Source organism: Streptomyces sp. NBC_00457, assembly GCF_036014015.1.
In the GTDB taxonomy this organism is placed as follows: Bacteria; Actinomycetota; Actinomycetes; order Streptomycetales; family Streptomycetaceae; genus Streptomyces.
Genome location: NZ_CP107905.1, coordinates 969,821 through 1,200,506, shown reverse-complemented (window position 1 = coordinate 1,200,506; position 230,686 = coordinate 969,821). Strand labels below are relative to the sequence as shown.

At 70.4% G+C, this 230,686-nt stretch carries 192 protein-coding genes and 10 pseudogenes (1 of these 202 only partly in view); 133 read left to right on the top strand and 69 right to left on the bottom strand.

The features are described 5' to 3' along the window. From OG828_RS05580 to pflA, 4 genes and pseudogenes are all read left to right on the top strand, one after another. Positions 1-507, top strand: the 3' portion of a protein-coding gene (locus OG828_RS05580; RefSeq protein ID WP_328500289.1) for an MMPL family transporter. 1,794 nt of this gene lie to the left of the window's left edge; 507 of the gene's 2,301 nt are visible here — the last part of the coding sequence; its start codon lies beyond the left edge, outside the window; it ends in the stop codon at positions 505-507. A 220-nt stretch (positions 508-727) separates the two neighbouring features. Next, a pseudogene (locus OG828_RS05575) lies at positions 728-1,182 on the top strand (phosphoketolase); the annotation flags it as partial. Between the two features lie 151 nt (positions 1,183-1,333). Then, entirely contained in the window at positions 1,334-1,945 is a 612-nt protein-coding gene (locus tag OG828_RS05570; protein WP_328500288.1) for a hypothetical protein, read from the top strand. Positions 1,946-2,178: 233 nt separating this feature from the next. Then, the gene (gene pflA, locus OG828_RS05565) at positions 2,179-4,422 is read left to right on the top strand and encodes a pyruvate formate-lyase-activating protein (protein ID WP_443062371.1); all 2,244 of its coding nucleotides are present in this window, start codon (positions 2,179-2,181) and stop codon (positions 4,420-4,422) included. A gap of 10 nt (positions 4,423-4,432) precedes the next feature. On the opposite strand, the gene OG828_RS05555 is transcribed toward pflA, so the two are convergent. The 6 genes and pseudogenes from OG828_RS05555 to OG828_RS05530 all read right to left on the bottom strand — a co-directional run bounded on the left by OG828_RS05555 (position 4,433) and on the right by OG828_RS05530 (position 17,386). After that, complete coding sequence (locus OG828_RS05555) at positions 4,433-4,954, bottom strand: hypothetical protein (RefSeq protein WP_328500286.1); 522 nt, start codon at positions 4,952-4,954, stop codon at positions 4,433-4,435. Positions 4,955-4,963: 9 nt separating this feature from the next. After that, on the bottom strand, positions 4,964-8,206 hold the full coding sequence (locus OG828_RS05550; RefSeq protein WP_328500285.1) for a CHAT domain-containing protein: 3,243 nt from the start codon (positions 8,204-8,206) through the stop codon (positions 4,964-4,966). A gap of 249 nt (positions 8,207-8,455) precedes the next feature. Beyond that, a pseudogene (locus tag OG828_RS05545) lies at positions 8,456-8,905 on the bottom strand (bifunctional acetaldehyde-CoA/alcohol dehydrogenase); the annotation flags it as partial. 31 nt (positions 8,906-8,936) lie between these two features. Then, positions 8,937-9,137 carry a hypothetical protein gene (locus OG828_RS05540; protein ID WP_328505065.1) on the bottom strand — a complete coding sequence of 67 codons (201 nt, stop codon included), beginning with the start codon at positions 9,135-9,137 and terminating at the stop codon, positions 8,937-8,939. A gap of 100 nt (positions 9,138-9,237) precedes the next feature. Next, positions 9,238-15,429 carry a DNRLRE domain-containing protein gene (locus OG828_RS05535; protein ID WP_328500284.1) on the bottom strand — a complete coding sequence of 2,064 codons (6,192 nt, stop codon included), beginning with the start codon at positions 15,427-15,429 and terminating at the stop codon, positions 9,238-9,240. Positions 15,430-16,414: 985 nt separating this feature from the next. After that, the gene (locus tag OG828_RS05530) at positions 16,415-17,386 is read right to left on the bottom strand and encodes an SDR family NAD(P)-dependent oxidoreductase (RefSeq protein WP_328436749.1); all 972 of its coding nucleotides are present in this window, start codon (positions 17,384-17,386) and stop codon (positions 16,415-16,417) included. Positions 17,387-17,441: 55 nt separating this feature from the next. Between OG828_RS05530 and OG828_RS05525 the strand changes: the two genes are divergently transcribed. After that, a complete protein-coding gene (locus tag OG828_RS05525) occupies positions 17,442-17,864 on the top strand; it encodes a MerR family transcriptional regulator (protein WP_328436748.1) in 423 nt (140 codons plus the stop codon). A 132-nt stretch (positions 17,865-17,996) separates the two neighbouring features. After that, positions 17,997-18,605: pseudogene (locus OG828_RS05520) on the top strand (transposase); the annotation flags it as partial. Between the two features lie 36 nt (positions 18,606-18,641). On the opposite strand, the gene OG828_RS05515 reads toward OG828_RS05520, so the two are convergent. The 4 genes and pseudogenes from OG828_RS05515 to OG828_RS05505 form a co-directional block, all read right to left on the bottom strand. Next, on the bottom strand, positions 18,642-18,806 hold the full coding sequence (locus OG828_RS05515) for a hypothetical protein (protein WP_328436747.1): 165 nt from the start codon (positions 18,804-18,806) through the stop codon (positions 18,642-18,644). Between the two features lie 219 nt (positions 18,807-19,025). Continuing rightward, positions 19,026-19,100 (bottom strand): annotated as a pseudogene (locus OG828_RS49465) (phosphohydrolase); the annotation flags it as partial. Positions 19,101-19,175: 75 nt separating this feature from the next. Then, positions 19,176-19,626: pseudogene (locus OG828_RS05510) on the bottom strand (substrate-binding domain-containing protein); the annotation flags it as partial. Between the two features lie 104 nt (positions 19,627-19,730). Then, positions 19,731-19,982 carry a helix-turn-helix domain-containing protein gene (locus OG828_RS05505; RefSeq protein ID WP_328500283.1) on the bottom strand — a complete coding sequence of 84 codons (252 nt, stop codon included), beginning with the start codon at positions 19,980-19,982 and terminating at the stop codon, positions 19,731-19,733. Between the two features lie 583 nt (positions 19,983-20,565). Here OG828_RS05505 and panD point away from each other — a divergent pair. Genes panD through OG828_RS05490 form a run of 3 tightly spaced genes read left to right on the top strand, consistent with a single transcriptional unit; the run spans position 20,566 to position 22,044 of the window. Continuing rightward, positions 20,566-20,985, top strand: coding sequence for an aspartate 1-decarboxylase (panD, locus tag OG828_RS05500; protein WP_328500282.1), 420 nt, complete (start codon positions 20,566-20,568; stop codon positions 20,983-20,985). A 37-nt stretch (positions 20,986-21,022) separates the two neighbouring features. Beyond that, positions 21,023-21,370, top strand: coding sequence for a GNAT family N-acetyltransferase (locus tag OG828_RS05495; RefSeq protein ID WP_328500281.1), 348 nt, complete (start codon positions 21,023-21,025; stop codon positions 21,368-21,370). Positions 21,371-21,381: 11 nt separating this feature from the next. Next, on the top strand, positions 21,382-22,044 hold the full coding sequence (locus OG828_RS05490; protein ID WP_328436742.1) for an aspartate/glutamate racemase family protein: 663 nt from the start codon (positions 21,382-21,384) through the stop codon (positions 22,042-22,044). A gap of 436 nt (positions 22,045-22,480) precedes the next feature. Here OG828_RS05490 and gndA read toward each other — a convergent pair whose 3' ends face one another. Continuing rightward, positions 22,481-23,920 (bottom strand): NADP-dependent phosphogluconate dehydrogenase, encoded by a 1,440-nt coding sequence (gene gndA / locus OG828_RS05485; RefSeq protein ID WP_328500280.1) that lies wholly within the window; start codon positions 23,918-23,920, stop codon positions 22,481-22,483. 300 nt (positions 23,921-24,220) lie between these two features. Here gndA and OG828_RS05480 point away from each other — a divergent pair, with 300 nt between their 5' ends. Next, the gene (locus OG828_RS05480) at positions 24,221-25,414 is read left to right on the top strand and encodes a transglycosylase family protein (RefSeq protein WP_328500279.1); all 1,194 of its coding nucleotides are present in this window, start codon (positions 24,221-24,223) and stop codon (positions 25,412-25,414) included. Here OG828_RS05480 and OG828_RS05475 read toward each other — a convergent pair. Beyond that, positions 25,404-26,507, bottom strand: a complete 1,104-nt coding sequence (locus tag OG828_RS05475; protein WP_328500278.1) for a DMT family transporter — start codon at positions 26,505-26,507, stop codon at positions 25,404-25,406. The two genes, OG828_RS05480 and OG828_RS05475, sit on opposite strands and share 11 nt — an antisense overlap. Before the next feature lie 210 nt (positions 26,508-26,717). Between OG828_RS05475 and OG828_RS05470 the strand changes: the two genes are divergently transcribed. The 7 genes from OG828_RS05470 (at position 26,718) to OG828_RS05440 (ending at position 38,707) form a co-directional block, all read left to right on the top strand. Beyond that, entirely contained in the window at positions 26,718-27,437 is a 720-nt protein-coding gene (locus tag OG828_RS05470) for a (2Fe-2S)-binding protein (RefSeq protein ID WP_328500277.1), read from the top strand. A gap of 108 nt (positions 27,438-27,545) precedes the next feature. Then, positions 27,546-28,697 (top strand): glycogen synthase, encoded by a 1,152-nt coding sequence (gene glgA / locus OG828_RS05465; protein WP_328350801.1) that lies wholly within the window; start codon positions 27,546-27,548, stop codon positions 28,695-28,697. Positions 28,698-28,748: 51 nt separating this feature from the next. Beyond that, complete coding sequence (glgC, locus tag OG828_RS05460; RefSeq protein ID WP_210569554.1) at positions 28,749-29,969, top strand: glucose-1-phosphate adenylyltransferase; 1,221 nt, start codon at positions 28,749-28,751, stop codon at positions 29,967-29,969. A gap of 162 nt (positions 29,970-30,131) precedes the next feature. Continuing rightward, the gene (locus tag OG828_RS05455) at positions 30,132-32,729 is read left to right on the top strand and encodes a PA14 domain-containing protein (protein WP_328500276.1); all 2,598 of its coding nucleotides are present in this window, start codon (positions 30,132-30,134) and stop codon (positions 32,727-32,729) included. Between the two features lie 19 nt (positions 32,730-32,748). Continuing rightward, positions 32,749-35,067: a GH92 family glycosyl hydrolase gene (locus tag OG828_RS05450; RefSeq protein ID WP_328500275.1), complete on the top strand. Its 2,319-nt coding sequence runs from the start codon at positions 32,749-32,751 to the stop codon at positions 35,065-35,067. 145 nt (positions 35,068-35,212) lie between these two features. After that, on the top strand, positions 35,213-36,556 hold the full coding sequence (locus OG828_RS05445) for a wax ester/triacylglycerol synthase family O-acyltransferase (protein ID WP_328500274.1): 1,344 nt from the start codon (positions 35,213-35,215) through the stop codon (positions 36,554-36,556). A 657-nt stretch (positions 36,557-37,213) separates the two neighbouring features. Continuing rightward, a complete protein-coding gene (locus OG828_RS05440; protein ID WP_328350784.1) occupies positions 37,214-38,707 on the top strand; it encodes an SDR family NAD(P)-dependent oxidoreductase in 1,494 nt (497 codons plus the stop codon). A gap of 25 nt (positions 38,708-38,732) precedes the next feature. Here the strand turns inward: OG828_RS05440 and OG828_RS05435 are convergent, their stop codons facing one another. Further along, positions 38,733-39,182: a hypothetical protein gene (locus tag OG828_RS05435; RefSeq protein ID WP_328500273.1), complete on the bottom strand. Its 450-nt coding sequence runs from the start codon at positions 39,180-39,182 to the stop codon at positions 38,733-38,735. A gap of 473 nt (positions 39,183-39,655) precedes the next feature. Between OG828_RS05435 and OG828_RS05430 the strand changes: the two genes are divergently transcribed. Then, a complete protein-coding gene (locus OG828_RS05430; protein ID WP_107082809.1) occupies positions 39,656-39,829 on the top strand; it encodes a hypothetical protein in 174 nt (57 codons plus the stop codon). Between the two features lie 81 nt (positions 39,830-39,910). Here the strand turns inward: OG828_RS05430 and OG828_RS05425 are convergent, their stop codons facing one another. Beyond that, positions 39,911-41,254, bottom strand: coding sequence for an amidase (locus tag OG828_RS05425; protein WP_328500272.1), 1,344 nt, complete (start codon positions 41,252-41,254; stop codon positions 39,911-39,913). Between the two features lie 254 nt (positions 41,255-41,508). On the opposite strand from OG828_RS05425, the gene OG828_RS05420 reads away from it, so the two are divergent. Genes OG828_RS05420 through OG828_RS05410 form a run of 3 tightly spaced genes read left to right on the top strand, consistent with a single transcriptional unit; the run spans position 41,509 to position 47,215 of the window. Further along, positions 41,509-43,830 (top strand): alpha-L-fucosidase, encoded by a 2,322-nt coding sequence (locus OG828_RS05420; protein WP_328500271.1) that lies wholly within the window; start codon positions 41,509-41,511, stop codon positions 43,828-43,830. Then, positions 43,823-45,658, top strand: a complete 1,836-nt coding sequence (locus tag OG828_RS05415) for a family 20 glycosylhydrolase (protein WP_328436733.1) — start codon at positions 43,823-43,825, stop codon at positions 45,656-45,658. Before OG828_RS05420 ends, OG828_RS05415 begins: the two co-directional genes overlap by 8 nt. Before the next feature lie 12 nt (positions 45,659-45,670). After that, positions 45,671-47,215 carry an alpha-L-fucosidase gene (locus OG828_RS05410; protein WP_328436732.1) on the top strand — a complete coding sequence of 515 codons (1,545 nt, stop codon included), beginning with the start codon at positions 45,671-45,673 and terminating at the stop codon, positions 47,213-47,215. A 44-nt stretch (positions 47,216-47,259) separates the two neighbouring features. Here OG828_RS05410 and OG828_RS05405 read toward each other — a convergent pair whose 3' ends face one another. Further along, positions 47,260-48,288, bottom strand: a complete 1,029-nt coding sequence (locus OG828_RS05405) for an alpha/beta hydrolase family protein (RefSeq protein WP_328436731.1) — start codon at positions 48,286-48,288, stop codon at positions 47,260-47,262. A 77-nt stretch (positions 48,289-48,365) separates the two neighbouring features. Then, entirely contained in the window at positions 48,366-49,445 is a 1,080-nt protein-coding gene (locus OG828_RS05400) for a LacI family DNA-binding transcriptional regulator (RefSeq protein WP_328436730.1), read from the bottom strand. Between the two features lie 182 nt (positions 49,446-49,627). On the opposite strand from OG828_RS05400, the gene OG828_RS05395 reads away from it, so the two are divergent. Genes OG828_RS05395 through OG828_RS05370 form a run of 6 tightly spaced genes read left to right on the top strand, consistent with a single transcriptional unit; the run spans position 49,628 to position 59,074 of the window. Then, positions 49,628-50,917, top strand: coding sequence for an ABC transporter substrate-binding protein (locus OG828_RS05395; protein ID WP_328500270.1), 1,290 nt, complete (start codon positions 49,628-49,630; stop codon positions 50,915-50,917). Positions 50,918-50,919: 2 nt separating this feature from the next. Continuing rightward, positions 50,920-51,807, top strand: a complete 888-nt coding sequence (locus OG828_RS05390; RefSeq protein ID WP_328500269.1) for a carbohydrate ABC transporter permease — start codon at positions 50,920-50,922, stop codon at positions 51,805-51,807. Then, positions 51,804-52,709, top strand: a complete 906-nt coding sequence (locus tag OG828_RS05385; protein WP_328500268.1) for a carbohydrate ABC transporter permease — start codon at positions 51,804-51,806, stop codon at positions 52,707-52,709. The genes OG828_RS05390 and OG828_RS05385 overlap by 4 nt, the downstream gene beginning before the upstream one ends. A 33-nt stretch (positions 52,710-52,742) precedes the next feature. After that, on the top strand, positions 52,743-53,999 hold the full coding sequence (locus OG828_RS05380; protein ID WP_328500267.1) for a glycoside hydrolase 5 family protein: 1,257 nt from the start codon (positions 52,743-52,745) through the stop codon (positions 53,997-53,999). After that, the gene (locus tag OG828_RS05375; protein WP_328500266.1) at positions 53,996-55,999 is read left to right on the top strand and encodes an endo-beta-N-acetylglucosaminidase; all 2,004 of its coding nucleotides are present in this window, start codon (positions 53,996-53,998) and stop codon (positions 55,997-55,999) included. Before OG828_RS05380 ends, OG828_RS05375 begins: the two co-directional genes overlap by 4 nt. Before the next feature lie 57 nt (positions 56,000-56,056). Beyond that, positions 56,057-59,074, top strand: coding sequence for an alpha-mannosidase (locus OG828_RS05370; RefSeq protein ID WP_328500265.1), 3,018 nt, complete (start codon positions 56,057-56,059; stop codon positions 59,072-59,074). Positions 59,075-59,090: 16 nt separating this feature from the next. Here the strand turns inward: OG828_RS05370 and OG828_RS05365 are convergent, their stop codons facing one another. Beyond that, positions 59,091-59,792 (bottom strand): FadR/GntR family transcriptional regulator, encoded by a 702-nt coding sequence (locus OG828_RS05365; protein ID WP_328350742.1) that lies wholly within the window; start codon positions 59,790-59,792, stop codon positions 59,091-59,093. A 213-nt stretch (positions 59,793-60,005) separates the two neighbouring features. Between OG828_RS05365 and OG828_RS05360 the strand changes: the two genes are divergently transcribed. Genes OG828_RS05360 through OG828_RS05325 form a run of 8 tightly spaced genes read left to right on the top strand, consistent with a single transcriptional unit; the run spans position 60,006 to position 67,829 of the window. Further along, entirely contained in the window at positions 60,006-61,037 is a 1,032-nt protein-coding gene (locus OG828_RS05360; protein ID WP_443060264.1) for a sugar ABC transporter substrate-binding protein, read from the top strand. Further along, a complete protein-coding gene (locus tag OG828_RS05355) occupies positions 61,034-62,533 on the top strand; it encodes a sugar ABC transporter ATP-binding protein (protein WP_328350736.1) in 1,500 nt (499 codons plus the stop codon). Before OG828_RS05360 ends, OG828_RS05355 begins: the two co-directional genes overlap by 4 nt. Continuing rightward, positions 62,526-63,551 (top strand): ABC transporter permease, encoded by a 1,026-nt coding sequence (locus tag OG828_RS05350; protein ID WP_210569597.1) that lies wholly within the window; start codon positions 62,526-62,528, stop codon positions 63,549-63,551. Before OG828_RS05355 ends, OG828_RS05350 begins: the two co-directional genes overlap by 8 nt. A 37-nt stretch (positions 63,552-63,588) precedes the next feature. Continuing rightward, positions 63,589-64,941, top strand: coding sequence for an L-fuconate dehydratase (locus OG828_RS05345; protein ID WP_328436723.1), 1,353 nt, complete (start codon positions 63,589-63,591; stop codon positions 64,939-64,941). After that, a complete protein-coding gene (locus OG828_RS05340) occupies positions 64,938-65,693 on the top strand; it encodes an SDR family NAD(P)-dependent oxidoreductase (protein ID WP_328350729.1) in 756 nt (251 codons plus the stop codon). Before OG828_RS05345 ends, OG828_RS05340 begins: the two co-directional genes overlap by 4 nt. A gap of 29 nt (positions 65,694-65,722) precedes the next feature. Continuing rightward, positions 65,723-66,691: an aldo/keto reductase gene (locus OG828_RS05335; RefSeq protein ID WP_328504806.1), complete on the top strand. Its 969-nt coding sequence runs from the start codon at positions 65,723-65,725 to the stop codon at positions 66,689-66,691. Beyond that, positions 66,688-67,002, top strand: a complete 315-nt coding sequence (locus OG828_RS05330) for an L-rhamnose mutarotase (RefSeq protein WP_210569603.1) — start codon at positions 66,688-66,690, stop codon at positions 67,000-67,002. Before OG828_RS05335 ends, OG828_RS05330 begins: the two co-directional genes overlap by 4 nt. Further along, positions 66,999-67,829, top strand: a complete 831-nt coding sequence (locus OG828_RS05325) for an amidohydrolase family protein (protein WP_328350722.1) — start codon at positions 66,999-67,001, stop codon at positions 67,827-67,829. Before OG828_RS05330 ends, OG828_RS05325 begins: the two co-directional genes overlap by 4 nt. Here OG828_RS05325 and OG828_RS05320 read toward each other — a convergent pair. Next, on the bottom strand, positions 67,817-69,238 hold the full coding sequence (locus OG828_RS05320; protein WP_328504805.1) for a lipase maturation factor family protein: 1,422 nt from the start codon (positions 69,236-69,238) through the stop codon (positions 67,817-67,819). The two genes, OG828_RS05325 and OG828_RS05320, sit on opposite strands and share 13 nt — an antisense overlap. A 147-nt stretch (positions 69,239-69,385) precedes the next feature. On the opposite strand from OG828_RS05320, the gene OG828_RS05315 reads away from it, so the two are divergent. Beyond that, positions 69,386-71,473 (top strand): SpoIIE family protein phosphatase, encoded by a 2,088-nt coding sequence (locus tag OG828_RS05315; protein WP_328500264.1) that lies wholly within the window; start codon positions 69,386-69,388, stop codon positions 71,471-71,473. A gap of 31 nt (positions 71,474-71,504) precedes the next feature. After that, on the top strand, positions 71,505-72,368 hold the full coding sequence (locus tag OG828_RS05310; protein ID WP_328350716.1) for an Fpg/Nei family DNA glycosylase: 864 nt from the start codon (positions 71,505-71,507) through the stop codon (positions 72,366-72,368). A gap of 38 nt (positions 72,369-72,406) precedes the next feature. Here the strand turns inward: OG828_RS05310 and OG828_RS05305 are convergent, their stop codons facing one another. From OG828_RS05305 to OG828_RS05295, 3 genes are all read right to left on the bottom strand, one after another. Further along, positions 72,407-73,066 (bottom strand): zf-HC2 domain-containing protein, encoded by a 660-nt coding sequence (locus OG828_RS05305; RefSeq protein WP_328500263.1) that lies wholly within the window; start codon positions 73,064-73,066, stop codon positions 72,407-72,409. A gap of 152 nt (positions 73,067-73,218) precedes the next feature. Continuing rightward, complete coding sequence (locus OG828_RS05300; protein ID WP_328350711.1) at positions 73,219-73,734, bottom strand: hypothetical protein; 516 nt, start codon at positions 73,732-73,734, stop codon at positions 73,219-73,221. A 135-nt stretch (positions 73,735-73,869) separates the two neighbouring features. Beyond that, a complete protein-coding gene (locus tag OG828_RS05295; RefSeq protein WP_210569617.1) occupies positions 73,870-74,418 on the bottom strand; it encodes a sigma-70 family RNA polymerase sigma factor in 549 nt (182 codons plus the stop codon). A 210-nt stretch (positions 74,419-74,628) separates the two neighbouring features. Between OG828_RS05295 and OG828_RS05290 the strand changes: the two genes are divergently transcribed. Next, positions 74,629-75,783, top strand: coding sequence for a CapA family protein (locus OG828_RS05290; protein ID WP_328500262.1), 1,155 nt, complete (start codon positions 74,629-74,631; stop codon positions 75,781-75,783). A gap of 93 nt (positions 75,784-75,876) precedes the next feature. On the opposite strand, the gene OG828_RS05285 is transcribed toward OG828_RS05290, so the two are convergent. Further along, positions 75,877-76,347, bottom strand: a complete 471-nt coding sequence (locus OG828_RS05285) for a universal stress protein (RefSeq protein ID WP_210569622.1) — start codon at positions 76,345-76,347, stop codon at positions 75,877-75,879. A 181-nt stretch (positions 76,348-76,528) separates the two neighbouring features. Here OG828_RS05285 and OG828_RS05280 point away from each other — a divergent pair, with 181 nt between their 5' ends. Then, a complete protein-coding gene (locus OG828_RS05280) occupies positions 76,529-77,368 on the top strand; it encodes a polysaccharide deacetylase family protein (protein ID WP_328500261.1) in 840 nt (279 codons plus the stop codon). A gap of 28 nt (positions 77,369-77,396) precedes the next feature. Here the strand turns inward: OG828_RS05280 and OG828_RS05275 are convergent, their stop codons facing one another. After that, positions 77,397-78,059: a class F sortase gene (locus tag OG828_RS05275; protein WP_328350699.1), complete on the bottom strand. Its 663-nt coding sequence runs from the start codon at positions 78,057-78,059 to the stop codon at positions 77,397-77,399. Positions 78,060-78,392: 333 nt separating this feature from the next. On the opposite strand from OG828_RS05275, the gene OG828_RS49460 reads away from it, so the two are divergent. After that, the gene (locus OG828_RS49460) at positions 78,393-79,118 is read left to right on the top strand and encodes a hypothetical protein (protein ID WP_443062370.1); all 726 of its coding nucleotides are present in this window, start codon (positions 78,393-78,395) and stop codon (positions 79,116-79,118) included. A gap of 79 nt (positions 79,119-79,197) precedes the next feature. Here the strand turns inward: OG828_RS49460 and OG828_RS05265 are convergent, their stop codons facing one another. From OG828_RS05265 to OG828_RS05255, 3 genes are all read right to left on the bottom strand, one after another. Further along, positions 79,198-79,704 (bottom strand): hypothetical protein, encoded by a 507-nt coding sequence (locus OG828_RS05265; RefSeq protein WP_328350696.1) that lies wholly within the window; start codon positions 79,702-79,704, stop codon positions 79,198-79,200. Between the two features lie 220 nt (positions 79,705-79,924). Next, positions 79,925-80,659: a bestrophin-like domain gene (locus OG828_RS05260; protein WP_328371601.1), complete on the bottom strand. Its 735-nt coding sequence runs from the start codon at positions 80,657-80,659 to the stop codon at positions 79,925-79,927. Between the two features lie 46 nt (positions 80,660-80,705). Then, positions 80,706-81,305: a hypothetical protein gene (locus tag OG828_RS05255; RefSeq protein ID WP_328350693.1), complete on the bottom strand. Its 600-nt coding sequence runs from the start codon at positions 81,303-81,305 to the stop codon at positions 80,706-80,708. Positions 81,306-81,601: 296 nt separating this feature from the next. On the opposite strand from OG828_RS05255, the gene OG828_RS05250 reads away from it, so the two are divergent. From OG828_RS05250 to OG828_RS05240, 3 genes are all read left to right on the top strand, one after another. Further along, the gene (locus OG828_RS05250) at positions 81,602-82,591 is read left to right on the top strand and encodes an SCO0930 family lipoprotein (protein WP_328371598.1); all 990 of its coding nucleotides are present in this window, start codon (positions 81,602-81,604) and stop codon (positions 82,589-82,591) included. 250 nt (positions 82,592-82,841) lie between these two features. Then, positions 82,842-83,654, top strand: a complete 813-nt coding sequence (locus OG828_RS05245) for an SAM-dependent methyltransferase (protein ID WP_328500260.1) — start codon at positions 82,842-82,844, stop codon at positions 83,652-83,654. After that, a complete protein-coding gene (locus OG828_RS05240) occupies positions 83,651-85,795 on the top strand; it encodes a putative bifunctional diguanylate cyclase/phosphodiesterase (RefSeq protein ID WP_328350687.1) in 2,145 nt (714 codons plus the stop codon). Before OG828_RS05245 ends, OG828_RS05240 begins: the two co-directional genes overlap by 4 nt. 4 nt (positions 85,796-85,799) lie before the next feature. On the opposite strand, the gene OG828_RS05235 is transcribed toward OG828_RS05240, so the two are convergent. After that, entirely contained in the window at positions 85,800-86,693 is an 894-nt protein-coding gene (locus OG828_RS05235; protein ID WP_328500259.1) for a LysR family transcriptional regulator, read from the bottom strand. Between the two features lie 124 nt (positions 86,694-86,817). Between OG828_RS05235 and OG828_RS05230 the strand changes: the two genes are divergently transcribed. Both OG828_RS05230 and OG828_RS05225 read left to right on the top strand, forming a co-directional pair. Further along, positions 86,818-87,708, top strand: a complete 891-nt coding sequence (locus tag OG828_RS05230; RefSeq protein WP_328500258.1) for an NAD(P)H-binding protein — start codon at positions 86,818-86,820, stop codon at positions 87,706-87,708. 34 nt (positions 87,709-87,742) lie between these two features. Next, a complete protein-coding gene (locus OG828_RS05225) occupies positions 87,743-88,864 on the top strand; it encodes an IS630 family transposase (RefSeq protein ID WP_328499797.1) in 1,122 nt (373 codons plus the stop codon). Between the two features lie 80 nt (positions 88,865-88,944). On the opposite strand, the gene OG828_RS05220 is transcribed toward OG828_RS05225, so the two are convergent. Beyond that, complete coding sequence (locus OG828_RS05220; RefSeq protein WP_328500257.1) at positions 88,945-89,829, bottom strand: LysR family transcriptional regulator; 885 nt, start codon at positions 89,827-89,829, stop codon at positions 88,945-88,947. A 120-nt stretch (positions 89,830-89,949) separates the two neighbouring features. Between OG828_RS05220 and OG828_RS05215 the strand changes: the two genes are divergently transcribed. From OG828_RS05215 to OG828_RS05195, 5 genes are all read left to right on the top strand, one after another. Beyond that, on the top strand, positions 89,950-90,621 hold the full coding sequence (locus tag OG828_RS05215; protein WP_328504804.1) for a succinate dehydrogenase: 672 nt from the start codon (positions 89,950-89,952) through the stop codon (positions 90,619-90,621). Beyond that, positions 90,618-92,567, top strand: coding sequence for a fumarate reductase/succinate dehydrogenase flavoprotein subunit (locus OG828_RS05210; RefSeq protein ID WP_328442279.1), 1,950 nt, complete (start codon positions 90,618-90,620; stop codon positions 92,565-92,567). Before OG828_RS05215 ends, OG828_RS05210 begins: the two co-directional genes overlap by 4 nt. Beyond that, entirely contained in the window at positions 92,564-93,313 is a 750-nt protein-coding gene (locus OG828_RS05205) for a succinate dehydrogenase/fumarate reductase iron-sulfur subunit (protein WP_328436716.1), read from the top strand. The genes OG828_RS05210 and OG828_RS05205 overlap by 4 nt, the downstream gene beginning before the upstream one ends. 228 nt (positions 93,314-93,541) lie before the next feature. Further along, a complete protein-coding gene (locus OG828_RS05200; protein WP_210569644.1) occupies positions 93,542-94,315 on the top strand; it encodes a GNAT family N-acetyltransferase in 774 nt (257 codons plus the stop codon). Further along, entirely contained in the window at positions 94,315-95,385 is a 1,071-nt protein-coding gene (locus OG828_RS05195) for a lysophospholipid acyltransferase family protein (protein ID WP_328436715.1), read from the top strand. Before OG828_RS05200 ends, OG828_RS05195 begins: the two co-directional genes overlap by 1 nt. Here the strand turns inward: OG828_RS05195 and OG828_RS05190 are convergent. After that, the gene (locus tag OG828_RS05190) at positions 95,334-96,350 is read right to left on the bottom strand and encodes an LLM class flavin-dependent oxidoreductase (RefSeq protein WP_328500256.1); all 1,017 of its coding nucleotides are present in this window, start codon (positions 96,348-96,350) and stop codon (positions 95,334-95,336) included. The genes OG828_RS05195 and OG828_RS05190 overlap by 52 nt on opposite strands. A gap of 59 nt (positions 96,351-96,409) precedes the next feature. Continuing rightward, the gene (gene rpmF / locus OG828_RS05185) at positions 96,410-96,580 is read right to left on the bottom strand and encodes a 50S ribosomal protein L32 (protein WP_210569650.1); all 171 of its coding nucleotides are present in this window, start codon (positions 96,578-96,580) and stop codon (positions 96,410-96,412) included. A 115-nt stretch (positions 96,581-96,695) separates the two neighbouring features. Here rpmF and OG828_RS05180 point away from each other — a divergent pair, with 115 nt between their 5' ends. Continuing rightward, positions 96,696-97,187 (top strand): phosphatase domain-containing protein, encoded by a 492-nt coding sequence (locus tag OG828_RS05180; protein WP_328350660.1) that lies wholly within the window; start codon positions 96,696-96,698, stop codon positions 97,185-97,187. A gap of 17 nt (positions 97,188-97,204) precedes the next feature. Here OG828_RS05180 and OG828_RS05175 read toward each other — a convergent pair whose 3' ends face one another. From OG828_RS05175 to egtA, 7 genes are all read right to left on the bottom strand, one after another. Beyond that, the gene (locus OG828_RS05175; protein WP_210569652.1) at positions 97,205-97,420 is read right to left on the bottom strand and encodes a dodecin; all 216 of its coding nucleotides are present in this window, start codon (positions 97,418-97,420) and stop codon (positions 97,205-97,207) included. A 157-nt stretch (positions 97,421-97,577) separates the two neighbouring features. Beyond that, entirely contained in the window at positions 97,578-98,288 is a 711-nt protein-coding gene (locus tag OG828_RS05170; RefSeq protein WP_328500255.1) for a polysaccharide deacetylase family protein, read from the bottom strand. After that, complete coding sequence (locus tag OG828_RS05165) at positions 98,285-98,935, bottom strand: glycoside hydrolase family 11 protein (protein ID WP_443060263.1); 651 nt, start codon at positions 98,933-98,935, stop codon at positions 98,285-98,287. Before OG828_RS05165 ends, OG828_RS05170 begins: the two co-directional genes overlap by 4 nt. Before the next feature lie 272 nt (positions 98,936-99,207). After that, positions 99,208-100,170: an L-histidine N(alpha)-methyltransferase gene (egtD, locus tag OG828_RS05160; protein ID WP_328500254.1), complete on the bottom strand. Its 963-nt coding sequence runs from the start codon at positions 100,168-100,170 to the stop codon at positions 99,208-99,210. Beyond that, complete coding sequence (egtC, locus tag OG828_RS05155) at positions 100,167-100,952, bottom strand: ergothioneine biosynthesis protein EgtC (protein ID WP_328500253.1); 786 nt, start codon at positions 100,950-100,952, stop codon at positions 100,167-100,169. The genes egtD and egtC overlap by 4 nt, the downstream gene beginning before the upstream one ends. Then, complete coding sequence (gene egtB / locus OG828_RS05150) at positions 100,952-102,262, bottom strand: ergothioneine biosynthesis protein EgtB (RefSeq protein WP_328350644.1); 1,311 nt, start codon at positions 102,260-102,262, stop codon at positions 100,952-100,954. Before egtB ends, egtC begins: the two co-directional genes overlap by 1 nt. After that, positions 102,259-103,572 (bottom strand): ergothioneine biosynthesis glutamate--cysteine ligase EgtA, encoded by a 1,314-nt coding sequence (gene egtA, locus OG828_RS05145; RefSeq protein ID WP_328500252.1) that lies wholly within the window; start codon positions 103,570-103,572, stop codon positions 102,259-102,261. Before egtA ends, egtB begins: the two co-directional genes overlap by 4 nt. Positions 103,573-103,852: 280 nt before the next feature. On the opposite strand from egtA, the gene OG828_RS05140 reads away from it, so the two are divergent. Continuing rightward, positions 103,853-104,656, top strand: coding sequence for a TIGR02452 family protein (locus OG828_RS05140; RefSeq protein WP_328500251.1), 804 nt, complete (start codon positions 103,853-103,855; stop codon positions 104,654-104,656). 61 nt (positions 104,657-104,717) lie between these two features. On the opposite strand, the gene OG828_RS05135 is transcribed toward OG828_RS05140, so the two are convergent. From OG828_RS05135 to OG828_RS05120, 4 genes are all read right to left on the bottom strand, one after another. Further along, on the bottom strand, positions 104,718-105,161 hold the full coding sequence (locus OG828_RS05135) for a type II toxin-antitoxin system PemK/MazF family toxin (protein WP_210569670.1): 444 nt from the start codon (positions 105,159-105,161) through the stop codon (positions 104,718-104,720). A 55-nt stretch (positions 105,162-105,216) separates the two neighbouring features. Next, positions 105,217-106,707, bottom strand: coding sequence for a flotillin family protein (locus tag OG828_RS05130; protein ID WP_328500250.1), 1,491 nt, complete (start codon positions 106,705-106,707; stop codon positions 105,217-105,219). 134 nt (positions 106,708-106,841) lie between these two features. Further along, positions 106,842-107,060 (bottom strand): hypothetical protein, encoded by a 219-nt coding sequence (locus OG828_RS05125; protein WP_328350631.1) that lies wholly within the window; start codon positions 107,058-107,060, stop codon positions 106,842-106,844. Positions 107,061-107,332: 272 nt separating this feature from the next. Beyond that, positions 107,333-108,757 carry an amidase gene (locus OG828_RS05120; RefSeq protein WP_328500249.1) on the bottom strand — a complete coding sequence of 475 codons (1,425 nt, stop codon included), beginning with the start codon at positions 108,755-108,757 and terminating at the stop codon, positions 107,333-107,335. A 316-nt stretch (positions 108,758-109,073) separates the two neighbouring features. Between OG828_RS05120 and OG828_RS05115 the strand changes: the two genes are divergently transcribed. The 20 genes and pseudogenes from OG828_RS05115 (at position 109,074) to hypE (ending at position 128,727) form a co-directional block, all read left to right on the top strand. Then, entirely contained in the window at positions 109,074-110,414 is a 1,341-nt protein-coding gene (locus OG828_RS05115) for a glycoside hydrolase family 43 protein (RefSeq protein ID WP_328504803.1), read from the top strand. A gap of 1,166 nt (positions 110,415-111,580) precedes the next feature. Next, positions 111,581-111,829: pseudogene (locus OG828_RS05110) on the top strand (DUF6400 family protein); the annotation flags it as partial. A 160-nt stretch (positions 111,830-111,989) separates the two neighbouring features. After that, a complete protein-coding gene (locus OG828_RS05105; protein ID WP_328436333.1) occupies positions 111,990-113,228 on the top strand; it encodes an IS256 family transposase in 1,239 nt (412 codons plus the stop codon). A 36-nt stretch (positions 113,229-113,264) separates the two neighbouring features. Then, positions 113,265-113,330: a hypothetical protein gene (locus OG828_RS49455; RefSeq protein ID WP_443062491.1), complete on the top strand. Its 66-nt coding sequence runs from the start codon at positions 113,265-113,267 to the stop codon at positions 113,328-113,330. After that, positions 113,317-113,574, top strand: a complete 258-nt coding sequence (locus OG828_RS05100) for a hypothetical protein (protein ID WP_328350622.1) — start codon at positions 113,317-113,319, stop codon at positions 113,572-113,574. Before OG828_RS49455 ends, OG828_RS05100 begins: the two co-directional genes overlap by 14 nt. 194 nt (positions 113,575-113,768) lie before the next feature. Then, the gene (locus OG828_RS05095) at positions 113,769-115,550 is read left to right on the top strand and encodes an enoyl-CoA hydratase-related protein (protein ID WP_328500248.1); all 1,782 of its coding nucleotides are present in this window, start codon (positions 113,769-113,771) and stop codon (positions 115,548-115,550) included. A 63-nt stretch (positions 115,551-115,613) separates the two neighbouring features. After that, the gene (locus OG828_RS05090; RefSeq protein WP_328350617.1) at positions 115,614-116,702 is read left to right on the top strand and encodes a hydrogenase expression protein HypE; all 1,089 of its coding nucleotides are present in this window, start codon (positions 115,614-115,616) and stop codon (positions 116,700-116,702) included. Positions 116,703-116,788: 86 nt separating this feature from the next. After that, a complete protein-coding gene (locus OG828_RS05085) occupies positions 116,789-118,573 on the top strand; it encodes a nickel-dependent hydrogenase large subunit (protein WP_328350614.1) in 1,785 nt (594 codons plus the stop codon). Then, positions 118,570-119,103 carry a hypothetical protein gene (locus OG828_RS05080; protein ID WP_328500247.1) on the top strand — a complete coding sequence of 178 codons (534 nt, stop codon included), beginning with the start codon at positions 118,570-118,572 and terminating at the stop codon, positions 119,101-119,103. Before OG828_RS05085 ends, OG828_RS05080 begins: the two co-directional genes overlap by 4 nt. Further along, on the top strand, positions 119,100-119,741 hold the full coding sequence (locus OG828_RS05075) for a DUF5947 family protein (protein WP_328350608.1): 642 nt from the start codon (positions 119,100-119,102) through the stop codon (positions 119,739-119,741). Before OG828_RS05080 ends, OG828_RS05075 begins: the two co-directional genes overlap by 4 nt. Beyond that, the gene (locus tag OG828_RS05070) at positions 119,738-120,421 is read left to right on the top strand and encodes a DUF6084 family protein (protein WP_328350606.1); all 684 of its coding nucleotides are present in this window, start codon (positions 119,738-119,740) and stop codon (positions 120,419-120,421) included. The genes OG828_RS05075 and OG828_RS05070 overlap by 4 nt, the downstream gene beginning before the upstream one ends. Further along, on the top strand, positions 120,418-121,848 hold the full coding sequence (locus OG828_RS05065; protein ID WP_328500246.1) for a hypothetical protein: 1,431 nt from the start codon (positions 120,418-120,420) through the stop codon (positions 121,846-121,848). The genes OG828_RS05070 and OG828_RS05065 overlap by 4 nt, the downstream gene beginning before the upstream one ends. Then, positions 121,845-122,390 (top strand): hydrogenase maturation protease, encoded by a 546-nt coding sequence (locus OG828_RS05060; RefSeq protein WP_328350600.1) that lies wholly within the window; start codon positions 121,845-121,847, stop codon positions 122,388-122,390. Before OG828_RS05065 ends, OG828_RS05060 begins: the two co-directional genes overlap by 4 nt. An 11-nt stretch (positions 122,391-122,401) precedes the next feature. After that, positions 122,402-122,506 (top strand): DUF6893 family small protein, encoded by a 105-nt coding sequence (locus OG828_RS49450; protein ID WP_443060092.1) that lies wholly within the window; start codon positions 122,402-122,404, stop codon positions 122,504-122,506. 142 nt (positions 122,507-122,648) lie between these two features. After that, complete coding sequence (locus OG828_RS05055; protein WP_328350598.1) at positions 122,649-123,047, top strand: hydrogenase maturation nickel metallochaperone HypA/HybF; 399 nt, start codon at positions 122,649-122,651, stop codon at positions 123,045-123,047. Between the two features lie 3 nt (positions 123,048-123,050). Then, complete coding sequence (gene hypB / locus OG828_RS05050; RefSeq protein ID WP_328350595.1) at positions 123,051-123,800, top strand: hydrogenase nickel incorporation protein HypB; 750 nt, start codon at positions 123,051-123,053, stop codon at positions 123,798-123,800. Then, positions 123,797-126,193 carry a carbamoyltransferase HypF gene (hypF, locus tag OG828_RS05045; protein WP_328500245.1) on the top strand — a complete coding sequence of 799 codons (2,397 nt, stop codon included), beginning with the start codon at positions 123,797-123,799 and terminating at the stop codon, positions 126,191-126,193. Before hypB ends, hypF begins: the two co-directional genes overlap by 4 nt. 32 nt (positions 126,194-126,225) lie before the next feature. Continuing rightward, positions 126,226-126,531, top strand: a complete 306-nt coding sequence (locus OG828_RS05040) for a HypC/HybG/HupF family hydrogenase formation chaperone (protein WP_328500244.1) — start codon at positions 126,226-126,228, stop codon at positions 126,529-126,531. Continuing rightward, complete coding sequence (gene hypD / locus OG828_RS05035) at positions 126,528-127,655, top strand: hydrogenase formation protein HypD (protein WP_328350585.1); 1,128 nt, start codon at positions 126,528-126,530, stop codon at positions 127,653-127,655. The genes OG828_RS05040 and hypD overlap by 4 nt, the downstream gene beginning before the upstream one ends. Beyond that, positions 127,648-128,727 (top strand): hydrogenase expression/formation protein HypE, encoded by a 1,080-nt coding sequence (gene hypE / locus OG828_RS05030; protein ID WP_328350582.1) that lies wholly within the window; start codon positions 127,648-127,650, stop codon positions 128,725-128,727. Before hypD ends, hypE begins: the two co-directional genes overlap by 8 nt. Before the next feature lie 54 nt (positions 128,728-128,781). Here the strand turns inward: hypE and OG828_RS05025 are convergent, their stop codons facing one another. Further along, complete coding sequence (locus tag OG828_RS05025; RefSeq protein WP_328350579.1) at positions 128,782-129,165, bottom strand: hypothetical protein; 384 nt, start codon at positions 129,163-129,165, stop codon at positions 128,782-128,784. A gap of 454 nt (positions 129,166-129,619) precedes the next feature. On the opposite strand from OG828_RS05025, the pseudogene OG828_RS05020 reads away from it, so the two are divergent. Further along, a pseudogene (locus OG828_RS05020) lies at positions 129,620-129,739 on the top strand (IS5/IS1182 family transposase); the annotation flags it as partial. 115 nt (positions 129,740-129,854) lie between these two features. Here OG828_RS05020 and OG828_RS05015 read toward each other — a convergent pair. Further along, complete coding sequence (locus OG828_RS05015) at positions 129,855-130,646, bottom strand: DUF3050 domain-containing protein (RefSeq protein ID WP_328350576.1); 792 nt, start codon at positions 130,644-130,646, stop codon at positions 129,855-129,857. A 222-nt stretch (positions 130,647-130,868) separates the two neighbouring features. On the opposite strand from OG828_RS05015, the gene OG828_RS05010 reads away from it, so the two are divergent. The 6 genes from OG828_RS05010 to OG828_RS04985 are packed head-to-tail and all read left to right on the top strand — an operon-like array spanning position 130,869 to position 138,899. Then, entirely contained in the window at positions 130,869-131,501 is a 633-nt protein-coding gene (locus OG828_RS05010) for an antibiotic biosynthesis monooxygenase (protein WP_328350573.1), read from the top strand. Between the two features lie 26 nt (positions 131,502-131,527). Beyond that, positions 131,528-133,681 carry an aminodeoxychorismate synthase component I gene (gene pabB, locus OG828_RS05005; protein WP_328500243.1) on the top strand — a complete coding sequence of 718 codons (2,154 nt, stop codon included), beginning with the start codon at positions 131,528-131,530 and terminating at the stop codon, positions 133,679-133,681. Positions 133,682-133,713: 32 nt separating this feature from the next. Then, the gene (locus OG828_RS05000; RefSeq protein ID WP_328504802.1) at positions 133,714-135,246 is read left to right on the top strand and encodes an AMP-binding protein; all 1,533 of its coding nucleotides are present in this window, start codon (positions 133,714-133,716) and stop codon (positions 135,244-135,246) included. Positions 135,247-135,287: 41 nt separating this feature from the next. Beyond that, positions 135,288-136,880, top strand: a complete 1,593-nt coding sequence (locus tag OG828_RS04995; RefSeq protein WP_328500242.1) for a class I adenylate-forming enzyme family protein — start codon at positions 135,288-135,290, stop codon at positions 136,878-136,880. Between the two features lies 1 nt (position 136,881). Next, on the top strand, positions 136,882-138,060 hold the full coding sequence (locus OG828_RS04990) for an FAD-dependent monooxygenase (protein WP_328500241.1): 1,179 nt from the start codon (positions 136,882-136,884) through the stop codon (positions 138,058-138,060). A 44-nt stretch (positions 138,061-138,104) separates the two neighbouring features. Continuing rightward, on the top strand, positions 138,105-138,899 hold the full coding sequence (locus OG828_RS04985) for an aminotransferase class IV (RefSeq protein ID WP_328500240.1): 795 nt from the start codon (positions 138,105-138,107) through the stop codon (positions 138,897-138,899). A gap of 93 nt (positions 138,900-138,992) precedes the next feature. On the opposite strand, the gene OG828_RS04980 is transcribed toward OG828_RS04985, so the two are convergent. Then, positions 138,993-139,484, bottom strand: coding sequence for a carboxymuconolactone decarboxylase family protein (locus OG828_RS04980; protein ID WP_328350558.1), 492 nt, complete (start codon positions 139,482-139,484; stop codon positions 138,993-138,995). A gap of 92 nt (positions 139,485-139,576) precedes the next feature. Here OG828_RS04980 and OG828_RS04975 point away from each other — a divergent pair. Further along, positions 139,577-139,780 (top strand): annotated as a pseudogene (locus tag OG828_RS04975) (helix-turn-helix domain-containing protein); the annotation flags it as partial. 329 nt (positions 139,781-140,109) lie between these two features. On the opposite strand, the gene OG828_RS04970 reads toward OG828_RS04975, so the two are convergent. After that, entirely contained in the window at positions 140,110-140,517 is a 408-nt protein-coding gene (locus OG828_RS04970; protein ID WP_328500239.1) for a RidA family protein, read from the bottom strand. 142 nt (positions 140,518-140,659) lie between these two features. Here OG828_RS04970 and OG828_RS04965 point away from each other — a divergent pair, with 142 nt between their 5' ends. Further along, positions 140,660-141,040, top strand: a complete 381-nt coding sequence (locus OG828_RS04965) for a winged helix-turn-helix transcriptional regulator (protein WP_328350552.1) — start codon at positions 140,660-140,662, stop codon at positions 141,038-141,040. A gap of 114 nt (positions 141,041-141,154) precedes the next feature. Here the strand turns inward: OG828_RS04965 and OG828_RS04960 are convergent, their stop codons facing one another. Then, a complete protein-coding gene (locus tag OG828_RS04960) occupies positions 141,155-142,027 on the bottom strand; it encodes a helix-turn-helix transcriptional regulator (protein WP_328500238.1) in 873 nt (290 codons plus the stop codon). 137 nt (positions 142,028-142,164) lie between these two features. Here OG828_RS04960 and OG828_RS04955 point away from each other — a divergent pair, with 137 nt between their 5' ends. Then, a complete protein-coding gene (locus tag OG828_RS04955) occupies positions 142,165-142,944 on the top strand; it encodes an NAD(P)H-dependent oxidoreductase (protein ID WP_328500237.1) in 780 nt (259 codons plus the stop codon). A gap of 229 nt (positions 142,945-143,173) precedes the next feature. Next, the gene (locus tag OG828_RS04950) at positions 143,174-144,538 is read left to right on the top strand and encodes a diacylglycerol/lipid kinase family protein (protein WP_328500236.1); all 1,365 of its coding nucleotides are present in this window, start codon (positions 143,174-143,176) and stop codon (positions 144,536-144,538) included. Between the two features lie 78 nt (positions 144,539-144,616). On the opposite strand, the gene OG828_RS04945 is transcribed toward OG828_RS04950, so the two are convergent. Next, complete coding sequence (locus OG828_RS04945; protein WP_328500235.1) at positions 144,617-147,310, bottom strand: cellulosome protein; 2,694 nt, start codon at positions 147,308-147,310, stop codon at positions 144,617-144,619. 310 nt (positions 147,311-147,620) lie between these two features. Here OG828_RS04945 and OG828_RS04940 point away from each other — a divergent pair, with 310 nt between their 5' ends. The 6 genes from OG828_RS04940 (at position 147,621) to OG828_RS04915 (ending at position 154,357) form a co-directional block, all read left to right on the top strand. Continuing rightward, complete coding sequence (locus OG828_RS04940; RefSeq protein WP_328350537.1) at positions 147,621-148,631, top strand: LacI family DNA-binding transcriptional regulator; 1,011 nt, start codon at positions 147,621-147,623, stop codon at positions 148,629-148,631. 155 nt (positions 148,632-148,786) lie between these two features. Then, entirely contained in the window at positions 148,787-150,028 is a 1,242-nt protein-coding gene (locus tag OG828_RS04935; protein WP_328500234.1) for a sugar ABC transporter substrate-binding protein, read from the top strand. 10 nt (positions 150,029-150,038) lie between these two features. After that, complete coding sequence (locus OG828_RS04930; protein ID WP_328500233.1) at positions 150,039-151,004, top strand: carbohydrate ABC transporter permease; 966 nt, start codon at positions 150,039-150,041, stop codon at positions 151,002-151,004. Continuing rightward, complete coding sequence (locus OG828_RS04925) at positions 151,001-151,822, top strand: carbohydrate ABC transporter permease (RefSeq protein ID WP_328350531.1); 822 nt, start codon at positions 151,001-151,003, stop codon at positions 151,820-151,822. Before OG828_RS04930 ends, OG828_RS04925 begins: the two co-directional genes overlap by 4 nt. Before the next feature lie 66 nt (positions 151,823-151,888). After that, complete coding sequence (locus OG828_RS04920; protein ID WP_328500232.1) at positions 151,889-153,670, top strand: amylo-alpha-1,6-glucosidase; 1,782 nt, start codon at positions 151,889-151,891, stop codon at positions 153,668-153,670. A gap of 42 nt (positions 153,671-153,712) precedes the next feature. Continuing rightward, positions 153,713-154,357 carry a dihydrofolate reductase family protein gene (locus OG828_RS04915; protein ID WP_328500231.1) on the top strand — a complete coding sequence of 215 codons (645 nt, stop codon included), beginning with the start codon at positions 153,713-153,715 and terminating at the stop codon, positions 154,355-154,357. A gap of 28 nt (positions 154,358-154,385) precedes the next feature. Here the strand turns inward: OG828_RS04915 and OG828_RS04910 are convergent, their stop codons facing one another. Next, a complete protein-coding gene (locus OG828_RS04910) occupies positions 154,386-155,573 on the bottom strand; it encodes a sensor histidine kinase (protein ID WP_328500230.1) in 1,188 nt (395 codons plus the stop codon). Positions 155,574-155,970: 397 nt separating this feature from the next. Between OG828_RS04910 and OG828_RS04905 the strand changes: the two genes are divergently transcribed. From OG828_RS04905 to OG828_RS04885, 5 genes are read left to right on the top strand one after another with little or no spacing between them, the layout of a single operon-like run. Further along, positions 155,971-156,159 carry a hypothetical protein gene (locus tag OG828_RS04905; protein ID WP_210569730.1) on the top strand — a complete coding sequence of 63 codons (189 nt, stop codon included), beginning with the start codon at positions 155,971-155,973 and terminating at the stop codon, positions 156,157-156,159. Positions 156,160-156,183: 24 nt separating this feature from the next. Then, a complete protein-coding gene (locus OG828_RS04900; RefSeq protein WP_328500229.1) occupies positions 156,184-156,894 on the top strand; it encodes a hypothetical protein in 711 nt (236 codons plus the stop codon). Further along, a complete protein-coding gene (locus OG828_RS04895) occupies positions 156,891-157,856 on the top strand; it encodes a DUF6895 family protein (protein WP_328500228.1) in 966 nt (321 codons plus the stop codon). The genes OG828_RS04900 and OG828_RS04895 overlap by 4 nt, the downstream gene beginning before the upstream one ends. Beyond that, on the top strand, positions 157,853-158,773 hold the full coding sequence (locus OG828_RS04890; RefSeq protein ID WP_328500227.1) for a DUF6895 family protein: 921 nt from the start codon (positions 157,853-157,855) through the stop codon (positions 158,771-158,773). The genes OG828_RS04895 and OG828_RS04890 overlap by 4 nt, the downstream gene beginning before the upstream one ends. Beyond that, positions 158,770-159,849, top strand: coding sequence for a serine hydrolase domain-containing protein (locus tag OG828_RS04885; protein ID WP_328500226.1), 1,080 nt, complete (start codon positions 158,770-158,772; stop codon positions 159,847-159,849). The genes OG828_RS04890 and OG828_RS04885 overlap by 4 nt, the downstream gene beginning before the upstream one ends. A gap of 57 nt (positions 159,850-159,906) precedes the next feature. Here OG828_RS04885 and OG828_RS04880 read toward each other — a convergent pair whose 3' ends face one another. After that, complete coding sequence (locus tag OG828_RS04880) at positions 159,907-161,280, bottom strand: alpha-lytic protease prodomain-containing protein (RefSeq protein WP_328500225.1); 1,374 nt, start codon at positions 161,278-161,280, stop codon at positions 159,907-159,909. Positions 161,281-161,460: 180 nt separating this feature from the next. After that, positions 161,461-162,339, bottom strand: a complete 879-nt coding sequence (locus OG828_RS04875; protein ID WP_328500224.1) for an AraC family transcriptional regulator — start codon at positions 162,337-162,339, stop codon at positions 161,461-161,463. 181 nt (positions 162,340-162,520) lie between these two features. Between OG828_RS04875 and OG828_RS04870 the strand changes: the two genes are divergently transcribed. From OG828_RS04870 to OG828_RS04835, 8 genes are all read left to right on the top strand, one after another. Continuing rightward, complete coding sequence (locus OG828_RS04870; RefSeq protein WP_328500223.1) at positions 162,521-164,458, top strand: maleylacetate reductase and hydroxyquinol 1,2-dioxygenase domain-containing protein; 1,938 nt, start codon at positions 162,521-162,523, stop codon at positions 164,456-164,458. 46 nt (positions 164,459-164,504) lie between these two features. Further along, on the top strand, positions 164,505-166,268 hold the full coding sequence (locus OG828_RS04865; protein WP_328500222.1) for an FAD-dependent oxidoreductase: 1,764 nt from the start codon (positions 164,505-164,507) through the stop codon (positions 166,266-166,268). Between the two features lie 83 nt (positions 166,269-166,351). Continuing rightward, positions 166,352-167,446: a LacI family DNA-binding transcriptional regulator gene (locus OG828_RS04860; RefSeq protein WP_328500221.1), complete on the top strand. Its 1,095-nt coding sequence runs from the start codon at positions 166,352-166,354 to the stop codon at positions 167,444-167,446. 111 nt (positions 167,447-167,557) lie between these two features. Continuing rightward, positions 167,558-168,874, top strand: a complete 1,317-nt coding sequence (locus OG828_RS04855) for an ABC transporter substrate-binding protein (RefSeq protein WP_328500220.1) — start codon at positions 167,558-167,560, stop codon at positions 168,872-168,874. Between the two features lie 18 nt (positions 168,875-168,892). Next, positions 168,893-169,852, top strand: a complete 960-nt coding sequence (locus tag OG828_RS04850) for a carbohydrate ABC transporter permease (protein ID WP_328504801.1) — start codon at positions 168,893-168,895, stop codon at positions 169,850-169,852. After that, complete coding sequence (locus OG828_RS04845) at positions 169,849-170,691, top strand: carbohydrate ABC transporter permease (RefSeq protein ID WP_328500219.1); 843 nt, start codon at positions 169,849-169,851, stop codon at positions 170,689-170,691. The genes OG828_RS04850 and OG828_RS04845 overlap by 4 nt, the downstream gene beginning before the upstream one ends. Further along, a complete protein-coding gene (locus OG828_RS04840) occupies positions 170,688-171,716 on the top strand; it encodes a hydroxyacid dehydrogenase (RefSeq protein WP_328500218.1) in 1,029 nt (342 codons plus the stop codon). Before OG828_RS04845 ends, OG828_RS04840 begins: the two co-directional genes overlap by 4 nt. Positions 171,717-171,752: 36 nt before the next feature. Beyond that, positions 171,753-173,696 carry a DUF2264 domain-containing protein gene (locus tag OG828_RS04835; RefSeq protein WP_328500217.1) on the top strand — a complete coding sequence of 648 codons (1,944 nt, stop codon included), beginning with the start codon at positions 171,753-171,755 and terminating at the stop codon, positions 173,694-173,696. 50 nt (positions 173,697-173,746) lie between these two features. On the opposite strand, the gene OG828_RS04830 is transcribed toward OG828_RS04835, so the two are convergent. Beyond that, positions 173,747-175,651: a glycoside hydrolase family 97 protein gene (locus tag OG828_RS04830; protein WP_328500216.1), complete on the bottom strand. Its 1,905-nt coding sequence runs from the start codon at positions 175,649-175,651 to the stop codon at positions 173,747-173,749. A gap of 125 nt (positions 175,652-175,776) precedes the next feature. On the opposite strand from OG828_RS04830, the gene OG828_RS04825 reads away from it, so the two are divergent. Continuing rightward, positions 175,777-178,638 carry a glycosyl hydrolase family 95 catalytic domain-containing protein gene (locus OG828_RS04825; RefSeq protein WP_328504800.1) on the top strand — a complete coding sequence of 954 codons (2,862 nt, stop codon included), beginning with the start codon at positions 175,777-175,779 and terminating at the stop codon, positions 178,636-178,638. 67 nt (positions 178,639-178,705) lie between these two features. On the opposite strand, the gene OG828_RS04820 is transcribed toward OG828_RS04825, so the two are convergent. Then, positions 178,706-178,897, bottom strand: coding sequence for a CsbD family protein (locus OG828_RS04820; RefSeq protein ID WP_328500215.1), 192 nt, complete (start codon positions 178,895-178,897; stop codon positions 178,706-178,708). Between the two features lie 129 nt (positions 178,898-179,026). Next, positions 179,027-179,260, bottom strand: coding sequence for a hypothetical protein (locus OG828_RS04815; protein WP_328350496.1), 234 nt, complete (start codon positions 179,258-179,260; stop codon positions 179,027-179,029). Between the two features lie 119 nt (positions 179,261-179,379). On the opposite strand from OG828_RS04815, the gene OG828_RS04810 reads away from it, so the two are divergent. From OG828_RS04810 to OG828_RS04800, 3 genes are all read left to right on the top strand, one after another. Then, positions 179,380-180,225, top strand: a complete 846-nt coding sequence (locus tag OG828_RS04810; RefSeq protein WP_328500214.1) for an EamA family transporter — start codon at positions 179,380-179,382, stop codon at positions 180,223-180,225. A gap of 87 nt (positions 180,226-180,312) precedes the next feature. Beyond that, the gene (locus OG828_RS04805) at positions 180,313-180,957 is read left to right on the top strand and encodes an endonuclease (protein WP_328500213.1); all 645 of its coding nucleotides are present in this window, start codon (positions 180,313-180,315) and stop codon (positions 180,955-180,957) included. A gap of 136 nt (positions 180,958-181,093) precedes the next feature. Continuing rightward, positions 181,094-181,954 (top strand): fructosamine kinase family protein, encoded by an 861-nt coding sequence (locus OG828_RS04800; protein WP_328500212.1) that lies wholly within the window; start codon positions 181,094-181,096, stop codon positions 181,952-181,954. Between the two features lie 125 nt (positions 181,955-182,079). Here the strand turns inward: OG828_RS04800 and OG828_RS04795 are convergent, their stop codons facing one another. Then, positions 182,080-184,251: a hypothetical protein gene (locus OG828_RS04795; protein ID WP_328504799.1), complete on the bottom strand. Its 2,172-nt coding sequence runs from the start codon at positions 184,249-184,251 to the stop codon at positions 182,080-182,082. Positions 184,252-184,425: 174 nt separating this feature from the next. Here OG828_RS04795 and OG828_RS04790 point away from each other — a divergent pair, with 174 nt between their 5' ends. From OG828_RS04790 to OG828_RS04770, 5 genes are all read left to right on the top strand, one after another. Next, a complete protein-coding gene (locus tag OG828_RS04790) occupies positions 184,426-185,457 on the top strand; it encodes a LacI family DNA-binding transcriptional regulator (protein WP_328500211.1) in 1,032 nt (343 codons plus the stop codon). A 120-nt stretch (positions 185,458-185,577) separates the two neighbouring features. After that, the gene (locus OG828_RS04785) at positions 185,578-186,909 is read left to right on the top strand and encodes an ABC transporter substrate-binding protein (RefSeq protein WP_328500210.1); all 1,332 of its coding nucleotides are present in this window, start codon (positions 185,578-185,580) and stop codon (positions 186,907-186,909) included. Between the two features lie 14 nt (positions 186,910-186,923). After that, positions 186,924-187,862, top strand: a complete 939-nt coding sequence (locus OG828_RS04780; RefSeq protein ID WP_328500209.1) for a carbohydrate ABC transporter permease — start codon at positions 186,924-186,926, stop codon at positions 187,860-187,862. Beyond that, positions 187,859-188,689: a carbohydrate ABC transporter permease gene (locus tag OG828_RS04775; protein ID WP_328500208.1), complete on the top strand. Its 831-nt coding sequence runs from the start codon at positions 187,859-187,861 to the stop codon at positions 188,687-188,689. The genes OG828_RS04780 and OG828_RS04775 overlap by 4 nt, the downstream gene beginning before the upstream one ends. A gap of 29 nt (positions 188,690-188,718) precedes the next feature. Continuing rightward, entirely contained in the window at positions 188,719-190,779 is a 2,061-nt protein-coding gene (locus OG828_RS04770; protein WP_328500207.1) for a beta-galactosidase, read from the top strand. Here the strand turns inward: OG828_RS04770 and OG828_RS04765 are convergent. Continuing rightward, positions 190,761-191,822, bottom strand: a complete 1,062-nt coding sequence (locus OG828_RS04765) for a LacI family DNA-binding transcriptional regulator (RefSeq protein WP_328500206.1) — start codon at positions 191,820-191,822, stop codon at positions 190,761-190,763. The genes OG828_RS04770 and OG828_RS04765 overlap by 19 nt on opposite strands. A gap of 320 nt (positions 191,823-192,142) precedes the next feature. Further along, positions 192,143-193,330, bottom strand: a complete 1,188-nt coding sequence (locus OG828_RS04760; RefSeq protein ID WP_328500205.1) for an MFS transporter — start codon at positions 193,328-193,330, stop codon at positions 192,143-192,145. A gap of 99 nt (positions 193,331-193,429) precedes the next feature. Between OG828_RS04760 and OG828_RS04755 the strand changes: the two genes are divergently transcribed. After that, a complete protein-coding gene (locus tag OG828_RS04755; protein WP_328500204.1) occupies positions 193,430-194,008 on the top strand; it encodes a PadR family transcriptional regulator in 579 nt (192 codons plus the stop codon). 13 nt (positions 194,009-194,021) lie between these two features. Here the strand turns inward: OG828_RS04755 and OG828_RS04750 are convergent, their stop codons facing one another. Both OG828_RS04750 and OG828_RS04745 read right to left on the bottom strand, forming a co-directional pair. Further along, positions 194,022-195,017: a helix-turn-helix domain-containing protein gene (locus OG828_RS04750; protein ID WP_328500203.1), complete on the bottom strand. Its 996-nt coding sequence runs from the start codon at positions 195,015-195,017 to the stop codon at positions 194,022-194,024. A gap of 821 nt (positions 195,018-195,838) precedes the next feature. Next, positions 195,839-196,813, bottom strand: a complete 975-nt coding sequence (locus OG828_RS04745; protein ID WP_328350468.1) for an alpha/beta hydrolase — start codon at positions 196,811-196,813, stop codon at positions 195,839-195,841. 244 nt (positions 196,814-197,057) lie between these two features. Between OG828_RS04745 and OG828_RS04740 the strand changes: the two genes are divergently transcribed. Next, complete coding sequence (locus OG828_RS04740; protein WP_328500202.1) at positions 197,058-198,029, top strand: TerC family protein; 972 nt, start codon at positions 197,058-197,060, stop codon at positions 198,027-198,029. On the opposite strand, the gene OG828_RS04735 is transcribed toward OG828_RS04740, so the two are convergent. Next, positions 198,026-198,241 carry a hypothetical protein gene (locus tag OG828_RS04735; RefSeq protein WP_328350464.1) on the bottom strand — a complete coding sequence of 72 codons (216 nt, stop codon included), beginning with the start codon at positions 198,239-198,241 and terminating at the stop codon, positions 198,026-198,028. The genes OG828_RS04740 and OG828_RS04735 overlap by 4 nt on opposite strands. A gap of 122 nt (positions 198,242-198,363) precedes the next feature. On the opposite strand from OG828_RS04735, the gene OG828_RS04730 reads away from it, so the two are divergent. Beyond that, positions 198,364-199,269, top strand: a complete 906-nt coding sequence (locus OG828_RS04730; protein WP_328500201.1) for a LysR family transcriptional regulator — start codon at positions 198,364-198,366, stop codon at positions 199,267-199,269. 56 nt (positions 199,270-199,325) lie between these two features. On the opposite strand, the gene OG828_RS04725 is transcribed toward OG828_RS04730, so the two are convergent. Further along, positions 199,326-199,889 carry an NAD(P)H-dependent oxidoreductase gene (locus OG828_RS04725; RefSeq protein ID WP_328500200.1) on the bottom strand — a complete coding sequence of 188 codons (564 nt, stop codon included), beginning with the start codon at positions 199,887-199,889 and terminating at the stop codon, positions 199,326-199,328. Between the two features lie 99 nt (positions 199,890-199,988). On the opposite strand from OG828_RS04725, the gene OG828_RS04720 reads away from it, so the two are divergent. The 3 genes from OG828_RS04720 (at position 199,989) to OG828_RS04710 (ending at position 202,979) form a co-directional block, all read left to right on the top strand. Further along, positions 199,989-200,669, top strand: coding sequence for a TetR/AcrR family transcriptional regulator (locus OG828_RS04720; protein WP_328500199.1), 681 nt, complete (start codon positions 199,989-199,991; stop codon positions 200,667-200,669). Positions 200,670-200,746: 77 nt separating this feature from the next. After that, positions 200,747-201,781 carry a LacI family DNA-binding transcriptional regulator gene (locus OG828_RS04715; protein WP_328500198.1) on the top strand — a complete coding sequence of 345 codons (1,035 nt, stop codon included), beginning with the start codon at positions 200,747-200,749 and terminating at the stop codon, positions 201,779-201,781. Between the two features lie 19 nt (positions 201,782-201,800). Further along, the gene (locus OG828_RS04710) at positions 201,801-202,979 is read left to right on the top strand and encodes a 4-hydroxybenzoate 3-monooxygenase (RefSeq protein ID WP_328500197.1); all 1,179 of its coding nucleotides are present in this window, start codon (positions 201,801-201,803) and stop codon (positions 202,977-202,979) included. 61 nt (positions 202,980-203,040) lie between these two features. Here the strand turns inward: OG828_RS04710 and trxA are convergent, their stop codons facing one another. Next, complete coding sequence (gene trxA / locus OG828_RS04705; RefSeq protein ID WP_328350454.1) at positions 203,041-203,427, bottom strand: thioredoxin; 387 nt, start codon at positions 203,425-203,427, stop codon at positions 203,041-203,043. 121 nt (positions 203,428-203,548) lie between these two features. On the opposite strand from trxA, the gene OG828_RS04700 reads away from it, so the two are divergent. Continuing rightward, complete coding sequence (locus OG828_RS04700) at positions 203,549-204,982, top strand: dihydrolipoyl dehydrogenase family protein (protein ID WP_328500196.1); 1,434 nt, start codon at positions 203,549-203,551, stop codon at positions 204,980-204,982. Position 204,983: 1 nt separating this feature from the next. Here OG828_RS04700 and OG828_RS04695 read toward each other — a convergent pair whose 3' ends face one another. Then, entirely contained in the window at positions 204,984-205,634 is a 651-nt protein-coding gene (locus tag OG828_RS04695; RefSeq protein ID WP_328500195.1) for a peptide deformylase, read from the bottom strand. A gap of 144 nt (positions 205,635-205,778) precedes the next feature. Here OG828_RS04695 and OG828_RS04690 point away from each other — a divergent pair, with 144 nt between their 5' ends. Next, positions 205,779-207,182, top strand: a complete 1,404-nt coding sequence (locus OG828_RS04690; protein ID WP_328500194.1) for a PepSY-associated TM helix domain-containing protein — start codon at positions 205,779-205,781, stop codon at positions 207,180-207,182. A 49-nt stretch (positions 207,183-207,231) separates the two neighbouring features. On the opposite strand, the gene OG828_RS04685 is transcribed toward OG828_RS04690, so the two are convergent. From OG828_RS04685 to OG828_RS04675, 3 genes are read right to left on the bottom strand one after another with little or no spacing between them, the layout of a single operon-like run. After that, positions 207,232-207,579: a tetratricopeptide repeat protein gene (locus OG828_RS04685; protein ID WP_328500193.1), complete on the bottom strand. Its 348-nt coding sequence runs from the start codon at positions 207,577-207,579 to the stop codon at positions 207,232-207,234. Positions 207,580-207,638: 59 nt separating this feature from the next. Next, positions 207,639-208,085 carry a MarR family transcriptional regulator gene (locus OG828_RS04680; RefSeq protein WP_328500192.1) on the bottom strand — a complete coding sequence of 149 codons (447 nt, stop codon included), beginning with the start codon at positions 208,083-208,085 and terminating at the stop codon, positions 207,639-207,641. After that, positions 208,082-208,573, bottom strand: coding sequence for a MarR family winged helix-turn-helix transcriptional regulator (locus OG828_RS04675; protein WP_328500191.1), 492 nt, complete (start codon positions 208,571-208,573; stop codon positions 208,082-208,084). The genes OG828_RS04680 and OG828_RS04675 overlap by 4 nt, the downstream gene beginning before the upstream one ends. A 103-nt stretch (positions 208,574-208,676) precedes the next feature. On the opposite strand from OG828_RS04675, the gene OG828_RS04670 reads away from it, so the two are divergent. Then, the gene (locus OG828_RS04670; protein WP_328500190.1) at positions 208,677-209,642 is read left to right on the top strand and encodes a pirin family protein; all 966 of its coding nucleotides are present in this window, start codon (positions 208,677-208,679) and stop codon (positions 209,640-209,642) included. A gap of 337 nt (positions 209,643-209,979) precedes the next feature. Beyond that, a pseudogene (locus tag OG828_RS04665) lies at positions 209,980-210,193 on the top strand (IS5/IS1182 family transposase); the annotation flags it as partial. A 370-nt stretch (positions 210,194-210,563) separates the two neighbouring features. Here the strand turns inward: OG828_RS04665 and OG828_RS04660 are convergent. Together OG828_RS04660 and OG828_RS04655 are read right to left on the bottom strand one after the other, a co-directional pair. Next, on the bottom strand, positions 210,564-211,259 hold the full coding sequence (locus OG828_RS04660; protein ID WP_328500189.1) for a DUF899 domain-containing protein: 696 nt from the start codon (positions 211,257-211,259) through the stop codon (positions 210,564-210,566). A gap of 1,048 nt (positions 211,260-212,307) precedes the next feature. Further along, positions 212,308-212,745, bottom strand: a complete 438-nt coding sequence (locus tag OG828_RS04655; RefSeq protein WP_328505064.1) for a hypothetical protein — start codon at positions 212,743-212,745, stop codon at positions 212,308-212,310. Positions 212,746-212,916: 171 nt separating this feature from the next. Between OG828_RS04655 and OG828_RS04650 the strand changes: the two are divergent. Further along, a pseudogene (locus tag OG828_RS04650) lies at positions 212,917-213,066 on the top strand (pirin family protein); the annotation flags it as partial. 72 nt (positions 213,067-213,138) lie between these two features. On the opposite strand, the gene OG828_RS04645 reads toward OG828_RS04650, so the two are convergent. Together OG828_RS04645 and OG828_RS04640 are read right to left on the bottom strand one after the other, a co-directional pair. Beyond that, positions 213,139-214,230: an ArsR/SmtB family transcription factor gene (locus OG828_RS04645; protein WP_328500188.1), complete on the bottom strand. Its 1,092-nt coding sequence runs from the start codon at positions 214,228-214,230 to the stop codon at positions 213,139-213,141. 21 nt (positions 214,231-214,251) lie between these two features. Beyond that, on the bottom strand, positions 214,252-215,826 hold the full coding sequence (locus OG828_RS04640) for an AbgT family transporter (RefSeq protein WP_328500187.1): 1,575 nt from the start codon (positions 215,824-215,826) through the stop codon (positions 214,252-214,254). Positions 215,827-216,088: 262 nt separating this feature from the next. Between OG828_RS04640 and OG828_RS04635 the strand changes: the two genes are divergently transcribed. The 11 genes from OG828_RS04635 to OG828_RS04585 all read left to right on the top strand — a co-directional run bounded on the left by OG828_RS04635 (position 216,089) and on the right by OG828_RS04585 (position 230,593). Then, a complete protein-coding gene (locus OG828_RS04635) occupies positions 216,089-217,987 on the top strand; it encodes a CocE/NonD family hydrolase (RefSeq protein ID WP_328500186.1) in 1,899 nt (632 codons plus the stop codon). A 332-nt stretch (positions 217,988-218,319) separates the two neighbouring features. Then, positions 218,320-219,399: an MBL fold metallo-hydrolase gene (locus OG828_RS04630; RefSeq protein ID WP_328500185.1), complete on the top strand. Its 1,080-nt coding sequence runs from the start codon at positions 218,320-218,322 to the stop codon at positions 219,397-219,399. 94 nt (positions 219,400-219,493) lie between these two features. Then, a complete protein-coding gene (locus OG828_RS04625; protein ID WP_328436697.1) occupies positions 219,494-220,303 on the top strand; it encodes an alpha/beta hydrolase in 810 nt (269 codons plus the stop codon). After that, on the top strand, positions 220,300-221,130 hold the full coding sequence (locus OG828_RS04620) for an SDR family NAD(P)-dependent oxidoreductase (RefSeq protein WP_328500184.1): 831 nt from the start codon (positions 220,300-220,302) through the stop codon (positions 221,128-221,130). The genes OG828_RS04625 and OG828_RS04620 overlap by 4 nt, the downstream gene beginning before the upstream one ends. 71 nt (positions 221,131-221,201) lie before the next feature. Next, the gene (locus OG828_RS04615; RefSeq protein WP_328500183.1) at positions 221,202-222,191 is read left to right on the top strand and encodes an alpha/beta fold hydrolase; all 990 of its coding nucleotides are present in this window, start codon (positions 221,202-221,204) and stop codon (positions 222,189-222,191) included. A gap of 14 nt (positions 222,192-222,205) precedes the next feature. After that, on the top strand, positions 222,206-222,685 hold the full coding sequence (locus tag OG828_RS04610; protein WP_328436694.1) for a cupin domain-containing protein: 480 nt from the start codon (positions 222,206-222,208) through the stop codon (positions 222,683-222,685). A gap of 43 nt (positions 222,686-222,728) precedes the next feature. Continuing rightward, the gene (locus tag OG828_RS04605; protein WP_328436693.1) at positions 222,729-223,601 is read left to right on the top strand and encodes an alpha/beta fold hydrolase; all 873 of its coding nucleotides are present in this window, start codon (positions 222,729-222,731) and stop codon (positions 223,599-223,601) included. 43 nt (positions 223,602-223,644) lie between these two features. After that, positions 223,645-224,478, top strand: a complete 834-nt coding sequence (locus OG828_RS04600) for an alpha/beta fold hydrolase (RefSeq protein ID WP_328436692.1) — start codon at positions 223,645-223,647, stop codon at positions 224,476-224,478. 346 nt (positions 224,479-224,824) lie between these two features. Further along, positions 224,825-225,022: a hypothetical protein gene (locus OG828_RS04595; RefSeq protein ID WP_328500182.1), complete on the top strand. Its 198-nt coding sequence runs from the start codon at positions 224,825-224,827 to the stop codon at positions 225,020-225,022. Then, entirely contained in the window at positions 225,019-227,742 is a 2,724-nt protein-coding gene (locus tag OG828_RS04590; RefSeq protein WP_328436690.1) for an ATP-binding protein, read from the top strand. The genes OG828_RS04595 and OG828_RS04590 overlap by 4 nt, the downstream gene beginning before the upstream one ends. Before the next feature lie 85 nt (positions 227,743-227,827). Further along, complete coding sequence (locus OG828_RS04585) at positions 227,828-230,593, top strand: LuxR family transcriptional regulator (RefSeq protein WP_328500181.1); 2,766 nt, start codon at positions 227,828-227,830, stop codon at positions 230,591-230,593. Positions 230,594-230,686 lie beyond the last annotated feature (93 nt).

Sequence of the window (230,686 nt, the reverse complement as noted above, 5' to 3'; positions counted from 1 at the left end):
GTCTTCCAGTGGGGCTGGGGCGGCCCGGCACTGGGCGTCTCCGGTGACGTTCCGATCGAGAGCTACGTGCCGATGATGATGTTCGCCATCGTCTTCGGGCTCAGCATGGACTACGAGATCTTCCTGCTCTCCCGCGTCCACGAGGCATGGCTGCGCACCGGGGAACCGAAGGCGAGCGTCGCGCACGCCCTGGAGATCACAGCGCGCGTCATCACGTGTGCGGCGCTCATCATGGTCAGCGTCTTCGCGGCATTCATCGTCAGCGACAACATCGTGGTCAAGATGCTCGGCCTGGGACTGGCCGCCAGCGTGCTCATCGACGCCACCATCGTCCGGCTGCTGCTCGTGCCCGCGGCCATGACCCTGCTCGGCCGATCCGCATGGTGGACACCCCGCTGGCTGGACAGGCTCCTGCCCCACGTGGACACCGAAGGAGAGCGCGAGACCCCCGCCACCGTGAACACTCAGGCACGCCTGGGCCAGGCCGAAGCGAGGCGGAGTGAATAGCGCCGATACGTCGCGGACTTGGCTCTGCAGCGGCAAGGCGCATAGCCATGATCAAGTGGGCGACGGCGAACAAAGCCCATCCGTGGCGCGTTTGACGATGCGTTTGCACCGGGTGCCGAGGCAGCGCTGGTCACTGGCTCGCGGTGTCGGTGGCGAGCGTCGCCGATGCCGGCGTCGGCTATCGGCCCGTGTGCCTTCTGCTGTGGGAGGTCACCGGCCGGCGCAACTGCTGCGCGCCCATCTGCCGGAACTGGCCGTACGGGTCGCGAACGTCGTCGACATCGCCCGGCTGCTGCCCGCAGAGGAACACCCGCACGGCATGAGTGACTTCGAGTACGACGGACTGTTCACCCCCGACAAGCCGGTGATCTTCGCCTACCACGGATATCCGTGGCTGATCCACCGCTGGCCTACCGCCGCACCGGCCACAAAAACCTGCATGTGCGCGGCTACAAGGAGATCGGGACCACGACCACGCCGTTCGACATGGTCGTCCGCAACGACCTCGACCGCTACCGCCTGGTCATGGACGTCATCGACCGCGTCCCCGGCCTCGCCGTGCGCGCCGCGGGCGTACGGCAGCGGATGGAGGACGCCCGGCTGCGCCATGACGAATGGATCCGCATCCACGGCACCGATCTGCCGGAGGTGGCCGACTGGGCTTGGGACGGCTGACGGAGGCCAACATGGCCCGCGCAGGGGGACGTTCGGCCCGCTGTCCGGGCCCTGCAGCCCCTCCGGCGGGCGTCGATGACGCGGGACATTGAAGGCGCAACGAGAGTCGACCACATCCTGCGCGTCGCACCCCTCGAAAGGGATGAGCATCATGGCAGTGCACGACCACCCCCACCGGCACCTGGGATTCCGCCCCCCGTCCCTGCGCAGGACCGGGACGGCTGAGGCGAGCGTCACGACGGCGACGGCGACCACCGCCTACGTCTTCGCCGGGCTCCGCATCCTGACGGGATTCGTCTTCCTGTGGGCGTTCCTCGACAAGACCTTCGGCTTCCGCTACGCCACCCAGTCCGGCAACGGCTGGATCGACGGCGGTTCACCGGCCAAGGGCTTCCTCGGCGGCGTTGCCGTGGGGCCGATGGAGTCCACCTTCCACGACTGGGCCGGGGCCGCGTGGGCGGACTGGCTGTTCATGCTCGGTCTGCTCGGCATCGGCCTCGCCCTGATCGCGGGCATCGGCCTCCGGCTCGCCGCGGTCGCCGGCACCGCGATGATGGCGCTGATGTGGATAGCGGAGTGGCCGCCGGCCAAGCACCTGTCCGACGGCTCGGCGAGCATGTCGACCAACCCCTTCGCCGACTACCACCTTGTCTACGCCGTCGTCCTCATCGCGCTTGCGGCCGCGGGCGCCGGCGCCACCTGGGGCCTGGGCAGGGCCTGGGCGCGGCTGCCCTTCGTCAGTCGGAACCGCTGGCTGCTCTGAGGGTTGCGCGCTCGTCAGACCGGGGCACCTCCGCTCGTCGGCGGGGGTGCCCCGGTGGTTCGTACGCCGGCGGCCAGGCGGTGCCGGACCGGGCCTGACAGGGCCCAACGGCCCGGCAAGCGAGTGACCGATGGCGCGCCCCGGGTACTCCGACAGGCCCTCCCCGCAGACATCGCGGGCGACGAGCATCGAAAGCACAGAAGTTCATGTGCAGAGCGAGGGAGAGACCGGCCATGACGGCAACGGTGACAGCTGGACCCAGGCCGACGACCGAGGCATGGCGTGGCTTCGCCGGCACGCGCTGGCGGGACCGGGTCGACGTGCGCGACTTCATCCAGGCCAACTACACGCCGTATGAAGGCGATTCCGTGTTCTTGACCGGGCCGACCGAGCGCACGCTTGCCGTCTGGCGCAAGGTCGCCGCGCTGTTCCCCGAGGAGCGGCGCAAGGGAATCCTGGATGTCGACCCGGGCAACCCGTCGACGATCACCTCGCACCGGCCTGGCTTCATCGACCGCGACCGTGAACTGATTGTCGGCCTGCAGACCGATGCCCCGCTGCGGCGGGCGATCATGCCCAATGGTGGCCTGCGGATGGTCGAGAACGGGCTGAAGGCGTACGGCTACACGGCAGACCCCTTCGTGACGCGCGTCTTCGGCGCCTACCGCAAGACCCACAACGACGGCGTCTTCGACGCGTACACCCCCGAAATGCGCGCCGCCCGCAAGGCCGGCATCATCACCGGCCTGCCGGACTCCTACGGCCGCGGCCGGATCATCGGCGACTACCGACGCGTCGCGCTGTACGGCACCGACCGGCTCATCGAGGCCAAGCAGGCCGAGCGCGCACTGCTGGACGCGCGGCCCTCGAGTCCGGATGTCATCCGTGACCGTGAGGAACTGGCCGAGCAGATACGGGCGTTGGGTGAACTGACGGAGATGGCGGCCTCCTACGGCTGCGACGTCTCCCGCCCCGCCGCCACTGCCCACGAGGCGGTGCAGTGGCTCTACCTCGGCTTCCTGGCGGCGGTGAAGGAGCAGAACGGCGCCGCGATGTCACTGGGCCGCACCTCCACCTTCCTGGACATCTATGTGCAGCGGGATCTGGACGAGGGCACGATTGACGAGACCCGCGCCCAGGAGCTGATCGACGACTTCGTGATCAAGCTGCGGATCGTACGGTTCCTGCGCACCCCCGAGTACGACGCGCTGTTCTCCGGCGACCCGACCTGGGTGACCGAGTCCATCGGCGGTATCGGCGGCGACGGACGCACCCTGGTCACCCGCACCTCCTTCCGCTTCCTGCAGACGCTCTACAACCTCGGCCCGGCCCCGGAGCCCAACCTGACCGTGCTGTGGTCACCTCAACTGCCGGACGGCTTCAAGGAGTTCTGCGCCCGAGTGTCCATCGACACCAGCGCCGTGCAGTACGAGTCCGACGACCTGCTGCGCCCGCGCACCGGCGACGACACCGCGATCGCCTGCTGCGTCTCCGCGATGACGGTGGGCCGGCAGATGCAGTTCTTCAGCGCCCGCGTCAACCTCGCTGGCCTCCGGCGGCTTCCACATGAACGTCAACGTCCTGGACCGGGCGACCCTGGAGGACGCCATGGAACACCCGGAGAAACACCCGGAGTTGACGATCCGGGTCTCGGGATACGCCGTCAACTTCGTCCGCCTGACCCGCGAGCAGCAGCTCGACGTGATCAGCCGCACCTTCCACGGATCGCTGTGAGAACCACCCTCGAGCCGGTGACGGGCCGGATCCACTCCTGGGACCTGTCCACGGGAGTGGACGGTCCCGGGACCCGGTTCGTGCTGTTCCTCAGCGGCTCCCCACTGCGCTGCCTGTACTGCGCCAACCCCGACACCTGGCACATGCGCGACGGTAAACGGGCCACCGTCGACGAGGTGATGGCCGAGATCGACAAGTACCGGGCCTTCATCACCGCCGCCCGTGGGGGCGTGACCCTCACCGGCGGCGAGGCCCTGCTGCAACCCGCGTTCACGGCCGAGATCTTCCGCCGGTGCAAGGCACTCGGCCTGCACACGGCCCTCGACACCTCGGGCTTCCTCGGCGCCCGCGCGAGTGACGATCTCCTCGCCGACACCGACCTGGTCCTGCTGGACATCAAGTCCTTCGACGTCCGTACCTACCGGAAACTGACCGGCGGCGAACTCGCACCCACCCTCACCTTCGCCACCCGCCTCGACCGCCTCGGCGTCCCGGTATGGATCCGCTACGTCCTGGTGCCCGGCTGGACCGACGACCCGGCGGCCGTGGACGGGCTCGGCGCCTTCCTCTCCGGCCTTGGCAACGTCGACCGGGTGGACGTCCTGCCGTTTCACAAGCTTGGCGCCCACAAGTACGACGCGCTCGGCATCCCCTTCCCACTGCGCGACACCCCCACGCCGGATCCGGACCTGACGGAGCGGGTGCGTGAGCAGATCCGGGAGCACGGGCTGCGGGCGCTTTGAACGACATGGTCTATGCGGGAGGTTCTGCCAGACCCAATGCTGTGAGCAGGCGCGCGAGAGGACCATCGGATGCGTATCGCACCTCGGACTCCTCCACGAACTTCCGCCCGTCCGGCCCTTTGATCTCTTTCCTGCGCTTCTCGCTGACGCGTCCCTTGCGGTGAAACTCGCGGATCAGAAACGCGGCGGCCAAGGTGACTGCACCCAGCTCGGCGATGAACATGCTCTGACCTGCTTGCCCGACCGCGTTCACGAACAAGGGAGCCGTCTCGGGACGATCTTCGAGTGTCCTGAGCATCCCGAGCCGCAGCAGTTCGTCACGTTCGGAATCCCCGGCCAGCTTCTCGATCTCCTCCTTGAGGTGCCTCCCTTCGTCGGGGTCCTCGAAACTTGCCTGCCAGAGGTCCGTGACCTCCTTGGGGAGGTCGACGTCGAGTGCGCTGAAGAGATAGGTCCGCGCCGCCTCCTCGAGCGCGTTGCCCTCGAGATGTGCGAGGGTTGCGCGGGCCTGGGTCACGTCGGCAGCGTTCACTGTTGCTCCTTAAGCCGTTGGGTTCACAGGACCTGGGTAGCCGTGCAACACGAAGGCGTCGGCTACACGTGGTGGGACAGCTTCCCTCAGCGCGCCGCGGGTTCGCGTCAGTTGGGTCGCGAGCGGCAGACCGGGTTCGGCCAGGCACCGGGCGAGAAGTTCGTTGGCAAACAGCTGGGCGGGGCCGACCACGACCGGCCACAGCGGTGCTACGAAGGCAAGGACTCCGGACCTGAGGAAGGCGCGCGCGAGCCCGATCTGCTCCCCTCCGAGGGTGACGCCGGTACTGCCGCTCATGCAGGCTGTCGATACGACGGCGCGGCAGCGACTGTGGGTATCTGCCACGTCGTTCCAGTCGTACAGATAACGGGTGCCGTATTCGGCACGATTGAGTACGTCGGACATCTTCGGGGGTGCGTGTTCCCCGTCGGAGAGCAGGAGCCCGAAGCGGCCGCGGTCGCGGTTGACGACGCCGTGGCAGCTCAGTTTGAGCCAGGTCGAGGTGTCGACGAGTTCGGCGACGCCGGCGCGGGTCGCAGCAGTGTCCGAGACCACCTCATAGGGTGCCCCGTGCTGTGCGCACAGGGCACGTAACCCCTCGCCGCCGGCGATCAGGGCCGGCACGAACGGCTCGAGTTCATCGTGGCCCCAGCATCGGACCTCGCCCACTGTGTCGGCCTGCCGGACACACGCGGTGGCGCGATGGGCAAGGGAGAGAGCAACGGCGAGGCTGGGGCTCAGCGCCACGTCGTAACCCGGCAGTGCCGCATGCATCGGTATGCCGGCCATGGGTGCGGACGGGACGACGGTCAGCGGTACGGCGGGGTCGATCGGCAGCTGTGCGAGGGCTTCGGCCGCGGCATCGCGGAAGGCGCGGAACGTCGCGACGCCCTCGAGGACATCACTGGATTCCAAAGGCAGTGACCGGTCAAGGCGGTTCGCGATACGCTCGCCGAGCCCGTCCACGAGGCTGGTGGGCAACGGCTTTCCGCGATGCACGGTCGGGGCTCCGCCATCGGAGGCGACAAGCAACGGCAGCTGCGTTTGTCCGCCCTCGAGCCACTGGAGAATCTGTACCGAGGCGTCCTGAGGGGCACGCATCTCGCTACTGACAGGCAGATGCTCGCGAGCGATCTGCAGGGACAACTGGAGCGATGAACCAAGATCGGCGACCATGCTGAGTAACCGATCAAGGCGCTCACCCTCGGGTGCGGTGATGAGCCGAGCGCTCAGGGCGCGGACGTTCGACAGCGTATCGGCGAGGGTCACGGTCGTTGAGCCCGCCGTCGCCGCACTTGCGTAATCCGTCAGGAACGCGCCGACCTGCTCGACGTGGCGGCCCGCGTCGTGCCACCGCCCATCGTCGATGGCCATCTCCGCTGCCACGCCGGCAGCCTGCATGCCGACCACCGGCTGGCGCAGGGAGACGAGCGCGGTTTCCAAGACCTCCCGGGCGAGCACTCTGTCGCCGGCCAGACGCACCGCGTCCGCCCATGTGATCGCAAATTCCGGGTCACTTGTGGCACGCGCCGGCAGGTCGAACTTGCGCGCGAGCTCCAGTGTCATGGCGGTCAGCTGCGGCCCGGGGTCCCCCGACCGGAGTGCGGCGACCGAGCTGATACCAAGTGTCAGCAACTGCTGTCGGGCGGAGGTGAACGGGCTGTTGCGCACTTTGTCCAGCAACAGTGGTACCGCTTCCTCCCGTCCAAGCGCCCGGGCGTTGGTCGCCAGCGTCTGCACGAAGCGCGCCAGTTGATCGTCGAGTGGCTCGGCGCGTACCAGCTCGGCCGCTTCGTCGAGAACGGCTTGCGCCTCCTGCCATTGACCGTTGCGCTGAAGCGCCAGCGCGAGGCCGAACAGCACATCGAACCGCTCGCGCCCGCCGAGACCGTCGAGCAGCTCGCGGAACTCCGAGATCGCTCGCGGCAGGTATCCCTCATCACGCAGCGCTCGGGCACGGTTGAGACGGACCACACGGGTATCGTCGTCGTGCCCGGAGCCCTGGAGCATCTCGAGTGCCCGCTCGTACGCAGTGAAAGCGCCCCGCGTGTCAAGCATCGCGCGCAGGGCGTTCCCACGCTCGTTGAGCAGGTTCGCACGTCGCGTCGCGGCCTGATGCCGGTCGAACGAGTCCCACTCGAGCACCTCGTCCACGTGATCGAGCAGGGCAAGCGCCTGGTGTGGGTCCCCGCTGTTCGTCAGTCGTTCGGCAAGAGTCCGCACGGTCGGCACGACCAGGATCAGGCGTTCACGCTCGAGTCGGTCAAGCAGCAACGGCACCAGTGCGATCGCGTCGTCGAACTGCATGGCGGTGGCCAGGTGGGCGAGCGTCGCAGCCGTCACCTGGGGATCACTCTCGCGCTCGGCGGCCACCTCGAGGGTGGAGTCGACGAGTCCGCCGAGGTCCTTCACCGGTTCCTGGATGCGCATCCGGCCGTGGTGGCGCCGCAGCACCTCCACACCGTGGCCCAGTGCGGAGGCGATGGCCGTCATCTGCGCCACCTCCTTCTCGGCGTCGATCGGTGGCTGTCCGGCGACGATTGCCCGCAGCACATCCTCGGTGTCCACGAGCCTGCGCCACGTGTCCGGGTCGTCGTGCAGCTCATCGCCTCGACGGAGCGCCGCCACGAGTTCCTCGGCCAGTTCCCGACGACGCGGGGAAGGCCGTTCGCCTGCCGCGGCTCCGAGCGCGGCGTCGATCACGGCAGGGTCTGCGCGTTCTTTGCCCGTCCCCGCCACCATCGCGATGGTGTGCAGCACCCGATCGTCCTCGAAGCAGGCTGGAACGAAGTGGTCCTCGACAGCGGCGTACGGATCGAATCCCGCGAGCGGCGTCTCGGCGAAAACTTCGAAGAAGCTGATCGTGAGCTGAAACCGGCGCGCCTCATCCAGCCGGGACCGTGCCTCCCGCTCGGTCATTCCTTCCGACAGCGCTGTGAAGACCACCACACCCGGACGCCCGATCAGCGCGAGCGCGGCATGGTAGTGGCGATCGCGAGCTCCCACAGGTGACAGCGGCGGCGGTCCGTCATCGGACGCGACGCCGACGATCTCCGCCAATGAGTCGAAGCGGATTCTGGACAATGCCGCAACCCCGACGGCCTCGCGGAACTCCGCCACATCGCGGATGACCTCCGCGCGCCAGTTCTCCGGGATGTGGGGGACTACGGCGTCGAGCAGGTCGTCCACATCCGGGCCGTCGGCATCGGTCGGAGGTCGCAGCAGGAGCCGCTCAGCCGGGGCGATTGCCACCAGGTAGATCCGTTCGACGCGCTCATTGGCTCGGAGGCATTGCGGGCACACCGCAAAGCGCGTGGCCCCGGTGACAATGCGTTCAACGTCATCGAAGTCATCCGGAAAGCCGGCCTAGATGACCTCAACTCCCCTCGCATGGACGGAGAATCCACAATGCGGGCACGGTACGGTGCCTTCATCCCCCATAGGCGGACCGTACTGCCGACTCGCATGCGTGGGGAGTACCTCGCCCTCATCAACAACCCTTCATGCCGGGCTGTGATAGGCGGCTCGCATGATGTCCTGCATGTCATCGAGCATGGGCATCCGCGGGTTGGCCGGCGCGCACTGGTCTTCGTAGGCGTTGAGGGCCTGCTGGGGCAAGGCTTCGAGGAACTTCCGCTCGTCGACGCCGAGCAGGCGGAATGACGGCTCGATGCCCACGGCATCGCGCAGCCGCTCCACCGCGCGGGCAAGCGACTCCACGCCCTCCTGAGGCGTGGCGGCGGGCAGGCCGAGGGTGCGGGCGATGTCCTGGAAGCGTTCAGGGGCGCGGTAGTTCTCGTACTTTGGCCAGCCGGTGAGCTTGGTCGGCACGGTGCCGTTGTAGCGGATGACGTGGGGGAGCAGCACCGCGTTGGTGCGGCCGTGCGCGATGTGGAAGGTGGCGCCGAGGGTGTGGGACATGGCGTGGACGATGCCGAGGAAGGCGTTTCCTGGTCGACGAGGGGCGGTGACCGCCGTGGTGCTAGGGACGCTGCTTTCCGGCGTTTCGTGTGTGGAGCAGTCCGACGAGCCAGGCGCCTGCCAGGAGGGCGCAGGCGGACTCGATGAATCCCCTCGGGCCGTGACCACCCGTCGCGAGGTCGCTGACGTAAAGGACCGCGAGGAAGGATCCGAAGAGGAAGAGGACGATGGAGGCGATGCCGAAAGCCGGCCTTCTTTTCATGCTGGCTCCTTGGACGTTGCAAGGGGTGCGGGGGTGGGAAGGCCCGCCGGTGGCCGAGGGCGGCCACCGGCGGGCTGCTGCATATTTCTGGTTCAGCCGGTCAGCAGCGGACGTAGCTGTAGTTGATGTAGTTGGCCGGGTATGAGCCCACCCACTTGGCCGTTGTGAATAGCTTCAGGCACTTGCCGCGTTCCTTGGCCCGGTAGGCCCAGTACACGATCAGAGCCGCGTAGAGGCCGTAGATGGCGACGATGGCTCCCGCGTACACGTTGATGCACGCGATGACACCTGCGACAAAGCCCCAGATGGTGAGGATGTAAGGGCCCTCGTTGGCCATCTTGTTCGTCGCCCACTTGTTGAAGTAGACGCGGGTGGATGATCCGACGTGCCAGCCGGCGTCCCAGCCCCAGTAGTCCCAGTAGGACCACGAGTGGCCGACGACCTTGCCCCAGAAGTAGTACTTGGTGCGCCACCTGTGCCACTTGCCGTCGAGGTCGACCTGGTTGTTGGGGTCGGCGCCGGCGTACTCGTAGGCGTTGTCGCTGCCCCCGGGGACCGGGTCCATCGACAGGAAGCGTCCCTGGGAGGGGTCGTAGAGGCGGACGCCCATCAGGATCGCACCGGTCGGGGTTTCGCTGGAGCGTAGTTCGCCGCCGAGCCAGCCGTACCGGGCGGTGGCGCTGCCGGCGATGGGGTTGCCGTACTCGTCCTGCCGCAGCACCGTCGGTGCCTGGGTGGTGTCGAGCGGGAGCGTCACGCCGATGTCGCCGTGGATGCCGGTCAGCTGGAGGACGGTGCCCCCGCTGGCTGCCGTGATGGCTTCGAGCTTGCCGGTCAGCCCCCGGACGTTGCGGGTGATGATGCCGGTGGTGTCTTCCGCCACCCAGTCCGGGCTGCCGTTGGACGATCCGTAGTGGTTCGTCTTCTGAGCCGTCTGGGTCCAGGTGCCGCCGGTGTTCTGCTTCTCCGTGGTCCATCCGGCCAGACGGCCGGATGCGTCAAGACTCCACGTCTGACGCACGGTGCCGGCGGTCTGCCGGCGGACCAGGTCGTTCGCGTAGTACTCGATGGTGGTGCCGCTGGCCTGGGAGGTGGTCCGGCCGAAGGCGTCGTAGGCCACGCCTGTGCCGACGAGCCGGTCGGCGCTGTCGTAGCTGCTGGTCACCGTGGTCGCACCGGTGTCGGTGCATCCGCCCGCGGCGGCGCCCACGGTGGTGCTGAGGCCGGTGCGGTTGCTGTTGGCGTCCAGCGCGTAGGCGCGCCGCGTGCAGGTCTCGTCCGCGGCGGTGTCGTCCGTGCGGGTGAGCCTTCCGGCCTTGTCGTAGAGGTAGTTCTGCTCGGTGGTGTCTCCTGCGGTGCCGTTGTGGTGGACGATCTGTCCGTGCGTGGAGTAGTCCACGGTGTCGGCCAGCACGATCATGCCGTCCGTGTCACGGGTGTAGACCCGGGAGGTGTCCTCGCCGATCTCGTTGTAGCCGAGGTTCAGCGTGTAGCCGCCGGGCAGGGTTTCGGTCGTGAGTTCTCCGTCCGGGCCGAAGGCGGCGGTGAACGTTCCCGCCACCGAGTCGGTCATGGACGTGGGAAGCCCACGGGGTTCCTTTGTCGTGTCGTAGGAGTAGGTCGTGGTGGACGGGGCCGAGTCGCTGACCTTCACCGGACGGCCCAGCAGGTCGTATTCCGCGGTCCGGGTGTTGCCGGCGCCGTCGTTGTTCGAGATGCCTCGGCCGAGCTTGTCGTAGGTCGTTGTGACGGTGTTGCCGTTGCTGGTCACCGTGACGGTCCGACCTGTCGCCGGGTCGAACGTGTTGGTGGTGTCCGGCATCGCGGTTCCGACGCCGCCGGTGAGCGAGGCCTTGGTGATGCGGCCGGCGCCATCGGTGGTGAGGGTGGTGGTGCGCGTCACGCCGTTGGCCGTTTCGGTCACCTTCGCCGGGTTGCCCCACCAGTCGTATTCGACGGTCCGGGTCGGCAGCGCGCTCGGGTTGGAGCCGCCTCCGGTGATGGCACCGGCGGGAGCCGTGGAGCAGGGCAGGTCCGCCCACTCGGGCCGGCCCTGGCAGGCCCCGGTTCCGGTCGCCGACCAGTAGGTCGTCACCGTCGCCCCGGCGTCCGAGCCGTTCGACTTCGGCAGAGTCGTCTTGGTGGCCCGGCCCTGAGCGTCGTACGACGTGCTCTTGGTGAGGTTCAGACCGCCCGCGTCCTCGATCGTGGAGGTCTGCAGACCCTTGACCCAGTCGTAGGTGGTCTTGTTGACCCGCACGTCGGCGTCGGCGGGGTAGCCGTCCACGTGCGCGCCCGCGCTGACCTGGGTCGGCATGTCGATGACCGTGGCCGTCCCGTCGGTGGGACGCCCGCCGTCGTAGGCGGTGACCGTGTGCGGCCGCGCGGCGACCTCGGTCCCTGCCGGGATGTCGGTGCCACCGGTTCCGGCCGCGAGGGCCGTTGTCAGCGTGGTCAGGTGCAGCGGACCGAACTCCTCCAGCAGCAGACGGCCGTCACTGCTGTACACGGAGGAGGTGGACAGTTGCTGCGCGCGCTCGGCCGGGGAGGAGTCGCCGATGCCCAGCAGGATGAGCTGGTCCAGGTCGTCTCCGGAAGTCGCCAGAGCGAGACGGCGGTTGCCGGCGGTGAGCTGACGGACCTCGTTGCCCAGCGCGTTGTACTCGGTGGCACTGATGTGGCCACCGGGATCCGCGGCGTTGACGCCTCGTCCGGAGGCGTCGATGTAGGTGATGGTGGCCCGCTTGTAGGCGCCGGAGGACAGGGTCCGTCCGTCGTTGGAGGCGGCCGTGGTGTCGGCGGGGAAGATGGCCGTGGCGTCCGTGGGAACGTCCGTCTGCCCCCATGCCTTCACGTCGGTGGCCCCCATGGCGTAGGGGGCTGTTGTTCCGGTGAGCGGAACGTTGTAGACAACCTTGGTTTCGGCGGTGCCCTCGGTCACGTCGGCACTGCCCTGGCGAAGGGTCGCACGCGACGTCTTGAGCAGCATGCCTTCACCGGCCGTGGCTGCGTTGCCGGCCTTTCCGTAGGAGAAGGACCACGGCAGTTCACCGGGCGGCGTCAGCTTGGTGACCCGGCCGGCGGAGTCGTATTCGTACTCGGTCTTGAGGGAGGGAGTGATCTGCGGGTTCCACGCCTGGCGCAGACGGCCTGCGGTGTCGTAGGCGAAGGTCTGCACCGTCTTGGCTGTCGAGGAAGACGCCCCGGGGTCGGTGGAGCGCTGCCGGATCTCCTTCACCTGCCCCGCATAGTCGCCGAAGGCCGAGGACGTGGCGGTCGTGGTCGATGCGTAGACGTACTCCAGCATCCGGCAGCCCTTGGTGGCAGGCGTGGCGGCGCAGGTGCTGGCGGAGACCGCCGGGGTGGGCGCGATCACATACTTCGGCCGGGCCAGGGTCTGCGAACCGGAGACGACCTTCTCCGAGACGACCGTGGTCGTGGAGCTGGAGGTCGACCGGTAGGAGGTGGTCGCCGGCCAGGTCGCGGCGGCGGAGTCGACCTTGGCGAACGAGGTGGTCGTGCCTGCGGTGTCCTTCACCGTGAAGGAGCCGGTCAATGAACCGGTCAGGGTCAGGAACTCCGCGCCCGGTTCGGGCTTCCAGCCGCCGGCACTGGTGGCCGTGAAGCCGATACCCCGGCCCTGCGCGTCGACCAGTTCCACGGACGTCGTGGACGTCTTGCGGGTGCTGGTCCAGTCGGAGCCGCTGGTTTCTGCCGTGATGCCGGAGATCCAGTCGGGGCCGAAGATGGCGGCCTGGCCCTCGATGCCGTCGTCGCTCGTCGCCCGACGGGAAGAGGTGTTGCGGGTCGCGGTAAGACCGAAGGCGGCGGCGTCGCTCTCCGCCAGGGAGAAGTCGCCGGTCAGCAGGTTCACCTCACCGGGGCCCACATCTTGGGTGGGAGCGTCTCCGGCCTCACGGTCCACGGTGACCGTGACGGGCTGGCTGTAGCCGGTGGTCGTGCCGTCGGTGAACGCGGCGCGGATGTCGATCGGACCGTCCTGCGCGATGGACGTGGTGATGTTCCACGTCAGGGCAGCCGGCGCTCCGCTGGGTGCGGCCAGTGGCCAGGAAGTGACGGCGGATCCGTCGGAGTTGCGGGTCACATCAGCGAGAGAAACGTTTTGCCAGGAGTCCGTCTCGCCCCGTCGGAATTGGTATGTCACGCCGGTGTAGCTCGTGCGGCCCGTCGCTGTGAGGGCGACCCGGCGCGCCGGGCGGTCACCGTCGCGCGGCGAGACCATCGCCGCACCGTCCGCGCCGACACCGAACCGGTACTCGGTCGTCGTCGTGGACAGGTTGCCACCGGAGTCGATCGTCTTGGCGTAGAGGCTGTGCCACCCGTCGTTCGGCTTCACGGTCACCGTCAGCGGGTCGCCGCCGGTGCCGTCCGTGGTGTCGTCGACTCGGCTGGGGGTGTTGGGATCGTCCAGGCCCCAGTAGTAGCCCTGGCCGTCCGTGGAGGAGGTGTCCAGGGTGCACTGCGCACCAGCGGCGGACTTCGCTGTCCAGGTGTCCTTGGCGTAGGGCGTGCACACGACTGCCGGAGCAACCGGCTTGGCCGTGTTCAGGACGAAGACGCTGTAACCGGTCCACGAGCCGTAGTCCGTGCTGTCGTAGCCGCGGACGCGGTAGCGCAGGTGGGAACCGCTCGGGAAGGCGTTGGCGGAGGGGATGGTGAGCTTCGCCGTGCCGCCCGAGGCCACGGCCGTGGTGGTGGCCGTGTAGGTGTAGGTGGTGTCGTTGTACGCCGGGTCCGGCGTCACCTCGAACTGGGCTTTGACAGTGCTGCCGTCGGCGTCACTCACCTTCGCCGAGAGGATCGGCGTCAGGGACGTGACGTACCGCTTGCCGTTGTAGGCGTTGACCACGCTCGGGGATATGGCCGCGCTGGTCGGCACCGCCGGGTACGAGTTGTAGGTCACCGTCAGGTGCGGCTCGGCGGAGTTGTCGCCGCTGATGTAGTTGGCCGACCGGAACCTGCGCCAAGTGAGCGGGTCCGTCTCGCTGGCACCTGCGATTCGCAGGCCGTAATTGGCCGAACCGCTCGCCCAGGCCTGCACGATGGCGTCGATGTCGAAGTTCATCGTGCCGCCCGGGCAGGTGGAGTCGTAGCCCAGGGCCGCCTTGTTGACCACGGCGCCCGTGGTCGTGGTCGAGGGCTGGGCGCTCCAGGTGACGGCGGAGGAGGCCCAGTCGCTGGTGATGCGCCGTACCTCGGTGCCCGCTCCCGAGGTGGAGCAGCTTGAGGCGTAGTACGAGTACAGCGAGAGGTTGGTGTCCTGGATGTGCTTGCCCTGGAAGGCCGACACATCGAACTTCAGGTACGACCGGGCTTTGTTCGTGCCGGTGTCGTAGGTGCCTGACTTGAGTTCGGCCGAGGAGACCTGGGAATCGGGGTAGTCGGGCGTCTGCACCCAGGTGTCGGTGGTGACCGCCAGAGTGGAGGTCGGGTCGACGGTCACCGGGTACTGGAGGTCCGCACGGGCGAGGTAGTCCGCGTCCGGGGTCAGCACCAGCGTCTGTGACCCGTCGGCCGCCGTCTCGACCTTCGTGTCGACCGGGGCCACATTTTGCGACTCACCCGAGCGGGAATCCTTGGAGGAGTCCCACATCCTGGGCGCCGGAGCCTCGGCGACCAGCTTGCCGTCGGAGTCCTTGAGCAGTAGGTGACCCGATGTCGCCTGGGACAGCTTCAGCCCGTCAAGGCGCAGGGGAATGCGGTACGACACCGCTTCGTCAGGCGCCTGAGCGAGGATGACGCTCTCGGAGAACCCGTGCTCCAGCGCGGTGACCTCAAGTTTCTGACCCTCGCCCAGTGCGTAGGAGGCCGTGGATCCCTCGATCTTCGGTGCCGGGAGCGTGTCCTGCCACCCCAGGCCGAATGACGTCGAGCCCTTGGCCACGGAGGCCAGCTTGTCGTCGCCGCCATCGGACAGCGTCACGTCCGCCACGGCGACCTTGGGTTCCAGTGAGGAGCCAGTGTCGTGCAGCGAGGTGTCGATGTCCTGCCAGGCACCGTCCTTGCGGGTGCCTATCGGTCCCGCGTAGACGGCCGTCTGCAGCGATCCCGTGGGCAGAGCCCAGGTGGTGGACTGGGCCGAGCGGGCCGACAGAACCTCGATCTTGCGGTCCTGCAGTCGCGCCATGAGCAGCGCCGACGCCTCGTCGGTGGCCAGAGCGGCTCCGAGCACGGGAGCGTTCGCAGCGATCGGCGTCTGAGCTGCCGCGGCGCTGACATCCAGCACGGTCGCGGCCAGTGTGAGCGTCAGCCCGCCTGCCACGTAGCGCATGCGTCTGGCGCGCCAGAGCCGCCGTCTCGCCCAGGGCGAGGGCGACTGATAGCGATTCATTTCCGACTCTCCAGCCTTTCGTTGAACGGAGAGAGCTTTCGAGCGGAAAACTAGCTATGTCGATATAACGTAAAGATCATCTAGAGACGGAGCCATCGGACATCTCGGCCAGTCACGGAATGATCACAATCCCGACACAAGGTAAAGGTCTAGTCAACGCTCAACGACGTTTCTGCGTCGGGTCGGGTCAGGGGTGAAGTCGATGGCGCACAAGGGCATCGACGGCTGCTGACAGCGTGCAAAGTCCTGCTCCTACCACAAGTGCCATGCCCGAGAGGGCTGTTGATCGTTGTGCCCAACGCTCGATGCAGACGAAGCACGGTGGGAGACATGCTTCCTGAACCACCACCTGCATGACGATCTGGGCAAGCGCGCGCCGGGCCGCGCAGGCGGCACCGGCGCCCCTGCCTGCAGCCGGGTATGACCCGGCCAGCATCGACGTCTTGTTCGGCAGGCCATGATGACCATTTCGACGCACCACCGGGCCGGCGACGGGGTGGACACCGGTCTCGCGGTCGGGCAGCGCGCAGCGGGCGTGGGCGACGAAGTTCCCGCCGCGGCCGGTGCCGTTGGAGTGGCCGGCGACGCTGAAGAGCGTCGACGAGGTGATCTCGCACCTGGAGCCGATGGTGGCGGCCGAGAAGTATCGGACGCGGGACCAACGCCTATGCGGAGTCAGGAAGTTGATGTCGTGGCTCGGGCAATCTCCCGGATCGTCGTGGCAGATGCGCTGGCAGGCGTCCGGCTCGGACGGCCTTCGATAGTCAGAGGTGCATTGCGGTGCGGCATCCCTGGACCCCACTGCCTGCGGCGACAGCGGAGCGCCGGGTGAGCTGGTCGGGGTTTGCCGCCGCGCGGTCGAAGGGCGCTCGTATCGCGTCGAGTGCCGCGGTGGCGCACAGTTCGGCGCATGCAGGGTACGGGGTCATCGGGTGATGGGGGTGGCGCCGGTCGCTGCGATGGACAGGTCCCAGAGCCGTGCGGCCGCACCGGCGTCGATGGCGTATTCGCGGACGCCGCCGTCGTCCATGGGCTGGTCGGGGGCGGAGACGCGCGCGACGTCGCAGTCTTCAAGGTAGAGGCCACCGCGACCGTCGAGGAGCGGGGACGTGGCGGCCCACAGGCCGGTGGCGGCGCCCTGGGAGGGGGTCTTGAAACCGGTGTCGATCACATTGCCGTGCTCGTCCACCCAGCCACGTTCGATCTGCTCCCGAAGCGTCATCTCCCGCTGGAGACCAGTGATGATCTTGCCCGGATGGAGAGCGAACGCCCGGACGCCGTCGTTGCGTCCCAGGGCGTCGAGTTGCACGGCGAACAGGGTGTTTGCGGTCTTGGCCTGGCCGTAGGCCAGCCACTTGTCGTAGCCGGTGCGGAAGTGCGGGTCGTGCCAGCGGATGTCGGTCAGGGTGTGTCCGGCAGAGCTGTTCACGACGACGCGCGCACCGTCGGCGGCGGCCAGGAGCGGGTAGAGCTCGCAGGCGAGTGCGAAGTGCCCGAAGTGGTTGGCGGCGAGCTGGCTTTCCCAGCCGGGTCCGACGCGCCGCTCCGGGGTGGCCATGACCCCGGCGATGGCCATCAGGAGGTCGAGCTTGTTGGCGGAGTCGCTGATCTGTGCGGCGGCGGCGCGCACGCTGCCGGGATCGGCCAGGTCCATGGGGATGACGTCGCAGTCCGCCACATCCGCGAGTGCGGCGCGGGCGATGCTGGGTCGACGTGCCGGAATGATGACCTGGGCGCCGGCGGCCGCCAGGCCCCGGGTGGTATCCAGACCGAGTCCGGAGTAGCCCCCGGTGACGACGGCGGTCACGCCGGACAGGTCGAGGTCGGCCACGACGTCCTCGACGGTGCTGGTGGCGCAGAAGGACGAGCCAAGCGGCTGCTGATCAGTGGTCGTCATGCCGACGACGCTACGATCTAGAGCGCGGTCTAGATCAAGTCGTAGGCTGGGCGGCATGGCGACTACCAAGACCCATGCGGAGCCACTGAGCATCGGCGAGGTGGCCGAGCGGACCGGACTCAGCGTGCATGCACTGCGCTTCTACGAGCGCGAGGGCCTCCTGGTCGGACCGGTCCAGCGCACCACGGGCGGCCGACGGCGGTACACCGCTTTCGACGTGGACTGGTTGCTGATCTGCGTCAAGCTGCGTGAATCCGGTATGCCGCTCGCCGATCTCAAGCGGTTCACCGAGCTGGTACGGCACGGCCCGGGCAACGAGGCGGAACGCCTGCAGCTCCTCGACACGCATCGACAGCGCGTCGATGCGCAGATCAAGGCGCTGGAGGAGTGCCGTTCCGTCATTGCCTGGAAGGTCGGCGTCTACGCCGAGCACCTCGCCCGCGGCGAAGCCGGCGGACTCTGGGACCCGACCGTCTGAGGCAAGCACGGACGGCCGCGTCTTGTGGGACGTGTCGTCGTCGGCGCGACGAACCATGGACCCGCTGGTTCGAAAGTCTGCTTGCCAGCACCGTCAACAACCTCCTGGCCCGCAACACCTAGGCCTGCTCACCCCGGCGACGAGATCGCCACTGACCTTCGCACTCTGACGGCCCGACGCCTGGATCTCGTCTTCGACCGCACTCGGCAGATCAACCGTCTGCGGGCCCAATTACTGGAGATCTTCGCTGCGTTGGAGAGGCCACTGGACCTGACCAACAAGGGTCCGGTCATGCTCCTGACGGGATACCAGACTCCGGCAGCGATCCGTCGCAGCGGCACGAAACGACTTGAAAGCTGGTTGAAGAACCGCAAGGTCAAAGGCGCCGCCGCCCTGGCTCGCACCGCCGTGGAGGCTGCCCAAGCGCAGCACACCTCGCTGCCCGGCGAGCATCTTGCGGCCGCCATGGTGGTCTGCGTTGCGAAGGGAGTGATGGCCCTCGAGCACGAGATCGTGGAGCTTGATGCCCTCATCGAGGCGAAGTTTCGGAAGTATCCCCCTGCCGAGGTGATCCGCAGTCTGCCTGGAATGGGTGCACGTCTCGGTGCGGAGTTCATCGCCGCGACGGGCGGGGACCTGGACGCCTTCGGCAATGCGGACCGGCTGGTCGGCTTCGCCGGTCTGGCTCCACAGCCACGCGACTCCGGGCCTGTCAGTGGCAACCTGCGTAGACCCCGCCGCTAGCTACCACCGTGGTCTGCCTAGCCTGAGGGGCGGTCAGCCCCGGAAGTACAGTGCCCGCTTCAGCAGGTCGAGGCGGGCCGGCACCTCACGGCCGAGGCCGCTGTCGTAGGCGAGACCACAGCAGAGGAACCGCCCGAACATGACCCGGCCGACCGCCAGTCCGTACGAATGGGACCGGGCGACCTGCTGTGGAGCCACGCCCTGACCCCGCACTGGGTAACAACCGAGTCCCCCCTCGCGATGAGCGTCACCCTCGCCCACGGCGGCCTGTGCCACCAGGGCCGCTTCGCAGACCGTGAATTGACACTCCGCGCCTACTGGGACCAGCACCCCGACGAGGCATGAAAGCTCGATCTGCGCAACGTGCGCTACTGACCGGGCCGGGGCCGCTGCACCCTTCAGGGGTGCAGCGGCCCCGGCCTCCAGTACAGCGCACGAGTGATTGGCGACCAGCCGTACTAGACGTTCGTCCGCAGCCGAGTCGTCGCGGAGGCGACTGCCTGAGCTGGCACGATCGCTGCATTACTGAGGGTGGGGAATCTGTAACCGAAGCAGCGCCTGTGTCGCTCACAAAGGCCCCTCAGAAGAGCTGGCGGCGCATACCGGTGAGTGCGGTCGGCAGGCCGTCGCAGCCGGCGTCACGCTTTGGGCCTGGGCTCCTTGGGTCGACCGCAGGTGGCTCCGTCCGGACAGCGAGTGGTCACTCTCTTCTGACAAAGACTTGCCTGGCGTGCGGTTGAACAGCAACTGTGTCATCAGGCGTGCCATGCCCTTGATGTCCTGATGCACGGTGGTCAGGTGCGGAGACGTTCCTTCGGCGATGGGCGCCAGGTCATCGAAGCCGACGACGGCCACATCCTTCGGCACACTGCAGCCCCGCTCCCGCAGTACCCGCAGGGCACCGGCTTGCCATGAGGGACGAGGCGACGAAGACGGCGTCCAGACCCGGGCACCGATCGAGAAGCAGGACGTTGGCGTCGGCTCCGCCCTGCAGCGTGAAGTCACCCTCGACGATCAGCCTCCTGGGTGGAATTCGTTGAATTCGTCGGGCGGGAATCCATCTGACCCTCATGCAAGATCGAAGCCAATGGGTATCGGCCGGGCTGCGGGCGTGGCATGGAGCTAATGGATTCTCTGCTGCTCCAGCCACCGGAGGACGTCGGTCTTCTTGTAGAGAACCTTGGCGTTTCTGCCGCGGCCCAGCTTGTATCCCTTCAGCCCAAGCTTCGAAGCCTCTCTGTAGACCCAGCTCGTGGACATGCTCAGCATCCTTGCTACCTCGGCCGTGTCGAGGAGGATGGGATCCGCCGGGCGTCGATCAGAACGCGGGGCGACTTGGGTGGAGACTTCGTCGGCAGTGTTCTGCGGTTTCAAGGTCAGCTTGCTCCTGGATGCTCGGCCGGAGATTGATCGGTTTCCCGGCTCGATATTGGTTACTGGGGGGCTCTGGCTCCCGTCACGTGCCGCCGCCAAGCGTCACCGCGCGGGCAGGATAATGATCAAAGGAATCGCCGGTTTGGCTAACCGGCGATCACCGGCTATGTTCCGCGCCGCTTGATCAAGCAAGTGACCTGACTTCCCCAGATTCCTATCGGCTGGGCCGGGCCATGAGCTGGGAGTGTCCTGGTTCGTACTTGATCATCCGGCCCGCATCACGCTGCTTGGCTCTTGCCGAGACAGGTGGACGCCTCGCTGTGGCGATGGTCACGAACGTCTTCGAAGCCCCTTGCGTAGGCTGACGTCGGCCGTTTGCCGTGGGGTAGCGCAGGGGTCGGTGACAACTCCGAGCACCCCAACGCCGTGGCCTGATGCACCGTCAGGAAAGTCAGCAATCGGTCAGCATGAGTCCTGGAAAACCTAGGGAAAGCTGCCCGAACATGCGACTCACTGTAAGGTGTGAAATCAGCCCTTGACCTGCAAGAACGCAGGCAGGGAGCCTACTTGCAGGAGTGCCCAGATGTTGCGTACTATATTCAAGTCCAAGATCCACCGCGCCACCGTCACCCAGGCCGACCTGCACTACGTGGGATCGGTGACCATCGACGCCGATCTGCTCGATGCCGCCGACCTGTTGCCCGGCGAGCTCGTCCACATCGTCGACATCACCAACGGCGCCCGGCTGGAGACGTACGTCATCGAGGGGGAGCGCGGCTCCGGAGTCGTCGGCATCAACGGGGCCGCCGCTCATCTCGTACACCCCGGCGACCTGGTGATCATCATCAGTTACGCTCAGGTCTCCGACGCCGAGGCACGGGCGCTGCGGCCGCGGGTCGTACATGTGGACCGCGACAACAGGATCGTGGCCCTGGGCGCCGATCCGTCCGCACCGGTGCCGGGCTCCGACCAGGAGCGCAGCCCGCAGGCCGTACGGGCCTGACCGCGTCGGCCGCACATTTCGGACCAGGAGCGTGCCCATGAGCGAGACCGAGATCCGCGACGACCGGGCGGCGGGCCGCCTGGACGCCCTCGGCGGCGACGGCGAAGTCGTCGGCCACATCGAGTACTTCGTGCTCGAAGCGCCGGGGCGCGCTCTGGTCCCCGTGCACACCATCGTGGAACCGGCCCACGAGGGACAGGGCATCGCGGGCTCCCTGGCGCGCGAGCCGTACGCCATGGCCGAGCGCGAGGGCATCGCCGTAGCCCCGCTCTGCCCGTACGTCGTGAAGTGGGCGGAACGCCACCCCGAGGAGGCCCCGGCGGCCGACCCGGACTTGCAGCGGGCGGCGATGGACTGGCTGGCGGCACACCCCGACCGATTCTGAGGTCAGGCACCTTGCTCGCACTCCTTCACACCTCACCCGTCCACATCCCCGTCTTCGACGCCCTGCGCGACGAAGACCACCCAGGCCTGGAACTACGGCACTTCGTCGACGCATCGCTCCTCGACCGCGCCCGCGCCGAAGGCCCCGAGGCGGTCGCGGACGACGTGCGTGCCGTCCTGCGGCGGGCCGCCGCCGACGGAGCCCGGGCCGTGCTGTGCACCTGCTCGACCCTCGGCGGCGTCGCCGAGTCGGCCGGAGCGGGGATCGGGGTACCGGTACTGCGCGGCGACCGTCCGATGGCGGCCGCCGCGGTGGCCACGGGGTCCCGAGTGGTCGTCCTCGGCACGGTGGAGAGCACATTCGGGCCCACCGTGTCGCTGATCGAGGAGGAGGCCGACCGCGCAGGGCGCCCCGTGGACGTACGGACCCGGCTGGTGGCGGACGCCTGGCGGCGCTTCGAAACGGGCGACCTGGACGGATACGCCCGACTGATCGCCACCACGGCCGACGAGGTCACCGACGCCGACGCGATCGTCCTCGCCCAGCCGTCCATGGCCCCGGCCCGGCAGCTGACGACGACCTCGGTCCCGGTCCTGTCCAGCCCCCGCCCGGCCCTCGCGGCCGGCGCGGAGGCGACGGGCCACCTGGACCCCTCGGTTGACTCCGGCGAGTGACTGGCCGCACCGCGCCCGGGTACGCGGGGGAGTAGTCCAGAGCCGACGTTTCACCACTGGCCGGAGGACACCATGACCAACCCGAACCCCGACCCCGTCCCCCCGGGCCCGACGCCTGGCCCCACACCCGGCCCGGACCCCGCACACCCCGAGCCCCCACCGTCCCCGGTCCCGACCCCGGAGCCCCCACCGGTACCCGGCCCCCCACCGGGCCCCAGCCCGGTCCCCGGCCCGGACCCGTCCCCGGTCCCACCGGGCCCAGAACCGGTACCAAACCCGGAACCGGGCCCACCACTGACGTGAGCCGAGAACGAAAAGGGAAATGGGCGGCGCCAGAAAACGCCGCCCATCACAAGCGCCCCGTCAGGGGCGCGGGGAACTGCGCGACCAGCCCCCACGCACCCGCACCCGCCAGCGAACAGAACCCCCCGACCGACTAGGCGGAAACCTCAGACCGATCCCCACCCCACAGCGTGTGGAACGACCCCTCCCGATCAACCCGCCGATACGTGTGCGCACCGAAGAAGTCCCGCTGCCCCTGCGTAAGCGCCGCAGGCAACCGCGCCGCACGCAGCGCGTCGTAGTACGCGAGAGCCGCGGAGAAGCCGGGCGTCGGCACCCCCTGCCGCGTCGCGGCGACAATCACCTCACGCCAGTCGTCCTGCGCCGCCCCGATCTCCTGCGCGAACGTGTCGTCGGACAGCAGGCTCGGCAGATCCGCTCGAACGTCGTACGCCGCACGAATACGATCCAGGAACGCCGCGCGAATAATGCAGCCACCGCGCCAGATGGAGGCCACGGCACCGAGGTCGATGTCCCAGCCGTACTCGTCGCGGGCCGCGTCGATCTGATGGAAGCCCTGCGTGTACGACACGATCTTCGAGGCGTACAAGGCCTGCTCCACCCGGTCGGCAAAGGCCCCGGCCTCCGCCTCGCTCAGCGGCGACGCCTTCGGCCCGGCCAGCCCGCGTGATGCCTCGCGGAGCGCCTCGTGCCCGGACAGCGACCGCGCGAAGACGGCCTCGGCGATACCCGACACCGGGACACCCAGGTCGAGCGCGATCTGCACGGTCCACCGCCCCGTGCCCTTCTGCTCCGCCTGGTCCACCACCACGTCCACGAACGGCTCGCCCGTCGCCGCGTCCACGTGCGACAGCACCTCGGCCGTGATCTCGATCAGGTACGAATCCAGCCGCCCGGTGTTCCAGGTGCGGAAGATCTCCGCGATCTGCGCGGGTGAGTACCCGGCGACATCGCGCAGCAGCTGGTACGCCTCGCCGATCAGCTGCATGTCGGCGTACTCGATGCCGTTGTGCACCATCTTCACGAAGTGCCCGGCGCCGTCCGGACCCACGTGCGCGACACAGGGAGCCCCGTCGGCCGCCTTCGCGGAGATCTTCTCGAGCATCGGGCCCAGTGAGTCGTACGACTCCTTCGGCCCGCCCGGCATGATGCTCGGTCCGTGCAGCGCGCCCTCCTCGCCGCCGGAGACGCCCATGCCGACGAAGTGGATGCCCTGCTCGCGCAGGTCGCGCTCGCGGCGGCGGGTGTCGGCGAAGTGCGCGTTGCCGCCGTCGATGATCATGTCGCCGGGTTCCAGGAGCGGGGCGAACTCCTGGATCACCGCGTCCGTCGGCTCACCGGCCTTCACCATGATGACCAGACGCCGCGGCCGCTCCAGCGCCGCCACGAACTCCTTCGCGGTCTCGGCCGCGACGAAGTCGCCCTCACTCCCGAACTCCTCGACCAGGGCGTGCGTCCGCGCCGACGTCCTGTTGTGCAGCGCGACCGTGTAGCCGTTGCGCGCGAAGTTGCGGGCGAGGTTGCGGCCCATGACCGCGAGACCTGTGACGCCGATCTGGGCTGAATTGCTCATTGCGTTGGCTCCTAGTGACCTCGATAGCAGCGGTGCCGGTCCTGCATGCCCGCCAGTATTGCCCCATCGTCCACCCTGACGTGCCGGTACGCCGACCGCACACCCGGATGCCGCGACGTGGCGATGTCGCGCAGGCACATACGCACAGAACGGGGCGCCGCACTCAGCCGTCGCGGACGATGGATGAACAGGCGCCGATTCCTCGCCACTTGGTGTGACCAACCGGCTGATTGCTGTCTTGTCATGGCCTGTTCGCGGCGCTTACTTTTGGCCCTCCTGACGCATGTCGAGGGGGCTTTCATGGCCGTACGCGGCCGGCACCGCCGGTATCAGCCGAACAGGATCAACCGCGCCTCACTGACCGTCACGGCGGGCAGCGCCGGAATGGCGATACCGCTCATCGGCACCGGTACCGCGCACGCCGCGGACGTCGACACCTGGAACAAGGTCGCCGCCTGCGAGTCGACCAGCAACTGGAGCATCAACACCGGCAACGGCTACTACGGCGGCCTGCAGTTCGCGCAGTCGACGTGGGAGGCCTTCGGCGGCACCCGGTACGCTCCGCGCGCGGATCTGGCCACCAAGGACCAACAGATAGCCATAGCCGAGAAGGTGCTCGACGGACAGGGGCCCGGCGCCTGGCCGACGTGCTCGGTCAAGGCCGGGCTGACCCGGGGCGGCGACACCCCCGACATCAGCCCGGGCGGCACCGCCCCGCGCACCACCAAGAGCTCCCTGGCCGACGTCCAGCCGCAGAGCACACCCCAGTCCCGGGCGGGCACCGCCGAGATGTACACCGTCCTCAGGGGCGACACCCTTTCCGGGATCGCCGACAAGGAGGACGTACGCGGCGGTTGGCGCGGGCTCTACGCCGCCAACCGGCAGACCATCGGCGGGGATCCCGACCTGATCCTGCCCGGCCAGCGGCTCAGCCTGCGCGGCAAGGCGGCCACGACGACGAGGACGCCGGTCGAGCCGGCACCCAAGGCTCCCGCCTCGGACAACAAGGCCTCGGACAACAAGGCCTCGGACAGCAAGGCTCCGGTCAGGAAAGCCCCGGAGAGCAAGCCTCAGGCCGATACATCCAAGCGCGGCCTCGTCGCGCCGGTGAGCGCCGCGACCGGAACGCCGTACCACAAAGCGGGCTCCGCCTGGTCCATGGGCTATCACACGGGCGTCGACTTCGCCGTCCCCACCGGGACCTCCGTGAAGGCCGTCGCGGACGGGCGGGTCGTCAGCGCCGGCTGGGAAGGCTCCTTCGGCTACCAGGTGGTGATCCGGCACGCCGACGGCCGCTACTCCCAGTACGCGCACCTCTCGGCGATCTCCGTGAAGAGCGGGCAGGGCGTGGGCGCCGGACAGCGCATCGGCCGCTCCGGGTCCACGGGCAACAGCACGGGCCCGCATCTGCACTTCGAGGTGCGGACGGGGCCCGGCTTCGGCACGGACATCGACCCGGTGGCGTACCTCCGGGCCGGTGGCGTCAGGATTTGATACGGGTGCGGTGCCGGTCCAGGACCGGCCTCGGTATGTACGGGCCGATGTAGAGGGGGCCGTACAGCAGCGGGGGCACGTCGGTGTGCGGCTGCTCCTCCTTCTCGAGGTCCGGCGCCGACGCCTGCGTTGCGACCAGGGGCTGGTCCGGGAGTTCGGCCGCGGGCTGCTCGAGAAGCTCCTTGACGGCTTCGGGGGAGTCGCCGGAGTGCTGGGCGAGCAGCTCCTCGACGGGTGCCGGTTCGGCCGCGGGTGCGGCTTCCTGCTGCGTCCGCCCGATCCGCTCCGTCGTCAGCAGGATCAGCCCGCCCGCCGCCACGACGCCGCAGCTCAGGGCGAGCGCGGTGCCCGTCGTGCCGTAGCGGAAGGTTTCGCCGAACATCGTGATGCCGACCGCCGCCGCCAGCACGGGGTTCACGACCGTCAGGGTGGCCAGCGGGGCCGCGAGTCCGGCGCCGCGGTAGGAGGCCTGGGAGAGCATCAGTCCGGCCGTGGCGAAGACACCGATCGTGGCCAGGGACGGCAGGTCCGACGCCGAGACGCCGCCGCTCCAGTCGACCGCGACGGTCTTGGTGAACACCGAGGACATGCCGAAGGCTATGCCGGATCCCGTGGCCAGCAGCACGCTGCGCACTGCCGGATGCCGGTGCGCCGCCCGGCCCGCGATCATCAGCGCCACGACCGCACCCGCGGTGACCAGGGCCACGCCCGCCCGCTGGGCGGAATCCAGCGACTGCGTGTCGGCGGTGCCGACCAGAGAGAGGAGACCCGCGAGTCCGACCGTCGCCATGATCGCGCCCCGCCAGGCGGTCGCCCCGGCCTTGCGGCCCACGAACATCGCCGCCATCGGCAGCGCGAACACGATGGTCAGGGCGCCCAGCGGCTGGACCACGCTCAGCGGTCCGTATGCCAGGGCGACCACGTGCAGCAGACCGCCGAGGCCGTTCAGCGCCACCGCCGCCCACCAGCTAGGCCGACGCAGCGGCGCGTAGTCGGGGGAGGACTCCGCCACGCGCTCCTGTACGATCGCGCCGCCCGCGTACGCCACAGCGGAGATCAGCGACAGCACCACGGACAACGCGAGGGCACTCATGAGCTGCTCCTCTGCGTGAGGCGGGGGCCCGGGGCCCGTCGCGGCGATCGGTCGTCTTCCATAACCAACACGATCCCGCGAAAAACCCTTCCCGTCGTCGTACCTGAGCACTCATTGAGTCCTACTGCCGATGGAGTACGACCGGGCCTCCGTCCTCCCTCAGGTGGGTGACACCCCTCACGGACCCCCAGGTCGCGCCCCCTACGGGCCTTGGTACTACTGGTCTTCGTGGAACTCGACCCCGATCTCGCCGCGCTCCGCCCGCTCGGCGGGTTCTTCGTACTACGCACCACAGGAGTCCCGCATCGGCCACTGCCGACACTCGCGGAGACGTACGCCGAAGCAGCATCGGATGTTTACCCGAGTCCCCTGACTTTCCGCATCCACAAGGTCGCCGGCGCCCTGCACGCCCCGGAGCCGCGGATCGCCGCCTCCGTGGCCCAGCAGGGGCTCGCGGCCCGGCTGTGGTCGGCGGCGCTCGGCTGCGCGACCCTGTACGGCCTCGTCCCCGACCTCGATCCACGGCTGCTGCGCTGGGACCCCGACGGCAGCGCCCCTGACGACCTCTGGCTGACGGCGGTGCGCCCGCTGCCCGCGGACGCGGCGACCCTCGCCGACACCGTGCTCCACGCCCACCTGGAACCCCTGACCGCGGCCCTGCACACCCGCCACCGCGTCGCCACCGGTCTGCTGTGGGGCAACGCCGCCTCCGCGCTGGCGGGAGCGGCCCGGCAACTGGGCCTCTGGGCGCGCACCAACGACCGCCCCGAAGCCGCCGCCCGGGCCCGCACCCTGACCACGGCGCTTCTCGGCCACCCCCGGCTCGCGGGCACCGGAACCCTCACCGGCACCGCCTTCCGGCGCCGCAGCTGCTGCCTCTACTACCGCGTGCCCGGCGGAGGCGTCTGCGGCGACTGTTGCTTCACCTGATAACCCTCCCTTCAGGGAGGGGAGGATTCAAACGACCCCCGCGCTCTTCCCCGGGCGCCACATCTGGGTGACCATGAAGGGGCCGGGCGCTGAGACAGGGGGTTGCGGGTGCGAGTGGGACTGCTGACCCGGGAGTACCCCCCGGATGTGTACGGCGGCGCGGGCGTCCATGTCGAGTTCCTCGCACGGGAGTTGCGCGACCTCGTCGACCTGGACGTGCACTGCTGGGGCGAGGGCCGCGCGGAGGGCGTGCTGCGGCACCGCCCCTGGTCCGGCCTCGACACCGCCAACGACGCGCTGCGCACGTTCTCCGTCGACCTCGCCATGACCGCGGCCCTCGAAGGCCGCGAACTCGTCCACTCCCACACCTGGTACGCCAACCTCGCCGGCCACCTCGGCAAGCTCCTGCACGGCATCCCGCATGTGATGACCGCCCACTCCCTGGAGCCGCTGCGCCCCTGGAAGGCCGAGCAACTCGGCGGCGGATACGCCCTGTCGAGCTGGGCCGAGCGCACCGCGATCGAGGCCGCCGACGGGGTGATCGCCGTATCCGGAGCCATGCGCGAGGACATCCTCGGCTGCTATCCCACGCTGGACCCGGCCAAGGTCCACGTCGTCCACAACGGCATCGACACCACCCTCTACCGCCCCGACCACGGCACCGAGGCCCTCACCCGGATCGGCGTCGACCCCGACCGCCCGTACGTCCTGTTCGTCGGCCGTATCACCCGCCAGAAGGGCGTGCCCCATCTCCTGCGCGCGGCCCGGCACATCGACCCGGCCGCGCAGGTCGTGCTGTGCGCGGGCGCCCCCGACACTCCGGAGATCGACCGGGAGTTCCGCGACCTGTTCCAGGAGCTCAGCAGCGTCCGCGCGGGCGTCCACTGGATCCCGCAGATGCTGCCGCGCGCCGACGTGATCCAACTCCTCACCCACGCGGCCGTGTTCGTCTGCCCTTCGGTGTACGAACCCCTCGGCATCGTCAACCTCGAGGCGATGGCCTGCGGAACTCCCGTCGTGGCCTCCCGGGTCGGCGGTATCCCGGAGGTCGTGGAGGACGGCAAGACCGGCGTGCTGGTCTCCGTGGACGACGACTTCGAGACGGGTCTTGCGCAGGCGCTGGACTCGGTCCTCGGCGACCCGGAGGCGGCGGGGCGGATGGGCGAGGCCGGACGGGAGCGGGCGGTGGGGGAGTTCGGTTGGGACGCCGTCGCCCGCCGGACGGTTCAGCTCTACCGGGAGATCCTCAAACAGGCTTAGTGTCCACTGATCAAGGGCACATCATGGTCAACCACGGTGAGGGGAGCGGCCATGCGGCGTGGCGGACCTTCGGTGCTCGGCATCGTACTGGCGGGTGGAGAAGGCAAGCGTCTGATGCCCCTGACCGCGGACCGCGCGAAACCCGCGGTCACCTTCGGCGGCACATACCGTCTCGTCGACTTCGTCCTGTCCAATCTCGTCAACGGTGACATCCTGCGCATCTGCGTCCTGACGCAGTACAAGTCGCACTCGCTGGACCGGCACATCACCACCACCTGGCGGATGTCCAGCCTGCTCGGCAACTACGTCACCCCGGTCCCGGCCCAGCAGCGGCTCGGTCCGCGCTGGTTCCTGGGCAGCGCGGACGCGATCCTCCAGTCGCTGAACCTCATCTACGACGAACGTCCCGAGTACGTGGCGGTGTTCGGCGCCGACCATGTGTACCGCATGGACCCGCGCCAGATGCTGGCCCAGCACATAGAGAACGGCGCGGGCGTGACGGTGGCCGGGATACGCGTCCCGCGCAGCGAGTCGTCGTCCTTCGGCGTGATCAGCTCCGCATCCGACGGCCGTACCGTGGAGCAGTTCCTGGAGAAGCCCGCCGACCCGCCGGGCCTGCCCGACGACCCCGAGTCCGTCTTCGCCTCGATGGGCAACTACATCTTCACCACCAAGTCCCTCATCGAGGCGCTCCAGCGGGACTCCGAGGACCGCAACTCCGTGCACGACATGGGCGGTTCGATCCTGCCGCAGCTCACCGAGCGCGGCGAGGCCCAGCTGTACGACTTCAGCGAGAACCACGTCCCCGGCGAGACCACCCGGGACCAGGGCTACTGGCGCGACGTCGGCACGCTCGACGCCTACTACGACGCCCACATGGACCTCATCGCCGAGCGCCCCGCCTTCAACCTCTACAACCGCCAGTGGCCCGTCTACACCCACTCCGGCCAGCTCTCCCCGGCCCGCTTCAACGCGGGCGGCATCGCGGGGGAGTCCATCATCAGCGCCGGTTGCCTGATCCGCGGGCAGGTCACGCGGTCGGTCCTCTCCCCGGGTGTCGTGGTCGACCCCGGAGCGGTCGTCCAGGGCTCGGTGCTGCACGACAACGTCCACATCGGCCGGGGCGCGGTCGTCCGGGGCGCGGTGCTGGACAAGAACGTCGAGGTGCCGCCGGGCGCGACGATCGGCGTCAACCCGGACCGGGACGCGGAGCTGTACACGGTGTCCAAGGGCGGAGTGATCGCTTTGGGGAAGGGACAGTTGGTGCCGTAGACCGCGGATTCGGTGGAACGGTCCCTGGCGAGCATGTGTTCGCCCGGGACCGTTGTCATGTCCCTGGACACGGAAGCGGAAGCCGTGTTGTCATGCCAACTGCCGTTGATTGCAACGATGTAAATCGCAAGAGCCGCCACACGTCCTCAACAAGGAGGATCCGTGCGACACCGCAGATCCCGCTTCGTGTTAGTGCTCGCCGCAGCCCTCGCCTTCGCCGGCCTCACCGCCCCGTCGTCCGCCACCGCGGCGGCCGACGACCCGGTCGAGATCCACGGTCTGAAGGGCGAGTACTACACCCACTCCGCCCCGGGCGCCTTCGACTTCCACGAGCTGAAGGCCACCGGCTTCGACCAGAACCTCGACTTCGACAACCTGGAGCCGCGCCTGCGCTTCGCCACCGGTCAAGACAACGATGTCAGCGTCCGCTGGACCGGAAAGATCGTGCCGGAGAAGACCGGCCCCACCACCTTCTCGATCATCGGTGACAACGGCTTCCGGCTCTGGATCGACGGAAAGCCGGTCATCGACCACTGGGTGGACGACTGGGACCGCGAGCAGACCGCCGCGCCCATCGAGCTGACGGCAGGGCAGGCCTACGACGTCAAGCTGGAGTACTTCGAGCACTACGGCGGTTCCAACCTCCACCTCCGCTGGACCCCGCCCGGCGGCAGCAAGGTCGCCGTCCCCCAGTCGGCCTTCCGGCTCCCCGACGGCTACGACTACGACGGCGCCATCGCCACCACCGTCCTCAGGGACGGCCGGACGCTCAAACTCGACTTCGCACACGAGCTGTCCGCACCCCCGGCCTCCGTCACCGACCACGTCGAGGCGGTGATCGGCGGCGCCAAGTGGCCCCTGACCACGGCCCGGTTGGACCCGTCCGACCCCAAGTCCCTGCTCGTGGGCCTCAAGGAACCGGTCGTCGGCAACAAGACCGGTACCGCACGCGGCACCGCGGAGGTCCGCTACGACGGCCAGGGCGGACTCACCGCCGACGGCAAGGAGATCGGCTCGTTCTGGAGCAGCGGCGCCAACCGCTCGACGTACGAACTGCGCACCCCCTGGGCCAAGGAAGTCGGCCCGGACAACGCCCTCCCCGAGTACCCGCGCCCGCAGCTGACCCGCGACGCATGGCGCAACCTCAACGGGCGCTGGCAGTTCGCGGCGGCCGAGGCCGGGCAGCAGCCGCCCGTCGGCAAGAACCTCGCCGAGCGCATCCTCGTCCCGTACCCCGTGGAGTCCCAGCTCTCCGGCATCCAGCGGCACGAGGACCGCATGTGGTACCGCCGCACCTTCACGGTCCCGGCGGACTGGCGCATCGGGTCCGGCCAGCGGCTGCGGCTCAACTTCGGCGCGGTCGACTGGCAGTCCGAGGTGTACGTCAACGGCAAGAAGGTCGCCGCGCACAAGGGCGGCTACGACAAGTTCAGCGCCGACATCACCGACGCGCTCAAGCCCGGCCGCACCCAGGAGCTGATCGTCGGCGTGTACGACCCGACCGACGCGGCCGACGGCGAGAACCCGCCCGTGGGCAAGCAGCGCCTGGACCCCAGCGGCATCTGGTACACGTCGAGTTCGGGCATCTGGCAGACGGTGTGGATGGAGCCGGTCGCCCGCGACCACGTCGACTCGCTCAAGGTCACGCCGGACGTGCCGAACGGCCGCGTCACCGTCGAGGCGAAGGGCGTCCGTGACGGCGTACCGATCACGGCGACGGCGTACGACGGCAAGCAGAGGGTCGCCACGGCGCGCGGCCGGACCGGGCAGCCGCTGACGCTGACCATCGACGACCCGCACCTGTGGTCGCCGGACGACCCGTTCCTCTACGACCTGAAGGTGAGCGTCGGCTCGGATCGCGTCGGCAGCTACTTCGGGATGCGTTCCATCGCCGTGGAGAAGGTCAACGGCGTTCCCCGCACGATCCTCAACGGTGAGCCGATCTTCCTGATGGCCACCCTGGACCAGGGCTTCTGGCCCGACGGCCTGCACACCGCACCGACGGACGAAGCACTCGCCTACGACCTGAAGGTGCACAAGCAGCTCGGCTTCAACTCGGTGCGCAAGCACATCAAGGTCGAGCCGGACCGCTGGTTCTACTGGGCCGACAAGCTGGGCCTCATGGTCTGGCAGGACATGCCCGCCATGACCGCCGGGGTGACCCCGAACGCCGCCTCGCGCGCCCAGTACGAGCGCGAGATGAAGGAGATGATCGACGAGCACATCAGCAGCCCGTCGATCGTCATGTGGGTGACCTTCAACGAGGGCTGGGGCCAGTACGACATCGGCCGCATCGCCGAGCAGGCCAAGGCCTGGGACCCGACCCGGGTGGTCAACGGCCAGTCCGGGCTGAACCTCGGGGCCGACGGCGGCACCGGCGACATCATGGACGAGCACGGCTATCCAAGCCCCGCCCTGCCGCCCCAGCCGGACGGTGAACGGGCCCTGGTCAGCGGCGAGTACGGCGGCCTCGGCCTCGCGGTCCCCGGACACGCCTGGTCCGTGCAGCAGTCGTACGTCGACGTCGACCCGGCGACCTACACCGACGACTACCTCACCAAGCTCGACGAGGTGCGCGCCCTGGCCTGCCGGGGCGGCAACGGCGCCGTCTACACCCAGATCGCCGACGTCGAGGGCGAGCTCAACGGCCTGCTGACTTACGACCGCAAGGTCCTCAAGCCGGACGTGGCGCGCGTGAAGGCCGCGCACGAGGCGCTGATCCGGGACATCTCCCGGCCGGTGCCGGCCGATTGCCCGTAACCCCTGGAGGAACCGCAGGATGAGATGGACCCGGCACCTGCGCCTGTGGCTGGCCGGGGCGGTGGCAGCGTCCGCGCTGTGCACCGTCCCGGCCGCCCGGGCCGCCGAGCCGCACGACGGGCGCCTCACCGATCTGGTCAACCCGTTCATCGGCACGGAGAACGAAGGCAACACCTACCCGGGCGCCGCCGTGCCGTTCGGCATGGTGCAGCTCTCGCCCGACACCGGCCACAACACCGGCTACGACTACTCCCACGACCGTATCCGTGGCTTCTCCCTCGTCCACCTGTCGGGTGTCGGCTGCGGTCTCGGCGGCGACCTGCCCTTGCTGCCGACGACGGGTGACGTCACACAGACGGACTACGCCGCCTACGCCGCCGGGTTCAGCCACGACGACGAGAAGGCGAGCCCCGGCTACTACAAGGTCGGCCTGGACTCCGGCATCGACGCCGAACTCACCGCCACCGAGCGCACCGGCGTGCAGCGCTACACCTTCCCGGCCACCGGCAAGGCCAACGTCCTGCTCAACGCGGGCCAGTCGCTGCACAAGACGGTCTCCACGAAGGTCGAGATCCTCGACAGCCGTACCGTGCGCACCGCCATCACCGGCAGCGGCTTCTGCCAGGACACCGAGCCGTACACCGTCTACACGATCACCCGCTTCGACCGGCCCTTCACGACGTACGGCACCTGGGACGGCAGCGCGGTGACCGCGGGCTCGAAGACCGGACGGGACGGCGCGTACGTCCGCTTCGACACGACGCGGGACCGCACGGTCGAGGCGACCACCGCGCTGTCGTACGTCGACGCGCGCGGCGCGGCGGTCAACCTCCGGGCCGAGGGCGGGCGTTCGTTCGACTCCGTCCGTGACCGAGCACAGCGGGCATGGGAGGACCGCCTGGACGACGTACGCGTCCAAGGCGGCGGCGACACCCTGCGCCGCACCTTCTACTCCTCGCTGTACCGGTCGTTCCTGGCACCCAACATCGGCAGCGACGCCGACGGCCGCTACACCGGCTGGGATCAGAAGATCCACCGTGCGAAGGGCTTCACGTACTACCAGAACTGGTCCCTGTGGGACACCTACCGCACCCAGTCCCAGCTGCTCTCCCTGCTCGCGCCGCGTGAGGCCCGGGACATGGCGATCTCGGTGATCAAGATCGACGAGGAGAGCGGCTGGCTGCCCAAATGGGGCTACGGCACGGTCGAGACGAACATCATGACCGGCGACCCGGTGACGCCGTTCCTGACCAACGCGTATCAGCAGGGGCTGCTCAAGGGGTACGAGGAGCGGGCCTACCGGGCGCTGAAGAAGAACGCGGACGGGGTGCCGCCGGCGGACTCACCGGCCGTGGGGCGGGAGGCGAACAAGGAGTACCTCGCCGAGGGCTTCGCGCCGTACGTCAAGGGCCGTCCGCATGTGAAGCCCGGTGACTCGGACTACGACCACGGGGCCTCGGCCACGCTGGAGTACGCCCTGTCGGACGCGATGCTCGCGCAGATGGCGAGGGATCTGGGCCACTCGGCGGACGCCGCGCGCTATGCCGCCCGCGCCCAGAGCTACCGGAACATCTTCGATCCCTCGACCGGCTTCTTCCGGGCCCGTGACGCCTCCGGCGCCTTCACCGGCCCCGCCGACCCGGCGCAGAGCGAGGGCTTCCACGAGGGCACGTCCTGGCAGTACCAGTGGCTCGTACCGCAGGACCTGCCGGGCATGGTCGACCTGATCGGCGGAACGCGGGCCGCCAATGACCGGCTCGACTCCTTCTTCGCCTACGAGCAGCTCCTGGCGGACCCGGCGAAGACCGCGCGCGAGGTGTGGGTGAACGGGCCGTACGACTACTACAACGCCGACAAGTACAACCCGCAGAACGAACCCGACCTCATCGCCCCGTACACCTACCTGTCCACCGGTCAGCCCTGGAAGACCACCGACGTGGTGCATGCCGCGCTGACTCTGTTCACCGACACGCCGACCGGCATGACCGGGAACGACGACCTCGGGACGATGTCCGCCTGGAACGTGCTGTCGTCGATCGGGATCTTCCCGGTCCAGCCCGGCTACGACACCTGGGGCCTGTCCACGCCCGTCTTCGACCGCGTCGACCTCGCGCTGGACCGCCGCTACTACCCGAGAGGCGGGCTCACCATCACGGCGCCCGGCACCTCGGACAGCGACCGCTACATACAGTCGGCCCGGACGGACGGGTCGGCCTACGAGCGGACGTATCTGACCACCGCCACTCTGCGGTCCCTGCGGTCGCTCGATTTCACGGTCGGCTCGCGCCCGTCTGAGTGGGGAACGTCGGCTGAGGCGGCGCCACCTGCGCTGAAGTAACCCCAGACGCCTCATGAGTCCCGCCCCTTTCACCAGGGGCGGGACTTAATCTCTTGTTAACTGTGCGTAGCTTGATCGTACTTGACCGTAATCGGTCGCGGGGGGTTGACTGCTGGCTCACCCTTCGTCGACGCGAGGCAAGCCATTGACTTCTGACCTGCTCGCACCTCTCGACCTGGCGTTCTGGAACATCGAGTCCGACCGGAACCCCATGCACCTGGGCGCGCTCGGCGTCTTCGCCGCGAACTCGCCCACCGCCGGTGCCCACGCGGCCGATCTGCTCGCCGCGCGGGCCGCCGGCGTGCCCGGACTGCGGATGCGGATCCGGGACCTCTGGCAGCCGCTGGCCTTTCCGCCGACGTTCGCGTCCGCCTTCGGTGGCGCCGCGCGTGAGCCCGCCGCCGACTTCGACCCGCTGGACCACATCCGGCTGCATGCCCCGACCGGCGACTTCCACGAGGTGGCGGGGAGGCTCATGGAGCGCCCGCTGGACCGCGCCCGCCCGCCGTGGGAGGCGCATGTGCTGCCCGGGGAGGACGGTGTCTCGTTCGCCGTGCTGTTCAAGTTCCACCACGCGCTGGCCGACGGGCTGCGGGCACTGACGCTCGCCGCCGCGGTTCTGGACCCGGTCGACCTGCCCGAGCGCCGGCCTCGCCCCGAACCGCCGGGGCGCGGCCTGCTCCCGGATGTGCGCAAGCTGCCTGGGCTGGTGCGGGGTGCCCTGTCCGACGTGGGCCGGGCGCTCGACATCGGCGCCTCCGTCGCCCTGTCCAACGTGGGTGTGAGTTCTTCGCCCGCGCTCACCGCCGAGCCCAGCGGTACCCGCAGCACCGCCGGTGTCGTCATCGACATCGACGATGTGCACATCGTCCGCAAGGCCGTCGGCGGAACCGTCAACGACGTGCTGATCGCCGTCGTCGCGGGCGCGCTGCGCCGCTGGCTGGACGAGCGCGGCGACGGCAGCGAGGGCGTCGCGCCGCGTGCGCTGATCCCCGTCTCCAAACGCCGCCCGCGCACCGCCCACCCTCAGGGCAACCGGCTCTCCGGGTACCTGATGAGGCTGCCCGTCGGCGATCCCGACCCGCTCGGCCGGCTCGGTACGGTCCGCGCGGCCATGGACCGCAAGAAGGACGCGGGGCCGGGGCGGGGCGCCGGTGCCGTCGCACTGCTCGCCGACCACGTCCCGGCGCTCGCCCACCGGCTCGGCGGGCCGCTGGTCAGCCAGGGGGCGCGCCTCTGGTTCGACATCCTCGTCACCAGCGTTCCCCTGCCCGGTCTCGGCCTGAAGCTCGGCGGACACACCCTCACGGAGGTCTACCCCTTCGCCCCCCTCGCCCGCGGCCAGTCCCTCGCCGTCGCGATCTCGACGTACCGCGGCCACGTCCACTACGGCCTGGTCGCCGACGCGGAGGCCGTCCCGGACCTGGACCGCCTCGCCGCGGCCCTCTCCGAGGAGGTGGAGGCATTGATCGCCGCTTGCGCGCCGTGAGCGGTGGCGATGCCTCCCGGCGGGGGGTGCGGGTGGGTGGGGGTGCGCGTAGCGCCTTCGGTCCGTGGTGGGGTCGGGGCCGCGGTGGGGGTGTCCGTCCTCGGAACGTCGCGGCTCGGTCTGCTGGTGAGGTGCCCGTGTTGACGCGACAACCGCTGCGGGCGGACACCCCCACCGCGTCCCCTTCCCGCTGTGGGCGACTGCGGGTACGCGGTCGCTTCGCCACAGGAGGCCGGGCCGTCCGGGCGCGTGGGCGACTGCGGGTGCGCGGAACGCTGGGGCGGTCGGCCGTGCCCGCCCCAGCTGCGGGCTCCGTCCCGCCAAGCTGCGGGCATGCGTGCCGCCTGGGGCGGCACGGGTGGGCGCAGGCGGTGCCCCGTCAGCGCCGGGGTGCGCGAACGCCCCCCGCTCAGCCACCGCGCCGGGTGGGATCAGGCGGGCGGGCTGCGGTCCTCGCGGAGGTGAGGGGGTCCGTTGTTCCCTCGCCGCCGCGGAGGCGATCACCGTTCGCCGTCCGTTGGCAGCGTCGGTTCGATCACCAGTCGTAGGCCATGATCAGCGCAGGTTTGGCGTGTGGGCCGGTGCTCCGTAAAATTCCTCGTTCGAAAGCGGACTCGATCGGAGCGCCGCGCGGTGGATCAGGAAGCGGCAGCGGCGATGACGGTGACAGAGGACGGCTCGGCGACCACGGACGAGGTCGTGTACGGGCCCGGCATCGACCCTGAGCGGCTGGCCGTCTGCCTCAGCGTGCTCGAGGAACTCGACAAGCTGGAGGTCGACCACCCCGACGCGATCGCCGTGCGCCGGGCCACCGCGGGCGTCTACCGCACGGTCAAGCAGCGCCGTCGTCAGGAGCGCCGGGCCGCGAAGACCGCGCACGACAAGGCGGTCACGGAGGCCACGGCGACCGGCTCAGCCGAGCGCATCGACGACGAGACCGAGGGACTGCTGCCCTCCTCACGCACCGAGGAGGGCAGGATCGCGGGGATTCTCCAGCGCCCGCGCTCCTGCTACACCTGCAAGACCCGGTACGTCGAGGTCGACTACTTCTACCACCAGCTCTGTCAGCAGTGTGCCGCCTTGAACCGGGCCCACCGCGATTCCCGCGCCGACCTCACCGGCCGGCGCGCTCTGCTCACCGGCGGCCGGGCCAAGATCGGCATGTACATCGCGCTGCGGCTGCTGCGGGACGGCGCGCACACCACGATCACCACGCGGTTCCCGAAGGACGCCATCCGCCGCTTCAAGGCGATGGACGACTCGGCGGACTGGATCCACCGCCTGGAGGTCGTCGGCATCGACCTGCGCGACCCCGCCCAGGCCGTGGCCCTGGCCGACCAGGTCGCCGAGCAGGGTCCGCTGGACGTCCTGATCAACAACGCGACCCAGACGGTACGCCGTCTGCCCTCCGCGTACGCCGCGCTGGTCGAGGGCGAGAGCGCCCCGCTGCCGGCCGGTGAACTGCCCGCCCACCACGTCATCGGCGCCTTCAACTCCGGCGCGGTCGACGGACTGGCCGCGCTGCCCGCCGGTATCAGCGGCCTCGACGCGCAGCAGGTCGCCGACCTCGCACTGGTCGCGGGCAACGCCAGCGTCGCCCGGCACCTCGACGGCACCGCCATCGATGCGGGCGGTCTGGTCCCCGACGTCGTCGACTCCAACACCTGGGTGCAGAGCATCGAGCAGATCTCCCCGGTGGAACTGCTCGAGACGCAGCTGTGCAACTACACCGCGCCGTTCATCCTGATCAGCAAGTTGCGGTCGGTGATGGCCGAGGCCGCGCGCAAGGCGCCCAGCAAGCGCGCGTACGTCGTCAACGTCTCGGCGATGGAGGGCGTGTTCGGCCGCGGCTACAAGGGCGCGGGCCACCCGAACACGAACGCCGCCAAGGCGGCCATGAACATGGTGACGCGGACCAGCGCCCAGGAGATGTTCCAGACCGACGGCATCCTGATGACCTCCGTCGACACCGGCTGGATCACCGACGAGCGCCCGCACTACGACAAGCTGCGCCTCGCCGACGCAGGCTTCCACGCACCCCTCGACCTGATCGACGGCGCGGCCCGCGTCTACCACCCGATCGTCAGCGGCGAGCAGGGCGAGGACCTGTACGGCGTCTTCCTGAAGGACTACGCGCCGGGCAAGTGGTGAGGCCCGGCGAACGACGAGGGGGCCGTCAGTCGACGGCCCCCAGCCGCGAGTTGCGGGCGGCCACCAGCTCCAGCACCGTGCGCCAGTCCTCCAGCACCCCGGCGTCGAACCCCGCGCTGCGGCCCTCCTCCTCGGCCTGACGCAGGCTGACCAGGTCGTCGTCCACGGGAGTGCCGAGCCGGGAGTGGCGGCGTATCAGACGGGCGACCCGTTCACCGAGCAGACCCCGCACCGCGTCGGCCGTGCGGTCGTCGTGCCCGGCCGTGTCACCGGGCCACAGCAGCCGGCCGATGGGCCGCACCAGGCCCGCGACTTGGAGCTCCTTGTCGGCGGGACGGCTGCGGCGCAGCAACGCGGCGGTCCGCAGGGCGTGCTCGTGCAGATCGACGCGGTCGCCGGCGCGCTGCCGGGCGTCCCATGTGCCCCTGCATGCGTGCAGTAGATCCATCAGCTCCTCGACGCTGCGCAGCTCCATGCGTCAGTCCTCCCGCGAGACAGCCGTTGCCTGACGGCAGCAGATCATGGCGAGCTTTCGGCACAGCCAACGGGACTTGAACTGCGCGACGACCGATACGGCTGTCTCGAATACGTCGTCGCCGGTGTAGGCCGAACGAGTGACGTTCGTGCAAGACATTTCATGAGAAAAGTGCGCATATCATGACCCAGCGAACACGGGTGACTTGTGATGGTTACCCCAAGTTTTCAGCCCCATCGAGCGGACCCCCGCTCATTTGGGTACTCTGAGGGGGACGGACAGCAGCACGGGGTCCTACCCAACACCCAGAGTCCGTCCCGGGGACGAGCCGGATATCACAGCCAGCTCTCACCTGAGTTACCGGCGCCACCGCGTCCGAGCAGTTCTCGACCCAGACCCGAGCGGGCGTCAGGCGCACAGCAGCAGAGTGGCCGGTATGCCCCGAGGGTGACCCGACACATAAGGAGTGCGCGGTGACACCGGAGAAGACGAATCGCGAACAGCGCCCCAAGGAACGCACGGAGCGCGCGGGCCGGCGGCCCGGAGAGATCGGCAGCCTCGACGTGTGGGCCCGTTCGGCCCCCATCCGCCTGGCCGGTTACGAGGACGACCTCGCCGAGCCCCACATCCTGCCCAGCGTCGACTGACGCCCTCAGTCAGGCCCCTTCGCGATCGCAGCCGCGGCCGGTGACCGGCCGCGGCTTCGGCATGCGCAGGACCTGGGCGGGCTAGTCGAGCGGTGCCGTCCGCTGCCACGGACGCAGCTTCTCCACCTGCTCCGCCAGTTCCAGCAGCACCGCCTCCGACCCCGGCCGTCCCGCGAGTTGTACGGCGCAGGGGGCGCCCGAGGGCAGGGAGCCGAACGGGACGGACAGGGCGGGCCAGCCGGTCAGGTTCCACGGGGGAGTGAGCGGCGAGTAGTTGGTGTCGGCGAGCACATTGCGCAGCCAGCCCCGCTCGTGCCAGGCCACGGCCTTGGGGGAGCGGCGGGCCAGCGCCGGAGTGAGGACCACGTCGTGCTCGGCGAAGAACGGCTCCAGCTTCCTGCGCAACTGCTCCCTGCTGTCGCCGGAGGTGACACGGCCCACGAAGCGCCGCCCCACGGCGGCATGGACCCGGGTGCGCCGGGTCAGCAGACGCGGGTCGTAGTCCCTGGCGTCCACCGCCGTGCCCGCCGTCCAGTGCGCGAGCGAGGTGAAGCTCAGCGACAGCGGATACGGCGGATCGGCACGCCGGATCTGATGACCCGCCTTGGCCAGCACCCCGGCCGCCTCCCGGGTCGCCTCCGCATACGGTTTGCTGATGGTGACGCCGGCGAGCGGGCTGCGCAGGGACACGGCGACCTTGCGCGAGGCCGGCTCGTGCGGTCGTACGGCATCGGTGTCGGCGAGGACCGACAGCATCAGGCGGGCGTCCTCGACGGTCGTCGCCAGCGGGCCGTTCTCGGACATGCCGAACCAGTCGCCCTCGCCGATCCCCGCGGGCACGACGCCGTGGCCCGGCTTGATGGTGACCAGGCCGCAGTTGGCCGCGGGGATGCGCAGTGAGCCCATGCCGTCGTTGCCGAGGGCGATCGGCACCAGCCCCGCGGCGACCGCCGCCGCGCTGCCGCCGGAGGAGCCGCCCGCCGAGCGGGAGGTGTCCCACGGGTTGCGGGCCGTGCCGTGGACGCCCTCGCTGGTGCCGAAGACGCACAGCTCCGGCACGTTCGTCAGACCCACCACCACCGCGCCCGCCGCGCGCAGCCGGGCCACGGTGACATGGTCGTGGTCGGCGGGGGTGTCGGGGGTCGCGGCCGAGCCGATGCGGTTCGACTCGCCCCGTACGGCGAGGTTGTCCTTCACGGCCACCGGCACACCGGCGAGCGGCAGTTCGGCCAGATCCCCGCGCGCCGCCACCTCGTCGGCCTCGGCGAGCGCCGCCTGAGCGCGGACCACACGGAACGCCCCGACGCGGCCGTCGAGCCGCTCGATCCGGGCCAGGTGCTCGGCCACCACCTCCCGGGGTGTGGCCCGCTTCTCCCGTACGGCGGCGGCGATCTCGACGGCGGTCCGGCCGGTCCAGTTGGTCACGTGCGCTCCTTCACAGTGCGTCTACCGGCGAGTATGTAGGGAGAACTGTGCCCGGGACCGGGCGGCACGTCGAGAGGGAGCGGGGCTTGGACATTCGGGCGGCGGTTCTTGGACTTTTCGCGCGGGTGTGCCCAAGAGCCGCCCGCTGAACAGCAGGTCCTCCGATCAATCGCTCAACTCTCCTGCCGTTCCGCCCCATTGACAGGCTCAGAGGCCCGCTCAATCATCGGACATCCGATGAATTGGAGCCGCTCATGAGTACGTATCCAAGACGTCTGGTCCTGGGTGTCGCGGCGGGCGTCGCCGCCTCCGCAGCCCTTCCGCTCACCGTGACCGCCGAGGCGCACGCCGCCGGTCAGTGGGTTCCCGTCCCCGACCCGGTCCCCGTCCCGCTGGACGGGCTGTACGACAACGACGGCATCGACACCTCCTCCGCCCGCGGCGGTGACTTCGACGGCTCGGGCTACACCTTCCCGGGCGAGGAATTCCCCTCCGGCCGGGTCGAGGTCGACGGCATTCCCTTCCTCTTCCCGTCCGCGGACGCCGCGAACAACGTTGTCGCGCTCGGCCAGCGCGTCGAACTGCCCAAGGGTCGTTACCTTTCGGCCTTCTTCCTCACCGCCGGCAGCTACGGCAACGCCTCCGGCAAGGCCACCGTCCACTACGCCGACGGCACGACCACGACGGCAGGGCTCGGCGGCGCCGACTGGTACGCGGCGGGCGGCTCACTGTCGGCGCCATACCGCTATGGCCCGGACGGGACGAAGGACGAGCACAGCGTCGGGATCGGCACGTCGGAGGTGTGGCTCGACCCGCAGCGGGAGGCGGTCGCCGTCACCCTGCCCGTGACCAACCCGGCGGAGGCGAACAAGGCGTCCCTGCATGTCTTCGCGCTCTCCCTCCAACCCGTCGCCCAGGGCCGGGCGTTGGCCCTCCTGGCCGCCCGTTCCACGAACTCACTCCTGGAGTCCACCGGCGCACAGAGCGTCGAGGCCACGATCGTCAACGCGGGCACCGTCGCCCTACTCGCTGCAGACGCCGTGTCGGTACGCGTCGACGTACCCGGCGCCCGCACCGTAGAGCCCGCCCGGATCCGCCGTCTCGACCCCGGCGAGCAGGCCCGGGTCCGCATCGGCATCCGCAACCGCGCGGGCACGGCACCCGGCACCGTCCGGGACGGCTCGGTGACCGTGAGCGGGCGAGGAACGCAAGTCACAGCCAAACCAAGCAAGTTGAACCTCGGCGTGGCCGACTACCAGCCCACCGAAGCCTCCCTCTCCGGACATCAGGCGCCGTACTGGTTCCACTCCGCCAAGTTCGGCATCTTCATCCACTGGGGCGTCTACTCGGTGCCCGCCTGGTCGCCCGTCGGCAAGCAGTACGCCGAGTGGTACTGGAACCACCTGCAGGACCCGGCGAACGCCGTGCACGCCTACCACCGCGAGACCTACGGCGAGGACTTCGCGTACGACGACTTCATCCCGATGTTCACGGCGGAGAGGTTCGACCCGCGCGCCTGGGTGGAGCTGTTCCGGGACGCGGGCGCCCAGTACCACGTCCTCACCTCGAAGCACCATGAGGGCTTCGCGCTGTGGGACACCAAGGTCTCCGACCGCAGCTCGGTGAAGATGGGCCCCCGAAGGGACCTGATCAAGGAGCTGTTCGAGGCGTCCCGCCGCTACACGCCCGAACTCCACCGGGGCCTGTACTTCTCGATGCCGGAGTGGTTCAACCCGGACAACCCCTGGATGGGCCACGCCCCGCGTAATCCGTACACCCTCGAACCGGTGCCGTACACCGGCCACACGGCCGGCAAGGACTACGTGAAGGACTACCAGGCGCCGCAGATGCTGGAGCTGATCCACGGCTACGACCCGTCGGTGCTGTGGTGCGACATCGGCGGCGTCAACGACAGCGTCCATGTGCTCGCCGAGTACTTCAACCACGCCAAGAACCGTGCGCGTCCGGTCGAGGTCACCGTCAACAACCGCTCGGGCATCGGCTTCCACGACTTCACGACCCCCGAGTACACGACGTACGAGAACACGGTCGTCGCCAAGTGGGAGGCCAGCCGCGGACTCGACCCGTTCAGCTACGGCTACAACAAGGCGACCCCCGACGACGCCTATATGACGGCCGAGGAGGTCGTGCACAGCCTCGTCGACATCGTCTCGAAGAACGGCAACTTCCTCCTCGACATCGGCCCGCGCGCCGACGGCACCATCCCGGAGATCATGCAGACGCGGCTGCGCGAGACGGGCCGTTGGCTGCGCACGAACGGGGAGGCGATCTACGACACCACGTACTGGTCGCGGATGGCGCAGCTCGGCGAGGACCTCAGGTTCACGGTCCGCCCGAACGAGGCCTTCTACATCCACTCCCTGGCCCGGCCGGCCGCCCAGCTCACCGTCGAGGCGCCGGTCCCGGTCCGGGCCGGCGACAAGGTGACGATGCTCGGCCACGACCGGCCTCTGACCTGGACCGTACGGAACGGAGCACTGGTGATCGACGTACCGGAGGCGGCCCGGAAAGCGGGTCGTCACGCGTGGGTGTTCAAGGTGGAGTGGCATGGCTGAGCGCGGGAAGAGACGGTTCGCACTGATCGGGCTTGTCGCGTTGCTGATGCTCTTCGGGGTACCGGCGCAGGCGGCACCGAAGGAGCAAGCGCCGCCGGTCACCGTGCCCGCGCTCGCCAACTGGACGGCCGAGGCGGGCAGTTATGCCTACGGGAACGGGACTCGTCTGGTCGCCGGCTCCGGGGCCGAGCGCCGGGTCGCCCAGACCCTCGCCGACGATCTGCGGGCCGCGGGACACGGCACCGTTCCTGTCGTACGGGGCGGGGCGCGCGCCGGTGACGTCGTGATCGACGTACAGCCCGGGAGGACCTCGCTCGGCAAGGAGGGCTACGAACTCCACGCCGGCAAGCGGCTGTCGGTGACCGGCGCGACCGAGACCGGCGCCTTCTACGGCACCCGGACCGTCCTGCAACTTCTCGCGCAGGGCGACAGGATCCCCGCCGGACGCACGGTCGACGTGCCGCGCTACCGGGAGCGGGGGGTCGGCGTGTGCGCCTGCTACATCCACATCTCGATGCCCTGGCTGGAGAACCTCGTCCGCGAGATGGCGTACCACAAGCTCAACCAGCTGCTCCTCGAACTGAAGGTGAAGAGCGACGCCCACCCCGAGGCCAACACCTGGGGCTACTACACCAAGGACGAGATACGCCGCCTCGTCGCCCTCGGCGCCAAGTACCACGTCGAGATCATCCCCGAGATCAACTCCCCGGGCCACATGGACCCGTGGATAGAGAACCGCCCCGACCTGCAGCTCACCGACACCGACGGCAACAAGCAGCCCTCGCGCCTCGACATCACCCGGCCGGAGGCCTTCGCCTACTACACGAGCCTGATGGACGAGTACGCGCAGGTCTTCCCGTCCACGTCCTGGCACATGGGCGCCGACGAGTACATGCTCGGCTCCGACTTCGCCAAGTACCCGCACGTCCTTCAGTACGCGCGGGAGAAGTACGGCCCCGATGCCACACCCCAGGACGCGTTCGTCGACTTCGTCAACCGTGTCCACGCCCACGCGGCGGCCAAGGGCAAGAAGCTGCGCATCTGGAACGACGGGCTCACCGGCGCCAACACCGTGCCCGTGGCGGCGGGCACCACGGTCGAGCACTGGCTGAACGTGGCCGTGAAGCCGAGCCAACTGATCGACCAGGGCTACCCGTTGATGAATGCCGCCTATGCCCTGTACCTCGTCCGCGGTGGCTTCCACTCCGACACCCGGGGCTTGTACGAGCAGAGCTGGGATCCGCGCAGCTTCGAGGGCGAGAAGCTCGCCTCGGCCGACGGCATCACCGGCGCGAAGATCAGTCTCTGGCCCGACAACGGCCGCGGGGAGACGGAGAACGAGGTCGCCGAGCGGCTGTGGCCCGCGCTGAGCCATGTCGCCCAGGCCACCTGGGGCGATCCGCACCCCGACGCCACCTACGCCGAGTTCACCGCGCGCGGATCGGCCGTGGGGCACGCGCCCGGGTGGCGGGACCTGACCCGGACGCCGGTGGCAGACGGGACGTACACCTTCCGGACGGACGGGCTGTCGTTCACTGCTCAGGCGAAGCGCACGGCCGACGGCTATCTGACCCTGCGGACCGCGGACGGCTGCCTGGAGGTGCGCGGCGGCAAGCTGACGCTCAACGTGCCGCTCCAGCCGGGCGCCGAAGCGACCGCGCAGGTCTGCGACGCCGCGAACACCTTGCAGCGCTGGCAGTTGGAGCCCGCCGTCGGCGGATACCGGCTCGTCAACGCCATCACGCGGATGACCCTGAGCCCGGACGACGGCCGGCTCGCGCAGTACCCGCCCGACCGACTTCCCTCCGCCGTCTGGCACTTGAGCTGAGGAGTCTCACCGATGACTGTCTCCAGACGCCTCTTCGTCACCGGAGCGACCGCCGTCACCGCGCTCGCCGCGACCGGAATCCCCGCGGCGGCCGCACCCGCCGAGGCCGAAGATCCCCGCTACCGCATCCCCGTCTCCCCGGACGACACCGAGGCCGACCTCGTCCGCAAGGCGTCCCAAGTCCGGCCCACCGCACGGCAGATCGCCTGGCAGCGGCTGGAACGGACCGCGTTCCTGCACTTCGGCGTGAACACTTTCACCGGTCTGGAATGGGGCACCGGCGACGAGGACCCCGACGTCTTCCAGCCGGCCGGCCTCGACACCGACCAATGGGCCAGAGCCCTGCGCGACGGCGGCTTCCAGCTCGCCATCCTCACCGTCAAGCACCACGACGGCTTTGTGCTCCACCCCTCCCGCTACACCGACCACACCGTGGCCTCCAGCAGCTGGCAGAACGGACACGGCGACGTACTGCGCTCCTTCGCCGACGCCATGCGCCGCCACGGCCTCAAGGTCGGCGTCTACATCTCGCCCGCCGACGAGAACCAGTACCTCCACGGCGTCTACGCCAACGGCAGCGCCCGCACCACGCACACCATCCCCACGCTCGTCGCGGGCGACGACCGCACACCACGGGAGTCGTACAGCCTCCCGGCCACCGACTACGGCGCCCACATGCTCAACCACCTCTACGAAGTGCTCACCGAGTACGGCCCGATCGACGAGGTCTGGTTCGACGGAGCCCAAGGGCGCATCCCGCCGGACAAGGTCGAGAAGTACGACTGGGACAGCTGGTACACCCTGGTGCGGTCACTCGCCCCGGACGCGGTGATCGCGGTCTCCGGCCCGGACGTGCGGTGGGTCGGCAACGAAGGCGGGCTGGCCCGCGAGGACGAGTGGAGCGTCGTACCGGTCCAGGAGAAGGACTACGGCCGGACCGACTACGCCCTCGCCTACGACGCCCCGGACATGGGCAGCCGTGACGCCCTCGTGGCGGCGCAGCCGGTGGCGGACTACCTCCAGTGGTGGCCGGCCGAGTGCGATGTGTCCATCCGGGACGGCTGGTTCTACCATGCCGACCAACAACCCAAGAGCGTGGCGCAGTTGACGGACATCTACTTCCGGTCCGTCGGGCGCAACTCGGTTCTGCTGCTCAACATCCCGCCGGACACCGACGGGTTGCTGCCCGCCGCCGACGTGGTCCGGCTGCGGGAGTTCCGCGAGCGCGTCGACCGGGAGCTGCCCGAGGACCTGGCGCGGGGAGCCCGTGTCACGGCCTCACCCGGGCGGGTCACACTCGACCTCGGAAAGGAGCGGGAGGTGGACCGTGTCCGGCTGGCCGAGGACATCCGGCACGGTCAGCAGGTGGAGAGCTTCGTCGTCGAGGCCCACGTGGACGGCGCCTGGACGGAGGTGACCGGGGCGGGGACGGTCGGCGCGAGCCGGATCCTCCTGCTGGCGGCTCCGGTGCGGGCCCGCCGGTGGCGGCTGCGGGTGACCGGCGCCCGGAGTGCCGTACGGATCACGGAGTTCGGGCTGTACCGGTCCCGGGTCTGAGGAGCAGGTGGCCACCAGGGCGTCGGCGACCTGGTGGCCACCGTTCAGCGCAGATGCTCCTCGAAGAAGTTCATCGTGGTCTCCATCGAGCGCGGCCACTGCCCGTAGAAGGTGTGGCCCTCGCCGCGATAGGTCCGCAACTCGACATCCTTGCCCGCCTTCTCGAACGCGGCCACGGTGTGCCGGGTCCAGGCGATGGGGCAGGTGTCGTCGACGGTGCCGTGATGGATCAGAAGCGGCTCGGTGACCCGGTCGAGGTAAGTGAGCGGGGACACCTCGCGCCAGAACTTCGGGTTCTCCTTGGGCGTACCGTGCTCGGCCTCGATCTGGCCGACGAGCGGGTCCCCTTCGGGGCGCTGGAACTGGTCGATGTTCTCCTCCGGGTGCCCACTGACCGGAGCGAAGGCAACGGCGGCGTCGAACAACCCGGGAGCCACCACCAGGGTGTTGTAAACGACACCCCCACCCATCGACCGCCCCAGCAGTCCGATCCGGTCACCGTCGATCTCCGGCCGCCCGGCCGCCCGCAGCGCCTTCGCCGCCCCGATGACGTCCTCGGTGTACCCGAGCCGGAGATTCACGTCATTGTCGGCATCCTTGTCCGACCTGGCGTGATTCCGGTAGTCGGTGTGCAGGACGACATAGCCGTTACGGGCGAGAAGATCCTGCTCACGGTTCAGCCCGCGGCCGGTGGTGTAGATGTCCGGATCGATATAGCCGTGCGCGAGGACGAGCGCCGGGAACGGCCCCTTGCCCGTGGGGATGTTCATGAGCCCCGAGATCGTCAGCCCGTTCGCCTCGTACGTCACCTCGTAGCTGGTGTAGGCGTCGGTACGGGCCAGCACGGTGCCGAGCTTCAACCCGGAACCGGTGTGCTCGCGCTCGATCAGGCCGGGGATGGACACGGGGTTGACCGGGGTGGGGGAGGGCGTGGGGCTCTGCGTGGTGGTGCGGGGCGACGCCGATGGACTGGGGCGCGCCTGCTCGTCATCGCCGCCGTCACTGGACGTACAGCCCACGGCGGCAGACAGCACCAGAGCGAGCACGATACGGACCGTTCCCCTAAACCGCATACGGCCATTGTCCCTGACGAACTAAGCCACGGTCCGGCATCGCCGCTAAGGGGCGCGGGGAACTGCGCGACCAGCCCCTACGGCGCCGCAGACGACACACGACCGCCCCCCGCCCAACCCGCGGAGCGCCCCGTACTGGCCCGCACAATCAACCGCGGCACCGGCACCCGAACCGTCCGCGCCGGCCCCCCGTCCACCAGCGCAGTCAGCTCCCTCGCCGCCGTACGCCCGAACTCCACGCTGTCCCGGGACAGCGCGGAGAGCCACGGCTTGACCATGCGGCACAGAGCAGAGTCCTCCCACGCCACCACCGACACGTCCGCCGGCACCGAGAAGCCCAGCTCGGTGGCGGCGGCGACCCCGGCGAGGGCCATCACGTCGTTGTCGTAGATGAGCGCGGTCGGGGGAGCGGGGGCAGCGAGCACGCGACGGGTCACGGCCGCGCCCTCCGCGTCGGAGTAGTCGGTGGTCACCGAGTCCACGCCGGTCAGCCCGCGCCGTCCGGCCTCGGCGCGCAGCGTGCGGACCCGGCGCTCGGTGTGCGCGAGCCCCGGCAGTCCCGCGATGTGCACGATCCGCCGGTGCCCGAGCGCGTACAGCTCGTCGACGACCGCGGCCATCGCGCCCGCGTCGTCCGCCCACACCGTGGACAGGCCGGGGTGCCGTTCGTCCGGGGCGCCGCCGATCACCACGGCCGGCAGGCCCAGCTCGTCGAGCAGGTCCGGCCGGGGATCGTCGGTGCGCGGGTCGACCACGAGGACACCGTCCACGCGGTGCTCGGCCCACCAGCGCCGGTACACCGCGCACTCGTCCTCGATGTCCTCCACGACCTGGAAGAGCAGCCCGAGATGACGCTCGGCCAGCACCTCCTGGATGCCCGAGACGAGTTGCAGGAAGAACGAGTCCACACCCAGCGTCTCGGCCGGCCTGGCGAGGACGAAGCCGACCGTGGCCGCGCCCTCCCCGGACAGCGCGCGGGCCGCCGTGCTGGGCCGCCAGCCCAGTTCCTCGGCGACCTGCCGCACCCGGTCGCGGGTGTCCTCGGAGACCCCGGGCCGGCCGTTCAGCGCGAAGGAGACGGCGCTCTGCGAGACGCCGGCGTGCCGCGCGATGTCCTTCATCGTCGGTCTGCGGGCCGGTGAGCGCTTGCCTGACATGGTGATTCCTCATTCCCCGACGCATTCCCGGGCCAGTATGCACTAATGCGGTTCAGCTCAGTGAGCCTAATACGCATTAGTCACTAAAGAAATTAGCTCAGCGAAAGCCATTGACGGGCCGGTGAGGCGGCGTGCAAGGTCTCCGTCGTTGGCCAACTCCGCCACAAAGGAGGCCGTTCACGGTGCCCATTTCCCGCAGAGCCCTAGCCGCCGCTTTCGCCGTCTGTGTCCTGCTGCCGCTGAGTGCCTGCGGCTCCGGCGACGACGGCGGCTCGACCGACGCCTCGGGCAAGGTCGAGGGCGACATCACCTTCCAGACCTGGAATCTCCGCGCCAACTTCAAGGACTACTTCGAGGGCTTGATCGCCGACTTCGAGAAGAAGTACCCCGGCACGAACGTCAAGTGGGTCGACCAGCCCGCCGAGGGCTACGCCGACAAGATCAGCGCGGACGCCGCCGGCGGCACCCTCCCCGACGTCGTCAACGTCTCGCCCGACCTGGTCGCCCCGCTCGCCAAGGCGGGCCTCGCGCTGGACCTCGACAAGGCCGCCGCCCAGTACAAGAAGGAGTACCTGGACGGCGCCTGGGCCAGCCATCAGATACCGGGCATGACCGGGACGTACGCCTTCCCCTGGTACCTCAACACCGGCCCGCTGTTCTACAACAAGTCCCTGTTCGAGGAGGCCGGACTCGACGCCGACCAGCCGCCGACGACGTACGACGAACTCTTCGCCGACGCCCTGCAGATCGCGCAGAAGACCGACGGCAAGGTCGCCACGCTCGCCAACGTCCCCACCATCGAGGACTTCGGCCGCTACGGCGTCCCGCTCATGAACAAGGAGGGCACCGCCTTCACCTTCAACGACGCGAAGGGCATCGAACTGCTCACCAGGTACAAGGAGTTGTACGACGCCAAGGCCCTCGACCCGCAGGCGCTGACCGCCACCCCGGAGTCGTCCGGCAAGAAGTTCCTCACCGAGGCCGTCGCCATGAACCCCGGCAGCGCGCTGGACCTCGGCAACTTCAAGAAGCAGGCGCCCAACCTGTACAAGAACATCGGCATCACCGACCAGATCACCAGCACCGGCCACGTCAACATGTACGTGATGGGCGTGATGGTGAACGCGCAGACCAAGCGGACGCCCGCCGCGGTCGCCTTCGCGCACTACGTCACCGACGCCGCGCACCAGATGTCCTTCGCCAAGAAGGTCGCGATCTTCCCGAGCACCGCCGGCTCGCTGGACGACCCGTACTTCACCAAGGAGGACGGGACGGACGAGACGCGGGTGCGGGTGGCCGCCGCCAAGTCGCTGAAGACCGCCGTCAATTACACGCCCGTGCTGTTCAGTGAGCAGATGAAGACGGAGCTGCGCAACGAGGTCGCCAAGGCGTTGCAGGGCAAGGAGAGCCCCAAGGAAGCCCTCGACAACGCTGTCGAGGCCTGCGACCGGCTCCTTCAGCAGCAGGGGTAGCGATGTCCACCGTGTCCCGGGTGCGGCGCCAACTACCGGCGAGTCCCTGGCTGTTCGCCGCTCCCGGCCTGCTGGTCATCGGCGCGTTCATCCTCTACCCGTTCATCTCCACGCTGATCAACGCCTTCACCGACCGCCGCACGCTGATCCCCGGCGAGTTCGTGGGCCTCGCCAACTTCCGCGAGCTGCTCCACGACGACATGTTCTGGATCGGCCTGCGCAACAGCACGCTCTACGTCGTCGGAGTCGTCCCCGCGCTGGTGATCCTGCCTCTGCTGCTTGCGCTGCTGGTGCAGAAGAACATCCCCGGCATCACCTTCTTCCGCTCCGCCTTCTACACCCCGGTCGTCGCGTCGATCGTGGTGGTCGGACTGATCTGGGTGTGGCTGCTCGACGAACGCGGCCTGGTGAACTCGCTGTTGGAGACGGTCGGCGTCGGCCGCATCGGCTTCCTCAGTGACCAGTGGCTGCTGCTGCTCAGCGCGATGGCGGTCACGGTCTGGAAGGGCCTCGGCTACTACATGATCATTTACCTGGCCGCGCTCGCCCATGTGCCGCGCGAGCTGCACGAGGCCGCCGCTGTGGACGGCGCGGGTGCGGTGCGGCGCTTCCTCACGGTCACCGTGCCCGCTGTCCGGTCGACCATGGTGCTGGTCGGGGCGCTGTCGTCGGTGGCTGCCTTCAAGGTGTTCTCGGAGGTCTACCTGATGGCAGGGCCGAGTGGTGGTCCTGCCGGTGAGGACACGACGCTCGTGATGCTCGTCCAACGCACTGGTACGGGTCTGACAGGCCGTGTCGGTTACGCCTCCGCCATCTCGGTCGTCGTCTTCGTCGTTACCGTCGTGCTGATGCTGCTGGTGCTGCGGGCCGATCGGAGGGAGGACGGGTGAGCGTGATCGAGAAGGCACGACCGGTCGAGCGGCCGGCCGCCGCACGGGAGCCCCGCGTCACCGACGAACACGGCCGCCGTGTCCGCGGCTGGGAACTCGCCCTGCGGTACGTCCTGTTGCTGGCCGTCCTCGCCCTCACGGTCGGCCCGTTCCTCTGGCAGCTCTCCACATCGCTGAAGGGCCCGACCGAGGACATCTACACCTCCCCGCCGAAGTTCCTGCCGGGCGACCCGACGCTCCACAACTACGAGCGCGTCTCCGAGACCATCCCGGTCTGGGACTACGCCCTCAACTCGCTCAAGGTCGCCACGGCCAACGTCGTCACCAACTGCGTCGGCTCGGCACTCGCGGGCTACGCCCTCGCCCGGCTCCGCTACCGGGGCCGCCGGGCCGCCACGCTCGCCTTCATCCTGGCGATGCTCGTGCCGGTGGAGGGCATCATCATCGCCCAGTTCACGACCATGCGGGAGCTGGGCCTCAACAACACCCTGGTCGGCGTGGTCCTGCCGGGCTGTATCGGCGCGATGAACGTGCTGCTGATGCGCAACGCCTTCCTCAACCTGCCGTACGAGATCGAGGAGGCGGCCTTCGTCGACGGCGCCAACGTGTGGCAGCGGTTCGCGCGGATCGCCCTGCCGTCCGTGAAGGGCACCCTCGCCGTCGTCGCCATCTTCGCCTTCATGGGCGCCTGGGACGACTTCCTGTGGCCGCTCATCGTGCTGAGCGACCCGTCCAAGTTCACGCTGACCATCGGCCTCAACTATCTGCACGGCACCTTCGCCAACGACGAACGGCTCGTCGCCGCGGGCACGGTCATCGCCGTGGCACCGCTGATCGTCCTCTTCGCCTGTCTCCAGCGGTACTTCTTCCGCGGGGTCGGCGAGGGAGCGGTGAAGGGCTGACACCCGCCTCTCGTGTTTCGACAAGGACACCGCATGCCTGCTGCCGTGCGCTTCGGCGTCAACTACACCCCCAGCGTGGGGTGGTTCCACCACTGGCTCGACTTCGACCTGGACTCCGTACGCGCCGATCTCGACTCGATCGCCGCGCTGGACCTGGACCACATCCGGGTCTTCCCGCTGTGGCCCTACTTCCAGCCCAACCGCACCCTCATCCGCCCGCGAGCCGTCGAGCAGCTGCTCCAACTCGTCGACGCCGCCGCCGAACGCGGGCTCGACGTCAACGTGGACGGTCTGCAAGGGCACTTGAGCAGCTTCGACTTCCTGCCGTCCTGGACGCGGACCTGGCACCGGCGCAACCTGTTCACCGACCCGGACGTCATCGAGGGCCAGGCGACCTTCCTGCGCACCCTCGCCGACGCGCTCGCCGACCGGCCCAACTTCCTCGGCATGACCCTGGGCAACGAGGTCAACCAGTTCTCGGCCGGTCCGCATCCCGACCCCGACCGGGCCACCGGCGCGCAGATCGACGCCTGGCTGGAGCGGATGCTCGCCGCCTGCGAGGAGGGCGCCCCCGGCAAGCTCCATCTGCACGCCGAGTACGACGCGACCTGGTACCAGGACGACCAGCCGTTCACCCCGGCCCAGGCCGCCCGGCGCGGCGCGCTGACGGCCGTGCACTCCTGGGTCTTCAACGGCACCGCCCAGCGACACGGCCGTACGTCCGTGCCCACCGAGCACCACGCCGCCTATCTCATCGAGCTGAGCAAGGCGTGGGCCGACGATCCACGCCGGCCCGTCTGGCTCCAGGAGGTCGGCGCCCCCGCGCCGCTGATCCCGGCCGAGCATGCCGCCGCGTTCACCGAGGCGACCGTCACGCACGCGCTGGACTGCACGGACCTGTGGGGCATCACCTGGTGGTGCTCCCACGACGTGTCCCGGGACCTGGCCGACTTTCCCGAACTCGAGTACGGGCTCGGGCTGTTGACCAATGACCGGCGCCCCAAGGAGGCGGGGCTCGTGCTGGCGCGCGCGGCCCGGGAGCACACCTACGCCCCCAAGCCCCGGACCATCGCACTCGTCGTACCCGCCGACCCCGCAGTCCGCTCGGTGTGTGCCCCGGGCGGACCCGTCTTCGAGGCGTTCTTCCGGCTCACCGCCGACGGCGCCCGCCCCACCACCGTCCTCGACGTGCGCGCCGACGACAAGGACCACCTCGCCGCGCGCGGCATCACCGAGGTCGTACGTCCCGACCAGGTACTCCCCACCCCACAAGGAGGCACCCGCTCGTGAACCCCACCAGACGCACCGTCCTGCTCGCCGGAGCCGGCGCGGCCACCGTGCTGCTGCCCTCGTGGCAGGCGGTGGCCGCTCCGAAGGCCGCCGCCTCCGCGCCGTACGCCTCGTACTGGTACCCGGACTCGCTGCCCTCCGGCTCCCCGGGCACCGGCATCACCTGGCGCAGCCTCAAGGCGTGGCGCGCGGCCGACGACACCGACCTCGCCTTCAACGCGGCGTCCGTTCCGCTCGCCGCGCGCTTCACGCCGACCCCGGCGAACCCGACCGCCCGTGCCGGGCAGGCCCGCATCCAGTCGCTGGTGTCCTTCGGGCCGACGGCGAGCAACCCCTCGCAGGGGTCGGCGACGGCGGACTACTACGCGCTCACGCACTGGGCGTACATCGACGAGCTGGTGTTCTGGGGCGGGTCGTCGGGCGAGGGGCTGATCCTGGCGCCCAACGCGCCGATCGTGGACGCCGCGCACCGCCACGGCGTGACCGTCCTCGGCAACATCTTCCTGCCGCCGGTCGCCTACGGCGGGCAGTTGCAGTGGACGCGGGACCTGGTGCAGAAGGACTCCGCCGGGCGGTATCCGCTCGCCGCGCAGCTTGTCGCGGTGGCGGAGGCGTACGGGTTCGACGGGTGGTTCGTGAACGCCGAGACCGGGGGCGGGAACGCCGCCCTCGGTGCGGACATGCTGGGGTTCCTTCGGGAGCTGAAGTCGCTCGCCAGGGCCAAGGGGCAGCGGGTGACCTGGTACGACTCGATGACCGTGAAAGGGTCGGTGAGCTGGCAGGGGGCGCTCAACTCGCAGAACCAGCCGTTCTTCGAGGCCGCCGACGACATGTTCGTGGACTTCCGCTGGACGGCGAGCAGCCTGGCGTCCTCGGGGCAGCGGGCGGATCAACTGGGCCGTAGCCGCTATGAGTTGTGGGCGGGGGTGGACGTCGAGGCGAACGGCTGGAACAAGTCCGTGAACTGGGACGCCATGGTGCCGACGGGTAGCGCGCATGTCGTGTCCGTCGGTTTCTACCGGCCCGAGTGGACACGCAACCATCTGCCCGAGGGCCGTACGCCCGGCGACTTCCACGCCGCCGACGACCGCTTCTGGACGGGACGGTCACTGGATCCCTCGAAGCCGGACGGTACGGACAGCTGGCGGGCGCCCGCGGTGTCCGTCGCGGACCGGTCCACGGTGACGTCCGTGCCGTTCGCGAGTGCGTTCAACACCGGGCACGGGCTGCGGTGGTACGAGGACGGAAAGCTCACGTCTCAGACGCCCTGGAACCATCTGGGGCTTCAGGACCGGTTGCCGTCCCGGCGGTGGGTGGTCCGTACGGAGGGTGAACGGCCGTCGGTCACCTTCGACTTCGCGGACGCCTGGCGGGGCGGCAGCAGTGTGCTGGTCGACGGCGCACTGGACGAGCCCGCGACCGTGGACCTGTATGCGACGCGGCTGCCGGTCACCGGCGACACGGTGGTCGAGCTGACCCATCGGGTCGACGCCGGGGTCGTGAGCGTCGAGCTGGCCGTCGCGACCGCCGAGCCGGGCACGCCGGGCGGGACACCGCCGTACACCTACCTCCCGGTGAACTCGGCGGGCGGCTGGCAGACCGTGACCGTCCCGCTCACCGGCCTGACCGGGACCGTCCGCTCCCTCGGCGTCCGGCTCACGGCCACCGAAGGACCCGTCCGCTGGCGGCTCGGCGCTCTCGCCGTACGCGGCGGTCGGCCCCCGGCCCCGGCCGCCCCCGCCGGCCTCCGCATCACCGGCGCGTCCGGCGGCGACCTGCGCTTCGCCTGGAACGCCACACCCGGCGACGTACGCCACTACACCCTCCACCGCCTCCTGCCCGACGGCACCCGGCGCTTCCTCGGCGGCACCTGCCAGCGGGCCTACTTCGTCGGCGGCCTGCGGCCCGAGCAGGGCGAGCAGGCGGCACGGTTCGAAGTGCGTGCCGTGGGGGAGCTGTACACCTCGTCGGCACCTGTGACCGTCAGCCACACCTGGTAAGCACCCGCACCCGGACGAACTGAGCACTCGGCCCGGACGACCTACGGAGCACCCCGCATGCATGACGACCGCAGCCTGGTCGAAGCCCGCCTCAAGCGCGTCCTCGACGAACGTGTCCGCCCCGCCGTGTACCCCGAGTCCGTACCGCTGGACGTGGCGGTGTGGCACGCGCCCGGCGAGCCCGTGCCGGTCGAGGAAGGGCTCGCGGCCGCACCCGGGCCGATCGAGGTGGGCGCCCGCTGGGGTGCTCCGTGGGGCACCAGCTGGTTCCGGGTCACCGGGACCGTCCCCGAGGCCTGGGCCGGGCGGACCGTCGAGGCGCTCCTCGACCTCGGCTTCGACGAGAACATGCCCGGCTTCCAGTGCGAGGGCCTGGTCTACCGGCCCGACGGCACCCCGGTGAAGGGACTCAACCCACGCAACCAATGGGTGCGGATCGGCGCGCCCGTCGAGGGCGGCGAGGAGGTCCGACTGCACATCGAGGCCGCGTCCAACCCCGTCATCCTCGACTACCACCCCTTCCTGCCCACCCAGCTGGGCGACAAGGAGACCGCGGGCAGCGACCCGCAGTACACGCTCACCCGCATGGACCTCGCCGTCTTCGACGAGACCGTGTGGCAGCTCGTCCTGGACCTGGAGGTGCTCGGCGAGCTGATGGCCGAGTTCCCGGTCGACTCGGCCCGGCGCTGGGACATTCTGCGGGCTGTGGAGAAGGCCCTCGACGCCATCGACCTTCAGGATGTCAACGGCACGGCGGCGCGGGCGCGTTCACAGCTCACCGACGTCCTCGCCACCCCCGCCGCCCCGTCCGCGCACCGCGTCAGTGCCGTCGGGCACGCGCACATCGACTCGGCGTGGCTGTGGCCGCTGCGCGAGACCGTGCGCAAGGTGGCCCGTACGACCTCGAACATGACCGCGCTGATCGAGGACGAGCCCGAGTTCGTCTTCGCCATGTCGCAGGCCCAGCAGTGGGCGTGGGTGAAGGAGCACCGGCCCGAGGTGTGGGCGCGGGTGAAGAAGGCCGTGGCGGACGGGCGGTTCGTGCCGGCCGGGGGCATGTGGGTGGAGTCGGACACCAACATGCCGGGCTCGGAGGCGATGGCCCGGCAGTTCGTGCACGGAAAGCGGTTCTTCCTCGACGAGTTCGGCATCGAGAACGACGAGGCCTGGCTGCCCGACACCTTCGGCTTCGCCGCGGGACTGCCGCAGATCATCAAGGCGGCCGGCTCCAAGTGGCTGCTCACGCAGAAGATCTCCTGGTCCCGGACCAACACGTTCCCGCACCACACCTTCACCTGGGAGGGCATCGACGGCACGCGCATCTTCACGCACTTCCCGCCCGTCGACACCTACAACTGCTCCATGAAGGGCAGTGAACTCGCCCACGCCGCCCGCAACTTCAAGGACAAAGGGCGGGCCCGGCACTCCCTCGCGCCCACGGGCTGGGGCGACGGGGGCGGCGGCACCACGCGCGAGATGGTCGCCAAGGCGGCCCGCCTGCGCGACCTCGAAGGATCGGCGACCGTGGTGTGGGAGACCCCGGCCGCGTTCTTCGAGAAGGCCGAGGCCGAATACCCGAACCCGCCCGTCTGGGTCGGCGAGCTCTACCTCGAACTCCACCGCGCCACCCTCACCAGCCAGGCGAAGACCAAGCAGGGCAACCGCCGCAGCGAACACCTCCTGCGCGAGGCCGAACTCTGGGCGGCCACCGCGGCCGTACGCACCGGATTCCCTTACCCGTACGAGGAGTTGGACCGCATTTGGAAGACGGTCCTGCTGCACCAGTTCCACGACATCCTGCCCGGCTCCTCCATCGCCTGGGTCCACCGCGAGGCACGCGCGACGTATGAGCGACTCGCCGGCGAGCTGAACGGGATCATCGACGCGGCCCAGCGCGCGCTGGCGGGGGAAGGCTCGACTCCGCTCGTCTTCAACGCGGCCCCGCACGCGCGCGGCGGCGTCCCGGCCGGCGGCGCGCAGGCGCCCGTCGCCGAAGGCCGCACCACGCTCGCCCCGCGCACCGACGGCAGCCACGTCCTCGACAACGGTCTGCTGCGCATCGAGGTCGACAACCGGGGTCTCGTGGTTTCCGCCTACGACATCGACGCCGACCGCGAGTCGATCGCCCCCGGACGGGCCGCGAACCTCCTCCAGCTCCATCCCGACTTCCCGAACATGTGGGACGCCTGGGACGTCGACGAGTTCTACCGCAACACCGTCACCGACCTCACCGACGCCGACGAGGTGACCGCAGGTGACGACGGCGTGTCGGTCCGGATCGTACGGTCCTTCGGCGCGTCGCGTCTCACGCAGGTGCTGTCGCTCGCGCCGGGGGAGCGGCGGCTGGTGCTGGACACCGAGGTCGACTGGCACGAGACCGAGAAGTTCCTCAAGCTGGCCTTCCCGCTCGACGTGCACGCCGAACGGTATGCGTCCGAGACCCAGTTCGGGCACTTCCACCGGCCCACGCACACCAACACCAGCTGGGAGGCGGCCAAGTTCGAGGCGTGCAACCACCGGTTCGTGCATCTGGAGGAGCCGGGCTGGGGTGTGGCGATCGTCAACGACTCGACGTACGGCCATGACGTGACCCGTGCCGTCCGCACGGACGCCGATGGTGGTACGACCACGACAGTGCGCGTGTCTTTGTTGCGCGCCCCGCGCTTCCCCGATCCGGAGACCGACCAGGGCGTCCACCGGTTCCGGCACGCCCTGGTGCCAGGTGCGCACATCGGTGATGCCGTCCGCGAGGGCTGGCGGATCAACCAGCCGGAGCGGCGGATCACGGGCGCGTCCGACGTTGCCCCGCTGGTGAGCGTCGATCAGGACGCGGTCGTCGTCACGGCCGTCAAGCTGGCCGACGACGGCAGCGGCGATGTGGTGGTCCGGTTCCACGAGGCCCACGGTGGGCGCGCCCGCGCGACGCTCACCGCGGGGTTCGAGGTCGCGGGCGTGGAGGTGACGGACCTGCTGGAACGCCCGCTGCCGGAAGCCTTGCCTCAGCGCGACGGCAACAGGATCACCGTACGGCTGCGGCCGTTCCAGCTCATGACCCTGAGGCTGAAGCGGGCCTGACCCGATGGGTGCGGGCTCAGTCGGGCAGCTGCGTCCGCAGCCACTCCTCCACCTCGCCCACATGCGCGGCCGCCGCCGCCCGTGCCGCCTCCGGGTCGCGGGCGGCGAGGGCGCGGTGGATCGCGGCGTGTTCGCGGCGGGTGCGGGCGAAGGCGCCCTCTTCCTGGTAGCCGCGCCAGACACGGGCGCGGAAGGTGCGGGAGGAGAGGCCCTCCAGGATGGCGGCCATGGTGTCGTTGCCGGCGGCGACGGCGATCTCGCGGTGGAAGGCGAGGTCGTGGGCGAGGATCTCGTCGGGGTCGTCGGTGGCGTTCATCGCCGTGAGGTGCTTCTCCACCTCGGCGAGCTGGTCCGGGGTGATGCGCGCGGCGGCCAGCGCGGTCGCCGTGGACTCCAGGATGCGGCGGACCTCCAGCAACTCCACCAGGCGCGGGCCGCGGGAGAGGTCGGCGACCACCCCGAACGTCTCCAGCAGGTCACCGGCCTGGAGCTGGGTGACGTAGATACCGGAGCCGTGCCGCGCCTCCAGGACGCCGAGCACCGTGAGCGCGCGGATCGCCTCGCGCATCGAGCTGCGGGAGATGCCCAGCCGGACCGCGAGATCGCGCTCGGTCGGCAGCCGCTGGCCCGGCTCAAGGCGGCCCTCGCCGATCATCGCCTTGATCTGCTCGATGGCGCGCTGCGTCACCGTGCCCTTCTGCGGGGCGGTCTCGTCCACGCCACTCCTCCTGTCGACGGTGCGCCCGCAGTCTAATCTCCGATGTGGTCGGACCACTATGGCCGGAAACCGGCAATATTTGCTGCGCGAGGGTGTTGTCAGGCCGAAGTGGTCTGATAAATATGCGGGCAACTGCTCGATCACGCTCGATGAGGAGCTGGCAGAATGGCCGACGGATCTGTGCGGAACGAACGGTGGCGGGTCTCCCCGCGGATGGTGCGCGCGGCGGCGGTTGCCGTCTGCGGCGCCCTCGCGCTCACGGCATGCGGCAGCACCAAGGACACCGGGTCCGCGAGTGCGGGAGCCGGCGGCACCGGCAAGGTCGGGGTGATCCTGCCCCTGCTGACCTCGCCGTTCTGGCAGTCGTACAACGACTACGTACCGAAGATGGCCAAGTCCGAAGGGGTGGAGGCGCTGAAGACGGTCAACTCCAACAGCGATCCCTCCCAGCAGATCACCGACATCAACAACCAGCTCAACCAGGGCGTGAAGGGCGTGGTCGTGGCCCCGCTGGACAGCGCCGCCATCGAGGCCGGGCTCGACCAGGCCGAGCGCAAGGGCGTGCCCGTGGTCGCCGTCGACGTGGCGCCCGAGAAGGGCAAGGTCGCCATGGTCGTCCGTGCCAACAACGTCGCGTACGGCGAGAAGGCCTGCGAGTACCTCGGCAAGCAGATCCCGTCCGGCAAGGTCGTACAGATCATGGGCGACCTCGCCTCGGTCAACGGCCGTGACCGCTCGGAGGCGTTCCGCGACTGCGTCAAGACGAAGTACCCGAAGCTGAAGGTCCTGGAGATACCGGCCAAGTGGGAGTCGGACACGGCGGCCTCCAAGCTCGACACGCTGCTGAACGCCAACCCCGACATCAAGGGCATCTACATGCAGGCGGGCGGCGTCTACCTCGCGCCCACGCTCCAGACCCTGAAGTCCAAGGGCATGCTGAAGAAGACGGGCCAGGCGGGCCACATCACGATCGTCTCCAACGACGGCATCCCGCAGGAGTACGACGCCATCCGCAAGGGCGAGATCGACGCCACCGTCTCCCAGCCCGCCGACCTGTACGCCAAGTACGGCATGTACTACATCAAAGCGGCGATGGAGGGGAAGACCTTCAAGCCGGGCCCGACGGACCACGGTTCCGAGATCGTCAAGCTGCCCAGCGGCATCCTCGAGGACCAGCTGCCCGCGCCGCTGGTCACCAAGGAGAACGTCGACGACCCCGAGCTGTGGGGCAACACGGTCGGATGAGCACCCCACTTGTCGAGGCGCGTGGCATCACCAAGCGATACGGCCCCACCACCGCCCTGTACGAAGGCCAACTCACTGTGTTCCCCGGCGAGTCCCACGGCCTCGTCGGCCGCAACGGCGCCGGAAAGTCCACCCTGGTGAACATCCTCACCGGCCTCCAGCCCGCCGACGAGGGCACGGTCCGCTTCGACGGCGAACCCGCACCCCCGCTCGCCGACCGGGACGCCTGGCGCCGCAAGGTGGCCTGCGTCTACCAGAAGCCCACGGTCGTCCCCGAGCTGACCGTCGCCGAGAACCTGTTCATCAACCGGCAGCCCTTGCAGCGCGGTTTCATCAGCTGGCGCACGCTCAGGTCCGAGGCCGCCGCGCTCCTCGACACCTGGGACGTGCGCGTCGACCCCGAGGCCCGCACCGCCGACCTCAAGGTCGAGGACCGCCAAATGGTGGAGATCGCCCGCGCGTTGAGCTTCGGCGCCCGGTTCATCGTGCTCGACGAACCCACCGCCCAGCTCGACAACCGTGAGATCGAGCGGCTCTTCACCCGCATGCGCGCACTCCAGGACTCCGGCGTCACCTTCCTGTTCATCTCGCACCACCTCCAGGAGGTCTACGAGGTCTGCCAGACCGTCACCGTGCTGCGTGACGCCCGCTGGATCACCACGGCCCCGGTCGCCGAACTCCCGCGGCAGGCCCTGGTGGAGGCCATGGCGGGGGAGTCCATCGAGACCATCGCCGAACAGGCCGTGGACCCCAGGGACGTCGACCACGACGCCCCCGTTCTCCTCGAAGCCCGCGGGCTCACCTCCCCGGCGTACCGGAACATCGACCTCACCGTCCGCCGCGGCGAGGTCGTCGGACTGGCCGGCATCAGCGGCAGCGGCAAGGTCGAACTCGCCGAGTCCTTCGCGGGACTGCACACCCCGACGGGCGGGAGTGCCCGACTGGACGGGGAGCGGCTCCCGTTCGGCGATGTGCAGGCTGCCCTGAAGGCGGGCGTCGGCTGTGTGCCGCGGGACCGGCATGAGCAGGGCCTGGTCGCCGGCATGACCGTCGGCGACAACGCCACCATGAGCGTCCTGAACCGGCTCGGCCGGTACGGCTTCGTCGGCACCGACCGCAAGCGCGGTTTCGCGACCGCTCTCATCGACCGCCTCGACATCCACACCGAGGGCCCCGACCAGCCCGTCTCCGACCTGTCCGGCGGCAACGCGCAGAAGGTCGTCATGGCCCGCGCCCTCGCCTCCGACCCCAGACTCCTGGTCCTCATCAACCCCACCGCGGGCGTCGACGTGAAGTCCAAGGAGTCCCTGCTGGCCCGGATGGACAGCGCCCGCGAGGACGGCACCGCCGTGCTGGTCGTCTCCGACGAACTCGACGACCTGCGGCGCTGCGACCGCGTCCTCGTCCTCTTCCACGGCCGTGTCGTCGCCGAGCACCCGGCGGGCTGGCGCGACCACGAGCTGATCGCCTCCATCGAAGGAGTGGACCATGGCTGACACCAAGGCTCCGCCGGTGAAGCTGCCGCGGGTGCCCGAGGCCGGGGCGGCCCGCACGGTGCTGCTGCGTCGCGCCCGCGAACTGGCCCTCGTACCGGCCCTGTTGCTGCTCATGGTGCTCGGCGCGGTGGTCAACGACTCGTTCCTCACCGAGCGCAACCTGATCTCGATCCTCGGCGCCTCGGCCGCGCTCGCGATGGTGGTGCTGGCCGAGTCGCTGGTGCTGATCACCGGCAAGTTCGACCTGTCGCTGGAGTCCGTCGTCGGTATCGCGCCCGCCGTCGGAGCGCTGCTCGTGCTGCCCGTCGCGCAGTCCGGCTGGGGCACCGAATTCCCGGCCGCGCTGTCCCTGCTGGCGGTCCTGGTGGTCGGTGCGGCGATCGGCGGGTTCAACGGGATCCTGGTCGTGAAGTTCCGGCTGAACGCGTTCATCGTGACGCTGGCGATGCTGATCGTGCTGCGTGGTCTGCTGGTCGGCGCGACCAAGGGCAAGACGCTGTTCGGGATGCCCGACAGCTTCTACTCCCTCGCGACGACGACCTTCCTCAACGTCCCGATGTCGGTGTGGCTGGCCGCCGTCGCCTTCGCGGTCGCCGGGCTGGTGCTGAAGTACCACCGCATCGGGCGCGCGCTGTACGCCATCGGCGGCAACGCGGACGCGGCCCGGGCGGCCGGTATCCGGGTCGAGCGCGTGATGCTCGGCGTGTTCGTCGTCGCGGGTGTGCTGGCGGCGGTCGGCGGGATCATGCAGACCGGCTACGTCGGCGCGATCAGCGCCAACCAGGGCAACAACATGATCTTCACCGTGTTCGCGGCGGCGGTGATCGGCGGCATCAGCCTGGACGGCGGCAAGGGCACCATGTTCGGCGCCCTGACCGGCGTACTGCTCCTGGGCGTCGTACAGAACCTGCTCACCCTCGCCCAGGTGCCGTCCTTCTGGATCCAGGCCATCTACGGCGGAATCATCCTCGTCGCCCTCATGATCGCCCGCGTCACGACGGGCCGCGCCCAGGACTGACCAGCGTTGTTCCCCGCCAGCCACCGAAAGGCCCTCTGTGTCCCAGACGCCCGACCCCTCTTCACGTATCTCCGCGCTCGACACCTATGACATCCGTTTCCCCACCTCGCGGGAGCTCGACGGCTCCGACGCGATGAACCCGGACCCCGACTACTCGGCCGCGTACGTCGTGCTGCGCACAGACGCCGAGGATGGTTCTGAGGGGCACGGTTTCACCTTCACCATCGGGCGGGGCAACGAGGTCCAGGTCGCCGCGATCCACGCACTGCGCCATCATGTGGTCGGACGGTCCGTGGACGAGGTGTGCGCCGACCCCGGAGTGCTGTTCCGGGATCTGATCGGCGACAGCCAACTGCGCTGGCTCGGGCCCGAGAAGGGCGTGATGCACATGGCGATCGGCGCGGTGACCAACGCCGTGTGGGACCTCGCCGCCAAGCGGGCGGGCAAGCCGCTGTGGCAGTTCCTCGCCGACGCCGACCCCGAGTGGCTGGTCGGCCAGATCGACTTCCGCTACCTCACCGACGCGCTCACCCCCGAGGAGGCGCTGACCCTTCTCCGACGCGGCCGGGACGGCGCCGAGGACCGCAGAGCCCGGCTCCTGGAGCACGGCTACCCCGCCTACACCACCTCCGCCGGCTGGCTCGGCTACGACGACGACAAGCTCACCCGGCTCGCCGCCGAGGCGGTCGCCGACGGCTTCCGGCAGATCAAGCTGAAGGTCGGCGCCGATCTGGAGGACGACATCCGGCGCTGCCGGGTCGCCCGGTCCGTGATCGGCCCGGACATCCGCATGGCGATCGACGCCAACCAGCGCTGGGACGTCGACGAGGCGATCCGCTGGACCAAGGCCCTCGCCGAGTTCGACCCGTACTGGATCGAGGAGCCCACCAGCCCCGACGACATCCTCGGGCACGCCGCGATCCGCAAGGCCGTGACCCCGGTGAAGGTCGCCACCGGGGAGCACGTCCAGAACCGGGTCGTCTTCAAGCAGCTGCTCCAGGCCGGCGCGATCGACGTCGTCCAGATCGACGCGGCCCGCGTCGCCGGCGTCAACGAGAACCTCGCGATCCTGCTGCTCGCCGCCAAGTTCGGCGTGCCGGTCTGCCCGCACGCGGGCGGCGTCGGCCTGTGCGAACTCGTCCAGCACCTCTCGATGTTCGACTACGTCGCCGTCACCGGCACCACCGACGACCGCGTCATCGAGTACGTCGACCATCTGCACGACCACTTCCTCGCCCCGGTGGTGATCCGCGACGGTCACTACACGGCACCCAGCGCACCGGGCTTCTCCGCGGACATGCGGCCCGAGTCCATCGCCCGGTACACGTTCCCCGGCGGCGCCTTCTGGGCCGCCGACCTCCAGACGCAGCAGAAGGGGCAGGCGGCATGAGCGACTTCGAGGGACTGAGGGCCCTGGTGACGGGTGGTGCCTCCGGCATCGGCCGGGCCACCGCGGAACTCCTGGCCGCGCGCGGCGCCCAGGTCGCCGTCCTGGACCTGGACCCGTCCTCCGTGGAGAAGCCGCTGCTCGCCCACCGCGCCGACGTCACCGACGACGCCTCCGTCCGCGAGGCCGTCGCCGCCGCCGTCGCCGAACTCGGCGGCCTCGACATCCTGATCAACAACGCGGGCATCGGCGCCCAGGGCACCGTCGAGGACAACGACGACGCCGAATGGCACCGCGTGATGGACGTCAACGTCGTCGGCATGGTCCGCGCCGCCCGCGCCGCCCTCCCGCACCTGCGCGAGTCCTCCCACGCCGCGATCGTCAACACCTGCTCCATCGCCGCCACCGCGGGACTCCCGCAACGCGCCCTGTACAGCGCGACCAAGGGAGCCGTGTACTCCCTCACCCTCGCCATGGCCGCCGACCACGTCCGCGAGGGCATCCGCGTCAACTGCGTCAACCCCGGCACCGTGGACACCCCGTGGGTCGGCCGCCTCCTCGGCGCCGCCGCCGACCCGGCCGCCGAACGCGCCGCCCTGGAGGCCCGCCAGCCCACCGGCCGCCTGGTCAGCGCGGCCGAAGTCGCGGGCGCCATCGCCTACTTGGCGAGCCCCCTCTCCGGCGCCACCACCGGCACGGCCCTGGCCGTCGACGGCGGCATGCAGGGCCTGCGCCTGCGCCCGGCGGGCCAGTGAGCACCCCGGTTGCGCCCGGCGGGCGGCCGGTGAACACCCTCGGCGGGAGCGGCGTCGAGGTCAGCCCGCTCGCCCTCGGCGCCGCCGCGATCGGCAACCTGTTCACCGAGGTCACGGACGAGCAGGCGCACGAAACCGTCGCCGCCGCCTGGCAGCAGGGCATCCGCTACTTCGACACCGCCCCGCACTACGGCCTCGGCCTGTCCGAACGCCGCCTGGGCGCCGCCCTGCGCGAGCACCCACGGGACGCGTACACGATCTCGACGAAGGTCGGCCGCCGCCTGGAACCGGTCGACACCCCGAGAGACGACCTCGCCCACGGCTTCGCCGTACCCGCCTCCCACCGCCGCGTCTGGGACTTCAGCGCCGACGGCATACGACGCACCCTCGACGCCAGCCTGGAACGGCTCGGCCTCGACCGCGTCGACGTCGTCTACCTCCACGACCCCGACGACCACGCCGAACAGGCCTTTCACGAGGGCTACCCGGCGCTGGAGAAGCTGCGCTCCGAAGGCGTCGTCGGCGCCATCGGAGCCGGCATGAACCAGGCCGGCATGCTGACCCGCTTCGTCCGCGACACGGACGTCGACGTGGTGCTGTGCGCCGGCCGCTACACGCTGCTCGACCAGAGCGCGCTCACCGAACTGCTGCCCGCCGCCGTGGACCGCGGCACGTCCGTCGTCATCGGCGGCGCCTTCAACTCCGGCCTGCTGGCGGATCCGAGGCCGGAATCGACGTACAACTACGACCGGCCACCACAGGAGATGCTGGACCGCGCCCTGCGCATGCGGTCCGTCGCCGACCGCCACGGCATCACCCTGCGGGCCGCCGCCCTCGCCTACTGCGCCGCGCACCCGGCCGTCGCGAGCGTCCTCGTCGGCGCGCGGTCGGCGGCCGAAGTCCGGGACTGCGCCGAGCAGTTCGCGTCTCAGGTGCCGGAGGCGTTCTGGCGGGAGCTGAGAGAGACCGGCCTGCTGTCCGACGAGGAGCCGCAATGAGAGTCGCCCTGCACACCAAGGTCCGCGCGGACCGGGTCGCGGAATACGAGGCCGCGCACCGCGAGGTCCCCAAAGAGCTGACGGACGCCATCCGCGCCGCCGGCGCCACCTCCTGGACGATCTGGCGCAGTGGCACCGACCTCTTCCACGTCCTGGAGTGCGCGGACTACGCCCGGCTCCTCGCCGAGCTGGAGCAGCTGCCGGTCAACGTCGCCTGGCAGGCGCGGATGGCGGAACTCCTCGACGTGGTGCACGACTACAGCGGCGAGGGAGCCGACGCGGGCCTGCCCGTCGTATGGGAGCTGCCGTGACCGTCGACGCCCACCACCATGTCTGGGACCTCTCCGTACGCGACCAGGACTGGATCACCGGAGACGAACTGCGGCCGATTCGGCGGAACTTCGGCGTCGCCGACCTGGAACCCGAGGCGCGGGCCACAGGAGTGGACCGTACCGTCCTCGTCCAGACGGTCACCGTGCCCGACGAGACCCCGGAGTTCCTCGCCCTCGCCGCCGCGCACGACCTGATCGGCGCGGTCGTCGGCTGGACCGACCTCACCCGCCCGGACGTCGCCGACGAGCTGGCACGGCTGCGTGAACTCCCCGGCGGCGACCACCTGAAGGGCATCCGCCACCAGGTCCAGGGCGAACCCGACCCCGAGTGGCTGCTGCGTCCCGACGTCCGCCGTGGACTCGCCGCCGTCGCCGACGCGGGCCTCGTCTACGACCTCGTCGTCCTGCCCCACCAACTGCCCGCCTGCGCCAAGGCCGCCGCGGACCACCCGGACCTCACCTTCGTCCTGGACCACCTCGGCAAACCCCCCATCGCCTCCGGCCGACAGGAACCCTGGGCGAGCGCCGTCCGCACCCTCGCCGCACGGCCCAACACGGTCTGCAAGCTCTCCGGCATGGTCACCGAGGCCGACCCGAGGTCCTGGACGGTCGACGACCTGCGCCCGTACGCCGACACCGTCCTCGACGCCTTCGGCCCGGACCGCCTGATGTTCGGCTCGGACTGGCCGGTGTGCACACTGGCGGCGACCTACGGTGAAGTGCTGTCGGCGGCAAAGGAGTTGACGGACCCGAGCGACCGCTCCCGTATCTTCGAGGCCACCGCCACCCGCGTCTACGACCTCTGAGCCACCCCCGCCAGCCGCGTCGGCGGCAGATACTCCCGCACATACGTCCGCTCCCAGCACGCGCCCGTCTCCCGCAGCTCACGCCAGGTCGTGTAGCGGTAACGGAAGAGACGGGCGCGGACGAACCGCGGGGGCTCGTCGGGCGGGAAGGGTGAGCGGCGCAGCAGTTTCAGGGTGGCGCGGTCGTTCTCCAGCAGCCGCTCCACCAGGGCGCCGAACCAGGAGCCGGCATACGCGGGCGACAGCGCGGCGAACCACATCATCCAGTCGAGCCGCAGATGGTACGGCGCGAACTGGCGCGGCCAGCGCCGGGGATCACCCGGCTTGCCCTTGAACTCGTACTCCCGCCAGTCCGAGTCCTCGCGCGGCACCGGCTCGGTCGTGCCCTCGACGACCACCTCGTAGCGGATCCGGCTGACGCTGCCGAACGCCCCGTAGGTGTTGACCAGGTGCAGCGGGTCGAAGGAGCGGTTCATCACCTGGCGGCGGGAGATCATGTTGCGGACCGGCTGGTAGCTCAGGCCCACGAGCAGCGCGGCGACGGAGAGGACGACGATCTCGTACCAGAGCGGGGCGTCGGCGACGGACGGCGGTGTGGTGGGGAACTCGATCGCCGGCAGGGCCAGCACGATCGTGATCCAGTTCAGCCAGGAGAAGTTGCCCGACAGGACCAGCCACAGCTGGGTGACAATCATCAAGGACGCCGCGGCCGTCGCGATCGGCTGCGGCGTGAACAGCAGGAAGGGCACGACGAGCTGGGTGAAGTGGTTCGCGGCCACCTCCGCGCGGTGCAGAGGCCGGGGGAGATGGTGGAAGAACCAGCTCAGCGGGCCCGGCATCGGCTGGGTCTCGTGGTGGTGGTACAGACACGTCAGGTTCCGCCAGCAGGCGTCACCGCGCATCTTGATCAGCCCCGCGCCGAACTCCACCCGGAACAGGATCCAGCGCAGCAGGAAGAGGACGACGATCGGCGGGGCCACCTCGTCGTTGCCGAGGAAGACCGCGAGGAAGCCGACCTCCAGAAGCAGCGACTCCCAGCCGAAGCCGTACCAGGTCTGGCCGACGTTGACGATCGACAGATACAGCACCCACGGCACCAGCCACAGCAGCATGCCGCCCCACAGCGGCAGCAGCGAGTCCAGCCCCGCCAGCAGCGCCGCCGACACCGCGCAGCCCGCCCACGCGCAGGCCGCGAAGTACCGGTCCGAGTAGTGCAGTTGGAACAGACTCGGGGCCCGCTTGAAGGGCACCCGCGCGACGAACCGGGGGATCGGCAGCATGCCGCGCTCGCCCAGCAGCGGACGGAACTGCAGCGCCGCCGTGAGGAACGCGACCAGATACACGGCGGCCAGAGCCCGCTGGAAGACCAGCCGGCTCAGCCAGTAGTCGGGTGCGGTGAACCACTCCACGGCCATGCTCTCCTGACCCCATTGTCGCGCCGGAACCTCGGGTCACTCTCTGTACCCATACCCTCGCTTTCCTGACGGCCGCCAAATTGTTTGCGGGAACTCCGCTCACCGGTCGAAGAATCAGTCGAATCCTGGCAAGGTAGGCCCATGGTTGATCGGGGAGCGAGCGCCCTGTCACTCCCGGACGACTGGCCCGCCCACCCGGATCCGATCCTGGCGCTCAATCGCATGGGCAGCTTCGACTGGGACCTGGACACCGGCCTCTTCCACATGGACGCCCAGGCCCACGAGGTCTTCGACCTGCGCCCCGACGAATACGACGGCAACCCCGAGACCCTCGCCCTCCGGGTCCCGCGCCCGGAGGCCTACCGGATCGACGGCCTGGTCTCCCAGGCCATGAAGGACGGCAGCGAGAACTACGGCACCTACTTCCGTATCCGCCGCCGCGACGGCAATATGCGCTGGACCCACACCCAGGGCTACATCCGCCGCGACGAGAACGGCCGGCCGCGCCGGATCATCGGCATAGTCCGGGACGCCACCCAGGAATTCGAAGAGATCGAGGCCCGCCGGGACCAGGCGGCCCAGGACGAGGCCCGCCGCCGGCAGACCAACGTCGTCCAGCTCACCACCGCCGCCCTCGCGCACGCCCGTACCGTCCAGGACGTCATCGACGTCCTCAAGGACACCCACGGCCTCACCCATCTCGGCGCCACCAGCCTGGTCATGGGCCTGGTCGAGGCCGGCCGGATCCGGCTGATCGCCGAGGGCCCGGCGGGCAGCTTCGTGCCCGGCACCCTCGTCACCCGCATCGACGAGCCCTACCCCATGGGCGAGGTCGTCCGCACCCTCGCCCCGCGGTTCATCGAGTCGCCGGAGGAGTTCGCCGAGAGCTATCCGATCCTGTGGCCGCACATCACCGACCTGAACATCACGTCGGCCGCCTATCTGCCGCTGATCGCCCAGGCGAAACCCATCGGCGCGATGGGCCTGCTCTACAGCGACCGGCGCGGCTTCAGCGCCGACGAACGCAACGTCCTCGTCGCCCTCGGCTCCAGCATCGCGCAGAGCCTGCAGCGGGCCATGTTCTACGAGCAGGAGAAGGACCTCGCGACCGGCCTCCAGCAGGCGATGCTGCCGCGCACCATCCCCAGCGTGCCCGGCGCCGACATCGCCGTCCGCTACCGCGCCGGTTCCGCCGCGGGCTCCCTGGGCCGGGACATCGGCGGCGACTGGTACGACCTGATCCCGCTGCCGGGCGGCCGGGTCGGCGCCGTCATCGGCGACGTCCAGGGCCACGACACCCACGCCGCCGCCGTCATGGGACAGCTGCGCATCGTCCTGCGCGCTTACGCCGCCGAGGGCCACACCCCCGCCACCGTGATGGCCCGTGCCTCCGTCTTCCTGCACGAACTCGACACCGACCGCTTCGCGACCTGCCTGTACGCGGAGGCCGACCTGTCCACCGGAGTCGTCCAGGTGGTCCGGGCAGGCCATATCGACCCGCTGATCCGGCAGACCGACGGGACCTGCCGCCGGATAGCCGTGGACGGCGGGCTGCCGCTCGGTCTGTCCGCCGAGTTCGGCCGCCTTGAATACCCGGTCGGCACCATCGAGCTCGACCCCGGCCACACCCTGCTGCTGTGCACCGACGGCCTGATCGAACAGCCCGGCGCCGACCTCGACGACGGCATGCAGACCCTCGTGGCCATGATCAAGACCGGCCCGGACGACGTACGCGACCTCGCCGAACGGCTCATCGACGTGGCCGAGGAACGCGGCGCCGACGACGACGTGGCCCTGCTCCTGCTGCGCCGCCGCAGCCTGGACACCCCCCAGTCCGGCGGCCGGCTCCAGCAGCACGTGGCACCCGGCGACCCCGAGGCCCTCACCCAGGCCCGGCACATGATCCGCGCCGCCGTCCTCGCCTGGGGCGCCCGCGAGCGCGCCGACGAGATCGAACTCGTCGCCGACGAGCTGATCACCAACGCCCTGATGCACACCGAGGGCTCCGCCGTCGTCACCCTGCGGGTACTGACCGCCACCGACCGGCGGCTGCGCGTCGACGTCGAGGACTCCTCCAGCGCCCTGCCCCGCCGCCGCGACGCCGGCGAGGCCGGCGTCTCCGGGCGCGGACTGCTCCTCGTCGACCTGCTCACGGACGTGTGGGGCGTGGAGGCGCGGGGCGGCGGAAAATGCGTCTGGTGCGAGTTCGTGGTGGGGGAACGGAGCTGAGTCCGCCGGTCCCGGATGGCACTCTGGACGTATGCCGGAACTGCCCGAGGTGGAAGCGCTCAAGGACTTCCTGACCGAGAACCTGGTCGGCCACGAGATCGTCCGGGTGCTGCCCGTCGCGATCAGCGTGCTGAAGACGTACGACCCTCCGCTCACGGCCGTCGAGGGCCACGCGGTCACCGCCGTGCACCGGCACGGCAAGTTCCTCGACCTCGAGACCGACGGCGGCCCGCACTTCGTCACCCACCTCGCCCGCGCCGGCTGGCTGCACTGGAAGGACAAGCTCCCGGACGGCCCGCCCAAGCCCGGCAAGGGCCCCCTCGCGCTGCGTGTCGCCCTGGAGACCGGCGAGGGCTTCGACCTGACGGAGGCCGGAACCCAGAAGCGGCTCGCGGTGTATGTCGTCCACGACCCCCAGGAGGTCCCCGGCGTCGCCCGCCTCGGCCCCGACCCGCTCGCCGACGACTTCGACGAACCCCGGTTCGCGGCCCTGCTGGGGGACGAGAGACGGCAGCTCAAGGGCGCCCTGCGCGACCAGAGCCTGATCGCCGGCGTGGGCAACGCCTACAGCGACGAGATCCTGCACGCCGCGAAGATGTCCCCCTTCAAACTGGCCGCGTCCCTGACGCCCGAGGAGACCACCCGCCTGTACGAGGCGCTGCGCGGCACCCTCACCGAGGCCGTCGAGCGCTCCCGCGGCGTCGCCGCCGGACGCCTCAAGGCCGAGAAGAAGAGCGGCCTGCGCGTGCACGGCAAGACGGGCGAGCCCTGCCCGGTGTGCGGCGACACGATCCGCGAGGTCTCCTTCAGCGACTCCTCACTGCAGTACTGCCCGACCTGCCAGACCGGCGGCAAGCCCCTGGCCGACCGGAGGATGTCCCGGCTGCTGAAGTGAGACGTCGGTCAGCTCACCGGTCTCCGTCGTCGCCTGGTCTACTGCGCGTCGAGGGTCACCAGATGCTCGCCGTCCGTCGTGCGGACCTCGTAGCGGGCGATCTGGTCGATGTGCATCGACGAACTGCCGTGCATGGTGTTCGGGCGGGCGTCGTGGCGGGGCGTCATCCAGTGGGTGACCGTCTCCTCCGAGCCGTCCTGGCCCCGGACGATCAGGCGGCAGGGGCGCGGCCCGGCCCCGTCCTTCACGCTCAGCTCGATCTGACTGCCCGAGGCCGCGTTCTCCGCCGTGACCTGCGCCCATACGCCCGACCGCTCGTCGGTCGCGGTGATGCGCACGGAGCCGGAGCCGGCGTCGCCGCCGCCCGCCGTGATCGCCACCGCGGGCGCCGCCACGGCGATCGCCACCGAGGCCGCCACGGCGTACAGCACCCGCCTGCGCCCGACCCGGCGCCGTGCCGTCACCTCGCCGATCAGCCGGTCAAGCAGCCGGTTCCCGGGCTGGGTGAGGGGGTTCACAAAGCGCGGCGTGGCCCGCCGGTACAACATCAACTGCCGGGTCACCGGCCCGAATTCGGTCACGTGTGCCGTGCAGCTGGGGCACTCCATGAGGTGGTCCTCGAAGCGGAAGGCGTCCGCCTCGTCCAGCACGCCGAGCGCGTACGCGGCGACGTCGCGATGCCTTTCCAGGGACCTCATGCCGAATCCTCGTGCCGTTGGGTGCGGGTGGGGTTACTCCTTGCTCCCATCGGTACGCACCAAGCCGAAGAATCACTCAAGCCCCTTACCGAATCGCAACCTAGGGATTCGGAGCCGGTGGGGCCGAGGATTGGTCGGATCGCCGCGAAATCTCAAAAAAGATGGATGGCGAGATGTCCCAGCGGCAGCCCCAGCTGCCAGGCCGGCGTCCACACCTTCGGCCCGTCGTCCTCGCCGGCCATCGCGGCGCCCCCAGGCACCGCGTTCAGGTCGGGCGCGAGCAGCTCGGTCTCCTCGAGCCAGCGCCAGGCCGCCTCCGCCAGCTCCAGGTCGGGTGCGGGGTCCCCCGACTCGATCGCCTCGGCGGCCAGCTTCGCCAGGCGCTCGCGCACCCAGTCCTGCCACGGCTGGTCGTACGCCGTCAGCGAAAGCCAGGTCTCCAGCTGGGTGACGACCCGGATGCCGGACAACTCGCCGTCGGTGTCGGACAGGAAGATGGTCAGCGCCAGCGCATCCCGTCCGGCGCGGAACTCGAAGGACGTCGGCGGCATCAGATCGCCTGTCCGCAGCAGCTCGTCGGCGATGTACTCGGCGTACAACCACGCCATGGGGACGGTCAGTTCACCGCCGCCGGTGCCGTCCGTGCTCTCTTGACCTCTGTGCAGCATCCCTTCCTGCCTTCCTCCGGTGCGTGCGCGTCGCCCGACCCCGGGCCCCAGTCCGGAACACGGATGAAGACAGCTGATTGCTCAACGGGGGTCTTCAGCAAGGCGCTTTACGGAGGTTTGACTCATCCATTGGTTTCACCGCAGGTCGGCCGCGTATCCCGGAAGCACCCTGCGCAGGGCGCGCAGCGCGTAGTACGCGCGGGACTTCACCGTACCGGGCGGAATTCCGAGCGCCGCCGCGGCCTCCGCCACACTCGCCCCGTGGAAATACACGAGCACCAGGACTTCACGGTGCTCCGGAGTGAGTGTCTTCACAGCCTCGCGTACATCGAGTGCCGCCGCCGCCCGCTCGGCATGGTCGGCTATCACACGCGCGTTCTCCAGGACCGCGTCCCCGACCTCGGCGGGCCGCGCCTGCCGGGCCCGCCGCGCGTCGATGGCGAGCCGCCGTCCCACGGTCAGCAGCCACGGCCGTACGGAGTCGAAGTCATCGGCGCGCAGCGCCTCGGGATGCTGCCAGGCGCGTACGAGCGTCTCCTGCACGAGGTCCTCGGCGCGCTGCCGGTCACCGTCGCAGAGCCGGAGCAGCAGCGCGAAAAGAGGCCGGCCGTGCTCCCGCTGCAGTGCGGCGAGCTCGTGCTCGGCGGTCGTCGTCCCGTTCGAGAGGGTGATTCCGGCCGTCATGGCCGTATGGCATCGCAGGGTGTGCCGTTCGGACAGAGAGCTCACACGGATCTGCGGCGGACGGTCGATCGCGTCGACGAACGGTACGACGAACGGTTCATTCCGCTGCCGGTGAGCGCCGGACGGGCTAATGAAGCCAGTCAGGTTGTTTGCGGAAGCGTGCAGATTCATACCTATTTGTCTGGAAATATGATCGCGACGGGGTGAGCGATGATTGCACGCAGACAGCAGGTTGCCCTGGCCCTCACGGCCGTCCTCGCCGCAGGCGCCGCCTGCCAGGCCGAGGCCCGCGACGACACCGACCCGGCGGGGCGTCCGGCCCCCTCCGCGGCCGGCGGATTCACGCTCGTCGCCTCCGGCGACGTCCTCCCGCACAGCGCGATCATCGACCGGGCGCGCTTCGACGCGGGCGGCACCGGCTACGACTTCCGCCCGATGTTCTCCGGGATCGCACCCGTCGTCTCCCGCGCCGACCTGGCGCTGTGCCACATGGAGACGGTGTACGGAGAGAACGGCGAGTACACCGGCTACCCCACCTTCAAGTCCCCGCCCGAGGTCGCGACCGGCCTCGCCGCCACCGGCTACGACGGCTGCTCCACCGCCTCCAACCACAGCCTGGACGACGGCGCGGACGGCGTCCGCCGCACACTGGACGCCCTCGACCGAGCGGGCGTACGGCACGCCGGATCGGCACGCGACGAAGCCGAGGCGCGCACCGCCACGGTCCTGCCCGCGGGGAGGGCGAAGGTCGCCCACCTCGCCTACACCTACGGCACGAACGGCTTCCCGCTGCCGCCGGGACAGCCCTGGGCCGTCAACCTGATCGACGAGCGCAAGATCATCGCGGACGCCCGCGCCGCCCGGCAGGCCGGCGCCGACGTGGTCGTGGTGTCCATGCACTGGGGCACGGAATGGCAGGACGCCCCCGACCGGGGCCAGCAGTCCCTGGCCCGGACCCTCACCGCCGCCCGCACCGGGGACCGCCCGGACATCGACCTGATCCTCGGCACCCACGCCCATGTCCCGCAGGCGTACGAGAAGGTCAACGGCACCTGGGTCGTCTACGGAATGGGCGACCAGATCGCCGGCGCCATGTTCAACCACCAGGGCGCACAGGACCCGCGAGGCAACCAGTCCACCCTCGCCCGCTTCACCTTCGCCCCGCCCACCAAGCCCGGCGCCCGCTGGCAGGTGACGAAGGCCGAGTTCATCCCACAACTGTTCGACATCGACGCCGGCCGCGTGGTGAACCTCAACGAGGCCCTGAAGAAGGGCGCCGAGCTACAGGGCGTACGCGACCGAATCAGAGACGTGGTGTTCAGTAGGGGAGCAGCAAAAGACGGCCTGGCGATGGGCGCCCCGTAGGGGCGCGGGCAACTGCGCGACAAGCCACGACGGCGCGGCAGACAAGAGACGGCATAAAGCGGCACTTCTTATCCCGGCACCCCCAGCGGAGCGTTACGGCACCACCGTCACCGGCCACCGCCCCGCCTTCACCAACCGAATCGCAACGGACCCGATGATCCGGTGCCCCGCCTGCTCCGACGCACCCACCACCACGGCGTCGGCCTTGAGCTCGTCGGCCGCCTTGACGAGGCCGTTGTAGGGGTCGCCGCGGAACGTGTGGAACTCCCAGCGGACGTCGAATATCCCCTTCACACGCTCCGTCGCGTCCCTGATCTCCGCGACGATGTTCTCGGCGATCGCGTCCGTCGTCTCCGCGACCGGCGCCCCGAGCGCCGCGCCGGCGCCCATCACGGGCTGCACGTACACGATCGCGAGGAGTGCGCGCTGCCGCCGGGCCAGTCCACCGGCGTAGGCCGCGGCCCGCAATGAGGAGTCGGAGCCGTCCACGCCGACGACGATGACCTTCGGCCCGTCCGTGCCCCGTTCGAACCCTTGCGAGGGCGAGTGCTGCTGATCCGTCACGCCTGTGAGGCTATCGGAACCCCCAGGTCCCGCAGCCGTTGCCGGGCTTCTCATCGATTCGCCCACTCGGGAGACACCCGCCGTTTCCCTGACGAACCGTCATACGCCGCCCGGGTGGAATCATGCCGCCGCTGAGGTGCCGCCGTGGTGCGTCGGGGCCCCGAGGGGCGACTGATGAGTCATGAAGAAGGATCAGTTGCTCACCCGGCGCCGGGCGTTGGCCTTCGGCGCCGCCACGGTCGGGGCGGCCGGCACCGCCGGACTGCTCACGGTGCGCGCGGGCGACCAGCCGGTCCGGCCGCCCGTCGCCGGGGCCGCGGGCCCGCAGGCGCGCCGCGCCCTCAAGCCCTCCGCCTACCGGCTGCAGCCCCTCACCGGTCACGGACCGCCACGGGCCGCGGCACGGCGGCTCCTCGTGCGGCGCGAACCCTTTCTACGAATCTCCGGCCGCGGCCGGACCATGGTGCTGACCTTCGACGACGGCCCGGACCCCCGCTACACCCCGGACATCCTGGACACGCTGCAGGCCTACGACGTCCGCGCGATGTTCTTCGTCTGCGGCGAAATGGCCGCCGAGAACCCGGACCTGGTGGAGCGCATGGCCGACGAAGGCCATGTCGTCGGCAACCACACCTGGTCCCACCCGCTGCTCACCCGCCTCACCCGGAAGCAGATCCGCTCCGAGATGAAACGTACCTGCGAGGTCATCGAGGACGCGTCCGGCGAGTGGCCCCGCTGGTTCCGCGCCCCCTACGGCGCCTGGAACCGCGCGGCCTTCCAACTCGGCGCCGAACTGGGTATGGAGCCGCTGGCGTGGACGGTCGACACCCTCGACTGGACCGAGCCCGGCGCCCGCACCATCGTCGACCGGGTCGAGAACGGCGCCGCCCCCGGCGTCGTGGTGCTCGCGCACGACGCCGGGGGCGACCGCTCGGAGAGCGTCCGCGCCCTGCGCGACTATCTGCCCCAACTGCTGGACGACGGCTACCACATCACCGTCCCGCGCCGGCGGCACGTCTGACGGGCCGAGCCCGCCCGGCCGGCAACGCTCAGCGCACCTCGACCAGACGGGCGAAGACGACGACGTTCCCGTCGTAGCCGTTCTGCTTGGAGAAACCGCCGCCGCAGGTGATGACCCGCAATTCGGGGCTGCCCTTGGAGGCGTAGACACGGTCGCCGGGGAAGTTGTTCTTCTCGAAGACCTCGATGCCGTAGATCTCGAACACGGCCGTCTTCGCGTCCTTGCGGGCGACCTCGACGCGATATCCCTTCTTGAGGGCGCCCAGTCCGTAGAACACGGCCGGGCCCTGAGTGTTGTCGACATGGCCGACGATCACGGCGGTGCCCTTTTCACCGGGGGTGACGGCGCCGGTGAACCAACCGGCGAGATTCGGGTCCTCCGGCGGCGGCGCGTCGACCCAGCCGGCCGCGTCCAGGCCGACCGGCATCATGGGCGCGTCGACCTGGATCGCCGGGATCCTGACCCGCTCCGGCGCGGCGTACGGCAGCGCGCTGGGCGCCCGCAGGAAGGCGCCCTGCGGTGTCCGGGCCTCCGCGGCGGCTGCCGAGGCGGGCTGCGGGGGCCCCTCGTCGAACTCTCCCGAACCATTCCGAATGAGCGCGAGGCCGGTCAGCAGAACAAGCGCTATCACGCCCCAAGGAGCGCGCTTCTTCCGCTGCTCCTCCTCTTCGGCCACCTCGTACCCAGACATTCGACTTCCCCTCTCGACGCGGCCGTCACCACGTCAATGGCGCATAGGAGAACGCTAAGTCCCGCGGGCACCGCCAGCGACGGGGCGGAAGCGAACGGGTGGCCCGAACGCCACCGTGGTGCGCCATCCGAGTCGCCGCGAACAGGAATTTTCTGACGGTGCGTGACCTGCGGCAATATCCGATTGTGTGGTTTTCCTTCGGCGTGTCTTCTCACCAGGACGGACCATTCCCGAAATGCGGGCGCGAGCAGGGCATCTGAGGGTCTTTCTTGGAGGCGCTTTCTCGCCGATCGACCGGGGACGGGTCCCGGGGCGTCTTCCGCGGAGGATCACATGCGTACTACTCGTTCCCTGGCGGTCTCGGCCGCCGCGGTCGCCGTCCTCGGGCTCGCCGCTCCCGCGGCCGTCGCCTGGGACGGCATGAACGACCCCGACGGCAGCGGCGGCTACGGCGGTGGGTTCGGTGGCAACGGCGACCACCACGGTGGCTTCGGCGGAAATGGCGGCTTCGGCGGCGACGGCTTCGGTCGCGACGGCTTTGGTGGCGACGGCTTCGGTGGCAACGGTGGTGGGTTCGGTGGCAACGGCGGCGATCACGGTGGCGGCTTCGGCGGAAATGGCGGCCACGGTGGGCACCACGGCGGCAACGGCCGGTTCTTCCCGAGGAATATCGCCGTGATGCCCAGGGTCATCGCCCGAGGCGGTCAGGTGACCATCACGGTCGACGGCTGCCCCAACGGCGGCACCGCGACCTCCCGTGCCTTCCCACGGGCCAGGCTGTTCCCGTCCAGAGGCGGCAACGACACAGCCAGAGGCATCGCGACCGTCCACACCAACGCCCGACCCGGCCCGTACGACGTCACCGTCCACTGCTCCGGCTCCACCCTGACCCGGCCGAACGCCTTCGCTGTCATCGGCGGTGTCCGCGGCGGCATCGGCGGCAGCAGCTCCACCGGGGCGACCCCGACCGACATGGTCATCGGCGGCGGTCTCGTGGCCGCGGCCGTCGTCGGCGGCGGAGTGTTCTGGATGCGGCGCCGGTCCGAGAAGCGGATCTGACCGCCGCCGATCCCGGGAGCCGATTCGCCCCGGACCCTTCGTAGGGTCCGGGGCGAAGGTCTGGGGTGGGAGGGGTGGGTCAGGCGCCGTCCTCGTCCGTGCGGCGCCGTGAGAAGTGGTACGCCGCTCCGATCGAGCCGGTGATGAGCGCGAGGCCGAGCCCGATCTCCTGGAGGTCGAAACCGCCGGCGCTGCCACCCTCACCGGCGTGCACGCCCCGTGGCGGGACCCGGTGGTGGCCCGGGCGGCCCTCGGCGATGGTGAGGTCCACCTCCTGCCAGAAGGTGCCGCAGCTGAACTTCACCGAGTACACGGCGCCCTCGCGCGCGTCCCGGTCGACCACCGCCGTGGCCGAGCCCTGGCCCCTGCGGATCGTCACCGTGTCGAAGACCCCCGAGGAGACGTACACATCCTGGTCGCAGCCGGTGACGCGCAGGGACACCTGCCCGCCGGGCTCGGTGGTCGTCGGCAGCACACTGGCCCGGAAGCCGGTGTGCTCGTCACCGCGTGCGTGAGCGGCGGGAGAGGCCAGTGCCAGGGCGGTGACGCCCAGCAGTGCGGCCGAGGCGACGCGTATCGCGCGCATGGTGGATCCTCCGGTCCCCGAGGAGCAGCTGCGGACTTTTTCCGCTTGCGCCAGAAATGCACCTCGATGACCGGAACGCTAGAAAGGTGCGTGCGGGGGCGCGATCGCAGTAGCGCGAACGGGTCAACCGTGTGGGCCGTACAGGGGACGGTGCCGCCTCGATCGGGGGACCGCCGCGGTGTGGCGGCCGTCCCCCGAGGATGTCCCGGCGCGGGGCCCGTCAGCCGCCGATGTGGGGGAAGAGGTCCAGGAACGGATCGGCCGAGGCGGTGACACCCCGGCTGTAGGGCGCGTCGAAGTCCCAGATGAGGAAGAGCAGGAAGGCGATCAGCGCCGAGAACAGCCCGGCGAGGATCAGCTCCCGTGCCGTACGCCGGATCTGCAGGACGAAGATCATCCCGATCGTGACCACCCCTCCGGTGATCAGCCCGAACCACACCACTCCCGGCATCGTCTCCCCGGTCGCGCCGGCGCGGGCGCTGCGTGCCTGGTCCGCCGCGGTGACCTGGTCGACGAGCGGCTGGTAGGCCTGGGCCTCGAAGTCGGTCCTCGGCTGGTAGTCGGTGACGTCCTCGCGGATGCGGTCGAGGAGCTCGGTGCCGCGCTCGGTGATCTTGCCGTCGTCGGACATCGCCTTCCACTCGGTGTTCACGACGTGTCCGACATAGGTGTTGACATCGTCACGAATACGGTCGCGGACGTCGGTGGGATAGACCCGGACCCGTTCCGAGATCTCGTGCAGGGCGACCGCCTCGGCCTGGACGTGGTCCTGGGCGGCGCTGCGGCCCTCCCAGACACCGGCGATGGCCAGGCCCAGGACGATGGCGTACACCACTCCGATCCACATCGTCATGTACTCGATGACGTCGGGAGTGTCGTCGGGATCCTCGTCGTCCGCCGCCGTCCGATGGCGGACGACGGTGATGATGACCACCACGACGCAGACAGCCAGCATCGCGAGGATGAGAACAAGCCATTCCGGCAAGAGGTGCCTCCAGAAATCAGCGGGGACGCAGCGCGGCGATCGCGGCCACCGCGGGCACGGTGATGAGCAGGACGAAGGTGAGCGGCGACGTGGCACTGCGTGTCGTCCGCTTGCGCGGTGCGGGGTGGTACGCCGGATAGCTCACCGGGGTCACGGACACACGCGGGGTCGGCTTGGCCGGCGGTGTCGGTGTGGGGCTGGGTGGGGGTGTGGGCGCCGGCCGTGGGGCCGCGGGCTGCGGAGCCGGTGGGGCCGGTGCGGGCGGCGGCTCGGGGGGCGGCGTGGGCCGTGGCTTCGGCGGCGGTTTCGGCGTGGGCGTCGGGTCCGGGGTGGGGGTGGGCTTCGGCGGTTCAGGAGTTGGCGTCGGCGTCGGGGTGGGAGTCGGTGTCGGCGTGGGCGCCGGGCACGCGGGGTGGGTGGGCCAGGTCGCGGGAGTGGGCCAGGTGGCGCTTCCGACGACCGCCACCGCCTCCGTGCCGCCGGGGCCGGTCGACGCGTACGCGCAGACATCGGCGACCGCCGTGCCCGCCGGGGCGCCGACGACCATCCATGCCAGCGTGACGAGGGACAACACCCGTATGGCGATGGTGCCGTGGGTCGGTTCGGGTCCATGCACGACGAAGATCATGGGCCTTGGCGCACCGGCGTACGCTCGAGCGCCGGGGGATTGCCCCGAAGGAGGGACAGCAGGGTGTCGCCGGTTTGATCCGCACGCGTTCGCCTGTCCGGAGATACGCACGCTCATACGAGAGTCACTGCGGCAGGGGCGCAGGTCGCGGGCGCGGTGTGGCACAGGTTTCGGAAAGAAATCCGCGGGGCGTTTGAACACAACGGCGGTCACTGCTCGTACTTAGGACCGTGCGCGGCGCAGCAAGGCGCTGCAACATCGTTGCGATGATCGGGGAGTTGAAGATGAAGACCTCCTGGCGGAGCGCCTCACTCGTGGCGAGCGCTGCGGCTGTTCTGGCGCTGACGACGGCGTGCGGTCAGGAAAGCAGCCCGTCGCCGAGCCAGAACGTGGGTGCCACGGCCGCGGCCGGTGACTACGGACAGGCAGGCGCCGGGGCCGGAGCCGGCACCGGCGCCCAGAACGAACAGAGCAACGCCAACCAGGCTTCTCTCGCCGGCCAGTTGGCCGTCTCCGCCAACGCGGAAGTCGGCAACATGGTGACCGACAGTGCGGGCATGACCCTGTACCGGTTCGACCAGGACACCGCCGAGCCGCCGAAGACGAACTGTGACGGCGACTGCGCCACGACCTGGCCGCCGGTACCGGCGGACGACGCCACGGCCGGCGCCGGCATCGACAAGGCGCTGCTCGGCGAGGTCACCCGTGCCGACGGCACCAAGCAGCTGACCGTCGGCGGCTGGCCGGCGTACCGCTACGCGAAGGACACCACCCCCGGCGACGTCAAGGGCCAGGGTGTGGGCGGCAAGTGGTACGCGCTGGCGCCCGACGGCAAGAAGGCCCAGCAGGGCGGCGGCGCTGATGAGGGCGAGGGCGGTGGGGTCGAGCAGGCCGGCCTGCCTGGGCTGTCCACCCGCAACGACCCCGAGCTCGGCGAGATCGTCGTCGACAAGAACGGCCACACGGTCTACCGATTCCTGAAGGACTCGCCCTGGCCGATGAAGACGGCGTGCCTCGACGACTGTCTGGAGAAGTGGCCGGTCATCGAGCCGGTCGACGCCAAGGACACCAAGGGCATCGACCTGAAGGGGTCCGGTCCCAGGGGTCAGGGTTACGTGGTCTTCGACCGGCCCGACGGACTGAAGCAGCAGACCATCGACTGTGTCCCGATCTACACCTTCGCCGGTGACAAGAAGCCCGGGGACACCAACGGCCAGGGTGTGGCCGGTGCTTGGTACGCCGTCGCACCCGACGGAAAGGCAGTGAAGGGCTGACCGCAGCCTTCCGCCAGAAACCCCGGTTCGCCCCCTCCGCGCCGCACGGAGGGGGCGGCCGGTTTTGCCGTTGGGAACTCTCCGGAACGCCTCGGCCACTTTTAGTAGAGGCGAAACAGGGCATCAATTCGGCACGTGCCGCAGGCAGTGACCGGGAACGGATGGTCAATTTCCGTTTCCGCTCGCTCCTTTGGCGGGCGATCAGTAGCCTCAGCTCGAACACCGGATCGCCTACGCCTTGGAGAGATTGATGGAGCGTCCCGCCTGGGCCCCCCGGAGCATCGACATCTCGGTGCCGAGCGTGTCCCGGATCTACGACTTCTACCTGGGCGGTTCGCACAACTTCGAGGTCGACCGGGAGGCGGCCCGCAAGGCCATGGAGTTCATGCCGGGACTCCCCAAGATCATGCAGGCGAACCGGGCGTTCATGCGCCGCGCGGTGCGCTTCGCCGTCGACGAGGGCATCACCCAGTTCCTGGACATCGGCTCCGGCATCCCGACCTTCGGCAACGTCCACGAGGTGGCCCGGGCGGCGAGCCCCGGCGCGCATGTCGTCTACGTCGACCACGACCCGGTGGCCGTGGCGCACAGCCAGGCGGTCCTCGAGGGCAGCACCGACACCGATGTGGTCGCGGCCGACCTGCGCAAGCCCCAGGAGATCCTCGCCGCCCCTCAAGTGCGGCAACTGATCGATCTGAACCGCCCTGTGGCGCTGCTTCTCGTTGCCATACTGCACTTCGTGGAAGACGCGGACGACCCGTACTCAGCGGTGGCCGAACTGCGCGACGCGCTCGCGCCCGGCAGCCTGCTGATCCTCACCCATGCCTCGTACGAGGGAATCCCTCTTCCGGCGGAGCGGGCCGAGGGCACGGTGGGCGTATACAAGGACATTCGCAACCCGCTGATCATGCGCTCGCGCGACAAGATCGCGCAGTTCTTCGAGGGGTACGACATGGTGGAACCCGGACTGGTGGCCATGCCGCGCTGGCGGCCGGACACCGCGCCGGAGGACGAGGATCCGTATGCCTTCTCCGGTTTCGCCGGCGTGGGGCGCAAGGCGTGAGCGCGGAGCCGGACGGGCCGGAGGACAGACTGCGCCGGTTCGCGACGATCTGGAGCCGGGCAGTGTTCCCGGTGACCTCGACGTCGCTGACCCGGCCCGAGCTGGAGGAGCAACTGCTGCCGCTCGCCCGGCGGTTGAGCGAGGCGCTGCGGGCCAGGACCTTCCAGGCGGACGAGGCGCGGGCGGTGGGCGCGGCGCTGGTCGCCGTGCACTGCACCGACCCGGAGGCGCTCAGCCGCACCCTGGACTGCGTCGACGCCTACCTGGTGCTGTACTGCGGCGGGGACGGCACGCAGGACCAACTGCGCGCCCGGTCCTCGCGGTTGCAGCACTCCATGGCCGCCGGGTTCGCCACGGCGCTGCGTGAGCGGACCCTCGCCGAGCAGGAGGCGATCTCCTCGGCCGCGCTGAAGGCGCAGGGCGTGGTGGCGCAGGCCCTGCACGCGACCGAGGCCCGCTTCCGCGCGGTCTTCGAGGGCGCCGCCATAGGGATCGGCATCGCCGACCTGGAGGGCAACATACTGCAGGTCAACGGGGCGTTGGTGCGCATGTTCGGCGGCGCCGAGCAGACGGTGCGCACCCGCAACGTGATGGAGTGGACCCACCCCGAGGACGCGCCCCAGATCTGGCGGCTGTACGAGGAACTCGTGCGCGGCGAGCGCGAGCACTACCACGTGGAGAAGCCGTTCTACCGCCCCGACGGAACGGTCCTGTGGACCAATCTGACGGTCTCGCTGCTCCGCGACCCGGACGGCAACCCCGAGTACCAGCTCGCCCTGATGGAGGACACCACCGAGCGGCGGCTGCTCAACCTCCGGCTGCGCTACGAGGCGACGCACGACGCGCTCACCGGACTGCCCAACCGCACCCTGTTCTTCGAGCGCCTGGAGAAGGCCCTCACCGCGGGCGAGGGCCAGCGCTTCGGCCTGTGCTATCTCGACCTCGACGGCTTCAAGACCATCAACGACAGCCTCGGCCACGCGGCCGGCGACCGGCTGCTCGTCGAGGTCGCCGACCGGCTGCAGTCCTGTGCCACCGCGCCCGGCGAGATGGTCGCCCGGCTCGGCGGGGACGAGTTCGTGGCGCTGACCACCGGCACCGACACCGAGGCCGAGGTCGACGAACTGGCCGCGCGCATCATGAACGCGCTGGTCGCCCCGGTCAGCGTCGACGGCCGGGAGCTGACCGTGCGCGGCAGCATCGGCATCGTCGAGGGTCCGGCGGGGGAGCGGAGCGCGGCCGAGGTGCTGCGCAGCGCCGACATCACCATGTACCGCGCCAAGTCGGCGGGCGGCAACCGCTTCGAACTGGCCGACGCCGAGGCCGACGCCCGCGCCATCACCCGGCACGGGCTGACCACCTCGCTGCCGACGGCCCTGGACCGCGGCGAGTTCTTCATCGAGTACCAGCCGCTGGTCCACCTCGGCGACGGCAGCGTCCGCGGCGCCGAGGCCCTGGTGCGCTGGCTGCATCCGCAGCACGGCGTCCTCAGCCCGGACCGGTTCATTCCGCTCGCCGAGCACACGGGACTGATCGTTCCGCTGGGCCGCTGGGTGCTGGAGCAGTCGGTGCGCCAGGCCCGCGAATGGCGGGAGCGGTACGGCGCCACCGGGGCCGGTGGCCCGCTGCGCATCAACGTCAACCTCTCGCCCTGCCAGCTCACGCACCCCGGACTGGTCCAGGACACCGTCGACATCCTGGAGCGCGCGGGCGTCGCACCCGACGCGCTGTGCCTGGAGGTGACCGAGTCGGCGCTGATCGGCGCCGACGACGACCTGCTCAAGCCGCTGCGCCGGCTGGCCGAGATGGGCGTCGACATCGCCCTGGACGACTTCGGCACCGGTTATTCGAACCTCGCCAATCTGCGCCGGCTTCCGGTGAGCATCCTCAAGCTGGACCGGTCCTTCACCCAGAGCATGCAGCGCTTCCCGGCGGACTCCGTCGACCTCAAGATCGTCGAAGGGATCGTTTCTCTCGCCCACAGCCTGAACCTCGCGGTGACGGTGGAAGGCGTGGAGACGGGCGCCCAGGCCGAGCAACTCCGGATATTGGGCTGCGACACGGCCCAGGGCTGGTACTACGCCCGCCCGGGCCCACCGGAGCGGCTGCACGAGCTGGCGTTGGTGGACGCGACGGGGTGAGCCGTCAAGGCCGTACGGCCTCGGAGAGCTGTGGCTCAGGCCGTACGGTCTCGGCGGGCTGTGGCTCGGGTCGTACGGCCTCGGCCACCGTCGTGGCGGCGCGGACCAGCGCCGCCGTGGCCGTCGACCGGGACTGCTGCGGCCAGGCGATGACGAGGACCGCGGGCGGCGCGTCCAGCACCGGCCGGTAGACGACGCCCGGGCGCGGATAGCGTGCGGCGACGGAGGCCGGCAGGAGCGGGACGGCCTCGCCCAGTCCGACGAGCGTGAGCAGTTGGGCGAGGTCGCGGCCCCTGCTGCGGATCGCGCGGAGATACGGGCCCACGCTGCCGGGGTCCAGGTCGAGGTCGGCGAGGGTCAGTTGCTCGCGGGCGGCAAGCGGATGCCCGGCGGCGAGCGCCGCGACTCGCGGCTCGGTGGCCAGCGTCTCGGTGTCCAGGCCGGCGCCGTCGAACGGCTCGAAGATCAGCGCCGCGTCGGCTTCGCCCTGGCGCAGGAGTTCCGGCTGTTCGAGCCAGCCGCTCAGCTGGACCGAGACCGGGACGGCCGCCTCCTCCGAGGCGTAGCGCGCCAGGATCGGTTCCAGCAGCCCCGCGTCCCCGTCCGCCTTGACGGTCAGGATCAGTTTCGGCTCCGGGGCGGCCGCGCGCTGTGCCCGCCGTCCGGCGGCCTCCAGGGCGTCCAGGGCGACCCGTGCCTCGTCGAGGAGCACCATGCCGGCCGGAGTGAGGGCCACACGGTGGGTGGTCCGCTCGAAGAGGGTCACGCCGAGGTCGGACTCCAACTGACGGATCGCGCGGGACAGCGGCGGCGGGGAGATGCCCAACCGCTCGGCGGCGCGGGCGAAGTTGAGTTCCTCGGCGACGGCGACGAAGTAGCGCAGCGGGCGGGATTCCATGGTCTCTCCCTGGCCTCGGTATTGCCCTGAGGGTAACAAGCGGGAGCGGATCGATCCTTCAGTTCGGGGGCGCCGGGCAGCAGGCTCGACGACATCCACTGAAGCATCCCTCTTGGAGCACTTCATGATCGTCGTCACCACCCCGACCGGCCAGATCGGCCGACTGGTCCTCGACCGTCTCCTCGACTCCCCGGACGCCACTCCCGGCATCCGGGTGGTCGCCCGTGACCCCGACCGTCTCCCCGCGCGCGTGCGAGAGCACGTCGAGGTCGTCCGGGGATCGCACGCCGACCCCGCCGTGCTGAAGGAGGCGTGCGCGGGCGCCGACCGCGTGTTCTGGCTGGTACCCCCGATGCCGTCGACCGACAGCGTCGAGGACCACTTCCATACCTTCACCGGAGCCCTCTGCGAGGCCATCGCGGGCCAGGGCGTCGAACGGGTCGTCGCCGTCTCCACACTCGGCCGCGGCATCGCCGAGAACGCGGGGAACATATCGGCGTCGCTCGCGATGGACGACACCATCGCGGCGACGGGCGTGCACTACCGGGCGCTGTGCGCGCCGTTCCTGATGGAGAACTTCCTCCGCCACGCCGAGTCGCTCGCGACCGGGGGCGCACTGCCCATGGCACTCGCCCCGGACCGCGTCCTGCGCACCTGCGCCGTCAGCGACATCGCCACCACAGCGGCCCGCCTCCTGCTCGACACCTCCTGGACCGGCCGAGCCGACGTCCCGCTCGTCGGCCCCGACGACCTGACACTCGAGGGCATGGCCCAGGTCATGGCCGACGTACTGAACCGCCCCGTACACATGAAGCCGATCACCAGCACGGAGCAGAAGCAGCTGCTGCTGAACCGCGGCATGACCGAGTCCTGGGCCCAGGCATACGCCGACATGGTCGACGCCCAGAACAACCAGGGCCTGTACGGCGCCGTAGCCCCGAGCACACCCAAGGAGGCGCCCACGTCATTCCGCCAGTGGTGCGAGGAGGTACTCAAGCCGGCTGTATTGGCCTAGTGTCCTGCGCCAGTAGTTGATCGTTAGTTGGTGTGTGACTTCTACTGCTGGTGCGTCAGTTCCTCGTCGGGGCCCGAAGCTGCAGCCGTTGCTGCTGTCTGATGACGAGCGGGCGGTGTTGGAGCGGTGGACGCGTCGGGCAACATCGGCCCAGGCCCTGGCCCTGCGAGCGCGGATCGTGCTGGCGTGCGCGGGGCCGGAAGTACCGCCGATTGTCGCGGTCGCCCGCGAGTTGCGGGTGGCCGCGGACACGGTCCGCAAGTGGCGGCGGCGCTTCCTCACCCAGCGGCTGGACGGACTGGTCGACGAGCCCCGACCGGGCCGGCCGCCCACCATCAGCGTCGATCAGGTGGAAGCCGTCGTGGTCACCACGCTGGAACAACTGCCCAAGAACGCCACCCACTGGTCGCGGAAATCGATGGCGCAACACAGCGGCCTGTCGAAGTCCACGGTCGGCCGGATCTGGCGGCAGTTCCAGCTCAAGCCGCATCTGGCGGACACCTTCAAGTTGTCGACCGACCCGTTGTTCGTGGAGAAGGTCTACGACGTCGTGGGCCTGTACTTCAACCCGCCCGAGGGGGCGGTGGTGCTCTCGGTGGACGAGAAGTCGCAGATCCAGGCCCTGGACCGGTCCCAGCCGGTGCTGCCGATAATGCCGGGCATGCCCGAGCGGCGCACCCATGACTACGTGCGCAACGGGCTGACCACCCTCTTCGCTGCCTTCGACGTCGCCACCGGTGAAGTCATCACCGCCCTGCACCGTCGGCACCGGGCTGCGGAGTTCAAGAAGTTCCTGATCCGGATCGACAAGGAGGTGCCCGCACAGCTGCAGGTCCACCTGATCGTGGACAACTACGGCACCCACAAGACTCCAGCGATCAAGGCCTGGCTGGCGAGACACCCGCGCTTCGAGCTGCACTTCACCCCGACCGGCTCCTCCTGGATCAACCAGGTCGAGCGGTGGTTCGGCTACCTCGCGCACCAGATGATCCGCCGCGGCGCACACAAGAACATCCAAGCCCTCGAGGCCGACATCCGCGCCTGGGTCAAGGACTGGAACGAAGACCCTAAACCGTTCATCTGGACCAAGACCGCCGAAGAGATCCTCGACTCCCTCGCCCGCCTCTGCCGACGGATCTCTGGCGCAGGACACTAGCTCAGGAGCGCCCCGATAGGGGCGCGGGGAACTGCGCGACTAGCCACAACGGGCCCGCAGACGAATGACGACCACCGCTGTCAACGTTCCAACAGCATCCGCTGCAACTCCCGAGCCGCCCGCGGCGGAGCCACATCACTGCGATGCGCCAGCGCGATCGTCCGATGCAGCCCGGGCCGGGCCAGCGGCGTTACCCGCAACCCGCGCCCGGCCCGCGTCGCCACCATGCGCGGCACGACGGCCATCCCCAACCCGGCCCGCACGAAGCCCAGGACCGCGTCCATCTCCCCGCCCTCCACCGCGAAATCCGGCTCGAACCCAGCGGAGCGACACGCAGCCACCGTCAGTTCGCGCAGGTCGTAGCCGTGCCGGAACATCACAAGCCGTTCGCCCTCCAGGTCGGCGATGCGTACGGTACGCCGGCCGTGGCCGGGCTTGGGGGAGTCCGGTGAGGAGACGACAACCAGGTCCTCGCGCAGCAGCTCCACCGAGGTGAGCGCCGGGGAGGGCGTCGGCAACGGCAGGACGATCAGCGCGAGGTCGAGGGCGCCGCGCGCGAGTTCCCGTACGAGATCGTGCGAGCCGCCTTCCTCGATCATCAGCCGGATGCCGGGATAGCGGTCGTGGAAGGCGCGCAGCACATCCGGCAGCAGACCGGTGCACAGGCTCGGGGTCGCGCCCAGCCGGACCCGTCCGCTGCGCAGCTGCACCAGCTCCTGCACCTCGTGCCGGGCCGTGTCCGCGTCGGCCAGGATCCGGCGGGCCAGCGGCAGCAGCGCCTCGCCCGCGTCGGTGAGCGTGATGTTGCCGCGCGCCCGCAGGAACAGATCCGCCCCCAACTCCCGCTCCAGCGCCTTGATCTGCTGCGACAAGGACGGCTGCGCTACGTGGACCAGATCGGCGGCCCGGGTGAAGTGCCGGGTCTCGGCGACCGCCACGAAGTACTGGAGCTGCTGGAACTGCATACAGCCACGATAGCCGTCACCTATGGAATCGAGCCGGACCATGTCTTGGACCGATCGGCTCCCCGGGCCCTAGCGTCTTGAACCATGGCTCTGGTAACGCGGACGGACCGACGGCCGTCCATGGCACGCACGGTGTGGGACAGCTCCGTCGGCAAGAAGACCGTGATGGCGGTCAGCGGTCTGATCATGCTGCTGTACCTGGTCGTCCACATGATCGGAAACCTGAAGATCTTCTTCGGGCCCGGCGAGTTCAACCACTACGCGCACTGGCTGCGCACCATCGGCGAGCCGTTCATGCACTACGAGTGGACGCTCTGGCTCATCCGTGTCGTCCTCGTCGTCGCGGTCGTCGCCCATGCCGCCTCCGCCTACCAGCTCAGCCGCCGCGACATCAAGGCACGCCCCACCAAGTACGTGCACAAGAAGCCGCGGGCTTCCTACGCCACGCGCACCATGCGCTGGGGCGGGATCATCCTCGGCCTGTTCATCGTCTGGCACATCCTCGACCTGACGACCGGCACCGTGCACTCCGGCGGCTTCCAGGAGGGCCACCCGTACCAGAACGTCGTGGACACCTTCTCCACCTGGTACGGCAACGTCATCTACCTCGTCGCGATGCTCGCCCTCGGCCTGCACATCCGGCACGGCTTCTGGAGCGCCGCCCAGACCCTCGGCGCCGGCAGCCGCACCCGCGACCGCGCCATGAAGACCACTGCCAACGCCCTCGCGCTGCTCCTCACGGTCGGCTTCATCGCCGTACCCGTGGGTGTCATGACTGGAGTCGTGAGCTGATGACCTACACCGACTACGAGACCGGCGAACCGGTCGTCGACACCAAGGCCCCCTCCGGGCCGGTCAACGAGCGCTGGGACAAGCGCCGTTTCGAGGCCAAGCTGGTCAACCCCGCCAACCGGCGCAAGCACACCGTCATCGTCGTCGGCACCGGCCTCGCGGGCGGCTCCGCGGGCGCCACGCTGGCCGAACAGGGCTACCACGTCGTCCAGTTCTGCTACCAGGACTCCCCGCGCCGCGCCCACTCGATCGCCGCGCAGGGCGGCATCAACGCGGCGAAGAACTACCGCAACGACGGCGACTCCATCCACCGGCTGTTCTACGACACCGTCAAGGGCGGCGACTTCAGGGCGCGCGAGTCCAATGTGCACCGGCTGGCGCAGATCTCCGTGGAGATCATCGACCAGTGCGTGGCGCAGGGCGTGCCGTTCGCGCGGGAGTACGGCGGTCTGCTCGACACCCGCTCCTTCGGCGGCGTCCAGGTGTCCCGTACGTTCTACGCCCGCGGCCAGACGGGCCAGCAGCTGCTGCTCGGCGCCTACCAGGCCCTGTCCCGGCAGATCGCCGCGGGCAACGTCGAGATGCACCCGCGCACCGAGATGCTCGACCTGATCGTCATCGACGGACGGGCGCGCGGGATCGTGGCCCGCGACCTGATCACAGGTCGCATCGACACGTACTTCGCGGACGCCGTCGTACTCGCGAGTGGTGGCTACGGAAACGTCTTCTACCTGTCGACCAACGCCATGAACTCCAACGCCACCGCGATCTGGCGGGCGCACCGGCGCGGCGCGTACTTCGCCAACCCCTGCTTCACCCAGATCCATCCGACCTGCATCCCGCGCACCGGCGACCACCAGTCCAAGCTCACGCTGATGAGCGAGTCGCTGCGCAACGACGGCCGGATCTGGGTGCCGAAGGCCCACGGCGACACCCGGCCCGCGAGCCGGATCCCCGAGGACGAGCGCGACTACTACCTGGAGCGCATCTACCCGTCCTTCGGCAATCTGGTCCCGCGCGACATCGCCTCCCGCGCCGCGAAGAACGTCTGTGACGAGGGCAGGGGAGTGGGCCCCGGCGGACAGGGCGTCTATCTCGACTTCGCGGACGCCATCAAGCGGATGGGCCGAAAGGCCGTCGAGGCGAAGTACGGCAATCTCTTCGACATGTACCAGCGGATCACCGACGAGGATCCGTACGAGGTGCCGATGCGGATCTACCCCGCCGTGCACTACACGATGGGCGGACTGTGGGTCGACTACGACCTGCAGACCACGATCCCCGGTCTGTTCGCGATCGGCGAGGCCAACTTCTCCGACCACGGGGCCAACCGGCTCGGCGCTTCCGCGCTGATGCAGGGCCTGGCCGACGGCTACTTCGTGCTCCCGGCGACGATCAACGACTACCTCGCGCGCAACCCGCACCAGGAGTCCGTCACCGCCGAACACCCCGTCGTACAGGAGGTGTTGGCCGAGACGGAGGACCGCCTCAACCTTCTCCTGTCCGTCGACGGCGACCGCACTCCCGACTCCTTCCACCGCGAGGTCGGTGAACTCATGTGGGAGTTCTGCGGCATGGCCCGCACCGACTCCGGACTGCGCAAGGCGCTGGAGCGGATCCCGCAGATCCGCGAGGAGTTCTGGCGGCGGATCAAGGTGCCCGGGACCGGCGAGGAGTTCAACCAGTCGCTGGAGAAGGCCAACCGGATCGTCGACTACCTGGAGCTCGCCGAGCTGATGTGCCTCGACGCGCTGCACCGGTCCGAGTCCTGCGGCGGCCACTTCCGCGAGGAGTCCCAGACTCCCGACGGCGAAGCCGCCCGCAGGGACGACGAGTTCACCTACGCGGCTGCCTGGGAGTTCACGGGCACGGGCGAGGCCCCGGCCCTGCACAAGGAAGACCTGGTCTTCGAGTACGTCCACCCCACCCAGCGGAGCTACGCATGAAGCTCACCCTGCGCGTCTGGCGGCAGCCGAACGCCGACGCCGACGGCGCCATGTCCACGTACGAGGTCGATGGCATCTCTTCGGACATGTCCTTTTTGGAGATGCTCGACATGCTCAACGAGGAACTCATCCTCAAGGGCGAGGACCCCGTCGCCTTCGACCACGACTGCCGTGAAGGCATCTGCGGCGCCTGCTCGCTCGTGATCAACGGCGACGCCCACGGACCCGAGCGCACCACCACCTGCCAGCTGCACATGCGGTCCTTCAAGGACGGCGACACGATCGACATCGAGCCGTGGCGGGCCTCCGCCTTCCCGGTGATCAAGGACCTGGTGGTGGACCGGACCGCGTTCGACCGGATCATCCAGGCCGGCGGCTACATCACCGCCCCGACCGGTGCCGCGCCGGAGGCCCACGCCACGCCCGTGCCGAAGCCGGACGCCGACTTCGCCTTCGAGCACGCCGAGTGCATCGGCTGCGGCGCCTGTGTGGCCGCCTGCCCGAACGGCGCGGCGATGCTCTTCACCTCCGCCAAGGTCAACCACCTGAACGTCCTACCGCAGGGCGCGCCGGAGCGCGAAGCCCGGGTGCTCGACATGGTGGCGCAGATGGACGAGGAGGGCTTCGGTGGCTGCACGCTCACCGGAGAGTGTGCCACCGCGTGTCCGAAGGGCATCCCGCTGGTGTCCATCACGAGCATGAACAAGGAATGGCTGCGCGCGACCCGGAAGGTGGCCGGGCGCTAGACGCCGCAGCTCAAGAAACGTTCGCCGACAGGGTGCGGACGGGCGGGACCGGGGTGGTGCTCAGACCCGGTCCCGCCAGGCACCCCTGGCATTCAACAAGCCCACACCCGCTCTCCCTTCGCGGGTCACGCGCACGACGCCCGGCATAGGAAGAACTGTTGCGGCCGGACGAAGTGAACCGGCCAGCCAGCCGCTCTGCCGTCCCCGGCCCGTGTTCAGGAGAGTGCCATGACCGGCGTTTCCACGCTCGACCGCCCCCCGCAGCCGTCGGCGCCCACCCGCTACACCGTCACCGTCGCGCGAACGGAGGACGACGTCCGGGCCGCGCAGCGGCTGCGGCACGACGTCTTCGCCGGCGAGATGGGCGCGCTCCTGTCCACCCCGCAGCCGGGTCACGACATCGACGCCTTCGACGCGTACTGCGACCACCTGCTGGTCCGCGACACGATCACCGACCAGGTCGTCGGCACCTACCGGCTGCTGCCGCCGGACCGCGCCGCGGTCGCCGGACGCCTGTACTCGGAGGGCGAGTTCGACCTCTCCGCGCTCGACCCGATCCGCCCGGGCCTGGTCGAGGTCGGCCGCTCCTGCGTCCACCCCGACCACCGGGACGGCGCGGTCATCGGCCTCATCTGGGCCGGGATAGCGCGCTACATGGTCGAGGGCGGCCACGAGTGGCTCGCCGGCTGCTGCTCCATCCCGCTCGCCGACGGCGGCGCCCTCGCGGCCGGCACCTGGGACCGGGTGCAGGACAAGTACCTGGCCCCTGAGGAGTACCGGGTACGTCCGCTGCTGCCCTGGAGCGCGGAGGGTGTGGCGCGTCCCGCCACCCGGACCGAGCTGCCGCCCCTGCTGCGCGGCTACCTCCGCCTCGGCGCCTGGGTCTGCGCGGAGCCCGCTCACGACCCGGACTTCGGTGTCGCCGACCTGTACGTGCTGCTGTCGATGCGCCGGGTCAACCCGCGCTATCTGAAGCACTTCCTCTCCCTCGTCCCGGCCTGATGAGCGTCCTGCGCACGGGACTGCCGCAGCGCCTCGGCCCGGCCGCGGCCGTCGGACGGACCTGGACCCAGCGGCGCGGGGCGGGGGCGACGGCCGTGCACCGCCCCGTCGTACCGAGCAGCGCCTGGCTGCCCACCGCACCCTGCTCGCCGCAGATCTGTGTCACGTCCGTGCGGTCTCTGTCGGACGTGCCGCGCGCCGTGCTGCGGATCGCGGCGATGCTGGCGGTGCTTCTGTTCGGCATCATGCTGATGCCGGTGTTCGGGAGCGTCCCCGCGGCCCGGCGCGACGCGCTGGTCCGCTGGTGGAGCCGGACCATCGTGCAGGCGGCCGGCGTCCGGGTCCGCATCACCGGCACGGCCGCGCCCACCGGGGGCATGCTGCTCGTCGCCAACCACATCTCGTGGCTGGACATCCCGCTGCTCGCCGCCGTACGCCCGGCCCGCATGCTCGCCAAGGCGGAGATCCGGCGGTGGCCGGTGGCGGGCGGGCTCACCGCCGCCAGCGGCGCCCTGTTCATCGAGCGGGACCGGCTGCGGGCGCTGCCCGAGACGGTCACCCGGATCGCCGAGGCGATGCGGGCAGGGGCCGCGGTCGTGGCCTTCCCGGAGGGCAGCACCTGGTGCGGCCGGGCTCAGGGACCGTTCCGCCGGGCGGTGTTCCAGGCCGCGCTCGACGCGGGCGTGCCCGTCCAGCCGGTCCGCCTCCACTACCGGTTCGACAACGGGCCGTCCAGCACGGCTCCCGCCTTCGTCGGCGAGGACTCCCTGCTCTCCTCGATGTGGCGGGTGGTCACGGCCCGCGGCCTCGTCGCCGAGGTCGAGATACGGGACGAGATCCCCGCCGGCAGCCACCCCGACCGCCGCGCACTCGCCCATGCCGCCCAGCCCGGCATGATGGGCGCCGAACTGGGATGGGCCCACGCCGCCCTGATCTCCGAGGAGTCACGGGCACGCGCGCTGGCCGTCGGCGCGGGAACGGAGGGCCTTCCCGCCGCGGACTACGGGGACTACGCGGGCTACGCGGAGGGAAGACTCGCCCGACCCGCGATCCGGGCGAGCCGCCGGTAGGAGTCCAGCAGGGCCTCCCGGTCGTACGTGCTCGTGGTGACCAGGACCTCCTGCGCGCCCGTCTCCTTGAGCACCGTCTCCAGTTCGTCGGCGACCTGCTCCTCGGTTCCGGCGAGGTGTCCGGTGAGGCCGGACTCGTAGAAGCCGCGCTCCTTGGTGGTCATGGCGAGGGTCTCGACGCGTTCGGCCGGTGGCAGGGGCGGGAAGGTGCCGTGGGTGCGTGAGTGGGCCATCGACCAGGCCTCGGGGACGAGGAGGCGCCGGGCTTCTTCGGGGGTGGCGGCGACGGCGATCGTGCCGGAGATGACGACGTACGGTTCGCTCGCCCAGGGCGACGGGCGGAAGTGGGCGCGGTAGTGGTCGATGCCGCGCCGCATCTTGTCGCGGTTGCGGAGGTCGCCGATCACCATCGGCAGGCCGGCGTGGGCGGCGATCGCGGCGCCCTCGCCCATGGCCAGTACGAACGGCGGGACGGCCAGGCCCTCCGCGGGACGCGCGTGCACACCCGTCGGGGACGTACCGGTGAACCAGCCCAGCAGCTCGTCGAGTTGGGCCGCGAAGTCCTCGGCGTCGTCCTTGTCGCGCCCCAAGGCCCGGCGGACGCCGTCAGTGAAGCCGACGGACCGGCCGAGACCCATGTCGATCCGGCCCGGGAAGAGCGACTCCAGCACCCCGAACTGCTCGGCCACGACCAGGGGCCGGTGATTGGGCAGCATCACACCGCCCGTCCCGACCCGGATCGTCCGGGTCGCCCCCGCCACGGCGGCGGCCAGCACGGTGGGCGCGGAACCGGCGACACCGGGGACGCCATGGTGCTCCGAGACCCAGAAGCGGTGATAGCCGAGCTCCTCCAGCTGCCGCGCGAACCGTACGGTGTCGCGCAGCGCCTCGGCGTCGGTGCCGCCCTCGCGGGTGCGGGAGCGGTCGAGCACGGAGAAGCGGGTCGCGGCGATCAGGGAGCTCATACGGAGTTCAACGCCCGGGTGACGGTGGCATTCCCGCCGTCACCCGGCGTGGCGCCCGGTCAGGATTCGGGGCGCAGCAGGCCGCGCTCGTAGGCCTTGACCAGGTGCTGCGGTACGAGGTGACGGACGCCGTCGACCGTGACCGGAACCAGCTGCGCGGGCGTGGCCTTCCACTGGGCGCGGCGGTGCCGGGTGTTGCTGCGGGACATCTTCCGCTTGGGGACGGCCATAGGACTCCTTCTTCGCGAGCGGTGCGGGGTGCACCGGCGTGGGCACCTCCGCGACGCTATATGAAAATGGATCCCATTAACAAACGTGGCCTGGCCCATTGGCTAGGGTGAGGGCGTGACCGACAGCAACAAGCGCCCGCTGGCCGTGTTCGATCTGGACAACACCCTCGCCGATACGGCCCACCGGCAGCGGTTCCTGGAGCGCAAGCCGCGCGACTGGGACGCCTTCTTCGCCGCCGCGCCGCAGGACCCGCCGATCGCGGAGGGCGTCGCGCTGCTGCTGGAGAGCGCCGAGGAGTGCGAGGTCGTCTATCTGACGGGTCGGCCAGAGCGCTGCCGGCGGGACACGCTCGACTGGCTGGCCGCTCAAGGGCTGCCCAAGGGGCGGGTCTTCATGCGGCGCAACGCCGACTTCCGGCCCGCCCGGCACACCAAGCTGGAGATCCTGCGTCGCCTCGCCCGGGACCGGGAGATCCGGGTTCTCGTGGACGACGACGAGCTCGTGTGCGAGGACGCTGAACGGGCCGGGTTCACCGTCGTACGCGCGCGCTGGACCGCCCCTTCCGCCGCGCTGAAGGTGGCGCAGGAGCGGGAGGGGCGGACCTGAGCGCCGGTGTCCGAACCTCAGCCCGGTTCGTCCAGCCGGAACCCCACCTTCAGGCCGACCTGCCAGTGCGCGACCTGCCCGTCCTCGATCTGGCCCCTCACCTGGGTCACCTCGAACCAGTCCAGGTTGTGCAGGGTCTGCGAGGCGCGGGTGATGCCGTTGCGGATGGCCTGGTCGACACCGTCGGGCGAGGTGCCGACGATCTCGGTGACCCGGTAGATGTGGTTCGTCATGCGGGTGCTCCTCTCCGCCGTGACACCTGCGTCACTCATCACTCCACCGTGCCCCAAGGCGCGGCGGAGCGCGACACCTCCGGACCGCATCGGTTCGTGGCGCGGCGGCCATGGTCATGGGCCGCCGCGCCACGGAGTGTGCGTCGGGTGCGGGGAATCAGCTGAGCGCCGCTGTTGCCGCCGTGGGGGACACGGCGCGGCCGGTCTGCGGGGAGATCATGCCGGCGCACAGATTGCGTGCGGCCAGCCCCTGTGCGATGCGCGGGATCGCGGCGACCGTGTTGGCGGGCCCGTCGTGCATGAGGATGACCTGGCCGTCGGTGAGCCGGCCGGCGGCTGCCGCGATCGCGTCGGGGCCGGCGCCGTTCCAGTCCTGCGAGTCCACGTCCCAGAGGATCTCGGTGAGCCCGTACTTGGCCGCGACCGCCTTCACCGTCGCGTTTGTCTCGCCGTAGGGCGGGCGGAACAGCTTCGGCGTACCACCGCCCGCGCCGGCGATGGCCTGCTGGGTACGGGCGATCTCCGAGTCGATCTGGGCCTGGCCGAGCCGGGTCAGGTGCGGGTGGGTGTAGGTGTGGTTGCCGACCCACATCCCCGCGTCGACCTGGGCCTTCACCTGCGCCGGGTAAGCGGCCGCGTCCTGGCCCTCGTTGAACATCGTGGCCCGCAGCCCGTTCTGCCTCAGCGCGTTGAGCAGGGCGGGTGTGGTGCCGGACGGGCCGTCGTCGAAGGTGAGTCCGACGTATCCGTTGCAGGCGGCGGCCTGCGCCGGAGTGGCATGGACGGTGACGGTGCCCGTGGCGGCCAGCGCGACGGCGGCCAGGGCCGTCGTCAGGGGACGTAAGTGGACACCCGGTGCGGTCTTCATCCCGACACCGTGATGTTGGAGTTGCCGCTGCTCTGGTACCCCTCGGTCGCCATGATCATGTAGTACCGGAAGCTGCCGAGGGGCATCCCGGCGCGTCCCCAGGCATCGAAGTGATTGCCGGTGGTGATCGAGCCGCCCGTCCGCCTCTGCTGCCGCACGCTCCAGTACTGGTTGAAGGTCCTGGTGCCTTCGACGGAGGGAGCGTTGTACCGCGTCGTCTGGTAGATGTCGTACGTGCCGCCGTCGCTGTTGACGGTGCCCTTGTACGTTCCCGTGGGCCGGTAGGTGCCCCAGTTGTCGACGATGTAGTACTCGACGAGCGGACTCGACGTCCATCCGTACAGCGTCAGGTAGGCGTTGCCGGACGGGTTGAAGCTCCCCGAGTAGGACACGGTCCTGCGTGAGCCGTTGCTCCAGCCCTTGCCGGCGACGAAGTTCCCGGTGTTGCGCCAGCTGGTGCTGTAGTTGCCGCCGTTGTTCAGGGTCATCGAGACGGTGCCCTGCGCGTCGGTCCAGAACGAGTAGTAGAAGCCGTTGTTGGTGCCCTCCTGGTTCGTGGTGATGACGGTGGCGGCGCGGGCGGTGCCGGGCAGGGCCAGCGCCGCCGTGGTGCCCAGCAGCAGCCCGCAGGCGGCCCTGCGGTTCATCGGGTGTGCGGATGCGATGTTCATGTGCGGGTTTCCTCCTCGTTGGCCGGGGCCGGGTTTTGGTCCATCAGTGTTGGCCTGTCTCTGACAAGCGTCAATAGTTTCGGCATTGATCGCGAAACATTCGTCGTGTTGTACAGCGGATATGAGTTGATGTGCGCAATGAGGCGACAATGGCCGAGAGGTGACGTTCGAATGTTTCGAAGAAATTCCGGACAACAAAAGGGGGCAGGTGCCTTAGATGGCACCTGCCCCAGCTGCGTGGGTGAACGTCAGCGCACGACGCTCAGCGACAGTGCGAACCGGCCCTCGCCGTCCGTCCACCAGTGGGCCAGATCGAGCCCCGCCGCGGACAACTCGGCGCGCACGCCCTCCTTCCGGAACTTCGCCGACACCTCCGTGCGCAGTTCCTCGCCCGCCGTGAAGTCGATGGCGAGATCGAGCGCGGGCACCTTCACGGTCTGCGCGGTACGGGAGCGCAGCCGCATCTCGATCCATTCGTTCGCGGTGTCCCAGAGCGCCACGTGCTCGAACGCCTCGGGATCGAAGTCGGCGCCCAACTCACGGTTGACGACGGTCAGTACGTTCTTGTTGAACGCGGCCGTCACCCCGGCCGCGTCGTCGTACGCCCGCACCAGGACCTGCTCGTCCTTGACCAGGTCCGTGCCGAGCAGCAGCGCGTCGCCGGGGGAGAGCAGGGCACGGATCGAGGCGAGGAAGGCCGCACGCTCCGCGGGCAGCAGATTGCCGATCGTGCCGCCGAGGAAGGCCAGTAGCCGGGGTCCCGGCGTGTCCGGCAGCTCCACCCGGGCGGTGAAGTCGGCGATCAGCGCGTGCACGCTCAGCCCCGGCCGCTCCTCGATGAGGGCCTGCCCGGCCTGGGTGAGGGCGCTGTCGCTGACGTCGACCGGGACGTACGTGTGCAGGTCGGTGAGCGCGTCGATGAGGTAGCGGGTCTTCTCGGAGGAGCCGGAGCCGAGTTCGACCAGGGTGCGGGCGTGGGTCGCGGCGGCGATCTCGTCGGCCCGGGTGATCAGGATCTCCCGTTCGGCGCGCGTCGGGTAGTACTCGGGCAACTCGGTGATCTGCTCGAAGAGTTCGCTGCCGTGGGCGTCGTAGAACCACTTCGGCGGCAGTGTCTTGGGTGTGCGGGTCAGGCCGTGCAGGACGTCGGCGCGCAGGGCGGCCTCGGTGGCGTCCTCGGGCAGGGTGCGGGTGAGGTGGAACGGGCTCACGTACGGGGCTCCTTCGGTGGTGCCGTTGCCATGTCGCCGGTGGGGTCCTTGAGCGGGGTGAGCAGCACGTCGGTGCGGCTCGCCGTGAGGAGGGTGCGGTCGGGGACCTCCTGCCAGCGCGGGTCGTCGTCGTAGGGCTCGGAGGCCACGACCGTGCCGGGGCCCGGGAGGTACCAGAGGGTGTCGCCCCAGGCCGTCGCGGCGATCGTCGCGCCGTCCGTGATGAGCAGGTTGAGCCGGGAGCCCGGGGCCGCCGCGGCGACCTCCGTGACGGTGTCGGCTAGCGCCTGGCCCGCGTCGTCGCCGGTGCGCAGCCGGTTCAGTACCACGGCCCAGACGAGTGCCGAGTCGCAGCGGGCCTCCAGCGACAGCAGGTCGGCCGCGGGCAGTTGCCGGGCGAGCGGGGCGAGCGAGCCGGGCCAGCCCTTGACGGCGCCGTTGTGGCTGAACAGCCACCGGTCCGCGGCGAACGGTGCCGCCGCGGCCTCCCCGTCCGCGCCCGCCTCGGTCGCGTCCCGCACGGCGGCGAGCAGCGCCGTCGTACGGACGACCCGGGCGAGGTCCGCGAAGGACAGGTCCGCCCAGATGGGCCCGGCACGGCGGTAACGCGCCGGCACCGGGTCCCCCTCCGCGTACCAACCGACGCCGAAACCATCGGCGTTGACGGTGCCGTACCGCTGCCGCCGGGGCGCCCACGACTGCTGGTACAGGCCGTGCGGCGGCTCCACCAGCAGTCGGCGCACCGGCAACAGCGGGCCGACGTACGCCAGGTGACGGCACATCAGACGTCCCCCGAGCGGGCCGTGCGGAAGCCGGAGAAGATCTGCCGCCGGATCGGATAGTCCCAGTTGCGGAAGGTGCCCCGGCACGCGACCGCGTCCACGGCGAACGCGCCGCCGCGCAGCACCTTGTACTCGGGGCCGAAGAACACCTCCGAGTACTCCTTGTACGGGAACGCCTGGAACCCCGGGTACGGCAGGAAGTCGCTCGCCGTCCACTCCCACACGTCACCGATCAACTGCCGTACGCCCAACGGCGATTCGCCCTCCGGATAGCTGCCCGCCGGGGCCGGGCGAAGGTGCCGCTGGCCGAGGTTGGCGTGTTCCGGCGCCGGATCGGCGTCGCCCCACGGGTAGCGCATCGAGCGGTCGCCGGCCGGGTCGTGCCGGGCGGCCTTCTCCCACTCCGCCTCGGTGGGCAGCCGGCGCCCGGCCCAGCGGGCGTAGGCGTCGGCCTCGTACCAGCACACGTGCAGCACCGGCTCGTCGGGCGGTACGACCTCGGTCACGCCGAAGCGGCGGCGCAGCCACTGCTTGCCGTCGCGGTTCCAGTACAGCGGCGCGGTGACGGAGTTCTTGCGGATGTGCGCCCAGCCCTCGGACGTCCACCAGCGCGGGTCGTCGTAGCCGCCGTCCTCGATGAACGCCTGGTAGGCGCCGTTCGTCACCGGCGTCGTGTCGATGTAGAAGGGCGCCACCTCGCGCCGGTGCGCGGGACGTTCGTTGTCCAGGGCCCAGGGCTCGGTGGAGGTGCCCATGGTGAACGGGCCGCCGGGGACCAGGACTTCGGCCGGACCGGTGAACAGCGGAACGGGCTCAGGGTCCGGAGCGGTGAGCGCCTGCGGGCCCTTGCGGAGCTGATGGGTGATCAGCATCGTCTCGTCGTGCTGCTGTTCATGCTGGGCGATCATCCCGAAGGCGAACCCGGCCTCCGTGAGCCGCGTCCCGTGGAACGCGGTGCTCTCCAGCACGTCCATGACCCGCCCGCGCACCTCCGACGCGTACCGCCGGGCCTCGTCGGGCGGCAGCAGCGGCAGCGAGGGGCGCTCGGCGCGCGGGTGCTCGAAGGCGTCGTACAGGCCGTCGATCTCGGGCCGCATCGCCTCCCGCCCGGCGACGGTCCGCAGCAGCCACTGTTCCTCCTGGTTGCCGATGTGGGCGAGGTCCCACACCAGCGGGGACATCAGCGGTGAGTGCTGCGCGGTGAGGTCGGGGTCCTCGACACAGGAGGTGAGGAGCGTGGTGCGGTCGCGGGCCGTGGTGAGAGTGGCCAGCGCCTGCTCCCGGAGCTTGTCTTCTTCGGGGGCGGTCATGTGCGGATGTCCTTCCCGTGTGAGGGCCCGTGCGAGGGGCCGCTCGTGTCGTTCAACCCGTCCAAGAAGTCGTCGGCCGGACAGCGGCCCTTGATGACATAGCGGTCCCGGTACGCCCGGACGGCGTCCGTGACCTGGGTGGTGGCGCCGAGCCGGGGCAGGGCGTCCAGCGCGGCCGTGAAGCAGGCGAGAGCCGCCTCGTGCAGCTCGGGGTCGGACAGCCCGTGCCGGGCGGCGTCGAGCCAGAGCGGATTGTGCGGCGCGGGCACCGCCAGGGCGCGCTCGGCCAGCGGTTTCACGGTCCGGTAGGCGGTCTCGGCGGCCTCCGCGTCGTCGAAGAGGGCCGCCGTCACGGCGAGCGGCACGATCCACCCGTCCTCGCCGGGCTGCGCGTCGATCATGCGCAGCTCCAGATGACCACGCGGTCTGACCGGCGGGAACAGGGTCGTGAGGTGGTAGTCGAGATCCTCCTGCGTCGGCCGCCGGCGCACGGCCGACCTGGTCCACTCCCGGAAGGTCAGCCCGTCCGGGACGTCCCACGGGCCGCCGTCCTGCCGTACGCACATCACCGGCGCGTCCAGCACATGCCGGGCCCAGGTGGCACGCGGGTCCCCGTCCAGCGGGGGCGCGCCCGCGCGACCCGCGCCGATCTCGACCCACTGCAGCTGCCGGCTGGAGCGCCAGCCGGTGGGCTGCCGTGCGGCGAGCGGGGAGTTGGCGAACGCGGCGAGGAGCACCGCGCCCAGCTGATGCGCCAGCCACCAGCGCCGCCCGTGCCCGAGGGGGCCGGGCTCCTCGTATCCCGCGTCCAGGCAGACCTGCACCGATGCCGAGGTGCACATCATGGCGCGGCCGGCCGGGCCGGTGCGGTCGAAATAGGTCTCCATGGCCTCGTAGCGCGGTTCTTGGAGGAACCGGCGGGGCGAGTGCCAGGGATCCTGGCCGACACCGACGAGGCCGAGATCGCTCCCGGCGAGCACCGTGCGGACGGCGTCGAGGTCGGCGGAGACGGTACCGATGCACTCCATCAGGGAGGTGGCAGGCAGCGAGCTGAGCTCCAGCTGGCCGCCGGGCTCGACGGTGAGCGCCGACCTCAGGGGCACGGTACGCAGTGCGGCGTAGGCCGCCGCGAGTCGTTCGGGTGTCACGGGGAGCTGCGGTGTCCGCAGCTCGTGGACGAGCCATTCCACTTCGACCCCGAGGGTGCGAGGCGGGCCGGTCTTGAAGCAGATGCCGCGGACGAGCGCTTCGACCTCGGCTTCGGAGATGGATGTACGAGGCTTCGTACAACCACTTGCCGAATCGGACATGTCGGGATCCTCCTGAGATTCCACCATGCCGCCGGCCCGGCTTCCGGGTAGGCCGGAGGCGGCACACCGATCCACCCAAGACCCTCGCGTCGCTTCGCACAAGAGTGCGTACCGGCACGTTCGGGGCCCGTAACCTTCGCGCCCCGAGTGCTTGTCCGCGTGTTTTCCGGGGGCGCAAAACTCTGTTGCACCCCATGACCAGCATCGCTCACGATGCCTGCATGAGCACGACGGGGGAGCGCGCGGGACGCGCGGTCATGACGCCTACGGGGGTGGCGCCATGAGCGCGCGCCTCCGTGACATCGCACGGGAGACAGAGCAGATCGTGGCGGCCGGCGCGTACCGCGCCTCCGACGGCAGCGAGGTGTCCCTCGCGGCGGCGATCGAGGCCGCCCGGTCCGGCACGCGGATGTACGGCCCGGACCCGGTGCCGGTGACTGCGACGCCTTCGTCGGACACGTTCTTCGAGGTCACCGGCGAGAGCAGCCTGGCGGCGGCCCGCCGGCTCGGCCCCGGTACGGCCGTCCTGAACTTCGCCTCGGCCCGCAATCCCGGCGGCGGCTTCCTCAACGGCGCGCAGGCCCAGGAGGAGGCCCTGTGCCGGGCCTCCGCGCTGTACACGTGCCTGGTCGGGGTGCGGGAGTTCTACGACCACCACCGCGCCCACCGCGACGTCTTCTACACGGACCGTGTCATCCACTCACCGGCCGTACCCGTCTTCCGCGACGACCACGGCCACCTGCTGGACGAGCCGTACACCGCCGGATTCCTGACGGCGGCGGCACCGAATGCGGGGGTGGTGCTGCGTACGGTGCCGGAGCGCGCCGCCGAGTTGCCGGGCGCTGTCGCGGTACGCGCCGAGCGGGTGCTGGAGGTCGCGGCGGCCCAGGGCTACCGGCGGCTGGTGCTGGGGGCCTGGGGCTGCGGGGTGTTCCGCAACGACCCGGCGCAGGTGGCGGGGGCGTTTCGAGGGCTGCTGGTCGAAGGGCGGTTCGAGGGCCAGTTCGACCACGTCACCTTCGCGGTCCTGGACCGCGAGACGCAGGCGACAACCCGCGGCGCATTTGAGCTGGCCTTTGCTTGAGCGCCCTCAAGGGGCGCGGGGAACTGCGCGACCAGCCCCCACCGGCCCGCAGTGTGAAGCGTCACGCCCATCCGTACCGCAACCGCAGCCGGTGCACCACGAGATTGAACCGCATCCGGTCCAACGCGCACGCCTCCCGCCGCATACCCTCCTCGTGCAGCCGCAGCACCCGGTCGACGTCGACCCACGAGTCGCGCCCCGACTTGTCCCACGGCCCGTTCCCGATCGGCACCCACTCACGGTCGCCGTCATGCCGCTTGCTGGACAACTGCACGGCGAGAAACGTCCCGGCGGCCTCGCGGGCGACCACGAGAACGGGCCGGTCCTTGCCCCGCCCGTCGTTCTCTTCGTACGGCACCCATGTCCAGACGATCTCCCCGGGATCGGGGTCGCCGTCGTGCGCGGGCGAGTACTCGGTGCGCACCCGGCCGACCTCGCGGGGGTCGGCCTCGATGGTGGCGGTGGGACCGTAGCGGCCGGGGATGTCATCGGTGGGTGCGCTCACCAGGCTCACAGTAGAGGGTGAGTGCGGGCCCCCGGCAACGAGGGCCCGCGGTCGGTCAGTTCCCGGCCTTCTCCACCGGCACCTGCTGAACGGGCCGTTTCACCGGCCCGTCCAGCGTCACCGGCCCGTCCAGCGTCACCGGCCCGTCCGGCGTCGACGTCCCGTTCGGGTTCTGCCCGTTCTGGTTCATGGACGCCAGCAGCTGCCGGGCCAGCCCCAGCCCCGTGCCGCCCATCGTGAGTGCCTTGGCCAGCATGTCGGCCATACCGTCGGCGCCGTTGAGCACCACCATGTTGTCGACACTGCCGAAGGCGCTCGCTCCCGCCTTCACGATCTCCGGCCAGTTCTCGGCGAGTTGCTGGGCGACCACGGCCTCCTGGTTCTCCGCGAGCGCGGCGGCCCGCGCCTTGATGGTCTCCGCCTCGGCGAGGCCCTTCGCCCGCGTCGCCTCGGCGACCGCGAGGCCCTTGGCCTGGGCCGCGGCGGCCTCCGCGTCACCGGTGGCCTTCGTCACCGTGGCGGCAGCGGCGCCCCGGGCCTTCGTCGCCTCGGCCTCGGCGGCAGCCGCCAGCTCCGTCTCCTTCGCCTTGGCCTGCGCGGCCGAGATCCGCGCGTCGCGTTCCGCCTCCGCCATCGTGCGCTTCTCGTACGCCTGAGCGTCCGCCGGCTTACGGACGTCCGCCTGGAGCTGCTGCTCGCGGCGTTGCGCCTCCAGCTCGGCGACCCGCGTCTCCTGGACGACGACTTCCTGGCGGGACGCGGCATCGGCGAGCGGCCCCGCTTGACGCGCCTCGGCCGCCGCCTTGTCCCGCTCCGCCTGGTAGCCGGCCTGGAGGATCTCGCTGTCCCGGGTGGCCTCCGACATCCGGGCCGCGGCCTGCTGCTCGGCCTCGGTGGCACGCCGGTTCGCCTCGGCCTGCGCGATGCGCGCGTCCCGCTGCACGGCGGCGGCGTGCGGCATGGCGAGATTCTTGATGTACCCGGTCGGATCCTCGATCTCGTGGATCTGCAACGAGTCGACGATCAGACCCAGCTTCTCCATCTCCGTGCCGCACGCGGCCCGGGTCTGCCCGGTCAGTTTCTCCCGGTCCCGGATCATGTCCTCGACCGTCAACCCGCCCACGATGGACCGCAGATGACCGGCGAACACGTTGTGCACCCGCTCCGCCATCAGCTTCTGCTGGTCCAGGAAGCGGCGGGCCGCGTTGGCGATCGAAACGAAGTCGTCGCCCACCTTGAAGATGACCACGCCGCGCAACTGGAGCGGAATGCCCTGGTGGGTCACGCAGTCAACGGACAGTTCGGTCTCGTTCAGGTCGAGCGAGAGCTTGCGCACCGCCTGCACCCCGGGCAGCACCAGCGTGCCGTGCCCGGTGACGATGCGGAATCCCATGCCCTCCCCGAGGCCCTCGGTGCTGTGCTTGGAACCGGAGATGATCAGTGCCTCGTTCGGTTCCGCGACGCGCCACATCATCTTGAACAGACCAATCAGAACGAGGACGGCGACAACCGCCACCCCCGCAACGACGCCGACAACCATCGGCATTCGCCCCCTTTGCATGGTGCCCCTTAGGCACCGATTGAAGAGGAGTGTGCGCCTGTCCAGGGTCAGGGTGAAGCCACTGACGGATCCTTGTCACAGCCTTGATGCATACGGTTCCCACCTGCGCCGGTGTGGGCTCAACTGTCGTACGCCGCCTGGACGTAGACGGTCCTCGGCGGCAGGTACTCCACGACCATCACCACCGCGCCCCGCTCGATGCGGTCCGTCCCGGAGGCCGGGTAGGCAAGGAAGTGCTCGGCGCCCCCGCGCACCCGGACGATCACCTCGCCGACCAGCCCGGGCCCGATCGTCCCGGTGACCCGCCCCATGAGCCCGACCATCGACGCATCGTCCATCGTCACAGCGTACGGGCTCCATGGTCACGGCGTTATGGGGCGAACGCCCTTAGGGCCTGTCCGGCGGATCATGCCGGCGTCGCGGGTCCTGGCACGCACATCTGCGGCGTTGTCGTCGGTCGCCGACTCCCCCACGCTCGAACAACCTCGCGCGGGGGGACCCCCATCGCGTCGACTCCCTCCTCCGCCTTGCAGCTGCACGCGCCAGGACCCGCTCACCTGCACTGATGAGGCGCCGTTCCTTGCAGCCGGCCTGATCCGCCGGACAGGCCCTACGCCGCCGGGGAATCAGCGGTGGCCTGCTGCGGCGGCCACCGCTCGTGCCAGCGCAGGTCCGCCTCCAACTGGGCGGCCAGGGAGACCAGTAGAGGCTCGCTGTTGGCCGGTCCGAGGAGTTGTGCGCCGACCGGCAGTCCGCCGGAGGTGAAGCCCGCGGGGATGTTGACGCCGGGCCAGCCCAGCACGTTCCACGGCCAGGCATACGGGCAGGCGGCGATCATCGCGCGGTCCGTGGCCAGGCCGCCGAGGTTCAGCATCGAGCCGATGCGCGGCGGGGGAGCGGCCGTCGTGGGCGCGAGGATCACGTCGTACGACGTGAAGAACGCGCCGATACGGCGGTGCAGGACCGCCTCCGCCCGCCGCGCGGCACGCAGCGGGGGCCCGCCCAGCAGCCTGCCGAGGCGTGCGGCGTCCCGGGTGCGCCGGTCGAGGAGGCCAGGGAAGGGCACGTCGCGGACGCGCTCGGCGATTCCGGCGGTCGCGCGGGGGACGAAGGTCAGGCCGATCTGCCCGTACGGCGGGTCGGCCTCCTCGACGGTGTGCCCCAACCGGCCCAGTTTCTCGGCGAGTTCGACGACCCGGTCCCGCACCTCAGGAAGGAGCCGCGCGGGCAGAGCGGTGAAGGGCGGCTTCAGGGAGAGCGCGATCCGCAGCCGTCCGGGGTCGCGGCCCACCGCCTCGGAGATGTTCAGGGAGGGCGGCCGGTGCGGGTCGTGTGCGTGGTTGCCGCTCGCCGCGTCGAGGAGCAGGGCGGCGTCGGCGACCGTGCGGGCGAGGGTGCCGTTGACGGTGATGCCCTGGAACGACTCGCCGCGCGGCCAGGTGGAGATGCGCCCGCGCTGCGGCTTGATGCCGATCAGATGGGTCCAGGACGCCGGGATCCGCACCGAACCGGCGCCGTCCGAACCGAGCGCGGCCGGCACCAGACCCGCGGCGACCGCGGCCGCCGAACCGCCGGACGAGCCGCCCGGGGTGTGCTCCGGGTGCCATGGATTACGGGTCGCGCCGAAGGACGGTCCCTCGGTGAACGGCCACTGACCCAGCTCGCAGGTGTTGGTCTTGCCGACGATCACGGCTCCGGCCGCGCGCAGCCGCCGTACCGCCTCACCGTCCTCCACCACGGGCGGGAACTCGCCCGGACACCCGAACGCGGTCGGTTCCCCCGCCACGTCCATGTCGTCCTTCACCGCCACCGGCACCCCGAGCAGCGGCAGGCGCACCCCGGACGCCAGTTCCTTGTCCGCGGCGTCCGCCTCGGCGAGCGCGGCCTCGGCCCGTACGATCCGGAAGGCGTTCAGCGATCCCTGGCTCGCCTCGATCCGCGCCAGGGCCTCGGTCACCATGGCCCGCGACGTCATCTCCCCCTCGGCCAGCGCACGGGCGGACTCCGTGAGGCTTGCGGCACGGTCGAGCGTCATACGGGCACCTCCGTCATTCGGACACCTCCGGAAGGACGTTGTCTACCGAACGGTAACGTCCGCGGGGCGGTGACGGAACGTCCCTGGCCGGACAGGCACTTCCCGGATGTAACGCCGACGTCACCAGGTCATGTCCAAAGCATTGACGGCCCTCCACCTCACCCTTACCTTCTGATCGGCTTGCCGAACCATGTTCGGTATGTCGTGCACCCGTGTTTGCGGCCCAGTGCCTTTTGCGGGCCCAGTGTCTGAGGGAGAGCCGCCCGTGACCACCACACGTCCCCCCACGCCGTCCCGCCGCACCCTGCTGCGCGCGATGGCCGCCCTGCCCGCCACGGCACTCGTGCTGGGCGAAGTGCCGGGCCTGCTCGGCACGGCCGTGGCCGCCGCACCGCCGAGCGGATCGGCCACCCGGTACACGATCGTGCCGTTCCTCAACAGCGACGACGGCACGGTGAACGTCTACACGTCGGACGACGCGACCGACTTCCGCCTGGCCCGGTCCTCCGCGTACACCCCGCCCAGCAACCGCATCCGTGACGCGAGCATCTTCAGACACACGAACGGCTACTACTACATCACCTACACCACGCACACCTGGCAGGACACCAGCACCACCATCGGCTTCGCCCGCAGCTCCGACCGCGTCAACTGGACCTTCCTGTACGACTACACGGTCCCGATCGCCAGCCTGTCCCGCGCCTGGGCGCCGGAGTGGTTCGTCGACAGCGACGGCAGCGTGAACGTGATCGTGTCCTGCTCGACGACCAACGACGAGTGGATCTTCACGCCGTATCTGCTGAAGGCAACTAACTCGGCGCTCACGGCGTGGAGTTCACCGGTGGCGCTGACGGGCATCGGCGCCAACCACATCGACACGTTCCTCGTGAAGACCGGCTCGACCTACCACGCGTTCACGAAGAACGAGACGACGAAGTACATCGAATACGCCACCGCGACGAGCCTCACCGGCCCCTACACCATCCGCCGGACCGGCAACTGGGCGGGCTGGGGCAGCTACCGCGAGGGCCCGGCGCTGGTGCAGCTCGACAACGGCGGCTGGCGCATCTTCTTCGACGGCTACGGTGACGGCACGTACTACTACAGCGACAGCTACGACACCTTCGCCACCTGGTCCGCCCCGGCCGGACTCCCCGCCGTGTCCGGAACGGCCCGCCACTTCACGGTGATCAAGGAGACGGTCTCCGGCGGTCCGACGCTCGCCAAGGGCATCACCCGCTCCTTCCAGTCCGCCAACTACCCCACCCGCTACTGGCAGACCCAGTCCGCCCTGCTCAACCTCCCCGTGGTCAGCGGCTCCAGCACGGCGGCGGAGAAGCAGGCCGCCACCTTCTCGGTGGTCGCCGGCCTGGCCGACGCGAACGCCTACTCCTTCCGCGACGCCTCCGGCGCCTACCTGCGCCACTACGACTTCCGCGCCCGCTTCGACGCCCACGACGGCACGACCACCTTCGCCAGAGACGCCACCTTCATCGCCCGCACCGGCACGAGCGGCGGCGCGCTGCGCTTCGAGTCGTACAACTACCCCGGCCACTACCTGCGCCACTACGGCTACCAACTCCGCGTGGAGCGCTCGAACGGCACGGACCTCTTCGGCCAGGACAGCTCGTTCGTACCGGTGGCTGCCTGGGGCTGAGCTGGGCCCTTGCTGACCTGGGGAGTTGCTGTAGCGACTGCGGAATACTTCCCTCCAGTTCCCTGGATTGCCCGGGAGTTCCCGGCCAACTGTGCGATAGATGTGCAACGGGCCGAGCGGGGGCGAGTGCGCGGTGACGCGGCCTGGGGAGGGCATTGAAGCCCGTCCGGCCGGTCGGAGTGCGCTTGATCCGGATGTGTGGGTGCGACCGCTGGGCGGTCTGGTCGTCGCAGGGGTCGCGGCCTATGCGTCGTATGTGCATCAGCGTCATTTCGCCCTGCAAGGCGGAGCGGGCCCGGTGACGGGCGCGTTACGTCGTCTGCACGGCCTTTCTGTCCGGGATCGCGGTCTCTTTGGCCGCCAATATTGCGGCCGCCGCCACGCTGACGTGGAAACCGGTCCTTGTGGCGGGCTGGCCGCCGGTCGCGCTCTTGCTGTCGGTTGAATTGTTGGTGCATCGGCCGTCGGAGCATGCGGGTGGTGGCCTCGCGGACGCTGTGGACGATGTGGCTGCGCCGAAGGGCGGCGATCTCCCAGCCCCATGAGCATGCCAACGAACCGGGACCAAGACGGTCACAAGATCCGCTGGACAGGCCCTAAGCCGGTCGATGCGACCCGGTCTCTGGGTGGGTGAGCGCGGTGCCGAGACTGGGTTCGGTGCGAGGTCGTCTCAGCAGGTTCTTCGTCTCATGGTGGTACACGCGCCGCATCTGGGCTGACCAGCAGGAATGATGCCTGGCGCGGTCGGCGGGACGACCGCGCCCGCGAACGGTCCGGATCTTGATCCTCGAACCCGATGCAGGGGGCCTCAGCGCATGGGCGACCGTCTCCTGGCGTGCGAAGACGCGGCCAGGGCTCTGCGGTGACGAACAGGCATAGGTGGAGACTGTTGCCACGGAGTCGCTCGGTCGGCCAGGGCCCGTCCTGTGGCGGGGTTCATGTTCAGCGGAGCGACCGCGCTTGAACGTGCTGACGTGTTCCGGCGGGATCGGACCGAGGTCCGCAGCGGGTGCTCTTCCCGGGGTGTATCCGTGCTGTGCGGGGAATGCGCCCAGCACCACGTACGTACGGGTCGCCTCCGGACGTCCCCTGGGGGGCGCAGGCCTGCTGTGACTTCTCCCACCTGCTCTTGCCGCGGCGAGAAGCGCTTGCCTACGTTCGGTGCCATGTCCTCCTATGGCCGCGTCCTTCCAGGCGAACCGGACGAACCCGCCGCGGAAAGCAGGCCCGCGACGGACCGACCCGAGCCGTTCCCAAGGGTCGACCTGGACGTCGACCTGAGCTCACATGAGTTGCTCCGGCGCGCTCATGTCCTGGATGCTCTCGGCCCCGACTGGGACCCCGTCGCCGCGCTGCGCGGCGAGGAAGCGGCGTATGAGCTGCTGTATTCCGGCCTCAGCGTGGAGCAGCAGCGCGGATCGTGCCCCTTGTCGTGGTGTAGCCGATCAAGGTGTGGGAGTGCGCGGGCGTCTGCCCGGGGCGCACACCTGATGGGGGTGGCCACTCCCTGACCAAAGGCGGGCCATCGTGCAACTCTCCCTGCTAAAACGCCAGTTCAAGCGGTAGGAGTGCACGATGGCCCTGTCTCAGTCTGACCTGATACGGCTGCTGGAGTCACTACGCTCGTCGGACGGAATCGAACTCGTCCGCAGCGTGGCCGAGCGGATGCTGCAAGAGCTGATCGAGGCCGAAGCCACCGCGCACATCGGCGCGGAGTGGAACGAGCACACCGCCTCGCGGACGGCCCTGCGCAACGGGCACCGCGACAAGGTGCTGACCACGCTGGCCGGCGACCTGGACCTGGAGATCCCCAAGGTCCGCACCGGCAGCTTCTTCCCGAGCCTGCTGGAACGGCGGCGCCGCATCGACCAGGCCCTCTACGCCGTCATCATGGAGGCATACGTGCACGGGGTCTCCACCCGCAGCGTGGACGACCTGGTCAAAGCGCTGGGCGGCGACACCGGCATCTCCAAGTCCGAGGTCTCGCGGATCTGCGCGGCCCTGGACGAGCCTCTGACCGTCTTCCGCACCCGGCCCCTGGACCACACCCGCTTCCCCTACGTCTACCTGGACGCGACCTACTGCAAGGTGCGGGTCGACCACCGGATCGTCTCCCAGGCCGTCGTGATCGCCACCGGTATCACCGAGGACGGCGGACGCGAGGTCCTCGGGCTGATGGTCGGCGACAGTGAGACCGAGGTGTTCTGGAAGGAGTTCCTGCGCTCCCTGCGTGAACGCGGGCTCAGTGGCGTCCGCCTCGTCATCACCGACAACCACTCCGGCCTGGTCGCCGCAGTCCGCAAGGTGATGCTCGGAGCCGCCTGGCAGAGGTGCAGGGTTCATTTCCTGCGCAATGTCTTCGGCGTGATCGACAAGGAGTCCGGCGAGATGGTCGCCGCGACGATCCGCACGATCTTCACCCAGCCCACCGCGGACCTCGTGCGCACCCAGCTCGACACCGTCGCCGACATGCTCGGGAGCCAGTTTCCCAAGGTCAGGACCATGCTCCTGGACGCGAAGGAGGACCTGACCGCGTTCGCTGACTTCCCGCCCCGGCACTGGAAGAAGATCCAGTCCACCAACCCGCTGGAACGGATCAACCGGGAGATCAAGCGTCGAACCGACGTCGTCCAGGTCTTCCCCAACCCGCCCGCCCTGGAACGGCTGACGACCGCCGTGCTCTGCGAGATGCACGACGAATGGATCGCCTTTCCCCGCCGCTATCTCCCCGAAGGCAGCATGGACAAGCTCTACCCAGAGCTCCCCGAAAGCGCCCCCGCACTCCCCAACACCACGAACAAGCCCACCAGTTGATCGGCTACACCACGACAAGGGGCACGATCGCAGCGCGTGTACGACGAGCTGGTCTCGGCCGGTGTCCTGCCGCGGAGGGGCGGCACCGATGCTGCCGCTTGACCCGCAGGCGGACATCGGGCGTCGCGCCTGGGTGGCCTGCCCGAACTGCGACGACCGTCGCGGGTGCGCCACCTGCGAGCAGGGGCGCACCTGTTCCGAGCACTGGCGGTACCTGCTTTCCCACGTCGGCAGCCTGCTCCACCTGCAGTGCCGGTCGTGCACCCACATCTGGGCACACGAGACCCACTTCGGTGCCACCCGCTCCCGGTGGGAGCGCATGACCAGAGGCCTGCGAGAAATGTGATCATTTACCGCGGCCGACTCGGTGAGCCGGGCCGTCAGTGGCGCCGTCGGCCGTGGCCAGTGAGGCCGGACGGCGGATCGGCGCCCGCTTTCGGATGATCTCACCGCCTGTTGTCGGGGACGGCAGGTCGCCTTGCCCGAGGATCGCGTTCGGCGGCCATCCCTGCCTGCCGTTCGTCCGTCCGGGAGGCAGCCGTGCACATCCTGCTCCTAGCCAGTGCGTTCAACAGCCTCACCCAGCGTGTCCACGCCGAGCTGCGTGACCGTGGCCACGCCGTGGCGGTAGAACTCGCTCTGCCCGGCAGCCCGTTGCTCGAAACGGTGCGGCGGCATGCACCGCAGCTTGTCGTGGCGCCGATGCTGACGACGGCGATTCCCGAGAAGGTATGGACAGCGCACACCTGCCTCATCGTCCATCCGGGGCCTGTGGGCGACCGCGGACCCTCCTCCCTGGACTGGGCGATTCACGAGGGCGTCGACCAGTGGGGCGTCACCGTCCTGCAGGCCGACGGGGAGATGGACGCCGGTGACGTGTGGGCCTGCGTACCGTGCCGGGTCCCTCCGGTTCCCAAGAGCGAGCTGTACCGGGGCGAGATCGCCGACGCCGCGCTGGAGGCCGTCCTGCTCGCGGTGGAGCGCTTCGCCGGGGGCACCCACGTACCGCGCAGGCAGGGTGCGGCAGGCACCGCCGACTCGCGCCCGCGCCCCCGTCCGTACCTCGACCAGAGCGTCCGGCGGATCGACTGGGCCGAGGACTCCACACAGGCCGTCCTGCGCAAGCTGAGAGCAGCGGACTCGCAGCCCGGCGTGCTGGACGTGCTGCTCGGGGGTGAGTGGTATCTGCACGGTGGCCATCCCGAGAGCGTGCTGCGCGGCCGGCCGGGCGAGCTGCTGGCCACCCGGGCCGGGGCGGTCTGCCGCGCCACCAAGGACGGCGCCGTGTGGATCCCCGAGCTACGGCCCCGGCGCGTGCCCGGGCAGCCGCCCACGTACAAACTGCCTGCCGTGCGGGCACTGGGTGACCGGCTGCCGCCCCTGCCCGATCATGCCCTGCCCCTGCTGCCCGAGGTGCGGCACCGTACCTGGACGGACATCCGCTACCGGGAGGACGGGAACGTCGGGTTCCTTTCGTTCTCCTTCCCCGGCGGTGCCATGAGCACGGAGCAGTGCCGACGTCTGCTGGACGCCTACCGGGAAGCGGGCGAGCGGCCCACGTCCGTACTGGTGCTGGGCGGCGAACGGGACTTCTTCTCCAACGGGATCCACCTGGGCGTCATCGAGGCCGCGGACGACCCTGCTGCCGAGTCCTGGGCGAACATCAACGCCATCGACGATCTGGTCGAGGCTGTTCTGACGACGACGGACCGACTGGTGATCGCGGCGGTCGCGGGCAACGCCGCGGCGGGCGGGGTGATGCTCGCCCTGGCGGCCGACGAGGTGTGGTGCCGCTCGGGCGCCGTTCTGAACCCCCACTACCGTCTGATGGGCCTGTACGGCTCGGAGTACTGGACGCATACCCTGCCCCGCAAGGTGGGTCTCGCGACGGCCGAACGGCTCATGCGGGAGGCCCTGCCGGTGAGCTCGGCGAGCGCATTGCGCCTCGGGCTCGTCGACCGGGTGGTCGACTGCTCTCCTGATGAGTTCCCGCGGGAGGTCGGAGGCCTGGCGGCCCGTCTGGCGTCACTGCCGGTGGCGGCGTCACGGATCACGGCAAAGAAGACGGAGCTGGACCGGCTGGAGAGCGTGACCCCACTGGCCGGCTTCCGTGAGCAGGAGCTGGCCCGGATGCGCCGGACCTTTGACGACCCGGATGCCCCGTACCACTCGCTGCGTCGTTCCTTCGTCCACAAGGAGCGACCGGCGTGCACCCCGCCGCACCTCGGTCCCGCCCAGGTTGCGCAAACCGGTCCGACCCCCTGCGTCGCAGATGTCACCGGAACGGCCCCCAATGGCGTCTCATCACGGCCGAACGGCTGATACGAAGAAAGGCGAAGGTCGAAATCTGGGCCTTCATCCCTTACCTCCCCAGGAGGCGGTCCCATGACTGAGGCGACGCCGGACACGGTCGGCGCTGCGGACGCGAGCGGCGCGCCCGCCGACGAGACACCCACGATCCACATTCTCTGGATCAACGCGGGCCTGAGCTGCGACGGTGACTCGGTCGCGTTGACGGCGGCCATGCAGCCCAGCATCGAGGAGATCGTGCTCGGTGTGCTGCCGGGCCTTCCGAAGATCGCCGTCCACTGGCCGCTCATCGACTTCGAGTGCGGTCCGGTCGGCGGCTCGGACACGTTCATCGAGTGGTTCTTCAAGGGGGAGCGGGGTGAGATCGACCCGTTCGTCCTGGTCGTCGAAGGCTCCGTCCCCAACGAGGCGATCAAGCCCGAGGGCTACTGGTGCGGCTTCGGCGACAACCCGGAGACCGGCCAGCCGATCACCACCAGCGAGTGGATCGACCGGCTCGCCCCGAAGGCACTGGCAGTCGTCGCCATCGGCACCTGCGCGACCTACGGCGGCATCCACGCCATGGCGGGCAACCCGACCGGCGCGATGGGCGTGCCGGACTACCTCGGCTGGGACTGGAAGTCCCACGCAGGCATCCCCATCGTGTGCGTCCCGGGCTGTCCGATCCAGCCCGACAACTTCTCCGAGACGCTCACCTACCTGCTGTACCAGGCGGCAGGCGCCGCCCCGATGATCCCGCTGGACGACAAGCTGCGCCCGACCTGGCTGTTCGGGGCCACCGTGCACGAGGGCTGCGACCGTGCGGGCTACTACGAGCAGGGCCAGTTCGCCCTGTCGTACGACTCGCCGACGTGCCTGGTCAAGCTCGGCTGCTGGGGCCCGGTCGTCAAGTGCAACGTGCCCAAGCGCGGCTGGATGAACGGGATCGGCGGCTGCCCCAACGTCGGCGGCATCTGCATCGCCTGCACCATGCCCGGATTCCCAGACAAGTTCATGCCGTTCATGGACGAGCCCCCCGGCGCCAAGGTGTCCAGCGGCACCAGCGGGGCGTACGGCGCCGTGGTGCGCAGGCTGCGGTCGATCACGGCCAAGACGGTGGACAAGGAGCCCAAGTGGCGCCGCGCCGGAGACAGGATCACCACCGGATACCGACCCCCGTGGTGAGCATTCGCCGCAGTTGATCGGCTCCCCGTTTTCGTGCATGCACCCCCCACACGAACCTCCCGCGCAACGAAGGGCACGGCACACAGATGGCACCGACGACGAAGGCGGCCGGCGACGGCAGCGGCCTGGTGGAGATGGCCTGGGACCCGATCACCCGGATCGTGGGCAGCCTGGGCATCCACACGAAGATCGACTTCAAGCAGAAGCGGGTCGCGGAGTGCTACAGCACCTCGTCGGTCTTCCGTGGCTACAGCGTCTTCATGCGCGGCAAGGATCCCCGCGACGCCCACTTCATCACCAGCCGCATCTGCGGCATCTGCGGCGACAACCACGCCACCTGCTCGGTGTACGCGCAGAACATGGCGTACGGCGTGAAGCCCCCGCACCTCGGCGAGTGGATCATCAACCTCGGCGAGTCCGCGGAGTACATGTTCGACCACAACATCTTCCAGGAGAACCTGGTAGGGGTCGACTACTGCGAGAAGATGGTCAAGGAGACCAACCCCGGCGTCCTCGAACTCGCCGAGCGCACCGAGGCCCCGCACGCCGCGGAGCACGGCTACCGCACGATCGCCGACATCATGCGCTCGCTCAACCCCCTGGAGGGCGAGTTCTACCGCGAGGCCCTCCAGGTCAGCCGCTACACGCGCGAGATGTTCTGCCTGATGGAGGGCCGCCATGTGCACCCCTCCACGCTCTACCCGGGCGGCGTCGGAACCATCGCCTCCGTGCAGCTCTTCACCGACTACCTCAGCCGGCTGATGCGGTACGTGGAGTTCATGAAGCGGGTCGTGCCGCTCCACGACGACCTGTTCGACTTCTTCTACGAGGCGCTGCCCGGGTATGAGGAAGTGGGCCGCCGACGTGTCCTGCTCGGCTGCTGGGGCGCGCTCAACGACCCCGAGTACTGCGACTTCACCTACGCCAACATGACGGACTGGGGCCGGCGCATGTTCGTCACGCCGGGCATCGTCGTCGACGGCAAGCTCGTCACCAACGACCTCACCGAGATCAACCTCGGCATCCGCATCCTGCTCGGCAGCTCCTACTACGAGGACTGGCAGGGCCAGGAGCAGTTCGTCACCCATGACCCGCTCGGCAACCCGGTGGACCCGCGCCACCCGTGGAACCAGCACACCATCCCCGCCCCGCAGAAGCGGAACTTCGACGACAAGTACAGCTGGGTCATGTCGCCCCGATGGTTCGACGGCAAGGACCACCTTGCCCTGGACACCGGCGGCGGCCCCATCGCCCGCCTGTGGTCCACCGCCCTGTCCGGCCTCGTCGACATCGGTTACGTCAAGGCCACCGGCCACAGCGTGGTCATCAACCTGCCCCGCACGATGACCAAGCCGGAAACCACCTTCGAGTGGAAGATCCCGAAGTGGTCCAACGCGCTGGAGCGCAACCGCGCCCGCACCTACTTCCAGGCGTACGCCGCCGCGGTCGCCCTGCACTGCGCGGAGAAGGGACTCGCGGAGGTCCGCGCCGGACGCACCCAGACCTGGGAGAAGTTCGAGGTCCCGGACGAGAGCATCGGCGTCGGCTTCACCGAGGCGGTCCGCGGCGTCCTCTCCCATCACATGGTGATCCGCGACGGCAAGATCGCCAACTACCACCCCTACCCACCCACCCCCTGGAACGCCAGCACCAGGGACAGCTTCGGCACGCCCGGCCCGTACGAGGACGCCGTGCAGAACACCCCCATCTTCGAGGAGAACACCCCGGAGAACTTCAAGGGCATCGACATCATGCGTGCCGTCCGCAGCTTCGACCCCTGTCTGCCCTGCGGCGTCCACATGTACGTCGGCGGCGGCAAGACCGTGAAGTCGATGCACGTGCCCACCGGCCTGAGCGGACTGGGCGGATGAGCGCGGTGACGGCGGCGGCGCCGGTGAACGCGGAGCAGGCCGGACGCCGTGTCGAGGAGGTGCTGGAGCGACTGACCGCGAGCGGCGACCCGGCCGCCGCCGCGGCGGCGGAGGAACTCGTCCGGTCCCTCATGGACTTCTACGGTGCCGGCCTGGCCCGCATCCTCCACCTGCTGTCCTCTGCTCCCGGCGAACTTCCGGCGGGGCTGCTCGGTGACGGACTGGTCGCGAGCCTGCTCGTCCTGCACGACCTGCACCCCGAGGACCGCGACACGCGTATCGCCCGCGCCCTCGACGGTGTGCGGGAACACACCCTGGAGGTGGTGGGCTTCGACGACGAGAGCGGCACCCTGACGCTGCGGGCCCGGGAGGCCGGCGGCTGCGGTTGCGGCTCCGGCACGGGTGCCCGGGAGGCCGCGGAGGCAGCGCTCGCCTGCTTCGCACCGGAGGTCAGGGCGGTCGACGTACAGACCGCCCCCGCGGGGCCGACGCTCCTCCAGATCGGCACGTCACCGACGGGGGCCCGATGACGGCGTCCCCGGCGACGCGCACGTACGGCCTGCGGAGGTTCCTCACCGAGAAGCTTCCGCAGCCCGAACGGTGTGAGCTGTGCGCGGTGGCAGTGGAGGCGGGCCACCGTCATCTTGTCGACACCGAGAAACGCGCCCTCGTCTGCGCCTGTACCCCCTGCGCGCTGCTGATGGAACAGCCGGGCGCCGCGGCCGGCCGCTTCCGCACGGTCCCCGCCCGCTACCTCACCGACCCCGGGCACCGCCTCGACGAGAGCGCGTGGGACGCGTTGCAGATCCCGGTCGGCGTCGCCTTCCTCTTCCGTAACGCGGCACTCGACCGGCTCGTCGCCCTCTACCCGAGCCCGGCCGGAGCAACCGAGAGCGAACTCGAACCGGCCACATGGACCGACGTCCTCGGCGGCAGCCGCCTCGCCGAACTGCTCGAACCCGACGTGGAGGCGCTGCTGTTGCACCGCGCCGACGGCCGCTTCGAGTGCCATCTCGTACCGATCGACATCTGCTACGAACTCGTCGGCCGCATGCGCCTGTTGTGGCAGGGCTTCGACGGCGGGGCCGAGGCCCGCGCCGCGCTGGACGCGTTCTTCGCGGACGTCGCGCGACGCGTTCGGCCCGTGGACGAGGCGGTACGGCCGTGACGGAGTTCTCCTTCGCCTGCACCGGCGTCCGCGCTGACCGGTACGCCGCCGGACCGACCCTCGTCTTCCGGCTGCGCGTCACAGCCGCCGGCAACGCCCGCGTGCACGCCCTCGCGCTGCGCTGCCAGATCCGCATCGAACCCGCCCGCCGAGCCTACGAATCCGCCGAGGCCGACGGACTGGCGGACCTCTTCGGCGAGCGCTCCCGCTGGGGCAGCACGCTCCAGCCGGTGCAGTTCGCCCAGGTCTCGCTCATGGTCCCTAGCTTCACGGGGGAGACCGAAGCCGACCTCGTCGTGCCCTGCACCTACGACATGGACGTCGCCGCGACCCGCTACCTCACCGCCCTCACCGACGGGGAGGTCCCCCTGCTGATGCTCTTCTCCGGTACGGCGTTCACCGGCGTCGGCGGTTTCCAGGTCGAGCCGGTCCCGTGGGACCGGGAGGCGGCCTTCCGGATGCCCGTCACCGCCTGGCGGGAGATGGTCGAGCAGCACTTCCCCGGATGCGGCTGGATCCGGTTGCCCCGCGACACCATGGACGCCCTCCTCGCCTACCGCTCCCGGCACGCCCTGCCCTCCTGGGAGGCGACCGTCGCGGCCCTGCTGGAGTGTGCCGACCCGCCCGCGCACGACCCGCTGCGCGCCCTCACCGGCACCACCGGAAGGACCGAGCCGTGACCGTGACCGCGTTCGCCCCCGGGACGGAGGAGCGGTTCGCCGTCGCCCGGCAGGTGGCCGACGCCGTCCTCTTCGAGGGCTACGTGCTCTACCCGTACCGCGCCTCGGCCGCCAAGAACCGGCTGCGCTGGCAGTTCGGGGTGCTCGTACCGCCCGGCTGGGGCGCCGAGTGCGAGGAGCACGACTTCCAGCACACCGAGTGCCTGATGGAACCGAAGGCGGGCGCGACCCTCTCGGTCGAGGTGCGCTTCCTGCACGCCCGACGGCGCACGGTGCAGCGGGCCCGCCCGGACGGAGGCTACGACACCGTCTCCGAACTCCGCATCGAGGACCGGGTGCTGGTGCCCTGGGACGAGGGCGGCGAGGAGCGTGTCGAGGTGGTCGCGTCGGTGGACGAACTCCTCGGCGACGGCGTGACCCATCCCTTCCGGCGCCCCGCCCGCGAGGACACCGAACGGGTCCTGGACGCGGCCGGCCGAACCGTCGGCCGACTGGTCCGGCGGTCCGAGGAGATCAGTGGGACGGTCCGGCTGTCCGCCCGCGAACTCGACGGCCCCTACCGGGCCCTGCTGCTGACCGCCGTCGTCGAGAACACCAGCGACTGGACACCCCCCGAGGAACGAGGCGCGGACCGGGACGCGGCGCTGCCGCACTCCCTGGTGGCCACCCACCTCCTCATGGCCCTCAGCGCCGGATCGTTCCTGTCGATGACCGATCCGCCCGAGTGGGCGAAGGGCGCGGTCGCCGCCTGCCGCAACCTGCACACCTGGCCCGTACTCGCCGGCGAACCCGGCCGCGCCGACCTGGTGCTGTCCTCGCCGATCATCCTGGAGGACCATCCGGCCATCGCACCGGAGAGCCCCGGTGCGCTCTACGACGCCACCGAGATCGACGAGATCCTGGCCCTGCGCACCGCGGCCCTCACCGACGAGGAGAAACGCGAGGCCCGGGGTACGGACGAGCGGGCGGCCGCCGTGATCGAGCTGGCGGACTCGATGCCGCCCGAGGTTCTGGAACGTCTGCACGGGGCGGTACGGAGTCTGCGCGAGGTCACCGGTCCGGGCCCCGCAGACGCGGACGGCGGCTTCCCCGACGAGTACGGGGTGCGGCGTCCGGACACCCCCTGGTGGGACCCCGCGAGCGAGGCGGGCTTCGACCCGGAGCGGGACCTTGTCGTCGTGGACGGCCGGTCGGTGGGCAAGGGCAGCCGCGTCGAGCTGCACCCGGGCCTGCGGCGCACCGACGCGCAGGACATCTTCCTGCGGGGCCGCACCGCGAAGGTCGAGGCGGTGCTGCACGACGTGGACGGCGGGGTGCACCTGGCGGTCACGGTCGAGGGCGACCCGGGCGCCGACATCCGCCGGGAGCAGGGACGGTTCCTGTACTTCCAGCCCGACGAGGTCACACTGCTGGAGGACGACGTATGAACCCCTCCCCGCAGGCACGCCCCAGGACCCTCGTCGCCGGTATCGGCAACATCTTCCTCGGGGACGACGGCTTCGGCGTGGAGACCGTGCGCCGGCTGGCCGAGCGCGACCTGCCCGGACACATCGAGGTCGTGGACATCGGAGTGCGCGGGGTGCACCTCGCGTACCAGCTCCTGGACGGCTACGACACCCTCGTCCTCGTGGACGCCACGGCACGCGGCGGGGACCCCGGCACCCTGTACGTGATCGAACACGAGGTCGGCGGCCCGAGCCTGCCGCCCGGCGCCCCCGCACTGGACGGCCACCGGATGACCCCAGACACCGTCCTGGCACTGCTGGGCACCCTCTGCGCCGGGACCAGCGGCGAGGCACCACGGCGCGTCCTGGTCGTGGGATGTGAACCGGCCTCGGTGGACGAGGGCATCGGGCTCAGCGAGCCGGTGTCCGACGCCGTACCGAGGGCTGTCCGGCTGATCGAAGAGCTGCTGCGGAACGGCGCGTCGTCCGCAGCGCGGGCCCCGACCGCTGAGGCTTCGACATGAGGAGAGACAGGATGAAGAAGATCGTCATCGGCGGAGCGGCCGTGGCCGCCATGGTCGCCGTTCTCGCCGAGGTGCTCCCCGACCTCAGGCGCTACCTGAGGATCCGACGGATGTGAATCGTGGTCGTCACCGGTATGCCGTGCGGTTGCGTCGAACGGCGTACCTGCCGACCGGTGACGGCGTGCCAGGCCGTGCGACCGGGTGTTCGCGCCTCTAATGAAGGCTGGCGGGAGCCGGACTGCGGAAGGACGGAGACCCATGCACGAGATGTCCGTCGCGCTGGCCGTCGTCGACCAGGTCGCCGAGGCCGCCGAGCGGGCCGGCCACGTCACGGCCGTGCGAACGGTACGGCTCCAGGTGGGCGAACTGGCCGGCGTCGTACCCGATGCGCTCGCCTTCTCCTTCGAACTGGCCTGCGCCGGAACTCTGCTGGAAGGCGCCGAACTGATCACAGAAGCGGTGCCGGGACGGGCCCGCTGCACCCCCTGCGCACACGAATGGGCCGTCGGCACGCCGCCGCGGCTGACCTGCCCCGAGTGCGGCGGGACGCATACCGACCTGCTCGCGGGCCGGGAACTGCAGATCGTCGACGTGCACTGGGAGGACGGCGGCCCCGCGCACGCGCCCACCCGCGAACCGATCTCCGAGGAGTGCTGAACCATGTGCCGTGTCGTCGACCTGCGGCAGGCCGTACTCGCGAAGAACGACGCGAGCGCCCACGAACTGCGCGCCGCCCTCGCGGCGCGAGGCACCGCGGTCGTCAACCTGCTGTCCAGTCCGGGCAGCGGCAAGACCGCGCTGCTGGAGCAGGAACTGCTGCGGGCACGGGAACGGTCCCTTCCCGTAGCGGCCCTGAGCGCCGATCTCGCCACCGAGAACGACGCGGTCCGCCTGGCGCGTTCGGGCGTTCCGGTCAAGCAGGTACTCACCGACGGACTGTGCCATCTGGAGGCGGGGATGCTCGCCGGGCACCTGGACGGGTGGCTGCCCGACGACACCCGGCTGGTGTTCGTGGAGAACGTCGGCAACCTGGTCTGCCCGGCCTCCTACGACCTGGGGGAGACACTGAGGGTCACCCTCGCCTCCGTGACGGAGGGCGAGGACAAGCCGCTCAAGTACCCCACCGCCTTCGGCCTCGCCCACCTTGTGGTGGTCACCAAGACCGACATCGCCAAGGCCGTCGGGTTCGACGAGGCGGCGTTCCGCGCGAATGTGGAGCAGGTCAATCCCGGAGTCGAGGTGATCCTGACTTCGGCACGCCGGGGGCAGGGAGTCGGCGCGCTGCTCGACCGGGCGCTGGCCGCTGTGGACGGCACACCTGTGCACTCGCCGGTCATGGCCAGGCAGCCTCATCACCACAGTCACACGCACCCGGAGGCCACCGGCACCATGGCCCACATCCACTCGTGAGCGGTCCGCAGGCTCCGACCGCCGTCGCCGAGAACACCCCACGCCGCCGCCGGGTCACCGTCCGGGGAGTGGTACAGGGCGTGGGCTTCAGGCCCTACCTCTACGGCCTTGCCACCGAACTCGCCCTCGCCGGACACGTGACCAACACCCCGGAGGGCGTCGTCGCGGAGGTCGAGGGCAGCGCCGCGGCCGTGGCCCGGTTCTGCGACCTGATCGCCGCCCAGGCGCCGCCGCTGGCCCGCGTGGAGTCCGTCCACCACCGGGAGATGCCTCCCGTCGGCGGCACCGCGTTCACCATCCTCACCTCGCGCACCGGCGGACCGGCCCGCACCCTGGTCTCCCCCGACTCCGCCACCTGTGCCGACTGCCTCGCCGAGTTGGCCACCCCGGCGGATCGGCGCTACCGGCACCCGTTCGTCAACTGCACTCACTGCGGCCCGCGCTTCACGATCGTCACCGGCGTGCCGTACGACCGGGCGAACACCACCATGGCCGGCTTCGCGATGTGCCCCGACTGCGCCCGGGAGTACGCGGACCCGGCCGACCGCCGGTTCCACGCGCAGCCGGTCGCCTGCCCGGCCTGCGGCCCCCGTCTGCGGCTGGTCCTCGCCCGGGAGGCACGGCTCAGGAATGTCGAGGGGGCGGACCCGGTCACGGAGGCCCGCGCGCTGCTGAAGCGGGGCGCGATCCTCGCCGTGAAGGGCCTGGGCGGTTACCATCTGGCCTGCGATGCCTCGAACCAGGGGGCGGTCGCCCTCCTGCGCCGGCGAAAGGCGCGCGGGGACAAGCCGTTCGCTGTCATGGCCAGGACCGCGGACGACCTCCGTCACCTCGTCCGGCTGAGCCCCGCGGAGCGGAACCTGCTCGAAGGCCGTGCCAGACCGGTCGTCCTGGTGAGGCGGCGTCCGCACCCGTCGTACGCCCCCGGGGACCTCCGGCCCGCCCAGGCCGTGGCACCCGGCAGCCCCGACCTCGGCGTGATGCTGCCCTACACGCCCGTGCACCATCTGCTGCTCGGTCTGCCAGGCGACCCGGACGGCCCCAGGCTGCTCGTCATGACCAGCGGCAACCTGTCAGGTGAGCCGATCGTCACCGACGACAAAGAGGCGCTGGAACGACTCGCGCACCTGGCCGACGCCTGGCTCACGCACGACCGGCCGATCCACGTCCCGTGCGACGACTCCGTGGTCCGCGTCTGCGACGGAGAGCCACTGGTGATCCGCCGCTCGCGTGGCTATGTCCCGCTGCCGGTCTCCCTCCCGCTGCCCGTGCGGCCGGCCCTCGCCGTCGGCGGAGACCTGAAGAACGCCTTCTGTCTCGGGACGGGCCGTCAAGCCTGGCTGTCGGCGCACATCGGCGACATGGACGACGTCGGCACCCAGCGGGCCTTCGAGCGCGCGGTGGCGCAGTTGGAATCCATCACGGGAGTGCGGCCCGAGGCCCTGGTCCGCGACCGGCATCCTGGATACCGCTCCGCCGGATGGGCCGACCGGAACGCCGCGCACCGGCCCGTCGTACGCGTCCAGCACCATCACGCGCACATCGCCGCCGCCATGGCCGAGCACGGACTGGACGGCACCCGGCCGGTGATCGGCGTCGCCTTCGACGGCACCGGCCACGGCGACGACGGCGCCGTGTGGGGCGGGGAGTTCCTGTGCGCGGACTACGACCGCTTCATCCGGCTCGGACATCTCGCGTATGTTCCACTGCCCGGTGGTGACGCCGCGGTGCGCCGGCCGTACCGCATGGCGCTGGCCCATCTGAGGGCGGCCGGGATCGACTGGTCCGACGACCTCGCCTGTACGACCGCCTGCCCGCCCGACGAACTCCACGTTCTGGAAAGGCAGTTGGAGCGCGGCCTGAACTGTGTCCCCACGTCCAGCATGGGCCGGCTCTTCGACGCCGTGTCCTCTCTCGCCGGGGTGTGCCACCGAGCCGGATACGAGGCACAGGCCGCCGTCGAACTGGAGGGGGCGGCTCTGCACGCACCGGCCGACGACACCACCGAGTACGCCTTCGCCCTGCACGCGTCGGAGGAGAACCGGGACGGCGCCGTACGGGCCGATCCGGCACCCGTACTCGCGGCGATCGTCGGCGACCTGCGCGCGGGCGTCGAGCCGGCCCTGGTCGCCGCGCGCTTCCACCGGGCCGTGACCGGCCTGGTGCACCGGATGTGCGCGCGGGCGCGAGAGCGGCACGGGCTGGACACGGTCGCCCTGACGGGAGGCGTGTTCGCCAACACGCTGCTCTCCTCGGCCTGTGCCGCCACCCTGCGCGAGGACGGCTTCACGGTCCTGCGGCACCACCTGGTGCCGCCCAACGACGGTGGCCTGGCGCTGGGCCAACTGATGGTGGCCGCCCGCGCCACTCCCACACTCACTCCCACCGACTGAGCAAACGCGCGACCCACAGCGAGGAGAGGCTCATGTGCCTGGCGGTACCCGGCAGAGTGCTGGACATCGAGGAACGGGACGGCACCCGGATGGCCACCGTCGACTTCGGCGGCGTGGTCAAGGAGGTGTGCCTGGAGTACCTGCCCGACCTCCAGGTCGGCGAGTACGCCATCGTCCACGTCGGGTTCGCCCTCCAACGGCTGGACGAGGAGTCGGCGCGACGGACGCTCGAACTCTTCGCCGAACTCGGCCTGCTGCAGGAGGAGTTCGGCGACCCCTGGGAAACGGCGGCGGAGGCGGCGGGCTCGGAACCGGTGGAAGAGGTGCGCAACCAGTGAAGTACATCGATGAGTTCCAGGACCCGGAGCTGGCTCGACGGCTCCTCGACGACATCCACGCCACGGTGACCAGGCCGTGGGCGCTGATGGAGGTGTGCGGCGGGCAGACGCACAGCATCATCCGGCACGGCATCGACCAACTCCTGCCGGACAACATCGAGTTGATCCACGGCCCCGGCTGTCCGGTGTGCGTGACTCCGCTGGAGGTCATCGACAAGGCTCTGGAGATCGCCTCCCGACCGGAGGTGATCTTCTGTTCCTTCGGTGACATGCTGCGTGTGCCGGGCACCGGACGGGACCTGTTCCAGGTCCGCGGAGAGGGCGGTGACGTGCGCGTCGTCTACTCACCGCTCGACGCTCTGCGGATCGCCCAGCAGCACCCGGACCGCGAGGTGGTGTTCTTCGGCATCGGCTTCGAGACGACCGCACCCCCCAACGCCATGACGGTCCATCAGGCCCGGAAGCTGGGCATCCCGAACTTCAGCATGCTGGTGTCCCACGTCCGCGTACCACCCGCCATCGAGGCCATCATGTCGTCGCCGAGCTGCCGGGTGCAGGGCTTCCTCGCGGCCGGCCATGTCTGCAGCGTGATGGGCATGGGGGAGTACCCGGAACTGGCGGAGCGCTTCCGGGTGCCGATCGTGGTGACGGGCTTCGAGCCACTGGACATCCTCGAAGGCGTGCGCCGTACCGTCCGGCAGCTGGAACGCGGTGAGCACACCGTCGACAACGCCTACGCCCGTGCCGTTCGCGCGGAGGGCAACCTGGCCGCCCGGGCCATGCTGGAGGACGTCTTCGAGGTCACTGACCGCGCCTGGCGCGGCATCGGGGTGATCCCGCAGAGCGGCTGGCGGCTGGCGTCGAAGTACCGCGCCTACGACGCCGAGCACCGCTTCTCCGTCGAGGGCATCCGCACGCAGGAGCCAGCCGAGTGCCGCAGCGGAGAGGTCCTGCAGGGGCTGCTCAAGCCGCACGAGTGCGAGGCCTTCGGTACTCTGTGCACGCCTCGTACGCCGCTGGGGGCCACCATGGTCTCCAGCGAGGGAGCCTGCGCCGCGTACTACCTCTACCGGCGGCTGGACATGCCCGCCACCAAGGCCCAGGAGGCGACCCCCGTTGTCTGACACCACCGATCTCCCTGTCCCCGCCCTGGACGTCGAGGCGTGGACGTGTCCGGCGCCCCTGCGGGACCGGCCGCGTGTCGTCATGGGCCACGGCGGCGGCGGAGTGCTCTCCGCCGAACTGGTCCAGCAGATCTTCGCGCCTGCCTTCGGGGGCGAGGTGCTCGCCCAGATGGGTGACGCCGCCGTCCTCTCCCTGGGCGGTGCCCGGCTGGCGTTCTCAACCGACTCCTACGTGGTGCGGCCACTGTTCTTCCCCGGCGGCAGCATCGGCGACCTGGCGGTCAACGGCACCGTCAACGACCTCGCCATGAGCGGCGCCCGCGCCGCCTACCTCTCCTGCGGATTTATCCTGGAGGAGGGCGTCGAGCTCGACGTGGTCACGCGAGTGTCCGAGGCGCTGGGCGCGGCCGCGCGTACGGCCTGTGTGGAGGTGGCCACCGGCGACACCAAGGTGGTGGAGGCCGGCCACGGCGACGGGATCTACATCAACACCGCGGGCATCGGTCTCGTCCCGGCGGGCGTCGATCTGCGCCCTCAGCGGGTCGTCCCCGGTGACGTCGTGATCGTCAGCGGCGCCATTGGCGTCCACGGGGTGGCGGTCATGAGCGTACGCGAGGGACTGGAATTCGGAGTGGAGATCAAGAGCGACTGCGCGGCGCTCGGCGGCCTGGTCGACGCCATGCTCGCCGTCACCCCGGACCTGCACGTCCTGCGCGACCCCACCCGAGGCGGCCTGGCCGCCGCGCTCAATGAGATTGCGCAGGCCTCCGGCACCGGGGTAGTGATCCAGGAACGCGACGTCCCGGTCCCGCCGGCCGTGGCCAACGCCTGCGCCATTCTCGGACTGGACCCCATGTACATCGCCAACGAGGGCAAGCTGGTGGCCTTCGTCCCGCGCGAGCACGCCGACGCCGTCCTCGGGGCGATGCGCGCCCATCCTCTGGGCGCGGATTCCGTGATCATCGGTGAGGCTGTGGAGGGGCATCCCGGCATGGTCGTTGCACGGACCGGCCTGGGAGGGACGCGGGTGGTCGATCTGCCGATCGGGGAGCAACTGCCGCGGATCTGCTGACAGGGGCGTCGCTCGTCCAGGCGCGGGCCAGGCCGTCCAGGCGCGATGGGACCGTCAACCTGGTCGGCGCCCGGACGGAGGGTCCTGTGGATCCACGCCGGTCGTGGCGGAAGCGTCCTTGGTGCCGCTGGGCCGCTGGGAGCGGCCCTTGCGTCCGGTGTCGCGTCTGCCCTTCTCGTCCGCGTCGCCGTACTTCTCGCCGCTCGCACCGCGACTCTTGGCCGTGTCGCCCGCAACGGGCTTCGTCTCCTCCGGGGATATCGAACGGCCCCGACCTCTTTCGCCGGCCTGCTCGGGCCGGAAGGAGCGGTGGGCGCTCGGGTTGTCCTGCTGGCGCGTCTCGTCCACATCGGGCGACCAGCCGTGCTGTCCGGTGCCCTGATGACGGCTGGGACCCTTTCCGTGCGGTGGCTCGGACGAACGTGGTTTCTTCGGCATGGTCGGATCCGCCTTTTCACGGTCGGTGGGGGACGCCTGTGACGCGTCCCCTAGTCAGGTAAATTATCCCACCTTGCAATATTTTGGGCACTTCATGAGTGTCCCTGAAATGAGTGAGGGCCTTCTGGCTCGGTGTGGATTGCGACATCCGCACCGGCATCCGGAGAGGCCCTCATGTGAGTGGTCGAGGACGGCTGCCCAACCGCGACAGACGCCCTTCACGGCGTTCTAAAAGAAGCCCAGTTTCTTGGGCGAGTAACTGACCAAAAGGTTCTTCGTCTGCTGGTGGTACAGCCCTTGCGGTCGTCTGACCCGCGCGAATGTGCCGCTTGCGGGGAAGTTGACGGACACTGCCCGCGTACGGTTGGGATCTTGCTCGTGAGTTGGCGCCGGCCGAAGGTGGGGCAGAGTGCGCTTCGAAACAGACCGGGCTCACGCTCCGCCGACGCCTGGGCGTGACTCGGAGACCCTTCCCGCCAGCTCCGAAGCCGTGATCCACATCGCCTCAATCGTCGACAACCCTGCCAAGCACATAGCGGACGAGACCACACCCACTTGGCGAGGCGCCCGATAGGACATGCCGGGTGACATGCGCCGCGCGGCCTGTCCACGGGGCGAAAGGCTGGCGCACACCGCTGCTTCCGGCGTGCGCCGTCGCCGCGAGCGGGCGGCACCTTGCCGACTCGGATTCATCCGTCGAGCGGGTCCATCGCCTCCACGATCGCGTCCCAGAGCCGGGACCTGGCCTCCAGCGCGAGAGCCGCGGTCTCCGTGGCCTCGTGCCAGCGTGTGTCGTCGTCGCGGCAGAGATCGGCCACCATGGCCATGGCCATGGGGGTGTGTTCCTCGCCGTCGACCTCGATGTGGCGGGCGAGGTAGTCGCAGAAGATCGGGAACCGGTCGGCGCCCTCCTTCTTGATGACCTGGTCGAACATGTCCGGGATGAGGTCTTCCCGGGAGAAGGCGAAAGCCGCCGCCCGGCAGTGGAGCGGCTTGTCGTTGACGATTCCGAACGTGGTGGTGACGAACTCGGCCGCAGGGGCGGGCACTTGGGCGACGCGCAGCGCCGCCGGCACGTCGTGGCCCTCCGTGAGCAGCGCGAGGAACGTGTCCAGCCGTGAAGTGTCCGCCCCTGCCTCTGCCATGCCGGTGTGGTAGAGCTCGAAGTGGCTGGTGAAGCCGCCGTCCAGCTCGTCGCTCTCCTCCACCAGCACGATGTCGTTGATCAGCCGCCGGCTCACCTGCGAGCCGCGGGGCACCCAGGGAACGTCCACACACGTCAGCTCCCGCTGGAGGGACTTCAGCAACGACATGAAGTCCCACACCGCGAAGACATGGTGCTCCATGAAGATCGCCATGTGTTCCCGGGTGCTTATCCGCTGGTAAATCGGGTGGGCGGTCACTTCTTTTCGGGCCGGTTCGATCTCGGCACGCGCACGGTCGATTCCCTCGTGGGTCATGCTCCAGTCATACCTGGACATGGATCTCCTTCTTGCTCTTGCAGATCCGGCTTATCGGAATCTTCATGTCGCCGGAGAACGGTGCCACGGAGGTCGATGGTGCCGCTTTGCTCGAGAGACCGGCAAGTGGTTCCAGGAATTCGAGAATGTTACCCGAAGTAGGGTGTGGCAAAAGATGCCAAGGCGGGCAGAATGGTGGCAAACGGACGCTTTCCCGGCTGCACGCAAAAACTCTGTTGAGAGTTGAACAGCAAGCCTTCTCTTTTCGTATTCAAGGCCGTGACCAGGAATCCCGTTACCGTCACCGTCGCGTATCGAGTGGTACCGGGCCGCGAGGCCGAGTTCCACTCCTGGGGGTGGGGTGTGCTGCGGGCCGGCGCGCAGCAGCCGGGCTTTCTCGGCGGTGGCGTGCTCGTCGACGGAGAGGCGGAGTGGCATGTGGTTTACCGCTTCATCAGCGAGGGTTCCGCCCTGGCCTGGGAAGGCTCGGCCGAGTGGGCGCAGTGGCGGGCCGGTGGGGAGAAGCTCGCCCGGGAGACCGGTCGGCGGACCGTTCAGGGCTCCAGGGTCTGGTTCGATTCCCAGGCCGAAACCGCTTCCGCGACCGCTGCGGCCCCGCGTCCGCCGCCGAAGTGGAAGTTATGGTTTGTGAATATGAGCGCGGTCTTCCCTCCGGTGCTCGTATTCAATTTGGCGATACTTCCTTTTCTCGGCAGCCTCAACCCTCTCATCCGCACTCTGCTGCTGTGTCTGGCCGTCACGGCCATTGTCACGTGGATCCTCATGCCGCGACTTCAGCGTTTCTTCAAGAAATGGCTGTACCCGCCCCTCCAGGCGATGCGTGGACGGCACAAACGGCGGGCCGCACAAGGCTGAGAACGACAATAAAGGGGGGTGGGCGGGTGAAGACCCTGCTCATCGACAACTACGACTCGTACACGTACAACTTGTTCCAGCTGATTTCCGAGGTCAATGGCGAGGAGCCAGTGGTGATCCTCAACGACGCCTCGGCCGACGGACTTCCGGATCTCCGGGAGTTCGACAACGTGGTGGTGTCACCCGGGCCCGGACACCCCGGTCGGGCGCGCGACTTCGGGATCAGCGCCAGCGTGCTCGCCGAGTCCGAGATACCCGTCCTGGGTGTCTGCCTCGGCCACCAGGGCATCGCGGCCGGCGAGCACGCCCGGGTGACGGCCGCGCCGCAGCCCCGGCACGGACATCTCTCCAGAATCCGGCACGACGGCGAGGACCTGTTCCGCGGACTGCCGCAGGACTTCACCGCGGTCCGCTATCACTCGCTGGCCGTCCGGGAGCCGCTGCCCGCGAGTCTCCAGGGCACCGCCTGGTCCGAGGACGGCGTACTGATGGGGCTGCGGCACCGCACCCGTGCGCTGTGGGGCGTGCAGTTCCACCCTGAGTCCGTCCTCACCGAGTACGGCCACCGGCTGTTCCTGAACTTCCGGAGCCTCACCGCGGCCCGGCCCCGCAGGATCCGTATGACCAGGGCCCGTACGCAGAAGCCCCGTACGCAAAACAACGCCACTGTGTCCGCGGCGTTCGTGCCCCGCCCCCGGGGGGCGGCGCGCGTCGGCTACCGACTGCACAGCCGCCGGATCACGACCGCCGTGGACGCCGAGACGGCCTTCACCCGGATGTGCGCGGACGCGCCGAGAGCGTTCTGGTTGGACAGCTCCCGGGTCGAGGAGGGGCAGTCCCGCTTCTCGTTCTTCGGCGACGGCACGGGCCCGCTGGCCGAGTTCGTACGCTACGACGTCGAGAGCGGCAGCTGCGAGATCGAGCGGCCCGGGCGGCCGCCACGCAAGGTCAGGGCAAGCGTTTTCGACTACCTGAAGCGGCAGTTGGCGACCCGTCACGTGGACGCGGCCGAGTTGCCCTTCGACTTCACCGGCGGCTACGTCGGCTACTTCGGCTACGAGATGAAGGCCGACTGCGGCTCGCCGAACCGTCACCGGGCCGAAACCCCGGACGCCTGCTGGCTCTTCGCCGACCGGCTGATCGCGGTGGACCACCGCGAGGGATCCACCTATGCCGTCTGCCTGGCCGAGAACACCCCACAGGGCATGCGGGACGCCGTCGACTGGCTCGACAGTGCGATGGAGCAGCTGAGTTTCGTGTCGTCGGCAGGGCCTGCCACGACTCCGCCGTCCGCTTCCGACCCCGGCCTGCGTGCCGTCGAACCGTGGCTAATCCGCGACCGGGCGACCTACCTCGCCGACATCGAAGCGTGCCGACGCGAGCTGAAGGCCGGCACCAGCTACGAGATCTGTCTGACCAACGCCGCCAAGTTACCCGCGCCGCCCGACCCGCTGGCCTTCTACCATGCGCTGCGGCGCATCAACCCGGCGCCCTATGCGGCCTTTCTGAAGTTCGGCGACGTGGACGTGGCCGCCTCGTCCCCCGAACGGTTCCTGCGGATCACCCGGGACGGCATCGCCGAGGCCAAGCCCATCAAGGGCACCGCACCCCGCAGCGACCGGCCGGAGGAGGACGCCCGGCTGAAGGACTCACTCGCCGCGGACGCCAAGACCCGCGCCGAGAACCTGATGATCGTCGATCTGCTCCGCAACGACCTGGGCCGGGTATGCGAGACCGGAACGGTACGGGTCTCCCGTCTGATGGCCACCGAGACGTACGCCACCGTGCACCAGCTCGTCTCCACCGTCGAGGGCCGGCTTCGTGCGGACACGGACGTGGTGGACTGCGTACGAGCCTGCTTCCCCGGCGGTTCGATGACCGGCGCGCCGAAGCTGCGCACGATGGAGATCATCGACTCGCTGGAGACCGAAGCGCGCGGGGTGTACTCCGGCGCCCTCGGCTATCTCGGCTGCGGCGGAGGCGCCGATCTCAGCATCGTCATCCGCACCGCCGTCTTCACGGACGGCCGGATGCACCTCGGCGCGGGCGGCGCCATCGTCCTCGGCTCCAACCCGGAAGCGGAGTACGACGAGATGTTGCTGAAGACCGCCGCGCAACTGCGCGCCTACGGCGAGTCCACAGCCGCCATGCCCGTCTCCTTGCAGGAGCAGGTCCGGTGACGCCGACGACCTCCGCCCCGAGCCCCACCGGCATGGCCGGCCCAACGGATACCGAGGCCGGGAACCTGGCGTCCTCACTCGCCGCACTGGCCGAGCGGCGGGGCTGGAGCGACCGGCCCGCGTTCCACCAGGGCCACCGGGCCTGGACCCATGCAGAGGTGCACGACCTCGCGGCCCGCGCCGCGAGTGTCCTGGCCGAGCATGGCGTCCGCCCCGGCGACCGGGTCCTGCTGGCGCTGCCCGATTCCCTCGCCTGGGTGACGGCCTTCCTCGCCACCGCCCGGCTCGGGGCAGTCGCGGTACTGGTCAATCCCGAACTGCCGGCGGCTGACCACGAGTTCATGGCCAAGGACGTCGGAGCCGCGCTGTGCGTGACCGGGCCTGGCCTGGAGGACCGGTTCGCCGGGCGGACGCGGCTCGGCGCGGACCAACTCGTCGCGCTCACCCGCGCCGCGCCGCCGACCACCGGCGCTCACCCGGCCGGCCCGCGCACCCCGCTCTACATCCAGTACACCTCGGGCACGACCGGCATCCCCAAGGGAGTCGTGCACTGCCACGGCGACCCCGGGACGTACCACGAGCTCATCGGCGAGCGGTTGCTGCGGATCACCCAGGACGACGTCACCCTCTCGGTGTCGAAGCTGTATTTCGCCTACGGTTTCGGCAACGCCTTCGCATTCCCCCTCTTCTCCGGGTCCTCCGCCGTCCTGGTGGACCGCCGCCCCTCGCCCGCCGCGGTGGACGAACTCGTGGCCCGCCACCGGGTGACACTTCTCTACTCCGTACCGTCGGCGTACGCCGCCCTGGTGGCCGACCGGGCCGACGGGCACGCGGCCTGCTTCGCCTCCGTCCGCGCCGCCGTGTCAGCCGGCGAGGGCATGCCCGCCGGGCTCGGCGAGCGCGTCACCGAACTGCTCGGCGCGCCGGTACTGGAACAGATCGGTTCCACCGAGGCCGGGCACGCCTTCTGCGCGAACAGCCTCGACGACAACACCCCGGGCACCGTCGGCCGCCCCGTTCCCGGCTTCGAACTGGAACTGCGGGACGGCGCGGGACACCCGGTGCAGGACGGCACGGAGGGCGAACTCTGGGTACGAGGCCCGACGTTGACGCCCGGCTACCTGAACCTTCCCGAGGAGACGCAGCGCGTCCTGGTGGACGGCTGGCTGGCCACCCGGGATCGCGCGCGGCGCGAACCCGACGGCACCTACCGCCACTTGGGCCGCGCCGACGACATGGAACTCGTCGGCGGCATCACCGTCTCCCCGCTGGAGGTGGAGGCCGTGCTGCGCAAGCATCCGGCGGTACGCGAGGTGGCCGTCGCCGCTGTCACCGACGAGCGCGGCGCCACCGCCCTGCGGGCCTACGTCGTCATCGGCGTCGCGGCCACGACCGCCCCGGCGTTCGCGGCGACCAAGGCCGACCTGCAGGCCGAACTCATCGCGCTGGCCCGCGAGCACCTCGCCGCCTTCAAGGCCCCGCGGACCATCCACGTCGTGCCGTCACTGCCCCGCACCTCGACCGGCAAACTCCGCCGCCACCTCGTCCGTCGAGGTGCGTGGTGACCGTGGCCGTGACCGCGAACACCGCAGAAAGGAAAGGGCCCATGGGACAACCACAGCCCCTGTTCTCCGATCGTGGGTTCTATCTGGGCCCGATGTTCCGGCAGGCCGCCGACCGGCACGGAGCCGTCCCGGTCACCCTGGACCGGCCGCTGGACGTCAACCCCGTCCTCGGGCTCGAGCTCAGCTATCCGGTCCTGGCCGCCCTGGTCGACGACTTGTCGGGGCGGCTGTGGGAGGCCGGTGTCCGGCCCTCCGAGCAGGTCGCCGTCCACAAGACGGACAACGTCGACATCGTCCTGCTGACCTGCGCCGTCTCCCGCATCGGCGCCGTGCCCGTCCTGCTCTCACCGGGCCTGCAGGGACCGGTCGTCGGCCGGCTTCTGGAGCGGCTGCACGAGCCCTGGCTGCTCACGGACCGGGCGAAACTCACCGGGCCACTCCGGGACATCGGCGTCGCCGATCTCGTACGGCAGACACTCAGCGTGGACGACGCACCCGGAGCCGTCCCGCTGGACAAGTACGCCGGCGCCCCACCCCACCCACCTGTCCGGCTGCATCCCCGTGAACCCGCGCTGATCACCCACAGTTCGGGCACGACGGGCGTCCCCAAGCTCGCCGTGCACTGCGCGAACACCATGTGGAACCGGCTCGTACCGCAAAAGGCCATGGGCTGGCCGACGCGTGGCGAGACGGCGGCGCTGCACATGTCCTTCGTGCACTCGCGCTTCTACCATCTGCTCGGCGTCCTGCTGCACTTCGGCAGCCCGCTGCTGTTCATCACCGACCCGGAGCCCGCCGCCGCAGGTCCGCTGCTTGCCCGGCACCGGCCCGGCATCGTCGAGACTCACCCCAACACCTTCGTCCTGTGGGAGGAGTTGGCCGACGCGCCCGGCGCTCCGCTGGCCCGGGTCCGTTCCTACGGCAGTACCTTCGACGCGATCCACCCGCGCACCGTGCAACGGCTGCTGGGCGCGTCGAACCGGCGCTCGCCGTGGCTGATGCAGCTGTACGGGCAGAGCGAGACGGGTCCGGTCGCCTTCCAGTGGTACACGCGGCGCGGCGCGGCCCGGGCGGACGGCCGCCGGGTCGGCATCGGCATTCCCGGCTTCACCCGGGTCCGGATCGCCGACAGCGCGGGACGGCGTGCCCAGCCCGGGACGCCAGGCCGCATCGAGGCCCGCACCAGGGGCCGGATCCTCACCTACCTCGGCGCCCAGCAGCAATACGACAGTCAACTGGGAGGCGGCTGGTGGCAGATGGGCGACATGGGCTACCGGAACCGGTGGGGCGCGCTGTATCTGATCGACCGTGAGATCGACCAGATCGACTCCGTGCACAGCAACCTTGAGATCGAGGACACACTGATGTCCCGCCTCGACGAACTGCGCGAGGTCGTCATCGTGCCCGGCGCCGACCGCGAGCCGGTACCAGTGGTCTGCGTCCGGGGCGAACAGCCCCTCGACCCGCGGCGCTGGCAGGCGGCCACCGCCGACCTGCCGGCGATGGCCGACCCACGGCAGTGGCGGTTCGACGAACTGCCGATGACCTCCACCTGGAAGGTCAAGCGGGTGGAAATCACCCGTATGCTCACCGAGAGCACGGCCGTCACCGCCGAGCAACCCGGCGGCGCCTGACGTGAACCCGGTCATCGTCGTGGGCGCGGGACCCGTGGGCATGTCGGCCGCACTCGGCCTGCGCGCCCACGGACTGCCGGTCACCCTCCTGGAAGCGGACCCACAAGGGCGCGAACGCCCCGGCAGCCGCGCCCTGTTCGTACACAGAGAGACGCTGCAACTGCTCGACGGGATGCGCCCGGGGCTCGCCGCCCGGATCACGTCGTACGGACGGCCCTGGCAGACCAAACGCACCCTGTACCGCGGCCGCGAGGTGTACGCCCGGACGTTCCCGCCACCCTCGTTCCCGCCACCCTTCACCAGCCTGCGTCAGGTGGACACCGAGCGGTTCCTGCTCGCCGCCTGCGAGGCGGCCGGGGTGGAGTTCGCCTGGCACGCGCGCGTGACGGGCATCAAGGTCACCGCCGATGGAGTCGCACTGAGCAGCGAGGACGGACGCGGCTGGACCGGCACCCACGTCATCGCCGCCGACGGAGCCCGCTCGGCGGTCCGGCGGGAGCTGGGCATCCCCATGGAGGGCACCAGCTCGGAGGGATTCCATGTCGTGGTGGACGTGGCCGACATCCCGGGCGCCGAACTGCCCCTGGAGCGGGTCTTCCACTACGAGCATCCCGGAGTCAGCGGCCGCAGCGTCATGCGTGTGCCCTTCACCGGGGGCTTCCAAATCGACCTGCAGTGCCGCGACGACGATCCGCAGGAGTCCTACGGGACCGAGGAGGCGGTACGGGAGTGGCTGCCCGCGGTCGTGGGGGAGGGGTACGCCGAGCGGATCCTGTGGGTGTCGACCTACCGCTTCCTCCGCAAGGTCGCGGCGACCTTCACCGACCCCGAGCACCGCGTGCTGCTCGTCGGCGAGGCGGCCCACCTCTTCCCGCCCTTCGGCGCCCGCGGCATGAACAGCGGCATCGCGGACGCGGCAGCGGCCGCGACCGCCGTGGCCACCGGCACCACGGAGGCGGTTGCGGAGTTCGCCGCGGCGCGACGAGCGGCTGCCCTGTTCAACAGCGCGGCGGCGGGCGAAGCCCTGGCCCATCTGCGACCGCGCCGCCGGATCGTACGAGCGAAACAGCGTGCGGCGGCGGCACTCGCACCCGTACTGCCGTGGTGCGGGGCCTGGTTGGAGCATGCCCCGTACGGCCCCCGGCACGGCTCACCGGCGAGCGCCGGCCGCACATACTGACCGGACGCACCGACCGGTCGCACTGAGAGGTGAATGATTCGTTGATGACACAACCGGCAACCGCTGAAGGGCTGTTGGCATGGGTACCCGGCCGTGGTTTGATCGCCGGCCTGGCTGCCGACACGCAGCTCCTGGTCGCCGACTCCTGGCTGGTCCGTGACGGGCGGGTGCGCGGTCTCGACCGGCACCGGGAGCGCTTCCTGCGGGCCTGCGGCGAGTGCGGAGGGCCGTCTCTCGAGCAACTCACCCAGTTCTGGCAGGACATGACGGCCGCGCTGCCTCGTACGGGGTCCTGGTTCCCGCGTGTCGAGCTCGTGGCGGGATCCCTCCAGCTGCGGCTGCTCCTGCGGCACGCACCTCCGCTCGCCCCGGAGGTACGGGTGTGGGCGTCGGGTCAGCCCGACCCGCGCACGGTTCCCCGCCGCAAGGGCCCGGACCTGGACGCGCTGGCCCGGGTCCGACAGCGGGCGTGCGGACAGGGCGCCGAGGAGGCGGTACTGATCGCCCCCTCCGGCCTCGTGCTGGAGGCGGCGACCTCCAGCGTGCTGTGGTGGGAGGACGAGACTCTGTGCGTTCCCCCGCAACAGCTGCCGGTCCTGGCCGGCGTCACCGCGGGGCTCATCCAGCAGCGGGCGCTGCAGAACGGGATCCGGCTGGCCCACCGGGAACGAACCGTGGCGGAGCTGACCGGCCGGGAGGTGTGGCTGGTGAACGCCCTGCACGGAATTCGGCCGGTCTCCGCCTGGGAGGGCCGGTCGATGATTGCGGGGCCGGTCGTGCGGGCCGACGAATGGCGGAAATGGCTGGACGACATCATGGAGCCACTGCCGACCGCGTGAACTGGTAAAGCCCGGCAAAGGATCGCGCCGGACCGATTCATTTCGGCCCGGCGCGATAAGCCATTCCTGGATTCAGCTGTTCTCCTGGATCGCTCAGCCCTTCTTCTGGACCGGCTGATAAGAGCCTGGAACCATACGTGTCGCGATCGCGATCCGGTTGTACGCGTTGATGACGGTGGCGGCCCAGATCAATGCAGCGAGCTGCGCGTCGTCAAAGACCTCCGCGGCCTCCGCGTAGACCGCGTCCGGGACGTGTCCGTCGTGCACCAGGGTCACTGCCTCGGTCAACGCCAGTGCGGCGCGCTCTCGTTCGGTGAAGAACGGCGTTTCCCGCCACGCGTTCAGCGAGTAGACCCGCTGTTCGCTCTCGCCCTGGGCGCGGGCGTCCTTCGTGTGCATATCGAGGCAGAACGCACAACCGTTGATCTGTGAAGCGCGAATCCGGATCAACTCGAGAAGTTCCGGCTCGACCTTGGCATCCTGCGCTGCGGAAACAGCGGCACCGTGCAAGGTGCCCATCGCTCCGGAGACGTCGGGGGTTATTTTCTTGAGGGCCACGCGGACCGTGGATTCACTCTTGGGCATGAGGCGACTCTATCTGTACAATGTGGGTCGCGAAATGGAAACGGTGCGAATGGTCGTGTGACGATTCCCGAGAAGGTCCGATATCGCGCGCCGGCTCCTGCGCGCGGCGCACCCCAGGTCGGCGCCGCGAGGAACTGGCCACGCTCGCCAGTATCAGCATCAACTACGTCCGCCTGGAGCGCGGCAAGGAGACCCGCCCCAGTCCCTCCGTGCTGGACGCGATCGCCTGTGCCCTTTTCCCCGACTGGGCTTACAGATCCGCGGCTGCGTCGCCCGGCTCCGCGCCCGGTCCGGCATAGCCCTGGACGCCCTCGAGACGTGCCTGTAGGGCGTCGGCGCCGGGAGACAGTACTGCGCGCGCCAGCTGTGGCCGCTCGTAATGCAGCCGCGGAGATGCGTGGCGCGGGCCCAGGAAGAGAGGGCCACACGCCGCGGACCACTACCGCCGGCCCCCTGCACGCAGAGCCACAACGAGCAAACCCCCTGGAGGTGTGGCTGCGGCGGCCCGTCCGCGTCTTCACCGAACTCCGCACGCTGGAGGTTTAGGCGCAGTTGGCTCGAACTCGCCGCCGCAGCCGTCCGTCCCCTCGCTGGGACCCTTGCCCGGCAACCAGACCACATCTGTTCAGTCGAGGACCGCGGTGGCTTCGATCTCGACCAGATGGTCGGGGACGTCCAGTGCCGCGACGCCTATCAGGGTGGCCGGCGGGGCCGAGGTGACCCCCAGCTTCGCGGCTGCCCGGGAGATGCCTTCCAGGAGCGGGGGCATCTTGTCGGGGGTCCAGTCGACGACGTAGAAGGTCAGCTTGGCCACGTCGTCGAAGGAGCCGCCGACCTCGGCCAGGGCGGTGGCGACGTTGAGGTAGCTCTGCTCGACCTGGGCGGCGAGGTCGCCTTCGCCGATCGTGGTTCCCTCGGCGTCCCAGGCGACCTGCCCGGCGATAAAGACGAGCCTCGACCCGGATGCGATCGACACCTGCCGGTAGACGTCGATCTTGGGCAGTCCGTCGGGGTTTACAAGGGTGATGGCCATGCTGTCTGTCTCCTCGTCCTGAGCGCCTGTGGGCTCGCGTGCGCGCGACCAAGACGCTGTCGGTCTCTTGTGGTTACTCGGGAACTGTAAGAGAGTGAGCGCTGACGTGGAAGAACGCACTTTTCAGTGACTGGAGAACCTTATGGTGACCAAGCAGTTCACGGGCTCGCCCGAGGATGCAGACCTGGCGCGGGCGGACTCCTTGGCGCGGGAGATCTTCTCCGATGTCGCCAACAAGTGGGCGTTCCTGATCGTCGAGGGTCTCGGTGATCGCACCCTGCGCTTCACCGAGTTGCGGAACGAGATCGAGGGCATCAGCCACAAGATGCTCACCCAGAACCTGCGCATGCTGGAGCGCAACGGCCTGGTCGAGCGCACCGTGCATCCCACCGTCCCACCGCGGGTCGAATACACCCTCACCGAGCCGGGCCAGGCCCTGCGCGCGACGGTCGACGGAATGTGCGGCTGGACCCACCAGTACTTCGGTCACATCGAAGCCGCCCGCCGCCGCTTCGACGCCTGAGGGCCGGCTGCAATGCTCGGAGCGGCCAACCAGCGGGCTGTGACCGCGCTTCCGTGAGCCCTCCGTAGGGTCTCGCCGCTCGTGATATGTCGATCTTGCGTGACCTGGGCACCATTACCGTGCCTGAGCGTTCACCGTGGGATGCGCGTCACCGCTGTCCGCGCCCAGGCCCGCGAGCAGGCGCAGTCCGTCCTCGGCGGGGCTGCCGGGGACCGGGGACAGCACCAGCAGCTCCATGCCTGATTCGTCCGGTAGCGCGAAGTTCTCCTGGTGCAGTTCCAGGAGTCCGACCAGCGGGTGCCGGTACGCCTTGCGTCCATGTGTGCGGGCGCGCACGTCCGCGCGGGCCCAGAGGCGGCGGAAGCGCTCGCTGCCCATCGCCAGCTCGCCGATGAGCGAGGCCAGTCGCGGGTCCTCGGGGTATTTGCCGGCGGCCAGCCGCAGGTGCCCGACCACGTCGAGGGTGCATTTCTCCCAATCCGCGTACAGGCCGCGCTCGGCCTCCTCGAGGAAGATGTGCCGCGCGGTGTTGAGACCCGGCATCGGCCGGCCGTAGAGCAGCCCGGCGAGGCGGTTCCCGGCGAGCACGTCCAGGCGGTGGTCCACGATCAGCGCGGGGGCGTCGGTGACCAGGTCGAGGACGCGCAGCAGCTCCGGCCGGACCCTCCCCCAGCCTCCGGCCGGGGGGACCCCCATGCCCGGCGCCTTCGCGCGGCGACGGCGCTGTCGGGCGAGCCGGTAGAGGTGCCCGCGTTCGGTCTCGTCGAGGCCGAGGACGCGGGCGAGCGCGTCGAGGACCTGCTCGGAGGGCTGGGTCGCGCGGCCCTGCTCCAGGCGTACGTAGTAGTCGACGCTGACTCCGGACAGGTGCGCGACCTCTTCGCGGCGCAGCCCTTCGACCCGGCGGCGGCTGTCGGTGGGGATGCCGACGGCCGCCGGGTCGACCCGGGAACGCCGGGTCCGCAGGAAGCCCGCAAGATCGTCCATGATCCCAGTATCGCGTCGGTGGCGCCCTTGAAGGTGGTCCTGCCAGTACCAGGAAGTCCCGTCCGATGGAAGAGGAGCCCCTGAACGCCGGACGCCGCTGCGCCCAGGATCGACGGCATCCGATCCGAAGGAGTTCCATGAAGACGCTGATCGTCTACGCCCACCCGGAGCCGCAGTCGCTCAACAACTCGCTGAAGGACCTCGCGGTGTCCACATTGGAGACCGCCGGGCACGAAGTACGGGTGAGCGATCTGTACGCCATGAACTGGAAGGCGGTCGTGGACGCCGCGGACTACGGCCCCAACGCCTCAAGTCCGCTGAGGGTCGCCCTGGACTCGGGCCGGGCCTTCGACGCCGGGACGCTCACCCCGGACGTCCTCGCCGAGCAGGAGAAGCTGCTGTGGGCCGACACGATCATCTTCCAGTTCCCGCTGTGGTGGTACACGATGCCCGCGATCCTCAAAGGCTGGGTGGACCGGGTGTTCACCTACCACTTCGCGTACGGCGTCGGCGAGCACAGCGACACCCGGTACGGCGAGCGCTTCGGCGAAGGCACCCTCGCAGGCAGGAAGGCACTGCTGTCGGTGACCGCCGGCGGCCCGGAGTCGCATTACGCTGCTCGCGGGATCAACGGCCCCATCGACGATCTGCTGTTCCCGATCCACCACGGCATCCTCTACTACCCGGGCATCGAGGCGCTGCCGCCGTTCGTCCTGTACGGCACCGACCGGATGCGCGACGAGGACTACCCGGACGTCGCCAAGGCCTGGGAGCAGCGCCTGCTCACCCTGGAGTCGACCGAGCCGATCGCGTTCCGGCGGCAGAACTTCGGTGACTACGAGATCCCCTCGCTGCACCTGAAGGAGGGACTGGAGCCGGCGGGCCGCACGGGTTTCGGGCTGCACGTGCGCGGCTGACCGCCGACCCGTGGACGGTCCGGCCCCGCCCCTCCTGGGCTGCCTGCGACCGCCAGACCGGGTTGCTGCGCAGGCCAGGGGAGGGGGGCGTGAGCTGGGCTCCTGCTGACCTGGGCCGGAGTGCCGGCGGTTATCGGATCCTGCCCGACCTCGACATCACGCGGTGCGGGTCGCGCCGGAACAGGATGACGGGCGTAGTCCTACGATGACGTCGGCGAAGGGAGGCAGGATGGCGAAGGACTTGAGCAGGCGGGCCTACCGCACGCAGCGATGGGCGGCGAGGGCGGCGCTGGCCGCGGCCGCGCTCGCGGTCGTCGTCCCCCTCGCCTACGACGGCATCGGCGGCGTACTGCTGCTGGTGGCCGCGGCGGTGGGCCTGGCCGTCACCGCGGCCGCGGTGTGGTGGACGCTCACCCTGCGCGGTCCGGCGCGCGCGGCCGCGGCCGTCTTGGCCGTGGCGGTGCCCGCTGTCGTCGTCGTCCTGTTCGCAGCCACCTTCTTCTGGGCCCTGCCGCTGTCACTGGCGCTGTGGGCGGTGGCCGTCTGGAGTGGCCGGTACGCCCTGCGCGGCACCGGTGATCACCGGATCCGTGTGATGAGGGAGCGCCGCACGCCGCCGCCCCGGCGCCCGTTCCTGATCATGAACCCGAGTTCCGGCGGCGGCAAGGTGACCCGGTTCGGCCTCACAGACAAAGCTGAACGGCTGGGCGCGCGCGTCGTCCTGCTGGACCCGGAGTCCCCCCAGGACGTCGCCGCCCTGGCCCGTGCCGCCGTCGCGGACGGCGCGGACCTACTGGGGGTCGCCGGGGGCGACGGCACCCAGGCGCTGGTCGCGGCCGTCGCCGCCGAGCACGACATCCCCTTCCTGGTGATCAGCGCGGGGACCCGCAACCACTTCGCCATGGACCTCGGCCTCGACCGCGCCGACCCCGCCACCTGTCTCGACGCGCTCACCGACGGTGTGGAGGTCCGCATCGACCTCGGCTTCGCCGGGCGGCATCCCTTCGTCAACAACGCCTCGTTCGGTGCCTATGCGGCCGTCGTCCAGAGTCCCGCGTACCGCGAAGACAAAATCGGCACGAGTCTCGACCTGCTCCCCGATCTCCTCACCCGGCAGCAGGGCCCGCGGCTCACCGCCCGCGCCGGGGACAGCACCCTCGCCGACCCGCAGGCCGTGCTGGTCAGCAACAATCCCTACCGCACGGACGACCCCTTCGGATTCGGCCGACGCGAACGCCTCGACAGCGCCGCGCTCGGCGTCCTCGGCGTCCGGGTGGACAGCGCGGCCGAGGCCGCCGCGCTGCTCCTGGACCCCGAACCGGACGGCCTGACCATCCTCACCGCTCCCGAGGTCGTCATCGAGGCCGACCGTGCGGAGATCGAGGTCGGCCTCGACGGCGAAGCCCTCGTCCTGCGCACCCCGGTGCACTGCCGTATCCACCCCGGCGCCCTGCGCGTCCGCCTTCCCCGCAAGCGACCCGGCGTCCCCAAGCGTCAACCACGCCTGGACTGGCGCCGCCTGCGCAAACTGGCGGTCACGGTCGGCCGCACGGCGGCACCTCGCCGCGAACACGGTCACTCGAGCACGCGCTGACCCGCCTCGAGTGTCCGATCCAGCTGTGCAACCTGACGGCCCGGGCCGGTGAGGGTCCGGGCCGTCCGTCGCGCTACTTCACTTCCCTGCGAGCGGTGTCACGGCGATGCGGTCGATGACCGGTGCGTACGGGGACCGCTGGTCGTACTGGTTGTAGGTGTCGCCGTTGAAGTCGGGCAGCTCCTGCGCGGTGAAGGTGAGCCGGTTCGTGCCCTTCTTCAGGGTGACCGGGACGGTCAGTTCCCAGAAGTTGTTGAAGTGGAAGGTCGTCGGGAACAGCACGCGGCGGGCCGGTCCGCCGTTGACCGAGAGGTCGGCGTGGCGGGCGATCGGGTCGGGGTTGTAGTGGGTGGCGGGTGCCTGTTCGGCGTTGGAGTAGCGGATGGTCACGGCGTGCCGGCCGGAGCGTTCGGCGACGACGTCGAGGGAGAGCGCGTTGGCCCTGCCGTCGCCGATGTCGGTGACCGACTTACCACCCGTGGCGAAGGTGTAGGCCTCGGTCACCTTGGCCGCACCCGTCAGAGCCCCGTCCTCCGCCTGGTACACCTTCGACGGCAGGGTGCCGCCGGAGGGCGTGACCTGGAGCCGGTCGAGGACGAGTTCACGGGAATCGCCGGTGACGGTGATCTTGTTGATGCCGCCGGACAGGAACATCCGGACGGTGTCCGTGCCCTTCTTGGCGCCGCCGATCCCGGGTACGTCGAGCTTCTCGCCGTTGAGCGACAGGCTCGCCCGGCCGCCGCCGAGGTGGCCGACGGACACGGTCGCCTCGCCGTCGGCGGGCGCGTGGACCCAGAAGGTGGCGGAGTCGCCCTTGCCGAGCGGCACCGCGCCGGGGCCCGAGGCACCGCGGTAGCTGTAGTCGGGCCGGGAGCCGGACAGCGTGGCGTACTCGGCCTCGTAGACCGCCGGTGCGGTCACGCGCTCGTCGCGCAGCGCCAGGTCGACCTTGTCGATGATGGCGTCGCCCTTGGTGACGCCCAGATCCGCGTCCTTCGCGGCGAGGGTGATGCGGTGTTTGCCGGCGGTCAGCTTCACGGTGGTGTCGGTGTGGCCCCAGACCACCCACTTGTAGCCGAGGGGCAGTCGTAGCTCCTGCGGGTCCTTGTCGTCGACGCGCAGAAAGACGTTGGTGGGCCCCTGCTCCTTCACCAGGTCGTACAGGTTGTAGGAGTTGGCGAACACGCTCAGGTCGTAGGTGCCGTCTTTCGGTACCTCCACGTCGAACGCGAGTACCCCGTCGGAGCCGGTGCGCAGCCCGCCGACGTTGTAGGCGCCGGAGGTCGCGAACTTGCCGACGTCCTGCGGGGAACCCTCGGGCCCGTTCTTCGAGTAGCCGCCGCCGGTGTAGGTGGCGTTCTCCGCCTCGTACGTCTTCCGCCAGCTGACGGAGGGTTCGGTCGGCGCGCCGCCGTCGCCGCCGGGGGAGAGGATGACCTGGTACGCCGACATCTCGTTCATGCCGGTCATGGGGAGGGTGACGGTGCCGTCGGCGCCGACCGTGAGCTCCTGGTCGGCGAGCCGAAGGGGCTGGGTCGAGTCGCCGACCTGTCCGGTCCACGGGATTTCCTGGACGGTGGCGTGCACGGTCGTACCGAACAACCTGGGGTCGACGTTCTTGAAGACGACGTCCGCGTCACCGCTCTTGCCGCCGAAGATCGCCCGGGACTGCCTCTTGTCCTCGTCCAGCGTGGCGACGCCCTGGAGGGTGTACTGCTCGTTGGGGTGCGGGGCGGTCACCTCGACGGTGTGGCCGGACATCTGGCCGTAGGCGTTGAACAGCCACCACTGGCCGTTGCCCTTGTTGGCCTCGACGGCCGAGTCGTTGAGGTTGCCGTCGATGTTCCAGTACGCCAGGTCGGCGTCGATCTTGGACTCCTCGATGGCGGAGACCCACTGGACGACCTGACCGGGGACGGAGAGGTGGTAGTTGTGGCCGTACTCGTTGACGTTGATCGGCAGCGGGCCGACGCCGACGTCCTTCTCCATCTGCCGGTACTTGGCCACGTTAGTGCGCACCGCGGCGGGCGACGACAGCTCGTGCCAGGTCATCACGTCCGGCACCACGTCGTTGGCCTTGGTGTACTGGAGGAAGTCCTTGACCTGGCTGTAGAGGACGCTGGTGTTGGGGCCGGCGATCCGGGCGTCCGGGTCGAGGCCCTTGATGAGGTGGTAGACCTCCTTCCAGGCCGCGAAGTACTGCTTCGGGTCGTCAAGCCAGGAGACCTTGTCGTAGCTCCATTCGCCGGTGCCGAACATGTTCCCTTCGGGTTCGTTGAAGGGGACGTAGACGACGTTGTCCTTGTAGTCGCCCATGGTCAGGACCTGTTGGACCTGCTTCTTGATCTTCGCCTTGAAGTCGGCGAGCCGCGCCGGACCGTCCGCGCCCGGCCACTGGTAGGGGAACCCGCGGTAGATGTCGGTCATGTAGATGTAGACGTCCTTGCCGCCGGAGTCCACGAACGACGGCAGGACCTCCAGGGCGTCCGCTCCCGGGTGCTGGGGACCGTCCTGCGCCTTCGTCGAGACGGTGCGGACGTGCATGCCCTCGAGGACGTTGCGGCTGGGCACGCCGTCGCCGTAGATCCCGTACAGCGAGCCGGAGGCGCCGCCGTGGAAGGCGCCGGTGTCGGTGCCCAGGTCGATGGTGAGCCGCTCCGGTTCCGCCGCGCTCGCGGTGCCGGCGGCGGGTACGGCCAGTAGGGCGGCGAGGGCTGCTACGGCGGTGGCACCGGCGGCTGCTGTTCTTGTGCTGCTGCGTATGCGTCGCACTGAGGTCTCCGTGGGGTGATCCGTCCCGTCCATGACGTGAACCGGTTCGAGCGGTGGTGAGCTGGACGGGCCTGGAACGGCATGGCCCAGCTCGGGCGGACGCGGCGGCTGTGAGCGGCTCGGTCGAACCGGTTCGCCGGAAGCTAGCACCGCCGGAAACGGGGCAGCAATACCTCCGACGCGGATTGGGCGGCGGTTTCCCGGAGTTGTGCGCAAGGCATTGACAGCGTCTCCGGGCGCTCCTAGCTTCCGTCAAGCGAACCGGTTCGACAGCCGGCTCGCTGGCGAACCGGATCGACGAAGGAGTGCCGTGAACATCGGGGAGATCGCCGAACGGGCCGGTGTCTCGCGGAGCACCGTGTCCTACGCGCTGAGTGGCAAGCGCCCCGTGTCGGAGGAGACGCGTCGCAAGATCCAGCGGGTCATCGACGAACTGGGCTACCGGCCCAACGCGAGCGCCCGTGCCCTGGCCAACGGCCGGACCAGCACCCTCGGTCTGGTCTTCCCGCCGGCCGGCAACCACTACACCGGCATGCAACTCGACTTCATCGGCAGCGTGGTGGAGGCCGCGGCGGCCTACGACTACGACGTGCTGCTCTCCCCGAGCGGCGCGGACAGCGACCGCTCGTTCCAGCGGCTGCTGGCCGAGCGGCGGGTCGACGGCGCGATCCTGATGGAGATCAGGCTCCAGGACGACCGCGTCGATCACCTGGCCGACCTGGACTTCCCCTCCGTGGCCATCGGCCGCACCGCGCATCCGGAGCGCGGCTGGTGGGTCGGCCTGGACCACACCGCGCTGGCGGCCGCTTGTGTCCACCACCTCGCGGACCTCGGCCACCGCAGGATCGCCTTCGTCAACCGGCCCGAGCACCTGCTCCGCGCGGGGTACGAGTCGGCGCACCGCGGTCTGGACGGCTTCACCAAGGCCGCGGCGGAGCGCGGGCTCACCGTGCGGACGTACTGCTGCGGGGACGATGCCGCGTCGGGCCAGACGTGCGTGGAACGGATCCTGCACGACGACCCGGCCACCACAGCGCTGGTCACCCTGAACGAGGCCGCGCTGGGCGGTCTCTACCGGGGCCTGGCCGTGGCGGGCCGCCATGTGCCGCGCGACTTCTCCGTCACCGGGGTCGTGGCCGGCCGGTGGGCGGAGACGGTGACCCCGCAACTCACCGCGGCGGACGTGCCGGCGGCACAGATGGGAAGCCTGGCCGTCGACCTGCTGGTCGAGCAACTCGGCGCTCCCGACTCGGCACCGCGCCACCACCTGCTCACGCCGCCCATCTCGCTGCGGGCCAGCACCGGACCCGCCCACGTCTGACCGGACCCCGGTTCCGGCTCGAACGCCCGATTCCAGCCCCTCGTACACCTGCCTCGGCCCGCTTGCCCGGCCGCCTCCTCGGCATGCCCCTTCCTCGGCATGCCCTTGCCGAAAACACGTCGGCATGCCCTGCCGAAAACACAAAGGAACGCGCCATGAACGGATCCACCGGACGGCGGCTCACCGCCGCGGCCCTGACCGTCGTCGCCGTCGTCAGCGGCACCACCGCGTGCTCGTCGGACGGCAGTTCGTCCGCGAAGGGGGACGACAGCGGCACGTACACCATCTGGGACCCCTACCCGCAGTTCGCCAAGGGCTCGGCGTGGGCGAAACTGCTCGACGGCTGCGGCAGCAAGGCCGGCGTGAAGATCAAGCGGACCGCGTTCGACACCAGCGACCTGACCAACAAGGTGCTCCTGGCGGCGCAGCAGGACAACTCCCCGGATGTGCTCATCGTCGACAATCCCGTGGTGTCGACCCTGGCCGAGGCGGGCGTACTCACCACCACCGACGACACCAAGCTGGACACCTCGAAGGCCGACCCCAACCTGCTCGCGGCCGGCCAGTCGGGCGGCAAGACGTACGGAACGCCGATCGGCGCCAACACCCTTGCCCTCTACTACAACAAGGACGTCCTCAAGGCGGCCGGGGTCGACATCGCGTCGGTCAAGGACTGGGCATCGCTGACGGCGGCGCTGGAGAAGGTGAAGAAGGCCGGGAAGAAGGGCATCACGTTCTCCGCGATCGGCACCGAGGAGGGCAGCTTCCAGTTCCTGCCCTGGTTCTGGGGCTCGGGCGCGCAGCTCACCGAACTCGACTCTGCCCAGGGCGTGTCGGCGCTGTCCCTGTGGACCGACTGGCTCGAGAAGGAGTACGCCCCCAACTCGGTGCTGAACAACACCCAGACCACCAGCTGGCAGGAGTTCGCCGGCGGCGACTACGCGTTCGCCGAGAACGGCACCTGGCAGCTCGCCAACGCGGAGAAGGCCGGCTTCGACTACGGCGTCCTGCCCATTCCGGCGTCCGGCGGGGGCAACGCGGCGGCCCCGACCGGCGGCGAGTTCGTCACCGTCCCCGTCCAGGGCGACACCGGCCGCTACACCACCGCACAGAAGCTGGCGACCTGCCTGACCAGCACCGACAACCTCTACGAGACCGACACCACCCTGTCCTACGTCGCCCCGACCACCGAGGTGCAGGACAAGCAGGTCGCGGCCAATGCCGAGTTGAAGCCCTGGGTCGAGGCGGTCAAGGCGGCCAAGGGCCGCACCAGCGACGACCTCGGCACCAAGTACCCCAAGATCTCCGAGCAGTTGTGGAAGGCGGTCCAGTCCGCCCTGAGTGGGTCCAAGTCACCCAAGGACGCCCTCACTTCGGCGCAGGCCGCGGTCAAGTGACGTGGGCCCGATGAAGCAGCTCACCCATCCGCCGGACCGTCCCCCGGCGCTCGACCACCAAGGAGCACCCGCTCCCCACCCCCCACGCCGGCGCCCTGCCTCCCAGCAGTGGGCCGCCTGGGCCTTCCTCGCCCCCGTCACCGTCTACCTCGCCCTGTTCTACGCCTATCCCCTCTACCGCAACCTCGATCTGAGCCTGCGTAACTACACCGTCCGCTCCTTCGTCCAGGGCGACGCCCCCTTCACCGGCCTCGCCAACTACCGCACCGTCTTCGACGATCCGACCTTCACCCCCGCCCTGCTGCACACCGTGGTGTTCACCACCGTGTGCCTGGCCTTCCAGTACGCCATCGGCCTGGCCCTGGCGGTCTTCTTCAACCAGCACTTCCGGCTGTCGGCGACCCTGCGCGCCCTGTTCCTGGTGCCCTGGCTGCTGCCGCTCATCGTGTCGGCCTCTACCTGGTCGTGGATGCTCAACAGTGAATCGGGCGTCGTCAACACCGCCCTGAACGCCTTCGGCATCGGCCCGGTGAACTGGCTGACGTCACCGGAGTGGTCACTGACCTCGGTGATCATCGCGAACATCTGGATCGGCGTGCCGTTCAACCTGGTCGTGCTCTACAGCGGCCTGCAGTCGATCCCCGGTTCGCTGTACGAGGCGGCCGCCCTCGACGGCGCGAACGCCTGGCGCCGGTTCTGGAGCATCACCTTCCCGCTGCTGCGCCCGGTGTCCGCGATCACCTTGCTGCTGGGCCTGGTCTACACGCTCAAGGTCTTCGACATCATCTGGATCATGACCAAGGGCGGCCCGGCCGACTCCTCCACCACCTTCGCCACCTGGTCCTACCAGCTCGGCTTCGGCAACCTGCTGCCCGCCTTCGGTCCCGGCGCGGCCGTCGGCAACCTGCTCGTCGTCGCCGCCCTCGTCTTCGGCCTGGTGTATCTCAGGGTCCAGCGAAAGCAGTACGCCTCATGATCACCGCACGGAACACCTGGTGGAAGACGGTCACCGGCCTGCTCCTGACCGCGCTCATGCTCTTCCCGGTCTACTGGATGCTGAATGTGTCCTTCACCCGCGACGAGGACATGCGCAAGAGCCCGCCCGACCTGTTCCCCGTCAACGGCACCCTGGCCGGCTACCGGACCGTCCTGAACGACCAGTTGCCCTACCTCGCCACCAGTCTCGTCATCGGCCTCGGCACCGTCGTCCTGACCGTCGCTCTCGCCGCACCCGCCGGCTACGCCCTGGCCAAGCTGCGCCCGCGCGGCGGCGGTGTCCTCAGCTTCCTCTTCCTGGTCGCCCAGATGATCCCCGGCATCATCATGGCGATGGGCTTCTACGCCATCTACCTCAGCCTCGGGCTCCTGCAGTCGGTGCCAGGCCTGATCGTCGCGGACTCGACACTCGCTGTCCCCTTCGCGGTGCTGATCTTCACCGCGTTCATGTCGGGCATCCCGGAGGAACTGCTCCAGGCCGCGAAGACGGACGGGGCCGGACCCCTGCGCACCTTCTGGTCGATCGTGCTGCCCATGAGCCGCAACGCCGTCGTCACCGTGTCGCTGTTCGCGTTCCTGTGGTCCTGGTCCGACTTCGTCTTCGCCAGCACGCTCGCCAACGGCGGCACGCACGAACCGATCACCCTCGGCATCTACCACTACATCGGCAACAACAACCAGGAATGGAACGCCATCATGGCCACCGCCGTAGTGGCGTCACTGCCCGCCACGGTGATCCTCGTCCTCGCCCAGCGCTACATCGCCGCCGGCGTCACCGCCGGAGCCGTGAAGGACTGACCCCTCCGCGCTCTGTCGACCAACTCCGCTGCCGACCAACCCTGCTGAAGAATCGAGTACCTCCGCATGACCGCCGCCCGATCCGGCCCGGCCTTCTCCCTCCATGACATCCCGTTCAGCACGCATGGCTCCTGGTTCGGTATCTCCCCCGTGCTGGCGGAGAAGACGTACGCCGACGACCTCCACCTCGTCTCCCACCAGAACGGCATGCATCCGGTCCTGCGCTTCGTCCCCCTCGACGCCACGACGGGGGAGCGGGCCGAGACCAGTGTCACGGCGACGCCGAGTCTCCTCAGCTGGGCCCACGGGGGAGGGCGGATCGACCTCGCCTACGAGTCGCCGGACACCGTACGCCTGCGCGGGGAAGGGACGAGCCTGCGCATCACGGCGGCCGCGTCGACACTGACGCCGTTCACGGGGACGTACTTCTACCGGGATCCGGTGGACGGGGCGCACGTCTTCACGTCGTACGAGACCGGCCGCCGCTACCGGGTCACCGTGCTGTCGGGCGTCGTGCGGGGTGCCACTGGCAGTCAGGCCCTGGGCAACGCCGACCGCGGCCTCACCATCAGCGCGGAGGCCGGGGGCATTTGGGAGGCCGCCGTCGAGGAACTCGACACCGCACGCGGCCCCGTCACAGCCCGGACGACGTTCAGCGAGGTCGTCACCACGGCGGAGCAGGACTTCGCGGCCTTCGCCGACGCGGTGGCTCCCTGGCGCTCGCCCGGCACCGCGGCAGCCGAACTCGCCGTGTACGTGCTGTGGTCGGCGACCGTGGAGCCGACAGGCCTGGTCACGCGACCTGCGGTGCTGATGTCCAAACACTGGATGGACAAGGTCTGGAGCTGGGACCACTGCTTCAACGCCCTCGCTCTGGCCCCCGGAGCGCCCGCCCTCGCCCGGGACCAGTTCGCGCTGCCCTTCGACCACCAGGACGAGAGCGGCGCCCTGCCCGACTCGGTCACCCACTCGGAAGTCCTCCGCAACTTCGTGAAACCACCCATCCACGGCTGGACCTTCAGCCACCTGCGCAGACGCCTCACCGAACCCCTCGACCGAACCGAACTCGCCGAGACCTACGACAGACTGGAGCGCTGGACGGACTTCTGGCTCACCGCACGCCGCGCACCGGGGGCCGCCCTGCCCCACTACCAGCACGGCAACGACAGCGGCTGGGACAACGCCACCACCTTCGACGCCGAGCAGGTGATCGTCAGTGCCGACCTCGCCGCGTTTCTCGTCCTGCAACTGCGCGAACTCGCCGCCCTGGCGAAGGAACTCGGTTTCACCGGCGACGTGCGGCAGTGGACACGTAGCGCGGAGGACGTCCAGGCGGCCCTGTTCGACGAACTCTGGACGGGGGAGCGGTTCGTCGCCCGCGGCGTGGACAGCGGCGACACCAGGAGCAGCTCCAGCCTGCTCGACCTGATGCCGATCGTCCTGGGCGAGCACCTGCCCGTGCACATCGCCAAGAGCCTGGCCGCGCGCATCGAGGCCCACCTGACCCCCTATGGACTGGCCACCGAACTCCCCACCTCCCCGCACTACCGCCCTGACGGCTACTGGCGCGGCCCGATCTGGGCACCCGCCACCGTCCTCATCGAGGACGGCCTGCGCCGCAGCGGCCACCAGCGCCTGGCCGACGAGATAAGCGCCCGCTTCCGAGGCCTGTGCGAAACCAACGGGTTCGCGGAGAACTTCGACGCCTTGACCGGTACGGGCCTGCGCGACCGCGCCTACACCTGGACCGCCGCCGGCTACCTCCTCCTCGCCGAAGCCCACGAACACCGGCTCAAGAAACTCCGCGAAACTGTCGATCCGGCCGTCTCCCGTTCGACGCAGGGGTGAGAGGCGGGGAAGGACCCGCCCGGCGACAGCACAGGAGAATCCATGGATCAGCTGCTGAGAGTCCAGAACTTCAACGTCTCGAGCGATGGAGTGGGCGCCGGCGTGGACCAGAGCTTCGAGAGCCCGTTCGGCCTCCCCGATGCCGCGAGGCTGTTCTCCTGGGCCGGTGCCACGGCGAGCTGGCCCAACCGCACCGACCCTGGGGGCAGCCGGGGCCTCGACGACTACTTCACTCGGGACTTCGCGTCCAACATCGGCGCCGAGATCATGGGCCGCAACAAGTTCGGCCCCCAGCGCGGGCCCTGGCACGACCATGAGTGGCTCGGCTGGTGGGGTGACGAACCCCCGTTCCGCACGCCGGTGTTCGTCGTGACCCACCACAAGCGTCCGTCGTTCACCCTCTCCGACACGACGTTCCACTTCGTCGACGGCGACCCGGCCACGGTCCTGGAGCAGGCCCGGGAGGCGGCGCAGGGCAAGGACGTCCGGCTCGGCGGCGGGGTCACCACCATCCGGCAGTTCCTCGACGCGGACCTCGTCGACACGATGCATGTGGCGGTCTCGCCGGTGAAGCTCGGGTCGGGAATTCGGCTCTGGGAGTCCCCCGATGAACTGCTCGACCGGTTCCACCTGGACGTCGTGCCCAGCCCGAGCGGCGTGACGCACCACCTGTTCTGGCGCAAGTGACACTCCTGGGCACTCCCGGACACTCCCCTCAGGATCTCCCCGCCGAGAACACCGCCCGTACCTCCCACCCCACGCCGCCCCGCGGTCCGGCCTCCAGTTCGCCGCCCAGCGCGGTGACTCGCTCCTTCAGGCCGACGAGACCGAAGCCGCCACCGTGGGCGGCGGCCGGGAGCTGAGTGCCGCCGCGGCCGTCGTCCGCCACCGACACCACCAGCCGATCGGTGTCGGTGTCGTAGTGCAGGCGGACCTCGATGTGCGTGGCGTCGGCCGCGTGCCGGCGGATGTTGGTGAGGGCCTCCTGGACGACCCGGAAGGCCGCGGCCTGCACCTCGTGGGGGAGGGCGTCGGGGGACAGGGCGGGGTCGCGGTTCAGGGCGACCTGCTGGACCGGCGTCGCGAAGCCCTCGACCAGTTCCGTGATGCCCGCGAGGTCGCCGACCGGGCGGCGGTCGGCCTCGGCACCGGTGTCACGCAGCACGCCGACGGTGCGGCGCATCGAGGCGAGGGCCTCGGTCGCGGCGCGTTCGATGCCGGCCAGGACGGGGTCCAGGTCCTGTGGCCGGCTGGTCGCCATCATGCGGGCCACCTGGGTCTGCACGAGGATGCCCGTCACATGGTGGGCCACGAAGTCGTGCAGGTCGGCGGCGATGGCCAGGCGTTCGCTGCGGCGGGTGTCGCTGACGGCGACGGTGCGGCGGTAGTCCAGCGAGCGCAGATAGCCCGCGAACCCCGCGACGAGGCCGACCAGCAGCACCCCGATGACCTGCAGGCCCTGCACGTCGCTGCTCAGCGTCGCGTCGCCGCGTACCGGCAGGATCAGCAGCGCGCCCGCGTCGAGGGTGCCGCACACCATGGCCCAGCGCGGCGGGCAGTGCCGTACGGCGATGAAGAGCAGGCACAGCAGGGTCAAGATCTCGCCCGGGCCGAGCATGACCTCGCCCCGGACCGGCAGTGAAGCGGCTGTGAGGAGGGCCGAGGCGAGAGCGGGCACGGCGGTGCGCACCTGCGGCGTGAGCCACTCGGGCCGCCGCCCGGCCGGCCACAGCACGGCGGCCAGCCCGACGAGCACCATGGCCAGGGTCGGCCAGACGGGACCCGCCGTCGGCAGGACGCTCGTCCCGTCGGAGCCCGCGAAGAGCACGTCGACGACACATGCGGCGACCAGGACACCGACGGCGAGGCCGCGGGCGCAGCCCTGGGCGGAAACGGAGTTCATGCCGATCACGGTAGGCCGAACCCCCCGCAGCGGGATCGGCCGAATGACCGAGGGACCTGCCGATGACACCGACCTTATGGCCGAGGCGCGCGGCGGGGCGTGCGGGCGAGGGCGGGGCCGCATCCTCACCACCGCATCTCCAAGTCCCCACGGCCCACCGCCTGTTCGCGCACCTCATGAACGGACGCGGGCACAACAACCCTCAACATCACCGCCGACGCGCCGCCCGACCGGCTCAGGGCCGTGCTCCACCGTGTCTGGGACGCCCACACCGAGGAGGACTAGGCGCTAAAACGTTGAAGAAGTGACGTATAGCCACGTCTGGGAAAAGATGCGTGCTCTGTGACTCTGTGGTGATCTGGGTTGTGGCGGGGGTGAACCCAGAGGAGATGGTGATATGCCTTCCACTGACAAGGCGTTCAAGGAAATCACGGGCGTCCCGAGCATCGACATCGAGGCGGCGCTCGACCCCGCGGAGCCCGACGGTGTCTTCCGCGACAGCCGGGAGTGCGCCGCTCTGGCGCTGCTTTCCGCCGACACCAAGCTGCTGCTGTCCCCGCCGACCCCTCGCCCCAAGAAGGGCTGAGCGGACCGACGGGAGCAGCTGAGAATGGAGCAGTCAGGCGCTACGACCCTCTTGCAGGGCGCGGTGCAGGACGTTGCGTCGGACGTGGTCTCCGCCCTGCGTGGCGGGGACCACGTGCGAGTGTCCGGCACCGAGGCCGTCGACGGCCATGGCGGAAGCCTCGCGTTCGCCGCCGTACGCGTGTTGGGAGCGGATCTGCTGCTGCCGCACGTCCTCTTCCGCACCCCGCCCGCCCCCGAGACCCTCACCTTGTTCCGGGAGACCGTGGAGGCCTTTCCGCCCCGCGCGGACGCGGCTCCCACCGTCCTGTGGAGCCACTGGGCCATGCGTCGCACGCTACGGCGGCTCGACCCGCCCCCGACCGGCCCGCCCGGCACGGACGCGACCGCGCAACCCGACGCCCGCTGGCTCGACGAGGCGACCTGGCAGGTGCTGACCCACCAACTCGCCGTCCTGGCCCCGCTCGCGGTGCCCGGCGAGGACTGCGCGGTGGCGCGCGCGGCCCGGCGCCGCACGGTCGACGTGGCCCGGGGCTTCGTACGGGCGGTGCGCCGCAGGGACTGGCAACAGGCGGCCGGTGCCGGACGCTGGCTCACCCTGCTCGAAGACGTACCGGACGCACTCGGCCTCGAAGCGGGGCTGGACTTCGTGGAACTGATGGGCGGCACCGACCCCCGTGTGGCCCTCCAGGCACAGGCGGCACGCGTCATACGGGCCGCCGGAGCGCTCGTATGACGGCCATGGACGTCGACGGGATCCGGGACGTGGCAGCCGGCGCCTTCGCCTGGCTGTCCGCGCACCGTGGCGACTTCACGCTGGGGGAGGACGCGCTCACCGCGGACGGCCACGTGGACGCCACCTGGAAACCACTCGGGGAACTGGCCCAGACCTGTGCGAGCGTACGCGCGCACAGCCCGCCGTCGGACCCGCTCCACGCGTGCGCGTCCGACCTGTTGCGGTTCGCGTGGCAGCAGACCGGCCGAGGCGAGCTGTTCCTGCGGCTCCAGGCGCTGGAGCCCTTCGCGACGTACCCCTTGGAGGTCTACTCCGTCTTCGCCTCGGCCGGACTGCGGCACTCCGGCTACGAGACCGCCGCCGCGACGACGGCCCGCACGCGGGGCTGGCGGCTGACCGAGCAGGAACCGACCCGCCGGCTCGGCGTCCTGAAGGCCGAACACCGCAGCGGCATCCACCGGCCGGAACAGGACCCGCGGTTACTGCGCCGCACCTGGCTGGGCGGACTGCCGGAACCCTGGACGTTCGAGCGCTCCTCCGGGTACGCGCTCACCCACGTCGTCTTCCACCTCACCGACTGGGGCCGCACCCCCGACGGCGTCCCCGCGGACCTGGCCGCCTACCTCGCCGACTGGCTGCCCGCCTGGCTCGACACCTGCCTGGACGCCGGGATGTGGGACCTCAGTTGCGAGCTGCTGATCGTCGCCGCGAGCCTCCCGTCCCCGCCCGACCCCGGGACCCTCCAGCACGCCTGGCCGCGGATCGCGCGGGCGCAGCACGCCTCGGGCGCGCTCCCGGAGCAGGGCCCGCGGGGCGACGGCGAAGCAGTTCCGGAGCCGGACTTCCGCCGCTGCTACCACTCCACGCTGATGGCCGCGTTCGCGGCGGCACAGACCCTCAAGTGCCTTACGGGCGAGGGCGGTATGCACCACGGGTACGAGGAACAAGGAGCGCCTGGATGACCGACACCCGTCTGATACACACCGTCGGCGTCCGCGCCCTGGAGTGGCTGTGGGCCCATCGCGACGGATTCCGCCTGGAGCCCGACGTCGATCCGGAAGTGGGCTTCCTCGAGCGTTTCAAACCGGTCGGCGAACTGGCCCTGATCTGCCGGGTGTTGTTCCGCGAAGGCGTGGCCGGATCACAGCAGGCCGAGCTGGCGCGCAAGCTCGTGGACCACACCTGGCGGCACACGCTGGACGGCGGCCGCATGCTGGTGCGCGGGCAGCGCATCGAGCCGCTCTCGCCCATCCCGTTCGAGGTGTACCTCCCGTACAAGGAACTCGGGTACAGCGAACCCGAGGTGGAGCGCGCCACCGTCCTCTACCACCGGCTCGACAGCTGGGCGGCCCTCGAACTCGACCCGACCCGACGTCTCGGACTGGCCGCGTTCCAGCGCCGCTTCGGCCTCACGCCCAGCCCGCCCGAGGCGGACCTCGTCGGCGCCACGTGGCTGGCCCGCAGGCCCGAGCCATGGACGGTCAGCGGGCACATCGCCTACGACGTCACTCACGCGGTGTTCCACCTCACCGACTGGGGAGAGCACGCCGACGGCCTGCCCCCGGACATCGCCGACTACCTCGCCATGTGGCTGCCGGCCTGGATCGACGACTGGCTGGATCTGAAGCGCTGGGACCTGCTCGGCGAACTCCTCGTCGTCGACGCCTGTCTGCCCCGCCCCACCCTGGACACACGGGCATGGGAGGGCTTCGCCGCCGCACAGCAGCCCGACGGTGCCATGCCCGCCTTCGGGGCGATGCCCGACGGCGATCCGGACGAGGTGTTCGACCTCGTCTACCACCCGACGCTGGTCGCCGCCTTCGCATCCGTACTGGCCACCTCCCGCGCCCTCACCGAGCTGGCGCACGCCACCCCATGACCGGCCGCTCCACGCCCTGGCCGGGCGGCGCCGACGACAGCGACCAGGACGGCAGGGGTGGCACCCTCGGCAGCGACGACACGGTGCGGGAGCTGCTGGAGAGCGCCGTCCACGCCGTCGACGCGCCCGACGCCGTCTTCGCCGTCTCCCGGGCCGGTCGCCGCACCCTGCACTGCGGCGGCACGGCCCCGCCCCCGCCGGTCCCTCGCGAAGACCTGCGGTACGAGATCGGGTCGGCGTCCAAGACGTTCACGGGACTGCTGCTGGCCCAGCTCATCCAGCGCGGCCTGCTGACCGGGGGCGAGCCGGCCGCCGCCTGCCTGGACCCGGCCCGGCGGACCGGGCCGGCCCCGGTGACGCTCGCCCACCTCGTCACGCACACCGCCGGACTGCCCACCCTGCCGGCCGACTTCTACGTACGGGCGCTTCCCGCCTGGCGCACCAACCCCTACGGCCGCTATCCCGCCGAGTGCGTGACCCGGGCGTTCCTGCGACACCGCTCCCGGCACCGGCCCGGCACCCGGTGGGAGTACTCCAACTTCGGCGTCGCCGTGCTCGGCCACGCCCTCGCCGCGGTCACGGGCACGGCCTGGGACGAATTGCTCGGCGCGCACATACTGCGTCCGCTCGGCCTGAGCGGCACCGCCCTGCGGCCGGAGGATCCGAAGACCGACGCCGTCGGACACGGCAAGGACGGCCGCACCAGCACCGCCGCCTTCGACGCGGGCGGCTTCCAAGCGGCCGGCGCCGTCCGCGCCACCCCGCACGATCTGCTGACCTTCCTCGAAGCCCACCTCGACCCGGCCGGCTCCCCGCTGGCCGGCGCACTGCGGGCGGTGCGCACGCCCTTGCTGCGACGCGGTCTGGGACACCGGCACACGCACACGATGGCGTGGTTCCGGCATCCCACGAACGGCGGACCGATGTACTTCCACAGCGGGGCGACCCTCGGCCAGCAGGCGTTCCTGGGCTTCAGGCCCGACACGGGCACGGCCCTGGTCGCGCTGTGCACCCGCCGGTTCCGCGCCCGCGACTCCTTCGTTGCCACCGCGTACGCGCTTCTCGCGGAGGAGTAGCAGGCAATAGGGGAACGGCGGTGCGGGAGCATCGCTCCCGCACCCGACGTCGTACGACTACAGCTTCTGCCACAGGGCCGGAGTGGCACTCGGCGACCACACGCCCTGCGCCTGGTGGGTCTGCAGGCAGAGGTAGCGCGCACCGGAGTGGGTCACCGTGGTGCCGGCCTCGTAGACGCGGCCGGCGGCCCATGCGCCCTCCACCGCGTTGTCCTGCTGACCGGGCGGCAGGGCCTCGGCGGACGCGGTCTTCAGGACGAGGCCGAAGTCCTTGAGGATCGGATTGACCGGCTGGTAGTAGGTGGTCCCGCCGCTGGTGCAGTCGCCCGAGCCGCCGGAGGTCACGCCCTGCGCCTGGCTGCCGGAGACGAACGGGCCGCCGGAGTCGCCCGGCTCGGCGCACACGCTGGTCTTGGTGACGCCGTCGACCTTGCCCTGGGAGTAGTCGACACTCGTGTCGTGCTGCTGGATGGTGCCGCAGTGCCATCCGGTGGTGGAGCCGGAGCGGCAGACGGACGCCCCGACGAGGGCCTGGACCGATCCGGTGATCTCCGTCTTCTCGCCGCCCTCGCCCTTGACGTCGGGTGTGGCGGTCCATTCGGTGTTGACGGCGACCCAGGACATGTCCTTGCCGGGGAACGTGGAGGCCTTGAACGTGCCCTGGTCGGCCTTGTTGTAGCCGGTGGTCTTGTCATCCGGGTCGCCGCAGTGGCCGGCCGAGGCGAAGCCCTGCTGCGTGCCCTTGGTGATGGAGAAGCCGATGGAGCAGCGGGCCGTGGTCCCGATGTAGTAGGCGTCGCCGCCGACGATGTCCGCCAGCAGCCGTGGCCGCGCCGAGGACACGCGGACGCCGACGTCCTGGCCCTGGACGCCGGCCGCCTTGATGAAGGCGGTGGCGGCCGACTGCCTGACCGCCTCGACGACGACCCGGTTCGCCGGTACGTCGACGTACCAGACCGGCGTGTCCCGTGTCGTGACGCGGGTGGCGGCCGTGTCCAGCTTCTCCTTGACGGCCTGCAGTTCGCGCAACGTCCGCTTGACGACCGCGGCCTTCGCGCCCTGGGCCCGGATGAGGGACACGTCGGCGGCCCGCGTGGTCGCGACGGTGAGCTCGGCGGCGGTCGCCCCCCGCACCCAGGCCCCCGCGAAGCGCTCGCCCAGCGCGTTGCGGAGACGGCCCGCACGGACGCCCGCCTCCGCCTCGTTGACCAGACGCTCGGCCGCCTGACCCGGCGTCAGCCCGAGGTCACGCTGCAGCGCACGCAGCACCGCCGCCGACGGCCGGTCGGCACCGACCGTCTGCGCGGCGGTGGACCCGGGCGCCGGCTTGGGGGGCTCGGCCGCCGCGGTCGAGGTGATCCCGGTGAGGGTGAGGATCCCGAGAGCGGTCAGGGCGGTGCGGCGACCGACCGCGGCATGTCTGCCGATCATGCGATGTACCTCCATCGAATACGGGTGAGAATGCGACGGAGTCAAGGCGTTCACGGAAAGACATGAGTTCATGTCAAAGGCACTGATTTTTCGCGCTTTGGGGGACGTCGAGCGTGCCATGTGCGCTATGCGGGCCGCACGCGAACCGGGGGGAGAGGAAGGCGTCGCCTTGGCAGCCGTTCAGCCCGCGCGGCGCAGTGCCGCCGGTGTCGTGCCGAGGTGGGAGCGGAGCACCCTGGTCAGGTGCTCCTGGTGGGAGAAGCCGCACGCGGCCGCCACTTGCGCGATCGGCAGGGTGCCCGCACGCAGCAGCCGGGCCGCCTGCTCCACCCGCAGCCGCACGAGATACCGGTGCGGTGGGCACCCGGTGCGGGCCTTGAACCGCCGGGCGAACTGGCTGACGCTCAGGCCGGTGGCCGATGCCAGGTCCGCCAGTGAGAGCGGCTCGGAGAGCCGGGCGTCGAGAAGTTCCCGGACGGCCGCGAACTGCCGGTCGTCGAGCCCCACTTGCCGCTCCTGCGCGTCAGTGTCGCGCTGCCGCACGCTGTGCCTCTGGGCCAGCTGCGCCGCGGTCATGAGGGCGAGTTGGTCCGCGTAGACGGCGCCGCTGGGCTCCCAGCGCCGTACGACTCCGTCGAGTGCGAGCACGAGCTGTTCCAGCAACGGGTCCGTGGTGCCGAACTCCTCCTTCAGCCGCACGGTCCGCTCGTCGTCCGCCGTCGCCTGGAGCGCGGCGTCCGAGAGGTAGACGTGGACCGTGCTCAGGTGGCCGCCGAGTTCCACGTCCAGCTCGGTGGCCGCCGGATGCAGGAACAGTCCGCCGGGGGGCACCTGCCGGGCGGCGGTCAGTCCCCGGCGTCCGCGCCGGACGGTCACGGGTCCGTCCAGGTGCAGGATCAGCAGATGGCTGTCGGCTCCGGGGAAGGCGTCCCGGTACGGCACTTCCCGCTGCGTCGACACGAACAGCCGCTCCCAGCCGAGCCCCGCGCTGCTGCGGACGGGACGCACGCCCGGCCGCGCCAGGATGCCGTGGGTGTCACCGAGTCCCATCTCGCCCATACGGCCCTCCTTCGCGCCCCGGTCAGTCTCCCGGTCCGGCGCTCACGTGGGCAAGCGGCGATGGAGGTCGCCGTTTTCGTGCAGCGGGATGCGGCGATTGTGCAGGCGCGACGTGCCATTGGGTACGGATACTGCCGCAGACGCCCCGACCCCCACAGAGCACAGCATGGAGAGCGGCCTCATGAGGAGTTTCGTCCATACGGCCGGACCGAGCCGGGTGATCTTCGGTGCGGGCACCCTGGACCGGGTGCGTGAGGAGGCCGAGCGGCTCGGCGGGTCCCGGGTCATGCTCCTGTCGGGCGGGTCACGGGCCCTGCGCAAGGACACCGAGCGGCTCCGTGGAGTCCTGGGCGAGCTGGTGACGGCCGAGTTCGCGGGCGCGGCCATGCACACGCCCGTCGAGGTGACCGAGCAGGCCCTGCGGCTGCTGCGGGACCGGAGCGTGGACTGCCTGGTGGCGATCGGCGGCGGCTCGACGACCGGCCTCGCGAAGGCGCTGGCGGTCCGCACGGATCTGCCTCAGGTGATCGTGCCGACCACGTACGCCGGGTCCGAGGTCACCCCCGTGCTCGGCGAGACCGTCGACGGCCGCAAGACCACCCGCTCCTCGCCCGCGATCCTGCCCGAAACGGTCGTGTACGACGTCGAGCTCACCCTCGGCCTGCCCGTCCCGGCGACCGTGACCAGCGGCATCAACGCCCTGGCCCACGCCGTGGAGGCCCTCTACGCGCCGGACGCCACGCCGGTCACCGACGCCATGGCCGTGGAAGCGGTCACCGCCATCGGCAGGGCGCTCCCGGCCCTCCACGACGACCCGACCGACGCAGAGGCGCGGGCCGAGCTGCTGCAGGCCGCCTGGCTGGCGGGCATGTGCCTGGGGGCCGTGGGCATGGGGCTGCACCACAAGCTCTGCCACACGCTGGGCGGCGCCTTCGGTCTTCCGCACGCCGAGACCCACACGGTGGTCCTCCCGCACGCGATGGCATACAACGCGCCCGCCGCACCGGAGGCGATGGAGCGCATCGCACACGCCCTGGACGTGCCCGACGCCCCCGCAGGCGTCTTCGACCTGATCCACCGGGTCGGCGGCCCCACCTCGCTGCGCGAACTCGGCCTCGACGAGTCCGACCTGGACCGCGCGGCGGAACTGGCCACCGCACAGCCGTACCCCAACCCGCGCGAACTGACCCGCACCGGACTCGCCGGCCTGCTGCGCGGCGCCTGGCAGGGCCGCCGCCCCGAGGGACCTCCCGACCTGCGTCCGCTCACCGAAGAGGTCGTGGCGAGCTTCGCCGGCTGCGAGAACCCGCGCCTCAGGCAGCTCCTGACCGATCTCGCCCGCACCCTGCACGCCTACACGATCCGCAACGACCTCACCCCGCGGGAGTGGCAGTCCGCGATCGACTTCCTCACCGAGGCCGGTCACATCACCACCGACACCAGGCAGGAGTTCATCCTGCTCTCCGACACCCTCGGCGTGTCCAGCGTGGTCGACGCGCTCACCAACTCCCGTACGCCCGACACCACTTCGTCGGCGATCCTCGGCCCCTTCTACGTGGCCGGACCGCCCGCCGCCGAACACGGCAGCGACATCGCGGGGGACCTCACCGGCACACCGCTGTGGGCGGACATCCGGGTCACCGACCGCGAGGGCGCACCGGTCCCCGGGGCCGTCGTGGACGTGTGGCAGTCCAACGAGGAGGGCTTCTACGACGTCCAACTCCCGGATCTGGACGGGCCGGTGCTGCGCGCCCGGTTCACCACCGACGAGGACGGGCGGTTCACGTTCTGGTCGATCCTCCCGTCCGAGTACCCGATCCCGGACGACGGGCCGGTGGGCAGGATGCTCTCCGCCGTGGGCCGCCACCCCTACCGCGCACCGCACGTGCACTTCCTGATCGACGCCCCCGGACACCAGCCCCTGATCACCCAGCTGTTCGTCCGCGGCGGCGCCTACCTCGACGGTGCCCCCGGGCAGCGCGACGCGGTCTTCGGCGTCAAGGACGACCTGATCACGGACTTCGTCCCGCGCACCGGCCCCACACCCGACGGCCGGCCGGTCGAGGGCGAGTGGCGGCTGCTCGAGTTCACGTTCCACATCGCGCGCATCGGCGAGTGAACACCCTTTCCCCTCATGGTTTTTGACGCGGCTTCACGGAGACAGCATGAGCACGCCTGAGCAGCACTACGACACCGACGTCCTCGTCATCGGCAGCGGCCCCGCCGGCGGTACCGCGGCCCTGCTGCTGGCGACCTACGGGATACGCACCCACCTGGTCACCAAGTACGGGTGGCTCGCGGACACCCCACGCGCCCACATCACCAACCAGCGCGCGATGGAGGTCTTCCGCGACCTGGGAATCGAGCAGGAGGCCCTGGAGAAGGGCACACCGAGCCAACTGATGGGCGACACCGTCTTCGCCACGTCGCTCCTCGGCGACGAGATCGGCCGCATCCGTACCTGGGGCACCGCGGACGAGAGCCTGACCGAGTACGCGGCCCAGAGCCCGTGCGGGATGATCGACCTCCCGCAGACCTACCTGGAGCCGATCCTCCTGGCCAACGCGGCCAAGCGGGGCGCCGTGGTCAGGCTCAACACCGAGCTGGTCGACTTCGAACAGGACGCGGACGGTGTGACCGCCACCCTGCGCGACCGGGCCAGCGGCACCGAACACACCGTACGCGCCCGGTACATGATCGGCGCCGACGGCGGCCGCAGCCTCGTCGCGGAGAAGCTCGCGCTGCCCATGGAGGGGCAGATGGGCAAGGCGGGCAGCATGAACATCGTCTTCCAGGCCGACCTCGCGCGCTATGTCGAGCACCGCCCCAGCGTCCTGTACTGGATCATGCGCCCGGGCGCCGACGTCGGCGGGATCGGCATGGGCCTGCTGCGCATGGTGCGGCCGTGGAACGAGTGGCTCATCGTCTGGGGCTACGACATCGACAACCTCCCGCCGGAGGTCACCGACGAGGCGGCGGCGGCGATCGTCCGCGACCTCGTCGGCGACGACCAGCTCGACGTCCGCATCGACAACGCCTCCCTCTGGACGGTCAACCACGCCTACGCGACGCGGCTGCACGCCGGACGCGTCTTCTGCGCCGGGGACGCCGTCCACCGGCACCCGCCGTCCAACGGCCTCGGCTCCAACACCTCCGTCCAGGACTCCTACAACCTCGCCTGGAAGCTGGCGGCCGTCCTCAACGGGCACGCCGGGCCTGAGCTGCTGGACACCTACTCCGACGAACGCGCCCCGGTCGCCCGGCAGATCGTCGAGCGCGCGAACCTCTCCCGGGACCAGTTCCTGCCCCTGTTCGAAGCCCTCGGTGTCGTCGGCGGGGACGAGGAGGGCATCACCAAGGCCCTGCACGCGGCGCGGCAGCCGGACGCCGAGGGGGCGAAGAAACGGCGGGCCATCCGCGAGGCGATCGAGCTGAAGCACTACGAGTTCAACGCCCACGGCGTCGAGCACAACCAGCGCTACGAGTCGGCCGCCGTCCTCCCCGACGGCACCGTCGAGACGATCACCCGCGACGACGAACTCTTCGGCCGACCGACGTCCCGCCCCGGCGCCAAGCTGCCCCACGCATGGCTCGTCGACCACAAGGGCGGCCGTGTCTCGACGCTCGACCTGGTCGGCAGGGGCAGCTTCTCGGTCGTCACCGGTCTCGCCGGAACGCGTTGGGCCGAGGCCGCCGACACCCTGGCCCAGGAACTCGGCCTCGACCTGCGCGCCGTCGTCATCGACCGCGACGCCCATGACGCGTACGGCGAGTGGAGCCGCCGCGCGGAGATCGACGAGGAGGGCGTGCTGCTGGTCCGGCCCGACGGGTACGTGGCCTGGCGCCGGGGGAGTGGCGCCGCCGACGTCGACGAGGCCGTACACCTGCTGCGGGAGGCGCTGACGGCGGTTCTCTGCCGGCCTGCGTAACGGTCGGTCCCGCGCCTGCTCGTCTGATCGATTGATCGGTAGAGTGGAGGTATCTCGGGAAATCGATCAGAGACGGTGAGGGCATGCGGGAGTCGGCGGAGCAGCGGCAGGCCCGGATCGCGGAGCTGGTGCGGGTGCGGGGTGTCGCGCGCCTCACCGATCTCGCCGACGAACTCGGCGTCTCGGTCGTCACGATGCGCCGGGACGTCGAGGACCTGGCCCGGCGCGGAGAGGTGCGCCGGGGGCACGGGGTGGCGCGGTCGCTGCGGCCGGTCGCCGAAGAGAGCCTGGTCGGGGGCGACGCCGTCGCCATGATCGTGCCCGAGCGGAACACGTATCTCACCGAGGCCGTCCAAGGCGCCCGGGAGGCCGCGGAGAAGGCCGGGCTGCGGCTCGAACTGCACATCGCGGCCGACGACGGCGGGGCGGAGCGCGAGGCGGTGCGGCAGGCGCTCGACGGCGGCGCGCGCGGGCTGCTGCTGTCGCCGCACTGGCGCACGCGCGCCGAGGAGATGGACGCCGACCACGCGTGGCTGGCCGCCCTGGATGTGCCCGTCGTGCTGGTGGAGCGGCGCCCCGCCCGCACCAGCGCCATCTACCCGCTGGACTCCGTGCGCTCGGACCACGCGTACGGCGTGCACCTGGCGCTGGAGCACCTGGCCGGCCTCGGCCACCGGCGGATCGTCCTGGCCGCACGCGACGACAGCCCCACCGCGCGGGTGATCCGCGATGAGTTCGCCGGGCAGACCGCCGCCAGGGGTCTCGCCGCGGGCTGCCGGACCATCCTCAGCTCCCGTACCGCGGGCCCCGACCCGTCCGCCGCCGACCCGCGCTCCGCGGACCTGGTGGAGGCGGTGCGGAAGACCGGCGCGACGGCGGTGCTGATCCACAGCGACATGGACGCGCTGGTGCTGGTGCAGCGGCTCCAGGCGGCCGGGATCGACGTGCCGGGGCGCTGCTCGGTGGTGGCCTACAACGACGTGGTCGCCGACATGGGCCCGGTCCCGCTGACGGCCGTCGCACCGCCCAAGGCCGAGCTCGGCCGGATCGGTTTCGGCCTGCTGCTGCGCCGCCTCGGTGCGGCCCGCGAGGGACTGCGCCCCGAGGCGACGCGGCACGTGGATCTGCTGCCGAGCCTGGTGATCCGCGAGTCCACGGAGACGCGCACCGTCCGCTGACACCCATGAGGTGTTCGTTTGACCGCTTCGGTTTCTTCTGTTCGATGTATTGACGCCTTTTTCGTCTCCCGCTCAGGATTTGGGTAACCCAGCAAGGACGCGGGAGGCCCCATGACGGCTCGACGACGCGTACGCCTGGCCACAGCCGCACTGTTCACCGCCATGACCTTGTTGCTAGCGGGCTGCTCCTCGGGCGGCAGCGACAGCGCCGGGACCGGGCCGGTGCGTCTCACCTTCTGGTCGGCGCTGCGCGGCACCCAGGAGGTCGTGGACGAGTACAACCGCAGCCAGGACAAGATCCGGGTCGACTACCAGCAGGTCCCGTCCGGCCCCCAGGGCGGCTGGGCCAAACTCAGCAACGCCGCCCGCGCGGGCAACGCCCCCGACGTCGCCACCATCGAGTACCCCCAGCTGCCCGGCTACGCCATCGACGGAGTGCCCCGCGACCTCACCGACCTGCTCCCCGACGACGTACGCCGAAAGTTCCTCCCGCAGGCCCTCGACCTCACCACCCTCGACGGCCGTATCTACTCCGTGCCGGTGGACATCGAGCCGATGATGTTCTTCTACCGCAAGGACGTGCTCACCCGGCACGGCATCCAAGTCCCCAAGACCTGGGCCGAGTTCGAGACCGCGGCCCGCGCGCTGAAGAAGGCCGACCCCGGCTCCCGGCTCGCCAGCTTCTTCACCAACGGCTCCCAGCACATGGCCGGGTTCGCCTGGCAGGCCGGCGCCCAGTGGTTCCGGACCGGGGACGACACCTGGCGGATCACCCTGGACGACGCCCCGACCCGCAAGGTCGCCGCCTACTGGCAGCGCCTCGTCGACCAGGACCTGGTGCGCGTCGAGCCCGTGGACAGCCAGCAGTGGCGGGCGCATCTGCAGAACGGCGAGACCGTCGGCTACATGGCGGGCGCCTGGGCGGCCGGCTCCCTGATGAACTCCACCCCGGGCGGCAAGGGCAAGTGGGCGATCGCGCCGCTCCCGCAGTGGGACCCGGCGAAACCGTCCCTCGGCACCCAGGGCGGCTCCACCTTCGCCGTCACCAAGGACAGCCAACACCCCGAGGAGGCACTGGAGTTCATCCTCTGGATGGTCACCAGCCCGGACGCGCTGCGCGCCAAGCTCTCCAGCGGCATCAGCAGCGCCTACCCGGCCGTACCCGCGCTCGTCCCCGTGGCCCGCAAGGAGATGGACACCGCCTACTACTCCGGCCAGGACATCTTCGGCCTCTTCCAGGAGTCCGCCCGGCTGGTCAGCCCGCGCTGGCAGTGGGGCCCGCGTATGACCTCCACGATCACCTCCGTCGAGGACGGGTTCGCCAAGGCCGGAGCCGGCAGCGGCAGCATCATCGGCGCCCTGCGCGAAGGCGAGCGCAGAACGCTGCCCGACCTCAGCAGCCTCGGCCTGTCGGTCACCACCAACTGAGGAGCAGCCGTGAGCACAGTGCTCTCCGAAGAAGAACGCACGGGAACGAAACCCCCCGCCACGCGTCCCGCCCGCCCCCGCCGCGCCGGACGCCGCCAGCAACTCCTCGCCTGCGTCACGCTCCTCGCCCCGTTCACGGCCCTGCTCATCGCCGTGTTCCTGGTCCCCGTCGGCTACTCGGTCTACCTCAGCCTCTTCTCCCAGGACCACGAGGGCCTCGGCTTCGGCGGCGGCACCACCGTCTTCACCGGGCTGCGCAGCTATCTCGCGGTCCTGGACGACCCGAGCTTCCGCTCCGGCTTCGGCGTGATCGCCCTGTACTGCGTGATCTTCGTCCCGGTGGTCGTCGTCGGCGCGCTCGCCCTCGCCCTGCTCCTCGACTCCGGCCTGGTCCGGCTGCGCCGCACCGCGCAGATGATGCTGTACCTCCCGCACGCGGTGCCCGGCATCATCGCCGCGGTGATCTGGCTGTACCTGTACACCCCCGGCCTCAGCCCCGTCATCAAGGTGTTCGCCGAGGCGGACATCCACATCGACTTCCTCGGCCTGCACACCGTGCTGCCGGCCATCGTCAACATCGCGCTGTGGAGCGGCCTCGGCTACAACATGGTGATCTTCTACGCCGCCCTCCAGGCCCTGCCGCGGGAGGTGATCGAGGCCGCCCGCATCGACGGCGCAGGCCGCCTGCGCACCGCGCTGTCCGTCAAGGTGCCGATCATCCGCGGCTCCGTCGTCATGGTCTGCATGTTCGCCCTGATCGGCGCGCTCCAGCTGTTCACCGAACCCACCCTGATGAACCAGGCCACCCCGATGGTCAACTCCCGCTACACGCCCAACATGTACATCTACGACGCCGCCTTCCGCCGCAACAACTACGGCCTGGCCTCCGCCGCTTCCGTGATCCTCCTCGTCGTCACGTGCGCCCTGTCCTTCGCGGTGACGCGCTGGGCCGGCCGCCGCGAACGGAGCCCGCGATGACCACGAGCAGACTCACCAGCCGCGCCGTCGCCAACGTCGTCGTCCTCGTCGCGGCCCTCTACACCCTGCTGCCCGGCCTGTGGCTGCTGCTGGCCTCCACCAAGAACTCCGACGCGCTCTTCAGCAGCGACATCCTCACCCTCGGCGACTTCTCGCTCGGGCGGAACCTCACCGACCTGTTCGCCATGGAGGGCGGCGTCTACGGCCGCTGGTACCTCAACAGCCTGCTGTACGCGGTCGTCGGCGCCCTCGTCGGTTCGCTGATCAGCGTCGCCGCCGGGTACGCCTTCGACAAGTACGACTTCCCGCACAAGGAGAAGCTGTTCGGGCTTGTCCTCACCGGCGTCATGGTCCCGCCGACCGTGCTCGCCCTGCCGCTCTACCTGGTGGCGTCCAACATCGGTCTGGTGAACACCTTCTGGGCCGTGTTCATCCCGGTGCTGTTCAACCCCTTCGGCGTCTATCTGGCCCGTCTGCTCAGCGGCGGCTATGTACCGACCGAGGTGCTGGAGGCGTCCCGGGTGGACGGCGCGGGGGAGTTGCAGACGTACTTCCGCGTCAGCCTGCGCATGCTCGGCCCCGGCTTCGTCACCGTCTTCCTCTTCCAGCTCACCGCGATCTGGAACAACTTCTTCCTGCCCATGGTGATGCTCTCCGACCAGAACCTGTATCCGCTCAGCCTCGGCCTCTACACCTGGAACAGCTCCGCCACCGTCTCGCCCGAGTACTACCCGCTCGTCGTCATCGGCTCGCTGCTCGCCGTCGTCCCGCTGATCGTCGCGTTCGTGACCCTGCAGCGGTACTGGAAGTCGGGCCTGACCGCCGGAAGCGTGAAATGACCGAACCCCACCCTCACCGGCGCCGCCCGCGCGCCGTCCTGGCCATGGCGCAGCGGACCGCCCGCCAGGTCCTCGACGCCGACGCGCGGACCCGCCTCGCCGACCTCACCGACATCGACCCGCACCTCGTCCTGGACGACCTGACCACACCCGACGCCCACCGGGCCCTCGCCGACGCCGAGTTGCTCGTCACCGGCTGGGGCTGCCCGCCCCTCGACGCGGCGGTGCTGCACGCCGCGCCCCGGCTGCGTGCGGTCATCCACACCGCGGGCACGGTACGCCACCACATCACCCCCGCCTGCTGGGAGCGCGGCCTCGCGGTCTCCTCCGCCGCCGCGGCAAACGCCGTACCGGTCGCCGAGTACACCCTCGCCATGATCCTGCTCGCCAACAAGCGTGTCCTGGAGACCGCCCGCGTCTACCGCGCCGAGCGCCGCCGCGTCGACTGGAACGAACGCCACCCCGACGCGGGCAACTACCGCCGCACGGTGGGCATCCTGAGCGCCTCCATCATCGGCCGCCGCGTCATCGACCTGCTCCGCCCGCACGACCTGACGGTCCTCCTCCACGACCCCTACGTATCCGACGCCGAGGCCCGCGCCCTCGGCGCGCAGCCGGTGTCGCTGCCCGAGCTGTTCGCGCGCTGCGACACCGTCAGCGTCCATACGCCGCTGCTGCCCGAGACCCGCGGTCTCGTCAGCCGCGACCTCCTCGCCAGGCTCCGCACCGGCGGCACCCTGATCAACACCGCACGCGGTGCCGTCGTCGACCAGGACGCCCTCACCGACGAGGTGGTGTCAGGACGACTCCACGCCGTCCTGGACGTCACCGAGCCGGAGGTCCTGCCCGCCGACTCCCCGCTCTACGACTGCCCGAACGTCGTACTCACCCCGCACATCGCCGGCTCCAAGGGCGGTGAGCTGCGCCGCCTCGCCGAACTGGCCCTGGCCGAGGTCGAGTCGTACGTCCTCGGCCGCCCCTTCGCCCACCCCGTCCGGCCCGAACGCCTGGCGCGTCTCGCCTGAGGCGAGCCCGTAACGAACAGGAGGCGTGGCCCGGCCATGCCCGAACTCCCGCTCCCGCCCGAAGACCGCACCCTCAGCCCGTACACCGGCTACACCCGCGCCCACTGGGAAGCCGTGGCCGACCACCTGCTCACCGCCGCGCTCCGCTACGCCACCCCCGGCCAGGCCCTCATCGACCTGCCCGGCCCGCCCTCGAAGTCCGGCGTCCGCTCCGACGGCCTGGAAGGCTTCGCCCGTACGTTCCTGCTCGCGGCCCTCCGCACCGCCGGGGCCTCGGGCAAGGACCCGCACGGCTTCCTGGACCGCTACACCGCAGGCCTCATCCGCGGCACCCAAACCCCCGGCCGCGACGACACCGAGTCCTGGCCGGAGATCGGCCACCACGGCATCCAGGGCCAGCCCATGGTGGAGTCCGCGTCGGTGGCCCTCGCCCTCCGCCTCACCGCACCCTGGACCTGGGACACCCTCACCGCCGCCGACCAGGACCGCGTCGAACGCTGGCTGCGCGGCGCGCTCACGCACACGCCCGCACCCAACAACTGGTACCTCTTCCCGCTGACGGTCGCCGGTTTCCTGGAGTCCGCGGGCCGGGGCGACACCGAGACGCGCCGCGCGATCCAGCGGGGCCTCGACCTGCTGGACGGCTGGTACCAGGGCCAGGGCTGGTACTCTGACGGCGACGGCCGCGCCTTCGACCACTACAACGGCTGGGCCCTCCACCTTTACCCCCTTCTCCACGCCCACCTGGCAGGAGACGGCCCCCTCCTGGACCGGCTCGGCCCCCGCCTCCGCGAGTTCCTCGACGGCTTCGCCCTCCTCTTCGACGCGAACGGTGCCCCGATCCACCACGGCCGCTCCCTGACGTACCGCTTCGCCGCGACCGCGGCCGTCGCCCTGGGCGCCCTCACCGACCACACCCCTCTCACCCCCGGCACCACCCGCCGCGTCCTCAGCGGAGCCCTGCGCCACTTCCTCGACCGCGGCGCCCTCACCGAGGACGGCATCCTCACCCTCGGCTGGTACGGCCCGCACGCGGCGACGCTCCAGCGCTACTCGGGGCCGGGCTCGCCGTACTGGGCGTCGAAGGGCTTCCTCGCCCTGCTGCTCCCGCCCGAGGATCCGGTGTGGACGGCGACGGAGGAGCGAGCCCCCGCCGAGGGCCCCGACCGGGCACTCGCCCTGCGAGCCCCCGGACTGCTCGTCCAGACCACCACCCGGGACGGCCTGGTCCGCCTGCACAACCACGGCAGCTACAAGCTCGACTCCCGCGAGCCGGAGCAGGCCCCCGGCAACCCGCTCTACGCCCGCCTCGCCTACTCCACCCGCACCGGCCCCACCAGCGCCGCCAACACACCCGACAACCACATCGCCCTTGAGGCCCGCGGCACCCGCAGCGCCCGCATCCGCATCAACCCCCTTGCCGACGGCCCGAACTGGCTCGCCTCCTGGCACCGCCCGGTCTTCCCCGAAGGCGGCCCCGTCCTGCCGTCGGCCCGCATCGAAAGCCTGACCCTCGCCCACGGCAACCTCGAACTACGCGTGCACCGCACGGTAGGCGTACCACCGGGAACCCCCGTCCACCACACCGGCTGGGCAGTCGCCCTGCCACCAGAGGCGGCCCCCGAAGCCGGACAAGCCGACGAGATCCGCATCACCGGCGAGGAGGTGACCAGCCAACTCCTCGGCCTGCACGGCTGGCACCACCAGAGCATCGCCCGCGCCCCCCAGGGCACGGCCTACGGCCCCTGGGCCCTGGTACCCGAACTCACCGGAACGGTCGGCGACACCCAGTCGGGCACGGTCTTCGCGGCCCTAGCCTCCCTCACTGCCGAACCGGACCCACCCTCACTCACAGACCAAGTCACCGTAGAGGTGGACGACTTGACCGTCACCGCCCACTGGATGGACGGCACCGGCACGATCGTCCACCTCGGCGAGGCCGGCCCCATGGTCACTACGTTCACTGCAGCGCCCCGATAGGGGCGCGGGGAACTGCGCGACCAGCCCCCCACGACCCGCACCGTGAACCACTACCCGCAGCTCTCACGCCCTTCTTCCGCCGGACAAACCCGCGCAGCAAACCCACCGTTCGCAGGCACATCCACCACAAGCCGCGAATCAGCAGTCACCTCACGCGTCTCGACGGCAAGACCACCACCCGGAGCATCCCGATAGAGATCGAGGAGCCAGTGCCCGGACCCAAGGAACCCGAGCGACGCGTCCAGCGTCCGCGCACCCCCAGAAGTCACGGCCCCCAAGAACCACTCACCCCCCGACCGCCGAGCGAACACCGCCCGATCCCCAGGCGCCCCATCGACCAACTCGGTCTCGTCCCAAACCGTCGGCACCCCCGCCAGGAACCGCTCCGCAAGCGGCCGCGCCGCATACGACTCGACACTGTCGGCGAAGTGCTGCACCCCGGACTCGTACACCACCGACAACGCCAACTCGGCCGCGTCACTGGTGGGCCGCACACCGGTGAAGGTGACGGGCGTGAAGTCCATGGACCCGGTGAGATTACGGGTGAACGGCAGCGTCGTGTAATGCCCCGCAGGGAACGGCTCACGCCCCGGCCGCGGACGCGTACCCTCCGCGCCCCGCACCGCCTCGACGGTCATCAACTGCGGCCACGTCCGCTGCTGCCCACGGGGAATCGTGCCGCCGTGGAAGTTCAGCATCAGCTCGTACTTCGCGCTCCCGGCGAAGATCGCGTCGTACCAGCGCATCCGGTCCTGCCCGTCCGACTCCATGAAGTCGATCTTCAGCCCGACCGCACCCCAGCCCTTCCACCGCGGCAGCAACGTGTTGATCTCGCTCGCCGCGTCGATGGTCTGCCACCGCACCCACAACCAGATTCCGACGCCCTTCTCCCGGGCGTACGCGGTGAGTTCGGGCATCCAGTCGTTGCTCCAGCCCGAGTCGACGAGCACATACTCCCAGCCCTGTTCCGCGGCGAAGTCGACGAACTTCTTCTGCGCGGCGAGGCTGGTCGGGCTCTGCCCGTCGGACCACCAGGACCAGGCGGCCTTGCCGGGCTTGATCCACGAGGTGTCGGCGACCTTGGACGGTGCCGCGAGATCGGTGATCAGGTCGCTCTCGGTGACGGTGGCGAGATCGCCGATCACCATCGTGCGCCAGGGAGTCGCGAAGGGCGCCGTGGCCACCTCGGCGGGGTCGGGGAGCTTCAGGCTGAAGCGGCCCGCGTCCGCGTCGACACGGTCGAGGGTGAGGCGGGAGCCCGCGTAGGAGCTGTCGAGGCCGGACTCGCCGAGGAGCATCCAGCTGTCGTCGTCGACGCGGAACAGGGACGGATAGCCGTAGTCGGTACCGGTCTTGGCCTGCGCGAGCGTCGTGTGCTGGTGGATGGACTCGTAGTCCTGGCGGCCGTTGTCGTACGGCAGCAGGTAGGAGTCCGCCTGTGCGGGCACGGCGTACTGCGAGGTCTCGCCCAGCACCGTCACGGTGCCGGAGTCGCCGTCGCCTCGGGGGAGTTCATAGCGGTAGGCGACGCCGTCGGCGGCGACCCGCAGGGCGATCCGCAGCATGCGGCCCTGCTTACGGAAGGTGAAGACGGACTCGGTGGCGTCGAGGGTGTGCCGGGTCCGGGCGCCGCTGGTCGTCGTGTACGTCTCATGGACCGGCCGGTCCCGGCGGCTGACGAAGCTCAGCCCGGCGGAGAAGTCGGTGACGGCGGTACGGATGCCGAGGGCGGACGGCCGCAGCACCGTCGTACGGCCGTCGCGGGCGGTCAGGGTCAGGCCGCCGGAGTCGGTGAGGGACAGCTGGGCGGAGACGGGGCCGCCGCCCGGGGCCGCGGTGCGCCAGCTCCGCTCCGGGCCGGCGTCCTGGCCCTCGGCGGCGGTCGGAGCGCACAGCGCCGCCAGGCAGGCGGCGACCGTCAGGGCTCTGGTGACTGTGGATCGTACGACACGCATGTGTGCCTCCCACGCACGAGTCATCGGGTGAATCGGTGGTGTGGTTCGGTGTATTGACGCATCATTAGCCGCTTCTTACGCTCCCGTCTAGCCAAGTCATCGGACCAATCTGAGGGAGATCGATGATGAGAGTCAGCAGACGAGGCTTTCTCGGAGGTGTCGCCGCCGGTGCCGCGACGTCGGTCGCCGCACCGGCGGCAGCCGCTCAACAGGGCAGCGGCGCCGGGGGTCTGGTCGGGATGCGGACCGACCGCGAGTGGCAGGAGTTCCTCGACGCGCAGGACCCGGTGTGGAAGCGGCTGCCGCGTACCTGGTACGAGGGGCCCTTTCTCGGCAACGGGCTGCTCGGCTCGATCGTCTACCAGGAGCCCGGCCGCAACGCCCTGCGCTTCACCGTGCACCACAGCGAAGTCCAGGACCACCGGCCGGAGTTCGGCAGCGACTGGGGCGTGGCCCGGCTGCCGGTCGGCAATCTGCTGTTACACCCCGTCGGCGCCATCACCGGCGCCGATCTGCGTCTCGACCTGTGGAACGCGGAGATCACCGGCACCCTCAGCACCGACAAGGGCGCCATCCGGCTGCGCGCGCTGGTCCACAACGACCGCACGCTGCTGGTCGTCACCGCCCGCGCGGACGCGGGCGAGCGGAACTTCCGCTGGGAGTACGTCCCTTCACCCGCCGTCAGCCCGCGTATCGTCCGCGAGGATCCGCCCGACGACCTGGAACCCAACCCCGCACCGGTGACCACGAAAGAGCCGGACGGCACGACTCTGGTGGTGCAGTCACTTGTCGCGGGCGGGCAGACGGCCAGTGCCCACCGCGAACGCGCCCACGGCGACGACCGGACGTTCTGCCTGGCCGTCACCCACTCCCACCCCGGCACCGACGCGGAGGGCCGCGCCCGCACGGCGGTCCGCAAGGCGTCCGCGCTGCCCGTCTCCAGCCTGCTGCGCACCCACCGCGACTGGTGGCACGCCTTCTACCGCAAGAGCTTCGTCTCACTCCCGGACGGCATGCTCCAGAGCTTCTACTGGCTCCAGCTCTACAAGCTCGCCTCCGCCGCCCGCGAGCACGCCCCCGTCATGGCCACCACCGGCCCCTGGCTGGAACCCACCCCCTGGCCCGCCGTCTGGTGGAACCTCAACGTGCAGCTGGAGTACTGGCCGGTGCACGGCTCCAACCACCTGGAGCTGGACGCGATCCCCCGCACCCTCGCCGAGAACACCGACATCCTCATCGGCGCCCTGAAGCCGCAGTACCGGGCCGACTCGGCAGGCCTGCGCCGCTCCACCGACGCCCAGTGCGAGGACAACGGCAGCGTCGCCGTCCCCGGCGGCTCCGGTGACCCCGAGGTCGGCAACCTGCCCTGGGCGCTGCACAACGTCTGGCTCACCTACCGCCACACCATGGACCGGGGCCTGCTGGAGGACATCCTCTACCCGCTCCTGCGCCGCTCCACCAGCTACTACCTGCACTTCCTGTACGAGGGCGACGACGGCCGGCTCCACCTTCCGAAGACTTTCTCACCGGAGTACGGCAGCGCCCCCGACTGCAACTACGACCTGGCGCTGCTGCGCTGGAGCTGCGCCACCCTGCTCGACACCGTCGAACTGCTCGACGTAGAGGATGAGTTGGCGCCGAAGTGGCAGGAAGTGATGGACCGGCTCACCGACTACCCGGTGGACGCGAACGGCTTCATGATCGGCGCCGGGGCTCCTTTCGCGAAGTCGCATCGCCACTACTCCCACATGCTCGCCGTGTACCCCCTCTACCTCGTCAACTGGGAGCAGCCCGAGCAACGCGACCTCATCGAGCGGTCGTTGAAGCACTGGATCGGTTTCGAGGGCGCCCTGCGCGGCTACAGCTTCTCCGGTGCCGCGTCCCTCTCCGCGATGATGGGCCGGGGCGACGACTCGCTGACGTATCTGCGGGAGCTGGTGGCCCGGTTCGTCCAGCCCAACACCATGTACTACGAGGCCGGACCGGTCATCGAGACTCCGCTGTCGGCGGCGCAGAGCCTGCACGACATGCTCTGCACGAGCTGGGGCGACACCATCCGGATCTTCCCTGCCGTGCCGGGGGAGTGGCGGGACGTCACGCTGCACGACTTCCGCACCCAGGGCGCGTTCCTCGTCAGCGCCGTCCGCCGGGGCGGCCGTACTCGCTGGGTACGCGTCCGCAGCCTCGCCGGGGAGCCCTGCCGGGTGCGCCATTCACTGGGCGGGCGCGTCACGGTCGCCGGGATCGGCGGCCCGGCTCCCGACTGGCGCGACCTCGGCGACAGCGTCGTCGAACTCGACCTGCCCCAGGGCGCGGAGGCCGTGATCCACCCGGCGGGCCGGCGCCCCGAGCTGCGGATCGCCCCCGTGCCGGTCTCCGCTCCCGCCGACCGCTGGGGCCTGCCGGAGCTGCCGCAGTCCGGAACCGTCACCCAGGTCGACCTGACGGGCCACTTCGACAACGACGGCATCACCACCGAGATGTACTACGGCGACGGGGATTTCGACGGCACCGGCCGCACCTACCCCATGGCCCAGCTCCCGCAGACCGGCCAGACCTCCGACAATGGGATCGGCTTCGCCTTCACCAACGGCAGCGAGGGAACGAACAACAACGTCGTCGCGGGCGGCCAGGACATCTCCGTACCGCAGGGCGCCTACGGCAAGGTGCACGTGCTCGGCGCGGGCGACACGGGGAACGTCACCGTCCCGGCGACGCTCCGGTACGCCGACGGGACCACCGCCTCCACACCGCTCCGGCTCACCGGCTGGCTGGCGTCGGGACCCGCGTACGACGAGACCGCGGCGGTGACGACCGGTCAGATCCACACGCGCAACGGGCCGTTGGGCACCAAGGCGGCCATCTTCCACCAGGTCGTCGAGGTCGACGCGACCCGTCAGCTCACCGGGATCACCCTGGCCGCACCGACGGGCGGCACCGCCCGGGCCCACGTCTTCGCGCTCTCGCTGGAGGCTGTCGGCGGGTAGGTGTGGGACTTCATGAGTCGAGGCCGCGGCACGGGTCCACCGTGTCCGCGGCCTCGGTCCCGCCAGCTCAGACGTCGTCCCGCTTCGCGGAACGCCCGGGCTGCTTGATCCGCTCCTGGGCCTTGCCCTTGAGCTTCTTGGCTTCTCCGCGCGCCTGCTCGAGCTTGCCCTCGGTCTGCATCTCGCGGTCGCCGGTGACCTTTCCGGTCATCTCCTTGGCTTTGCCCTTCATCTTGTCCGCGCGGCCCTTGTCGGCCATGGCTCCTCCTTGGGTGAGACAGGGCTTGCCCGCCCAAAGTAAGCGGGCGGGGCAGGCCCCGCGCGTCGGACGATGACGCTGCGTGAGCACCGCGCCGCCGGACGGCCGGGGCGGGCCTTCCGGACGCGGTCAGCCGTTCAGCCGCTTACGCAGCAACTTCTTGCCCAGTTCGGCGCCCTTGCGGCTGTCGGCCTGCGCCTTGCGGAACAGGTCCACGACCTCCGTGTCCTTCTCGCGCTCCGCGTCCTGGATGTACGTCTCCAGCCGCAGCGCGTTGTTCAGGCAGGCCTCGACGTACCAGATCAGGTTGTAGTCCTTGTCCGGCGTGCCCGTGACGCCACCGGTTTCCGTGTTGCTGGTCATGGTGAACCTCCTCCGGTCCCGAACGGAACGGTCGAGTACCCCGGGCGGCGAGGCGTACACGGCCTCCCGAGGGCCGGCCACCGGCGGATGACGACGGCTGTGGCGGGCACCTGGAGCGGATGGGTGCTGTGCTCGCCCTGGCCTCCGCGGTCTGCTACGGCATCGTCGACTTCGCCGGCGGACTGCTGTCCCGCCGCGTCCACTTCGCCGTCGTCACCTTCCTCGGACAGGTCGGAGGCTTGATCCTGGCCGTCGCCGCCGCGCTGCTGATGCCCGCGACAGCGGTCCGGCCCACGGATGTCGCCTGGGGCGGGGCGTCCGGCGTCGGAAGCGCCGTGGCCATGCACTTCCTCAACCGCGGTCTGAGCCGTGGCGCCATGAGCATCGTGATCCCCGTGAGCGCGGTCACCGGGGTGGCGCTGTCCGTGCTGTGCGGGGTGTTCCTGCTGGGCGACCGGCCCACTCCGCTCGCCTGGCTCGGCATCTGCGCCACCGTTCCCGCTCTGTGGCTCGTCTCCGCCGGCGGCGACGGCCACGGTAGCCGAGCCCCGTCCGGGCGGCGGCTGCCCGTGGACGGCCTGATCGCCAGCGGGGGAGTGGCGGTCCAGTACATCGGCCTCGCCCAGGCGGACCCGGCGAGCGGCCTGTGGCCCGTGGCGGCCGGCCGGGTCGCCGCGGTTCTCCTGCTGCTCCCGGGCATCCGGCGGCACGCCGCCGAGTTCCACCGGCCCGTCCGGTCGCTGGGCTGTGCGGTCCTGATCGGGGCGGGAGCGGCGCTCGGGCTCATCCTGTATCTCCTCGCCGCCCACCAGCAGATGCTCGCCGTCGCCGTCGTCCTGGCCTCCCTGTACCCGGCGGTCCCGACGGCCCTGGGACTCGCCGTCCTGCACGAGAAGGTCACCCGGACCCAGACGGCGGGTCTGCTGATCGCGGGCGTCGCGATCGTGCTCCTCAGTCTCGGATGAGCAGCCGGCTGCCGTACGGCCGCATCGACCGGACCCGGGGCGGGTACCCGGAGCACCTCGGAATTCTGTTGGATCGGTGGCCTGACGATGAGTGCGAAGACCGACAACGCGGTGGTCCGGGCCCTGCTCGACCGGCAGGAGCGCACCTACGCGGCGCAGGCCGGGATCAGGCTGCGCAATACCCCCGGCCCCCTCTACCAGACGCTCGTACTGGCGATCCTGCTCAGCGCCCGGATCAAGGCCGATATCGCGGTGGCCGCGGCAAAGGCGCTGTTCGACGCCGGAATGCGCGACGTCCGCTCGATGGCCGAGGCGTCCTGGCAGGAACGCGTCGACGCGCTCGGCGAGGGCGGCTACCGCCGCTACGACGAGCGGACCGCGACCATGCTCGGCAAGGGAGCCGAACTGCTGCTGGAACGCTACAAAGGCGATCTTCGGCGCCTGCGCGAGGAATCCGACCCCAAGAAGGCCCTGCAGGACATACCCGGGATCGGTCCCACGGGAGCCGATATCTTCCTGCGCGATGTGCAGGGCGTATGGCCGGAGTTCGCACCGTACTTCGACCGCAAGGCCCAGGACGGTGCCCGCCGGCTCGGACTGCCGACGTCGCCCGACAAGCTGGCCGGATTCGTGGGCAAGCGTGACGTGCCCCGGCTCGCGGACGGCCTGGTCCACGCGGCCCTCGACAAGCCCCTGGCCGACGAGGTGCTCGACGCCGCGAAGGCGGCGTGACAAGGCGTTCCGGAGTACGCCGCCATGGGACGGCCGGGGTGCCGCGTTACGCTGGCGCCGTGCCGGACCTGATCGAAGCCGCGCGGCCGCACCGCCCTGACACACCCAGCCGCCCTGCGCACGGGCACCCCCGCTCATGACCGCCGGAACCCCGCGCGCCGCGGCGGAGCGACTCACCGGACGCCGGGTGACCCACGAGCGTCGACTCAACGCCGCACTCTCCGAAGTCACCCTCGATGACGGCCACATGGTGATGGTCAAGCGCGGTGACGGCCCCGCCGCCGCGCAGGCCGAGGCGGCCGGGCTGCGCTGGCTCGCCGCCGCCGGCGCGGTCCGCCTACCGCAGGTGCACGGCCACGACCGTCACTGGCTGGTGTCGGACCGCGTCCCGCCCGGCGCACCGACCCCTGCCGCGGCGGCCCGCTTCGGCGGTGAGTTGGCCGCCCTGCACGCGTCCGGTGCGCCCGCGTTCGGCGCCCCGCCGCCCGATGGCCCGGTGGACGCGTACATCGGGCTGGCCCCGATGCGCAACTCGCCGGGCACCGACTGGCCGCAGTGGTACGCGGAACACCGAGTGCTGCCGTACCTGCGCCGCGCGGTCGACGACGGCACGATCCGCGCCGCCGAGGCGGCCGTGATCGAGCGGGTCTGCGAGCGGCTGCCGGAGCTGGCCGGCCCCGCCGAGCCGCCCGCCCGGCTGCACGGCGACCTGTGGAACGGAAACGTGCTGTGGGGCGCCGACGGTCACGCCTGGCTGATCGACCCGGCCGCGCACGGCGGACACCGTGAGACCGACCTGGCGATGCTCCGCCTCTTCGGCTGTCCCCACCTGGACCTCGTACTGGACGGCTACCAGCAGACGGCGCCCCTGGCCGAAGGCTGGACGGACCGCGTCGGACTGCACCAGCTCTTCCCGCTGCTGGTGCACGCGGTGCTCTTCGGCCGTGGCTACGCGGAACAGGCCCTGGACGTGGCTCGGGCGGCACAGGCGCGGTGATCGGCCTGTGCCGCCCGGCACGAAGTCGAGGGCGAGGAGAGCGAAGGGACTGAATCAGCGAAGCCGCTTTCGCGGCGGATGAGAAGGAAGCCCCTTCATGGCCTCGCCACGGGCAACGGTAACAGTCAGTCGGGGATCAAGTCGCGCAGATTTTCGGGGGTGATGATCCGGGAGTCCGGGTGCAGACCCTCAGGGCGCTCCAGTCCGATGTAGGTCACGGGCATCTCCGGGACCGTGTCGCAGTCCCACGGCAGCACCGTCGCGCCCATGTCGGCCATTAGGCCCGTCAAGTGACGGATCGTCAGCTGCTCACGCTCCATGATCGCACGCAGCACCGTCGCGACCGTCACCCGGTTGCCCTCGACCCGGTTGTGCGAGGGCATGCCCTTCAGATAGAGGTGCAGCCACCGGGCATGCCAACGGCCGTCCCGCCCGCGCCGGAACGCCAGCGGCAGCGCGACCCGGCCCGGACCACGCATCTCCGACTTCATCCGCACCGTGCGAGGCTCGAAGGGCCGGCCCTGCTGCTCGGCCTCGCGCAGCATGAACCCGAAGAAGGACTCCTCGGCCTCCTCGAAGCCCTCCCCGGAGTAGATGTTGACCTGCGGCACGATGAACGTGCTCCGCACGGCCCCCAGGCGCAGGTTGATGAACTCCGAGGCGCCATCGGGTGCGTCGGTGATGTCGCCGGAGTGCTCGCCCTCAAAATTCCGCAGGTTGGTGTACGACAGCCAGGACACGGTCGCGTACGTGGCGTCCAGCAACTGCGCCGACAGGTCGTAGTCGGTGACGTGCTCCCTCTGCTTCCAGTACACGAAGAACCGCAGCAGCTCGCCATCGACCGGCGAGACGGAGCCGCGCGGCAGCACGCCGAGGCCGGACGCGGTCGCCTTGCCGCTGAGCGGAAGTGCCACGTCGAGGACGTCGGGATCCACCAACAGCCGCTCCACGGCGGGCAGTCGGCGACGCGTCTCGGCGTCGAGGGCGGCGATCAGCCGTTTGCGTTCCGCCGGCAGGACCGGCGCACGCGTGTCGTCGGTGACATGGGCGCGGCCGACGCGATTGACGAACACCCGCCGCCCGCGGGTCCCTTCGGTCCGGTTGTGGAGATGCTCGCGCACCGACAGCACGACCCGGCCGGAGACCAGCGGGGCGACCTCCTCCGCGGCGGCCACGACGGCATCGCGCTCCTCCTGGCCGACGGCCGAGCGCAGCAGCCGGTCCAGCGAGCGGAACAGCTTGCCGGGCGCGGACTTCAGCAGCTGGACCGCACCCGTGACGTCGTCCATGCCGAGGAGTTCCTCGACCCGAGCGTCGAAGGACGGCGCCCGCTTCTCGCCGCGGGCGACCGCGAACACCTCGGCGGCGTACGGCAGTCGCGGGTACTCGTGCGGATGCAGCCGCTCACCGAGCCGCTTGAACGCCTCGCCATGCGCGTGTACGTCGGCCAGCTTGGCCTCGGACGCGGCCACCACGGAGTCGAGTCCCGTCATCAGCGCACGGCGGACCCGGCGGGACAGCCCCCGGAAACACGTCGGCTCCTGAAGGGTCACGTCACCGTCCGACAGCGCGCAGGCCAGCCGCAGCACATCGGTCACCGTGTCGAGGAGCAGATCCGAACCGGCCTCCAGACGGGCCCGGTTGACGACGGCCCGGTTCTCCCGCACCGGGATCGCCTCCGGCTGCGGACCGTGCACGCACAGCCCGGCGAGGACGCCGAGGTCCCGCAGGTCGTCCGCGTTGAGCGGCGTGGCGCTGCCGGCCAGGGCGAGATAGAGCGAGGTCACCTCGTCGTCCAGGGCGCCACCCAGGTGCAGGACCGTCATCCGGTCGCCCGCGGCGGCGATCAGCTCCTCGTGCGCGGCGAGCATCTCGGCGTACGTGTGGCGGTAGTTGCCGTATGTCGGCAGGGTTAGCAGGTTCACCACGCCGCTGCTCAGCTGCTCCAGCGTGCGATCACGCGTCGCGTCGTCGGCGAGCGCTTCGGCGATGCAGCGCATCCAGAAGTCGAACGTGTCCGGCACGTTGGCCGGGAAGTCGATGAAGTACACGTTGTGCCGGACGTGGTCGCCGACCATCTCACGGACGGCCGCCAGCGTACGGACGGCCGTGTCGACCACCGTGCCTTCGGACAGCCCCGACAGCCGTTCCAACAGCCCGGCGGAGAGCTTGAAGCCCACGGACATCAACGCGGCGTCGAACTGCCGCGCCGCGACGGCGCCTTCGCCCGCGGGACCTGTCGGGGAGGGGAGGCGGCGCGTGTGACGTACGACCAGTGCTTCGGGGCTGTGGACCATTCCGGGATGCTCCCAGAGCCCCAGGGGCACGCGCATGCGAGTTTTTGGTCGGTGGCGTACGGACCATTGACTCGCTCCTGAGCGGCCCTGACACTGACATGACTACGTAGTCACAGGGCTTGAAGCTGTACTTGCGCACGCCCATGACTACGTAGTCGCGAACGAGGAGGATGCATGGCAACCACCGCTGCCGAGGGCGGACGACGTCGGCGTGGCCCCGGTATGACGGAGGTCGCCCGGGTCGCCGGTGTCTCGCAGAAGACGGTGTCGCGGGTCGTCAATGGCGAACCGCATGTCAGCCCGGAGGTACGCGACCGCGTCCTGCGGGTCATCCGGGAGCTGGACTACCGCCCGAACAACGCGGCGCGTGCCCTGCTCCTCGGCCGGTACCGGCGGATCGGCGTCGTCACGCTGGGCACCGCGCTGTACGGACCGTCCACCCTGCTCAGCGCGCTGGAACGGGCGATGCAGCGGGCGGGCTACTCCTTCGCCCTGGCCGGAACCCTGGAGGGGCAGCGCGTCTCGGTCGCCGTCGAGTCCCTACTCGAACAGGGCGTGGACGGGATCGTCCTGTCCGAACCGATCGACGAGGGCACCCCGCTCCGGTTCAGCGCGGACGTGCCGGTGGTCAGCCTCGGCGAGGGCATGGAGCTCACCGAAGGGGTGGGCGCCGTGGTCGGCGCCGACGGGGTGGCGGCCGCCCGCATGGCGACCGAGCATCTGCTCGGGCTCGGTCACCGCACGGTCTGGCACCTTCCCGGACCCCAGGACTGGTACGCCGCCCGCGACCGGCTGCGGGGCTGGCGCGAAGCACTCGAAGCCGTCGGCGCCCCCGAGCCGCCGCTGCCCACCGAGGGCGACTGGAGCCCGGCCTCCGGGTACGCGGCCGGCCGCCAGCTGGCCCAACTGTCCGATGTGACCGCCGTGTTCGCCGCCAACGACGACATGGCGATCGGCGCCCTGCGCGCCTTCGCCGAGGCGGGACTGGCCGTCCCCGACGACGTGAGCATCGTCGGCTACGACGACATCCCCGCCGCCCCTTACCTCTCCCCACCCCTGACCACCGTCCGGCAGGACTTCACCGCCGTCGCCGACCACGCCGTCGACACCCTCATCGCCATGATCGAAGGAAAGGCCCGTCCGGACCGGCACACCGCACTCGCGGTCGAGTTGGCCGTACGGGCCTCCACCGCACCCAGCCGCTGATCCGTCGGCGGAACGGTCTGCGGCACCCCGCCGCCGACCCGATCCGCCCTGCCCGCGTGCGCCGCCCGGGACGGCCGCGCACGCGACACTTTCGCAGCCGCACCACGTGAGGAGTCACGTGTGGACACCCCATCACGCCGAACCGTGCTCCGCAGCGCCCTGGGACTGGGGGCGGGCGCCGCCCTCGCCGCCTGTGGCACCGGGAGCACCACAGCCCGTACGTCCGGAGACGTGACGCTCGCCCTGTGGACCCACGATCCCGGATACGAGGCCTTCTTCACCAAGGGCATCACGGACGCCGACCGCCTCACCGACTTCCGCTACCGGCTCGAGGTCACCCGCGCCGGGGCCGCCGACCTCGTCACCAAGCTGCTCGCCCAGGCAGTCGCCGGCCGCGGTACGCCCGACCTCGCGGGATTCGAGATCGGCAGCTTCCCGCGGATGCTGCGCGGCGACATCGCACCGCGCCTCCTGCACGACCTCACCGCCGACATCGCCGCCGTCCCCGGCCTCCAGAAGGACCTGCTCCCGGCCCGCACCGCGCCGTACAGCATGGACGGCAGCGTCTACGCCCTCGACTCGGACACCCCGATGGTCGTCTACTACTACCGCGACGACCTCTTCACCGAGTACGGCATCCCGGACTCCGTCCCGACCTGGGAGGAGTTCGCCGAACTGGGCGCCCGTGTGCACCAGGACCACGGCGCTTCCCTGTGCGTCGTCTCCACCGCGGGCAGTGACGTCGGCCAGCTCGTGCAGTCCTTCCAGATGCTGCTCTACCAGCGCGGCGGAGCCTTCTTCGACGCCGACCAGCAACTGGCCCTCGACTCGGCGGAGGCGGAGGAGGTGCTGCGTTTCCTGTGCGAGGGACTGCGCAGCGGCTTCGTCGTCGACATCTCGGACTACTACGGGGCGGCCATGCAGACGGCTCTGAAGCAGGGCAAGGTGATCGGCCTGCCCATGGCCATCTGGTACAAGAACTACGGCCTGCTGCCCAACGTGCCCGAGCAGAAAGGCAAGTGGCGGGTGCGGGCCCTGCCCCGGTTCGCGAAGGGCGGCGGCATCACGGCCGCGGCGGGCGGCACCGGATTCGGCGTCCTCAAGGACAAGGCCAACACCCGGGCCGCCACGGAGTTCCTCCTCAACACCTGGCTGACACACGACGGCCAGGTCCGCCGCTTCCAGGAGACCGGCTATCTCCCCACCCGCCGCTCCGTCTTCGAGGATCCCCGACTCAACGCACTCACCGACGAGTTCTGCGGCGGACAGCGCCTCTTCCGCCTCTACCGCTCGCTGCTCCCTGACGTACCCGCCTTCCACCAGAGCCCGGACCAGTCGATCCTCTACGACGTCCTCGCGGGCAACCTACTGCGCGCCTACCACGGCGACCTCAGCCCACGCCAGGCGCTCAAACAGACGGCGGAAGACTTCCGCGACCAGGCCGGACGCTAGGAAGGAGGACCGATATGACCACCACCGTCGCCGGCCGGGCGCACACCGCACGTGAGCGCGTCGACACGGCCCGCTCGTCTCCCCGGAAGCGTTCCTGGGCGCCCTACCTCTTCATCTCGCCCTTCTACCTGCTCTACGTCCTTTTCATGCTGATCCCCGTCGCCGTCTCCCTGTGGCTCAGCCTCACCGAATGGGTCGGCCTGGGCACCCCGCACTGGGTGGGCCTGCGCAACTACAGGAACCTCGCCACCGACATCAGCTTCCACCGGGCCCTCGGCAACACGGGCGTCTTCGTGCTGATCTCGGTCTGCGTGGTCGTACCGCTTGCGCTGCTGATCGCCCAGGCCCTCAACACGCGGGGGCTGCGCGTCCGCGATCTGTGGCGGACGGCGTACTTCGTGCCGGTCGTCGTCTCGCCGATCATCGTCGCGCTCGTCTTCGGGCTGATCTTCGACCGGCAGTTCGGACTGCTGAACTCCGTGCTCCGTGCCCTGTTCGGCACCGGCGGCGTCGACTGGCTCGGCGACCCGGGCATGGCCAAGATCAGTATCGGCCTGGTCATGCTGTGGCGCTGGACCGGCTACCTCACCGTCTTCTTCCTCGCCGGACTCCAAGCAGTACCGAAGGAGTTGTACGAGGCCGCCGCGATCGACGGCGCCGGACGGCTGCGCACCTTCGCGACGGTCACCCTCCCGGCGCTGAAGCCGGTGACCGCGTTCGTCGTGGTCACCTCCTTCATCGGCGCCGCGCAGATCTTCGAGGAGCCGTATCTCCTCACCGGCGGCGGACCGGCCGAGTCCACCCTCTCGGTGACGATGTTCATCTACCGGGCCGCCTTCCAGCGACAGCAGTTCGGGTACGCGGCCGCCGCGGCTGTGGTGCTGTTCGTCGTGGTCTTCGGCCTGAGCACGCTCTTCAACCGTCTCCTCGGCATCGGGAGGGCGACCTCATGAACACCCCCACACGGACCGGCCGAATCCTGCTGTACCCGACGCTCGTCCTGCTGCTCCTGGCCTTCCTGGCACCGCTGTTGTGGGCGCTGAGCGGCTCGTTCAAACCACGCGGCGACATCTTCGCCCACCCGCCCGAGCTGATCCCCGACCCGTTCACGCTCCACAACTACCGTGCCCTGATCGACGATCAGCCCTTCGTACGCTGGTTCGTGATCAGCACCGTGGTCGCGGTCATCGCGACGGCTGTGTCGGTGTTCGTGTGCGCCCTGGCCGGCTATGGCTTCGCCAAGTTCCGCTTCGCGGGCAGACGGCCGCTGTTCGCCGTCATGTTCAGCTCGCTGTCCATCCCGTTCGCGGTGATCCTGGTGCCGCTGTTCGTGATCCTGGTCAAGACCGGCCTGGGCAGCCCGTGGTTCGCGCTGATCGTGCCCTGGGTGGCGCCCGCGTTCGGGATCTTCATGATGCAGCAGTACATCGTGCAGTCCGTCCCGGACTCGGTGCTCGAAGCGGCCCGTATCGACGGCGCGAGCGAGTTCGGCATCTTCCGCCGCGTCGTGCTGCCCCTGCTGCGGCCCGCGCTCGGTGCGCTGGCGGTGTGGACGTTCCTGCAGAGCTACAACAGCTTCCTGTGGCCACTGGTCCTGGTGTCCGACAGTTCCCAGTACACCCTGCCGCTGGGCCTGCAGACCCTGTTCGTCTCCGAGCAGCGCCAGTACGACCTGGTCCTCGCCGGAGCCGTGCTCGCCGTCCTGCCCGCCGTCGCCCTCTTCGTCCTGCTCCGCAAACAGCTCCTCGAAGGCCTGTCCACCGGCGCCGTCAAGGGCTGACGCTGCCTCAACCGACGTATAGGAGAAGCATGTTCGACCTGCCGCGACGGGTTCTGTTCGGTGCCGCCTACTACCACGAGTACCAGCCCTACGAACGCCTCAAGGACGACCTCGACCTGATGGCCGAGGCCCGCTTCACGGTGATCCGGGTCGGCGAGTCGGTGTGGTCGACCTGGGAGCCGGAGAACGGCCGCTTCGACCTCGACTGGCTGCAGCCGGTGCTGGACGGGGCACAGGAGCGGGGGATCTCCGTCGTTCTCGGAACGCCCACCTACGCGGTGCCGCCGTGGCTCGCCCGGCAGTACCCGGAGATCGCGGGCGAGCGCCGCACCGGTGAGCGCATCGGCTGGGGCGCCCGGCAGGAGGTCGACTTCACCCACCCGGCGTTCCGCTTCCACGCCGAGCGGATCATCCGCAAGGTCGTCGGCCGCTACGCCGGCCACCCGGCCGTGATCGGCTTCCAGGTAGACAACGAACCCGGCCTCGAACTCTTCCACAACCACGGCGTGTTCCAGCGCTTCACCGACGAACTACGGGCGCAATACGGAGACGTGGAGACCCTCAACCGCGCCTGGGGCCTGGTCTACTGGTCCCACCGGCTGTCCACGTGGGCCGACCTGTGGACCCCCGACAACAACGCACAGCCCCAGTACGACCTCGCCTGGCGCCGCTTCCAGGCCCGCCTCACCACCGAGTTCATCGCCTGGCAGGCGGACATCGTGCGCGAGTACGCCCGCCCCGGCCAGTTTGTCACCACCTGCATCTCCTACGACCGCAAGGGCGTCGAGGACGACAAACTCACCGAGCGCCTCGACGTCACGGCGGGCAACCCCTACTACACGATGCAGGACGCCCTCGCCCTGCCCGACCTGGGCCGCGACGACCAGGGCTGGACGACCAACGGCACCTGGGCCCTGTACCGCAGCGCCGACCGCATGTACTCCTCCCGCCAGGAGCCCTACCTGGTCACGGAGACCAACGCCCAGGCGATCGGCACCCCGTGGAACAACCGCCCGGCCTACGACGGCCAGTGGCGCCAGGCGGCCTGGGCGCTGGTCTCACGCGGCGCCTCGATGATCGAGTACTGGCACTGGCACACCCTGCACTTCGGCACCGAGACCTACTGGGGCGGCATCCTCCCGCACAACGGCCGCCCCGGCCGCGTCTACCGTGAACTGGCCACTCTGGGAGAGGAGTTGGAGACAGCAGGTGACCTGGTGTCAGCCCTGACTCCCGACGCCGACGTGGCCTTCCTCTACTCCTCGCCGAGCAAGTGGGCCCTCCAGGCTCAGGCGCCGCTCGCCCTGCCTGACGGAGGCCCCGACGAAAGCTCGTACCAGACCATCTTCGACGCCTTCTACCGTGGCGCCTTCGACGCGGGCCTCCAGTCCCGCATCCTCCACCCCGGCCAGCTGCCCGACCACGACCTGCCCCCCGTCCTGGTCGCCCCCGCCTTCTACGCCGCCGACGACGAGACCCTCGACCGGCTCAAGGAGTACGCGGCCAACGGCGGCCACCTGATCCTGGGCCCTCGCACCGCCTACGCCGACACCGAGGCCAGGGCTCGCACCGAGGCACAGCCTGGACTGCTCGCCGAGGCGGCCGGAGTGACGTACGACGAATTCAGCAACCTCGGAGCGCCGCTCACCGTGACCGGCCGCTCCGGCCTCCAACTCCCGCCCGGCGCCCACGCGTTGCACTGGGTGGATGGTCTGCGGCCGCAGGGCGCCGAGGAGCTGGCGGCGTACGAGCACCCGCACTTCGGGCGCTGGCCCGCGGCCACCACGCACCGGCATGGAGCCGGCCGGATCACCTATGTCGGCACGGTCCCCGACCCCGAGTTCGCCCGGGCCCTGTTCCAGTGGGCCGTCCCGGCGGACGAGTGGCGCCCGGCCCCGCCGAGCGTCACCGCGACCTCCGCCACCGCCCGGGACGGCCGGCGGGTCCGCTTCCTGCACAACTGGTCGTGGGAGGAGGTGTCTGTTCCGGTGCCCGCGGCCGTACGGGATGTGCTGTCGGGCGTGGTGCATCCGGAGGCGGTGCCGCTGGGGCCCTGGGACGTGAAGGTGCTTCAGGAGGAGCGGCCGTAGGGACCGCTGCTGCGGCGGACGACCAGTTCGACCGGGACGAGCGGCTCGACGCGGGGTGGCTCGGCGGGGTCGTCGATGCGGTTGAGCAGCAGCCGCAGTGACCGGGTGCCGATCTCGGCGAAGTCCGTGCGGACGGTGGTCAGCGGGGGGAGGAAGTGGGCGGCCTCGGGGATGTCGTCGTAGCCGACGACACTGACGTCCCCGGGGACTGCCCGCCCGGCCTCGTGCAGGGCGTGCAGGACGCCGAGCGCCATCTGGTCGTTGGACGCGAAGACCGCGGTGACGTCGGAGCGGCGGGCCAGCTGTTGCCCCAGGTCGTATCCGGACTCGGCGCTCCAGTCGCCGGTCAGCGGGGCGTGCACCTCGGCCCCGGCCGCCTCCAGAGTCGCCTGCCAGCCGGCGACGCGCAGATCGGCGGAGGTCCATCCGGTCGGGCCCGCGATGTGGAAGACGGTCGGATGGCCGAGGCGCAGCAGGTGCTCGGTGGCGTCACGGGCGCCGATGCGGGAATTCGCGGTGACCAGGGGCGTGCCGCCGCCCCCGAGGTCGTTCTCCAGGACCACCAGCGGACTGTCGAGACGGGCGTCCACCAGCGCCCGGCCCACCCACGCCTGCGGGGCGATGGCGATCACGCCCTCCGCGCCCTCGGCCGACAGCCGGTCCACGGCCTCGACCACCGTGTCCGGGTCGGCCGTGTCGAGGGCGATGGAGCTCACCAGGTAACCGGCCTCCTGCGCCGCCGTGTTGATCGCGGTGAGGATGGAGGCGGGTCCGTAGCGCGCCGCGTCGAAGGAGATCACGCCGAGCATGCGGGTCCTGCCGCTGGCCAGGGACCGGGCGCTGCGGCTCGGGCGGTAGCCGAGCGTACGCATCGCGGCCCGCACCGCCTCCCGGGTCTCGGGGCGCACCGCCGGGTTGTCGTTGAGCACCCGCGACACGGTCTGCTTCGAGACACCGGCCAGCCGCGCCACGTCATCCATGACAGGACGCGCCCCGGCGAAGTTCCGACGACTGCGCCCCTTCGGAACGGCGCTACTGGTCATGGCGGGTGTGTCCTCGGGATCGCGGCGGCAGGTCCTCAGCATAGGCGGCGCGCACGGCGGGCCCTGTCCCGGCGGGACCGCCCACGACCGCCCCGCGTGCCCACTCATCCCGCTCGCCGGGATCTGTACCCCAGCCGTCGCGGGCCTCACCGGGCACATGCACCCGGGCTTCGGCGTTCGGTGGCAGCACCCGCACCCGCAACCCCTCGGCACGCAGCGCATCGGACGGAAGCCGGGCCGCGCCCCGCAAGGGGCGCGGGGAACTGCGCGATCAGCCCCCACCGGCCCGCGGCGAACAAACCGCCTACCCAGCGGAGCTCTCAGCGGCGTCGGGTCGCGCGGATGAGCCAGAGCGTCGCGGCCAGGCATACCGCCGAGACGGCGCAGAGCAGCAGCGGGACCGCGCGGATCCCGGACCACTCGATGGCCTTGCCGAGCGCCGGACCGGCCGCGACACCGCCGACCATCGACGCGGCGATCACGACCGCACCGGCCCGCCGGGCGCCCGGGGCCGCCCGGTGCAGCCACGGCAGCCCGGTGGGAAAGATCGGCGCGATGAACAGACCGACCCCGGCGTACGCGTACGGGGCGAGGCCCGGCACGGCCGCCAGCAGCAGGCAGACCGTCATACCCGCGCAGGAGACGGTGATGATGGCCTGCGCCGAGAAGCGCAGCGCGAGCGGCGCCACCAGGAAGCGGCCGACGGTCATCATCAGCCAGTATACGGACGTGGCGGTGGCCGCGGCCCCGGCGCCATAACCCACGGTCTCCAGATGGGTGGGCTCCCAGCCGCCCACCCCGGCCTCGATGCCCACGTGCAGGACATACAGCGCGACGAACACGGCGAGCACCGAGCCGAGGCTGCGGCGGAGGACCCCGGCACCGGACTCCGGCACCTCACTGGCAGGCGGCGGCACCCGGTCCCGTACGCCCCTCAAGCACAGCAGCAACGGCAGGTTGGCCAGCGCGAAACCGAGGAACACCGCGGGATAGTGCTCCGCGCCCACCGCACCGATCAGCGCCGGGCCGAGGATCGCGCCCACGCCGAAGTGCGCGTTGAGGACATTCAGCATCGCGGTGGAACGGCGGCCGAACCCGACCGCGAACAGCTGGTTCAGGCCGTAGTCGATCCCGCCGAACCCGAGCCCGGCGAGCAGCGCGGCGGCCAGGGCCACGGGCCAGCTCTGCGCCAGCGCGAACCCGGCCGCACCGACCGCCATCAGCAGATAGGAGACGCCGAGCAGCCGCCGGTTGCCGATCCGGCCGTACAGCCGGTCGAAGAGCAGCACACCCGCCACCCCGCCCACGAAGTGCGCGCTCAGCGCCAGCCCGGCGGCCGAGGGCGACAGACCGAACTTTTCGCGGAGGGCCGGGATCGAGGGGCCGTAGAGGGCCTGGAGCGCGCCGATGAGCACGAAGCCCACGCAGGACGCGACCACCGCGGACGGGCTGAAGACGGAAGGAGCCAGGGGAGGGGTAAGGGGCCGAGCGGTCTGTGGTTCGGTCACGAGGAGGGATGTTACCGGTAACATCCGACCGCGGGTCAAGACCCTGGGCGAGGCGACGGTCGCCCCGTTGAGTAATCAACGGACTGATAATTTGAGGCCATGGCGTTGCGTAATGCGGTGATGGCCGCGCTGCTGGAGGGCGAGGCGTCCGGGTACGACCTCGCGAAGGGGTTCGAGGCCTCGGTGGCGAACTTCTGGATGGCCACGCCCCAGCAGCTCTACCGGGAGCTGGAGCGCATGGAGAACGAGGGGCTCGTCTCCGCCCGGGTCGTACAGCAGGAACGCCGGCCCAACAAGCGGCTCTTCTCGCTCACCGAAGCCGGTCGTGACGTCCTGCGCGCCTATGTCGCCGAAGGGCCCTCGAAACCGACGGCCATCCGGGACGAACTGATGGTCCGGGTCCAGTGCGTCGACATAGGCGACACCGGCGACATCGACGCCGTACGGGCCGCGGTCGTCGAGCGAATGGAGCGGTCCACTGCCAAGCTGGCCCGGTACGAGCGGATGCGGGAGCGGCTGCTGGCGGGACGCAGCGAGGACGAGTACTTCGCCGACGCCGAGCGCATCGGGCCCTTCCTCACGCTGATGGGCGGGGTGGCCTTCGAGCGGGCGAACCTGGAGTGGGGCCGGACGGCGCTGCGGCGACTTGAGCAGCGCGCGTCGCCGGGGGTGGCGTAACGCGCGTCTCGGGTTATGAGCGCGCCAAGTGCCGCATCGCCAGGGCCAGTTGCAGCCTGAGCCGGCCCTGCGGAGTGCGCACCGGCCAGCCCAGCAGATGCTCGGCGTGGGCCAGCCGGTCCTGGAGCGTCGAGTGGTGCACGTTGATCCCGGTGGCCGCCGCGCGCAGGCTCGCCGTCGAGGCGACCGCGGTCAGCGTGGCCAGCAGCCAGGGCGTCGACGCTGCCGCCGCCTCTACGGCGCGGACGTCGGGCGGGGGTTCGGCACCGGGGACGACCAGGTCGGCGAGGAGCGCGATACCGCCCAGGTCGTCGGCGTGGACGACGCGGGTGCCGGGGTCTTGAGCGGTGCCGTCCGCCGTGAAGCGCAGGGCGGTGCGGGCCGCCGCCCAGGAGCGCGGCAGGTCGAGCACGGGGACGGCGGGGCCGACGCCCATGCGCTGTCCGGTGAGCGGTGGCTCGGTCTCCGGGTGCGCCGGTGCGATGCGGGGGCGGCCGTCGTACGGCGCCAGGGCGCGGGCCCGTCCCGCGGGGTCCAGGCCCAGCCGGCGTGCGGCGTGCAGCCGGGCCGCCTCCGGGGCGGTGGCGTCGAGGACGGTTTCGACGAGGGCGGGGTCGTCGACGGGGGCCCGGCCCCGGGTGCGGTCGAGGACCCGCCGGACGGCACCGGCCGCCCGCTCCAGGATCACCGCGTCGACCACACTGGGCTCCGCCTCCGCGCGCTCCAGCCACAGCGCCGGCGCACCGTCCGGAATCAGCGCCGCGCACGGCCAGCCGGGGTCCGGCGGGAGGTCGGAGTCGTGCCGGGTGCCGTCCGGCTCCACGCGCACCTGTACCCGCCGGTCGGCATCGACGAGCCGCGCGGGCACCCCGGCCAGTACGGCCGCCCCGCGCACCAGCGCCTCCAGGCCCGCCCGCGACTCGGACAGCCGGTCGAAGTAGGCGATGACCCGCACGGCGGCACCGGCATCCGGATCCAGCGCCGTCAGACGCCCGGCCAGCTCTTTCATCTGCCCATGGTGCGGCATCGGGCGTGGATGAGGAACCTGCGGGGGCACCGGATCCGGGGGAGCGAGGATCCGCCGGGCCTCAGCTCCGCAGCAGTCGTCGTAGCCGTTGCAGGTGTGCTGCCCGGGCTGTCTGGGTCCGGGCCGCCTGTGGGCCCCGGACTGGGGGAGTGGGGATCGGTCGGGCGTCAGCTCGCCAGCAGTCGTCGTAGCCGTTGCAGGTGTGCTGCCCGGGCTGTCTGGGTCCGGGCCGCCTGTGGGCCCCGGACTGGGGGAGTGGGGATCGGTCGGGCGTCAGCTCGCCAGCAGTCGTCGTAGCCGTTGCAGGTGTGCTGCCCGGGCTGTCTGGGTCCGGGCCGCCTGTGGGCCCCGGACTGGGGGAGTGGGGATCGGTCGGGCGTCAGTTCCCCAGCAGTCGTCGTAGCCGTTGCAGGTGTGCTGCCCGGGCTGTCTGGGTCCGGGCCGCCTGTGGGCCCCGGACTGGGGGAGTGGGGATCGGTCGGGCGTCAGTTCCCCAGCAGTCGTCGTAGCCGTTGCAGGTGTGCTGCCCGGGCTGTCTGGGTCCGGGCCGCCTGTGGGCCCCGGACTGGGGGAGTGGGGATCGGTCGGGCGTCAGTTCCCCAGCAGTCGTCGTAGCCGTTGCAGGTGTGCTGCCCGGGCTGTCTGGGTCCGGGCCGCCTGTGGGCCCCGGACTGGGGGAGTGGGGATCGGTCGGGCGTCAGTTCCCCAGCAGTCGTCGCAGCCGTTGCAGGTGTGCTGCCCGGGCTGTCTGGGTCCGGGCCGCCTGTGGGCCCCGGACTGGGGGAGTGGGGATCGGTCGGGCGTCAGTTCCCCAGCAGTCGTCGCAGCCACTGCAGATGTGCCGCCCGGGCTGCCTGGGACAGGGCCGCCTGTGGGGCGAAGCCGTCGAAGCCGTGGAAGCCGCCTGGCCATACGTGCAGCTCGGCCACGCCGCCGGCCTGCCAGAGGCGTGAGGCGTAGGCGACGACCTCGTCGCGGAAGGTCTCCGCGGAACCGACGTCCAGGAAGGCCGGCGGCAGCCCGGTCAGGTCCTCGGCCCGGGCCGGTGCCGCGTAGGCGGGCACGTCCGGGCCGCCGCGCGCCTCGCCGAGCAGGGCCGTCCAGCCGGTGTCGTTGGACGTGCGGTCCCATATGCCGAGGCCCGCCATCTGGTACGACGACGGCGTGTCGTTGCGGTCGTCGAGCATCGGGCACATCAGGAGCTGCCCGACCGGCTGCGGGCCCTTGCGGTCACGGGTGAGCAGAGCCAGCGCCGCGGACAGCCCGCCGCCCGCGCTGGCACCGGCGACGACGATCCGCTCCGGGTCCCCGGTGATCTCCTCGGCGTGGTCCGCCGTCCACACCAGACCCGCGTACACGTCCTCGACCGGCGCCGGGTGCGGATGCTCGGGCGCCAGCCGGTACTCGACGGACACCACGACCGCGTCCAGCTCCCGGGCCCAGGCCAGTGGTACGTCCACGCCGACCCGGTTGGTGCCGAGGACCATGCCCCCGCCGTGGACGTGGTAGACGATCGGACGCGGGCCCGCGACCGGCTCGGCGGCCGGACGGCAGATCAGCAGCGAGATGTCCGGGGCTCCCTCCGGCCCCGGCACGACCCGGTCCTCGACCTCGAAGAACCCGCCGTCGGTGAGGTCCAGCTCGGCCAGCATCTGGATGCCCGGACCGGTCCTCACCTCCTCGATCTCCTCCGACGTGAGACTGGGCGAGATCATGTCCTTGATCGTCTCCAGCGCGGCGGCGAGCTCGGGGTCGAACGGGGGCGGCACCTGGGTCATGGCTTCTCCTCACATCACGCTGTCGCGCGGCGGCTCTTGTGGTCATGGTCCGCGCACGACGGCGGCCCGGGAGCGCCGCCGTACGGCGGAACCTGCCCGCCGTACGGCGGGTGGCACCCCGCTGACCAGCACATCCGTCTATGAGACCTTGCCACGACATGACCTCTTGTTCACCTTCCGTCAGTGGAACGGAAAGGAAGCGACGACAACGCTGTCCAGGCCCCATCGCACTAGGAGTAATCCCGTGAACGTCTCCCTCTCCGTCTGGCTGCTGACCGTAGTGGGGCTCTGTGCCCTCGTCGCCGTCGACTTTTTCATCGGCCGCAAGCCGCACGACGTGTCGGTCAAGGAGGCGGGGACCTGGACGGTCGTATGGGTGGTGCTGGCCTGTCTGTTCGGGCTCGGCCTGGCCGTCTTCGGCGGCGGGCAGCCCGCCGGTGAGTTCTTCGCCGGGTTCATCACCGAGAAGTCGCTGAGCGTCGACAACCTCTTCGTCTTCGTCCTGATCATGGCGAAGTTCTCAGTGCCCTCGCAGTACCAGCAGCGCGTGCTGATGGTCGGTGTCCTGATGGCCCTCGTCCTGCGTGCGGGCTTCATCGCGGCCGGTGCGGCGATCATCTCCACCTTCTCGTGGGTGTTCTACCTCTTCGGCGCCTTCCTGATCTGGACCGCCTGGAAGCTGATCCAGGACGCCCGCAAGGAGGAGCACGAGGAGGAGTACCAGGAGAACAAGCTGCTCAAGATGGTCGAGCGCCGCTTCGGTGTGGCCGACCGCTACCACGGCACGAAGCTGTGGGTCGAGCAGAACGGCAAGCGGGTCATGACCCCGATGCTGGTCGTGATGCTCGCCATCGGTTCCACCGACGTGCTCTTCGCCCTCGACTCCATCCCCGCCATCTACGGTCTGACCGAGGACCCGTACATCGTCTTCACCGCCAACGCGTTCGCGTTGATGGGTCTGCGGCAGCTGTACTTCCTCATCGGCGGCCTGCTGAAGAAGCTGGTCCACCTCAGCTACGGCCTGTCGATCATCCTCGGCTTCATCGGCGTCAAGCTGGTGCTGCACGCCCTGCACGAGTCCGGGGTCCACGTCCCCGAGATCTCCATCCCCTTCTCGCTCGGCTTCATCGTGCTCGTCCTGGCGGTGACCACGGTGACGAGCCTGCGCGCCGCGAAGAAGCAGGAGCGGGAGAACGAGTCGGAACGCGTGGCTTAGCTCGCCGGGCTCGGCTCGGTGAGGGCGGGGCGGCTGCGGGAGACGATCCGCATGCCGTGGTCGTCGACGACCCGGACCTGGAGCGAGCCGCAGCCGCAGCGGGTCCACACCGTTGTGCCGGCGGCGGTGACGTGCCGGGACACGACCTGGAAGGGCTCGGCTCCGTCGGGCCAGCCGCAGTGCGGGCAGACGGTGCCGGTCGTGCTGGTCATGGGAACTCCGTAAGTCGTTGGGCGTCATGGCTGGTTGACCGTCGCGACACAGCCAGGGTGCTGCCCGGCCTCCATACACGTCCAGGTTGACTTCGTGGACTCCACCTTGAAGCGTGGACTTCATGATTGACCTGCGCCGACTGCACGTCCTGAGGGCCGTTGCCCACTACGGCACGGTCACCGCGGCCGCCCAGGCCCTGCACTTCACGCCGTCCGCGGCCTCCCAGCAGATCCGGCAGCTGGCCCGCGATCTGGGCGTCGACCTGCTCGAACCGCAGGGTCGCGGGGTACGTCTCACCCCGGCCGCCGAGAGCCTGCTCGCGCACGCCGACGCCATCCAGGCCCGCTGGGACCGGGCCGAGCTGGATCTGCGGGCCGACCAGGGCGAACCCGCGGGGCCTTTGCGCGCGAGCGGATTCCCGCTGGCGGTCTCGGTACTGCTGGCGCCCATGGCGGCGCGGCTGCGCACACGCCATCCGCGTCTGGACATACGGATCCAGGAGGCGGAGGTGCCGGAGAGCTTCAACCTGCTCTTCGAGGGGGAGTGCGATCTGGCGGTCGTCGAGGCCACCTTGTTCAACCCGCCCCTCAGCGACGCACGCTTCGATCAACAGCCGCTCCTTGACGACCCGTTCGACCTCGTCGTACCCGAGGATCACCCCTTGGCGGGGCGGGGCCGGATCGACCTCGCGGAGGCGGCGCACGAGCCCTGGATCGCCCCCGTGCCGGACAGCCCCTGCCGTCCGCATGTGCTGTCGGCGGCCGGGGCGGCCGGGTTCACTCCGGACGTCGTGCACCAGGCGATGGACTGGAACGTGATGGCCCATCTCGTCGCGCACGGGCTCGGGGTCGCGCTGATCCCACGGCTGGCACAGCTGACACCCCACCTGCCCATCACCCGGGTGCAGTGCGCGGCCGACCCGCACCGCAAGCTCCTCACCTGCACGCGCCGCGGCGGCCACGAGCGCCCCGCGGTCGCTGCCGCGCTGGCGGAGCTGCGTGAGCTGGCGCCCGAGGCGGTGGCCTGACGCACACGGGGGCCGGAGCCTCGCGCGGCTCCGGCCCCTGTGGGGGAGGGTGCGGCTCAGGCCGCGGCGGTCTCTCCGGCGTACACGTGCAGCCGGGCGACGACCTCGGCGAGGTCCGCGGCGACCTCGGCGTCGTCGGCCGGGTGCGTCTCGGCGAAGCGGGTCACGGAACCGGGGATGGACAGCTTGACGTCCTCCAGCACCTTGCCGCCCGCGATGCCCGCGGCCTTGCGGGCCTCGTCCTGCGCCCACACACCGCCGTACTGGCCGAAGGCGGTGCCGACCACGGCGACCGGCTTGTCGGTGATCGCGCCGGCGCCGTACGGGCGGGACAGCCAGTCGATGGCGTTCTTCAGGACGGCCGGGATGGTGCCGTTGTACTCGGGCGAGAAGAGCAGGAACCCGTCGGCGGCCTGCGCGGCCTCGCGCAGCTTGGCGGCCGGGGCCGGGACGCTGCCCTCGACGTCGATGTCCTCGTTGTAGAAGGGGATCTCGGCCAGGCCCTCGAACAGGTGGATATCCGCGCCCTCCGGGGCCAGCTTGACGGCGGCCTCGGCGAGCTGACGGTTGTGCGAACCGGCGCGAAGGCTGCCGACGAGCGCCAGGATGCGAACAGACATGCGAACTCCAGGGGTGCTGAAACATTGCCGAAACGATCCGGACCGGGGTCCGTTTACTGTGTAGCACCATAACCGGACCGCGGTCCAGTTTCATTCCCCATGCTTTACGCTGTTTTCATGTCCGCCCCTCTGCCGCCCTTCCCGGGGCCTCAAGAGCCCTTCGACGAAGCCGGGTTGTTGCAGCTCGGCAGCGCCGAGGACGAGCCCTGCCTGCGTGCCGACGCGGCCCGCAACCGGGCCCGCCTGCTGGAGGCCGCCGCCGAGCTGATCGCCGAGCACGGCGTCGCCGGGGTCACGATGGAGGCGGTGGCCGCGGCGGCCGGAGTGGGCAAGGGGACGGTCTTCCGCCGCTTCGGCGACCGCACGGGTCTGCTGACGGCGCTGCTGGACCACTCCGCGCGCAAGCTCCAGGCCGACTTCCTCGGCGGACCGCCGCCCCTGGGGCCCGGGGCGCCGCCGATCGAGCGGCTGCGGGCGTTCGGCACGGCCCTGCTGTACCGCTCGGCCGAACGGCTGGAGCTGGAACTGGCCGCCCAGCCGGAACCGACCCGCCGGTACTCCCACCCGTCGCTCCGGGCGCTGCGCACGCACATGGTGATCCTGCTGCGGCAGATCGTGCCCGACGCCGACGGCCAGCTCCTCGCCCAGACGCTGCTGGGCTACCTCGACCCCGCCGCGATCCACCATCTGACCAAGCAGTGCGGGATGCCGCTGGAGCGGCTGGAGGCGGGCTGGGTCGACCTGGTCGCCCGCGTCACGCGTACCGACCCGCCCAGCTGAGCCGCGTTCGTACAACCTTCACTCGCCCGATCCCGCCCGCACACCCGCCCCGGCCCTCTGCCAAGATGCGAGACGTCATGGTGCAGATACCGAAAACGCCCGCCCCCGTGTCGCCCGCGCAGCACCCTGTGCCCACGAGCGCCGATGTGGCCCGCCTGGCCGGCGTCTCGCGCGCGACCGTCTCCTACGTGCTCAACAACACCAGCGCCGTCCGGATCAGCGAGCCGACCCGGCGCCGGGTCCACCAGGCGGCGAAGGAACTCGGGTACGTGCCGCACGCCGCCGCCCGCAGCCTGCGCGCCGGGCACAGCCGGCTCGTCCTGATGCCCGCCCCGACCATCCCGGTCGGCCCGCTCTACAGCCAGTTCATCAACGAGCTCCAATGGGCGCTCAGCCGGCTCGACTACACGGTCGTCCAGTACGGCACCGTCGGCCTCCACGGCGACGAAGCCGCCCGCGCCTGGGCGGAGTTGCGGCCCGTCGCCGTCCTCGTCCCGGGCGCCGGCCTCGGCCCGCAGGGCGTCACGGTGCTGAAGCGCTCCGGCGCCCGGGCCGTCGTCACTCTCGGCCCCGAAACCGTCGACGGCGCCCACGCCCTGCTCATGGACCACGCGACCGTCGGCCACTGCGCCGCCACCCACCTGTACGACCGCGGCCGGCGCCGGATCGGCGTCGTCGTACCGGAGGAGCCCGGCCTGGAGACCTTCTCCGCGCCCCGCCTCGCGGGCGTGCGCCGCGCCCTGCACGGCACGGACGCCACCGTCACCGAACTGCCGCTCGCCTACGAGGAGTCCGCAGGCACCCGGCTCGCCGCGCGCTGGCGGGAACTCGACCTGGACGCCGTGTTCGCGTACAACGACGAGTACGCGATGCTGCTGATGCGCGCGCTGCAGGACGAGGGGGTCGACATTCCCGGGGACACGGCGATCATCGGAGCCGACGACCTGATGCTCGGGCGGCTGCTGCGGCCCCGGCTGAGCACGGTCCACATCGAGCTGCCGTCCGGCCGTGACCTCGCGGAACTCGTCGACCGCGCGGTCCGCGACCCGGGCATCGCACCCGAGCGGCACACCGTGCTCGGTGCCACGGTGGTGCACCGCGAATCCAGCTGAACCCCAGGGGAGGCGCACCATGCGCACGACGGTCGGCATCATCGGCGGCGGCCCCGCCGGACTGCTCCTCGCCCGTCTGCTGCACCGGGCGGGCATCGACTGCGTCGTGCTGGAGAGCAGAACGAGACAGTACGTCGAACAGCGCCAGCGCGCCGGCATGCTGGAGCAGGGCACGGTCGACGCCCTGCGCGAGGCCGGCGCCGCCGACCGCCTGGACGCCGAGGGACTGGTCCACCAGGGCATCGAGCTGCGCTTCGACCGGGAACGGCACCACCTCGACTTCCCGGCCCTCACCGGCGGCCGTACCGTCACGATCTACGCCCAGACCGAGATCGTGAAGGACCTCGTGGCGCTCCAACTGGCCGAAGGGCCACCGCTGTTGTTCGAAGCGGAGGCGCTCGCCGTGGAGAGGACGGAGAGCGAGGCACCCGTCGTACGGTTCCGGCACGAGGGCCGTGAGCAGGCGCTGACCTGCGACTGGGTGGCCGGCTGCGACGGCTCCCACGGCATCGCCCGGGACAGCTTCCCGGCCGCCCGCAGTCGCTCGTACGCGCACGACTACCCGTACTCCTGGCTCGGGATCCTCGCCGAAGTCCCGCCGTCCTGCGACGAGTTGATCTACGCCCGTGGCGAGCACGGCTTCGCCCTGCACAGCATGCGTTCGACGAGCGTCTCACGCCTGTATCTGCAGGTCCCGAACGGCACCGATCCCGACGAATGGCCGGACGACCGCATCTGGGACGAACTCGCCGCCCGCTTCGCCATCGACGCCGACTGGACCCTGCGCCGCGGCCCGATCACGGCCAAGTCGGTGACGCCGATGCGGAGTTACGTCCACGAACCGATGCGCCACGGACGGCTGCTGCTCGCCGGAGACGCCGCCCACATCGTGCCGCCCACCGGGGCCAAGGGCCTCAACCTCGCCGTGTCCGACGTACGCGTCCTCGCCCGCGCCTTCGGCGAGCTGCACCGCACCGGGTCGGAGCAACTCCTCGACAGGTACTCGGAGTTGTGTCTCGCCCGGGTCTGGCAGGCGACGCGATTCTCGTACGACATGACGACGATGCTGCACGTCCGGCCGGACGGGGACACCTTCGACGACCGGCTCCAGCGGGCCCGCCTGCGCCGGATCACCGCATCCCGCCACGCGGCCGCCGAGCTGGCCGCGAACTACGCGGGACTGCCGCTGGCGCTGTAGGACGATGTGCGCCACGCCGCCGCGCACACGGCGACGCGGCCATGGCACAACGCCCCCTGGTTCACTCGCCGTTCTGCTCGGCCTTGGCCTGCTGCTCCTCGACGGCCTTGCGGACCTCGTCCATGTCCAGCTTCCGGGCCTGTCCGATGACGTCGGTCAGCGCGGCCTCGGGCAGGGCGCCGGGCTGCGAGAACACGGCGACCCGGTCCCGGACGATCATCAGCGTCGGGATCGACTGGATACCGAAGGCCTGGGCCAGCTCGGGCTGCGCCTCCGTGTCCACCTTGCCGAACACCAGGTCGGGGTTGTCCTGGGCGGCCTGTTCGTAGACCGGGGCGAACTGACGGCACGGCCCGCACCAGGACGCCCAGAAGTCGATCAGGACGAAGTCGTTGTCCGTGACCGTCTGGTCGAAGTTCTCCTTGGTGAGCTCCACGGTGCTGCTCATGGCGTGATTCCCTCTTCCTGATGTCGGGGCGAAGCCGTCCGCTGAAACACGTCCGACCCGTTGCGTATTCCGCGCACGTACCCGTGTGGCCACAGCGCACACCACCCACCAGACTGACCCCATGACGGAAACGGATTCCAACGTGTACGACGTCGTGGTGCTCGGAGCCGGGCCCGTGGGGGAGAACGTCGCCGACCGCACCCGTGCGGCCGGTCTCTCCACCGCGGTCGTGGAGAGCGAGCTGGTCGGCGGCGAGTGCTCGTACTGGGCGTGCATGCCCAGCAAGGCCCTGCTGCGCCCGGTCATCGCCCAGGCCGACGCCCGCCGCCTCCCCGGTCTGCGGCAGTCGGTACAGGGCCCGCTGGACACGGCCGCGGTCCTCGCCCGCCGCGACGAGTTCACCTCCCACTGGAAGGACGACGGCCAGGTCCAGTGGATCGAGGGCATCGGCGCCGACCTCCACCGCGGCCACGGCCGCCTCACCGGACCCCGCGAGGTCACCGTGACCGGCCCGGACGGCGAGCAGCGCGTCCTGACCGCACGGCACGCCGTCGTGGTCGCCACCGGCACCCGCGCCCTCGTGCCCGATCTGCCCGGGCTCGCCGACGTCGGGCCGTGGACCAGCCGGGAAGCCACCAGCGCGAAGGCCGCGCCCGGGCAGCTGATCGTGGTGGGCGGCGGAGTCGTCGCCACCGAGATGGCCGCCGCCTGGCAGGCCCTCGGCTCGCAGGTCACGCTCCTCGTCCGCGGCAAGGGCCTGCTCAACCGCATGGAGCCGTTCGCCGGCGAGTTGGTCGGCGACGGGCTCACGGAAGCGGGCGTGGACGTCCGTACCGGCACGTCGCTCGCGTCGGTCACCCGTGAGAACGGCACGGTCGTCGCCATGACCGGGGCCGGTGACCGTATCGAGGGCGACGAGATCCTCTTCGCCACCGGGCGCGCCCCGCGCACCGACGACATCGGCCTGGACACGGTCGGCCTGGAGCCGGGCTCCTGGCTGCCGGTCGACGACAGTCTGCGCGTCACCGGCAGCGACTGGCTCTACGCGGTCGGCGACGTCAACCACCGCGCCCTCCTCACCCACCAGGGCAAGTACCAGGCCCGGATCGCGGGCGCCGCCATCGCCGCCCGCGCCTCCGGCGTACCGCTCCTGGAGTCGGAGCCGTGGGGCGCCCATGCCGCCACCGCCGACCACGCGGCCGTACCCCAGGTCGTGTTCACCGACCCGGAAGCCGCGGCCGTAGGACTCTCCCTGGCCGAGGCGGAACAGGCGGGCCACCGCGTCCGCGCCGTGGACGTCGAGCTGTCCTCGGTGGCCGGCGCGGGCCTGTACGCCGACGGCTACCGCGGCCGCGCCCGTATGGTCGTCGACCTGGAGCGCGAGATCCTGCTGGGCGTCACCTTCGTCGGCCCCGGCGTCGGTGAACTGATCCACTCGGCCACGATCGCGGTCGCCGGGCAGGTCCCGATCGGCCGGCTGTGGCACGCGGTGCCGTCCTACCCGACGATCAGCGAGATCTGGCTGCGGCTGCTGGAGGCCTACCGGGACAACTGAGTCACACCTCGGGCAGCCGGAATCCCAGGGCAGCCGCCGCCGCATCCGGCGTCGGCTGCGCCCAGCGTTCGGCCATCGCCCGGCCCGAGGACAGTGAGCGCGGCTCCGCGCGGTCCAGATACAGGGTGCCGTCGAGGTGATCCGTCTCGTGCTGCACGATCCGCGCGGGCCAGCCGCTGAACACCTCGTCCAGCGGGCGGCCGGACTCGTCCTCGCCCGTCAGCCGCACCTCGGCGTGCCGTGCCACCACCGCCTGCCAGCCCGGCACGCTGAGGCAGCCCTCGAAGAACGCGGCCCGGCCGGGCCCGACGGCTTCGTACGACGGATTGACCAGCACCCGGAACGGCTGCGGCACCCGCCCGCGCGCCACGCGCACCTCGTCGGGAACCGGCGCCGGGTCCTCGATGACCGCGATCCGCAGCGGTACCCCCACCTGCGGGGCCGCCAGGCCCACACCCGGCGCCGCGTGCATCGTGCCGCGCAGCGCCGCGACGAAGCGCGCCAGCAGCGCGGGGTCCAGCTGTCCGTCGAAGGGCTCGGCGGCGTGCCGCAGCACCGGTTCGCCCGCCTCGACGATGGTCAGCGGCCCCTTGGTGGCGAGGAGTTCCTCGACCAGCTCGGCAAGGGGCGCGCGGTCATGGGGAGATGCCATCGCGCCAGAATGCCACGGCACCACGACGACCGGATCTCGACTGTGTGGCGTACGTCACTCCAAAGGCCGGGAACTCGGCGCGCTCTTCCCCCGACTACTGGACCGCGAGACCCGAGAAACGTCCCCAGCCCCGGAGAACCGCCGATGTCCATCGCTCCCTCGACCTCCACGGACGAGGCCCCGAAAGTCGCCACCCCGGCGCCGTCCCCCAGCAGATGGGCCCCGCTCCGCCCCCTGGTCCTGCGTCTGCACTTCTACGCGGGACTCTTCGTCGCACCGTTCCTGCTCGTCGCCGCCACCACCGGTCTGCTGTACGCCGCCTCGTTCCAGGCCGAGAAGATCGTGTACGCCGACGAGATGACCGTCCCGGTCGGCGACACCAAACTGCCGATCTCCGAGCAGGTGGCCGCCGCCCGCAAGGCCCACCCCGACGGCACGGTCTCGGCGGTACGCCCCTCCCCGGCGGACGACGCGAGTACCCGGGTGCTGCTGTCCGGCGTCAAGGGCGTCGACGACACCCATACCCTCGCCGTGTTCGTCGACCCGTACACGGCCGAGGTGCGTGGCGCCCTCGAACAGTACGGCTCGACCGGCGCCCTGCCGCTGCGCACCTGGATCGACGAGTTCCACCGGGACCTGCACCTCGGCGAGAACGGCCGCCTCTACAGCGAGTTCGCCGCGAGCTGGCTGTGGGTGATCGCGGGCGGCGGCGTGGTGCTGTGGCTGTCCCGCCGCCGGGCCCTTCGGAAGGTACGGGGAACCAGCGGGCGGCGCCGCACACTCGGCCTGCACGGGACCGTGGGCGTCTGGGCCGCGATCGGGTTCTTCTTCCTGTCCGCGACCGGCCTGACCTGGTCGACCTACACGGGCGCCAACATCGACGAACTGCGGACCTCGCTCGGCCACTCCACCCCGTCGGTCTCGGCGACCTCGGGCGGCGACCACGGTGGCCACGGTGCCGCGGCCGGTTCCGGGGGGAACGGCGATCACGGTGTCGGCCTCGACGAGATCCTGGCCGCCGCGCGCTCCGAAGGGCTCGGCGATCCGGTCGAGATCGTCCCGCCCGCCGACGCGTCGTCCGCGTACGTCGTCAAGCAGGTGCAGCGCAGCTGGCCGGAGAAGCAGGACTCGGCCGCGATCGACCCGGCCACCGGCGAGGTCACCGACGTGCTGCGGTTCGACGACTATCCGCTGCTCGCGAAGCTGACCCGTTGGGGCATCGATCTGCACACCGGAATCCTCTTCGGCCTGGTCAACCAGATCGCCCTGATGCTTCTCGCGCTCAGCCTGATCCTGCTGATCGTGATGGGCTACCGCATGTGGTGGCAGCGTGGACGCGGCTCCGCCTTCGGCCGGCCGATCCCGCGCGGTGCCTGGCAGCAGGTGCCCCCGCAGATCCTCGTGCCCCTGGTCGCCGTGATCGCCGTCCTTGGCTACTTCGTGCCGCTGCTCGGCATTCCACTGGCCGCGTTCATCGTGGTGGACGTGGTGCTCGGGGAGATCGCCCACCGCCGTGGGCGACGGACGCCGCGCAACGCGGAGGCATGAATCGGACGAGGGCCCGGTTCCCTTGCGGGAACCGGGCCCTCGTCGTGGCTCACAGCCGCTCGAAGTCCCCGGCGAGCGCCGAGGCGAGACGCATGTGCTGCTCCGCCTCCTCGTGCCGCCCCTGTCGCTGCAGGGTCCGGCCCAGCATCAGCCGGGCGTAGTGCTCCACCGGGTCGCGCTCGACGAGCGTGCGCAACTCGGTCTCCGCGCGGCGCAGTTGGGCCGAGTGGTAGTAGGCGCGCGCCAGCAGCAGCCGCGGTCCGGTCTGCTCCGGCACCTCCTCGACCAGCCCGACCAGCACGCGCGCCGCGGCGGCGTAGTCCCTGGCGTCGAAGAACATCCGCGCGCGCTCCCAGCGCTCCGCCTCTGTTCCGTGGTCGTAGTACGTCGTGTCCACTCGTGACCTCCTTCGACGCCGTCAACGGAGCACAGTGGTTGAATATTCCACTACTCGGCTCAGTGGGCCATGGCGGCGAGCTCGGCGTTGGCCCGCTCGGTGATGAGGGTCAGTACCCGCCCGGCGATGGCCAGTTCCTCGGCCGGGATACCGGCGTAGATCCGGGCGGTGATGGGGGCGGTCTCGGCCGACGTCCGGTCGAGCAGTGCCCGTCCGGCGTCCGTGATCCGCAGCTGGGACGGCCCTTGAGGGGCCAGCAGGTTGGCCGCGAGCAGTTCGTCGACCACGGAGTGTGAGTCCGTTGCGTCGATCTTCAGCGCGCCGACGACACTGTCGACGAGGCGGTCCCGCTCGATCGGTCCGCCGGCGGTGGCGGCGGACCGGAGGGTGACGGACTGCTGGAACGTGGCGCCGTGGCGAGTCAGTGCCTGCTCGAGAAGCGCGCGGCCGGCGTAGTGGGCCAGGGCTATGACACGGGGGTCGACCGGGGGAGTGGTGGTGGTCATGACTGCTCCTTGTCGGACTCACGGTCCATGGCGAACGGATCAAGAGGTGCGTCGAGCAGGGTGGCCAGATCGCGGGTGAACTCCCGGGTGCGCGGGCTGTCGAGGCCGCCGAGGGGCTCCAGCAGCTGTTGCAGCAGGCCGTGGACGACCTTGATCGCCTCCCGGGTCCGCTCACGGCCCTGCTCGGTCAGGGCCAGTTGCACCGCGCGCGGGTCGCGGGGATCACGGGCGCGTTCGAGCAGGCCGGCCGTTTCGAGGGTTCGCGCCAGCTTGGAGACATACAGCGGTTCGAGACCGGTGTGGTCCGCGAGGCGCCGCTGGCTGGGGCGCTCGCCGCCGCGCTGCATGCCGTACAACGAGGCCACCAGCGCGTACTGCGCGTGGGTCAGTCCCAGCGGGGTCACGGCGCGGTCGACCGCGACACGCCACTTCGTGGACAGCCGCCAGACCAGAAAACCGGGCGTCGCGCCCTCGGAAGCGATGCTCATGCGAATAAAGTACATGGCTACTATATCCATGGCTACTATTTTCGGATGGGCCTGGCCTGCGTTGGACTGACGCGAGGACTCCCACGGGTCTAGGTTGGGCGCCATGAGCAATCTTGATCGCGAGGCGGTTCCCGCTCTGTGCGGCGGCCGCGGCTTCGTCGTGCCGGAGCCCGTGCGGGAACTTCTCAGCCCTCGCCACGTCAAGCTCGGCGAGTCCACCGAGGTCCGCCGTCTCCTGCCCAACCTGGGCCGCCGTATGGTCGGCGCCTGGTGCTTCGTCGATCATTACGGCCCCGACGACATCGCCGACGAGTCCGGCATGCAGGTTCCGCCGCACCCGCACATGGGATTGCAGACGGTGAGCTGGCTGCACGAGGGCGAGGTGCTGCACCGCGACTCGACGGGCAGCCTGCAGACCATCCGCCCGCGCGAACTGGGCCTGATGACCTCGGGCCGGGCGATCAGCCACTCCGAGGAGAGCCCCCGCTCGCACGCCCGCCTCCTGCACGGCGCCCAGCTGTGGGTCGCCCTCCCCGACGGCCACCGCCACACCGACCCGCGCTTCGAGCACCACGGCGAGCTGCCCGTCGTCACGGCGCCCGGCCTCAGGGCCACGATGATCCTCGGCGAGCTCGACGGCGCCGCCTCGCCCGGCACGACGTACACCCCGATCGTCGGCGCCGACCTGGCCCTCGCCGGCGGCGCGGACGTACGCCTGCCGCTGGAACCGGACTTCGAATACGCCGTACTGTCCATGTCCGGCGAGGCACGGGTGGACGGAGTGCCGGTGCTGCCCGGCTCGATGCTCTACCTCGGCTGCGGCCGCACCGAACTGCCGCTGCACGCCGCGTCGGACGCGGGGCTGATGCTCCTCGGCGGCGAGCCGTTCGAGGAGGAGCTGATCATGTGGTGGAACTTCATCGGACGCACCCAGGCCGACATCGAACAGGCCCGCGAGGACTGGATGACCGGCTCCCGCTTCGGCGACGTGAAGGGCTACGACGGTGATCCCCTCCTGGCGCCGGAACTGCCGCCGCTGCCGTTGAAGCCGCGGGGCAGGGTGCGCTGAGCTGCGAATTCGGCGGCTGGGGACCTGACCGGCACGGACGCGGTGTTGCGTGGCGCGAGAGGATCGGCGCGGGTGCGGACACGGTCTGCCAAACCTGATGCTGACTCAATGTTGACTCTGGTGACATGTCATCAGGTGGGATTCGGGGTGCGACTGTGCCCTTGATTCTGCGGTCGAGTGGGCAGGGGGCGCTCGAGGGGCAGGTGTGCGCCGCTGTGGCGGTCATGGAGGCCATCCGGGTGCGCGAGCTGACCGCGCGCATGCGGGACCATCCAGTGCAAGCCACCCGTCCGAGACCACTGACAGACGCTCTGGCCCCGGTTGGCGGCGTCGTGGATGGAGACGGGACGACGATCCTGGCGACATCGGCGGGCACGGACTGCTGCGCTGCCAGGTCCGTGAGCGGGCCCGCCGATCAGAGGACCCGGCCCTGGTGGTGCTGGACACGCAGAGGATCCACGAGCCGCCAGCGGGGACTGGCCGTGGATGTGCTCGGCCTGGTCATCGCCGTCACGATCCTGGCCGCGAACACCCACGACAACACTGTGGGGTGCCGCTCCGCGAGCCGCCGCGCCCTCGTCGGTGTCGACAAGGCTCGGGACTGCCGCCTTGAACCGGATCCGCCCGTCGACAACGACCACGGCCTCACCGTCCAGGATTACGCCGGGCAGCAACTCCATCTCAGGAAGCGCGATGCCCACCCAGTTCACGGTCACATCCCGACCGAACGCGCCTGAAGCCCGCACACCGTCGGCGGTACGCCACATGACCGTCCGGGGACCGTCCACTTTGACGTGACGGGCGCGCCACACTCGCCGGGAGCTCGCGAGGCCACGTGAAGAGACCCCGAGCGATGGTCAACCCGTCGCGCACCGGCAGCATCACCGAGTACACCCGAACACCGGACGTGATGCGGGTCGTTCAGCGGCCGCCGGAGCCCGGGCCATAGAGCGCAGCGATGTCTTTGGACGTCGCCCACCGGCTGTAGGTGGGCGACTGGGGCCAGCCCTCGGGCGAGTCCTGCCATTCCTCTTGCCGTCCGTAGGGCAGGACGTCGATCAGCGGGAAGGTGTGGCTGAGCTGTTCGGTGCCACGGCCGTTGGTGTGCCAGGTGCGATAGACGGTGTCGCCGTCGCGCAGGAACACGTTGACCGCGAATCCTGCGTCGGGCGGTGCGCCGACGTCGGCCCCGAATGAGCTGTTGGCAGTCGAGTACCACGTCATCTGGTTGCCGACGTGCTGCTTGTAGGCGAGTGCCTCTTTGATCGGGCCCTGGGTGACGATGACGAATCGCGCGTCGTAGTTGTCCAGGAACTCCAGGCGGGTGTACTGCGAGGTGAACCCCGTGCAGCCCGGGCACTGCCAGTCCTTGCCCGTGAACCACATGTGGTTGTAGACGATCAGCTGACTCTTGCCTTCGAAGACGTCTGCCAGCCGAACGGGGCCGTCCTCGCCCTCCAGGGTGTAGTCGGGCATCTCGACCATCGGCAGGCGACGACGCTCGGCGGCGATGGCGTCAAGCTCCCGCGTCGCGGCCTTCTCCCGGGCACGCAGCGCTTCGAGTTGGCGCTCCCAGGTTGCGGCGTCGACGACGGGTGGTAGTGCGTGGGTGGTCATGGTCCCCTCACAGAACTCGTGTGCGGCTTTCGCTCGTCCAGGGGTAGACCCCACCGGGCCACGGAACTCATCGGACCGACACCATCCGGGCGTGGTCGGCAGCGCGGGAACAGCTCGGCCGGCGCGACCTCCACGGAAACTCCACGTGATCAGCCTCCGCCCATGAACGGCCGTGCGCCCGTGGCCTACCAGATGGGCAACAGTCGAGGATCGCCGGGGCGGGCGGTGATGAGGCGGTACGGAACCACGACGAACCGTGGCCGGGGCGGGTGGCCAGGATCAGGCCTGAGGGCTGATGGCGCGGGTGCGGTCTCGTGCGCTGCCGTCGGCGAGCCAACTGATGTCAGTGTCGGCGGCGGTTCGCTTCGCGGATGAGTTCAGAGATGCCCATCCGGCGAAGGTGCTGCCCGCATTTCGGGCACCAGATGGTGTTCGGGATCTCCGTGACGGTCTTGCAGCCGCCGCACCGCAGGTGCATGCCCTTCCCCGTGGGAAAGTCCGCCTCGGATATCGCGATCTCATCGCCGCAGCCCTGGCAGTCGATGAGGAGGTCGAGGGGCGGGGACGGCGGATTCGGGCGGGTTGTGTAGTAACCACAGCCGACGCAGGGTGCGTCAGCAGGGTCGCCGGGGCCGAACCGGTCGAACCGCTCGCGCATCCGGTCGTTGACGTCAGAGTGCGGTCGCCTGCAGTCTGGGCAGACCATGCTCGGTTCCATGACGAGCGTGACCTGCTCGCACGCGTCGCACGCCCTGGCCTGGTCCCCCTCCCGCAGCGTCTGGACGGCGATGGCCTTGGGGTAAATCTCGGAGGCGGCTCCGCATCCCGGGCAAAGCAAAGCCGGGTCGGCGCCGCGTGAAGGCCTGCCGCACGACGGGCAGGGCGGAGAGACCGGAGCAGACCGTACTACCTGGCGCCGGGGCTCGCCCTGCCTCCCGCGCCAGCGCCTTCCGAAGATCACAGGTCCTCACCTTTCTCTGATTGCCGAGGGCGTCGGGACACCGCGCCAGCCGTCCGTGGTCGTAGTCCAAGGGCGGGCGGGGAGCGTTCACCTGGGGACCACCGTCCAGGCCGTTCCCTCGGCCAGTCGCACACGAATCGGCCCGTTCGCAGAGGCGACGAGGCGCCCCGCCCCGTCGACGTCACCGGCATGGACGAGCGGCTCCCGGCCGGTGACGTCGCCTTCGAGGAACCGCCGGTCCGGCGTCGGCAACCACGCATCGGTGCGGGAGCTCAGGATGTCGCGGACGTAGCGGATGGGCTGTGGGGCGGGGGCTCGGACGGCGATGCAGTAGAGATTGGCCCCGCCGTAGAGGGTTGCCTCGGTGTCGCCGTCGTGGAAGGAACAGCCCGTCATGCGCTGCGGGTCCAGACTGCTGAAGAGGATGTGATACGCCTCTTGTCCGTACAACGATCCCAGCGCCCCGATGTCGAAGAGGATCCCGATCTCGTACCTGCCGCTGGACTTCTTCCGAAACAGCCTCACCGGTGCCCCTCCTCGCTCTGTCCCAGTCCGTCCGCTTCGGGAACGTACCCGCCGACGGCCGGGACCCCTCCCGACGGTTCTGCAGCCGCGGCGGCGGTCTCGGCGGTCGGCAAGCGGTCCCTGTCCTGCTACCTCGCGCACTCGCTGCTCTTCGGAGGGACAGAAGCCGCTCTCGGCCGCACCCAGGCCGACATCGAACAGGCCCGCGAGGAATGGATGACGGGCTCCCGCTTCGGCGACGTCAAGGGCTACGACGGTGATCCGCTCCTGGCGCCGGAACTGCCGCCGCTGCCGTTGAAGCCGCGGGGCAGGGTGCGCTGACCGAACAAGGTCGACTGGTTGGTGCCGAGAAACCCAAGGCCAGCCCTCTAGCCCTGAGCTTCCCCTGTCGGTTCACCGTGCGACGGTTGCCAGGACGTCGTGGCCCAGGCGCTGGATGACGTCCGTGGCGAGCCGGTGACGTACCAGCTTGCCGTCTCGGGTGGAGCGCACGAGGCCCGCGTCGCGCAGGGTGCGCAGGGCGCGGGAGACCTGGGGTTCGGTGGAGCCGAGGCGGGCGGCGAGTTCTGAGGTGGTGATGGGCTCGCCCAGGAGGTGGCGGCAGAGTTCCATGCGGGCAGGCGAGGTCAGGGCCATCAGGCGGTGGTGAAGGTCCCGCAGGGTCAGCTGTCCGGCCGGGGTGGCGCCGCGCACCGCGTACTGCACCACCACGCACGACGGGTGCTCGTTCTTGACCGTCAGATGCGGCCACACCCGGGCGGACGGGACGAGGACGAGGGGGCGCGGGGCCACCTTCACCTCGTCGATCTGCAGCTTGTCCAGCCGGATCCGTTCTCCCGGCCCGACCCGGGCCGCGGTCGGCAGCAGTTCGGTGAGCACCTCCGCGGGCGAACGGGCCGCCAGCCGGCGACGTACCTCTCGCGCGTGCTCCTCCAGGGCCGGCCGCAGGGTGCGCCAGTCCTCGGCGAAGAACGCGATGTCGGCGGCCCGCAGCACCGCCAGCAGCCGGTCCCGCAGCTCCAGCGGTGCCGCGACCAGCTGTCGCGCCAGCTCACCGCGGGCGTAGGAGCGGCGCAGGCAGCGGCGGGCGTAGTCCTCCGCGGCGGTGGTGCCGGGGCGCAGCTCGCGGGCCGGCGGGACGGACTGCGCGCTGGTGCCGAGGACTCCGGGCGCCACCAGCTCGAGGAAGTCCTCGGCCGGTAGCTCCCCGATCGCTGCCAGATCCTCGTCCAGGCCGGCCGCGAGCGGCACCGTACGGGGAAAGAACAGGCGGCAGCGGAAGCGGGCCCACAGCGGGGCGAACACGGAGAGCTCGTCGCGCAGTTCGGGGTCCGCCGCGGTGGCGCGGGCCGCCCAGCCGGCGGCCTCCGGGTGGTGTTCGGGTTCGGCGAGCACGTGCAGGCTCGCCATCAGTTCCGACAGCGCGGAGGGCCCGGCCGCGAGGTCCGCGGGGCCGAGCCCTCCGAGGTCGAGGACGATGCTCACGCCGTCAGCGTACGGCCGGGTTCACCGTACGGGCGCGCCCGGTCCGAGCGGGATGCCCAGCAAGTACCAGGCGAAGAACAGCACCACCCAGACCACCAGCATGATCATGGCGAGGGGCAGGGTGAAGGAGACCAGGGTGCCGATGCCGGCCTTGCGGCGCAGGGTCTGCAGGTAGCCGACACAGAGCATGAACGACGTGCTCATCGGGGTGATGGAGTTCGTGCAGGAGTCGGCGATGCGGTAGAGCGCCATGGTGGTGGCGGGGCTGGTGCCGAGCAGCATCAGCATGGGTACGAGGGCCGGGGCGACCAGAGTCCACAGGGCGGAGCCGGAGGTGATGAGGAGGTTCATCAGCGCGACCGCGACGATCAGCAGGGAGAACAGCACCAGCGTGGGCGCGCCCAACTCCCGCAGGAAGTCCGCGCCTTCGACCGCGACGACCGTGGCGATGTTGGTCCACTTGAACAGGGCGAGGAACTGCGACACGGCGAAGAACAGCACCAGCAGCGGTGCGATGGAGCGCACGCCGTCCGCCATGAACTCCGGTATCGCGCGGCTCCCGCGGATCCGCCCGGTGAGCCGCCCGTACACGGCGCCGATCAGCAGGAAGAAGACGGTGAGGAAGACGGCGATGGCGTTCATGAAGGTGGACTCGACGATTGCGCCGCCTTCGCCGCGGAGCGGTGACGAGGCAGGGAGCATCGCGAGCACGATCAGCGCGGCGTAGCCGAGCACGGCAAGGCCGGTCAGCTTCAGGGCCCGCAGCTCGGTGGCGTCGTCGACGTCGGCGGCGACCACCTGCTGTGCCGCCGCGGCCTCCAGGTCGGCGTCGGGGATCAGGTGGTGTTCGCGCTTGGCGAGGATCTTGTCCACGACCAGGGCGATGGTGCCGGCCAGCACGAACGCCGAGACGGTGGTGAAGTACATGTTGTCCGTCGCGCGGACCACCACGTCCTTGTCGACGAGTTGCGCGGCTTCGGTTGCCACGGAGGCGAACAGCGCGTCACCGGGGGCGATCAGCGGGTTGGCGTCGCCCGCGGCGTTGATGGACACGAACGCGACGATCATGCCGAGCATGGGGGAGCGGCCCACGGCCCGGAAAGCCACCGCCCCGAGCGGGATGAGGACCACGTACGCCGAGTCGGACAGGAACTTCCCCAGCACCCCGCCGAGGGCCACGCCCAGGACGACCGTGCGCGGGGACAGGCCCGACAGCATGCGGCGCGCCAGCGCTTCGAAAAGCCCCGACCGCTCGGCGACCGCGACACCCAGCATCACCATCAGTACGGTGCCGAGCGGGCCGAAGGTGACGAAGGATTCCTCAGCGCCGGTGATCAGGTCCCGTACGGCGTCCGCCGACAGGGCGCTGCGTACGCCGACCAGGTCGCCCGAGGACGGGTCCTCGACCTCCAGGCCGGAGGCGTTCAGCGCCCAGCTGACGCAGGCGACGACCCCGCACAGGATCCAGAACAGCCAGAACGGATGGGGCAGCGCGTTTCCCGCCCGCTCGACCAGGTCGAGGAACCGGGAGCCACGGCCCCCCTCGCCGGGCTCGGTGGCCTGCACCTCCTCGGCGCGGCTGTCAGGTGTGCTCATGGCGGCCTCCTGTGAGGACTGGGAAGAAGACGGGGAGGGGAGGGGACTGGGAAACGAGGGCATGGCGCGGCTGAGCCGCGAGCGATGTGAAACGGGACCCGGAGCCGCACACGTTCACGATCCGTCGCGATGGCCTGCGGGCGTTCCCGGGTTGCGCTGCACAGTAGGTCCCGTGTCCGGTCCCGTCACCGTCCGGCGGAACAGTTGACCTGATGACGTCAAGTGATCGCCATGACCTGGGCCATTGCTTAGCGTCACGGGAGTGACCTCGTACGACACCTCTCCCACGTGCCGGCCCGAACCCCTCCACGGCGGCGCCCTGTGGCGCCGCACCCTGCGCATCCCCATGCGGGACGGCATCCGGCTCGCCGCCGACCTGTACTCCGCCTCACCCGAACCGGAGACGACCCCGCTTCCCGTGCTCCTCGAGCGGACCCCGTACGGCCGGCGCGCGCAGCGCGGTTCGGACCAGGACCGCAGCGACGCGCCCGTCCCGCAGCCCGAGGACATCGCCCGGCACTTCACCGAAGCCCGCTACCACGTCGTACGGCAGGACTGCCGGGGCCGGGGCGACTCCGAGGGCACGTTCGTGAAGTACCTCGGCGAGGGCCCGGACGGCGCGGACACGATCGCCTGGCTCCGGAGGCAGCCGTGGTGCGACGGCAGGGTCGTGATGACGGGGGTGTCCTACTCAGCCCACGCCCAGGCAGCAGCGGCCGCCGAAGGGGCGACCGGGCTGGCCGCCATGTTCCAGGACTCTGGCGGTTTCTCCTGCGCGTACGACGCGGGGATGCGGATGGGCGGCGCCTTCGAGCTGAAGCAGGTGACCTGGGCACTGCGGCATGCCGTGCACAGCCCGGAGGCGGCGGCGGATCCGGTGCTGGCCGAGCAACTGCTGCGGGTGGACGCGACGGGCTGGTTCGCCGCGATGCCGTGGCGCCCCGGCTGCACGCCGCTGCGGCACCTGTCGGCGTACGAGGACTTCCTGCTGGAGCAGTGGCGCCAGGACACCTTCGGGGACTACTACCGCAACCCGGCGATCTACGGACGAGGCTTCTACGACCGCTTCCCGGACGCGCCGAGCCTGCACATGGGCAGCTGGTACGACCCCTACGTCCGCTCCACCATCGAGAACTTCACCGCCCTGCGGGAGCTGAAGTCGGCACCTTCCTACCTGGTCATGGGCCCCTGGACGCACGGACACCACTGCGAGACGTACGCCGGAGACGTGGACTTCGGTCCACGGGCGACCCTGGACGGCAACCTCGCCCCGTCGTACCTGGAGTTCCGCCGCCGCTGGTTCGACCGGGCGCTGGGCCGGGCGAGCGACTCAGACCTCCCGGCGGTCCAGTACTTCCTGATGGGCGGCGGTGACGGGCGGCGGGACGCGGCCGGGCGGATGCGGCACGGCGGGGAGTGGCGCACCGACACCCGGTGGCCGCCGGCGTCGACGGCCCCCGTCGCTCTGTACCTCACCACCGACGGTGCCCTCACCCTCGCCCCGCCCACCGCGCCCGCCGCGTCGGTGACGTACGACTTCGACCCGCGCCACCCGGTCCCCACCATGGGAGGCCAAGTCACCTCGGGCGAGCCGGTGATGACGGGCGGGGCCTACGACCAGAACGCCCCGGACGCCCGGGTGTACGGGGCGCGCGAGCCGTACCTGCCGCTGGACTCCCGCCCGGACGTGATCAGCCTCAGCACCCCGCCACTGGAGCGGGACGTGGTGCTGGCCGGGCCGGTGTCGGCAAGGCTCCACATCTCCACCACGGCCCCGGACACCGATTTCACCATCAAGCTGATCGACGTCCACCCGCCCAACGTCGACTATCCGCACGGCTTCGCCATGAACCTCACCGACGGCATCGTCCGCTGCCGCTTCCACCGCTCCTACGAGAGCCCGGAGTTGCTCAATCCCGGCAAGGTCTACGAGATCGAGGTCACCGCCCCCGACACGGCGAACCGCTTCGCCGCCGGCCACCGCATCCGGCTCGACGTCTCCTCCAGCAACTTCCCCCGCTTCGACGTCAACACCAACACCGGCGAACCGGAAGCCGCCGCCCGCCGCACCGCCATCGCCGTGAACACCGTGCACATGGATGCCGAGCACCCCTCCCACCTGCGAGTGTGGCTGGAGGGTGGACCGGGCGCGCTCGCGTAGCCGGACAGCTTGGCAAGCGCACCCGGCTGCGGTGCGAGCGGTACACGAGCAGCCACTGGGCGCCGACGGTCTGCATCCACCTGCCGATGACCGCTGGGGTGCGGCCCCGGTGCGAGCGCCGCTCACCCGGTGCTGTCCTGACGTGGTCGGCAATCACGGATTTCCGCGGCCAGGAGCCGGGGCTGTCGGCAGTCGTTCCGGGGGAGGTCCGAACGCCTCCGGTGGCGACAGCGGAACAGCCGGGCCGCCGAAGGTCACCGGCCACTCGACACCCTTCGATCCCTGTTCAGCTGAACTCCTTTGCCCCCGAGCCGAAAGGCGACCAGATTCCCATGCCTCCCGAACTCCGGCCTCCGACCGGCCGCCGCAGATTCCTCAGGGGCGCTGCCGGCGCCCTCGCCGTACCGGCCGCCGCCACCTTTGCCGGCGCCCTGGCCGAGCCCGCCCACGCCGACGACACCGGTCTGCCGGACTTCGCGCCGATCCCGGCCGCCTCGGCCGGGCCCACACCGAACGAGGACGGCTACCACGTGGGCCGGATCGTCGGAAACCTCTACTGGGTCACGGACTCCTACTACCAGTCGATGTTCCTGACGACCACGCGGGGCGTCGTCCTCGTCGACGCCCCGCCGACCATCGGGCACAATCTGCTCCGCGCGATCGACGACATCACCCGGGCCAACGGTCGGCCGAGCAAGGTGACACACCTGGTCTACTCGCACTCGCACGCCGACCACATCGGCGCCGCCGGTCTGTTCGGAACCGACGTCGTCCGGATCTCGCATGCCGCGACGGCCGCTCTGCTGGCCTGCGCGGCCGACCCCAACCGTCCGCCGCCGACGGTCACGTTCCACGACAAGTACCGGCTCAAGGTCGGCGGAGAAACCCTGCACTTGCGGTACCACGGCCCCAACCACGCTCCCGACAACATCTTCATCTATGCGCCGGACTACGCCACGCTGATGCTGGTCGACGTCCTGTACCCGGGCTGGGTGCCGTTCAAGAACCTCGGGGTCTCCCAGGACATCCCGGCCTGGATCAGGGCGCAGAGCATCGCGATGGGCTACCCGTGGCGGACGTTCGTCGGCGGCCATCTCGGGCGGCTCGGAGTCCGTGCGGACGGGGCCCTGCAGATCCAGTACATGGACGACCTGGATGCCGGCACCCGGTCCGCGATCGCCTCCGTCGACCCGAGCCCGTTCTTCGCCAAGTACGGCGCGCAGGGCAACTCGTGGGCGATCTTCAATACCTTCCTCGACGCGGTCGCTGACACCGCGGCCGTTCCCGTGGCCGCGAAGTACACCGGAGTCCTGGCCGCCGCCGACGTCTTCACGCGGGACAACGCGTGGACGCTGCTGGAGTCCCTGCGGATCGACGCGGGTGTCCTCGGGCCGTTCGGCGTCCGCCCCTGAACCACTGGGGTGTCACCCCGGTGCGAGAGCACCGGGGTTCCCGGTTTCGTGTCCATATGCGGGGTCGGGACACCCAGACAAGAGAGGCCCAGCCATGACCGTCATGCTTCCCGTGGTCTTCGTCCACGGACTTTGGCTGCACAGCACATCCTGGCGACCGTGGATCGATCTGTTCCGCGAGGAGGGCTACGCCCCATCCGCGCCCGGCTGGCCCGGCGACCCCGACACCGTCGAGGAGGCGCGCCAGAACCCTGAGAGCGTCGCGGGCTACGGCATCGACGAGGTCGTCGAGCACTACGCGGCCCTGATCGCGGCCCTGCCTGTGCGGCCCATCGTGATTGGTCACTCGTTCGGTGGGATGATCGCGCAGAAGCTGCTCGGCCAGGACCGCGTCGCCGCGGCGGTCGCGATCGACGCCGCACAGATCAAGGGCGTTCTGCCCCTGCCGCTGTCCGCGCTGAGGGCGACGTTCCCGGTCTTCAAGAACCCGGCCAACAAGCGCCGTTCGGTCTCCCTGAGCGCAGAGCAGTTCCGGTTCGCGTTCGGCAACGCCATCTCGGAGGAGGAATCGACGGCCCTGTACGAGAGCTGGACGATCCCCGCGCCGGGCAAGCCGCTGTACGAGGCCGCCTCCGCCAACTTCAACCCTCACTCGCCGGCGAGGGTCGACACGGAGAACAGTGGACGCGGCCCGCTGCTGCTGATCTCCGGCGGCAAGGATCACACGGTGCCTGAGGTCGTCACTCGGGCCACCCTCAAGCAGTACCGGCACTCCGCGGCCGTCACCGACATCATCAGCTTCCCCGACCGCGGGCACTCCCTGACGATCGACGGCGGCTGGCGTCAGGTCGCGGACACCGTTCTCACCTGGCTGCGGCGGCAGAGTCCGGAGACCGGGCGATGACCTCCCGTGCGTCCCAGGCCGCCGGAACGTCCGGTGCCGACGCCGGCCTGGCCGGACGGACCGTCGTGGTCACAGGCGCCGGGCGCGGCATCGGGCTGGCCGTCGTCGAGGCCTTCCTCGCGGGCGGCTCCCGTGTCGTCGCGGGATCGAGGGCACGCAGTGAGGCCCTCGACGCGCTTGTGAAGCAGGGGGCTGAGCTCACCGTCGTGGAGCTCGACCTCGCGACGCCCGACGGTCCGGCCGCGCTGGTCGCCGAGGCCGTCGCCGTCCATGGCGGTGTCGACATCCTGGTGAACAACGTCGGGGCGGTGCGGCCGCGGGTCGACGGCTTCCTGGGCGTGACGGACAAGGACTGGGAGTGGACGTTCACGGTCAACTTCATGGCCGCCGTCCGCACCACCCGGGCCGCGCTGCCGCACCTGCTCGCCACCGGCGCGGGACATATCGTCACCGTCTCCTCGGTCAACGCCCGGTTGCCGGACCCGCTGGTGATCGACTACGGCGCGGCGAAGGCAGCGCTGACCAACTTCTGTAAGGCCCTGTCCAAGGAGGTGGGGCCAAGCGGTGTGCGGGTGAACACCATCGGTCCCGGCCCGGTGGAGACGGCGCTGTGGCAGGGCGCTGACGGTGTCGCCGCCACGGTCGGCCAGTCCCGGGGCATCGACCCAGGGGACGTGGCCCGCGGCGCGGCGGACCAGTCGGTGACCGGCCGCTTCACCCGGCCGTCCGAGGTGGCCGATCTCGTGCTTTACCTCGCCGGTCCTCGGGCGGCGAACATCACCGGCGCCGACTTCGTCATCGACGGCGGCCTCGTCGAGTCGCTCTGACCGGCCGCCACGGCACGGCGGGCACCGGTCCTGCCGCGCCTCGATTTCCTCACAATCCTTTGGAGAGATTGGTGAGATTCCGCCTGCCCAGATCCCGCCGCCTGGCGGCCGCGGTCTTCGCCCTGGCCGTCGGCCTCGGCTCGATCACCCTGACGGCCTCGGCCTCCGACAAGCCGGCGTCGGCGCCCGCCGAGCAGATGCCCGCCGGCTTCAGCGAACACAAGACCCGAGTCGCCGGGATCGGCATCAACTACGTGATCGGCGGCCACGGTCCGACCCTGGTCCTGATCCACGGCTACCCGCAGACCTGGTACGAGTGGCGCGGCATCATGCCAGCGCTCGCCAAGCGCTACACGGTCATCGCCCCGGACCTGCCCGGCGCGGGCCACAGCGACGCCCCGGCGTCCGGCTACGACAAGAAGACCATGGCCGCCAAGGTGCACGCGCTCCTGGTGTCGCTCGGCAAGGACCACGACGTGAATGTCGTCGGCCACGACATCGGCACGATGGTCGCCTACTCCTACGCCGCGCAGTACCCGCACAGCGTCCGGAAGCTCGTGCTCAGCGAGGCTCCGATCCCGGACCCGGGCATCTACAAGTTCCCGGCACTGACGGCCAGGGGACCCGGGGTGTGGAACTTCGGCTTCTTCTCCTTGCCGACCGGCCTCCCCGAGAGCCTGATCCGGGGCCGCGAGCTGACCTGGACCTCCGGCTTCATGCGGAGCATCGCGGTGCACGAGGACGCCCTGACCCCGGACGACCTGCAGGTCTTCGCCTCCTACCTGCGCGACTCCGCACACCTGGAAGCGAGCCTCGCCTGGTTCCGGACGTTCCCGCAGGACATCGCCGACAACGCGCGGTTCCAGAAGAAGCCCCTGACCATGCCGGTCCTCGCGATCGGCGCCGACGGAAGCCTCGGTTCATCGGTCGCGAAGCAGGTACGCCACTACGCCACCCACGTCACCCCCGCGGTCATCCCCGACTCAGGCCACTGGATCTACGAGGAGCACCCGAAAGAGACGACCGACATGCTGCTGCACTTTCTGGGCGGCCGACGATGACGTCAGGAGCGGAAATGACCCGGTTCTTCCCGACCTTCGGCCCGACGGCCGAGCGTGAACCGTTCTGGTTTCTCGGCGGCCAGGCCAGGATCCTGCTTCCCGGCGCCGCGACCGACAACCGGCTCAGCCTGATGGAGTTCGCCGACCCGGCCGGCCACGCACCCCCTCACCACGTCCACGAGGACGAGGAGGAGGTCTGGTTCGTCCTCGACGGCGAAGTGACGTTCTTCGTCGGCGACCAGCGCCACGACCTGGTGCCCGGACAAGTCGGGTACGGGCCGCGCGGGGTTCCGCACAGCTATCTGGTGCGCTCGCCCCAGGGGGCGCGGATCGCGGTGCTGTTCAGCCCAGCCTGCATCGAAGAGTACTTCAGGGCCAACGGCACCCCGGTGGCCGAGGCCGGGGATCTGCCGCCGGAGTTCGATCTCACGGCGGTCGTGGCCTCCGCCGAGGCCTTCCACCTGCGCGTCACCGGACCGCCGCCGTCCTTGTGACTCGGACCGCCCCGAAAGAGCAGCAGAGACGAGGAGAACAGTCATGACAGGCAACGAACCCGTCCGATTCCACGAGGGCAGGCCACGCCGCAGGAAGCTGATGCTTTCGGCGCTGGTGGTTGGCACACTGCTCGCGGTCCCGGCGCTGTCCGCCGCCACTCCCGCCGGCTCGGCGTCCGCCGCGAACGCCGCGACGACGTCGGCCACACCGGGCACCCCAAGGCCGACCGTGGTCCTGGTCCACGGTGCGTTCGCGGACTCGTCGAGCTGGGACACGGTGGTCTCGCGGCTCGAGCGCCGGGGGTACCCCGTGATCGGCGTCGCGAACCCGCTCCGCGGCCTGGCCGGCGACTCGGCCTACGTGTCCAGTGTCCTCGACACCATTCCCGGGCCGGTCATCCTGGCCGGCCATTCCTACGGCGGCGCCGTCATCACCGACGCCGCGGTGGACCACCCCAACGTCAAGGGCCTCGTGTACATCGCCGCGTTCGCTCCCGATCAGGGCGAGTCCGGCCTGGAGATCCTCGGGAAGTACCCGGGCAGCCAGCTCTCGCCGGCGCTGACGGTCCGGCCGTTCCCGGGCGGGCAGGACGCCTACGTCAACCCCGCGGACTTCCGGCAGGTCTTCGCCGCCGACGTGCCTGCCGGCAAGGCCCGGCTGATGGCGGCAGGGCAACGGCCGGTGGCGCTGGCCGCGTTCGCGGAACCCAGTAGCACGCCGGCATGGAAGACCATTCCCTCCTGGTTCCTGGTCGCAGGCGCCGACCGCGCCATCCCACCGGCTGCCGAGCGGGCCATGGCGCTTCGAGCGGGTTCCCACACCGAGGTGCTCCGGGGCGCCTCGCACGCGATCCTCGTCTCGCACCCCGACGCCACCGCGCGCGTCATCGAGGCCGCCGCCCGCGCCACCTCCTGACCCGGCATCACCCGCGATACACCAACCCACGAAGGGAACTGCCATGCCGTACATAACCGTCGGCCAGGAGAACTCCACCGACATCGACCTGTACTACGAGGACCACGGGAGCGGGCAGCCCGTCGTGCTGATCCACGGCTACCCACTGGACGGCCACTCCTGGGAGAAGCAACTCCCGGCCCTGCTCGACGCGGGCCACCGGGTCATCACCTACGACCGGCGCGGCTTCGGCCGGTCGTCGCAGCCAACCACGGGGTACGACTACGACAGCTTCGCCGCCGATCTCGACACACTGCTGTCCACTCTGGACCTCACCGACGCCGTACTCGTCGGGTTCTCCATGGGTACGGGGGAAGTCGGCCGTTACCTGGGGACGTATGGCTCTCGGCGCGTAGCCAAGGCCGCCTTCCTGGCCTCCCTCGAGCCCTTCCTGCTCAAGACCGACGACAACCCGGACGGCGTCGACCGGTCCGTCTTCGACGGCATCCTGGAGGCGGTCACGAAGGACCGCTACGCCTACTTCACCGGCTTCTACGAGGCGTTCTACAACCTCGACGAGACGCTGGGCGACCGGATCAGCGAAGAGGCTGTGCGGGCCAGCTGGAATGTGGCAGCGGGCGCGTCGGCCTACGCGTCGGTGGCCTGTGTGCCCACCTGGATCACTGACTTCCGCGCCGACGTCGCCAAGATCGACGTACCGACGCTGATCCTGCACGGCACGGCCGACCGGATCCTGCCGGTCGGCGCCACCGGACGGCCCTTCCACGCGCTCCTGCCCTCGGCCGAGTACGTCGAGATCGAGGGCGCCCCGCACGGTCTGCTGTGGACGCACGCCGAGGAGGTCAACGCCGCGCTGCTGGCCTTCCTGGGCAAGTAACCGCCGGGACCTGCGTCGTCCCCTGGGGACGGACTGAAACACCGTCCGCGCCGGATGCCGACACCTCGCATCCGGCCGGTCGGCGACTCCCCACCCGTACCGCCCGGCTGCGCAGCGTCCTCGGTTGCACACCGAGGTCCTCGGCAACCTCCGCAACTGGCTTGCCCCGTCCCGATCATCCAGTCGGTAGAACTGGATCGAGCTGCTCGAAGAGGCCGGTCACGGACCCGTCGCGACCGCCTGGCCTGCCGTCACCGACACGGTCGAGGCCACCCGCGCTCCCGACCTACCGGCCTCGACCGCCGAACCCCTGCTGCGTGCCGTCGAGCTCGGGCGGCCGGAGTCCGTGAACCGCTTGCTCGACCACGCGCAGACCACGACACTTACACCGCGACAGCACGCCACCGTGGTCTGGCTCCGCGGCCGCTTCGAGGAGGGGCTGGGCGGACCTCCCGGGTCCATGGTCTCGCTGACGGCGCTCGCCGAGAGCGTCGTGGCGGATGACTGGGCCCGTGCGGGCCTGAACGGGCGGTCGAAGCGATGAACGTGGATCTCGTGGGCCGGGAAGCGCAACTCGGGTTGCTGCGTGGCGCGTTGTCCGACGTGGGCAGTCGCGGGTCAGCGGTCCTGGTCCGCGGTGCACCGGGCATCGGCAAGACCTCGTTGCTCGCCGCGACCGGGGCACTGGCCGAGTCCATGGGCTTCCGAGTGCTGCGCGCGGTGGGTGTCGAGGCCGAGAGCGACCTGCCCTTCGGCGGCCTCCAACAACTGTTGCGACCCCTCGATCCCGTGCAGACTGAAGGCAACGCGCCGCACCGGCTCGTACTGGCGGCCGCACTCGGCTATGCCGAGGCCGAGGTGTCCGACGTCTTCATGGTGGGCCTCGCGGTGCTCGACCTCATAGCCGACGTCGCCGCGACCGCGCCGGTCCTGATCCTCGCCGACGACGTGCAGTGGCTCGATGACGCCACGGTCAGCGTGCTGGCCTTCATGGCACGCCGGGTCGGCTCGGAGCCGGTCGTCATGGTCGGCGCCGCGCGGGACGGCTACCGGTCGCGGCTGAACCCCGACGAACTCACCACGGTTCCGCTCGAACCGCTGTCCGACGACGCCGCCGCGGCGCTCCTGGCCAACGAGGCCCCCGGCCTGCGGCCGACCGCGCGCCGGAGACTGCTCGCCGCGGCGGCCGGGAATCCGCTGGCCCTGACCGAGTTGTCCCGCAGCCTCGGCACGGCAGCCGACCCGGACGAGACACGCCTGCCGCTCACCGAACGCCTGGAGCGCGCGTTCACCGACCGGCTGGCGACGCTGCCGGCGGCCACGCGGACCGTCCTGCGGGTCGCAGCCCTCGGCGACGGTTCGTCGCTCACCGAGATCTTCGCCGCGGCTCGGGTCCTGGCCGGTGCTGCCGTGGGGATCGCCGATCTCGAACCGGCGCTGCGTGCCCGGCTGGTCTCGGTCGCCGGGATCGAACTGCGCTTCGGGCATCCGCTGATGCGCTCGGCGATCCAGCAGACGATGCCCACGGCCGAGCGGCAGGCCGCGCACGTCGCCCTCGCCTCGGTGCTCGACGCCCACCCCGACCGTCAGGTGCGGCACCGGGCCGCGGCGACCTCGACTGTGGACGAGACCGTCGCCCAGGCGCTGGAAGACGCCGCGCTGCGTGCCGCGCGCCGTGGTGGCATCGCGGAGGCCGTCGCAGCCTTCGAACACGCGGCGATACTCAGCGGCGATGCCGCCCGCCGCACCGAACGCCTGCTGCGGGCCGCCGACTATGCCGTCGAGCTCGGGCGGCCGGAATCCGTGAGCCGATTGCTCGACCACGCGCAGACCACGACATTGACACCGCGGCAGCACGCCACCGTGGTCTGGCTCCGCGGCCGCTTCGACGAGGGGCTGGGCGGCCCTCCCGGCTCCGTGGTCTCGCTGACGGCGCTCGCCGAGAGCGTCGTGGCGGATGACCGGGCCCTGGCGCTGCGGATCCTGTGGAGTGCCGCGCAGTTGTGCTTCTGGTCCGAGCCTGGCCCGGAGGCGCGACGCCGGGTTCTGGACGCGGTCGAGCGTGTGGAGCTGGACGACCTCGATCCCTGGCGGCTGGCCATCTGTGCCTACGCGGCGCCGGTCGAGCGGGGCGCGTTCGTCCTGAACGGGATCCGGGACATGACGCCGAACGACGGCGACGACGGCCGCGCCTACCGGATGCTGAGCACCGCCACGCTGCTGGCCGGCGGCTTCGACGCCGCGCGCGTTTTCGCCGCGTCCGGAAGCATCGGTCTGCGGGCTCAAGGCCGCCTCGGCCTGCTGGCCCGCACGGCCGGCGCACAGGCCTGGTCCGACATCGTCGTCGGCGACCTCGGCGCGGCCATCCCGGCCACCGAGGAGTCACGCCGGCTGGCCCGCGAGACGACCCAGACGATGATGTACGCCCTGATGACCGCCATCGGTGCGAAACTCGCGGCGCTGCGCGGGGATGTCGACGACGCTCTGCGGCTCGCCGAGGAGGCCGAGAAGATCGGCCTGCCCGCGGGAGCGCGTCCCGTGCTGGCGATCGCGCTGATCGCCCGCGGGACAGCCGCCCTGGCCGCGGGACGGTTCGAGGAGGCGCTGGGCCACTTCCGGCGAGTGCACGATCCCGCGGACCCCGCATTCCAGGTCGCGCTCCGCCTCACGGCGGTCGGCGATCTCGTCGACGCGGCGGTGCACTGCGGGCGTGCGGAAAGCGTCGTGCCGATCGTGGCGCAGCTCGAAGACATCGCCGCCGTGACCCCGGCGCCGGTGCTGCATGCCGAACTGCGCCTTGCTCGCGCGCTCCTGGCCGACGACGATGCCGCAGCCGAGGCGTTGTTCGAGGCGGCGATGTATGCCGACCTGGCCGCTTGGCCCCTGATCCGGGCCCGAACCCACCTGGCCTTCGGGGAGTGGCTCCGACGTCGGCGCCGGTCCGTGGAATCGCGGGACCACCTTCGTGTCGCACGGGACATGCTCGACGCGCTGGGCGCGATCCCGTGGGGCGAGAAGGCCCGCCGCGAACTGCGCGCGGCCGGCGAGACCAGTCGCCGCCGCGATCCCGACGCTCGCGACCAGCTGACTCCGCACGAGCTGCAGATAGTGCAGCTGGCCGCCGAGGGCCTGACCAACCGAGAGATCGGCCAGCGGCTCTACCTTTCGCACCGGACTGTCAGCTCCCACCTGCACCGGATTTTCCCCCGACTCGGCGTCGTCTCCCGCGCCGAGCTGCGGACAGTGATCAGCGAGGTGCGCTGAGCACCGTCATGTGACGCTCGCTCGGCCTGGTGCGGTGCGCCTAGCGTCTGAACCGGGCGGAGCATCGCGAGGGGAGGGGGATCCCATGGTGTGGTCCGGGGTTCACCGTGCGGCGGAACCGACGATGGTCGGTCGGTACGCGGAGCGTGAGGCGATCGGAAGGCTGCTGGAATCGGTCCGTGACGGCTTCAGTGGAGTCCTGGTGTTCACCGGCGACGCGGGAGTCGGTAAAACCCGGCTTCTGGAGTACGCCGCCACGTCCGCCCAGGAGCTGACAATCGTCAGGCTGGTCGGTGTGGAGGCCGAGACACGACTGGGCTACGGAGCCCTGCATCGGCTCCTGCTGCCCTACCTCGGTCGGCTGTCAGCCCTGCCGCAGCGGCAGCGTGACGCCCTGAACGCCGCGTTCGGGCTGACCGATGCTTCGCCGTCCGACCGCCATCTGGTCGGGTTGGCCGCATTGACGCTGCTCTCGGACGCGGCCACGGCGGCGCCGATGCTCTGCCTGGTCGACGACGTGCAGTGGCTGGACCGCGAGTCGGCGGAAACCCTGGCATTCGTGGGCCGGCGCCTGTACGCGGACTCCCTGGGGCTGCTGGCCGCAGGACGCGACGGGACCGGCGACCACGACGTGTTCGGCGCGCTTCCCGCACTCCGGTTGGAAGGACTCCCGGACGTGGAAGCCAGGGCCCTGCTGACCAACGGCGTGACCGGACACCTCGACGAGGCGGTCGCCGAGCGGCTCGTGGCCGGCACCGGAGGCAACCCGCTCGCGATCCGGGAACTGGCGGTGAACCTGGGCCCGGAACAGCTGGCCGGGGTCACACCACTGCCCGAGCCGCTGCCGGTGAACCGGCAGCTGGAAGAACACTTCCGGCAGGCGGCGGCGCTGCTGCCCGCCGACACCCAGACCCTGCTGCTGCTCATGGCCGCGACACCGACGGACGACCGGACGGCGCTGTGGCGCGCCGCCGGCGTCCTGGGGCTGTCCATCCGCTCTGCCACGCCCGCGGTCGCCGCGGGGATACTGAACCGCGGGATCGTCGCCGAATTCCGCCACCCGCTGATCCGGTCGGCGGTCCACTCGGCCGCGTCCGCCGAAGCGCGACGCAGTGTCCAGGCGGCACTCGCCGCCACGAGCGTCCCTGAGCGCCGGGCGTGGCACCTGGCCGAGGCGACCGACGGACCGGACGACAGCGTTGCCGCGCAGCTCGAAGCCGCCTCCGAACGAGCCCAAGCGCGTGGCGGATACTCCGAGCAGGCCTTGGTCCTCACCCGGGCGGCGGAGATGACCGCGCATCCGGGCAAGCGGGCCGAGCGATATCTCCACGCGGCGGCGGCACACCTCACCTCCGGCAATGTGCCGGCTGTCCAGGCGCTGCTCGATCTCGCCACTCCCGACCTGACCGGGCCGGTCAACCGGGCACACGCGACACGGCTGCGGGCGTCCGTAGAGATGTTCCACGCCCGCCCCCGCGAGGTGCCCGCGATGCTGCTGGACGCGGTGGCCGAGATAGGCTCAACCGATCCCATGGCAAGCTGGGAACTGCTGCGCGAGGCGACGTACGCCGCGATCATCGGCGACCGGACGATCACCAGGACGACAACCCGCGAGGTCGCCAAGGCCACCGCCGACGCCTGGCGCGAACCGGCGTTGCCGGCCTGGAGCCCCGATCCGCTGATGGCGGCACTGGCGCGCTCGGTCGCCTACGGCTACGCCGCGGGAGCCCCGGCCCTGGCTGCGGCCCTGGCCCGGTTGCGCACCGCCGACGACCTCCAGGAGCAGAATGCGTTCAGCGTCATGGTCAGCTTGGCGGGCGACGAGTTGTGGGACATCGAAGCCAAGCGGGAGATCCTCCGGAAACTGGTGACGGCGGACCGCGGTCGGGGAGCGCTCTACGGGCTCAGTACGGCGTTGATCGCCCTCGCCACGGTGGAGATCTGGGCCGGTCGGTTCGCCGCGGCCGAGAGCTGCTACATCGAGGCGTACGACTACATGGCCGCGACCGGATACAGCGGGCCGGGAGATTTCCACAAGGCCCTGCTGTACGCCTGGAGCGGTCGGGAAGCCGAGTTGCGGGCCGCGGTCGCGACGATGCGCGCCATGTCCGAGACCATGGGGATCGAGCTGCATCGGTGGATCGGCCAGGCCCTGAGCATCTTCGAGATCGGTCGCGGGCGGTATCGGGAGGCACTCGACGCCCTGCTCACGGTGTTCACCGACCACCCGTTGGCCCTCGGCGATGTCAACGTCGCCGGAATGGTCGAGGCCGGGCTGCGGGCCGGCGACCGGAAGGCCGCCGCCATGGCCATGGAGCGCATGGAGGAACGCGCTCCGGTGGCCGGAACCCCATGGGCGTTGGGGCTGCTCGCACGCTGCCGGGCCCTGATGACCGACGATGACGGAGCCGAGCAGCTGTATCAGGAATCGATCTCGCAGCTCGGGAAGGTGCCGGTGGCCGTGGAGCTGGCATGGTCGCGCCTGCTGTTCGGCGAGTGGCTCCGCCGGCGCAGGCGCCGTGCCGATGCCAGGGTCCAGCTGCGGGCCGCGTACGAGTCGTTCGAGTCCTGGGGCGCCGCGCCTTTCGCCGAGCGAGCGAGGGTGGAGCTGCTGGCCACCGGGGAGACGGCACGCAAACGAACGGTCGACACCCAGTTCGACCTCACCCCGCAGGAACGTCATGTGGCGAGACTGGCCGCGTCGGGGTCGACCAACGCGGAGATCGCCACCCAGCTGTTCGTCACCACCTCGACCATCGAGTTCCATTTGAGCAGGGTGTTCCGCAAGCTCGACATCACGTCCCGGAAGCAGATCGGGCGCAAGCTGAGTGAAACCGATTCCGGCGATTGACAGCGCTCGTCGGCAAGTGCGCTCCGCCCGGCCCAGCCGAATTGGAGGGTACGGCTGTCCACGTCCGACTCGAATTGTGTACGAAGACCGGTA

Coding starts and splice junctions, on each gene's coding strand:
- OG828_RS05570 (WP_328500288.1), top strand. CDS start 1,334: ATGGCAGTGCACGACCACCCCCACCGGCACCTGGGATTCCGCCCCCCG.
- pflA (WP_443062371.1), top strand. CDS start 2,179: ATGACGGCAACGGTGACAGCTGGACCCAGGCCGACGACCGAGGCATGG.
- OG828_RS05540 (WP_328505065.1), bottom strand. CDS start 9,137: ATGAAAAGAAGGCCGGCTTTCGGCATCGCCTCCATCGTCCTCTTCCTC.
- OG828_RS05535 (WP_328500284.1), bottom strand. CDS start 15,429: ATGCGCTACGTGGCAGGCGGGCTGACGCTCACACTGGCCGCGACCGTG.
- OG828_RS05530 (WP_328436749.1), bottom strand. CDS start 17,386: ATGACGACCACTGATCAGCAGCCGCTTGGCTCGTCCTTCTGCGCCACC.
- OG828_RS05525 (WP_328436748.1), top strand. CDS start 17,442: ATGGCGACTACCAAGACCCATGCGGAGCCACTGAGCATCGGCGAGGTG.
- panD (WP_328500282.1), top strand. CDS start 20,566: ATGTTGCGTACTATATTCAAGTCCAAGATCCACCGCGCCACCGTCACC.
- OG828_RS05495 (WP_328500281.1), top strand. CDS start 21,023: ATGAGCGAGACCGAGATCCGCGACGACCGGGCGGCGGGCCGCCTGGAC.
- gndA (WP_328500280.1), bottom strand. CDS start 23,920: ATGAGCAATTCAGCCCAGATCGGCGTCACAGGTCTCGCGGTCATGGGC.
- OG828_RS05480 (WP_328500279.1), top strand. CDS start 24,221: ATGGCCGTACGCGGCCGGCACCGCCGGTATCAGCCGAACAGGATCAAC.
- OG828_RS05475 (WP_328500278.1), bottom strand. CDS start 26,507: ATGAGTGCCCTCGCGTTGTCCGTGGTGCTGTCGCTGATCTCCGCTGTG.
- glgC (WP_210569554.1), top strand. CDS start 28,749: ATGCGGCGTGGCGGACCTTCGGTGCTCGGCATCGTACTGGCGGGTGGA.
- OG828_RS05450 (WP_328500275.1), top strand. CDS start 32,749: ATGAGATGGACCCGGCACCTGCGCCTGTGGCTGGCCGGGGCGGTGGCA.
- OG828_RS05440 (WP_328350784.1), top strand. CDS start 37,214: ATGACGGTGACAGAGGACGGCTCGGCGACCACGGACGAGGTCGTGTAC.
- OG828_RS05435 (WP_328500273.1), bottom strand. CDS start 39,182: ATGGAGCTGCGCAGCGTCGAGGAGCTGATGGATCTACTGCACGCATGC.
- OG828_RS05420 (WP_328500271.1), top strand. CDS start 41,509: ATGAGTACGTATCCAAGACGTCTGGTCCTGGGTGTCGCGGCGGGCGTC.
- OG828_RS05415 (WP_328436733.1), top strand. CDS start 43,823: ATGGCTGAGCGCGGGAAGAGACGGTTCGCACTGATCGGGCTTGTCGCG.
- OG828_RS05410 (WP_328436732.1), top strand. CDS start 45,671: ATGACTGTCTCCAGACGCCTCTTCGTCACCGGAGCGACCGCCGTCACC.
- OG828_RS05405 (WP_328436731.1), bottom strand. CDS start 48,288: ATGCGGTTTAGGGGAACGGTCCGTATCGTGCTCGCTCTGGTGCTGTCT.
- OG828_RS05400 (WP_328436730.1), bottom strand. CDS start 49,445: ATGTCAGGCAAGCGCTCACCGGCCCGCAGACCGACGATGAAGGACATC.
- OG828_RS05390 (WP_328500269.1), top strand. CDS start 50,920: ATGTCCACCGTGTCCCGGGTGCGGCGCCAACTACCGGCGAGTCCCTGG.
- OG828_RS05380 (WP_328500267.1), top strand. CDS start 52,743: ATGCCTGCTGCCGTGCGCTTCGGCGTCAACTACACCCCCAGCGTGGGG.
- OG828_RS05370 (WP_328500265.1), top strand. CDS start 56,057: ATGCATGACGACCGCAGCCTGGTCGAAGCCCGCCTCAAGCGCGTCCTC.
- OG828_RS05360 (WP_443060264.1), top strand. CDS start 60,006: ATGGTGCGCGCGGCGGCGGTTGCCGTCTGCGGCGCCCTCGCGCTCACG.
- OG828_RS05355 (WP_328350736.1), top strand. CDS start 61,034: ATGAGCACCCCACTTGTCGAGGCGCGTGGCATCACCAAGCGATACGGC.
- OG828_RS05350 (WP_210569597.1), top strand. CDS start 62,526: ATGGCTGACACCAAGGCTCCGCCGGTGAAGCTGCCGCGGGTGCCCGAG.
- OG828_RS05340 (WP_328350729.1), top strand. CDS start 64,938: ATGAGCGACTTCGAGGGACTGAGGGCCCTGGTGACGGGTGGTGCCTCC.
- OG828_RS05330 (WP_210569603.1), top strand. CDS start 66,688: ATGAGAGTCGCCCTGCACACCAAGGTCCGCGCGGACCGGGTCGCGGAA.
- OG828_RS05315 (WP_328500264.1), top strand. CDS start 69,386: ATGGTTGATCGGGGAGCGAGCGCCCTGTCACTCCCGGACGACTGGCCC.
- OG828_RS05310 (WP_328350716.1), top strand. CDS start 71,505: ATGCCGGAACTGCCCGAGGTGGAAGCGCTCAAGGACTTCCTGACCGAG.
- OG828_RS05305 (WP_328500263.1), bottom strand. CDS start 73,066: ATGAGGTCCCTGGAAAGGCATCGCGACGTCGCCGCGTACGCGCTCGGC.
- OG828_RS05300 (WP_328350711.1), bottom strand. CDS start 73,734: ATGCTGCACAGAGGTCAAGAGAGCACGGACGGCACCGGCGGCGGTGAA.
- OG828_RS05295 (WP_210569617.1), bottom strand. CDS start 74,418: ATGACGGCCGGAATCACCCTCTCGAACGGGACGACGACCGCCGAGCAC.
- OG828_RS05290 (WP_328500262.1), top strand. CDS start 74,629: ATGATTGCACGCAGACAGCAGGTTGCCCTGGCCCTCACGGCCGTCCTC.
- OG828_RS05280 (WP_328500261.1), top strand. CDS start 76,529: ATGAAGAAGGATCAGTTGCTCACCCGGCGCCGGGCGTTGGCCTTCGGC.
- OG828_RS05275 (WP_328350699.1), bottom strand. CDS start 78,059: ATGTCTGGGTACGAGGTGGCCGAAGAGGAGGAGCAGCGGAAGAAGCGC.
- OG828_RS49460 (WP_443062370.1), top strand. CDS start 78,393: ATGCGTACTACTCGTTCCCTGGCGGTCTCGGCCGCCGCGGTCGCCGTC.
- OG828_RS05265 (WP_328350696.1), bottom strand. CDS start 79,704: ATGCGCGCGATACGCGTCGCCTCGGCCGCACTGCTGGGCGTCACCGCC.
- OG828_RS05260 (WP_328371601.1), bottom strand. CDS start 80,659: ATGCTGGCTGTCTGCGTCGTGGTGGTCATCATCACCGTCGTCCGCCAT.
- OG828_RS05250 (WP_328371598.1), top strand. CDS start 81,602: ATGAAGACCTCCTGGCGGAGCGCCTCACTCGTGGCGAGCGCTGCGGCT.
- OG828_RS05245 (WP_328500260.1), top strand. CDS start 82,842: ATGGAGCGTCCCGCCTGGGCCCCCCGGAGCATCGACATCTCGGTGCCG.
- OG828_RS05235 (WP_328500259.1), bottom strand. CDS start 86,693: ATGGAATCCCGCCCGCTGCGCTACTTCGTCGCCGTCGCCGAGGAACTC.
- OG828_RS05230 (WP_328500258.1), top strand. CDS start 86,818: ATGATCGTCGTCACCACCCCGACCGGCCAGATCGGCCGACTGGTCCTC.
- OG828_RS05220 (WP_328500257.1), bottom strand. CDS start 89,829: ATGCAGTTCCAGCAGCTCCAGTACTTCGTGGCGGTCGCCGAGACCCGG.
- OG828_RS05215 (WP_328504804.1), top strand. CDS start 89,950: ATGGCACGCACGGTGTGGGACAGCTCCGTCGGCAAGAAGACCGTGATG.
- OG828_RS05205 (WP_328436716.1), top strand. CDS start 92,564: ATGAAGCTCACCCTGCGCGTCTGGCGGCAGCCGAACGCCGACGCCGAC.
- OG828_RS05200 (WP_210569644.1), top strand. CDS start 93,542: ATGACCGGCGTTTCCACGCTCGACCGCCCCCCGCAGCCGTCGGCGCCC.
- OG828_RS05195 (WP_328436715.1), top strand. CDS start 94,315: ATGAGCGTCCTGCGCACGGGACTGCCGCAGCGCCTCGGCCCGGCCGCG.
- OG828_RS05190 (WP_328500256.1), bottom strand. CDS start 96,350: ATGAGCTCCCTGATCGCCGCGACCCGCTTCTCCGTGCTCGACCGCTCC.
- rpmF (WP_210569650.1), bottom strand. CDS start 96,580: ATGGCCGTCCCCAAGCGGAAGATGTCCCGCAGCAACACCCGGCACCGC.
- OG828_RS05175 (WP_210569652.1), bottom strand. CDS start 97,420: ATGACGAACCACATCTACCGGGTCACCGAGATCGTCGGCACCTCGCCC.
- OG828_RS05170 (WP_328500255.1), bottom strand. CDS start 98,288: ATGAAGACCGCACCGGGTGTCCACTTACGTCCCCTGACGACGGCCCTG.
- OG828_RS05165 (WP_443060263.1), bottom strand. CDS start 98,935: ATGAACCGCAGGGCCGCCTGCGGGCTGCTGCTGGGCACCACGGCGGCG.
- egtC (WP_328500253.1), bottom strand. CDS start 100,952: ATGTGCCGTCACCTGGCGTACGTCGGCCCGCTGTTGCCGGTGCGCCGA.
- egtB (WP_328350644.1), bottom strand. CDS start 102,262: ATGACCGCCCCCGAAGAAGACAAGCTCCGGGAGCAGGCGCTGGCCACT.
- egtA (WP_328500252.1), bottom strand. CDS start 103,572: ATGTCCGATTCGGCAAGTGGTTGTACGAAGCCTCGTACATCCATCTCC.
- OG828_RS05140 (WP_328500251.1), top strand. CDS start 103,853: ATGAGCGCGCGCCTCCGTGACATCGCACGGGAGACAGAGCAGATCGTG.
- OG828_RS05130 (WP_328500250.1), bottom strand. CDS start 106,707: ATGCCGATGGTTGTCGGCGTCGTTGCGGGGGTGGCGGTTGTCGCCGTC.
- OG828_RS05125 (WP_328350631.1), bottom strand. CDS start 107,060: ATGGACGATGCGTCGATGGTCGGGCTCATGGGGCGGGTCACCGGGACG.
- OG828_RS05120 (WP_328500249.1), bottom strand. CDS start 108,757: ATGACGCTCGACCGTGCCGCAAGCCTCACGGAGTCCGCCCGTGCGCTG.
- OG828_RS05115 (WP_328504803.1), top strand. CDS start 109,074: ATGGCCGCCCTGCCCGCCACGGCACTCGTGCTGGGCGAAGTGCCGGGC.
- OG828_RS05105 (WP_328436333.1), top strand. CDS start 111,990: ATGGCCCTGTCTCAGTCTGACCTGATACGGCTGCTGGAGTCACTACGC.
- OG828_RS05100 (WP_328350622.1), top strand. CDS start 113,317: ATGCTGCCGCTTGACCCGCAGGCGGACATCGGGCGTCGCGCCTGGGTG.
- OG828_RS05090 (WP_328350617.1), top strand. CDS start 115,614: ATGACTGAGGCGACGCCGGACACGGTCGGCGCTGCGGACGCGAGCGGC.
- OG828_RS05085 (WP_328350614.1), top strand. CDS start 116,789: ATGGCACCGACGACGAAGGCGGCCGGCGACGGCAGCGGCCTGGTGGAG.
- OG828_RS05080 (WP_328500247.1), top strand. CDS start 118,570: ATGAGCGCGGTGACGGCGGCGGCGCCGGTGAACGCGGAGCAGGCCGGA.
- OG828_RS05075 (WP_328350608.1), top strand. CDS start 119,100: ATGACGGCGTCCCCGGCGACGCGCACGTACGGCCTGCGGAGGTTCCTC.
- OG828_RS05060 (WP_328350600.1), top strand. CDS start 121,845: ATGAACCCCTCCCCGCAGGCACGCCCCAGGACCCTCGTCGCCGGTATC.
- OG828_RS49450 (WP_443060092.1), top strand. CDS start 122,402: ATGAAGAAGATCGTCATCGGCGGAGCGGCCGTGGCCGCCATGGTCGCC.
- OG828_RS05055 (WP_328350598.1), top strand. CDS start 122,649: ATGCACGAGATGTCCGTCGCGCTGGCCGTCGTCGACCAGGTCGCCGAG.
- hypB (WP_328350595.1), top strand. CDS start 123,051: ATGTGCCGTGTCGTCGACCTGCGGCAGGCCGTACTCGCGAAGAACGAC.
- OG828_RS05040 (WP_328500244.1), top strand. CDS start 126,226: ATGTGCCTGGCGGTACCCGGCAGAGTGCTGGACATCGAGGAACGGGAC.
- OG828_RS05025 (WP_328350579.1), bottom strand. CDS start 129,165: ATGCCGAAGAAACCACGTTCGTCCGAGCCACCGCACGGAAAGGGTCCC.
- OG828_RS05015 (WP_328350576.1), bottom strand. CDS start 130,646: ATGTCCAGGTATGACTGGAGCATGACCCACGAGGGAATCGACCGTGCG.
- OG828_RS05000 (WP_328504802.1), top strand. CDS start 133,714: ATGGCCGGCCCAACGGATACCGAGGCCGGGAACCTGGCGTCCTCACTC.
- OG828_RS04995 (WP_328500242.1), top strand. CDS start 135,288: ATGGGACAACCACAGCCCCTGTTCTCCGATCGTGGGTTCTATCTGGGC.
- OG828_RS04985 (WP_328500240.1), top strand. CDS start 138,105: ATGACACAACCGGCAACCGCTGAAGGGCTGTTGGCATGGGTACCCGGC.
- OG828_RS04980 (WP_328350558.1), bottom strand. CDS start 139,484: ATGCCCAAGAGTGAATCCACGGTCCGCGTGGCCCTCAAGAAAATAACC.
- OG828_RS04970 (WP_328500239.1), bottom strand. CDS start 140,517: ATGGCCATCACCCTTGTAAACCCCGACGGACTGCCCAAGATCGACGTC.
- OG828_RS04965 (WP_328350552.1), top strand. CDS start 140,660: ATGGTGACCAAGCAGTTCACGGGCTCGCCCGAGGATGCAGACCTGGCG.
- OG828_RS04960 (WP_328500238.1), bottom strand. CDS start 142,027: ATGGACGATCTTGCGGGCTTCCTGCGGACCCGGCGTTCCCGGGTCGAC.
- OG828_RS04955 (WP_328500237.1), top strand. CDS start 142,165: ATGAAGACGCTGATCGTCTACGCCCACCCGGAGCCGCAGTCGCTCAAC.
- OG828_RS04950 (WP_328500236.1), top strand. CDS start 143,174: ATGGCGAAGGACTTGAGCAGGCGGGCCTACCGCACGCAGCGATGGGCG.
- OG828_RS04935 (WP_328500234.1), top strand. CDS start 148,787: ATGAACGGATCCACCGGACGGCGGCTCACCGCCGCGGCCCTGACCGTC.
- OG828_RS04930 (WP_328500233.1), top strand. CDS start 150,039: ATGAAGCAGCTCACCCATCCGCCGGACCGTCCCCCGGCGCTCGACCAC.
- OG828_RS04925 (WP_328350531.1), top strand. CDS start 151,001: ATGATCACCGCACGGAACACCTGGTGGAAGACGGTCACCGGCCTGCTC.
- OG828_RS04920 (WP_328500232.1), top strand. CDS start 151,889: ATGACCGCCGCCCGATCCGGCCCGGCCTTCTCCCTCCATGACATCCCG.
- OG828_RS04915 (WP_328500231.1), top strand. CDS start 153,713: ATGGATCAGCTGCTGAGAGTCCAGAACTTCAACGTCTCGAGCGATGGA.
- OG828_RS04910 (WP_328500230.1), bottom strand. CDS start 155,573: ATGAACTCCGTTTCCGCCCAGGGCTGCGCCCGCGGCCTCGCCGTCGGT.
- OG828_RS04905 (WP_210569730.1), top strand. CDS start 155,971: ATGCCTTCCACTGACAAGGCGTTCAAGGAAATCACGGGCGTCCCGAGC.
- OG828_RS04900 (WP_328500229.1), top strand. CDS start 156,184: ATGGAGCAGTCAGGCGCTACGACCCTCTTGCAGGGCGCGGTGCAGGAC.
- OG828_RS04895 (WP_328500228.1), top strand. CDS start 156,891: ATGACGGCCATGGACGTCGACGGGATCCGGGACGTGGCAGCCGGCGCC.
- OG828_RS04890 (WP_328500227.1), top strand. CDS start 157,853: ATGACCGACACCCGTCTGATACACACCGTCGGCGTCCGCGCCCTGGAG.
- OG828_RS04885 (WP_328500226.1), top strand. CDS start 158,770: ATGACCGGCCGCTCCACGCCCTGGCCGGGCGGCGCCGACGACAGCGAC.
- OG828_RS04880 (WP_328500225.1), bottom strand. CDS start 161,280: ATGATCGGCAGACATGCCGCGGTCGGTCGCCGCACCGCCCTGACCGCT.
- OG828_RS04875 (WP_328500224.1), bottom strand. CDS start 162,339: ATGGGCGAGATGGGACTCGGTGACACCCACGGCATCCTGGCGCGGCCG.
- OG828_RS04870 (WP_328500223.1), top strand. CDS start 162,521: ATGAGGAGTTTCGTCCATACGGCCGGACCGAGCCGGGTGATCTTCGGT.
- OG828_RS04865 (WP_328500222.1), top strand. CDS start 164,505: ATGAGCACGCCTGAGCAGCACTACGACACCGACGTCCTCGTCATCGGC.
- OG828_RS04860 (WP_328500221.1), top strand. CDS start 166,352: ATGCGGGAGTCGGCGGAGCAGCGGCAGGCCCGGATCGCGGAGCTGGTG.
- OG828_RS04855 (WP_328500220.1), top strand. CDS start 167,558: ATGACGGCTCGACGACGCGTACGCCTGGCCACAGCCGCACTGTTCACC.
- OG828_RS04845 (WP_328500219.1), top strand. CDS start 169,849: ATGACCACGAGCAGACTCACCAGCCGCGCCGTCGCCAACGTCGTCGTC.
- OG828_RS04840 (WP_328500218.1), top strand. CDS start 170,688: ATGACCGAACCCCACCCTCACCGGCGCCGCCCGCGCGCCGTCCTGGCC.
- OG828_RS04835 (WP_328500217.1), top strand. CDS start 171,753: ATGCCCGAACTCCCGCTCCCGCCCGAAGACCGCACCCTCAGCCCGTAC.
- OG828_RS04830 (WP_328500216.1), bottom strand. CDS start 175,651: ATGCGTGTCGTACGATCCACAGTCACCAGAGCCCTGACGGTCGCCGCC.
- OG828_RS04825 (WP_328504800.1), top strand. CDS start 175,777: ATGAGAGTCAGCAGACGAGGCTTTCTCGGAGGTGTCGCCGCCGGTGCC.
- OG828_RS04820 (WP_328500215.1), bottom strand. CDS start 178,897: ATGGCCGACAAGGGCCGCGCGGACAAGATGAAGGGCAAAGCCAAGGAG.
- OG828_RS04815 (WP_328350496.1), bottom strand. CDS start 179,260: ATGACCAGCAACACGGAAACCGGTGGCGTCACGGGCACGCCGGACAAG.
- OG828_RS04810 (WP_328500214.1), top strand. CDS start 179,380: ATGGGTGCTGTGCTCGCCCTGGCCTCCGCGGTCTGCTACGGCATCGTC.
- OG828_RS04805 (WP_328500213.1), top strand. CDS start 180,313: ATGAGTGCGAAGACCGACAACGCGGTGGTCCGGGCCCTGCTCGACCGG.
- OG828_RS04800 (WP_328500212.1), top strand. CDS start 181,094: ATGACCGCCGGAACCCCGCGCGCCGCGGCGGAGCGACTCACCGGACGC.
- OG828_RS04795 (WP_328504799.1), bottom strand. CDS start 184,251: ATGGTCCACAGCCCCGAAGCACTGGTCGTACGTCACACGCGCCGCCTC.
- OG828_RS04790 (WP_328500211.1), top strand. CDS start 184,426: ATGGCAACCACCGCTGCCGAGGGCGGACGACGTCGGCGTGGCCCCGGT.
- OG828_RS04780 (WP_328500209.1), top strand. CDS start 186,924: ATGACCACCACCGTCGCCGGCCGGGCGCACACCGCACGTGAGCGCGTC.
- OG828_RS04775 (WP_328500208.1), top strand. CDS start 187,859: ATGAACACCCCCACACGGACCGGCCGAATCCTGCTGTACCCGACGCTC.
- OG828_RS04770 (WP_328500207.1), top strand. CDS start 188,719: ATGTTCGACCTGCCGCGACGGGTTCTGTTCGGTGCCGCCTACTACCAC.
- OG828_RS04765 (WP_328500206.1), bottom strand. CDS start 191,822: ATGACCAGTAGCGCCGTTCCGAAGGGGCGCAGTCGTCGGAACTTCGCC.
- OG828_RS04755 (WP_328500204.1), top strand. CDS start 193,430: ATGGCGTTGCGTAATGCGGTGATGGCCGCGCTGCTGGAGGGCGAGGCG.
- OG828_RS04750 (WP_328500203.1), bottom strand. CDS start 195,017: ATGAAAGAGCTGGCCGGGCGTCTGACGGCGCTGGATCCGGATGCCGGT.
- OG828_RS04745 (WP_328350468.1), bottom strand. CDS start 196,813: ATGACCCAGGTGCCGCCCCCGTTCGACCCCGAGCTCGCCGCCGCGCTG.
- OG828_RS04735 (WP_328350464.1), bottom strand. CDS start 198,241: ATGACCAGCACGACCGGCACCGTCTGCCCGCACTGCGGCTGGCCCGAC.
- OG828_RS04730 (WP_328500201.1), top strand. CDS start 198,364: ATGATTGACCTGCGCCGACTGCACGTCCTGAGGGCCGTTGCCCACTAC.
- OG828_RS04725 (WP_328500200.1), bottom strand. CDS start 199,889: ATGTCTGTTCGCATCCTGGCGCTCGTCGGCAGCCTTCGCGCCGGTTCG.
- OG828_RS04720 (WP_328500199.1), top strand. CDS start 199,989: ATGCTTTACGCTGTTTTCATGTCCGCCCCTCTGCCGCCCTTCCCGGGG.
- OG828_RS04715 (WP_328500198.1), top strand. CDS start 200,747: ATGGTGCAGATACCGAAAACGCCCGCCCCCGTGTCGCCCGCGCAGCAC.
- OG828_RS04710 (WP_328500197.1), top strand. CDS start 201,801: ATGCGCACGACGGTCGGCATCATCGGCGGCGGCCCCGCCGGACTGCTC.
- trxA (WP_328350454.1), bottom strand. CDS start 203,427: ATGAGCAGCACCGTGGAGCTCACCAAGGAGAACTTCGACCAGACGGTC.
- OG828_RS04700 (WP_328500196.1), top strand. CDS start 203,549: ATGACGGAAACGGATTCCAACGTGTACGACGTCGTGGTGCTCGGAGCC.
- OG828_RS04695 (WP_328500195.1), bottom strand. CDS start 205,634: ATGGCATCTCCCCATGACCGCGCGCCCCTTGCCGAGCTGGTCGAGGAA.
- OG828_RS04690 (WP_328500194.1), top strand. CDS start 205,779: ATGTCCATCGCTCCCTCGACCTCCACGGACGAGGCCCCGAAAGTCGCC.
- OG828_RS04680 (WP_328500192.1), bottom strand. CDS start 208,085: ATGACCACCACCACTCCCCCGGTCGACCCCCGTGTCATAGCCCTGGCC.
- OG828_RS04675 (WP_328500191.1), bottom strand. CDS start 208,573: ATGAGCATCGCTTCCGAGGGCGCGACGCCCGGTTTTCTGGTCTGGCGG.
- OG828_RS04670 (WP_328500190.1), top strand. CDS start 208,677: ATGAGCAATCTTGATCGCGAGGCGGTTCCCGCTCTGTGCGGCGGCCGC.
- OG828_RS04660 (WP_328500189.1), bottom strand. CDS start 211,259: ATGACCACCCACGCACTACCACCCGTCGTCGACGCCGCAACCTGGGAG.
- OG828_RS04640 (WP_328500187.1), bottom strand. CDS start 215,826: ATGAGCACACCTGACAGCCGCGCCGAGGAGGTGCAGGCCACCGAGCCC.
- OG828_RS04630 (WP_328500185.1), top strand. CDS start 218,320: ATGCCTCCCGAACTCCGGCCTCCGACCGGCCGCCGCAGATTCCTCAGG.
- OG828_RS04625 (WP_328436697.1), top strand. CDS start 219,494: ATGACCGTCATGCTTCCCGTGGTCTTCGTCCACGGACTTTGGCTGCAC.
- OG828_RS04620 (WP_328500184.1), top strand. CDS start 220,300: ATGACCTCCCGTGCGTCCCAGGCCGCCGGAACGTCCGGTGCCGACGCC.
- OG828_RS04610 (WP_328436694.1), top strand. CDS start 222,206: ATGACCCGGTTCTTCCCGACCTTCGGCCCGACGGCCGAGCGTGAACCG.
- OG828_RS04605 (WP_328436693.1), top strand. CDS start 222,729: ATGACAGGCAACGAACCCGTCCGATTCCACGAGGGCAGGCCACGCCGC.
- OG828_RS04600 (WP_328436692.1), top strand. CDS start 223,645: ATGCCGTACATAACCGTCGGCCAGGAGAACTCCACCGACATCGACCTG.
- OG828_RS04590 (WP_328436690.1), top strand. CDS start 225,019: ATGAACGTGGATCTCGTGGGCCGGGAAGCGCAACTCGGGTTGCTGCGT.
- OG828_RS04585 (WP_328500181.1), top strand. CDS start 227,828: ATGGTGTGGTCCGGGGTTCACCGTGCGGCGGAACCGACGATGGTCGGT.